This window comes from Spectribacter hydrogenoxidans (genome assembly GCF_031846275.1).
Taxonomy (GTDB): Bacteria; Pseudomonadota; Gammaproteobacteria; order Nevskiales; family Salinisphaeraceae; genus Spectribacter; species Spectribacter hydrogenoxidans.
On record NZ_JAVRIB010000001.1, the window covers coordinates 112738 to 340863 of the forward strand.

General features: G+C 66.1%; 204 protein-coding genes and 1 pseudogene (2 of these 205 cut by a window edge). 116 read left to right on the forward strand and 89 right to left on the reverse strand.

Going from position 1 to position 228126, the window contains the following annotated elements:
• A protein-coding gene (gene pbpG, locus RM532_RS00590; RefSeq protein ID WP_311651149.1) for a D-alanyl-D-alanine endopeptidase crosses the window boundary here: on the forward strand, positions 1–188 show its end. Its footprint begins 766 nt before the window's first position; the window shows 188 of its 954 coding nt (coding positions 767–954); its start codon lies beyond the left edge, outside the window; the stop codon is at positions 186–188.
• On the opposite strand, the gene RM532_RS00595 is transcribed toward pbpG, so the two are convergent.
• Genes RM532_RS00595 through RM532_RS00625 form a run of 7 tightly spaced genes read right to left on the reverse strand, consistent with a single transcriptional unit; the run spans position 185 to position 5072 of the window.
• Positions 185–1171, reverse strand: a complete 987-nt coding sequence (locus tag RM532_RS00595) for an LLM class flavin-dependent oxidoreductase (RefSeq protein WP_311651150.1) — start codon at positions 1169–1171, stop codon at positions 185–187. The two genes, pbpG and RM532_RS00595, sit on opposite strands and share 4 nt — an antisense overlap.
• Positions 1171–1869 (reverse strand): YceH family protein, encoded by a 699-nt coding sequence (locus RM532_RS00600; protein WP_311651151.1) that lies wholly within the window; start codon positions 1867–1869, stop codon positions 1171–1173. Before RM532_RS00600 ends, RM532_RS00595 begins: the two co-directional genes overlap by 1 nt.
• Positions 1870–1913: 44 nt before the next feature.
• Positions 1914–2798, reverse strand: a complete 885-nt coding sequence (locus RM532_RS00605; RefSeq protein ID WP_311651152.1) for an alpha/beta hydrolase fold domain-containing protein — start codon at positions 2796–2798, stop codon at positions 1914–1916.
• Positions 2795–3262, reverse strand: a complete 468-nt coding sequence (locus tag RM532_RS00610) for a DUF1499 domain-containing protein (protein WP_311651153.1) — start codon at positions 3260–3262, stop codon at positions 2795–2797. Before RM532_RS00610 ends, RM532_RS00605 begins: the two co-directional genes overlap by 4 nt.
• A 21-nt stretch (positions 3263–3283) precedes the next feature.
• Entirely contained in the window at positions 3284–4678 is a 1395-nt protein-coding gene (locus RM532_RS00615) for a DASH family cryptochrome (RefSeq protein WP_311651154.1), read from the reverse strand.
• A complete protein-coding gene (locus RM532_RS00620) occupies positions 4675–4827 on the reverse strand; it encodes a DUF2256 domain-containing protein (protein ID WP_349255232.1) in 153 nt (50 codons plus the stop codon). The genes RM532_RS00615 and RM532_RS00620 overlap by 4 nt, the downstream gene beginning before the upstream one ends.
• Positions 4827–5072 (reverse strand): hypothetical protein, encoded by a 246-nt coding sequence (locus RM532_RS00625; protein ID WP_311651157.1) that lies wholly within the window; start codon positions 5070–5072, stop codon positions 4827–4829. Before RM532_RS00625 ends, RM532_RS00620 begins: the two co-directional genes overlap by 1 nt.
• Before the next feature lie 110 nt (positions 5073–5182).
• Here RM532_RS00625 and RM532_RS00630 point away from each other — a divergent pair, with 110 nt between their 5' ends.
• Together RM532_RS00630 and RM532_RS00635 are read left to right on the forward strand one after the other, a co-directional pair.
• The gene (locus RM532_RS00630) at positions 5183–5689 is read left to right on the forward strand and encodes a DUF1993 domain-containing protein (protein WP_311651158.1); all 507 of its coding nucleotides are present in this window, start codon (positions 5183–5185) and stop codon (positions 5687–5689) included.
• 56 nt (positions 5690–5745) lie between these two features.
• Positions 5746–6240, forward strand: coding sequence for a hypothetical protein (locus RM532_RS00635; protein ID WP_311651159.1), 495 nt, complete (start codon positions 5746–5748; stop codon positions 6238–6240).
• 8 nt (positions 6241–6248) lie between these two features.
• Here RM532_RS00635 and RM532_RS00640 read toward each other — a convergent pair whose 3' ends face one another.
• Complete coding sequence (locus RM532_RS00640; RefSeq protein ID WP_311651161.1) at positions 6249–7661, reverse strand: hypothetical protein; 1413 nt, start codon at positions 7659–7661, stop codon at positions 6249–6251.
• Positions 7636–7839, reverse strand: coding sequence for a SlyX family protein (locus RM532_RS00645; protein WP_311651162.1), 204 nt, complete (start codon positions 7837–7839; stop codon positions 7636–7638). Before RM532_RS00645 ends, RM532_RS00640 begins: the two co-directional genes overlap by 26 nt.
• Before the next feature lie 243 nt (positions 7840–8082).
• Between RM532_RS00645 and RM532_RS00650 the strand changes: the two genes are divergently transcribed.
• Complete coding sequence (locus RM532_RS00650; RefSeq protein WP_311651163.1) at positions 8083–8817, forward strand: SH3 domain-containing protein; 735 nt, start codon at positions 8083–8085, stop codon at positions 8815–8817.
• Between the two features lie 16 nt (positions 8818–8833).
• Here RM532_RS00650 and RM532_RS00655 read toward each other — a convergent pair whose 3' ends face one another.
• Positions 8834–10555, reverse strand: a complete 1722-nt coding sequence (locus RM532_RS00655; protein ID WP_311651164.1) for a sugar phosphorylase — start codon at positions 10553–10555, stop codon at positions 8834–8836.
• A gap of 46 nt (positions 10556–10601) precedes the next feature.
• Here RM532_RS00655 and RM532_RS00660 point away from each other — a divergent pair, with 46 nt between their 5' ends.
• From RM532_RS00660 to cls, 7 genes are all read left to right on the forward strand, one after another.
• The gene (locus tag RM532_RS00660) at positions 10602–11936 is read left to right on the forward strand and encodes a DUF945 family protein (RefSeq protein WP_311651166.1); all 1335 of its coding nucleotides are present in this window, start codon (positions 10602–10604) and stop codon (positions 11934–11936) included.
• Positions 11937–11987: 51 nt separating this feature from the next.
• Positions 11988–13880 carry a tRNA uridine-5-carboxymethylaminomethyl(34) synthesis enzyme MnmG gene (gene mnmG, locus RM532_RS00665; RefSeq protein ID WP_311651167.1) on the forward strand — a complete coding sequence of 631 codons (1893 nt, stop codon included), beginning with the start codon at positions 11988–11990 and terminating at the stop codon, positions 13878–13880.
• 353 nt (positions 13881–14233) lie between these two features.
• On the forward strand, positions 14234–15889 hold the full coding sequence (locus RM532_RS00670; RefSeq protein WP_311651168.1) for a peptide ABC transporter substrate-binding protein: 1656 nt from the start codon (positions 14234–14236) through the stop codon (positions 15887–15889).
• A gap of 40 nt (positions 15890–15929) precedes the next feature.
• A complete protein-coding gene (oppB, locus tag RM532_RS00675) occupies positions 15930–16844 on the forward strand; it encodes an oligopeptide ABC transporter permease OppB (RefSeq protein WP_311651169.1) in 915 nt (304 codons plus the stop codon).
• A gap of 7 nt (positions 16845–16851) precedes the next feature.
• Positions 16852–17757: an ABC transporter permease subunit gene (locus RM532_RS00680; RefSeq protein ID WP_423246874.1), complete on the forward strand. Its 906-nt coding sequence runs from the start codon at positions 16852–16854 to the stop codon at positions 17755–17757.
• 397 nt (positions 17758–18154) lie between these two features.
• Positions 18155–18949 carry an ABC transporter ATP-binding protein gene (locus tag RM532_RS00685; protein ID WP_311651171.1) on the forward strand — a complete coding sequence of 265 codons (795 nt, stop codon included), beginning with the start codon at positions 18155–18157 and terminating at the stop codon, positions 18947–18949.
• A 13-nt stretch (positions 18950–18962) separates the two neighbouring features.
• A complete protein-coding gene (cls, locus tag RM532_RS00690) occupies positions 18963–20408 on the forward strand; it encodes a cardiolipin synthase (protein WP_311651172.1) in 1446 nt (481 codons plus the stop codon).
• Here the strand turns inward: cls and RM532_RS00695 are convergent.
• Entirely contained in the window at positions 20392–21210 is an 819-nt protein-coding gene (locus RM532_RS00695) for an endonuclease/exonuclease/phosphatase family protein (RefSeq protein WP_311651174.1), read from the reverse strand. The two genes, cls and RM532_RS00695, sit on opposite strands and share 17 nt — an antisense overlap.
• Before the next feature lie 79 nt (positions 21211–21289).
• Between RM532_RS00695 and RM532_RS00700 the strand changes: the two genes are divergently transcribed.
• Genes RM532_RS00700 through RM532_RS00715 form a run of 4 tightly spaced genes read left to right on the forward strand, consistent with a single transcriptional unit; the run spans position 21290 to position 26512 of the window.
• Positions 21290–22321, forward strand: a complete 1032-nt coding sequence (locus RM532_RS00700; protein ID WP_311651175.1) for an ABC transporter ATP-binding protein — start codon at positions 21290–21292, stop codon at positions 22319–22321.
• Between the two features lie 45 nt (positions 22322–22366).
• Entirely contained in the window at positions 22367–23635 is a 1269-nt protein-coding gene (locus RM532_RS00705; protein ID WP_311651176.1) for an amidohydrolase family protein, read from the forward strand.
• Between the two features lie 53 nt (positions 23636–23688).
• Positions 23689–25101: an alkaline phosphatase PhoX gene (locus tag RM532_RS00710; protein ID WP_311651177.1), complete on the forward strand. Its 1413-nt coding sequence runs from the start codon at positions 23689–23691 to the stop codon at positions 25099–25101.
• Complete coding sequence (locus RM532_RS00715) at positions 25079–26512, forward strand: alkaline phosphatase D family protein (protein ID WP_311651178.1); 1434 nt, start codon at positions 25079–25081, stop codon at positions 26510–26512. The genes RM532_RS00710 and RM532_RS00715 overlap by 23 nt, the downstream gene beginning before the upstream one ends.
• A gap of 130 nt (positions 26513–26642) precedes the next feature.
• Here the strand turns inward: RM532_RS00715 and RM532_RS00720 are convergent, their stop codons facing one another.
• Together RM532_RS00720 and RM532_RS00725 are read right to left on the reverse strand one after the other, a co-directional pair.
• Entirely contained in the window at positions 26643–26915 is a 273-nt protein-coding gene (locus RM532_RS00720; protein WP_349255241.1) for an RNA recognition motif domain-containing protein, read from the reverse strand.
• A 218-nt stretch (positions 26916–27133) separates the two neighbouring features.
• On the reverse strand, positions 27134–27916 hold the full coding sequence (locus RM532_RS00725; RefSeq protein WP_311651180.1) for a M48 family metallopeptidase: 783 nt from the start codon (positions 27914–27916) through the stop codon (positions 27134–27136).
• Between the two features lie 161 nt (positions 27917–28077).
• Here RM532_RS00725 and uvrD point away from each other — a divergent pair, with 161 nt between their 5' ends.
• Positions 28078–30243 (forward strand): DNA helicase II, encoded by a 2166-nt coding sequence (gene uvrD / locus RM532_RS00730; RefSeq protein ID WP_311651181.1) that lies wholly within the window; start codon positions 28078–28080, stop codon positions 30241–30243.
• A gap of 81 nt (positions 30244–30324) precedes the next feature.
• A complete protein-coding gene (locus RM532_RS00735; protein WP_311651182.1) occupies positions 30325–31383 on the forward strand; it encodes a transporter substrate-binding domain-containing protein in 1059 nt (352 codons plus the stop codon).
• Between the two features lie 15 nt (positions 31384–31398).
• Here the strand turns inward: RM532_RS00735 and RM532_RS00740 are convergent, their stop codons facing one another.
• From RM532_RS00740 to RM532_RS00755, 4 genes are all read right to left on the reverse strand, one after another.
• On the reverse strand, positions 31399–32040 hold the full coding sequence (locus RM532_RS00740; RefSeq protein WP_311651183.1) for an SPOR domain-containing protein: 642 nt from the start codon (positions 32038–32040) through the stop codon (positions 31399–31401).
• A complete protein-coding gene (gene argS, locus RM532_RS00745) occupies positions 32040–33782 on the reverse strand; it encodes an arginine--tRNA ligase (RefSeq protein WP_311651184.1) in 1743 nt (580 codons plus the stop codon). The genes RM532_RS00740 and argS overlap by 1 nt, the downstream gene beginning before the upstream one ends.
• 63 nt (positions 33783–33845) lie before the next feature.
• Positions 33846–34682: a class I SAM-dependent methyltransferase gene (locus RM532_RS00750; RefSeq protein WP_311651185.1), complete on the reverse strand. Its 837-nt coding sequence runs from the start codon at positions 34680–34682 to the stop codon at positions 33846–33848.
• Positions 34679–36865: a primosomal protein N' gene (locus RM532_RS00755; protein WP_311651186.1), complete on the reverse strand. Its 2187-nt coding sequence runs from the start codon at positions 36863–36865 to the stop codon at positions 34679–34681. The genes RM532_RS00750 and RM532_RS00755 overlap by 4 nt, the downstream gene beginning before the upstream one ends.
• Positions 36866–37325: 460 nt before the next feature.
• Here RM532_RS00755 and RM532_RS00760 point away from each other — a divergent pair, with 460 nt between their 5' ends.
• Complete coding sequence (locus RM532_RS00760; protein ID WP_311651187.1) at positions 37326–38123, forward strand: hypothetical protein; 798 nt, start codon at positions 37326–37328, stop codon at positions 38121–38123.
• Between the two features lie 54 nt (positions 38124–38177).
• Entirely contained in the window at positions 38178–38774 is a 597-nt protein-coding gene (locus tag RM532_RS00765; RefSeq protein WP_311651188.1) for a Yip1 family protein, read from the forward strand.
• On the opposite strand, the gene RM532_RS00770 is transcribed toward RM532_RS00765, so the two are convergent.
• The 5 genes from RM532_RS00770 to RM532_RS00790 form a co-directional block, all read right to left on the reverse strand.
• The gene (locus RM532_RS00770; protein WP_311651189.1) at positions 38771–39361 is read right to left on the reverse strand and encodes an NUDIX hydrolase; all 591 of its coding nucleotides are present in this window, start codon (positions 39359–39361) and stop codon (positions 38771–38773) included. The two genes, RM532_RS00765 and RM532_RS00770, sit on opposite strands and share 4 nt — an antisense overlap.
• A 167-nt stretch (positions 39362–39528) precedes the next feature.
• Positions 39529–40926: an NAD(P)(+) transhydrogenase (Re/Si-specific) subunit beta gene (locus RM532_RS00775; protein WP_311651190.1), complete on the reverse strand. Its 1398-nt coding sequence runs from the start codon at positions 40924–40926 to the stop codon at positions 39529–39531.
• A gap of 56 nt (positions 40927–40982) precedes the next feature.
• Positions 40983–41267, reverse strand: coding sequence for an NAD(P) transhydrogenase subunit alpha part 2 (locus RM532_RS00780; RefSeq protein ID WP_311651191.1), 285 nt, complete (start codon positions 41265–41267; stop codon positions 40983–40985).
• Between the two features lie 70 nt (positions 41268–41337).
• Positions 41338–42510 carry a Re/Si-specific NAD(P)(+) transhydrogenase subunit alpha gene (locus RM532_RS00785; RefSeq protein WP_311651192.1) on the reverse strand — a complete coding sequence of 391 codons (1173 nt, stop codon included), beginning with the start codon at positions 42508–42510 and terminating at the stop codon, positions 41338–41340.
• Positions 42511–42641: 131 nt separating this feature from the next.
• A complete protein-coding gene (locus RM532_RS00790) occupies positions 42642–43394 on the reverse strand; it encodes a hypothetical protein (protein WP_311651193.1) in 753 nt (250 codons plus the stop codon).
• 47 nt (positions 43395–43441) lie between these two features.
• Between RM532_RS00790 and RM532_RS00795 the strand changes: the two genes are divergently transcribed.
• Positions 43442–44323 (forward strand): 5'-3' exonuclease, encoded by an 882-nt coding sequence (locus tag RM532_RS00795; protein ID WP_311651194.1) that lies wholly within the window; start codon positions 43442–43444, stop codon positions 44321–44323.
• Positions 44320–45213: a fructosamine kinase family protein gene (locus RM532_RS00800; RefSeq protein WP_311651195.1), complete on the forward strand. Its 894-nt coding sequence runs from the start codon at positions 44320–44322 to the stop codon at positions 45211–45213. Before RM532_RS00795 ends, RM532_RS00800 begins: the two co-directional genes overlap by 4 nt.
• A gap of 72 nt (positions 45214–45285) precedes the next feature.
• On the opposite strand, the gene RM532_RS00805 is transcribed toward RM532_RS00800, so the two are convergent.
• Positions 45286–46908: a hypothetical protein gene (locus tag RM532_RS00805; RefSeq protein ID WP_311651196.1), complete on the reverse strand. Its 1623-nt coding sequence runs from the start codon at positions 46906–46908 to the stop codon at positions 45286–45288.
• A 199-nt stretch (positions 46909–47107) separates the two neighbouring features.
• Here RM532_RS00805 and RM532_RS00810 point away from each other — a divergent pair, with 199 nt between their 5' ends.
• Genes RM532_RS00810 through RM532_RS00830 form a run of 5 tightly spaced genes read left to right on the forward strand, consistent with a single transcriptional unit; the run spans position 47108 to position 53718 of the window.
• Positions 47108–48352, forward strand: a complete 1245-nt coding sequence (locus RM532_RS00810) for an imelysin family protein (RefSeq protein WP_311651197.1) — start codon at positions 47108–47110, stop codon at positions 48350–48352.
• 34 nt (positions 48353–48386) lie between these two features.
• Positions 48387–49814: an HTTM domain-containing protein gene (locus tag RM532_RS00815; RefSeq protein ID WP_311651198.1), complete on the forward strand. Its 1428-nt coding sequence runs from the start codon at positions 48387–48389 to the stop codon at positions 49812–49814.
• 20 nt (positions 49815–49834) lie between these two features.
• Positions 49835–52030 carry a TonB-dependent receptor family protein gene (locus RM532_RS00820; protein WP_311651199.1) on the forward strand — a complete coding sequence of 732 codons (2196 nt, stop codon included), beginning with the start codon at positions 49835–49837 and terminating at the stop codon, positions 52028–52030.
• Between the two features lie 6 nt (positions 52031–52036).
• Positions 52037–53269 carry a PepSY-associated TM helix domain-containing protein gene (locus RM532_RS00825; protein ID WP_311651200.1) on the forward strand — a complete coding sequence of 411 codons (1233 nt, stop codon included), beginning with the start codon at positions 52037–52039 and terminating at the stop codon, positions 53267–53269.
• Positions 53266–53718: a hypothetical protein gene (locus RM532_RS00830; RefSeq protein ID WP_311651201.1), complete on the forward strand. Its 453-nt coding sequence runs from the start codon at positions 53266–53268 to the stop codon at positions 53716–53718. The genes RM532_RS00825 and RM532_RS00830 overlap by 4 nt, the downstream gene beginning before the upstream one ends.
• 75 nt (positions 53719–53793) lie before the next feature.
• Here the strand turns inward: RM532_RS00830 and gdhA are convergent, their stop codons facing one another.
• Complete coding sequence (gene gdhA / locus RM532_RS00835) at positions 53794–55149, reverse strand: NADP-specific glutamate dehydrogenase (protein WP_311651202.1); 1356 nt, start codon at positions 55147–55149, stop codon at positions 53794–53796.
• 176 nt (positions 55150–55325) lie between these two features.
• Between gdhA and RM532_RS00840 the strand changes: the two genes are divergently transcribed.
• The 9 genes from RM532_RS00840 (at position 55326) to RM532_RS00880 (ending at position 71161) form a co-directional block, all read left to right on the forward strand.
• Positions 55326–57923, forward strand: a complete 2598-nt coding sequence (locus tag RM532_RS00840; protein ID WP_311651203.1) for a cyclic nucleotide-binding domain-containing protein — start codon at positions 55326–55328, stop codon at positions 57921–57923.
• A 72-nt stretch (positions 57924–57995) separates the two neighbouring features.
• Positions 57996–58826 carry a hypothetical protein gene (locus tag RM532_RS00845; protein ID WP_311651204.1) on the forward strand — a complete coding sequence of 277 codons (831 nt, stop codon included), beginning with the start codon at positions 57996–57998 and terminating at the stop codon, positions 58824–58826.
• Between the two features lie 4 nt (positions 58827–58830).
• Positions 58831–60549, forward strand: coding sequence for a cytochrome c3 family protein (locus tag RM532_RS00850; RefSeq protein ID WP_311651205.1), 1719 nt, complete (start codon positions 58831–58833; stop codon positions 60547–60549).
• A gap of 1 nt (position 60550) precedes the next feature.
• The gene (locus tag RM532_RS00855; RefSeq protein ID WP_311651206.1) at positions 60551–62605 is read left to right on the forward strand and encodes a heme-binding protein; all 2055 of its coding nucleotides are present in this window, start codon (positions 60551–60553) and stop codon (positions 62603–62605) included.
• Between the two features lies 1 nt (position 62606).
• Complete coding sequence (locus tag RM532_RS00860) at positions 62607–64382, forward strand: hypothetical protein (protein ID WP_311651207.1); 1776 nt, start codon at positions 62607–62609, stop codon at positions 64380–64382.
• Positions 64363–68142, forward strand: a complete 3780-nt coding sequence (locus RM532_RS00865) for a hypothetical protein (protein WP_423246872.1) — start codon at positions 64363–64365, stop codon at positions 68140–68142. The genes RM532_RS00860 and RM532_RS00865 overlap by 20 nt, the downstream gene beginning before the upstream one ends.
• A gap of 3 nt (positions 68143–68145) precedes the next feature.
• The gene (locus RM532_RS00870) at positions 68146–69450 is read left to right on the forward strand and encodes a multiheme c-type cytochrome (RefSeq protein WP_311651209.1); all 1305 of its coding nucleotides are present in this window, start codon (positions 68146–68148) and stop codon (positions 69448–69450) included.
• Between the two features lie 18 nt (positions 69451–69468).
• Positions 69469–70257 (forward strand): PP2C family protein-serine/threonine phosphatase, encoded by a 789-nt coding sequence (locus RM532_RS00875; RefSeq protein WP_311651210.1) that lies wholly within the window; start codon positions 69469–69471, stop codon positions 70255–70257.
• Positions 70258–70282: 25 nt separating this feature from the next.
• Positions 70283–71161 carry an FHA domain-containing protein gene (locus tag RM532_RS00880; protein ID WP_311651211.1) on the forward strand — a complete coding sequence of 293 codons (879 nt, stop codon included), beginning with the start codon at positions 70283–70285 and terminating at the stop codon, positions 71159–71161.
• 11 nt (positions 71162–71172) lie between these two features.
• On the opposite strand, the gene RM532_RS00885 is transcribed toward RM532_RS00880, so the two are convergent.
• Genes RM532_RS00885 through RM532_RS00895 form a run of 3 tightly spaced genes read right to left on the reverse strand, consistent with a single transcriptional unit; the run spans position 71173 to position 76396 of the window.
• A complete protein-coding gene (locus RM532_RS00885; protein ID WP_311651212.1) occupies positions 71173–72669 on the reverse strand; it encodes a serine/threonine-protein kinase in 1497 nt (498 codons plus the stop codon).
• A gap of 54 nt (positions 72670–72723) precedes the next feature.
• Positions 72724–74511 (reverse strand): caspase family protein, encoded by a 1788-nt coding sequence (locus RM532_RS00890; protein WP_311651213.1) that lies wholly within the window; start codon positions 74509–74511, stop codon positions 72724–72726.
• Positions 74512–74548: 37 nt separating this feature from the next.
• Positions 74549–76396 (reverse strand): choice-of-anchor Q domain-containing protein, encoded by a 1848-nt coding sequence (locus RM532_RS00895; protein ID WP_311651214.1) that lies wholly within the window; start codon positions 76394–76396, stop codon positions 74549–74551.
• A gap of 401 nt (positions 76397–76797) precedes the next feature.
• Here RM532_RS00895 and RM532_RS00900 point away from each other — a divergent pair, with 401 nt between their 5' ends.
• The 9 genes from RM532_RS00900 to RM532_RS00940 all read left to right on the forward strand — a co-directional run bounded on the left by RM532_RS00900 (position 76798) and on the right by RM532_RS00940 (position 86705).
• Positions 76798–77925 carry an autotransporter outer membrane beta-barrel domain-containing protein gene (locus RM532_RS00900; RefSeq protein ID WP_311651215.1) on the forward strand — a complete coding sequence of 376 codons (1128 nt, stop codon included), beginning with the start codon at positions 76798–76800 and terminating at the stop codon, positions 77923–77925.
• A 189-nt stretch (positions 77926–78114) separates the two neighbouring features.
• The gene (locus RM532_RS00905; protein WP_311651216.1) at positions 78115–80079 is read left to right on the forward strand and encodes a heme lyase CcmF/NrfE family subunit; all 1965 of its coding nucleotides are present in this window, start codon (positions 78115–78117) and stop codon (positions 80077–80079) included.
• 7 nt (positions 80080–80086) lie between these two features.
• Positions 80087–80575, forward strand: coding sequence for a cytochrome c-type biogenesis protein (locus RM532_RS00910; RefSeq protein WP_311651389.1), 489 nt, complete (start codon positions 80087–80089; stop codon positions 80573–80575).
• The gene (gene ccmI, locus RM532_RS00915) at positions 80575–81810 is read left to right on the forward strand and encodes a c-type cytochrome biogenesis protein CcmI (protein WP_311651390.1); all 1236 of its coding nucleotides are present in this window, start codon (positions 80575–80577) and stop codon (positions 81808–81810) included. Before RM532_RS00910 ends, ccmI begins: the two co-directional genes overlap by 1 nt.
• A 335-nt stretch (positions 81811–82145) precedes the next feature.
• Positions 82146–82940, forward strand: coding sequence for a TOBE domain-containing protein (locus tag RM532_RS00920; RefSeq protein ID WP_311651217.1), 795 nt, complete (start codon positions 82146–82148; stop codon positions 82938–82940).
• A gap of 41 nt (positions 82941–82981) precedes the next feature.
• Entirely contained in the window at positions 82982–83740 is a 759-nt protein-coding gene (gene modA / locus RM532_RS00925; RefSeq protein ID WP_311651218.1) for a molybdate ABC transporter substrate-binding protein, read from the forward strand.
• A 5-nt stretch (positions 83741–83745) separates the two neighbouring features.
• On the forward strand, positions 83746–84438 hold the full coding sequence (modB, locus tag RM532_RS00930) for a molybdate ABC transporter permease subunit (protein WP_423246875.1): 693 nt from the start codon (positions 83746–83748) through the stop codon (positions 84436–84438).
• Entirely contained in the window at positions 84435–85502 is a 1068-nt protein-coding gene (gene modC / locus RM532_RS00935) for a molybdenum ABC transporter ATP-binding protein (RefSeq protein ID WP_311651220.1), read from the forward strand. Before modB ends, modC begins: the two co-directional genes overlap by 4 nt.
• 90 nt (positions 85503–85592) lie before the next feature.
• A complete protein-coding gene (locus RM532_RS00940) occupies positions 85593–86705 on the forward strand; it encodes a carbohydrate porin (protein WP_311651221.1) in 1113 nt (370 codons plus the stop codon).
• Here the strand turns inward: RM532_RS00940 and RM532_RS00945 are convergent.
• Positions 86682–87071: a MerC domain-containing protein gene (locus RM532_RS00945; protein WP_311651222.1), complete on the reverse strand. Its 390-nt coding sequence runs from the start codon at positions 87069–87071 to the stop codon at positions 86682–86684. The genes RM532_RS00940 and RM532_RS00945 overlap by 24 nt on opposite strands.
• 398 nt (positions 87072–87469) lie before the next feature.
• Entirely contained in the window at positions 87470–87964 is a 495-nt protein-coding gene (locus RM532_RS00950; RefSeq protein WP_311651223.1) for a Fur family transcriptional regulator, read from the reverse strand.
• A gap of 111 nt (positions 87965–88075) precedes the next feature.
• On the opposite strand from RM532_RS00950, the gene RM532_RS00955 reads away from it, so the two are divergent.
• The 5 genes from RM532_RS00955 (at position 88076) to RM532_RS00975 (ending at position 93290) form a co-directional block, all read left to right on the forward strand.
• Positions 88076–88807 (forward strand): ferredoxin--NADP reductase, encoded by a 732-nt coding sequence (locus RM532_RS00955; protein WP_311651224.1) that lies wholly within the window; start codon positions 88076–88078, stop codon positions 88805–88807.
• 134 nt (positions 88808–88941) lie between these two features.
• Positions 88942–89736 (forward strand): hypothetical protein, encoded by a 795-nt coding sequence (locus RM532_RS00960; RefSeq protein WP_311651225.1) that lies wholly within the window; start codon positions 88942–88944, stop codon positions 89734–89736.
• Positions 89736–90761, forward strand: a complete 1026-nt coding sequence (locus RM532_RS00965) for a substrate-binding domain-containing protein (RefSeq protein ID WP_311651226.1) — start codon at positions 89736–89738, stop codon at positions 90759–90761. The genes RM532_RS00960 and RM532_RS00965 overlap by 1 nt, the downstream gene beginning before the upstream one ends.
• On the forward strand, positions 90758–92263 hold the full coding sequence (locus RM532_RS00970; protein ID WP_311651227.1) for an ABC transporter permease: 1506 nt from the start codon (positions 90758–90760) through the stop codon (positions 92261–92263). Before RM532_RS00965 ends, RM532_RS00970 begins: the two co-directional genes overlap by 4 nt.
• A 13-nt stretch (positions 92264–92276) precedes the next feature.
• Positions 92277–93290 (forward strand): ABC transporter ATP-binding protein, encoded by a 1014-nt coding sequence (locus tag RM532_RS00975; protein WP_311651228.1) that lies wholly within the window; start codon positions 92277–92279, stop codon positions 93288–93290.
• On the opposite strand, the gene RM532_RS00980 is transcribed toward RM532_RS00975, so the two are convergent.
• Positions 93287–93922, reverse strand: a complete 636-nt coding sequence (locus RM532_RS00980; RefSeq protein ID WP_311651229.1) for a rhomboid family intramembrane serine protease — start codon at positions 93920–93922, stop codon at positions 93287–93289. The genes RM532_RS00975 and RM532_RS00980 overlap by 4 nt on opposite strands.
• Positions 93923–94034: 112 nt before the next feature.
• On the opposite strand from RM532_RS00980, the gene RM532_RS00985 reads away from it, so the two are divergent.
• Entirely contained in the window at positions 94035–95651 is a 1617-nt protein-coding gene (locus RM532_RS00985; RefSeq protein WP_311651230.1) for a BCCT family transporter, read from the forward strand.
• Between the two features lie 128 nt (positions 95652–95779).
• On the forward strand, positions 95780–96211 hold the full coding sequence (locus RM532_RS00990) for a hypothetical protein (RefSeq protein ID WP_311651231.1): 432 nt from the start codon (positions 95780–95782) through the stop codon (positions 96209–96211).
• A gap of 193 nt (positions 96212–96404) precedes the next feature.
• Here the strand turns inward: RM532_RS00990 and RM532_RS00995 are convergent, their stop codons facing one another.
• From RM532_RS00995 to RM532_RS01025, 7 genes are all read right to left on the reverse strand, one after another.
• Positions 96405–97784 (reverse strand): MATE family efflux transporter, encoded by a 1380-nt coding sequence (locus RM532_RS00995; RefSeq protein WP_311651232.1) that lies wholly within the window; start codon positions 97782–97784, stop codon positions 96405–96407.
• Entirely contained in the window at positions 97781–98443 is a 663-nt protein-coding gene (pdeM, locus tag RM532_RS01000) for a ligase-associated DNA damage response endonuclease PdeM (RefSeq protein ID WP_311651233.1), read from the reverse strand. The genes RM532_RS00995 and pdeM overlap by 4 nt, the downstream gene beginning before the upstream one ends.
• Positions 98440–100926: a ligase-associated DNA damage response DEXH box helicase gene (locus tag RM532_RS01005; protein ID WP_311651234.1), complete on the reverse strand. Its 2487-nt coding sequence runs from the start codon at positions 100924–100926 to the stop codon at positions 98440–98442. The genes pdeM and RM532_RS01005 overlap by 4 nt, the downstream gene beginning before the upstream one ends.
• A complete protein-coding gene (locus tag RM532_RS01010; protein WP_311651235.1) occupies positions 100913–101182 on the reverse strand; it encodes a hypothetical protein in 270 nt (89 codons plus the stop codon). The genes RM532_RS01005 and RM532_RS01010 overlap by 14 nt, the downstream gene beginning before the upstream one ends.
• Positions 101172–101537: an ATP dependent DNA ligase gene (locus tag RM532_RS01015; RefSeq protein ID WP_311651237.1), complete on the reverse strand. Its 366-nt coding sequence runs from the start codon at positions 101535–101537 to the stop codon at positions 101172–101174. Before RM532_RS01015 ends, RM532_RS01010 begins: the two co-directional genes overlap by 11 nt.
• Positions 101489–102790, reverse strand: coding sequence for an ATP-dependent DNA ligase (locus tag RM532_RS01020; RefSeq protein ID WP_311651238.1), 1302 nt, complete (start codon positions 102788–102790; stop codon positions 101489–101491). The genes RM532_RS01015 and RM532_RS01020 overlap by 49 nt, the downstream gene beginning before the upstream one ends.
• 643 nt (positions 102791–103433) lie before the next feature.
• The gene (locus RM532_RS01025; RefSeq protein ID WP_311651239.1) at positions 103434–104426 is read right to left on the reverse strand and encodes a ligase-associated DNA damage response exonuclease; all 993 of its coding nucleotides are present in this window, start codon (positions 104424–104426) and stop codon (positions 103434–103436) included.
• A gap of 110 nt (positions 104427–104536) precedes the next feature.
• Between RM532_RS01025 and RM532_RS01030 the strand changes: the two genes are divergently transcribed.
• The 6 genes from RM532_RS01030 to RM532_RS01055 all read left to right on the forward strand — a co-directional run bounded on the left by RM532_RS01030 (position 104537) and on the right by RM532_RS01055 (position 110094).
• Entirely contained in the window at positions 104537–105898 is a 1362-nt protein-coding gene (locus RM532_RS01030) for a hypothetical protein (RefSeq protein WP_311651240.1), read from the forward strand.
• Positions 105899–106198: 300 nt separating this feature from the next.
• Complete coding sequence (locus RM532_RS01035) at positions 106199–107053, forward strand: glycine/sarcosine N-methyltransferase (RefSeq protein WP_311651241.1); 855 nt, start codon at positions 106199–106201, stop codon at positions 107051–107053.
• Positions 107040–107879, forward strand: a complete 840-nt coding sequence (locus RM532_RS01040; protein ID WP_311651242.1) for an SAM-dependent methyltransferase — start codon at positions 107040–107042, stop codon at positions 107877–107879. The genes RM532_RS01035 and RM532_RS01040 overlap by 14 nt, the downstream gene beginning before the upstream one ends.
• Positions 107880–107918: 39 nt before the next feature.
• On the forward strand, positions 107919–108815 hold the full coding sequence (locus RM532_RS01045) for a 5'-nucleotidase (RefSeq protein WP_311651243.1): 897 nt from the start codon (positions 107919–107921) through the stop codon (positions 108813–108815).
• 18 nt (positions 108816–108833) lie between these two features.
• Positions 108834–109676 (forward strand): M90 family metallopeptidase, encoded by an 843-nt coding sequence (locus RM532_RS01050; protein ID WP_311651244.1) that lies wholly within the window; start codon positions 108834–108836, stop codon positions 109674–109676.
• Between the two features lie 28 nt (positions 109677–109704).
• Positions 109705–110094, forward strand: coding sequence for a DUF4870 domain-containing protein (locus RM532_RS01055; RefSeq protein WP_311651245.1), 390 nt, complete (start codon positions 109705–109707; stop codon positions 110092–110094).
• Positions 110095–110115: 21 nt separating this feature from the next.
• Here the strand turns inward: RM532_RS01055 and RM532_RS01060 are convergent, their stop codons facing one another.
• Positions 110116–111441, reverse strand: coding sequence for an NAD(P)/FAD-dependent oxidoreductase (locus RM532_RS01060; RefSeq protein WP_311651246.1), 1326 nt, complete (start codon positions 111439–111441; stop codon positions 110116–110118).
• 165 nt (positions 111442–111606) lie between these two features.
• Here RM532_RS01060 and RM532_RS01065 point away from each other — a divergent pair, with 165 nt between their 5' ends.
• Genes RM532_RS01065 through RM532_RS01080 form a run of 4 tightly spaced genes read left to right on the forward strand, consistent with a single transcriptional unit; the run spans position 111607 to position 119848 of the window.
• The gene (locus tag RM532_RS01065; protein ID WP_311651247.1) at positions 111607–112371 is read left to right on the forward strand and encodes an NRDE family protein; all 765 of its coding nucleotides are present in this window, start codon (positions 111607–111609) and stop codon (positions 112369–112371) included.
• The gene (locus RM532_RS01070) at positions 112368–114284 is read left to right on the forward strand and encodes a S9 family peptidase (protein WP_311651248.1); all 1917 of its coding nucleotides are present in this window, start codon (positions 112368–112370) and stop codon (positions 114282–114284) included. Before RM532_RS01065 ends, RM532_RS01070 begins: the two co-directional genes overlap by 4 nt.
• Positions 114285–114337: 53 nt before the next feature.
• On the forward strand, positions 114338–116059 hold the full coding sequence (locus RM532_RS01075; RefSeq protein WP_311651249.1) for an autotransporter assembly complex protein TamA: 1722 nt from the start codon (positions 114338–114340) through the stop codon (positions 116057–116059).
• On the forward strand, positions 116060–119848 hold the full coding sequence (locus RM532_RS01080; protein WP_311651250.1) for a translocation/assembly module TamB domain-containing protein: 3789 nt from the start codon (positions 116060–116062) through the stop codon (positions 119846–119848).
• Positions 119849–119856: 8 nt separating this feature from the next.
• Here RM532_RS01080 and RM532_RS01085 read toward each other — a convergent pair whose 3' ends face one another.
• Both RM532_RS01085 and RM532_RS01090 read right to left on the reverse strand, forming a co-directional pair.
• Positions 119857–120450, reverse strand: coding sequence for a DedA family protein (locus RM532_RS01085; protein WP_311651251.1), 594 nt, complete (start codon positions 120448–120450; stop codon positions 119857–119859).
• A 26-nt stretch (positions 120451–120476) separates the two neighbouring features.
• The gene (locus tag RM532_RS01090; RefSeq protein ID WP_311651252.1) at positions 120477–121148 is read right to left on the reverse strand and encodes an alpha/beta hydrolase; all 672 of its coding nucleotides are present in this window, start codon (positions 121146–121148) and stop codon (positions 120477–120479) included.
• Positions 121149–121417: 269 nt separating this feature from the next.
• Here RM532_RS01090 and RM532_RS01095 point away from each other — a divergent pair, with 269 nt between their 5' ends.
• Genes RM532_RS01095 through polA form a run of 5 tightly spaced genes read left to right on the forward strand, consistent with a single transcriptional unit; the run spans position 121418 to position 127619 of the window.
• Entirely contained in the window at positions 121418–122524 is a 1107-nt protein-coding gene (locus RM532_RS01095; RefSeq protein ID WP_311651253.1) for an S-(hydroxymethyl)glutathione dehydrogenase/class III alcohol dehydrogenase, read from the forward strand.
• Between the two features lie 25 nt (positions 122525–122549).
• Positions 122550–123395, forward strand: a complete 846-nt coding sequence (gene fghA / locus RM532_RS01100) for an S-formylglutathione hydrolase (RefSeq protein WP_311651254.1) — start codon at positions 122550–122552, stop codon at positions 123393–123395.
• A gap of 33 nt (positions 123396–123428) precedes the next feature.
• The gene (gene lptM / locus RM532_RS01105) at positions 123429–123554 is read left to right on the forward strand and encodes an LPS translocon maturation chaperone LptM (RefSeq protein WP_311651255.1); all 126 of its coding nucleotides are present in this window, start codon (positions 123429–123431) and stop codon (positions 123552–123554) included.
• 5 nt (positions 123555–123559) lie between these two features.
• Complete coding sequence (lysA, locus tag RM532_RS01110) at positions 123560–124846, forward strand: diaminopimelate decarboxylase (RefSeq protein WP_311651256.1); 1287 nt, start codon at positions 123560–123562, stop codon at positions 124844–124846.
• Between the two features lie 58 nt (positions 124847–124904).
• On the forward strand, positions 124905–127619 hold the full coding sequence (gene polA / locus RM532_RS01115; protein ID WP_311651257.1) for a DNA polymerase I: 2715 nt from the start codon (positions 124905–124907) through the stop codon (positions 127617–127619).
• A gap of 570 nt (positions 127620–128189) precedes the next feature.
• Here the strand turns inward: polA and RM532_RS01120 are convergent.
• Together RM532_RS01120 and yihA are read right to left on the reverse strand one after the other, a co-directional pair.
• On the reverse strand, positions 128190–128387 hold the full coding sequence (locus RM532_RS01120; protein WP_311651258.1) for a hypothetical protein: 198 nt from the start codon (positions 128385–128387) through the stop codon (positions 128190–128192).
• 57 nt (positions 128388–128444) lie between these two features.
• Positions 128445–129050, reverse strand: a complete 606-nt coding sequence (yihA, locus tag RM532_RS01125; RefSeq protein ID WP_311651259.1) for a ribosome biogenesis GTP-binding protein YihA/YsxC — start codon at positions 129048–129050, stop codon at positions 128445–128447.
• A gap of 176 nt (positions 129051–129226) precedes the next feature.
• On the opposite strand from yihA, the gene RM532_RS01130 reads away from it, so the two are divergent.
• Together RM532_RS01130 and RM532_RS01135 are read left to right on the forward strand one after the other, a co-directional pair.
• The gene (locus RM532_RS01130; protein WP_311651260.1) at positions 129227–129862 is read left to right on the forward strand and encodes a c-type cytochrome; all 636 of its coding nucleotides are present in this window, start codon (positions 129227–129229) and stop codon (positions 129860–129862) included.
• Positions 129859–130494, forward strand: coding sequence for a thiol:disulfide interchange protein DsbA/DsbL (locus RM532_RS01135; RefSeq protein ID WP_311651261.1), 636 nt, complete (start codon positions 129859–129861; stop codon positions 130492–130494). The genes RM532_RS01130 and RM532_RS01135 overlap by 4 nt, the downstream gene beginning before the upstream one ends.
• Before the next feature lie 24 nt (positions 130495–130518).
• Here RM532_RS01135 and RM532_RS01140 read toward each other — a convergent pair whose 3' ends face one another.
• Both RM532_RS01140 and RM532_RS01145 read right to left on the reverse strand, forming a co-directional pair.
• Complete coding sequence (locus tag RM532_RS01140; RefSeq protein WP_311651262.1) at positions 130519–131727, reverse strand: L,D-transpeptidase family protein; 1209 nt, start codon at positions 131725–131727, stop codon at positions 130519–130521.
• 10 nt (positions 131728–131737) lie between these two features.
• On the reverse strand, positions 131738–132736 hold the full coding sequence (locus tag RM532_RS01145; RefSeq protein WP_311651263.1) for a tetratricopeptide repeat protein: 999 nt from the start codon (positions 132734–132736) through the stop codon (positions 131738–131740).
• Between the two features lie 198 nt (positions 132737–132934).
• Here RM532_RS01145 and RM532_RS01150 point away from each other — a divergent pair, with 198 nt between their 5' ends.
• Entirely contained in the window at positions 132935–134371 is a 1437-nt protein-coding gene (locus RM532_RS01150; protein WP_311651264.1) for a mannose-1-phosphate guanylyltransferase/mannose-6-phosphate isomerase, read from the forward strand.
• Positions 134371–135726, forward strand: a complete 1356-nt coding sequence (locus RM532_RS01155; RefSeq protein ID WP_311651265.1) for a phosphohexomutase domain-containing protein — start codon at positions 134371–134373, stop codon at positions 135724–135726. The genes RM532_RS01150 and RM532_RS01155 overlap by 1 nt, the downstream gene beginning before the upstream one ends.
• Positions 135727–135786: 60 nt before the next feature.
• On the opposite strand, the gene RM532_RS01160 is transcribed toward RM532_RS01155, so the two are convergent.
• A complete protein-coding gene (locus tag RM532_RS01160; protein ID WP_311651266.1) occupies positions 135787–136437 on the reverse strand; it encodes a glutathione S-transferase family protein in 651 nt (216 codons plus the stop codon).
• Positions 136438–136580: 143 nt separating this feature from the next.
• Between RM532_RS01160 and RM532_RS01165 the strand changes: the two genes are divergently transcribed.
• A complete protein-coding gene (locus tag RM532_RS01165) occupies positions 136581–136913 on the forward strand; it encodes a TfoX/Sxy family protein (protein ID WP_311651267.1) in 333 nt (110 codons plus the stop codon).
• Between the two features lie 13 nt (positions 136914–136926).
• Here the strand turns inward: RM532_RS01165 and RM532_RS01170 are convergent, their stop codons facing one another.
• From RM532_RS01170 to RM532_RS01200, 7 genes are all read right to left on the reverse strand, one after another.
• Positions 136927–137925, reverse strand: coding sequence for an OmpP1/FadL family transporter (locus tag RM532_RS01170; protein ID WP_311651268.1), 999 nt, complete (start codon positions 137923–137925; stop codon positions 136927–136929).
• 195 nt (positions 137926–138120) lie between these two features.
• Positions 138121–138732 (reverse strand): glutathione S-transferase family protein, encoded by a 612-nt coding sequence (locus RM532_RS01175; protein WP_311651269.1) that lies wholly within the window; start codon positions 138730–138732, stop codon positions 138121–138123.
• A 39-nt stretch (positions 138733–138771) separates the two neighbouring features.
• Positions 138772–139536, reverse strand: coding sequence for an SDR family oxidoreductase (locus RM532_RS01180; protein ID WP_311651270.1), 765 nt, complete (start codon positions 139534–139536; stop codon positions 138772–138774).
• Between the two features lie 124 nt (positions 139537–139660).
• On the reverse strand, positions 139661–140728 hold the full coding sequence (locus RM532_RS01185; protein WP_311651271.1) for a phosphotransferase family protein: 1068 nt from the start codon (positions 140726–140728) through the stop codon (positions 139661–139663).
• Positions 140725–141462 carry a TetR/AcrR family transcriptional regulator gene (locus RM532_RS01190; protein ID WP_311651272.1) on the reverse strand — a complete coding sequence of 246 codons (738 nt, stop codon included), beginning with the start codon at positions 141460–141462 and terminating at the stop codon, positions 140725–140727. Before RM532_RS01190 ends, RM532_RS01185 begins: the two co-directional genes overlap by 4 nt.
• A 6-nt stretch (positions 141463–141468) precedes the next feature.
• Positions 141469–142668, reverse strand: coding sequence for an acyl-CoA dehydrogenase family protein (locus tag RM532_RS01195; RefSeq protein WP_311651273.1), 1200 nt, complete (start codon positions 142666–142668; stop codon positions 141469–141471).
• Positions 142669–142682: 14 nt separating this feature from the next.
• Positions 142683–143390: a histidine phosphatase family protein gene (locus RM532_RS01200; protein ID WP_311651275.1), complete on the reverse strand. Its 708-nt coding sequence runs from the start codon at positions 143388–143390 to the stop codon at positions 142683–142685.
• A 112-nt stretch (positions 143391–143502) separates the two neighbouring features.
• On the opposite strand from RM532_RS01200, the gene RM532_RS01205 reads away from it, so the two are divergent.
• Positions 143503–144309 carry an SDR family oxidoreductase gene (locus tag RM532_RS01205; RefSeq protein WP_311651276.1) on the forward strand — a complete coding sequence of 269 codons (807 nt, stop codon included), beginning with the start codon at positions 143503–143505 and terminating at the stop codon, positions 144307–144309.
• A gap of 10 nt (positions 144310–144319) precedes the next feature.
• Positions 144320–145384: a saccharopine dehydrogenase family protein gene (locus RM532_RS01210; RefSeq protein WP_311651277.1), complete on the forward strand. Its 1065-nt coding sequence runs from the start codon at positions 144320–144322 to the stop codon at positions 145382–145384.
• A gap of 12 nt (positions 145385–145396) precedes the next feature.
• Here the strand turns inward: RM532_RS01210 and lpdA are convergent, their stop codons facing one another.
• The 3 genes from lpdA to aceE form a co-directional block, all read right to left on the reverse strand.
• Positions 145397–147193 carry a dihydrolipoyl dehydrogenase gene (gene lpdA, locus RM532_RS01215; protein WP_349255233.1) on the reverse strand — a complete coding sequence of 599 codons (1797 nt, stop codon included), beginning with the start codon at positions 147191–147193 and terminating at the stop codon, positions 145397–145399.
• Positions 147194–147281: 88 nt separating this feature from the next.
• The gene (aceF, locus tag RM532_RS01225) at positions 147282–148607 is read right to left on the reverse strand and encodes a dihydrolipoyllysine-residue acetyltransferase (RefSeq protein ID WP_311651278.1); all 1326 of its coding nucleotides are present in this window, start codon (positions 148605–148607) and stop codon (positions 147282–147284) included.
• Between the two features lie 123 nt (positions 148608–148730).
• Positions 148731–151421 (reverse strand): pyruvate dehydrogenase (acetyl-transferring), homodimeric type, encoded by a 2691-nt coding sequence (gene aceE / locus RM532_RS01230; RefSeq protein ID WP_349255234.1) that lies wholly within the window; start codon positions 151419–151421, stop codon positions 148731–148733.
• A 200-nt stretch (positions 151422–151621) separates the two neighbouring features.
• Here aceE and RM532_RS01235 point away from each other — a divergent pair, with 200 nt between their 5' ends.
• From RM532_RS01235 to RM532_RS01245, 3 genes are read left to right on the forward strand one after another with little or no spacing between them, the layout of a single operon-like run.
• Positions 151622–152575, forward strand: a complete 954-nt coding sequence (locus tag RM532_RS01235; RefSeq protein ID WP_311651279.1) for an amidoligase family protein — start codon at positions 151622–151624, stop codon at positions 152573–152575.
• Positions 152554–153249 carry a gamma-glutamyl-gamma-aminobutyrate hydrolase family protein gene (locus tag RM532_RS01240; RefSeq protein ID WP_311651280.1) on the forward strand — a complete coding sequence of 232 codons (696 nt, stop codon included), beginning with the start codon at positions 152554–152556 and terminating at the stop codon, positions 153247–153249. Before RM532_RS01235 ends, RM532_RS01240 begins: the two co-directional genes overlap by 22 nt.
• Positions 153234–154004: a glutaminyl-peptide cyclotransferase gene (locus RM532_RS01245; protein ID WP_311651282.1), complete on the forward strand. Its 771-nt coding sequence runs from the start codon at positions 153234–153236 to the stop codon at positions 154002–154004. The genes RM532_RS01240 and RM532_RS01245 overlap by 16 nt, the downstream gene beginning before the upstream one ends.
• Here RM532_RS01245 and RM532_RS01250 read toward each other — a convergent pair.
• Genes RM532_RS01250 through rpmH form a run of 5 tightly spaced genes read right to left on the reverse strand, consistent with a single transcriptional unit; the run spans position 153979 to position 157838 of the window.
• Positions 153979–154227 (reverse strand): hypothetical protein, encoded by a 249-nt coding sequence (locus RM532_RS01250; protein ID WP_311651283.1) that lies wholly within the window; start codon positions 154225–154227, stop codon positions 153979–153981. The two genes, RM532_RS01245 and RM532_RS01250, sit on opposite strands and share 26 nt — an antisense overlap.
• A gap of 20 nt (positions 154228–154247) precedes the next feature.
• Entirely contained in the window at positions 154248–155579 is a 1332-nt protein-coding gene (gene mnmE, locus RM532_RS01255) for a tRNA uridine-5-carboxymethylaminomethyl(34) synthesis GTPase MnmE (protein ID WP_311651284.1), read from the reverse strand.
• A gap of 18 nt (positions 155580–155597) precedes the next feature.
• Positions 155598–157313 carry a membrane protein insertase YidC gene (gene yidC / locus RM532_RS01260; RefSeq protein WP_311651285.1) on the reverse strand — a complete coding sequence of 572 codons (1716 nt, stop codon included), beginning with the start codon at positions 157311–157313 and terminating at the stop codon, positions 155598–155600.
• Positions 157306–157695, reverse strand: a complete 390-nt coding sequence (rnpA, locus tag RM532_RS01265) for a ribonuclease P protein component (protein ID WP_311651286.1) — start codon at positions 157693–157695, stop codon at positions 157306–157308. Before rnpA ends, yidC begins: the two co-directional genes overlap by 8 nt.
• An 8-nt stretch (positions 157696–157703) precedes the next feature.
• On the reverse strand, positions 157704–157838 hold the full coding sequence (rpmH, locus tag RM532_RS01270) for a 50S ribosomal protein L34 (protein WP_311651287.1): 135 nt from the start codon (positions 157836–157838) through the stop codon (positions 157704–157706).
• A 181-nt stretch (positions 157839–158019) separates the two neighbouring features.
• Between rpmH and dnaA the strand changes: the two genes are divergently transcribed.
• From dnaA to gyrB, 4 genes are all read left to right on the forward strand, one after another.
• The gene (gene dnaA, locus RM532_RS01275; RefSeq protein WP_311651288.1) at positions 158020–159324 is read left to right on the forward strand and encodes a chromosomal replication initiator protein DnaA; all 1305 of its coding nucleotides are present in this window, start codon (positions 158020–158022) and stop codon (positions 159322–159324) included.
• Positions 159325–159578: 254 nt separating this feature from the next.
• Complete coding sequence (dnaN, locus tag RM532_RS01280; protein ID WP_311651289.1) at positions 159579–160679, forward strand: DNA polymerase III subunit beta; 1101 nt, start codon at positions 159579–159581, stop codon at positions 160677–160679.
• Between the two features lie 20 nt (positions 160680–160699).
• Positions 160700–161785, forward strand: a complete 1086-nt coding sequence (recF, locus tag RM532_RS01285; protein WP_311651290.1) for a DNA replication/repair protein RecF — start codon at positions 160700–160702, stop codon at positions 161783–161785.
• 59 nt (positions 161786–161844) lie between these two features.
• Positions 161845–164262: a DNA topoisomerase (ATP-hydrolyzing) subunit B gene (gyrB, locus tag RM532_RS01290; protein WP_311651291.1), complete on the forward strand. Its 2418-nt coding sequence runs from the start codon at positions 161845–161847 to the stop codon at positions 164260–164262.
• Between the two features lie 28 nt (positions 164263–164290).
• Here the strand turns inward: gyrB and gmhB are convergent, their stop codons facing one another.
• The 3 genes from gmhB to glyQ are packed head-to-tail and all read right to left on the reverse strand — an operon-like array spanning position 164291 to position 167786.
• Positions 164291–164824, reverse strand: coding sequence for a D-glycero-beta-D-manno-heptose 1,7-bisphosphate 7-phosphatase (gene gmhB, locus RM532_RS01295; RefSeq protein WP_311651292.1), 534 nt, complete (start codon positions 164822–164824; stop codon positions 164291–164293).
• The gene (glyS, locus tag RM532_RS01300) at positions 164821–166899 is read right to left on the reverse strand and encodes a glycine--tRNA ligase subunit beta (RefSeq protein ID WP_311651293.1); all 2079 of its coding nucleotides are present in this window, start codon (positions 166897–166899) and stop codon (positions 164821–164823) included. Before glyS ends, gmhB begins: the two co-directional genes overlap by 4 nt.
• Positions 166896–167786: a glycine--tRNA ligase subunit alpha gene (gene glyQ, locus RM532_RS01305; RefSeq protein WP_311651294.1), complete on the reverse strand. Its 891-nt coding sequence runs from the start codon at positions 167784–167786 to the stop codon at positions 166896–166898. Before glyQ ends, glyS begins: the two co-directional genes overlap by 4 nt.
• A gap of 282 nt (positions 167787–168068) precedes the next feature.
• Between glyQ and glnA the strand changes: the two genes are divergently transcribed.
• The 4 genes from glnA to glnG all read left to right on the forward strand — a co-directional run bounded on the left by glnA (position 168069) and on the right by glnG (position 172833).
• The gene (gene glnA, locus RM532_RS01310; protein WP_311651295.1) at positions 168069–169478 is read left to right on the forward strand and encodes a glutamate--ammonia ligase; all 1410 of its coding nucleotides are present in this window, start codon (positions 168069–168071) and stop codon (positions 169476–169478) included.
• Positions 169479–169594: 116 nt separating this feature from the next.
• On the forward strand, positions 169595–170200 hold the full coding sequence (locus RM532_RS01315) for a DUF4124 domain-containing protein (RefSeq protein WP_311651296.1): 606 nt from the start codon (positions 169595–169597) through the stop codon (positions 170198–170200).
• 121 nt (positions 170201–170321) lie between these two features.
• Positions 170322–171401 carry a nitrogen regulation protein NR(II) gene (gene glnL, locus RM532_RS01320; protein ID WP_311651297.1) on the forward strand — a complete coding sequence of 360 codons (1080 nt, stop codon included), beginning with the start codon at positions 170322–170324 and terminating at the stop codon, positions 171399–171401.
• Positions 171394–172833 carry a nitrogen regulation protein NR(I) gene (gene glnG, locus RM532_RS01325; RefSeq protein WP_311651298.1) on the forward strand — a complete coding sequence of 480 codons (1440 nt, stop codon included), beginning with the start codon at positions 171394–171396 and terminating at the stop codon, positions 172831–172833. The genes glnL and glnG overlap by 8 nt, the downstream gene beginning before the upstream one ends.
• Here glnG and RM532_RS01330 read toward each other — a convergent pair.
• On the reverse strand, positions 172828–173958 hold the full coding sequence (locus RM532_RS01330) for a glycerate kinase (RefSeq protein WP_311651299.1): 1131 nt from the start codon (positions 173956–173958) through the stop codon (positions 172828–172830). The genes glnG and RM532_RS01330 overlap by 6 nt on opposite strands.
• Positions 173959–174128: 170 nt before the next feature.
• Here RM532_RS01330 and RM532_RS01335 point away from each other — a divergent pair, with 170 nt between their 5' ends.
• The 5 genes from RM532_RS01335 (at position 174129) to RM532_RS01355 (ending at position 178624) form a co-directional block, all read left to right on the forward strand.
• Complete coding sequence (locus RM532_RS01335) at positions 174129–175562, forward strand: sigma-54 interaction domain-containing protein (protein ID WP_311651300.1); 1434 nt, start codon at positions 174129–174131, stop codon at positions 175560–175562.
• A 315-nt stretch (positions 175563–175877) separates the two neighbouring features.
• A complete protein-coding gene (locus RM532_RS01340; RefSeq protein WP_311651301.1) occupies positions 175878–176318 on the forward strand; it encodes a helix-turn-helix domain-containing protein in 441 nt (146 codons plus the stop codon).
• Positions 176311–177168 (forward strand): MinD/ParA family ATP-binding protein, encoded by an 858-nt coding sequence (locus RM532_RS01345; RefSeq protein ID WP_311651302.1) that lies wholly within the window; start codon positions 176311–176313, stop codon positions 177166–177168. Before RM532_RS01340 ends, RM532_RS01345 begins: the two co-directional genes overlap by 8 nt.
• Before the next feature lie 20 nt (positions 177169–177188).
• Entirely contained in the window at positions 177189–177908 is a 720-nt protein-coding gene (locus RM532_RS01350; RefSeq protein WP_311651303.1) for an RNA polymerase sigma factor FliA, read from the forward strand.
• A 221-nt stretch (positions 177909–178129) separates the two neighbouring features.
• The gene (locus RM532_RS01355) at positions 178130–178624 is read left to right on the forward strand and encodes a gamma-glutamylcyclotransferase family protein (protein WP_311651304.1); all 495 of its coding nucleotides are present in this window, start codon (positions 178130–178132) and stop codon (positions 178622–178624) included.
• A gap of 32 nt (positions 178625–178656) precedes the next feature.
• Here RM532_RS01355 and RM532_RS01360 read toward each other — a convergent pair whose 3' ends face one another.
• A complete protein-coding gene (locus tag RM532_RS01360) occupies positions 178657–179517 on the reverse strand; it encodes a sterol desaturase family protein (protein ID WP_311651305.1) in 861 nt (286 codons plus the stop codon).
• Positions 179518–179671: 154 nt separating this feature from the next.
• On the opposite strand from RM532_RS01360, the gene RM532_RS01365 reads away from it, so the two are divergent.
• Positions 179672–180637: a calcium/sodium antiporter gene (locus RM532_RS01365; protein ID WP_311651306.1), complete on the forward strand. Its 966-nt coding sequence runs from the start codon at positions 179672–179674 to the stop codon at positions 180635–180637.
• Positions 180638–180668: 31 nt separating this feature from the next.
• On the opposite strand, the gene RM532_RS01370 is transcribed toward RM532_RS01365, so the two are convergent.
• Together RM532_RS01370 and RM532_RS01375 are read right to left on the reverse strand one after the other, a co-directional pair.
• Positions 180669–181775 (reverse strand): glycosyltransferase family protein, encoded by a 1107-nt coding sequence (locus RM532_RS01370; protein ID WP_311651307.1) that lies wholly within the window; start codon positions 181773–181775, stop codon positions 180669–180671.
• 72 nt (positions 181776–181847) lie between these two features.
• Positions 181848–182750, reverse strand: coding sequence for a chorismate transformation FkbO/Hyg5 family protein (locus RM532_RS01375; RefSeq protein ID WP_311651308.1), 903 nt, complete (start codon positions 182748–182750; stop codon positions 181848–181850).
• Positions 182751–182972: 222 nt separating this feature from the next.
• On the opposite strand from RM532_RS01375, the gene RM532_RS01380 reads away from it, so the two are divergent.
• Positions 182973–183917 carry an alpha/beta fold hydrolase gene (locus tag RM532_RS01380; protein WP_311651310.1) on the forward strand — a complete coding sequence of 315 codons (945 nt, stop codon included), beginning with the start codon at positions 182973–182975 and terminating at the stop codon, positions 183915–183917.
• Here RM532_RS01380 and RM532_RS01385 read toward each other — a convergent pair.
• Positions 183914–185005, reverse strand: coding sequence for a glycosyltransferase family 9 protein (locus RM532_RS01385; protein WP_311651311.1), 1092 nt, complete (start codon positions 185003–185005; stop codon positions 183914–183916). The two genes, RM532_RS01380 and RM532_RS01385, sit on opposite strands and share 4 nt — an antisense overlap.
• 143 nt (positions 185006–185148) lie before the next feature.
• Between RM532_RS01385 and RM532_RS01390 the strand changes: the two genes are divergently transcribed.
• From RM532_RS01390 to RM532_RS01425, 8 genes are all read left to right on the forward strand, one after another.
• Entirely contained in the window at positions 185149–185961 is an 813-nt protein-coding gene (locus RM532_RS01390) for an HAD-IIB family hydrolase (RefSeq protein WP_311651312.1), read from the forward strand.
• A gap of 3 nt (positions 185962–185964) precedes the next feature.
• Positions 185965–187176, forward strand: coding sequence for a glycosyltransferase family protein (locus RM532_RS01395; RefSeq protein ID WP_311651313.1), 1212 nt, complete (start codon positions 185965–185967; stop codon positions 187174–187176).
• Between the two features lie 93 nt (positions 187177–187269).
• Positions 187270–188814: an amidase gene (locus RM532_RS01400; protein WP_311651314.1), complete on the forward strand. Its 1545-nt coding sequence runs from the start codon at positions 187270–187272 to the stop codon at positions 188812–188814.
• Positions 188811–189497, forward strand: a complete 687-nt coding sequence (gene nthB, locus RM532_RS01405) for a nitrile hydratase subunit beta (RefSeq protein ID WP_311651315.1) — start codon at positions 188811–188813, stop codon at positions 189495–189497. Before RM532_RS01400 ends, nthB begins: the two co-directional genes overlap by 4 nt.
• Positions 189498–189509: 12 nt before the next feature.
• A complete protein-coding gene (nthA, locus tag RM532_RS01410; protein WP_311651316.1) occupies positions 189510–190127 on the forward strand; it encodes a nitrile hydratase subunit alpha in 618 nt (205 codons plus the stop codon).
• A gap of 151 nt (positions 190128–190278) precedes the next feature.
• Positions 190279–190626 (forward strand): nitrile hydratase accessory protein, encoded by a 348-nt coding sequence (locus RM532_RS01415; protein WP_311651318.1) that lies wholly within the window; start codon positions 190279–190281, stop codon positions 190624–190626.
• Positions 190627–190642: 16 nt separating this feature from the next.
• The gene (locus tag RM532_RS01420; protein ID WP_311651319.1) at positions 190643–191248 is read left to right on the forward strand and encodes a HupE/UreJ family protein; all 606 of its coding nucleotides are present in this window, start codon (positions 190643–190645) and stop codon (positions 191246–191248) included.
• A 9-nt stretch (positions 191249–191257) separates the two neighbouring features.
• The gene (locus RM532_RS01425) at positions 191258–192457 is read left to right on the forward strand and encodes a CaiB/BaiF CoA transferase family protein (RefSeq protein WP_311651320.1); all 1200 of its coding nucleotides are present in this window, start codon (positions 191258–191260) and stop codon (positions 192455–192457) included.
• Between the two features lie 116 nt (positions 192458–192573).
• Here the strand turns inward: RM532_RS01425 and purT are convergent, their stop codons facing one another.
• The 4 genes from purT to RM532_RS01445 form a co-directional block, all read right to left on the reverse strand.
• A complete protein-coding gene (gene purT / locus RM532_RS01430; RefSeq protein WP_311651321.1) occupies positions 192574–193755 on the reverse strand; it encodes a formate-dependent phosphoribosylglycinamide formyltransferase in 1182 nt (393 codons plus the stop codon).
• Positions 193756–193813: 58 nt separating this feature from the next.
• A complete protein-coding gene (locus tag RM532_RS01435) occupies positions 193814–194278 on the reverse strand; it encodes an FKBP-type peptidyl-prolyl cis-trans isomerase (RefSeq protein ID WP_311651322.1) in 465 nt (154 codons plus the stop codon).
• 200 nt (positions 194279–194478) lie between these two features.
• Entirely contained in the window at positions 194479–195462 is a 984-nt protein-coding gene (locus tag RM532_RS01440; RefSeq protein WP_311651323.1) for a MerR family transcriptional regulator, read from the reverse strand.
• 113 nt (positions 195463–195575) lie between these two features.
• The gene (locus RM532_RS01445) at positions 195576–196058 is read right to left on the reverse strand and encodes a hypothetical protein (protein WP_311651324.1); all 483 of its coding nucleotides are present in this window, start codon (positions 196056–196058) and stop codon (positions 195576–195578) included.
• On the opposite strand from RM532_RS01445, the gene RM532_RS01450 reads away from it, so the two are divergent.
• Positions 196057–196476 (forward strand): hypothetical protein, encoded by a 420-nt coding sequence (locus tag RM532_RS01450; protein ID WP_311651325.1) that lies wholly within the window; start codon positions 196057–196059, stop codon positions 196474–196476. The genes RM532_RS01445 and RM532_RS01450 overlap by 2 nt on opposite strands.
• A 32-nt stretch (positions 196477–196508) precedes the next feature.
• Positions 196509–197519, forward strand: a complete 1011-nt coding sequence (locus RM532_RS01455) for a hypothetical protein (RefSeq protein WP_311651326.1) — start codon at positions 196509–196511, stop codon at positions 197517–197519.
• A 65-nt stretch (positions 197520–197584) separates the two neighbouring features.
• On the opposite strand, the gene RM532_RS01460 is transcribed toward RM532_RS01455, so the two are convergent.
• From RM532_RS01460 to RM532_RS01470, 3 genes are all read right to left on the reverse strand, one after another.
• Positions 197585–198232 carry a GNAT family N-acetyltransferase gene (locus RM532_RS01460; protein ID WP_311651327.1) on the reverse strand — a complete coding sequence of 216 codons (648 nt, stop codon included), beginning with the start codon at positions 198230–198232 and terminating at the stop codon, positions 197585–197587.
• 10 nt (positions 198233–198242) lie between these two features.
• Positions 198243–198812, reverse strand: a complete 570-nt coding sequence (locus RM532_RS01465) for an SRPBCC family protein (protein ID WP_311651328.1) — start codon at positions 198810–198812, stop codon at positions 198243–198245.
• 117 nt (positions 198813–198929) lie between these two features.
• On the reverse strand, positions 198930–199142 hold the full coding sequence (locus RM532_RS01470; protein ID WP_311651329.1) for a cold-shock protein: 213 nt from the start codon (positions 199140–199142) through the stop codon (positions 198930–198932).
• Between the two features lie 246 nt (positions 199143–199388).
• On the opposite strand from RM532_RS01470, the gene RM532_RS01475 reads away from it, so the two are divergent.
• Both RM532_RS01475 and RM532_RS01480 read left to right on the forward strand, forming a co-directional pair.
• A complete protein-coding gene (locus RM532_RS01475; protein WP_311651330.1) occupies positions 199389–199670 on the forward strand; it encodes a hypothetical protein in 282 nt (93 codons plus the stop codon).
• 132 nt (positions 199671–199802) lie between these two features.
• A complete protein-coding gene (locus tag RM532_RS01480) occupies positions 199803–200906 on the forward strand; it encodes a DUF4382 domain-containing protein (protein WP_311651331.1) in 1104 nt (367 codons plus the stop codon).
• 70 nt (positions 200907–200976) lie between these two features.
• On the opposite strand, the gene RM532_RS01485 is transcribed toward RM532_RS01480, so the two are convergent.
• The 3 genes from RM532_RS01485 to RM532_RS01495 are packed head-to-tail and all read right to left on the reverse strand — an operon-like array spanning position 200977 to position 202588.
• Positions 200977–201555 carry a DNA-3-methyladenine glycosylase I gene (locus RM532_RS01485; RefSeq protein WP_311651332.1) on the reverse strand — a complete coding sequence of 193 codons (579 nt, stop codon included), beginning with the start codon at positions 201553–201555 and terminating at the stop codon, positions 200977–200979.
• A 2-nt stretch (positions 201556–201557) separates the two neighbouring features.
• Positions 201558–202190 carry a glutathione S-transferase family protein gene (locus RM532_RS01490; protein ID WP_311651333.1) on the reverse strand — a complete coding sequence of 211 codons (633 nt, stop codon included), beginning with the start codon at positions 202188–202190 and terminating at the stop codon, positions 201558–201560.
• A complete protein-coding gene (locus tag RM532_RS01495) occupies positions 202187–202588 on the reverse strand; it encodes a nuclear transport factor 2 family protein (RefSeq protein ID WP_311651334.1) in 402 nt (133 codons plus the stop codon). The genes RM532_RS01490 and RM532_RS01495 overlap by 4 nt, the downstream gene beginning before the upstream one ends.
• Positions 202589–202733: 145 nt before the next feature.
• Between RM532_RS01495 and RM532_RS01500 the strand changes: the two genes are divergently transcribed.
• Complete coding sequence (locus RM532_RS01500) at positions 202734–203558, forward strand: enoyl-CoA hydratase/isomerase family protein (protein ID WP_311651335.1); 825 nt, start codon at positions 202734–202736, stop codon at positions 203556–203558.
• 168 nt (positions 203559–203726) lie between these two features.
• On the opposite strand, the gene metE is transcribed toward RM532_RS01500, so the two are convergent.
• Positions 203727–206006 (reverse strand): 5-methyltetrahydropteroyltriglutamate--homocysteine S-methyltransferase, encoded by a 2280-nt coding sequence (gene metE, locus RM532_RS01505; RefSeq protein ID WP_311651337.1) that lies wholly within the window; start codon positions 206004–206006, stop codon positions 203727–203729.
• Between the two features lie 108 nt (positions 206007–206114).
• On the opposite strand from metE, the gene RM532_RS01510 reads away from it, so the two are divergent.
• Positions 206115–207014, forward strand: coding sequence for a LysR family transcriptional regulator (locus RM532_RS01510; RefSeq protein ID WP_311651338.1), 900 nt, complete (start codon positions 206115–206117; stop codon positions 207012–207014).
• A gap of 116 nt (positions 207015–207130) precedes the next feature.
• On the opposite strand, the gene RM532_RS01515 is transcribed toward RM532_RS01510, so the two are convergent.
• On the reverse strand, positions 207131–208567 hold the full coding sequence (locus RM532_RS01515) for a flavin-containing monooxygenase (RefSeq protein WP_311651339.1): 1437 nt from the start codon (positions 208565–208567) through the stop codon (positions 207131–207133).
• 22 nt (positions 208568–208589) lie between these two features.
• Entirely contained in the window at positions 208590–209423 is an 834-nt protein-coding gene (locus RM532_RS01520) for a class I SAM-dependent methyltransferase (protein WP_311651340.1), read from the reverse strand.
• A gap of 163 nt (positions 209424–209586) precedes the next feature.
• Between RM532_RS01520 and RM532_RS01525 the strand changes: the two genes are divergently transcribed.
• Complete coding sequence (locus tag RM532_RS01525; RefSeq protein WP_311651341.1) at positions 209587–210297, forward strand: winged helix-turn-helix transcriptional regulator; 711 nt, start codon at positions 209587–209589, stop codon at positions 210295–210297.
• A gap of 31 nt (positions 210298–210328) precedes the next feature.
• Here RM532_RS01525 and RM532_RS01530 read toward each other — a convergent pair whose 3' ends face one another.
• Complete coding sequence (locus RM532_RS01530; RefSeq protein WP_311651342.1) at positions 210329–210472, reverse strand: hypothetical protein; 144 nt, start codon at positions 210470–210472, stop codon at positions 210329–210331.
• A 129-nt stretch (positions 210473–210601) separates the two neighbouring features.
• Between RM532_RS01530 and hsdR the strand changes: the two genes are divergently transcribed.
• The 10 genes from hsdR (at position 210602) to RM532_RS01580 (ending at position 223660) form a co-directional block, all read left to right on the forward strand.
• Positions 210602–213046, forward strand: a complete 2445-nt coding sequence (gene hsdR / locus RM532_RS01535; RefSeq protein ID WP_311651343.1) for an EcoAI/FtnUII family type I restriction enzme subunit R — start codon at positions 210602–210604, stop codon at positions 213044–213046.
• 71 nt (positions 213047–213117) lie between these two features.
• Positions 213118–213354 (forward strand): hypothetical protein, encoded by a 237-nt coding sequence (locus RM532_RS01540; protein WP_311651344.1) that lies wholly within the window; start codon positions 213118–213120, stop codon positions 213352–213354.
• Positions 213341–213679 (forward strand): type II toxin-antitoxin system PemK/MazF family toxin, encoded by a 339-nt coding sequence (locus RM532_RS01545; protein ID WP_311651346.1) that lies wholly within the window; start codon positions 213341–213343, stop codon positions 213677–213679. Before RM532_RS01540 ends, RM532_RS01545 begins: the two co-directional genes overlap by 14 nt.
• Positions 213676–214035, forward strand: coding sequence for a HigA family addiction module antitoxin (locus tag RM532_RS01550; protein WP_349255235.1), 360 nt, complete (start codon positions 213676–213678; stop codon positions 214033–214035). Before RM532_RS01545 ends, RM532_RS01550 begins: the two co-directional genes overlap by 4 nt.
• Before the next feature lie 16 nt (positions 214036–214051).
• The gene (locus RM532_RS01555; protein WP_311651348.1) at positions 214052–215518 is read left to right on the forward strand and encodes a class I SAM-dependent DNA methyltransferase; all 1467 of its coding nucleotides are present in this window, start codon (positions 214052–214054) and stop codon (positions 215516–215518) included.
• On the forward strand, positions 215515–217263 hold the full coding sequence (locus RM532_RS01560; RefSeq protein WP_311651349.1) for a restriction endonuclease subunit S: 1749 nt from the start codon (positions 215515–215517) through the stop codon (positions 217261–217263). The genes RM532_RS01555 and RM532_RS01560 overlap by 4 nt, the downstream gene beginning before the upstream one ends.
• A gap of 151 nt (positions 217264–217414) precedes the next feature.
• A complete protein-coding gene (locus RM532_RS01565; protein ID WP_311651350.1) occupies positions 217415–220417 on the forward strand; it encodes an ATP-binding protein in 3003 nt (1000 codons plus the stop codon).
• The gene (locus tag RM532_RS01570) at positions 220401–222092 is read left to right on the forward strand and encodes a response regulator receiver domain (protein WP_311651351.1); all 1692 of its coding nucleotides are present in this window, start codon (positions 220401–220403) and stop codon (positions 222090–222092) included. The genes RM532_RS01565 and RM532_RS01570 overlap by 17 nt, the downstream gene beginning before the upstream one ends.
• Positions 222093–222097: 5 nt before the next feature.
• The gene (locus RM532_RS01575; RefSeq protein WP_311651352.1) at positions 222098–223171 is read left to right on the forward strand and encodes a DNA cytosine methyltransferase; all 1074 of its coding nucleotides are present in this window, start codon (positions 222098–222100) and stop codon (positions 223169–223171) included.
• A gap of 48 nt (positions 223172–223219) precedes the next feature.
• Positions 223220–223660, forward strand: coding sequence for a very short patch repair endonuclease (locus RM532_RS01580; protein WP_311651353.1), 441 nt, complete (start codon positions 223220–223222; stop codon positions 223658–223660).
• A gap of 356 nt (positions 223661–224016) precedes the next feature.
• Here the strand turns inward: RM532_RS01580 and RM532_RS01585 are convergent, their stop codons facing one another.
• The 7 genes and pseudogenes from RM532_RS01585 to RM532_RS01615 form a co-directional block, all read right to left on the reverse strand.
• Complete coding sequence (locus RM532_RS01585; RefSeq protein ID WP_311651354.1) at positions 224017–224253, reverse strand: hypothetical protein; 237 nt, start codon at positions 224251–224253, stop codon at positions 224017–224019.
• A gap of 206 nt (positions 224254–224459) precedes the next feature.
• Complete coding sequence (locus RM532_RS01590) at positions 224460–225773, reverse strand: type II toxin-antitoxin system HipA family toxin (protein ID WP_311651355.1); 1314 nt, start codon at positions 225771–225773, stop codon at positions 224460–224462.
• Positions 225773–226018, reverse strand: a complete 246-nt coding sequence (locus RM532_RS01595) for a helix-turn-helix domain-containing protein (protein ID WP_311651356.1) — start codon at positions 226016–226018, stop codon at positions 225773–225775. The genes RM532_RS01590 and RM532_RS01595 overlap by 1 nt, the downstream gene beginning before the upstream one ends.
• Before the next feature lie 302 nt (positions 226019–226320).
• Positions 226321–226464, reverse strand: a pseudogene (locus RM532_RS01600) (hypothetical protein); the annotation flags it as partial.
• Positions 226465–226499: 35 nt separating this feature from the next.
• Positions 226500–227252: an alpha/beta fold hydrolase gene (locus RM532_RS01605; protein WP_311651358.1), complete on the reverse strand. Its 753-nt coding sequence runs from the start codon at positions 227250–227252 to the stop codon at positions 226500–226502.
• 135 nt (positions 227253–227387) lie between these two features.
• Positions 227388–227885, reverse strand: a complete 498-nt coding sequence (locus RM532_RS01610) for a PIN domain-containing protein (protein ID WP_311651360.1) — start codon at positions 227883–227885, stop codon at positions 227388–227390.
• On the reverse strand, positions 227866–228126 hold the end of the coding sequence (locus RM532_RS01615) for a helix-turn-helix domain-containing protein (RefSeq protein WP_311651361.1). It continues 816 nt past the right edge of the window; only the last 261 of its 1077 coding nucleotides appear in the window; the start codon falls outside the window, past its right edge; the stop codon is at positions 227866–227868. The genes RM532_RS01610 and RM532_RS01615 overlap by 20 nt, the downstream gene beginning before the upstream one ends.

Below are 228126 nucleotides of genomic sequence, written 5' to 3' on the forward strand. Positions count from 1 at the left end.
GCAAGCTCACGCCGATCGGCGACATCGGCCGCATCCGCCGCTGGCTGGTCGAGGGCGAGGGTGGCCGCGTGGCGGGTCCGGCGCTGGCCTATGAACGCCGCCGGACCGCGCCGCTGGAAGCCGATCTGCCGCGGGTGGTGCGCATGCCGAGCGACGGCGACACTGCCACCGCCGCCCTGACCCGCTAGCCGGTTCCGGCAATCAGCCGATAGGCGCGCAGGCGCGCCTCGTGGTCGTGGATGTTGGAGACCACCATCAGTTCGTCGGCCCCGGACTCGGCCATCATGGTGTCGAGCCGCTCGCGTACCTGTTGCGGGTCCCCTACGACGTGCCGCTGGCGATTCTCCGCGATCAACTCGCGGTCGCCCTCGGTGTAGTCGTAGTCCATGGCCTCTTCCGGCGTGGGCAGCGGCTGGAAGTCGCCCTTGTTGAGCCGCAGCCAGGCCAGATCGAAGCTGGCGGCCAGGTACTCGGCCTCGTCCTCGGTCGGCGCGCAGATCACCGATACCCCGAGAATGGCATGCGGCTCGGGAAATTCGTCCGAGGGCTGGAAGGCCTCGCGATAGCGGGTTATGGCCGGCCCCGGCGGGGTGGCACTGAAGTGGCTGGCGAAGCTGTAGCCCATGCCGGCGCCGCCCGCCGCCGCCGCACTGGCGCCGCTGGAACCCAGAATCCAGATCGGCGGCAGGCCGACATCGTTGGGCATCACCTTGACCCCGTTGATGGGGTGCATGCGCGGCAGGGTCCCGCGCGATAGCGACAGCATCTGGTTGAACAGGTCGCCGAAGCGTTCCGGCGACTCGGCCCCCAGCGCCTTCGAGGCCCGCGCGTCCGAGCCCGGGGCGCGGCCGATGCCCAGGTCCATGCGGCCGGGGTAGAGCGCTTCCATGGTGTGAAACAGCTCCGCCACCCGCAGCGGCTTGTGGTTGGGCAGCATGATCCCGCCCGGGCCCACACGGATGCGATCGGTGCGGGCGGCCACGTGGGCCAGGATCGGCTCCGGCGCCGGACTGGCCAGGCTGGGCATGCTGTGGTGCTCGGAAATCCAGTAGCGCACATAGCCGAGTTCCTCGGCCAGTTGTGCCAGATCGACGCTGCGGCGTACCGCCAGCGAGGCCGGCGTGCCGCTGGCCACCGGAATCAGATCAAGAACGGACAGGGGATAACGCATCAATCGGTCTCGGGGTCGGAAGTTTCCAGCGCGGCCAGCCGCGCCTCCAGCGTCGCCACCCGCGCTTCCAGGGTTGCCACCCGGTCATCGAGATCGCCGCCGGGCCGTACGACCGGCGCCGGGCGTTCGTCGTCGTCGGGCGCCGCCCGGCCCAGCGGGGCGGCGGGGGCATCGGCATCCATCTCGGCACCCGAGCCCAGCGTTTGGCCGTAACGGCATTCGCGCTTGCCGGGCTCGCGGGCCAGTCGCCGCACCAGCGGCCCGGCCGGATCTGCGGCCATGTCATCCAGCGTCGCTTCCACCGCCGCGACGCTGTCGAACGCGAACAGCCGCTGGGCACGGGTGCGCAGTTCCCCCGAGGTTTGCGGGCCACGCAGGAACAACAGGGCCAGCAGCGCCATGGCCTCGGGCGACAGCGCCAGCGGCGTGCCCGGCCCGCCGGCCAGCCGGTGTTCGTACTTGCTGACCCGGCCGCCGTAGCCGGAGGCCATGCGTACCAGATTCTTGCGGGTCAGCGCCCCGAGGGTGGCGCGGACGTCGCCCTCGCTCAGCGCCATCACCGGGTCGCGGGCGCTTTTCTGGTTGCAGGCGTTGACCACCGCATTGACCGACAGCGGATACTGCTCCGGCGTGGTCACCGCCTTTTCCACCAGACTGCCGAGCACCCGCTGCTCGACCGTATCCAGTTCCAATTCCATGCCGGACTCCTCGCCCAGAGCAAAGACCCGCAGTGTAACGCCGGTCAGCGCAGCACGCGGTCGAGGAAATCGATCCCGGCGTCCACCGCGCCGCGGTCGGCCAGGAACAGCGCCACGTGACCGAGCCCGCGGACCAGGTACAGCTCGGCCGGCACGCCGGCGGCATCCAGCTCGGCTTTCATGTCCTCGGCATGATCCGGCGGCACCAGCATGTCCAGCCCGCCGTGATACAGGAATACCGGCGGCGCCTGCTCGTGAATGTGGGTGACGGGCGATGCCCGGGCGTAGATGTCGGGCCCGTCTTCCCGCGAGGTGCCGAGGAACTGCGGCACCAGCGTGCCGCCCTCGAACTTGCGCAGATCGGTGGGCGTGCCGCCGGCCACCACCGCCTGCAGGCGCGTATCCGGCCCGCCGTGGGGCTGATCCAGCTCGTCGCCCGCCTCGATCATGCCCAGCAGCGCCACCAGATGGGCCCCGGCGGAATAGCCCATGCCGCCGATGCGGGCCGGGTCCAGCGACAGCCGGTCAGCGTTGTCGCGCAGCCAGCGCAGCGCCATCTGCAGATCGTGAATCTGGCCGGGGAAGACGGTATCCGGGGCGAACCGATAACCCACGTTGAACACCACGAATCCGCGACGGGCCAGGCGTTCGGCGATATCAACCATATCGTCCGGCTCGCCCCGGGCCCAGCCGCCGCCGTGCACCAGCAGCACCCCGGGGAAGGGGCCGGCGCCGGCGGGGCGGTAGAGATCGCCGTGCAGACGCTCGGGCCAGTCGTCGCCGACGTAGGCAACGTTTTCCTGAAGCCGGAAATCCCGGGTCTGCGGCGCCGGCTGGGCCTCGCCCGCCACCCGGCCGCTGTGACTGACACAGCCCCCCAGGAGCAGGGCGGCGAGCAGTGCCGCTGCTGCCGGCCGGACCCGGATCACGGCTGCGATCCGGCGGGCGCGGTCACGCCGCGCGCTTCCAGGCGGTCGGCAAGCGCTTGCACCCGCTCGCGATTCACCTGGAAATCGTAGTAGCCGACGCGGGCGCTGGAACGCACCTGGATGCGCCCGGCGTCGGGTTCCAGCAGCAGTTCCAGATCATCGGTGTAGAACCGCCAGGGGCTGATCACTTCGGCATGCAGATAGCGGGCGGCGGCGGTGACGACGGTGGTGCGCGGCATGCCGGCCACCGCCTCGCGCACCGCCGGCCAGGCCTGATCCGCCGGCTGCTGCAGCCGCAGGGCGGGCACGCGCTTGTCGGGATCGTTGGCCTGGCTGCTCACGCAGCGCGGGGCGGCGGGGCAGTCGGTGAGCCCGCCGTCGACCAGGCCGGTGCTGCGTTCGGTCATGCTGGCGCAGCCGGCCGCGAGGGTGGCCAGAGGCAGGAAGATCAGGAATCGGAACATGGGAAATGCCTCGAGTTGTGGTCAGTCGGCGGCGGCGTCGCGCCAGGCAGCCGGCACCGTCGCCAGCGTCGGATAATCGAGTTGTCGCCGCAGCTTGTCGGGCAGCAGAAACGGCGTGTGCCGCTGGTCCGCGGGCAGCCCTCGCAGCTCGGGCAGCCAGTGATCGACGAATGCCGCGTCAGGATCATAGCGCCGGGCCTGCCAGAGGACATCGAACCCGCGGTCGCGGCGGTCGGTGCCCACCCCCGCCACGCTGGCCCAGTTGCCCCAGTTGCTGGCGACGTCGTAATCCACCAGACGGCTCTCGAACCAGGCCGCGCCGCGGCGCCAGTCCTGTCCCAGATCGCGGGCGAAGAAACTGGCGGCGTTCTGGCGCCCCCGGTTGGACATGTAGCCGGTGGCGGCCAGCTCGCGCATGTTGGCATCGACGAACGGCATGCCGGTGCGACCCTCGCACCAGGCCGCAAAGCGATCGTCATCCCGGGCGCGCGAGCGGTCCTGCCGCTCGAGGATGCCGGCCCGCCGGAACAGGGCTGCGCCGTGCGCCCGCAGAATCCAGCGGAAGAACTCCCGCCAGAGCAGTTCGAAACCCAGCCAGTAGGTGGATTCGTTGGCCACTACCTCGTGCTCGAAGCGGTGGATCTCCGCCATCAGTCGTCGCGGGGAGATACAGCCCAGCGCCAGCCAGGGGGAAAACCTGGAGGAAAAATCCGGCCCCAGCAGTCCGTTGCGAGTCCGTTTGTAGTCGGCCAGCGCGTGGGTATCCCACAGATAATGGTGCATCCGAGCCAGACCCTGCGTTTCGCCACCAGCGTAGGGACAGTCGGTGTCCGGCCAGACCTCGGCATCGGGCAACGCATCGGGCCAGTCCGCCAGGGCCGCAGGTGGCGGCGGCAGTTCGACGGGGGCCGGGATCGGGTCACCCGGCTGGCAGTGGCCTTCCACCTTGCGGCGGAACCAGCTGAAACTGCCCGGGACGTCGGCCGGCTCGAAGGGCAGATCGGCTGTCGCGAACAACCCGTTGGCCTCGTGGCAGTCGAGCATGCCGGGCGGCAGGGCGCGCGCTACCGCCGCCACCTGATTGCACTCTTCCGGGGCGATTTCGACAAAGGCGGTAATCCGCTCGACATCCAGGGCCGCCGCCAACCCTGGCAGCAGGCGTTCAGGCTCTCCCTGCAGCACCAGAAGCCGGCCGCCGCGATCTGCCATGCGAGCCCGCAGATCGTTCAAAGACTGGCGCAGGAACACCCGTCGGTGCGGGCCCAGGCGCGGCTCGCCATCGGCATCCCGCCCGTAGTGGCGTGCATCAATACAGTAGACCGCCAGGAACCGCCCGGTCCCGGTGGCAGCAGCAGTCAGCGCCGGATTGTCATCCAGCCGAAGATCGTTCTTGGCCCAGTACAGGGCAATAGTCATGCCCCGGCCCGGGCCTGGCGCTTGCAGCGCTGGCTGCAGTAGCGCACCGCATCCCAGTGCCGGGCCCACTTGCGGCGCCAGGCAAACGGACGGCCGCAGCCGACGCAGGCCTTTGTCGGCAGATCGCCCTTGCGGCGCATGCGCGGCATCAGCCGCCCACCCAGTGCAGAACGAGGCCCGTGACGGCCGACGCGATGGCCACCACGCCGATCGCCAGTCCGAGCATCACCGCACGACGCCGCCAGCGGGCACGGCGGCCGGCACGGTGCAGCGCCGCCACCTCGGCTTCGGGCAGCAGGTCCACGTCCCAGTGGGTGGTCTGGCGGTTCTTGGCTTCGTTGAGCCAGACGCGTGCCTTGCGGCGAGGGTTCTCGGGCTGATCGGAATCGGGCATATGATTGTGTACGTGGGGGCGCAATCGCGGATGCGCGGGGAGAATGTCACGGGCGTGTCATCCCGTGGGTCATACTCGGGAGTTGCCATTGTTTCATCCGGAGACCCGACATGAACATCGACATGTACAGCGCCTCGATCCCGGTATTCGATCGCTTTCTGACCAACCTTTCCGGGTTGCTCGGCAAGGCCGAGGCCCACGCCGAATCACAGGATATCGCCGCCACCAAGTACGTGGTCAGCCGCCTGTACGCGGACATGGCGCCGCTATCATCCAACGTCCAGTTCGCCTGCGACACCGCCCGCCGCTGCGCGGCGCGCCTGGCGGGCGAGGAACCCGGCAGCGAAGCCGACGACGAAGCCACCCTGGACGAGCTGCGGGTCCGCATCCGCCGCACCCGCGATTACCTGGCGGGCGTGGATGCGGATCGCATTCGCGGTACCGAGGACAGGACCGTGCTGCTGGAAACCCCGATGGTCACCATGGAGTTCACCGGCCACGATTATCTGCTGAACTTCGCCCTGCCCAACTTCTTCTTCCACGTCAGCATCAGCCACGGGATCCTGCGCCAGCAGGGCGTGCCCATCGGCAAACTGAACTACATGGGTGCCGCCTGACATCCGATCGCGGCCGCGAGGACGTATCTAACGGGGTACGAACCAAAGGAGTTCAGGTGTTTGCAACGGGCCGGCGGCGCCTGCCGCTGCGGCCGAATCGACTGATCATGCCGGTGTTCTTCGCCGCCAGCCTGCTGCTGTGGGTGCTTGCCCCGGCGCCGGTGCTGGGGGCGCTCACGCCGGTGGTCGGAACGCTGGCGGTGGCCTGCGCCGGACTGAATCTGGCCCGGGTCACCTGGATCGTCTACGGCTTTTCACGCCGCCATCGCGCCGCCCTGCAGCGAGTGGCCAGCGACGACTGGCGCCATCTCAACCGCTCCATGGGGTTGATGGTGCTGGTGCTGCTGGCCACCACGGCAATGGCCGCCGGGTTCTACGTGATGGCCACCACACTGCTGGAACAGCCGGCCAACATGGCCAGTCAGTCACGGGTGCTGTGGTTGCTCACGGCCGGCGGCCTGGCCCTGGCAGTCGCCTTCGGCGAGCTGGTGACCCACCTGGTGGCGGTGGTCGACCACACGCTGCGGACGCTGGCAGCCCCAGCACACTAACGGCCTCGTCACTGACCGCGCGGCAGTGCCTCGCGCGCCTCGGCCTCCCGCTGCTTCGCTCGCGCCAGGGTGTTTTCCTGCTCGGCGATGCGCCGGTCCATGCGTTCGAGACGCTCGCGCAACTCACCCAGGTCCCGCTGCTGCATGCGTCGGTCGTCGGCCTCGGCCTGCCGCTCGGAAATCGGGCTCTGCCAGCGGTCCTGGAAAATCACCTTGCCGTCGGTGTTCTTCAGCGCGTTGACGAACACGAAGGCGTGACGATCGTCGCCGGCGCGGAACTCGCTGCCGGTGAACGCCAGCCCGACCCCCGGCCGGCCGTTGAGACCGATACGGATCTCGTCATGCTCGCCCGGCTCCAGCCCGCCGCCGCCGAAATCCGCGTACATGCTGCGATCCTCGTAGTAGCGCTGCTGCTGCGGGTGCCAGACCACCACATGCACGTCCGCCGAGGACAGGGGCTGACTCCCGTAATTGACCACATCGGCGATCACGGTGTCCTCCGGCGTGCCGATGACCCCAGACCGGGTCACCAACCGGGTGTTGTCGAAGGACGCCAGACTGTTCTCGGCCGCGAACGATCCGCGGCGAATGCGCTGTTCCCAGTCGCCCGCGGCGTCGGCCACCTGCGCGGCCGCAGCCTGATCGGATGCCAGCGTCTGCTCGGCGTCACGAGTTTCCCGGGCCAGTCGTTCGCGGTCCCCCTTCATGATGGTCAGGCGGTCGGCAGCCAGCTTGCGCGCCTTTTCGGCTTCGTCCAGCGCCCGGTTCGCCGCCCGCCGGCGGGCGTCGGCAGCATCCATGGCAGCGACGCTGCCGAAGCCGCGGCGTCGGGCTTCGGCGCGGCGCTGCGCAGCCTCCTCGGCCCGGGCCTGCACCAGTCGTGCGCCCACTGCCTCGCCGGCCGCTTCCGCCGTGGCGTCGTCAGCCAGCCGCCAGTCCAGCAGGAATGGACGGTCCTCCCGGGTCAGGCGGTATTCCAGCGGTCCGCGGATTTCCATCGGGGCCGGTTCCGCGTCGGTGGCCCCTGCCCGCTGCGCCAGGTAGTCCGCGGCGCGGACCAGGCCGGCCGTGTCCAGGCCCGAGGTCCGTTCGAACGCCTCGCGCGCCGCCGCCCGGGCGAACGGGTAGCCGGTCTGCAGCACCTGCAACACATCCCGTACCTCGCCGCGCACGATGAGCGTGGCTCGGCACACACGCACGCCATCCCGAACCCCCTGATCGGCCGGCTCGAGGATTTCCACCGTCGCCCAGGCCGACTCGGCGCCGGCGAAGTGGGTGTCCCGATGCATCTGGTCGAGCACCATCGGGTCGGCGCAGGGGCCGGGATCGGATCCGCTACAGCCGCCCGCCACCAGCAGGACCGGCGCCAGCGCCAGCCACCAGCAGCGCCGGGGTTCAGTAATGCGGGGGCGGACCATCATCCGGGGTCGGGTCGTGGCCGTCCTGCAGCGCGCGCAGCCGCTCGGTGAGCTGCCGGCAGAAGGTTTCCAGTTCGCCCACGCGGGTCTGCTGGGCATGCAGCGTCTCTTCCAGCGTGCGCAGCAGATCCTCCTGCCAGGCCAGCCGGATCTCGAGATCAGTGAGTCGCGCATCACTCATGGCGGCATTCTGCCCGCTTCGGGGACGATTGACATGCGTTCAGGCACGGTTCAGCCACAAGCACGCATCCTCTGTCGTGTCGGTCGGGTTCTTCCCTGCCCGGTCCGACCCGAAACGGTTCCTGTCCGTTTCATTGTCTCCTCCTCGCTCGGCCGGCCCGTTTCGGGTCGGCCTTTTTTATGACGGCCGCGTTTCGCCTATGATCACCGGATGCTCCCGAACCAACCAGGGGTTTCCCGTCGCATGCCAATGTCGATGATCCGCCGCGCCGCGCTAGCCGTGTGCCTGGCGGCGCTGAGTCTGAATGCCGCCGCCCAGAGCGAATCCTACGAGTCCGGCGCCGACGCATTCGCGGCCGGTGACTATGACACGGCGCTGGAACAATGGCGTCCGCTGGCCGAGGAAGGCAACGCCGCCGCCCAGTATAATGTCGGCCTGATGTACGCCAACGGGTTCGGGGTAACGCGCAACGCGGGCACCGCCCGTGACTGGTATCGCAAGTCCGCAGAACAGGGCTATGCCCGCGCCCAGCACAATCTCGGCGTGCTGCTGCAGAACGGCGAACTCGGCGAACCCGATTACACCGCCGCCGCCCGCTGGTATCGCGAAGCCGCCGAGCAGGGCGAGGCGGCCTCTCAGAACAACCTCGCCATGCTGTATGTGCAGGGTCTAGGTGTGGACGAGGACCGGGCCCGCGCCGCCCGGCTGGCCGCCGAGGCCGCCCGCCAGGACAATGAGTCGGCCCGGCGCAATCTCCCGCGTCTGCTGGAAGGCCTGCCGGCCGCCACCATCAGCGGCAGCAACGTGAACGTACGTACCGGCCCCGGCACCAGCCACGACAAGCTGCTGCAAAGCGACGAGGGCACATCGGTGCGCATTCTCGCCACCGAAGGCGAGTGGAAGGAGATCATCTTCCCGGACGGCTACGCGATCGGCTGGATTGCGGAGTTCCTGCTCGATACCGAGGGGAAAGACTAGCCCCGCCGACCCGTGCCTAATTACTGAACCACGCCACCTGATAGGGCGCCAGCGCCACCTCGCGGATGGTGGCCGGCATCGACCGGCCCGCCACCAGATCCCACCAGCGATTGGCCTCGGGCAGAACCGAGGTGCTCACGCGCACCTCGCGGTCGGTGAGGTTGTGCACCGCCAGCAGCGTCTGGCGACCATCCAGACTCTGGCGTTCCACCACGAAAAGATGATCCCCCAGATCCACGATGCGCTGCCCAGCATCCGGATGAAATGCCGGCTGCGCCGCCCGCGTGTCCAGCAGATGGCGCATGCCGCGGAAGATGCGCGCCGGCTCGCCGTCACCGTCCAGCTTCGCGGCCAGTTCGGCATGGTCCCAGCGGCGGCGGTTGATTGAGCGATAGCGGCCGCTGGCTTCCACCCCGCGCCGGTCGTTGGGCGTGCCGACCAGGCTGTGAAAATACACCCCCGGTACGCCGCGCAGTGACAGCGCGACGGCCTGCGAACACAGGAAACGTGCGGCCGCATGGCCGTCGTCCCCGGCCAGCGCGCTGACATAGGCGATATTCAGTTCGTAGGGATGGTGGACGCCGTCGTTGCCGGCCCGGGTGGACACGAAACCGCCACGCTCGCGCACCGTCGCCACCAGCGCGTCCCGCTGTTCGTCATCCAGGATGTTTTCCACCGCGCGCACGCCGATGCCGTCGTGCGAGGCGGTGAAGTTGAAGAAGTGGCAGCCCGGCGGCAGCGCCGGCAGCGACGCCGCCCACTCGCGCAGGGCCGCCCCGTCGCCGGTCAGCAGCGTGTGCAGGAGCAGCGGCGGCAGGGCGAACTGATAGGCCAGATGCGCCTCATCACCGTCGGTGAGATAGCTGATGTTCTCCCGGTGCGGCACGTTGGTTTCGGTAACCAGCAGCACCTGCGGGGCATAGCCGGCCAGCAGGGCCCGCAGGAACTTGATCACCCGGTGGGTTTCCGGCAGATGGATGCAGGGCGTGCCGATCCGCTTCCAGAGAAAGGCCACGGCATCCAGCCGCAGCAGCCGGGCGCCCGCCGCCACATAGCCGAAGATGATGTCCACGAACTCGGCCAGCACCGCGGGATTGGCGAAATCCAGATCGATCTGGTCCTCGCTGAAGGTGGCCCACAGGTGGCGGGTGCCGCGGGCGGTGGGCACCTCGGCCAGCAGGGGGGTGCTGCGCGGGCGAACCACCGCGCGCAGATCGGTGGCCGGGTCCACCTCGATGAAGTAGTCCCGCCCCGGGTCGGCGTCGGCCAGGTAGTTGGCGAACCACTGGCTGCCGCGGGAGATGTGATTGAGCACCAGATCGAACATCAGCTCGCGTTCGGCGGCCAGCGCGCGCACGTCCGACCAGTCGCCCAGATTGCGGTCGACGGCGCGGTAATCGATCACCGCGAAGCCGTCGTCCGACGAATAGGGATAGAACGGCAGAACATGCACCGCCGGCAGCACGTCGGGCACCCGCTCGCGCAGGAAGCGGCGGAGGGTGGCCAGCGGCGCCTCGCCCGGGGCCTGCACCATGTCGCCGTAGGTGATCAGCACCGCCAGGCCCTGGTCGACCAGCCGACCGGGGCCCGCGTCGCCCGCCGGCAGGCCGTGCTTCTGGGCACTGGCGCTGGCCCGGTCCATAATCAGGGCCGCGCCGCGCCCGCCGTAAAGCGGCGTCAGCCAGTCGAGCAGCGTGGCCGTGTCGGGTCGCGAAGCTATTTCGGTCGTTGGAGGCACGCTTGGATTATCGCCGTCTCGAGTCCGTCCTGCATCTCATGAAGGCATGATCCGGGCCATTCGCAACGGCCTGCTGGTCGGCCTCATCGGGCTGGTGCTTGTCGCATTGGCCGCCCCGATCGTCGTGGGTTTCTATCTCGAACGCGAGCACCAGCGCCTGATCGGCAACATCAGCCTGCCCGGCATGTGGCGGCTGGCGCCGGCCGGCTTCGATCGCGGGCTGTTCCGGTCGGACCTGCGCCTGCGGCTGGTGGCCGCGGACTGCGTGGCGCCCGGGTGTGACGGGCCGGTACTGGATCTGACCATTCATCACGGCCCGGTTCCGTTCACCGCCCCGGCGGCCAGCGGCGCGCGCCTGCAACCCGCCGCCGGCGTCATCACGGGACAGTTACCGGTGACGGTCCTGCTCGACGCCCGCCGCCTGCAACCCACGCCGCCGCCGCTGACGCTGTACGCGCGAGCCGGCCTCGACGGCGACACCGACCTGCGCGCCGCGCTGCCGGCGCTGAGCCTGCGCGTGCCCGACGGGGATGGCGCGGCCCGGCTGGAAACCGATGCGTTCGAGGCCACCGGCGCAATCACCGGCCCCGACCGGGCCCTGACCCTGCGCGCCACGCTGCCGCGATTCTCGCTGGTGGCCGAACGCGGTGGGCAGATCGGCTTTCGCGATCTGGTTGCCGAGATCAGCGCCGGGCGCGATCCCGATGGCAGACCGGCGGGCTACCGGCTGCAGCTCGAGGATCTGCAACTGGCCACCCCCGGCGGCGACGGCGCCGCCCTGGAGGGGCTGCGCCTGGCCGCCCATGCCCAGGCCGGCGGCGAGAACTTCGATCTGCGCATTTCGCGCATCGCGGCCCGGGGCGAGGACTACGGCCCGGTGCTGGCCGAGGGCCGACTGACCACCACGGACGGCCCGACCCGCCTGCCGGAACTGGCGGCCCGGGTGACGCTGGCACCGGCGCCGTGGGCGCGGCTGGTCCGGGCCGGCCCGACGCTGACGCTGGATCGCCTGCTGCTGGGCGCCCCCGACGGCGACATCCGCCTGGAAGGCGAAATCGGCGCCCGGCCGGATGCCGAGCCCGCGCAGGCCCTGCAGGGCGACATGCGCCTGCAGCTGCCGGTCGCCACCATGCGCAACATTACCGCCGCGGTGATGCGCCACCGGCATCCGGATCAGCCGCCGCCGACCCCCGAGCGGGTGGAAGGCGCCATCAATGAATGGCTCGCCCGCGGCTTCATTGCCTACACCGAGCCGGACCACGCCTACGTGATCCACGCCGCCCTGGACGGCGACGACATCCGCGTGAATCAACGCACCCTGGAGAACTGGCAGGTGCTCATCGACGAACTGGACATGCCGGAACCCGCGCCGGCACGTTAGAATTCCGGATTACGCATCACCGCCGGCTGCACGGCCGGGACGGCATTCCGCATGAGCAATACCAACGAATTCGACGTCATTATCGTCGGCGGGGGACACGCCGGCACCGAAGCCGCGCTGGCCGCGGCGCGCCAGAGCGTGCGCACCCTGCTGCTGACCGACAACATCGAAACCGTGGGGCAGATGTCCTGCAATCCGGCCATCGGCGGCATCGGCAAGGGGCATCTGGTCAAGGAAATCGACGCGCTGGGCGGCATCATGGCCCGGGCCGCGGACCGGGCCGGGATCCAGTTCCGCACCCTTAACGCCCGCAAGGGCCCGGCGGTGCGCGCCACCCGCGCCCAGGCCGACCGCATGCTCTACAAGTACGCGGTGCGCGAGGCGGTCGAGCATCAGCCGAATCTGGCCCTGTTCCAGCAGTCGGTGGACGACCTGATCGTGACCGACGGCCGGGTGGCCGGCGTGGTCACCCGCATGGGGCTGCGCTTCGCCGCGCGGGCGGTGGTGCTCACGGTGGGCACCTTCCTGGGCGGGCGCATCCATGTGGGCACCAGCCAGTTCGGCGGCGGGCGCGCCGGCGACGCGCCCTCGAATGCCCTGGCCGAGCGGTTGCGCGATCTGCCCTTCGACGTGGGTCGGCTCAAGACCGGGACGCCCCCGCGCATCGACGGCCGCAGCGTGGATTTCAGCCGCCTGGCCGAACAGCCCGGCGACGAGCCCGCCCCGGTGTTCTCGTATCTGGGCTCGCGGTCGGAGCATCCCCGGCAGGTGCCCTGCCACATTGCTCACACCAACCCGGCCACCCACGATCTGATCCGCGAGCGGCTGCACGAGTCGGCCATCTATTCGGGCGAGATCGATAGCGTGGGCCCGCGTTATTGCCCCTCGATCGAGGACAAGATCGTGCGCTTCGCCGACAAGGCCAGCCACCAGATCTTCGTCGAGCCGGAGGGCCTGAACACCACCGAGCTCTACCCCAACGGCATTTCCACCAGCCTCGGCTTCGACACCCAGCTGGCGCTGGTGCGCTCGATCGACGGTTTCGAAAACGCCCATATCACCCGGCCCGGCTACGCCATCGAGTACGACTACTTCGACCCCCGCGGCCTGCAGGCCAGCCTGGAGACCCGACATCTGCCCGGGCTCTACTTCGCCGGCCAGATCAACGGCACCACCGGCTACGAGGAGGCCGCCGCCCAGGGCCTGCTGGCGGGAGTCAATGCCGCGCTGGCGGTGCGCGGCCGCGAGCCCTGGTGGCCGCGCCGGGATCAGGCCTATCTGGGCGTGCTGGTGGATGACCTGATCACCCGCGGCACGCTCGAGCCCTATCGCATGTTCACCTCCCGCGCCGAACACCGCCTGCTGTTGCGCGAGGACAACGCCGACCTGCGCCTGACCCCGACCGGCCGCGATCTGGGGCTGGTGGATGACCACCGCTGGCAGGCGTTCGAGACCAAGCGCGAGGCCGTGGCCCGCGAGCAGCGGCGCCTGGCAGACCTGGTGGTGCGGCCGGACGACGTGACCGACGACGCGCTGACCGAACGCCTGGGCGGCCGGCTCAAGGAGGCCTGCAAGGCCGTCGAGCTGCTGCGCCGGCCGAACCTCGGCTATGCCGACCTCCGCGGCCTGCCGGCGGTGGCCGAACAGGCCGTCGACCCGGTAGTGGCCGAACAGGTGGAAATCCAGGCCAAGTATGCCGGCTACATCGAACGCCAGAACGCGGAGATCGACCGCAACCGGCGTCACGAGGACACGCGCCTGCCGGACGGGCTGGATTACGCCGCGGTGGCCGGGCTGTCCAGCGAAATCCGCGAGAAGCTGGCGCGGCAACGCCCGGCCACGCTGGGCCAGGCGGCACGCATCCCCGGGGTGACGCCGGCGGCGGTATCACTGCTGCTGGTGCATCTCAGGAAGGGCGAGCGCGTATATCGGGAAAGCGCCTGAGAGGCGACGCGGGGCCGTTCGCCCGCTTTCGCTTTTGCTGTAATCTCGGAAGCGTTTTCCAGAAAGGGACCCTCTGACTAATCCCGCGCGGCCCGCACCGGCGTCTTTGCGCGCGGCTAGCAAGAAACGAGGAGAGAAGTTTGCTCATTGCAAATGAACGACGAGTGACGCCGTCTAGACGCGCGCAAGGGCCCGGCCCCGAAGGGGTTTGGCCCAAGCCGTCCAATTGCGGCGTTGCTCTCCTTGACCGTGAGCGCCGCCACGGCCCTGCGTCGAGCGCCTTGCACTTGAACGGCTTGGGACTCAAACGCGGGTCGCGGGGGATTAATCAGAGGGTCCCAAGGAGAGTGACTGTGCGAGTCCTTCTGACGGCACTGGGTGTGGGGCTTTTGCTTGCCGGTTGCGGCCAGGGCGGCAGCGGCGAGTCGGATTCCTTCCCGGTCAAGATCAAGCCCGAAATCCTGGACGACGGTACCGGTGTCCTGCGCAAGGGCAACGGCGCCGAACCCGGGACGCTGGATCCGCACAAGGCCCAGGGCGTGCCCGCGGCCAACATCCTGCGCGACATCTACGAGGGGCTGATCTCGGAGGAACCCGACGGCACCATCGAGCCGGGCGGCGCCGAAAGCTGGGAGATCAGCGAGGACCGCAAGACCTACACCTTCAAGCTGCGCGAGGACGCGGTGTGGTCGAACGGCGAGCCGGTCCGGGCGGAGGACTACGCCTACGGTCTGCGGCGCACCGTCGACCCGGCCACCGGGTCGGTCTACGCCAGCATCCTGGCGCCGATCGAGAACGCCGAAGCGATCATCGCCGGTGACAAGGCCCCGGACACCCTGGGCGTGACCGCGGTCGACGAGTTCACGCTGGAAATCCGCCTCAAGGCGCCGACCCCCTACTTCCTGGGTCTGCTGACCCACAGCACCACCTACCCGCTCTACCGGCCGGCGGTGGAGGAACACGGCGACCAGTTTACCCAGCCGGGCAATGCGGTCACCAACGGCGCCTATCTGCTCAAGGAATGGGTGGTCGCGTCCGAGATCGTGCTGGAGGCCAATCCCGACTACTGGGATGCCGACAACGTCGGCGTCGGCCGGGTGGAGTACTACCCGATCGAGAACACCTCGTCCGAGCTCAAGCGCTACCAGGCCGGCGAGCTGGACTGGACCGGCTCGGTGCCGATCCCGCAACTGGAGACGGTGCGCACGCACGTCCCGGATCAGCTCAAGACCAAGCCCAGCCTGTCCAATTACTACTACGGCCTGAACGTCACCCGCGAACCGTTCCGGGATTCCCCCGAACTGCGCCAGGCCCTGTCGATGGCGATCGACCGCGAGGTGATCGTGGAGAAGATCACCCGCGGCAACGAGATTCCCGCCTACCAGTGGGTGCCGCCGGTGGTGAGCGACTACCAGGGCGCCAGGCTGGCCTACGCCGACATGCCGCAGGAACAGCGCAATGCCCGCGCCCGCGAGCTGTACGCCGAAGCCGGCTATGGCGAGGACAATCCGCTGACGGTGGAGATTCGCTACAACACCCTCGAGGCGCACAAGAAGATCGCCTCGGTGATCGCCAGCATGTGGCAGAACGTGCTGGGGGTGGACGTGGAGCTGGTCAACGAGGAATGGAAGGTGTTTCTCCAGAACGTGTCCGAGCGCCGGGTGACGGAAGTCTTCCGCGCCGGCTGGGTAGGAGACTATGACGACCCCTACACCTTCCTGGAGCTGCTGCACTCGGATTTCGGCATCAACGGGGCCGGCTACAGCAACCCCGAATACGACGCCCTGCTGAACAAGGCCTCGCGCATGCCCGGGGGCGAGCAGCGCCAGTCGGTGCTGCGGGAAGCCGAGGCGATGCTGCTGGCCGACCATCCGGTGATCCCGGTGTTCTTCGGCACCAGCAAGACGCTGATCAAACCGTATGTAAAGGGCTATGTGGGCAATCCCATGAGCCACTACTACAGCAAGGATTTCCGCATCGAGCCCGCCGACGACAGCCCGGCCCAATGAGCCGGGTTCGCCGCCCCCGCCCAAACTAGGAGCCGATGCCGTGCTGGCCTACGCCGTTCGCCGCATTGCGGGGGTGGTACCCACCCTGCTGATACTGCTGACCCTGGCGTTCGTGCTGATCCGCTCGGCGCCCGGCGGGCCGTTCGACGCCGAAAAGCAGCTGCCGCCGCAGATCGAGGCCAACCTGCAGGCCAAGTATCATCTGGACGAGCCGCTCTACCAGCAATACGCACGCTATGTGTGGGACGTGCTGCATTTCGATTTCGGTCCCTCGTTCCAGTACAAGGACCTGACCGTCACCCAGCTGATCACGGACGCCTTCCCGGTATCGCTGAAGCTGGGCGCGGCGTCACTGCTGTTCGCTCTTCTGTTCGGGGTGCCCCTGGGCGTGCTGGCGGCCCTGCGGCAGAACAGCCCCACGGACTACGGGCTGATGACGCTGGCGATGGTGGGTATCTCGATTCCCAATTTCGTGCTGGCGCCGCTGCTGATCCTGCTGCTGGCGGTATACAACGACTGGCTGCCGGCCGGGGGCCTGGGCGGGCCCAGCCACTTCGTGATTCCGGTGCTGGCGCTGGGCACCGCGATGATGGCCTATGTCGCACGGCTGACGCGCGGCTCGATGATCGAGGTGCTGCGCTCCGATTTCATCCGCACCGCCCGGGCCAAGGGCCTGACCGCCCGTCGCGTGCTGTTCGTGCACGCTCTGCCGGCCGGGCTGACGCCGGTGGTGTCGTTCATGGGGCCGGCCACCGCCGGCATCATCACCGGCTCGGTGGTGATCGAGACCATCTTCGGCATTCCCGGCCTGGGCCGCTTCATCGTGCAGGGGGCGACCAACCGCGACTACACCCTGGTGCTGGGCGTGGTGCTGTTCTACGGGATGCTGATCATCCTGTTCAATCTGCTGGTCGACCTGGTCTACGCCTGGCTCGACCCGCGCGTGAGCTACTGAGGGCCGCCTGGTGATATTCCGCCGCAAACGTGACGCGGACAGGCTGGCCGCAACCGCAGAGGTGGCCAGCCGCAGCCTGTGGTCCAACGCCATGCGACGGCTGATCCGCAATCGCGCGGCGCTGGCCGCCAGTGCGGTGCTGGGGCTGATGGTGGTGCTGGTGCTGATCGGCCCGGCGCTGTCCCCCTACGATCAGGCGACCCAGGACTACGGCATGATCTGGACCGGGCCGGATGCCGGCAGTGGCCACCTGTTCGGGACCGACAGTCTGGGCCGAGACCTGTTCGTGCGCACCATGCAGGGTGGGCGCATCTCGCTGACCATCGGCGTGGTCACCACCCTGGTCAGCCTGATCATCGGCGTGACCTACGGCTCGGTGGCCGCCTACTTCGGCGGCCGGGTGGATTCGCTGATGATGCGGGCGGTGGACATTCTCTACGCCATGCCCTTCCTGTTCTTCGTGATCCTGCTGATGGTGGCCTTCGGGCGCAACATCTACCTGATCTTCATCGCCATCGGCGCGGTCAGCTGGCTGGACATGGCCCGTATCGTGCGCGGCCAGACGCTGTCGGTGAAACAGAAGGAATTCGTCGAGGCCGCGCGCATGGCCGGTGCCTCCTCGTTCAACGTCATCCGGCGGCACATCGTGCCAAATCTGCTGGGTGTGGTGGCGGTGTACATCACCCTGACCATCCCGCAGGTGATCCTGTTCGAATCCTTCCTGAGCTTTCTCGGCCTGGGCGTTCAGGAGCCGGCCACCTCCTGGGGCACGCTGGTCAAGGACGGGGCCGACGAGATGGGCCGTGCGCCGTGGCTGCTGATCTTCCCGGCGGCGTTCCTGGCCACCACGCTGTTCTGCTTCAACTTCATCGGCGACGGCCTGCGCGACGCGCTGGACCCGAAGGACCGCTGACCGCCGGTGCTGAGCAACGGCCAACCGCAAAGACCGCAAAGGGTGGACATGCAGGAATACGAATAAACGCCGTTGCGCTCCTTGCGCCTCTGGGAAAAGAACACTAACCGCAAAAAACGCAAAGGGGCGCAAAGTGTGATGATCGGTGAATAGGGAACGACCTTCTTTGCGAATTTTGCATCCTTTGCGGTTCACGGAAACACACGCTAACCGCAAAGGACGCAAAGGGGCGAAAAGTGTGATGATCGATGAATGGGAAACCACCTTCTTTGCGACTTTTGCGTGCTTTGCGGTTCACGGAAACACGCACTAACCGCGAAAGACGCGAAGAATGGCCATGCAGAAATACGAAAGAATTCCTTTGCGGTTAACACGAAACGTCTGACATAAGAGCCCCATGCTGCTGAAAGTCGCCAATCTGCAGGTCAGCTTCGACACGCCCGACGGCCCGGTCGACGCCGTGCGCGGGCTCGATTTCGAGCTGGCCGAGGGCCAGACCCTGGGTATCGTGGGGGAATCCGGCTCGGGCAAGAGCCAGTCGGTGCGGGCGCTGCTGGGCCTGCTGGACAGCAATGGCCGAGTCAGTGGGTCGGCGCGTTACCGCGACACCGAACTGATCGGGCTGTCCGAGCGCGAACTTAGACGCATCCGCGGGTCGCGCATCGCGATGATTTTCCAGGACCCGATGACCTCGCTGAACCCGCATCTGCGGGTGTCCACCCAGATGACCGAGGTGCTGGCGCAGCACCAGGGCCTGCGGCGGCGCGCGGCCATGAGCCGGGCGATCGAGATGCTCGAGGCCGTGCGTATCCCGGATGCCGCCCGGCGTATCCGCTACTACCCGCACCAGTTCTCCGGAGGCATGCGCCAGCGGGTGATGATCGCCATGAGCCTGCTCTGCCAGCCGGATATCCTGATCGCCGATGAACCCACCACCGCCCTGGACGTGACCGTGCAGGCGGAAATCCTCGACCTGATCCGCGACCTACGCACCCGCTTTTCCACCTCGGTGATCCTGATCACCCATGATCTGGGCGTGGTAGCCGGCACCTGCGATCACGTGGTGGTGATGCGCGACGGCGAGGTGGTGGAGCGGGCGGCGGTCGGGGCGCTGTTCGACCAGCCGCAGCACGACTACACGCGGCGGCTGCTCGCCGCGGTGCCGAAGCTGGACGCCGGTAGCACGAACTAGGATCGGGCCCTGAATGGACTTCGCCTGGCAGGCCCAGCTGCGGTTCCTGATTCCGGCGCTGGCCGCCACCCTTGCGGCGGCCGCGGCCGTGGTGCATATCCTGCTGCACAAGCGGGACTCCCGCGGGGCATTCGGCTGGATCGCCGTATGCCTGCTGTTCCCGCTGTTCGGGCCGGTTCTCTATGCCGTTTTCGGCATCAACCGGGTGCAGATCCGTGCCCAGCGGCTGGACCAGCGGGCCACCCATGCCCTCGGCCAGCGAGCCCCGGGGGTGGACAGCGGCCACACCCGCCGCGCGCCGGCAGTGCCCGAGGCCCTAACCGGACTGGCGGCGGCGGCTGACCAGCTGGCGGCGGTGCCGCTGGTGGCCGGCAACGAACTGCAGGTGCTTCACCACGGCGACCAGGCCTACCCGGCCATGCTGGAGGCCATCGACCAAGCCCGGGCCTACGTCTATCTGGCCACCTATATCTTCGAGACCGACGCCACCGGGCGACAGTTCGTCGCCGCACTGGCCCGGGCGGCCGCACGCGGGGTGGACGTGCGAGTGATGCTGGACGGGTTCGGCGAGTACTACGCCTGGCCGCGCCGCCGGGCCGGCGGCCTGCTGCGGCGCCAGGGCGTGAGCGTGGCCCGCTTCCTGGCACCGAGCCTGCTGCCGCCGTCGCTGCGTATCAATCTGCGCAATCACCGCAAGATTCTGGTGGTGGACGGCGTCCGGGGTTTCACCGGCGGCATGAACATCGGCGACCGCCATGTCGGCTCGGCGCGCCGACCGCGGCGGGTGGACGATATGCATTTCGCCCTGGCCGGGCCGGTGGTGCACCAGATGGAAACCGTGTTCCTGGCCGACTGGGCATTCGTGACCGGCGAGCGCACGGCGGCCGGCGACTCGGCGGCGGCACAGGGTTCGGCCACCTGCCGGGTGATCGACGACGGCCCCACCGAGGACCCCGACCGGGTGGCCCTGTTGCTGAGCGCGGCGGTGGCCGCTGCCCGCGAGCGGGTGCTGATCATGACCCCCTACTTCCTCCCCTCGGCGGGCCTGATCTCGGCGCTGCAGGCAGCCGCACTGCGGGGGCTCGACGTGTCCATCGTGCTGCCGGCAGCCAACAACCTGCCCTACGTACACTGGGCCTCGCGCCACGGCTTGCGGGAGCTGCTGGTGCGCGGGGTGAAGATCTACTACCAACCGGCGCCGTTCGTTCACAGCAAACTGTTCGTGGTGGATGACAGTTACGCGCTGATCGGCTCGGCCAACCTCGACCCGCGCAGCCTGCGGCTGAATTTCGAGATGCAGGTGGAGGTATACGACCGCGGTTTCGTGGCCGAACTGGCCGATCACCTGGCGGCGCGCATCGAGGCCTCGCGCCGCTACACTGCCGCAGATTTCGACCAGCGCTCGCTGCCGGTGCGGCTGCGCGACGCGGTGGCCTGGCTGTTCACGCCGTATCTGTGACCGCTTCCGGGCGCGCCAGCCCCGCCGCCACGTCAGGCGGCAGCGCCACGCGCATGGCGACCGGCCGATGATCCGACAGCCGCACGTCCACCGCCTCGGCATGCGTCACTGTCATCCCCGGACTGGTCAGGATGTGGTCGATACCCCGACGCGGCCGCCAGCTGGGGAACGTGACAAGCCGCTCGCCATGCACGCGCAGGGCGCCATCGGCCAGTGCCGGCGCACGCCGCAGATGGCCGGCACTGCAGTTGGTGTCGGCCATGACCACGACATGTTCGAACGGGGCGACCAGCCGCCGCAGGGCCACCAGTTGCTGGGCCCGGCTGCCGCGGGTCAGGGCCAGATGCGTCACCACGACCGCCAGCGGGGATGCCGGATCGCCGAACTGCGCCAGCAGCGCGCCACGACCGGGCAGCGTGCCCGGCAGCGCATGTTCGCTGACCGCGAACGGCCGCACCCGGGCGAGCAGGCCCAGCCCGTGCTGGGCGACGTGGCCCAGGTTCCGGTTCACCAGCGAATGCCAGTAACTGAAACCGCCCCGGCGGGCGAGCAACTCCATCTGGTTTTCATAGCCGCTGCGACGACTGCCGGCGTCGATTTCCTGCAGCCCCACGATGTCGTAACCGGCCACCAGGTCCCCGATGCGGGCCAGGTTTTCCTGCACTTCGAGGCTGGGCAGCAGGTGGCGCCAGCCCCGGGTGAGATACTCACGATAGCGTTTGGTGCCGATCCCGACCTGCATGTTGAAACTGAGCAGATCGAGTTCGGCCGCGTGACGGCTGGCCCCGGGCGGGCGGCTCATGGCGGGTCACTCCGGTGAGGGAAACTCTGATGCATGCCTACACGGTCATGACGGTGAATCACAGGTTACCATTGGGATCATGACCGTTCTTGGACCACAACCGGCCGCCGACATTCCCGCGCCCCTGCTGGCCGTCGAACAACTGCATGTGCATTTCCCCATGGCGACCAGCTGGCCATGGCAGACCGGCTCGGCCCTGCGGGCGGTCAACGGCATCGACCTGAGCCTGGCCGCCGGGCGGACGCTGGGGGTGGTGGGTGAATCGGGCTGCGGCAAGTCGACTCTGGCGCGGGCCATAACCGGTCTGCAGCCGATCACCTCGGGTCGTCTGACATTCGAAGGCCGGGATGTCACCGACCTGAATCAGGCCGGCTGGCGGCGCCTGCGCCGCGATGTGCAGATGGTGTTCCAGGACCCGCTGGCCAGCCTCAACCCCCGCATGACCATCGGTGAAGTAGTGGCCGAGCCACTGCGCCACCTGTTTCCCGGACTGTCCCGCGCCGAGCGCTGGGACCGGGTGACCGCCATGCTCGAGCGGGTGGGGCTGTCCGGCCACATGGTGAATCGCTATCCGCACGAATTCTCCGGCGGCCAGTGCCAGCGAATCGGCATCGCCCGGGCACTGGTGGTGCAGCCCAGGCTGCTGGTCTGCGACGAGCCGGTGTCGGCGCTGGATGTGTCCATTCAGGCCCAGATCCTGGACCTGCTGCAGGCACTACAGGACGAATTCAACATCGCCATGCTGTTCATCGCCCACGATCTGGCGGTGGTGCGCCAGATCAGCGACGAGGTGCTGGTGATGTACCTGGGCCAGGCCATGGAGGCCGCCGATCCGGACACCCTGTTCGACCGCCCGCACCACCCCTATACCCGGGCACTGATCTCCGCCGTGCCGCGGCCGGACCCGGATTTCGAACGCACCCGCAAGCGCATCCTGCTGGAGGGCGATCTGCCATCGCCGGCCGATCCGCCCTCCGGCTGCGTGTTCCGCACCCGCTGTCCATGGGTGCAGCGGGACTGCGCCGAGACCGTGCCGGAACGCCGTCCGCGCAGTGACGGCCGCGGCGAGGTAGCCTGCCACTACGCGGACGAACTGGCCCGCGCGAGTTGATCCGCGCGGTCGTCCCGCCAGGGCGGCCCGCGCTATAGTCCGGGCATGTCCCGACCACCCCGCCTGCGCCGACTCGGCTCGGCCCTCGTGCTGCTGTTGCTGCTGGCGGCCGGCCTGCTGCTGGCCGGCGACCGCTGGCTGACCTCGCTGGGCGGGGCATTCGCCCATGCCCCGGAGGACGCCGAATGGCTGCTGACGCCAACCACCCGGGCGCTGGTGGAGGCCAGCTATGACGGGCTGGGCGACACGCCGCACGTGGTCGACCACTGGGTACACGTGCTGTCCCGTGGCGACGCCGACAACGGCAATGCCAGCTTCCTCAACCCGGCCGCGGGCGACTTCTGGCCGTTCCGCCATTACGTCGCGCTGCGGCTGCTGCTCGGCGCCGGCGGCGTGCGCGACCGTTCGCATCTGGACGAACGCTATCCGGCCCGTCTGATGCGCCAAGTCCGGAGCCTCCCGCACCCGCATCAACTGCAGATCGTCGGGCTCGATCAGCGTTTCGACCGCGATGGCCAGCCGCAACCCGAGCGGACCCTGGCCTACGTCGACAACGAGCGGGTGGCGGCGCTGGCCGAGCGTTATCCGGATCACCTGCGGGCGGCGGTGTCGATCCACCCCGATCGCCCCCATGCGCTGGCCGAGATCAACCGCTGGGCCGGCCGGGGCATCACCCGCATCGCCTGGATGCCAGCCCTGCAGGGCATCGATCCGGCCGACGTCCGACAGGATTTCTACGCGGCGATGGCCGAGCAGGACATGGGGCTGGTGGTACAGGTGGGCGGCGGCCCCGGGCTGGGCCTGGGTAAGGCCGCGCTGGGCAACCCCGAACGGCTGCGCCCGGCGCTGGCGGCCGGGGTCGAGGTGACCCTGGTGCTGGGCGGGGCGGACAGCCGTTACCCTGATCCAATGGCCGAAGGCAGAACGGTCCCCGGTACCGAGCTGGTGTTGCGCATGTTGCGGGAGCCCGATCTCGAGGACCAGCTGAGTGCGGTGATCGGCGGGGTGGCCACGCGTCAACATTCACACGAGGCCCTGTCCCGCCTGCTACAGGCCCCGGACCTGCACGACCGACTCGGCTATGCCAGCGTCTACCCGCTGCCGGCCATGGCCGTGGCCACCGACCTGGACGGGCTGCGCGACGCAGGATACCTGCCGGACGAGGCCACAGCGTCGCTGCATGAACTCTACGACCTGAATCCGCTGCTGTTCGACTTCGTGCTCAAACGTCAGCTTCGATTGCCGCACACCGACCTGGGCCTATCCACAGCCGTATTCACCGACACTGACAACGAGGCCGTCACCTCCAGGTAACAGGCGGGCGATATAACCGCAGGCCGTTATTCCGTGGAACGGTCCCGCCGGTCATGCCCATCAATCCGAATTTTCCCCGTCCGGTCGATCCGGTACGCCGCCGGCTGCTGCTCGGCGGCCTCAGCAGCGCCGGTGTCCTGGCCGTGGGCCCAGTGCTGTCGGCCTGCGGGGGCGGCAGTGGCGGCGGCCCGACCATCGGCCCGGGCGGTTCGAACAGTTCAGGCGGCGGTGGCGGCACCATCCGCCCGGCCCGGCCGGCCAGCAACATCGCCAATGTGGGTGCGCTGCAGGCGCCGGACACCAACAGCCTGCGGCTGCCGATGGGCTTTTCGTCGCGTGTCATCGCGCGGGCCGACGAGGACCCTACAGGCGGCTCGGGCTATCGCTGGCACACGTTTCCGGACGGCGGCGCCACGTTCGAGCAGCCGGACGGCGGCTGGGTATACGTCTGCAACAGCGAGTTCCTGCCCGGCGGCGTCGGGGCTCTGCGTTTCGACGCCGCCGGCAACGTGATCGATGCCTATCAGATCCAGCGCGGCACTCTGCTGAACTGCGCCGGCGGTCCGACGCCCTGGGGTACCTGGCTGACCTGCGAGGAATACGAGGCGGGGTTCGTCTATGAATGCGATCCCGGCGGCCAGTCCTCGGCCGCCCGGCTGAGCAATCAGCGCCCGGCGATGGGCACCTTCGCCCATGAAGCCGCTGCCATCGACCCCGTTCGTCAGCAGGCCTACCTCACCGAGGACGAGTCGGACGGCGGCTTCTACCGTTTTACACCGGACAACTACCCCGATCTGTCCAGCGGGTTGCTAGAGATCGCCGAGGTGCTGGGTAACGACCCGGCCACCCGGCGACAGGTGATCTGGCACGAGGTGCCCGACCCCAATCCGACGCTGGCGCTGACCAACGAACTGAACGGCGTGCTCGCCGAGATTCCGCTGGTGGGCGACCTCACCGAGCCGGTTCTGGAACTGATCGGCACACCCACCCGCCGACAGGTGGCCAACAGCTCCGTGTTCGACGGCGGCGAGGGCATCGCCTGGCACGACGGCATCGTCTACTTCACCACCAAGGGCGACAACCGGGTCTGGGCCCTGGACACGGCCGAACAAACCATCGAGATCATCTACGACGACGACCTGTTCGCCGACGCCGTGCTCACCGGGGTCGACAACGTGGCGGTGTCGGCCGGCGGCGACGTACTGGTGGCCGAGGACGGCGGCGACATGCAGATCGTGGCAATCACCCCCGAACGCCAGCTGGTACCGCTGGTCATGGTGGTGGATCAGGCCGGGTCGGAAGTCACCGGCCCCGCGTTCTCTCCCGACGGCACCCGGCTCTACTTCAACAGCCAGCGGGGGCCGGCACCCAGCGACAGCGGCCTACCGATTCCGGGCCCCGGCGGCCGTGGGCTGACCTACGAGATCACCGGTCCCTTCTTCGATGGCCCCATCATTAATGGGTAAGCCGCAGCAACGACCGGGCGTTTCCCGTCGCGATCTGTTGCGCGGTGCCGCCGGCGCGCTGGCGGTGACGCCCTGGCTGATCGCCTGCGGCGGTGACGGCGGGCAGGCGCCGGGCTCGGGGGCGATGTTTTCCCACGGGGTAGCCAGCGCCGACCCGCTGGCGGATCGGGTGATTCCGTGGACCCACGTCACTCCGGTGGATTACGGGCCGATGCCGGTCGACTGGCAGATCGCGACCGATGTGGACTTCGACGCCGTCGTCGCCGAAGGCAGCGCCATCGCCGAGCCGGCGCGGGATCATACCGTGAAGATGGACGCGACGGGCCTGACGCCGGACACGGTCTACTACTACCGCTTCTTGGCCGCCGGCACCCGGTCGGCGACCGGACGCACGCGCACGCTCCCGGTGGGCGACACCGAAGGGGTGCGGCTAGCCGCGGTTTCCTGCGCCAGCCTGCCCCACGGCTTTTTCAGCGCCTACCGGCGCATCGCCGAGCGCGACGATCTGAACGCGGTGGTCCACTTCGGCGATTACATCTACGAGTACGGCAACGATCCGGCCACCGAGGGCGACTGGCCGTTGCGCCGCGACGCCGGTCTGCAAGACTACTACGAGTGGATGCCGATCCGGGTAACAGACCCCGCCGACCGCCGCGTGGCCTATCGCCGGTTCCGCTTCGGCGATCTGGTGGGACTGTCGATGCTGGAAACCCGGCTGCTGGCCCGTAGCGAACCCGTCGGCCAGGCTGATGCCGGCGACATCAATGATCCGGCGCGGCAACTGCTGGACGATGCGCAGTTCGACTGGCTGCGTGCCGGTCTTCAGGATTCACGCACCCGCTGGCGGCTGCTGGGGCAGCAGGTGATGATGGGGCAGCTGCGGCTGGCCGGTCTGCCGGAGCTGATGCAGCTGCCACTGCCCGAGCTCGACCGCCTGCTCGGCCAGGTGCCGCTGGTGGGCACCGGTGGGGTGCTGCTCAACCCGGATCAGTGGGACGGTTACCGCGCCGCCCGCCAGCGGCTGTTCGAGTTGTTCGCGGAAACCGGCAACGTGGTGGTGCTGACCGGCGACATCCACACCTCCTGGGCGATGGATCTGCAGCCGGACCCGTTTCCGATCACGGGAGACCTGTTCGGTGGACCGCCCGTCGGGGTGGAGTTCGTAGTGCCTTCGATCACCTCGCCGGGGCTGCCGCAACTGCAGCCGGCGCGTCAGCTGATCCGGGTCAACAACCCGCACATCCGCTATGTCGATCTCGCCGAGCACGGCTACGTGATCGTGGATGTGGACGCACAACGGGTGGAAGCGCAGTGGTGGTATGTCGACGACATTCTCGGGCTCGCGAGCGGCGAGCGCCTGGGTGCGACCATACACACCGAGCACGGGACCAATCGCTTGGCCACCGCCTGAGGCCATTGAATCGGCCGTTTCCGGACCGAATAGTCCACTGCCGCGGACGGCGCAACGCCCGCGCAATCGCGACCCGGAACCGACGGTGGCGTACCGGCAGGCGCTCAGGCGCCAGCCGGTACGGGCAGCGTCAGAACTGGCGGGGGCCGCGTGGCCGGTCTTCGCGGGGCCGTGCTTCGTTGACCCGCAGGTTCCGGCCCTGGAAATCGGTTTCGTTCAGCGCCTGGATCGCGGCTTCGGCCGACCCCTTATCCGGCATCTCGACGAAGCCGAACCCGCGCGAACGGCCGCTTTCGCGGTCGGTAATGATCTTGGCGGAGCTGACCTCGCCATAAGCTTCGAATGCGGCGCGCAAGTCATCTTCGCTTGAGCCCCAGGGCAGATTGCCCACATAGATGTTAATCACAGCAGAATCCCGAATCGCGGCGCCATTGCCCTACGTCGTCCACCGGGGCACGGCAATGGCACGAACCCATCCCCCAGGGGCCGGCTTGTTATGCCGACGCTTCGAGTGTAGCGCTTTTTTCCGTCAAGCAATATGACCGCAAAATGATCTTTGGGCGGCTCTCCGGCAACGCCGGCGATAACCGGTGCCATTACCCACAGCCGGTCGCCACGAGATCAGCCGCAGTTGGGTCGCCGGCCGGCATTTCGGGCCTGCTCGTAAAGCGGCATGGCCTGGGGAATGTTTTCATTCAGCTTGCTGATACGACTGTCGTGACCCGGGTGGGTAGACAGGAATTCGGGCGGCGAGCCGCCACTACCCTGGGCCATGTTCTGCCACAGCTGCACCGAAGCCTGCGGATTGAACCCGGCCCTGGCCATGAGTTCCAGCCCCACCACGTCGGCCTCGCTCTCCTGGGCCCGGGAAAAGGGCAGCAGCACGCCTACCTGGGCACCGAGGCCGAGCGCGGCCATGGCCGCCTGACCCATGCCGCCCTGACCGCCCGCGATGGCACCCGCCAGTTGCAGCGCGCTCTGGGTGGCGAACTGGCTGGAAACCCGCTCGTTGCCGTGATCGGCCAGCACGTGGGCCACCTCATGGCCGATCACGGTAGCTAGCTGGTCCTGATTGCGGCTGACATCGAGCAATCCTGTATAGACGCCGATCTTGCCGCCGGGCAGGGCGAACGCGTTGGCCTGGTCGTCGGCGAAAACGGTGACTTCCCAGGTGCCGCCCGTCTGCTGGGTGATGGCGTCGGCCACGCACTGGACGTAACCGTTGACCCGGCTGGATTGCTCGATCGGCGTTTCTTCCTTGATCTGCTGGTAACTCGCCGCGCCCATCTCGGCCAGATCCGAGGAGGGGAACAGTTTCAGTTGGGGCCGGCCAGTGGGTGAGGTGGCACAGGCCACGGTCACCAGCGCCGTGAGCAGCACCACGATCGGGTTGCGCATCTGCATGATTCAGTCCTAAGCCGATTGCGATCGGTTGAAGTTGGAGTCCTTGACGCATGTCGCGTTCACTCCGGGAGCTTAAGGCATTGGGATGAACCGTGTCTGAACAACCCCGATGACGACCACCGCTGCGGCGGGTCGCCGCCGTGGCGTTACAATCGCGGCCCATGAGCGATGACATCTCCCACATACTCGACGGACTCAATGACGCCCAGCGCGAAGCCGTAGGCGCCCCGCCCGGCCACCGGCTGGTGCTTGCCGGAGCCGGCTCCGGCAAGACCCGGGTGCTCACCCACCGGGTGGCCTGGCTGATTGAGGTGGAGGGCGTCTCGCCGCAGTCGATTCTGGCGGTGACCTTCACCAACAAGGCCGCGCACGAGATGCGCAGCCGCATCGAGCGGCTGGTGCGGGTGCCAGCCTCGACAATGTGGGTGGGCACCTTCCACGGCATCGCCCACCGCCTGCTGCGCCTGCACTGGCGCGAGGCCAAACTGCCGCAGACCTTCCAGATCATCGACAGCGACGACCAGTACCGGTTGGTACGGCGCACACTCAAGAATCTGGAACTGGACGAGGCCCGCTGGCCACCCAGGCAAATGCAGGGCTTCATCAACGGCTGCAAGGAGGAGGGACGGCGGCCGCAGCATCTCGCCGACACCGGGGATTTTGCCCGGGCGCAGATGATCCGCGTCTACACCGCCTACGAAAGCGCGCGCGAATCCGCCGGGCTGGTGGACTTCGCCGAACTGCTGCTGCGGGCTCACGAGCTGGTGCGCGACGACAGGGAACTGCAGGCCCACTACCGCAAGCGCTTCCGCCATCTGCTGGTGGACGAGTTCCAGGACACCAACACCCTGCAGTATGCCTGGATCCGGGTGCTGGCCGGGGACCAGGCGAAGGTGTTCGTGGTCGGCGACGACGACCAGTCGATCTACTCCTGGCGCGGCGCCCGCGCCGACAACATCGTGCGTTTCGCCGACGACTATCCGGATACGCAGACCATCCGGCTGGAGCAGAACTACCGCTCCACGTCGACCATCCTGTCCGCCGCCAACGGCCTGATCCGCCACAACACCGGCCGGCTGGGCAAGGAACTGTGGACCGACGGCGTCGAGGGCGAGCCGATCGACGTCTACGCCGCCTTCAACGAGATCGACGAGGCCCAGCACGTGGTCACCCGCATCCGCGGCTGGCTGGACGATGGCGGCGCCCGGTCCGAGGTGGCCATCCTGTATCGCTCCAACGCCCAGTCGCGGGTGCTGGAGGAGCAGCTCATCCGCGCCGAGATTCCCTACCGCATCTACGGCGGCCAGAAGTTCTTCGAGCGGGCCGAGATCAAGGACGCGATGGCCTATCTGCGCCTGATCATGGCCCGGGCCGACGATGCCGCCTTCGAGCGCATCGTCAACACCCCGACGCGCGGCATCGGGGCCTCCACCGTCGACAAGATCCGCACCCATGCCCGGGCCGAGGCGATGAGCCTCTGGCAGGCGGCCGACGCACTATCCCGTGAGGGCCTGACGGGCCGTGCTGCCAATGCGGTGCGCGCGTTCCTGACCCTTATCGATGAACTCGATACCGAAGTGACCGACCTCGATCTACGAGAGATGACCGAGGTGGTGATCGATCGGAGCGGCCTGAAGGCCCACCACGGCAAGGACAAGTCCGAAAAGGGCGAGGCCCGGGTCGAGAACCTCGACGAGCTGGTATCCGCCGCCCGCGGCTTCGTGGCTGACGAAACCGAACCCGGCGATGCGCTCACCCAGTTCCTGGCGCATGCGGCGCTGGAGGCCGGCGAGAACCAGGCCGGCGAATGGGACGACTGCGTGCAGCTGATGACCCTGCACGCCGCCAAGGGGCTGGAATTCCCCCAAGTGTTCCTGGTGGGGCTCGAGGAGGGCCTGTTCCCGCACCAGCGCTCGGTGGAGGACCCCGACGGTCTGGAAGAGGAACGGCGGCTGGCCTACGTCGGCATGACCCGGGCGATGCAGCGCCTGCATCTGTCGCACGCGGAACTGCGCCGGCTGCACGGCAGCGAGAACCTGTGCGCGCCGTCACGCTTCCTGCGCGAGATTCCCGCCGAGTTCCTGCGCGAGATACGGCCCCAGGCCCAGGTCAGCCGGCCGATGTTCGACGGCAGACGCGGCCTGATCGACACTGGCGCCGGCCCGGACGGCCTCAACCTCGGTCAGCGGGTAGCGCACAAGAAATTCGGCGAGGGCGTGGTGCTGTCGTTCGAGGGCGAGGGCGCCCGCGCCCGGGTGCAGGTCAACTTCGACGGCGCCGGCAGCAAGTGGCTGATGGCAGGGTACGCGAATCTGCAGCCGCTTTAGCCGCGAATCAGGGGGGCGGCGGAACACGCAGGGGCGGCCCCATCTGCTAGGTTGATGCGACGCACCGTTTGGGGGAACCACATGCTGCGCCGCTTTGCGCTGCTCGCACCACTTTTATTACTGGCCACCACCGCCACCGCGCAGACCCTGACCGTGGGCACCAAGATTGCGCCGCCCTTCGTGGTCGAGACCAAATCCGGTGAGCTGGGCGGTATCAGCATCGATCTGTGGGAACGGCTGGCGGGGGAACTGGGGCTGACCTTCGAGTACCAGCGTACGGACATCGACGGGCTGCTGACCGGACTGCAGAACGGCTCGCTGGACGTGGCCGTGGGCGCACTGACCATGACTGCCACGCGCGAGCAAGTGATCGATTTCACCCATCCGTTCCACACCACCGGCCTGGCAGTCGCGGTGCAGCCGGACAGTGCCGGCGCCTGGGGTGCGATCAAGCGATTCGTCTCGATCGAATTCCTGATGGCGGTGCTTGGCCTGCTCGCGCTGCTGCTGGCGGTGGGCCTGGTGGTCTGGCTGGCCGAACGTCGCGCCAACCCGGATGAATTCGGCGGCAGCCCCGCCCGGGGCCTGGGCAACGGCCTGTGGTGGGCAGCGGTCACCATGACTACCGTCGGCTATGGCGACAAGTCCCCGCGTACGCTGGCCGGGCGCGTCGTCGGGCTGGTCTGGATGTTCGCCGCCATCATCCTGATTTCAGGGTTCACCGCGGCCATCGCGACTTCGCTGACGGTTGGCCAGCTTGCCACCCGTATCGACAACGTGGACGATCTGCGCCGGATGGCGGTGACCACGGTGGCCGGCACCTCCAGCGCCGCGGCGCTGGACGCCCGCGGCATCGGTTACTACCCGACGGATGACATCGACAGCGGCCTGGCGGAACTGGCCGCGGAGCGCACCGAGGCGGTGGTCTACGACGCCCCCATCCTGCAGTACGTGGCCAACAACGAGTACCCGCGGCGCACCACGGTGCTGCCGCTGCGCTTCGAGCGCCAGGAATACGCGCTGGCCGTGACCCAGGACAGCCCGCTGCGGGAACGGCTCAACCAGCGCATCCTGGAGATCGTAAACCAGCCGGCATGGGCCAGAACCGTACGGTCGTATCTCGGTGCCGGCGAGCCATAGGAATCCGGCGGCGCCTTAACCCTTGACCCGCATCACCAGGGTATCGATGCCCTTCTCGTCGAGCTTGCGCAGGGTGGCGTTGAGCCGCTCCGCACCGTCCAGCGTCTGCGTGCGGACGCGGTAGACCGTGCGACCTGATTCCAGCCGCACCTCCTCGATGGTCGATTCGATGCCCAGCAGAGCCAGTCCCGCCTTGCGGCGGTCGGCGTCGTCGTGATTGGAGAAGGAACCCACCTGAATGATGTAGCGGCCGGGCTGCTCCACCTTGCGGGTAGTGGTCTGGCTGCGCTCAGTGTCACCACCGGTGTATTCCTCCTCGGGAATCACCACCTCGTAGTTGGGCAGCATTTCGTAGAACGCGAAACGCGGAGACTGCTCCTTCGCCGGTTCATCGGCTGACGTCGGCTCGTCGGCCTGACCGGCGCTGCCAGCGGCGGGAATCTCGATGCCGGCCACCTTCAGACCGCTGCTGCCCGCGGGCCGGCCGAACACATAAATCCCCGCGGCCGCGGTCAGGCCGATGCACAACCCGCAGAACAGCCACACCCACCCGGGAATGCCGGCGGCACGGCTGGTGCGCTTGCGCTTGGCCGCCGGCCGTCTGCGGGGTTTGCTGCCGCCCTTGCTGCTGCGGGTTTTCGCGTAGTCCCGCGCCATTACATCACCTCCGGACTGTTCACCCCGAGCAGCGCGAGGCCGTTGGCCAGCACCTGACGGGTGGCCTGGACCAGCGCCAGCCGGGCGTTGCGCAGGGCCGCGTCCTCGACCAGGAACGGGTGGGCGTTGTAGTAGCTGTGGAAGGCATCGGCAACCTCGCGCAGGAAGTGGGCCAGCGTATGCGGCGCGTAACCCAGCGCAGCCGCTTCCACCACTTCCGGGAACCGCGACAGCTCGGTGAGCAACCGCTGCTCATGATCCGCTTCCAACCGGGCAAGATCGGCGGTGTCCGGTTCGAATTGCTCACCGCGATCCGCAAGCTGGCGCATCACGCTGCAGACCCGGGCATGGGCATACTGAATGTAGTAGACCGGGTTGTCGTTGGACTGCGACTTGGCCAGTTCCAGGTCGAAATCCAGATGCTGCTCGTTGGAGCGCATGACATAGAAGTAACGGGTGGCATCCACGCCGACCTCGTCGCGCAGCTCCCGCAGGGTCACGTACTGACCGGCGCGGGTGGACATGGGCAGCTTCTCCGCGCCGCGATAGAGGATGGCGAACTGCACCAGCTGCACCGCCAGCCGGTCGGCTTCCCCGGTCAGCGCCTGGACGGCCGCCTGCACCCGCGGCACGTAACCGTGATGGTCGGCGCCCCAGATATCGACCAGCCGGTCAAAGCCGCGATCCAGCTTGTTCAGGTGATAGGCGATGTCGGCAGCGAAATAGGTATGGGTGCCACTGGCGCGTACCAGCACCCGATCCTTTTCGTCGCCGAAGCGGGAGGAGGCGAACCAGGTGGCGCCTTCTTCGTCGTAGGTATGACCGGCCACGCGCAGACGCTCGAGCGCGCTGGCCACCGCACCGTCATCCACCAGCGAGCGTTCCGAAAACCAGCGGTCGAAAGACACTCCGAAGGCTGCCAAATCATCGGCAATGTCAGCCAGCTGCTCATCCAGGATCACCGCCAGAAGCTGGCGGAAACCATCCTCGCCCACCAGCTCGCGGGCGCGGGTGATGATGGCATCCAGATAGGCATCCCGATCCCCGCCGGCATCGACGTCCGGCGGCAGGTCAGCGAGTACCTCGCCCACCGCATGGCGAAACGCATCCCCCTGCTCGGCGGCCAGCTGCTCGGCCGCGGTCTGCACGTAATCCCCCTGGTAGGCGCCGGCCGGGAAGGGCAGCTCCTCACCGCGATACTGCAGGTACCGGCACCACAGCGACATCGCCAGGATGTCCATCTGGCGGCCGGCGTCGTTGACGTAGTACTCGCGGTGCACGTCGAATCCGACCGCGGTCAGCAACCGGGCCACGCAATCGCCGTAAGCCGCGCCGCGGCCGTGGCCCACGTGCAGCGGCCCGGTCGGATTGGCCGACACGAACTCGACCATCACCCGGCTGCCGGCGCCGCTGCGGCTCCGGCCATAGTCGGCCCCGGCCGTCAGAATATCCGGCACCACCTGACGGAAGGCCGCCGGCGCCAGACGGAAATTGATAAAGCCCGGACCGGCGATCTCGACGCCGGCGATCCGGTCCGACGCTGGCAACGCCGCCACGATGGCCTCGGCAATCTGGCGCGGCGCCCGGCGGGCCGGTTTGGCCAGCGTCATGGCAAGGTTGCTGGCGAAATCGCCGTGGGCGGGGTCGCGAGTGCGCTCGACGTGCGGCGCGTCGGGCGTGGTCACGTCGGGCAAGGCGCGGGCGGCCGCCTCGGCGAGCATCTGCTGGATCAGGGTCTTCAAGGTGTCGGGCCAACCGGGGGGTGCGCAAGGGGCGCGTAAGTGTAACGGGTGGCCGTGGGGCTGTTAACCGTTGGTGGCGCGGGCTTCCAGCAACTCGAAGAACCGGCCGGTCTCCGGTACCGGCAGGCCGCCGTTATCCAGCGCCGCCACATCCACCACCTGCGCATCCGTGAAACCGGCCTGTTCCAGCGCGGCCGCAGCGTCCTGCTCGTGCTCGAACAACCGGTCGCCGAAATCCCCGCCGGTGAGCTGACCCAGCATCCGCAGGAATAGCGGCACCGCCAGGCCCAGGGAGCGGGCGCGGGCCCGCGGGTTGATGTCGGTGAGATAGGTGCCGCCGCCGAAGCCGCTCAGCAACACGTGGAGATTGGCCCAGGCCCGCGGCTTGTCGGCAAAGCCGAGGTAATCGGTCACCCCCTCGGTGATCGCCATCGCGGTGCCGCGCGCATGGCCGGCGGCGGTCCGCAGGCTGTCGCCGAAGTCGTCGGCCAGCAGATCGGCCGGGACCAACCGGTAGTTGGCGGGCAAGTCGAGCCCCGCCAGCCGGCGACGCTTGGCCACCACCATGCCCGGCAGGTCGGCCTCCACCACCCGCATGGCCGGAAAGGCCCGGGCCAGCGTCAGCCCGCGGGCCGACAGGCCGGCGCCCACGTCGAACAGCAGATCCGGCGACTGCTGGCGGATGCGCTGGCCGATCCAGTGATGCCGCAGCCGCAGGAAGGCCAGAAAATGCCCCGCCGGCTGGCCCAGCCAGCGCATCGGCATCAGCCCGAGCCGCAAGGCGTCATACCCGACGCGACCGGTCCAGGTATCGAAGGCCTCGGCGCCGGGAAAGCCGGCACGCCGCCAGGTCTGGGCGGTCACGTGGGCGGTGGGGGCGATGCGCGGGTTGCCAGTCAAATCAGTTCCTGCGGGTCGACGTCTACCGACCAGCGTACCCGACGGGCCTCGCGCAGACCGCCGGCCGCCGGCAGCCAGGCCCGCAGGAAGCGGTGCAGCGGTGCCCGGCTGGCGGCGTGAATCAGCAGGTGCGCCCGGAAACGGCCGGCGCGGCGTTCCAGCGGCGCCGGCGCCGGGCCCCAGATCGCCACCGCTTCTTCAGCCGAGGACGAGGCCAGACCGGCGGCCGCGGCAAGAAAGCGGGTAGGCGCGTCGGCATCGGGGGCCTCGGCCTGCACCAGGGCGAGATGGCCGTAGGGCGGCAATCCGGCGGACTCGCGCTCGGCCAGGGCTGCGTTGGCGAAGGCGTCATACCCGGATCGCACCAGCGTGCCCAGCAGCGGGTGATCGGGATGGCGGGTCTGGAGCAGCACCTCGCCCGGGCGCTCGCCGCGGCCGGCACGGCCGGCGACCTGGGTCACCAGTTGCGCCATGCGCTCGAACGCGCGGAAATCGGCGGAAAAAAGGCCGTGATCGGCGTTGATCACGCCGACAAATGTCAGGGCCGGAAAATCATGGCCCTTGGCCAGCATCTGGGTGCCCACCAGCACGTCGGTGGTGCCGGCGGCAACGCTGGCGAGCATGCGTTCCAGACTGCCCCGGCGGGCGGTGGTGTCGCGGTCGAAGCGGGCGATCCGGGCAGCGGGCAATCGCGATCGCAGGGCGGCGGCCACCCGCTCGGTCCCCTCGCCCACGGCGATCAGCGTTTCGCCGCCGCAGCCCTCGCACTGCGGCGGCGCCGGGCGGGCCGCGCCGCAGTGGTGACAGCGCAGATGCCGGCCGCCCCGGTGCAAGGTCATGCCGGTATCGCAGCGCCGGCAGGGGGCGATCCAGCCGCAGTCATGGCAGATCATGGCCGGGGCGAACCCGCGACGATTGACGAACAGCAACGCCTGGCCGCCGGCCTCGACATGCTCGTGAACGCGCGCCAGCAGCGGTCGCGATAGCCCCTCCTCCAGCGGCCGGCTGCGCACGTCCAGCAACTGGATCGCCGGCGCCGATGCCCCAGTGGCGCGCGTGGCCAGGCGGGCATGCCGATAGCGTCCGGCCAGGGCGTTGTGCAGGGTTTCCAGCGCCGGGGTAGCCGAGCCCAGCAGGATCGGCACGTCCAGCTGCTGCGCCCGGCGGATCGCCACGTCCCGGGCCGAGTAACGCAGGCCATCCTGCTGCTTGAACGAGGCGTCGTGCTCCTCGTCGATGACGATCAGCCCCAGATCCGGCAGCGGCGTGAATACCGCCGAGCGGGTGCCGAGCACGATCGCCGGTCCGCCGGCCCGGGCCGCCAGCCAGCCCTCGAGCCGCTGCACCGCGGTCATGCCCGAATGCAGCACGATCAGCCGGCCGCCCACGCGGTCGCCGAAGCGGGCCACCAGCTGGGGCGTGAGCCCGATTTCCGGCACCAGCACCAGTGCCTGTCGCCCTTGCTGCAGCGTCGCCTGCAGCAACTGCAGGTAGACCTCGGTCTTGCCGCTGCCGGTCACGCCCTGCAGCAGGGTGACGGCGAAACCTCCGGGGTCGGCGTTGATGGTGTCGAGCGCGCAGGCCTGGTCCGTCGTCAACGGCGGGCCGGGACGGGGCTCGGGCGGCTGCGCCGGGGGGTCACAATGCTCGATCAGCCCCTGTTCGGTCAGGCGCGCCAGAACGGGGGTTGCCCGGGGCAGCAGGCTGCGCAATGCGGATTCGGGATACCCATCCGGCGCCGCCGCAAGCTGTTCCAGCAACTGACGCTGGCGCGCCGCCCGTGGCGGTGCGTCGGTGAGAACCCGTCGGCCTTCACCTGAGAGACGCCAGTGGATAGCGGCCGGGCGCCGCGCGGGCTCGCCGCGACGCAACAGAACCGGTAGGGCGGTTGTCACGGTTTCGCCCAGCGCATGGTGGTAGTAGCGGGCGGTCCACTCGAGCAGGTCGCGCAGATCCGGGCCGAGCAGCGGCGTGTCGTCTATGACCTCGTCAATAGGGCGCAGTCGCGCCGTGTCCACCGCCGCCTTCGCAGCGGTACCGACGACCAGCCCGATCAACCTCCGACGGCCGAAACTCACGCGCACCCGGCCCCCGATGACCGGTGACGGCCCGCTCGCGGGAGGCAGATAATCGAAAGCGCCGTGCACCGGGGTGGGCACGGCCACACGGATGACGCCGGACATGAGCCAAGTGTAGACCAGGCCCGGGCCAACGGTTGTGGATAACTTTGGGGACAAACGGCGGACGCATCGCGCGATTTGCGGAACCTATCTTTTTCTATTGCGGCGATATAGAAAGGCTATTTATATTTTTTCTTTTTAAATCATATAGATAAAAGCCTCCAATAGAATTCCGACGACTGCACTGCCTTGAGGGCCCTAAACCTGCCACCGCACTGGAAATGTGCATAACTCTGACCGGGCGACGATAAACCCTTGGTTGCGCGGAGAAAAAAATCGAACGGTAGATCGTGCCGATCAACTTGGTGCCGGCGCCCCATCGCCCCCTGAATCGGGGCGGTTCCGGGCATCATCGGAGCGTGATATAAGCGTGGTTACCGCTTGAGGTGACACCCGCAACAACGGCTCGACCGTGCAGCGGGTAACGGGGGCACGCTTACCGGATTCTTTCAGGGAGACAATCATGAACCATAAGACAACCGGCGCGCTGGTTGCGCTAGTTCTGGCCACCGCGCCGTGGGCGGCGCAGGCCGGCAAGGCAACCGTGCAGGCCACGGATGACAGTGGCAAGAGCATGAACATGGATTTCGAGTATCGCGGCGACAACCAGCTGCGCATGAGCGTGCCCCAGCAACAGGGCGGGTACATGCTGGTGGACGGCGACGCGGTTTACAGCGTCAGCCAGCAGAACGGGCAGGCCATGGTCATGCGGCTGGACAAGCTGCTGGGTAGCGGCATGCCCGCACCGGCCACGCCCGGCGCCGACGTCGCGGGTATCAGTAAACTGGAAAAGACGGGTCGGACGGAGACCGTGGCTGGCGTCCAGGGCGACGTCTGGATGATGACGTATGCCGATGCGGACGGTCAGACGCGTACCGACGAGATCGTGGTCAGTGAGGATCCGCGGGCGGTGGAGTTTTCGCGCGCGCTGACAGTCATGGGGCAGGCCATGGCCAAGGCCGCCGGCCAGCCGGCACAGAATGATCCGCTGGCCCAGCAGCTGGATGGCAAGGGCATGCTGCGTATGGGGTCGCAGATGCGGGTTACCGCCCTGTCCGATGCTGATCCGGCAGCCGACCGCTTCGCTCTTCCCGCGGAGCCGACCGAAGTGCCGGGCATGGGCGCGCTGGGCGAAATGTTCGGCAAACAGGCCGATCGTCAGCAGCAGCGCACCGAGTCGCGTACCGAGAGTGAAACCAATAACGCCGTCGACAACGCGGTGGACAAGGTACTGGACAAGGCATTCAGCATCTTCGACTGACGCTGATACGCTCGACCTCACCAGGCACAACGCAAACCGCAGCGGAGAACCGACATGGCGGATTTCGACCTCGAACGCACCCAGGCCCTGTTAAAGGGCGCGGCACTGAATCCCGAACCGACCTGGGACAGCTTCCGCGCCGACAACCCCGACTGGACGCAGACCGCCGTGCTGGTGGCCGGCCCGATGATCGTGATCACCGCGACGCTGGCACCGATCCTGGGCTGGATCTTCGGCACCAACATGCTGCCGGGCGCCGGCGGGTTCGTCACCCAGATCTTCGTGACCCTGATATTCGGCCTGATCGGCCTGGGTATTTCCGGCGCCGTGTTCGGCCTGCTGGCCGGCAGCTTCGGGGGCACCCAGAGCTTCGATAATGGCTTCGCCGCCGTCAGCCTGGCCGCGGTGCCCGGCTACGCCGGCCAGATCATCGGCACTCTGCCGCTGATCGGCTGGCTGATCGGCCTGGCGCTGAGCATCTACTCGATGGTTCTGCTCTATCGCTGCCTGCCCCGGTTCGTGGGCGTGCCCCAGGAAAAGCGGGTCGGCCATTTCGTGGTGGGCCTGATCATCCTGGTCGTGATCTACGCCATCATCAGCTTCCCGCTGGCGGGGCTATTCCTCACCGGCAGCGGGGTGCCAGCCGTCTAGACCCCGGCTCGGCCGGCCACCCGCGCCAGTTCACCGAGCATCATCAGGGTCAGGCCCCAGACGGTCTGACCCTGATGGACACGGCTGGGCATGGGCAGGCGCAGCGGGCCGACCCGCCAGTGGAAGGTGCGCCGGTGTTCGCGCCCGGCGACTACCGAAAGCGGCAGCCAGAAAATCTCTGCCACTTCATGGTTGCCATCCAGATCGCCGGCCTGTTCGGGGTAGCGGTAGACGAACGGCGACACCACCATCGGCAGCGGTCGGCTGTGGGCGCGGGTCATCCGGTCGTGAAGCCGGCCGATGCGATTCGCTTCGGTCAACACAAGGCCGGTTTCCTCGAGTGCCTCGCGGCAGGCGGCGGCGCCACCGCCGGCATCGCCGGTCGATAGTCGCCCGCCGGGGAGGCAGACATCGCCGGACCAGGGATCACCCGTCCGCCGGGCCCGGCGTGTCAGCAGCACTTCCGGGCCGTCCGGGCCGGGAGCGATCACCACCGCCACGGCCGCCCGGATGAAACGCCGGCGCGCGGGCAGGCGCAGCGGGCGATGGTGCTGCAGGGCGGATTCGAGCGCGGGTAGGTCGTTCATGCAGGCGGGATGGCCAACAACCGGTTGCGGCGGGCCGAAGCCCGCCCTACAGGGGCCCGGGCGACAGGATCGGTTTGATCCGGCCTTAAACCATCGGGCACCAGATCGTCCCAACAAAAAAGGCCGCCCCACAAGGCGGCCTTTTGCTCACGCACGATGGCAACCGATCAGAGCTGCTTGAGCCCGCCGGCCAGGTCGCTGCAGACCTGCTTGGCGTCGCCGAAGATCATGCGGGTGTTGTCGCCGAAGAACAGCGCGTTCTGCACCCCGGAGAAGCCCGTACCCTTGCCGCGCTTGATCACGTACACCTCGCGGGCCTTGTCCACATCGAGAATCGGCATGCCGTAGATGGGGCTGGATTCGTCGGTGCGCGCCGCCGGGTTGACCACGTCGTTGGCACCGATCACCAGGGCCGCGTCAGCCGTCGGAAACTCGGCGTTGATGTCCTCAAGGTCATAGATCATGTCGTAGGGCACGCCGGCCTCGGCCAGCAGCACGTTCATGTGGCCCGGCATACGGCCCGCCACCGGATGGATGGCGAACTTGACGTCCACGCCGTGTTCCTTCTGCAGCATCTGCACGAATTCCCACAGCTTGTGCTGGGCCTGGGCCACGGCCAGGCCGTAACCGGGCACGATAATCAGGGAATCGGAGTAGGCGAAGCTGGCGGACGCGTCGAACGCCTCGACCGATTTCATCTCGCCCTCGGGGCCTTCCGCCTCGGCGCCATCATCCACGCCGAAGCCGGCGAACAGCACGTTGGTGATCGACCGGTTCATGGCGTTGGCCATCAGGAAGGTCAGCAGCGTGCCCGCCGAACCGACCACGGTGCCGGCGATGATCATGGCGGCATTGCCGAGCACGAAGCCCTCGAAGGCCACGGCCAGGCCGGTCAGCGCGTTGTAGAGCGAAATCACCACCGGCATGTCGGCGCCGCCGATCGGGTTGGTGATGAGCAGGCCCAGCGCCAGCGTGGTAACCAGCAGCAGGGTGACCAGCAGGGGAGCACTGGTCTCCGCCATCACGATCATCACGCCGAGCCCCACGGTCGCCAGGGCCACGCCGCCGTTGAGCAGATGCTGCTGCGGCAGGCGAATGGTTTTCTTCTGCACGCCTTCCAGCTTGGCCCAGGCCACCAGACTGCCGGAGAAGGAGACCGCGCCGATGATGGCGCCGGCCACCGCGAGAATGAGCACCGTGGTGCCATGGGTCCAGGCCGCGCCGGAATACATTTCCACCAGCGCAATCGCGGCGGCGGCACCACCACCCATACCGTTGTACAGCGCCACCATCTGCGGCATGGCGGTCATCTGCACCCGCTTGCCGGAGATCCAGGCACCGATGCCGCCGATGCCGATGGCCAGCAGAATCAGGAAATAGCGGCCGACCCCGGCTTCCATCGCCGGATGCCATAGCGTGACCACGGTGGCCAGGACCATGCCGACACCCGCCCAGACAATGCCCCCGCGGGCGGTCTTGGGCGAGCCCATGCGCTTGAGGCCCATGATGAACAGGACGGCGGCAATGAAGTAGCTCGCCTCGACGGTGAATGACCAGAAATCCATAGCGGTTGACCTTTATTCAGAGCTCGGTGGCGCGTGATCGGCGGTGGTCGCCGGCCCTAGTCCTTGGAGGACTTGAACATTTCCAGCATGCGCTCGGTCACGACGTAGCCGCCCACGGCGTTACCCGCCGCCAGCACCACGCCGACAAAGCCGATCAGCGTCTCCCAGAAACCATGGGCGTGGCCCAGCGCCACCATCGCGCCCACCAGCACGATGCCGTGCACGAAGTTGGAGCCCGACATCAGCGGCGTGTGCAGAATCACCGGCACGCGGCCGATGATCTCGTAGCCGGTGAAGGCCGCGAGCATGAAGATGTAGAGGGCAACGAATCCGGTAATCATTGAGCAGTCTCCCTGGACGTGTCGCACGTTGCGGGGCGCCGCCGACGGCCGCGCCCGGCATCGCCGATGCCTATTTCTTGAGCGCTTCCCTGGCGGCCTCGTTCACAATCTCGCCGTCGTGCGTGAGCACGGACTTGGCGAGTACCTCGTCGTCCCAGTTGATCGCCAGCTTGCGCGGCTTCGGGCCCTTGGACGTGTCGTCCTCGCCCTCGTCGTCTTCCTCGATCAGGATCAGGCTGAGGAAGTTGAACAGGTTCTGCGCATACATCTCGCTGGCGTGTTCGGCCAGTTCGCCGGCCATGTTGGTCGGACCGAGAATGGTGACCGACCCGTGCTTGACCGTCTCGCCGGGCTTGGTCAGCTCGCAGTTGCCGCCGCCGGCGGCACCCAGATCGACCAGCACCGAGCCGGCCTTCATGCCGTCGACCATCGCCTTGGAGATGATCTTGGGCGCCGGCCGACCGGGCACGGCGGCGGTGGTGATCACCGCATCCGCCTGGCCCACGTGCTTGGTCAGCATTTCCTGCTGCTTGGCCTTCTCGTCATCGGTCAGTTCGCGGGCGTAACCGCCCTCGGCCTCGGCCTTGACGCCCTCGGCCACCAGGAACTCGGCACCCAGCGACTCGACCTGTTCCTTGGTGTCGGTGCGCACGTCATAGGCCTCGACCTTGGCGCCCAGCCGCTTGGCGGTGGCGATGGCCTGCAGGCCGGCCACGCCGGCGCCGATCACCAGCACCTTGGCCGGGCGGATTGTGCCGGCGGCGGTGGTGAGCATGGGCAGGAAGCGCTCGAGATTGCTCGCCGCCATCAGCGCGGCCTTGTAACCGGCCGCCGAGGCCTGCGAGGACAGCGCGTCCATGCTCTGGGCGCGAGTGATGCGCGGCACCAGCTCCATCGCGAAGCAGGTCACGCCGGCCTTGCACATGGCCTCCACGGCGTCCGCGTTCTGATGCGCCTGCACGAAACTGAGCAGCACCGAGCCCTTCTTCATCTTGGCCAGGTTGGTAGGCGACGGTGAATTGACCGCCAGCACCACGTCGGCGCCGTAGATGTCGGCCGCGCGGCCGGCGATCTTGGTGTTCTCGCCATAGGCATCGTCGGGAATGCGCGAGCCATCGCCGGCGCCTTTCTGAACCCGCAATTCGACGCCCAGCTTGGTCAGCTTGTCCGCCACCTTGGGCACCATCGCGACGCGGGTCTCCCCGCTCGCCGCCTCTTTAGGCACTGCGATTTTTACGCTCATGTTCTGGTTCCAGACCTTGTTCAGTGGTTGTTGCCCGCTCGACTGTTCCATGGCGGAACGGTTTCTCCCCGGCGAGCGCCAGACTCTAGCAGTCTAACCGATACGCGAGCCCGATACGTAATCGTGGCCCCTCACGGGCCGGTTTCCAAATGCGGCGCGGCCGCCTCGTAATGCGGCGGAATCTCGAACATCAGACCCGGGATGGCATCATGCGACACGCGTGAAAGCGTACGGCGCCGGCCCTCGCGCCCGTCCTGGTAGCGGATCGGGACACCGTCGAGTTCCAGGTATGGCAGACCAACATATTCCATGCCGGTACCGGCCAGCAGCGTCTGCATCAGTTCGAACATCGCCGCCACCGTGTCGAACTCCGCCGGCGTCATCCCCAGCGCATCGCGGCTGGCCACGCACAGCTGCTCCTGCGGCTTGCCACCGCGTTCCACCTGGAACACCTCACAGGCCCGGCCGGCCACTTCCTCGCGGGCGTCGGTGGCGGCAACCGCCACGTCCGGCGAAGCGCCGAAACCCGGTACCTGCCCGGCCAGCGAGGCACGGGCGATCTCGCGCTGTTCCGCGGGCAATTCGGCCAGCTTGTCCTCCAGCCGCTGGCGCAGTGCCTGGATCCGTTCGCGAATGCGGGCCGCGGTGTCGCCATCCATGCGGGTGTAGCGATCCTTGCCAGGGGTCACTGAATAGATGGCGTTGTCGGCCTGCCGGTAGAGCTGCCAGCTGCCACTGCCGTCGTCGATGCGGATTTCGCCGGCACGCACGCGTAGCTTGAACGGATCATCGCCCTCGTCGTAAATCAGCGTGGCATCCGCGGCGGCCGCGCCCGCGGCCAGCGACAGCAGCACGGTGAGATAGACTTTCGGGGCAACGGGCATGAGCGGACGCGACGAATCTGCGATGACAAGGCGGGAACTGTAATCCGATGCTTCTGGTTGACGCCAGCGTCTACATCTTCCGCGCCTGGTTCTCGCTGCCGGAGAGCATGGTCGGCCCCGACGGCCAGCCCATCCACGCGGCCTACGGCTTTGCCGACTTCCTGGCCGGCCTGCTGGCGGAAACCGGGCCCGCGCACGCCGCGATCGCGTTCGACGAATCGCTGGACAGCTCCTTCCGCAACGAGATCGATCCCGACTACAAGGCCAACCGGGAGCCGGCCCCGCCGTCGCTCAAGGCCCAGATCGCCGCCTGCATGCAACTGTGTCGGGCGCTGGGCCTGGCAACGCTGTCGAGCCCGCGCTACGAGGCCGATGACCTGATCGGCACGCTGGCCGTGCGGGCGCGGCAGCAGGGCCGGGCCGTCACCATCGTGTCCACCGACAAGGACCTCGCCCAGTTGCTGGCCGAGGGCGACTGCCTGTACGACTACGCCCGCGGCCTGCGGCTTGACCCCGCCGCCATTATCGAACGCTTCGGCGTGCGCTGCGCGCAGATACCAGATTACCTGGGCCTGGTAGGCGACGCGGTCGATAACATTCCGGGCGTGGCCGGCATCGGTGCGAAAACGGCCGCCGCCCTGCTGGCCGATGGTCGCGACCTGGACACCCTGTACGCCGATCTGGACCCCGTCGCCGCCATGCCGATTCGTGGTGCCGCGGCGGTCCGGCGCAAGCTCGAGGCCGGTCGCGATGCTGCCTTCCGGTCACGGGAGCTGGCCCGTATTGTCACCGAGGTGCCGCTGGACCTTGAACACGGAGATATCCGTTGGCGCGGAACCGATCCGGCAGCCCTGGCGACCTGGTGCGACCAGCTCGGCCTGGGCCAACGGCTGCGCCAGCGGCTGGCCGGCCTGCGTGCACCCGCATGAACGACAACGACGACATCTGGCCGGCCATCGAGCAGGCGCTGCGCGCGACGCTGGGAAACGCCTGCCGGCTGGGCGAGGCGCAGCCGGTCAGCGGCGCCAGCATGGACCGGGCCTACCGCGTCGCCGCCGGCGATCACCCGCTGTTCATCAAGATCGGCCGCCCCGAACGCGCGGCGGACTTCGCCGCCGAAGCGGCTGGTCTGGCCGAACTCGGCCAGGCCCACAGCTTGCGCGTGCCCGGCGTCCTGGCCCACGGGCGAGCCGGGCCGGCCGCGTTCCTGGCGATCGAGCACCTGGCGCTGCGACCGCTGGACGCCAACGCCATGACCGCCCTGGGCGAGGGGCTGGCCGAGCTGCACGGCATCGTCGCCCCGCAATTCGGCTGGGAACGCGACAACACCATCGGCACCACCCCGCAGCGAAACGCCCGCACCGGCCAGTGGCTGGAGTTCTGGCGGGAAAACCGCCTCGGCTATCAGCTGGAACTGGTCGCGCAACGGGGCAACCGTCCGCTTGCCAGCGCCGGCGAGAAGCTGCTGGCGAGACTGCCCGACCTGCTGGCCGGGCACCGACCTGAGGCCTCTCTACTGCACGGCGACCTGTGGGGTGGCAACGCGGCCATGGACGACGCCGGCCGGCCAGTGATCTTCGACCCGGCAGTCTATTACGGTGACCGCGAAACCGACCTGGCCATGACCGAACTGTTCGGCGGCTTCTCGCCGCTGTTCTTCGAGGCCTACCACGGGGCCTGGCCGCTGGATCCGGGCTATCGGGAAATCCGCCGCGACCTCTACCAGCTATACCACCTGCTCAACCACGATGCCCTGTTCGGCGGACATTATGCCGCCGAGTCGCAGCAGGTGATCGAGCGGCTGCTGGCGAAGGGCTGAAAGCCGGCAATTCCCAACGAAAAAGGCCGCCCGGAAAGCCCGGGCGGCCTTTTAGCCAAACAGGATTGGCAATTACTCTTCGGGCTCCAGGTCCACAATGACAACGCGCGCGCCGGCGTCATCAATGCCACGGGTACCGACAGCCAGTCGCGTGTTGTCGGCAGACAACTCGGCAGTGAAGAACTGCTCCGTAATCTGGGGCGTGCCGTTATGCGGCAGCAGAATCAAGCCGTCATCGTCGACGCTTGTGTCGAGCTGCCCGTCGGCAGTAAACACGTAAAGCGCAGGCACGCCGCCGAAATAGCCGACGTGAATGCTGCGATCGTCGGGCAGCACCACCATGTCGCGGCCGCGCTCTTCCGGCCGGAGAAGATCGGCCTCCACATCGCCGGCAAAGACGCTGTCGTCCTCGCTCTGAATGGCCTGCGTTCCGGCGGCGCCCGGCCGTCCGTAGCCAGTATCAATCTCGGTACCGCCGGAAAGCCGGAATGTGACCACGTCCTGCTCCTCGGTCGGCGCGTAATCCGAAAGCGGTCCTTCCGCGGGTATCGAGTCCACACCACTATTGGCGGCACCGTAGCCAGTAGTGATGTAGTTACCGCTATTCGGCTGACGTACCGCCGCGTAGGCTTCGGCAAAGCCGGCGGAATCGACGAACGGATTGAACACGGCGATGCCGGGCTCAGCGATCCCGGCCGGACCGTCTGCCGGGAAGATGAAGTTGCCGAAACCGTCCTCCTGCGTGCCGTCTTCGTTGAGCTTGATCAGGATGATGTGGTTTCCAAGCGAACCGCCGAAGTTCGTGTAGCCGGCGCTCATGATGCTGCCGTCGTCCTCGACGAAGCCGCGGCGCACATTGTCGCCCGAGTTTTCGCCGCGAGGCGTCGTGAAGTGGTGGGCTGCGCCAGCATTGAAGCTCATGTCCGCCATGCCGTTTGCCGCGGTTACTCGCGCGACGTAGCGATCCTGGTCGGGAGCGTCCGCGCCAACTGGCGCCGAACCCGCACCCAGGATAACCAGCCGCTCGCTGTCACCGCTGGTGTCCAGCACGAGATCGGAAGCAGCATCCCTGGGGAAGAAGCCGGTGGCAGTCTCATAGTTGTCGTTATCCGCATTCGCAGTGGCGAAGACAACCTCCTGGGCACCGGCGAGCAATCCGTCAACGCCCCCATCGTCGCCAAACTCGGTTTCCACCGCGAACGAGTTCTCCACATCCAGGCGGAATAGGTAGACACTCCGCCCTTCTGCAACAGGCGGGTCGACGGTATCGTCGCCATTGGCGTCCGCGGCGTTCACAACGATCACCAGATCGCCATCGGCCATCTCAACGATACCGAAGCCCTGCTCGTCGCCTGAGGATACCGTGCCCGCGCCCTGACTAGCAGCGCGCACGTTAAGGCTTAGAACACCATCAGTGCCGAAATCGGTGTTCACGCTACCGTCAGCGTTGTAGCCAAGAATCACGGTGCGCTGATCCGCCTGATCACTTACACCAATGGCATAAACACTGCCGTCATCGGCATGAACAATGCCGTTGATGCCGTTGGCTTGGGTGGTGTCGTTATCGACGACCGTGAACTGCGGCGGGGGATCTTGGGGCGTTTGACCGCCGCCACCACCGCTGCCGCCGCAGGCGAAGAGGAAGGTGGGCAGGACGATGGCCGCCGCCCCTCGGCCGAGATGTGTCATGTTCATGGTAGATGCGAATGCTTATCAGAGGTATGAGCGAGTAAGTTGTGACTGATTCGCATTCCTCTGTCAACCTTTCGTCATCCGACCGGTACCCGCCGGCATACCGACGCAGACGCATCTGTTTGCGTTTGCGATTTGTTATCATTTACATTGCGTCTATTCAGCGGGGTTCGCCCGCCGTCAACTTGTCCGGAGACCCGCCATGACGCTGCGCCGCCTTGCGTTCCTGCCCGGCCTGCTGACCTGCCTTGCCCTGGCCGGTTGCCCGTCCGATGACTTCGAGAATTTCGGCAACAGCGGCGGCAGCGACGGCGGGGGCAACGGCGGCCTGATCGGGGACGATGCCCGACGCGCCGTGCTGGCCGATATCGGCAGCGACATCATCCTGCCGGCGTTGCGCGATTTCGCGGATGATGCCGACGCGTTGCAGAGCGCAATGTCGGCCCATGCGGCGGCACCGAACGACGATCAGGCCCTAGCAGCGGCCCGCGATACATGGCGGGAGGCAATGCTCGGCTGGCAACGTAACGAGGTGTTGCAGGTAGGCCCGGCAGGCCGCTCGACCGGACTGGACACCACGCCCGGCGGCGCCGATCTGCGCGGCCAGATCTACACCTTTCCGTTCCGAACGCCCTGCCAGATCGACCTGGCCGCGCTGGAGGACCGTGAGGTCAACGCGAACACCGCCATCAACATCAAGGGCCTGGGCGCCATCGAGTACCTGCTGTTCTTCGAGGGCCCCAATCCGGACTGCCCGCCGCCAGCCGGCGCCGATCTGGCGACCAAGCGCGCCCAGTACGCCAGCCGCCTGGCGGATTTCATTGCCAGCGTGGCCGACGACCTGGTCAACCGCTGGTCGCCCTCGGGCGGAAATTTCCTGGCCGAGTGGTCGACCGCGGGGGCCGGCAGTGATGTCTACATGCGCCCGCAGCAAGCACTCGACGCCCTGTCCGTGGCGCTGTTCTACGCCGAGAAGATCACCAAGGACGACAAGATCGCCGACCCCACCGGCATCGGCGCCACTGGGCTCACCCCGTGCCCAACCGCCAGCTGCCCGGAACGACTCGAGTCGCGGCTGTCGATGACATCCGGCGCTAACATCCGCGCCAACGTGCAGGCCTTCCGCGACGTGTTCACGGGTGTGGACGACGGCATGGGCGTGAACGACCTGCTGCGCGGCATCGGCCGCGACGAGCTGGCCGATGATCTGGTCACCGAACTCGACGCCACCCTCGACCAGCTCGCCGCGCTCGACCCCAATTTCGACGCCGCGGTGGCGGCCATTCCGGACGCCACCCAGTGCATGAACGCCAGCGCCAACCGCACCGGCCTGCCGGTGTGCAAACTGCACGGCGACATCAAGGCAGCGATGGACATCTTCCGCGGACCGATCGTATCCGCGCTGTCGCTTGCCACGCCGAACGCCGCGGCCGGCGACAACGACTAATCGCAATCGACGTCACCCGATGACAACGCGGCCCATGAACGCGCTCTACCATCGCCTGAACCAGCCGCTGGACATCGCCGCCCTGGCGGTGTTCCGGATGCTGTTCGGGGCGCTGATGTTCGCGGGCACGCTGCGCTTCATGGCCTGCGGCTGGATCGAGCAGCTTTACGTTGCGCCGGATTTCCACTTCAAGTACTGGGGCTTCGCCTGGGTCCAGGTGCCGGGCGAGGCCGGGCTGTACCTGCTGTACACCGGCATTGCCGCCACGGCCGCAATGGTGGCACTGGGGGCGTTCTACCGGGTGGCCATCATCGGCTTCTGGTGCCTGTTCACCTACGCGGAGCTGATGGATGTCACGTACTACCTCAACCACTACTACTTCGTCAGCCTGCTGGCGCTGATTCTGTGTTTCCTGTCGCCGCATCGGGCCTGGTCGGTGGATGCCTGGCACAAGCCCGGATTGGCCCGCGCCACGCTGCCGGCCTGGCAGACCTGGTGGCTGCGCTTCCAGGTGGGGCTGCTGTACTTCTACGCCGGCCTGGCCAAGGCCGAGCCCGACTGGCTGCTGCATGCCCAGCCGCTCAACATCTGGCTGCCGCCGCTGTCGGGCATGCCGCTGCTGGGCCCTTTTCTGGCCGAACCCTGGGTGCACTACGCGTTCTCGTGGTTCGCGTTCGCCTTCGACACCACCATCATCGCGTTCCTGCTGTGGCGGGTGACCCGGCCTTACGCGTTCGCGGTGGTGCTGGTATTCCACCTGTTCACGCACCTGTTTTTCCAGATCGGGCTGTTCCCCTTCATCATGGTGTTCGCGGTGCTAGTGTTCTTCGAGCCGGACTGGCCGCGGCGGTGGATGCCGTTTTTTCAGAGCTGGCTGCCGGCTTCGATCACCAGGCTGTTCGGCGCCCTCTCCCCCAGCCCCTCTCCCGCTCGCGGGAGCGGTGGGCAAGGAAGTGGCTGGCGGCCGACGAGCGCGGCATTCGCGCTGGTTGTGGCCGCTTTCTGCCTGGTGCAGTTCATCATGCCACTGCGCCACTGGGCCTATCCCGGCACCGTGCTCTGGCACGAGCAGGGCATGCGCTTTTCCTGGCGGGTGATGCTGCGGGAGAAGTCCGGTTCGCTGAACTACCGGGTGGTCACGGACGAAGGCCGCACCGTGGTGGTCACGCCGCACGACTACCTCACCGAACTGCAGTATCGCGAGATGGCCGGACAGCCGGATCTGGTGCTGCAGCTGGCGCACCACATCCGTGATGACTTCAACCGGCGCGGCCACGGTCCGGTCGAGGTGTATGCCGATTCGCTGGTGTCACTCAACGGGCGGCCTTCCAAGCCGATGATCGACCCGCAGGCCAACCTGGCCGCGGTCGAACCTGGCCTCGCCGATGCCGAATGGATTACCGACGCCCCATCGGGGCCACCCACGCTCCATCGCCGCCTGCAGCTCACCGCGGGACGATGACGATTGCCACAGGACGCACCATGCCCATGACCCGACGCCACTGGATATTCGCGCTATGCCTGGCGGTTGCCGGACCGGCCGCCTGGGCCCAGGACAACGAGGACGACGCCGCCTCGCTGGAGTCCATCAGCATCTTCGGTTCCGAGGAGGAACTGGGGCGGGTTTCCGGCTCGGCCCACAAGGTGGACGAGGAAACGCTGAAGGAATACCAGTACGACGACATCAACCGCGTACTCAACCAGGTGCCCGGCGTATACGTGCGCGAAGAGGACGGCTACGGTCTGCGGCCCAACATCGGCCTGCGCGGCGGCAGCTCCGACCGCAGCCAGAAGATCACCCTGATGGAGGACGGCGTGCTGATCGCCCCGGCGCCGTATTCCGCCCCGGCGGCCTACTACTTCCCGCTGACCACCCGCATGAGCGGCGTGGAGGTGTTCAAGGGCCCGTCGGCCATCCAGTACGGCCCGCAGACCATCGGCGGGGCGATCAATCTGGTCTCTCAGCCGATTCCTGAAGACCCGTCCGCCATGCTGGAAGTGGCCGGCGGCAGCGATGCCTATCGCCGCGTGCATGCCCGCGGCGGCACCAGTAGCGGGCCGCTCGGGGTGTCTGCCGAATTCGTGCATCTGGCCAGCGACGGCTTCAAGGAGCTGGACGGCGGCGGCGACACCGGCTTCGACAAGAACGAGGCCCTGATCAAGGGCCGCTACGAGATCGGCCCCGGCACCCTGCGGATGCGGGTGGGCTACGCCGACGAGGTCTCCGACGAAACCTATCTCGGCCTGACCAACGAGGATTTCGCGGCAACCCCGTACCGCCGCTATGCCGGCAGTGCCGAGGGCCGTTTCGACTGGGACTGGCAGGGCGCCCGCATCGGCTGGGCCCAGCCCCTGTTCGGCGGCGATCTCGATGTGGTTGGCTACTGGCAGCAATTCGACCGCGCCTGGCGCAAGTTCAACAACTTCCGCAGCGCCGACGTGCGCAACGTGCTGGCCAACCCGGACGATCCCAATAACCGCCTGCTCTACGAAACCCTCACCGGCCAGCGCGACAGCGACCCGAACGTCGACGCCGACGACCTACTGATCGGCACCAACGCCCGGACGTTTGTATCCACCGGCGTGCAGGGCAATCTCAACTGGGAGTTCTTCACCGGTAACGACGACGCGCTGCTGCATCTACTGGAAGTGGGCATGCGAGTGCATTCCGACCGTATCCGGCGGGATCATGATGAATTCGCCTACGAGATGGTCGACGGCCGCCCACAGCGCAAGGACAGCACCCGCGCCATCACCGCCAACAACACCGGTTATGCCGACGCCGTCGCCTTCTGGGTACGCGACGAGATTCTGATCGGCAACTGGACGCTGGTGCCCGGCGTGCGCGTGGAAACCATCTCGGTGAAGTTCACCGACCGCCTCAATCAGGTGTCCAGCGAGGACGACTACACCGAGGTCCTGCCGGGCCTGGGCGTGAGCTATGCCTGGAACGAGTCGCTGACCCTGCTGGGTGGCGTGCACAAGGGATTCTCGCCGGCCACCCCCGGCCCGCAGGCCAATGTGGAGCCGGAAGAGGCGATTAACTACGAAGCCGGCGCCCGCTGGCACAGCCGGCGCATGGGCCGCCTCGAGGCGGTGGCCTTCTACAGCGACTACAGCAACCTCACCGCCGTCTGCACATTCTCCGCCGGTTGCGGCGCGGCCAACCTGGACCAGCAGATCAACGCCGGCAGCGTCGACATCCAGGGCATCGAGACCGGCTGGAACCGCAGCTTCGGCCTGACCGGCGGCTGGCGCATCCCGTTAGGCTTGACCTACACATACACCGACACCGAATTCCAGACCAGCTTCACCTCCGCCAATCCACAGTTCGGCAACGTGCAGGCTGGGGATGAACTGCCCTACATTCCGGAACACCGGGCCAACGCCCGCATCGGGCTGGCCGGTAGCAGCTGGGATGTCAACCTGTCCACCACCTACCAGTCGGCCATGCGCGACGTGGCCGGCAGCGGCTCGATTCCCGACGACACCGGCACCGACGAGTTCACCGTGGTGGATCTCGCCGCCAGCTGGCAGGCGACCCCGGCGCTGACCCTGATCGGCCGCGTGGACAACCTGCTGGACAACGACTACATCGTCGCCCGCCGCCCTTTCGGCGCCCGGCCGGGGCTGCCACAGGTGTTCCAGGTGGGTTTCAACTACAACCTGTCGCCCTGATACCGCATGGCCAGCGAAACCTCCCGCGCCCGGCGCACCGGCCCCTGTCTGCGGCCGCCGGACCCGCAGACCGCCAAGAGCGACCGCGCCATCCGCGGCGGCCTGTGGTTCGCGCTGCACCGATGGGCGTCGCTGCCGCTGTGGATACTGCTGTTCTTCGTCTGCGTCACCGGGACCCTGGCCACGGTCAGTCACGAGATCACCTGGCTAATCAATCCCGACGTGCGCGCCAGTCAGGGCGAAACCGCGACCCACGTCGGGTATGACCGCATTGCCGGCGCGGTCACCGAGCGCTGGCCGCAGGCCGCGATCCACTCCATCCAGGAAACCGAGCCGTATCTCGCCACGCGGGTGTCGGTGTCGCTGCCTGAAGGCGGCCACGCCACCGCGTACGTCAATCCCTATTCCGGCGAGGTGCAAGGGCTCAGCCAAGGCGTGACCTTCCCCGACTTCATGCGGGCTCTGCACGGCTGGCTGCTGGTGCCATGGCACAACGGCCGCAGCTGGGGCTATTACCTGGTGGGGCTGCTGGCAATGCCGCTGCTGTTGTCGCTGATCACCGCCGTGGTGGTGGATAAGCGCTTCTGGCGATCCCTCTACCGCCCGTACATCCGCACGCGGCTGACCCGGCGCATCTTCTGGAGCGACCTGCACCGGGTGATCGGCACCTGGTCGATTCCGTTCGTGGCGGTGATCGGCCTGACCGGCGGGTTCTATTTCGTCCAGGGCGTTCTGTGGGACAACGACATCACCATCCTGCCCCCGGCGCCGATGATTGAACGGGAGGCACTGCCCGTCGTCGAAGGCGGCGCACCCGAGCAGGTCGGGATCGACGCCGCAGTGGCCAAGGCCCATGAGGCAATTCCGGGTCTGGACCTGCGCTGGATCAGCCTGCCGGAGAGCGGCTATCACCACACCGAGATCTACGGCCTGGGTGACTTCCCGCTGCACAGCGATTTCAGCGTAGCGGCCTACATCAACCCCTATTCGGGCGACGTCGGCGGCAGCCGCGACGTGGACGACATGAGCTTCCTGATGTGGCTGCAGGGCCTGGCCGACCCGCTGCACTTCGGCGACTTCGCCGGGCTGATCTCCAAGCTGATCTGGTTCGCCTTCGGCACCCTGCTCAGCCTAATGATCTTCAGCGGCATGCTGGTCTGGCACAAGCGCACCGCCCCGGTAAAGGCCCGCGCCCCCCGCCGCGCGGGCGAGGCCGGCCTGGTGGCGGAGGCGGAATGACCATGCGCTGGACGCGATTCAAGTACCACATCAACGCCACGCTGCTGCTTCTGCCGCTGTATTTCCTGGCCACCACGCTGGCAATGGGGCCCGACGGGGCCACCGGCGCCACAGTGCTGGCGCCGAAATCCGTTGGTCCCTGGCAGGTTGAACCGCGAGCCGCCGGCCACTGGCCACCGCGGCCCGGACAGGAACTGGACATGACGGTGCGCTTCGACGCCGGCCCGGCGGCCGAGATCCGCACCGCCGTGCTCACCATCGGCGACCGGGCGCCAGCAGTCGAGGATCTGCTCTCACCGGCCGCGGGCCTGCTGCACGGTGGCGAGGTGCTGCGCGAAGCCCACGTACCAGCCCCGGCCGATATCTCGGCGGACGCCGCACTGTGGCTGACGGTGGAGCGCTGGGACGGCAGCCTGCATCATGTGTCCTGGCCGCTGGCATCCTCCTGACGCCGAGCATAACGGCCGTTTGCGCCGCATGTCGGGAACCCCTCATGGGGCGCAGCGGTAACCGGAAGGCCGACGCTAAACCACACCGAATGCCAGCATGGCGTCGGCCACTTTCTTGAAGCCAGCGATGTTGGCGGCCTTGGCGTAATCGATATAGTCACTACGCGGGTCCGCATACGCCAGACAACGACTGTGGATATTGCGCATGATCTCGCGCAGCAGCTTCTGCAGCTCATCTTCGCGCAACGCCATGCGGGTCTGGTTCTGGCTCATCTCCAGCCCGGAGACGGCCACCCCGCCCGCGTTGGCCGCCTTGGCCGGCCCGAACAGCACCCGGGCTTCCCGTAGCAGCTTCACGGCGTCATTGGTGGTGGGCATGTTGGCGCCCTCGACGACCATGCGCGCACCATTCGCGACCAGTTGCCGGGCGTCATCGGGCCCCAGTTCGTTCTGAGTCGCGCAGGGCAGCGCGATGTCGCAGGGCACCGACCAGGGCCGCTCGCCGGCGTGGAAGGTCGCGCCCTTGAACTGATCGACATAGGCCGACAGGCGCCCGCGGTAGTGGGTCTTGTGCCGCTTCACCCAATCGATCTTCTCCTGCGTGAAGCCACCGGGGTCATGCACGAAGCCGTCGGAATCGGACATGGTGACCACGCGCGCACCCAGCTGGGTAGCCTTCTCGGCGGCGAAGGTGGCAACGTTGCCGGAGCCGGATACCGCCACCTGCTTACCCTCCAGGTCGTCGCCCGCCTGGGCCAGCATGTCTTCGGCGAAATAGACCACACCGTAGCCGGTGGATTCGGTGCGCACCAGGCTGCCGCCCCATTCCAGTCCCTTGCCGGTAAGCACGCCCACGTAGCGATTGGTGATGCGCTTGTACTGACCGAACATGTAGCCAATCTCCCGTGCCCCGGTGCCGATATCACCGGCGGGCACGTCGGTATCTTCGCCCACATGGCGGTAGAGTTCGGTCATGAACGACTGGCAGAAGCGCATGACCTCGTTGTCGGACTTGCCCTTGGGATTGAAGTCCGCGCCGCCCTTGGCACCGCCCATGGGCAAGCCGGTCAAGCTGTTCTTGAAGGTCTGCTCGAAGGCCAGGAACTTGAGAATGCTCTGGTCCACGCTCTTGTGGAAACGGAGGCCGCCCTTGTACGGGCCGATGGCGTTGTTGTTCTGCACCCGGTAGCCGCGCTGGACCCGGACGTTACCGTTGTCGTCCTCCCAGCACACGCGAAACGAGACCACCCGGTCGGGCTCGGCGATGCGGCGGAGAATCTGCGCCTCGTGGTAGATCTCCTTGTCCTGGATGAAATCGAAGATATCGACGGCTACCTCGTAGACCGCCTGGTGGAATTCCGTCTCCCCCGGATTGCGACGCTGCACGCCGGCCATAAACTGCTCGAGATTCACATGATCGGATATCGCCATGATCGCCCCCTGTTGGCTGCGTCGACTGGCGATTCCCAACCTAGCTCAATCGGCTCATGGAAGCGATCACGCATCGACATGGCGCCAGCTCCGCGGGTTTTGCTTGAAACTCGAAATCTGTAGTCTGAGCCATATACGCCAGCACCAATACTACGCTGAGGCGTTGGGGGACATTGATGGGGACGCGCTACACCATAGCGGTCATCGGGGCAGGTCCGGCCGGACTCAGCGCAGCCGGGCGCGCAGCGGAGTACGACTGCGAAGCCGCTGAACCCAACCACGTTCTCCTCGAAAGCAGCGCCCTTCTCGCCAACACGATCCAAAAGTACCAGAAGGGCAAGCACGTGATGGACGAGCCGGGTTACCTCGACCTGAGGAGCCCGGTGGACTTTAGCGCGGGCACCCGCGAAGCTATCCTGGACACTTGGGCAGAAGACGCACGCGCGGTCGGAATCAACCTGCGGTGTGACACCGAAGTCACCGGGATCAGCGGTCGACGCGGGGACTTCACCATCCGTTGCGCCGACGGCTCCATCGTCGAAGCCGAACACGTAGTCCTGGCCATCGGCACCCAGGGCAACCCGCGCCGGCTGGGTGTCGAGGGCGATACTTCGTCGTTCGTCCAGTACCAGCTCGACGATCCCGACGAGTATGGCGACGAGGACATCCTGGTGGTCGGAGCCGGCGACGCCGCGATCGAGAATGCCATCGGCCTCACCCGTAGGAACCGGGTGGTCATCGTCAACCGACGCGGCGAATTCAGTCGTGCCAAGCAGGGCAATCTGGACGCCATCCTCGCAGCTCTCAACAGTCGCGACACAGCCCTGTCCTGCCGCTACAACAGCCAGGTCAAATCTCTGCATCTGCCCGACCAGCCGGGTCAACCGGGGACGGTCGTGCTCGAAACCTCGGACGGAGTGGAAGAACTGCCCTGCCACCGGGTGATCGCACGCCTGGGTTCCATCCCGCCGCGCAAGTTTCTGGAAAGTTGCGGGATCGAGCTGCCCAGCGAATCGCCCGAAGCCCTGCCGGAACTCGACGGCCGCTATCAGTGCAACGTGCCGGGCCTGCACGTGATCGGCGCGCTGGCCGGCTATCCGCTGATCAAGCAGGCCATGAACCAGGGCCACGATGTCATCGAGTACATCAGGGGAAACGAGGTCAAGCCGGTCGAGCACCCGTTGCTGCAACTGCAATTCGGTCTGCTGCCCTACCAGGCGGATGTGGACGAAGTGCTCTCGCTCTACCAGCAACGGGTGCCGATGTTCGCGCGCATGAATGCGCTCGCCTTCCGTGAACTGATCCTCGAAAGCGAAATCTGTTATGCGGTCGGCGACAAGGGGGAATTCAGGGCGCTGGGGAAACGCCGCCGGGAGATACGCGACAAACGCATCGCGGAGATCCGGGCAGCGCGCGAAGGCGAGGACCAGCGACGTACGGAAGCCGGCAAACCACCGAAATCGCGGCAGCCAATCCAGGAGCCGGATATCACCAAGCTGATGCGCGGCGGCGACCACGCCTTCCGCGACGGCGAGTACACCAGCACGTTCTTCACCATCGTCGAGGGCGAGGTTACCCTCAGCTCGGGATCAGGGCCGGAGACCACGCTTACGCCCGGCCAGTTCTTCGGCGAGATGAGTCTACTCTCGGGTCGCCCGCGGATCGGCAACGCCCGGGTATCCGCCGACACCATCCTGATCGAGACGCCGCGCCGAACCATGGTCAAGCTCATGGCCGCCAACCGCGAGGTGGCACAGGGCATCGAGACGGTTTTCCTGCAGCGCACCCTGCAGCAGTTCTTCGCGCCGTCGGTTTCCTACAGTGCGCTGCGCGACATTGCCCATCGCGCAACAACCAATCGCTTCAACAAGGGCGACACCATTTACAGCGAGGGCGATACGGGCGATCGCCTGTATCTCATCCGCAGCGGCACGGTGGCGCTGACCAGCCGCCGGGATGGTCACGACATTGCAGTGGGCCAGCCCCAGTCCGGGCAGATTTTCGGGCAGATGGCGCTGATGGGCGATCCCGAACGGCGAGAGATGGCGGTTGCCGCCGTGCGCACCGAGGTTATCGAGATCGAGCGGCCCGAATTCCTGGAACTGCTGCGAAAATCGCCGGACTCCATTCCGGCGCTGCAACACCAGACCTCCCAACAATTGCAGCACGCTTCACGGATGGAGTCGGTGCCGGAAAGCAGCGGCATCATTTCATTCCTGATGGAGCAGGGAGTCGGCGAGGCAACCGATGCGCTGGTGATCGACGAAAGCCTGTGCATCGGCTGCGACAACTGCGAGATCGCCTGCGCGGAGACCCACGACGGCATCTCCCGGCTGGATCGCAAGTCGGGGGCACGATTCGCGCATGTCAATCTGCCCATGGCGTGTCGCCACTGCGAGCAGCCCCACTGCATGAAGGAGTGTCCGCCGAACGCCATCCACCGCGAGCCAAGCGGCGAGGTGTTCATCGACGACACCTGCATCGGTTGCGGCAACTGCGAGAGCAACTGCCCGTACAACGTCATCAAGATGACGTACGACGCGCCCAGCAAACCGGGGCTGATCCAGTGGCTACTGTTCGGGCGCGGCCCCGGACCGGGGGAAGACCCACGGGCCGTGCCCACCGCGAAATCCAAGGAAGCCGGCAAGAAGGCCGTCAAGTGCGACGCCTGCGTCGGACGCAAGGGGGGACCGGCCTGTGTCGAGGCCTGTCCGACCGGGGCTGCCATCCGGATCGGCCCGGAGGATTTCACCGATCTGGTAGGCAACAAGTAGGAGGGCAATGCCCTGCACGTCAGCATTCTTCAGTACGGGGGGCGCCGCTACCTCTGGTGGGCACTGATACTGGTGGCCGCCAGCGTTGCGGTGTATCTGAGCCAGGATCCCGGGCTGCCACGTAACGGCGGCTCCTGGCAGGGCTACACCCTGGGCGGCGTAGGCGCAGCCCTGATCCTCTGGCTGGCATGGCTGGGTATTCGCAAGCGCAGCTACCGCAGCCACCGCGGCAGCCTGGAAGGCTGGGCCTCCGCGCACGTTTATCTGGGTCTGACGCTGCCGGTGGTAGCCACCCTTCACTGCGCGTTCCAGTTCGGCGCCAACGTCCACACCCTGGCCTACGTGCTACTGGCCGGGGTCGTGCTGAGCGGCTTTTACGGGCTCTACAGCTACCTGCGCTTCCCCGGGCTGCTGGTCCGCAACCGCGGCAACCAGTCGCCCGACCAGCGCTTCGACGAACTGGACCGAATCGACCGGGAAGCGCTGGAAACCGCATCAAGATGCGATGAGGATGTGCACGCCGTGGTCAACAGCGCGCTCGAACGCACCGCCCTTGGCAGGGGTTTCCGAGACCAGCTCGTCGCCCGGGACCGCTCCCGGGTGCTGCTGCCCGACACCGGCAAGCGCAAAGGAGGTGCGGCCCCGCGCCGAAACGATAACCAGCAGGCGGTCATCGACTACCTGGTAAGAAAGATTCCGGAAACCAGCAAGCAGGGCGAGGCCGAGCGACTGCGTCATCTGCTCTACGTGTTCGGACGCCGGGCCGAGATTCTTCAGCGCATCCGCCGCGAACTGAGTCTGCAGCTACGGCTGAAGCTCTGGCTCTGTTTCCACATCCCGCTGACCGTCGGCCTGCTCGTCGCCCTGAGCGCGCACGTGCTCTCGGTCTTCTTCTACTGGTAGCGCCATGCTGATTCTGGTTCGCAAGATCCGGGTACGCGGCGAGCAGGTGCTTGACCAGCGCGACGTGGAGTTGACGCGTCGCACGCTGTACACCGGTCGCGGCAAGGCCCAGCATCTGCAGCTGTTCGGCGATGGCATCGGGGCCGAGCACGCCTGGCTGCGGCCCAAGCGCGACGGCCGGCTGAAGATCGGCTGCCTGGGATCCAACCACATCCGGCTGGACGAGGGCGAAGTCCGGCGCGCGACGCTGACGCAGGACGAATGGGCCTGGATCGGGCCGCATCGCGTCGCGCGCATCGCGGCACCGCCCGGCTTTGACGCCGCCATCGAGGTGCGCATCGATGCCGACGCGGTTCCGCCGGTGCAGGAACGACTGCGTGACGAGCTCCGGCTCCGGCTGCCGGGCACACGCCGCTACAGCTATCTTCTGGCCGCGGTGGTTGCTGCTGTGGGTATCGGGCTGCCGCTGCTCGCTTTCTACCACGAGGATGTCAGCGAGCAGATGGCCCGCTACGGGGCACCCACCGATCAGATCTGGTCCAGCGGCAAGCTGGCCAACGCCCACCACCTGCCGTCGATCACCGAAGACTGTAACGTCTGCCACGTCGAGCCGTTCGAGCGGGTACGCAACGACGCCTGCCTGGATTGCCACAACGAGACCACCGCCCACTTCTCGCCACAGCATCCGGTCGTCGAGGAATTCCGGGGCGCCTGCCGCGACTGCCACGCCGAGCACAACGAGCCGACTACTCTGGTGATGCGGGAGAACAGCCTGTGCACCGACTGTCACGCTCAGGAGCAGGAGCGGCGGCTGGCAGACGCCGCACAGGTGGGTTCGACACCGGTTGCCGACGCTCCGGCGACGCTGCCAGCCGCCACCGCGCTCACCAGTGAACAGCATCCGCGCTTCCTGGTCTCGCTGTTGCGGCGGTCCGAAGATGGCTGGCGCGTGCATCGGGAACCACTGGACGACGGCGTCACGGAATCTGCCTCGAACCTCAAATTCCCGCACGACCTGCACCGCGATCACGAAAAAGTCTCGCTGGCCGATGGCCCCGGCCACGAGGACCGGGCATTGATCTGCGCGGATTGCCACACGCTCGAGCGCGACGGCGAACACTTCCAGGCCGTGAGCATGGAGGCAACCTGCTCCGGCTGCCACAGCCTGGCCTTCGATGACGCCATGCCCGACCGCCAGCTACCGCACGGCGAGCCGGAGACGTTGCGTACTTACCTGGAGGAGTTCTACGTACGGCAGGCAGCCCTGCAAAAACGCGACCCTCCGCCGGCACCGGCACGGCGGGTGCCTGCTTCGCAGCCGGAAAACCGGCGCTGCGAGGGTGATCCGCTGGATTGCGGCCTGGCCTGGGCCGACCAGGAGATGGACAAGCTTTTCACCAAGGCTGGTTGCGTGAGCTGCCACACCGTGGAACAACGCGACGAGGAATGGCATGTGCGACCGGTGCGCCTGGTATCCGACTGGTTCCCGTCCGCACGCTTCGATCACGTACCGCACCTCGAGCCCGGAAACGACGAAGACGACGAGGTCTGCCTCGGCTGCCACAAGGCCGAGGCCTCCGACGAGGCGCACGACGTGCTGATGCCCGGCCTCGAGACCTGCGTCGAGTGTCACGGCAACACCCGCAGCGCCGGCGTCGCGTTGCAGTGCATCGACTGCCACTCGTTCCACCGTCCCGGCATGACCACGATGGGGGCACAGTGACATGGCCCGGATTCCGCGGCCTCTGGTATCGGCACTGGCACTCGCGACACTCGCCGCGTGCGGCGGCGGCGGTGGCGATGACGCACCGCAGGCGGCGCTGGGGTCCAACGCCGGCACTGACTGCACAGGCAGCTGTGCCACCAGTTTCGCGTCCGTGGACGACGTACGCCTGACCGACGCCGATGTCGAGCGCGTGCTCGCCCAGACCGTGGCCCAGGCCCAGGCCATGGGCACGGTCGCCACCATCTCCGTGGTCGACCGGGTGGGCAACGTACTGGCGGTGTACCGCATGGACGGCGTGGTCCCCGCCAGCGGCAATCGGTCCGTGTCCGTCACCAGCGGCCTGCTCGACGTCGATGTCAGCGGCGTGGACGGCCTGGAGATACCCGTCGATACCGGCTTGCCCGGCGACGGCCTTGCCGCACTTGCCAAGGCAATCACCGGCGCCTTCCTGTCCAGCGAGGGCAACGCATTCTCCACCCGCACCGCCAACCAGATCGTGCAGCGCCATTTCAATCCCGGCGAAAACAATCAACCCGGCGGGCCGCTGTTCGGCGTCCAGTTCAGCCAGCTGCCCTGTTCGGACTTCTCGCGCCGCCAGCCCGGTGACGCCGCCGCGAACAGGCCCGGCCCGAAGCGCTCACCCCTGGGCCTGTCGGCCGATCCCGGCGGCTTTCCGCTGTACAAGAACGGCACGCCTGTCGGCGGCGTCGGGGTGATCTCCAGCAATTTTGTCTACGGCCTCGATCCGATGGTCACCGACGTTGACCGCGATCCGGACGAGATCATCGCGCTTGCTGGAACGTTCGGTTTTGCCGCCCCGACCGACCGTCAGGCCGAGCGGATCACGGTGGAAGGCAAGGTGCTGCGCTTCAGCGATGCCGGATTCGACAGCATGTCGGACACGGCACGGCAGGCCCGCAACCTGGCGGCGGGCGGCGGCAACCTGATTACGTTGCCGGACTACTTCGATGCGACCGGCGGCATTGTCGCGGGCACCGCCTTCGGCCAGCCCGAATCCGGTATCCGTGCCGCCGGTTCCGGCAGCGCCTTCGCCGGTCAGGATGCTTTCGTATTCGTCGACGAGGGCAACGCTGAGCGCTACCCCCCAACCGCCGGCGGTGGCCTTACAGCCAATGAAGTACAAGTCACCCTGCAGCAAGCACTCGGGGTGGCCAACAGCGCCCGAGCACAGATCCGTCGGCCGCTGGGCTCGCCAGCCCGCGTCACCATTGCCATCGTCGATGAGCAGGGCAACATCCGGGGAATGGTACGCGGACGCGACGCCCCGGTATTCGGCGCCGACGTATCGCTGCAGAAGGCTCGTACCGCGGCGCTGTTCTCTTCCACCGACGCTGGCGCCTACATCAGCGCGTTGCCCGATGCGCAGTACGTGCAGCCCAACCTGCGCATGCCGGCGCCGGCCAGAGCCATCGCCCTGGGTGACTACGTGACGGCCGCAAGAGATCTTATCGGCCCCGGGGCGCTCAGCGACGGCACGGCGTTCTCCGACCGCGCCGGCGGCAATCTTTCGCGCCCCAACTTCCCCGACGGCATCAACGAGCCGCCGGCCGGCCGCCGGCCGCCGGGGCCGTTCAGCAAGCCGCCCGGGCGCTGGAGTCCGTTCTCCACCGGCCTGCAGCTGGATCTCAGCTTTAACGCGATGGCATCGCACCTGCTATTCGAGTTCGGGCTGGCCGCCGACGACATTGAACGAAACTGCGTCGGCGTACCGTTCGCCGACACCGCCAGCGGCGCCGCACCGCGCGTTGCCAACGGTGCGCAGATCTTTCCCGGCAGCGTGCCCATTTACCGTGGTGACACATTGATCGGCGGCATCGGCGTCTCCGGCGACGGCATCGACCAGGACGACATGATTGCCTTCCTGGGCTTGCACCGGGCGGCTCAACAACTGGCTACGGTCAATAACGCACCGCCGGCAATCCGTGCCGACAGGCTTGAAGTCGGTCCGGACAACGAGCGCCTGCGCTACGTGAACTGCCCGTTCACCCCGTTCAACGACAGCGATGCGCAACGTGTCTGCGAGGGCAAATAACATGCGCCGGTACTTTGCGGCCACCGGCACCCTACTGGCGCTGGTCGCGGCCGGCTGCGCCCTCCCGGTGATGGCGCAGGAGGGATCAGAACCCGAATGCAGGCGCCCGGATGGCCCGAAGGAGCCGCAACGCCGGGTGCCGGGCAAGTCGCCGGATGCCGAGGTACAACAACCGGGCAAACGCGATCCCTGCCTGCCGGCGCCGAGCGAGGACGACTACACCACCGCAGTGGCCGTACCCGACCGCTGGCGCATCGTGGATTCGCTGGGCTACGAGCAGAACTGGTGGGACCCGTACAACCGCAACACGCTCAAGGCCGACACCCCGATCCACGACGACTGGTTCTTCAACATCACCGCCATCTCCGACACGGTCTACGAGGACCGCGAGGTGCCCACCCCGGTGGGCGTGCAGAGCACGCGCAGCGCGGGCGACCTCGATCTTCTCGGCGGCACCAGCCAGCAGCAACTGCTGCAGAACCTCGCCGTGGAGCTCGTCTATTACAAGGGCAACACGGTGTTCAAGCCGCCGGACTACGAGTTCCGGTTCACCCCGGTATTCAACTACAACTACACGCGGCTGGACGAGATCCTGAATACCAACGTGGATCCCGCCAACGGCAATACCAGGAACGATGGTTTCGTCGGTCTGCAGACCGCATTCATCGACGTGCACCTGCGCAACGTCTCGACGCGCTACGACTTCGACAGCATCCGCGTGGGCATCCAGCCCTTCAACGCCGACTTCCGCGGCTTCCTGTTCCAGGATCAGCCGTTCGGCGTACGCCTTTTCGGCACCCGCGACAACAACATCTTCCAGTACAACCTCGCCTGGTTCCGGCGGCTGGAGAAGGACACCAACAGCGGCCTCAACGATCCGACCACCTCGTTGCGCGAGGACGACGTCTTCGTGGCCAACCTTTACTGGCAGGATGCGATCAAGCTGGGCCACTTCCTGCAGTTCACTGCCCTGTACAACCGCAATCGGGAGGACGATTTCTTCTTCGACAAGAACGGCTTCATCCAGCGGCCGGCGTCGATCGGCTTCGAGGTCCCGCGCGGATACGATGTCGGCTACCTCGGCTTCAACACCGATGGCCACCTCGGCCGGCTCAATCTGACCACCTCGCTGTACTACGCCTTCGGCGAGCAGGACAGGGCGCCGTTTACCGGCGAAAAAAGCGATATCAACGCCTGGTTCGGGGCGGCTGAACTGTCCTTCGACCAGGACTGGATGCGCTGGCGGGCTTCCCTGCTCTATGGCTCCGGCGACGACGATCCATTCGACGACGAGGAAACCGGCTTCGACGCGGTGCTGGAAAATCCGTTGTTCGCCGGCGCCGACACCAGTTACTGGATTCGCCAGGCGGTGCCGCTGATCGGCGGCGGGCGGGTGACTCTATCGCAGCGAAACGGCGTGCTCAACAACCTGCGAAGCTCCCGGGAGCACGGGCAATCAAACTTCACCAATCCCGGCATCCTGCTGTTCGGCCTGGGCGCCGACTTCGACCTCCTCCCGGAGCTGCGTCTCAGCTTCAATGCCAATCATCTGCGCTTCGACCATACTGAGGTGCTGGAAGTGGCCCGCCAGCAGGCGAACATCGACGAAGATATCGGCCTGGACCTGTCGGCGTCCGTGATCTACCGCCCGCTGATGAGCCAGAACATCGTGCTGCGGCTTTCCTATGCCGAGTTGCAGCCGGGGGACGGCTACGAGGAACTGTTCGGTGGAGGCAACCAGAGATACCTGTTGTTCAATGCCACACTCACCTACTAACAAGCACATCGTGCCGGCCACGGCCCGGCGTCTGCCGCTGGCCTGGGCGCTGCTCGCGTTCGTCCTCGGTGGCGTCCAGGCCGCCGAGAAGGAACAGGCAGTCGAGCGCGACTACCGCGCACACCCACCAGCCCCCGCACATCAGGGCCTCGATGCCGTGGAAGGCAAGAGTGCCGGCTGCATGAGCTGCCACACCGAAACCGACCGCCACACCATGCACGACAACCCGGCCGTGCGTCTCGGATGCACCGATTGCCACGGCGGCGACGCGTCGGTCCGGCTTGAAGCGGATGTGCCGATGGATGATCCCCAGGCCCAGGCACGCATGCGTGAGGCCCACGTCCTCCCGCGTTATCCGGAAACCTGGCACTGGCCCGACTCGGCCAACCCCGAGCGCAGCTATACGCTACTCAATCGCGAGGCCAGGGAATACGTACGCTTCGTCAATCCGGGCGATTTCCGGGCCGCTCGCGAGGCCTGCGGCAGCTGCCACGCCGAGATCATCGAGAAATCCGTGCGCAGTCTGCACAGCACCGGCGCCATGTTCTGGGCAGCCGCCGCGTACAACAATGGCATTCTGCCTTACAAGCGCTCGTTCTTCGGCGAGGCCTACACGCCCGACGGCACCGCCGCAAAGCTGGAGGCACCGATCGAGCCGACACCGGAAATGCGTGAACACGGCATTCTGGATTACATCCTGCCGCTGCCCGCCTGGGAAACAGTCAAGCCCGGCGACATATTCCGGGTATTCGAGCGCGGCGGCCGCAACATCACCAACCTGTTTCCCGAAACCGGGCTACCCAATCCGCTGGGGCGGATTCAGCAGCTGGAAGAACCGGGCCGCCCCGATATCCGTCAGTCCAACCGGGGGCCCGGGACAGGCGCGCGCATCTCGGTGCCATTGATCAACCTGACCAAGACGCGACTCAACGATCCCCTGCTGTGGTTCCTGGGCACCAACGATCAGCCCGGCGACTACCGCAGCTCGGGCTGCAGCGCCTGTCACGTGGTGTACGCCAACGACCGGCAACCCACCCACTCCGGGCCGTACGCCGACGCCGGCAACATGGGCAAGAGCCGGACCGCCGATCCGACGATCGACAAGAATGACTCGGGGCATCCGATCGAGCACCGCTTCACCCGGGCGGTGCCTACCAGCCAGTGCATGGTCTGCCACATGCATCAGCCGAACATGTTCATGAATTCCTACCTGGGCTACACCATGTGGGACTACGAGTCGGATGCCCCGCACATGTGGCCCGAGGAGCAGAAGTACCCGTCCCACGAACAGCGGCGCGAAGTGCTCAATCGCAATCCGGAGGGGGCGGCGCCGCGCGGCAAATGGGGCGAACTCGATTTTCTCAAGGATGTCTGGAAGCTCAACCCTGAACTCGACGATACGCAGTTCGCCGACTACCACGGGCATGGCTGGAATTTCCGGGCCGTGTTCAAGAAGGACCGGGAAGGCAACCTGCTGGACGAGGACGGCGACATCGTCTCGCGGGACGATCCCGACAAGTTCGACAAGGCAGTGCACATGAAATCGATCCACGCCGAGGTCGGCATGCACTGCGTGGACTGCCACTTCGAGCAGGACAATCACGGCAACGGTCACCTGTACGGGGAGGTTGCCGCCGCAGTGGAGGTGCAGTGTGTCGACTGCCACGGCACCGCCAGCGAGTACCCCGACCTGCGTACATCCGGCCCGGCGAGCAGCGTGACCGGGGGAACCGACATGAGCGTGCTGCGCAACCCCGACGGCAAGCTGCGCTTCGCCTGGCAGGACGGCAAGCTCATCCAGCGTTCGGTGGTTGATCCGGACGTGGAATGGGAACTCTCCCTGGTCAAGGACTCGGTGGACAGCAAGCATGGGGCCTACAACGCCAAGGCGGCACGCGCCAAGCTGATGTCCGAAGATACCGACAGTCAGTACTGGGGGGCCGATGTCGCACCCGAGGACCAGGCGCACAAGAACGAGGAAATGGAGTGCTACGCCTGCCACACCTCCTGGACCACCAGCTGCGGCGGCTGTCACCTGCCTATCAACGCCAACGAAAAGACCGAACGCCACCATTACGAGGGCGGCGTCACCCGCAACTACGCCACCTACAATCCACAGGTCGCACGCGACCAGATATTCATGCTGGGCAAGCGTGCTCCCTACAAGGGCGGTAAGTACGCCCCCGTGCGCTCATCGTCGGCACTGGTTCTGTCCTCGACCAACGCCAACCGCGAGCGCATCTACATCCAGCAACCACCCATTGCATCCAGCGGCTTCAGTTCCCAGGCGTTCAATCCGCATTTCCCGCACACAGTTCGCAAGACCGAAACCAAGGGCTGCAGCGATTGCCATCTGTCCGCGGATGGCGCCAACAACACGACCATGGCCCAGACGCTGGGGCTGGGCACCGAATTCATCGATTTCGTGGGTCGCCACCTCTGGGTGGGCGAAAGCCAGCACGTCGAAGCCGTGCGCGTGACCGAGTGGGAGGAACCACAAGCGGTGATCGGCAGCTACCTGCATCGCTACGCCTACCCCGACTGGTTCGCGAAGCACGAAGCGCAGGAGCGCCGTCTCGACACCAGCTTCGACCACGGTAGCGGCAAGATCGACTGCCTGCAGCTTCGCGGCGAATACCTGTTCGCCGCCGCCGGCACCGACGGTTTCCGGGTCTTCGATGTGGCGTCGATCGACAACAAGGGCTTTTCTCACCGCATCATCACGGCACCATTCAGTCCACTCGGCCACGACGCCAACGTCGATACCGAGAACGCCACCTGCATGGCGCTGCCCACGACGCAGCCGATACATCCGCCGCGCAATCAGGGCGAACTGATGCGCGAGACCAACCAGGAGCAGCCCTTCCACCCGCTCTACAACTACGCCTACATCACCGACGCTGAGGAAGGGCTGATCTTGGTCAACGTCAATACCTTCGCCGACGGCGAACCGCGCAACAACTTCCTCGAGCGGGTCCTGACCTGGAATGCGGACGGCATCCTCGACGGCGCGCGCCATATCACCGTGGGCGGACACTATCTCTACGTGATCGCGGATGCCGGGCTGGTGCTTCTTGACATCGACGATCCGATGGCGCCGCGGACGGTCGACGTGGTCCCCCTCAACGACGCACGCGCCTCGGCACTGCAGTTCCGTTATCTGTTCGTGACCGATGCCGACGGGCTCAAGGTCGTCGATGTCACCGATCCTGCCAACGCCGAACTTGTGCCGGATGCCACCGTGCCGCTAGCCGACGCGCACAAGATGCATCTGGCGCGCACGTTTGCCTACGTCGCCGCCGGCAACGACGGCTTGGCGATCGTGGACATCGCCAGGCCGCGCAACATGCGGCTGGTACAGACCTACGACGCCGATGGCCGACTCAGGGACAGCCGCGACGTGGTGGTCGGCACCACCAACGCGTCGCTGTTCGCCTACGTGGCCGATGCCGCCACGGGCGTCCACGTCATCCAGCTGACCTCGCCCGAGATCCAGCCCAGGTTCTACGGATTCACGCCAACGCCGAATCCGCACTGGATCGCCGGTCGCGAGACAAGCAGCCCGGCACTCAGCCTGTCGGGGGGGCTGGTCCGCGATCGCGCCGTGGATGAGACCGGCGAGCAGATTGCAGTATTCGGGCGACGCGGCTCGCGCCCGCTGAGCCAATCGGAGATGCACGAGCTATATCTGGATGAGGAAGGTCAGCCCTGGTACGTCGAGGACGAAGTGCCCACCGATGCCCGGGGGGAGGGCGAGTAACCCATGGTTCATCACCGCACTGGCTTCGGCAGCCTGCTGACGTGTCTTGCGACCGCTCTGGCGGTACTGGCAGGCGGGGCATGGGCAACCGACGAACCGGGAGAGCAACAAGTACACCTGGGTGTGGCCACCTGCGCCTCCAGCACCTGCCACGGACGGGTCGAAGCTGCCGAGGATTCCCCGGTCGCGCTCAACGAATACTTCATCTGGTCCAAGTACGACAGCCACGCCAACGCCTTCGAAGTCCTCAAAGACGAGTGGTCGCAGCGGATCGCCGCCAACATGGGGCTGGAGAATGCCGCCAGCGCCGAGGCGTGCCTGGTCTGCCACACGGACTACGTACCGGCGCGTCAACGTGGAGAACGTTTTCACCTCAGTGACGGTATCGGCTGTGAGTCCTGCCACGGTGGCGCCGAAACCTGGATCGACTCGCATTACGGTCCCGACACCAGCCATGCTGACAACCTCCGACAGGGCATGGCGCCCACCGAGGAGCCCCTGTTCCAGGCACGGATGTGCCAGTCCTGCCACCTGGGCGATGACGAACGCCAGATCACGCACGAAATGATGGCCGCCGGTCATCCCAGGTTGCGCTTCGAGCTGGACACCTGGCTGGCGAACATGCCGCCACACCATGTCGTCGACGCCGACTACAGCCGGCGCAAGAACGATGCCGGAAGCGTGGAACGCTGGGTGGCCAGCAACCTTGCGGCATCCGAGGAATACCTGTCACGGCTGGCGGATCACATTGGCCGCAATTCGCTGTCGCCGGAGCTGTCACTGTTCGATTGCCATGCCTGCCATCGACCCATGGATACGGGGATACGCCGTTCAGCCGGGGAACGGCGCCTGATACAGGCCGGCAGTCTGCGCCCGAACGACCATGCCCTGCGCATGCTCGGCATCATCGTCGAACTGCGCGATCCGGACCTGGCACAGGTGATACGGAGGGGCAACCGCAGCCTGCATGCGGCCGCCGCGCAAACCGCCTCTGACTTCCGCAGCCGCGCAATGCAGCTACGTGAGAATGTCGCGCTGGCCGCTGAACTGTTTCGCGGCCAGCGTCTGTCAGCTGACGACCGGCACTCGCTGGAAACGACGTTGCTGCAGAGGGCGGCGGACGGCTGGTTCCGCGATTACGCCGACGCCGAGCAGCTGTTTCTCGGCCTGCAGTCCCTGGCCGCGCAAGTGCCCACCACGACGTCCCGGCGCTATGACGCCTTGTTCCGGTTGCTGGATGACGAGCAGGCCTTCGAACCGGGGAAAGTGGCTGCCGAAGCGGGCCGTTTGCTTCGCGAAAGCCGATGACAATCGAGGACAAGTGCTTTGGTTGAAATAAAGGGCAGGACACATATCGGCAAGCGCCAGCTCAACGAAGATCGATTTGTCGCGGATGCCGGCTGGGGCGTCGCGCTGGTATCGGACGGTATGGGCGGGCCGGCCATGGGCGAAGTCGCCGCGACTATCGTGACAACCGGCATGATCGACCGCCTGGACGCGGGCGAGTCGCTCCCGGATGCCATTGCCAATACACACCGGGCCGTTGTGGATGCGGCAGAGAACGGCAACGGCAAACCCGGCATGGGCGCCACCCTGGTGGTGGCACGGTTCGACGGCTACGATTTCGAGCTGTCCTGGATCGGAGACAGCCGGGCCTATCTCTGGAACGGGGAACTGCGCCAGCTCACACGCGATCACTCGCAGGTTGAACGAATGCTGGCCAGCGGCAAAATGTCACTAACCGAGGCGCGCGAAAGCTACCGGAAGAACATCATCACGAGAGCTATGGGAAGAGATCAGATCCCGGCCGGCGACGTACCGATGCTGCAAGGTACGCTTGGTCGCGGCCAGCGGCTCCTGCTGTGCAGCGACGGGCTCACCGACATGCTGAGCGGGCCGGAAATCGCTGCCGTACTGGCAACCGAACCCGATTCCGATCACGCGCTCGAGATACTGGTCGCAAAGGCAGTGGACGCCGGCGGCGCCGATAACATCACCGCCGTTCTGGCCACCGCCGATGACAGCGGCCCGGCACCCGACAACCTGCCCCTGCTGCCTGCGGTCACCATCGCCCGCGATGACGGCCATTCGGAATACTTCCCACCCGGATACTGAACGGATCCCAACAACGGGCAATACCATGTCAGGCTTTCACCTTTTCGATACCACCAACAGCATCGACCATGAACTGTCCGCCGGGAAAACCGTTCTCGGCCGCAGTGCCGATGCTGACATCCGGCTAATGAGTTCCAGTGTTTCCCGCAAGCACGCCATGGTGGAGGTCACCGACGACACCCTGACGTTTTCCGATCTCGGCTCCAGCAACGGCTCTTTCGTCAACGACCAGCCGGTCAAGACCACTGTCCACCTGCATCCTGGTGACACGCTCCTGCTCGGGGATTTCCGCTTCGAGGTCACCCATGCCGGGGCGTCCGGCGGCGTCGAAACACCGGCGGACGATGACGCCACGCAGCTGGCCGCCCCCGGTGCCGGCGGCGGCGCCGAGATTCCTTCAGTGTGGTCGGAAGGCGTCGGTCTGGAAAATGCATCAGGTACCCAGTTCTTCGCAGAGGCCGACACCTCGGAAGCGGTCGACAGCTATCGGGCGGGCCGACTGGACCTGCCGCCGCTGGGCAACGTCCCGCGTCTGGTCGCGCTGACCGGGGATCGTGCCGGCACGGTCATTGAACTCAAGGCCCGTGACGACAGTGGCGCCGTGTGGAAGCTGGGCCGCGATGCCGATAGCGTGGATCTGGTGATCCCCGACGCCAGCGTTTCCGGTCAACACGCACAGATCGTGAACGAGGGGGCTCGCTGGAAAGTGGTGAACTGGATGTCCACCAACGGGACCTTCGTGAATGGGCACAAGGGCTTGTCCACCTACCTGAGCCATGGCGACGTCATCCGTATCGGCAGCGCGGAACTTGCGTTTGAATTGCCCTCCGGCGGCGGAGCTTCCGCCGGTGGCAACTCGGGGGGGCTGATGGATTTCCTGCGTCGCCTGTTCGGCCGGGGCTGATAGACAGCGCCTCAGCCGTCGCCGGCGCCGTTCGCGAGCGCTTCAAGCTTGTCCTGCAGGCGCGCGTTCTGTTCCAGCGCCTCGTATTTCTGCAGTTCCCGGAGTTGCTCGATATGGTGGGCGCGGGCCTCGGGTCCGGATTCAGCTTCCATCCGCACGAAAACGCGATCCAGCAAAGCGTCGATCTCGTCCACGACCCGCGGATTCCGCGGGTGCACGCGATAGGCCTTGTCGAAGTAGAATAACGCGCCGTTGACATCACCGAACTTCGCTGCGGTCTGGCCCTCCGACATGAACTCGTTGAATGCCTCCTGTTTCTCTGGAGACAGCTCCTCGAACGGAATGTCCGGGCCGGCGGCCGGCTCGTACAACAGCAGATAGGCGCCGAAGCCGGCCAACGCCAGAAGCAGCGCCGCCGACAGCTGACGAACGGTCCGCCCGACGCCGACGAACTTGCGCCGGAAGACCTCGGCGTCGGCCCAGCGGTCCGCGCGATCGAAGGCGAGAGACGTCGCAATAGCCTGCCACTGGTAGCGCTTGAGGCCACGGATGCGTTTCGGCTTCAATCCCTCAGTGCGGGCATCCGTGGCCCGCTTGCGGCCGAATGGATGCTCGCCGGTTAGCAGCTCGTAGGCGATGAGCCCGATGGCATACACATCATCTGCTGGATGCGGCTCCTGACCCTCGAACATCTCGCAGCTGGCGTAGGCCGGCGTCAGGCCGACAATCTCACCGGGATCCCGGGTTGGCTCACCCTGTTCGTCCATGCCGGCGAACGCGCGCGCGATGCCGAAATCCAGTACCTTGAGGGTGCCATCTTCGGTAACGAACACGTTCGGCGGTTTGAGATCCGAATGGACGATATTGCGCCGATGCGCGTAAGCGATCGCGTTCGCCATGTCCACGATGTGGCTCAACCGCTCAACCCGGCTCAGCCCGTCCTCCGCGATGACGCCGTCCAGGGTCATGCCGACCAGGGACTCCATCGTCATGTAGAAGACGTCACCGTCCCGGTCAAAGTCGTAGACGGTGATGATATTCGGGTGGGCCAGCGTCTGGGACTTGTCCGCCTCCCGCTGGAGCGCCACGAAGGCTCGCGAATCCTGAGCGAACGCGCCCGCGATCAGCTTGAGTGCAACATGGGTATGGTGGTGACCGGCTTCCACGCGGCGCTGGTCGACCGCTCGGAATACGGCCCCCATGGCGCCGGAACCCAGCTTTGCCTCGAGCCTGAAGCGATTCTTGAGAACGTAGCCGGGACGCATACCCGCCAGCAGATTGCGACCGGATGTGGGCGCGGCGGTGACTTCCGTGGCCTGATCCTGGGGGTAACCAGCTAGTTCGGTCGGCGCTTCAGGGTCTGACGGATTGCTCTCCGTAACTTCAGTGGGAGCGTCCCTGTTGCTGCCGGCAAATTCGGTCGGCGCATCCTCGTCGGTGGGTTCGCTGCCGTCGCCGTCCCGGTGCTTGCGGCCGGGCTCGTCAGGCTTGTCATCGTGTTCACTCACCGCTTTTCCGACCCGCGGAAGCCGACCGTACGAAGCGCGATCAGCAACGCTGGTTTAGCGTTGCGCAACCGGGCCGCTGACCTGTTGCGGCACGAAGAAGAAGTCACCCACCTCGTGCCCCGCACCCTTAATGCTCTTGAGCTCCGGCTGCTGACTGATGTTGTTGGCTTGGGCCCGCTGGCTAACGGCGCTGTTCAGCGTTTCGAACAATTCCGCCACGGTCATGATTTCCTGGTTGCTGCGCAGGGTTTTTATCAATTCCCCGGCGAAGATCGAGTGCTCGTCGCCTACGCTGTCGACTACCGGTTTGTCGCCGCCGGAAGACAGTAGCAAGCGCGAGCGCCTTGGCAGCTTGTAACGCATGTACTCTTGGCTGACGTTCGTCGTGTTACCGCCAAGCATCAGATGCCCCGGTGCGGAAGACAACAGCCCGCCATAGCAGGAATCCGCGATCACCAGCACCCGCTTGGCGTTGAAGCGGCCAAGGTGGCCAGTGATGAACTCGTTGGGCACCCAGCGGGAATCGTCCGGCGGGGGGTCCGCATTGGTCGGCAGCCAGTAGCCGACATCCCGCTGACCCAGATCCACCAGGCTGCCATGCCCGGCGTAATAGATCAGCAGATTGTCGTTATCGTCGAGCTTGCCGTGCAGGTTGTTGATCGTCTTCATGATGGTCAGCCGATCGGCGTCGATCAGCCGCTCCACCTTGAAGCCGTACTTGGACTCGAGCAGCTTGGCGATGGCCTGGGCGTCGGTGATCGGCGTATCCAGGTCCTCGATACTGACGTAGTCCCGATTGCCGATCACCAGGGCGTAGTACTGCCCGAAGTCCATATCGTCGACGCGGATATCGGCCGGGGCACCATCGGTCTGATCCCCCGTTTCCGCATCGGCCGATGCGGGTTCGCGCATCTTGGCGATGTCGGTGTCCGCGGGCTCGGAGGGCGACGCGTCTGCCGCCTGCTGCGACGGCTCCGGTGCCGCATTCGCTTGCGCAGCCTCGTCTTCCAGCGACGCCAGTTGTTGCTGAACCTCGTCACGCGACTCGTTCAACGAGGTCACGATATCCTTCAGCGACTGGATCTCGGCCGCCATCGCCTGTTTGTCCTCGGCACTGGTCTGGGCGGCTCGGGATCGAGCCTCCAGCTTGCTCTGAAGCGACTCGATCTGACTCTGCAGAGCGCGTATCTGCGACTGCTTCTGCTCGAGCTGCTTGTTCAGCTTCGCCTCGAGCTTCCGCTGTTCGGCCCGCGCTGTCTCCTGAAAGATCACACTGTCCTCGGAAAGCCCCCAGGCCTGCCGATACAGGTTCAATGCCTTGACACGGCTTTCTGCCACGCCCTTGCCCTGTTCATACATCGTGCCGAGGTTGAACAGGCCGCGCTCGTTGCCCTGCTTGGCGGCTTTCTCGTACCAGATCACCGCGGCTTCGTAGTTGGGTTCGGATCCCAGCCCTTTCTCGAATATTTCGCCTACATTGACCTGGGCCTCGGCGTCGCCGGATTCTGCCGCTGGCAACCAGACCTTCAGGGCGGTCTTGTAGTCGGCCCTATCATAGGCGGTGTATTCGCCACCGCGAATGTTGCAGTCGGCAGCCGTGGTCTTGATGGGCCGACGCTGTGTCATGTAGGTCGTATTACCGAGCCGACGCAACTGCCCGGGAAGCAGACAGTCGACGATCTGCATCTTGGCAATCTGTTCTGAGGCGTTGGCCGGTTCCGCACCGCCCGAGGCGGCCTTCTGCCCCCCGGTGGCGCAGCCCGCGAGCATCAGCACGAATAGAACCGAGGGCGCGAACGCACCGGCGCGGGGAGCTACGTGCATGAATTCCTTGTGTGTCATGACCTGCCTTCCTGGCCGTCACGACGGCCGATGGAACTCAATGCCGTCTATGATGCGGCGCCACGAGCCAACGGCGACGGTAACGCCAGCCCAGCGCGGCGGCTATCAGCAGCCAAAGCAACGGATCTGGCGCCTTCCTGTCGTCCGGCATCAACACGCAACCGCCGGCAGCAGCATTCAGGCCACCGCTGCCATCCGAAATCGGCACTTCGACCCGGCGGTTCGCTTGCATTGTATCCGTGGCCGTGACGGTAATGGTGGCCGTACCCGCCGATACCGCGGTCAAGATCAGGGTGTCCCCCTCGACCGTAGCGGTGGCCACGTCGGGATTATCGGACTCGGCAGTAAAGGTCAGTGGCTGGCCCTCGGGATCCTCGAAAACGGTTGCCAGGTCAATCGTAAGATCGTCGCCACCGAGGCTAAGGGTCTGATCCCCGATCTGCTGGACTACTGTCGGCGGCTGATTGGCGATGGCCTCGAAGGCGCCGATGTCGCATACGGGTTCGCCACTGCGATCGCCGTCCATCGGACGCGGTTCGCCGCGCTGATCCGCGTCCAGGCACCCGGTCTCCGTTCCTTGTGGATTGCCGGCGTCAATGGCCGGGCTACCCTGCAATAAGGCGTGGGTGCGCGTTGGACCACCGTTGTCGCCCAATCCGCCGAGCAAAGGGTCGATGGGCACCGTATCGCTACCAACCTGATCGCCGGCCATTGCCCCCAGTGGACAGCTGCTGCCGTCGCCGATGAGATTGAAGCCAAGGGAGGAAATAGTGGCCGACCCATCGGGTGGAACGACCGCGCAATCCGGTGACCCATCGCCAGCCGAGTTATCGGCCACCAGCGTGTTGGCCAATTCGAATGCGGCGTCTGCCACCGCAAAGCCGCCGCCCGCCTCGACGGCGGAAGCGGCGGTGCCGGCAGAGTTTTCGGCGATGGTGGTGTTTTTGAACGCCACAATCAGTTCCAGACCTTCACCGTAAAGGCCGCCGCCGAGGGCATCCGATTCGACGCCGTCCGCGCTAGCACTGTTGCCACTGATCGTGCTGTTGCTGATCCGGATCATGTCCTCAACGCCCGGACTGCCGAGTGCGGCACGCAGATAAATGCCGCCGCCGCGCGCTGCGCCGTCCATGGATTCGGCGTTGTTATCGGAAATTTCTGTGGCGCTAACCTGGCCGGGCACGCCGGTCGAAGAACCCGGTGCGTAATACAGCCCCCCACCTTCGGCGTTGGCAGTCCCAGCCGTCGCGGTGTTGCCGGAGATCACGCTGGCGTTGATCGCAAATGGTCCGCCGGCAAAGACGCCGCCGCCTCGCGCCGGAGCGAACTGGGAATCCGCAGCATTGCCGGCAACCCGCACACCGTCGAGCACCAGCTGTGTCGTCGGAACCACTCGAATTCCACCGCCTTCCGCCGGGGGAAACTCTCCGGTCTCCACGCGGCCGTTGGTAACGGTGAGGTGAGCGAGCCGGAAACTGCTGATCAGGGCATCACTGGAGATGTCGAATACGCGATCCTGCGCGCCACCATCGATCATGAGGGCACTCGCATCGCCTTCCACCGGGCCCTTAATGGTCAGTGACGGCAGAGGGTTCGCGCCCGGGCCCAGACCAATGTTGAGGGCTCCTTGCGTCAGGGTAATCGTTTGCCCAGCCAATTCCTCGGCAAAGGTGATGGTATCGCCGTTGTCCTCGCCCTGGTCGTCGCCGGCGGCACAGCCATCGATAGAGGTATTGCTGTTGGCGGCCTCGACAGCCTCGCGCAAGCTGCAATCGCCAGCCTGATCAACTGTGTCGGAGGCGGTATCAACGGTAATGGTCGCAGCATGCCCCACGCCGGCAAGTACGGCAACCGACAGGGTCGATAGCAGGAGTAAAAGCAGCAAGAGCGTATGGGCCTTCCAACCACGCCCTCCGATACACGCCGAAATCATAGTTGCTAGCCCAGCCCCAACGTCAGAGGCACGCTCCTGCATTTGCCTAGCTATGTCAAGATAACGCCACGAGCAAAGTCCTACGTAGCAACATCAGCTCTAAAAAAGCCCACATGGAAAAACATCTGCCATAGCACGTGTCCGGGCGGGCTGCTACATTCGATAAGACATACGCTGGGTTCACAGCATGCGGGGGATCAGCCATGCTGATGTGGAATAATGATGCGTCGAACGCGAGCCACGGCCATTTCGGCCGGGAACCATCAACTCCGCGAGCGACATCATCGACATTGCGGCGAAGGCACAGGTCGTTTGCCGCTTTCTTGCTGACATTGTCCTGGCTCGCGCCAACCATGGCCGAAGCTCAGAGTGACTCTTTTGATGTCACGGTCAACCCCGACCTTACCGACTCACAGCGGCAGGTGAGCGCGCAAGGCTCAGCGGGGCTTGCCGCCGCTACAATGCAACTACGAAGCCTGGAGTTCCTGACCGACTCGTTGCGCCGATCCGAACGGGAGCGGCGACGCCAGCGCGAGGAACTTGAAGGCAATGCCAGATCGAAGGGATTGCAATCACCGATTGCCGGGCTTGCGGCCTCGTGGCTGAGCGTAGGTGCCGCCCTCGGCGCTGCGGACTCTGAAACCGGCGCCGAATTCGGCCGCTTCAACGTGTTCAGCAATCTAGACTACCGGTTCGGTGATCGGGAGCAGACCGCGAATGCACCCGGGAATGACTTGAGCATGCTGGGCATCACTGTTGGCGCAGACTATCGCGTCAATCCGGACCTCGTGATTGGCGCAACGCTGGGTTACGTCGCCAACGACACCGAATTCACCACCAGTAACGGGCGCCTGAAACTCGACAGCTATAGTTTGTCCGGGCTTATCGCCTGGTATGTCTGGCGCAATCTTTATATCGATGGCCTCGCACGGATGGCGTTTGACGACTTCGACGCCCGCAGGCGACTGGCAGGCGGCGGCACAGCGATCGGCCAGACCGACGGTTCCGAGTATTCGCTCAGCGCCAGCAGCGGGTATGAGTTCTACTACGGGGCGCTGAATTACGGGCCACTGGTCCGGGTCACCTATACCGACATCTCCATCGACGGATATCGCGAACGCGGTGGCACCAATCCGCTGGCCTACGAGGACCAGGATATCGAGTCACTGCGCACTGCAGTGGGTGGGGACGCCACCTATGCCATCAATACGGGCTTCGGCGTCGTGGTGCCGCAAGCGGCTGTCGAATGGGTGCACGAATTCGAAGACGATCCGCGCCTGATCGTCGCGCAGCCCACGACCGGTGGCGCTCGCTTCGGTGTACCGACCGACCCCCGTGACAGCGATTTCTACCGAGTGGCTCTGGGCGTTACGGGTGTGCTAACCCGCGGCCGCAATATCTTCTTCCGTTACGAGGCCGACCTGTCGCGTGCTAACCAAGACAACCACACGGTAACTCTGGGCGCGCGTCTGGAACTCTAGTGTTGCCGATGCCCCGCAAGCGTCCGCGCTGACCGGACGCGACCGCGATTCCCAGCATGGTACGGCAGTCCAGCATTAACGAATCGAACGCTGCAGACCTTGCCTTTATGCCACATCCCGCGCTGGTAAGAGCAGGTGATATCACCTCCCGACCACCGCAGCACGCCGCGCTAAGGAAGGCGCAAATCCTTGATTCCTGAACTCGGCCTTTTCGCACTGATCATTGCGTTCTGCCTCACCCTGGCCCAAGCAGGCCTTTGTCTGGCTGGCGCGCAGACAGGCAATGCACGCTGGATGGGGGCAGGCGGTCCCGCCGCAGCCGGGCAATTCGTGTTTGTCGCCGTGGCGCTCGGCTGCCTGACCCATGCCTTCGTTGCCGACGATTTCTCGGTGCGCTACGTGGCCGAGAACGCCAACAGCAATCTGCCGGTCCTGTACAAGGTGGCCGCGGTCTGGGGCGGACACGAAGGCTCGATGCTGCTGTGGGTATTCGTGCTGGCCGGGTGGACGCTGGCGATGGCCAGTTTCAGCCGTAGCCTCCCCAGTGTGCTGCGCGCCCGTACGCTGGGTGTCCTGGGGCTTATCAGCGTGGGGTTCCTGCTGTTCATCCTGCTCACCTCCAGCCCGTTTGATCGCCTGCTGCCGGCACCGGCAGACGGTCAGGACCTGAACCCGCTGCTGCAGGACCCTGCCATGGCCATCCACCCGCCCCTGCTGTACGTCGGCTATGTGGGCTTCGCGGTGGTTTTCAGCCTGGCCGTTGCGGCACTGATGGGCGGCCGGATGGACTCGGCCTGGGTCCGCTGGTCGCGACCCTGGGCTACCGTCGCGTGGTTGTTTTTGACCATCGGCATCCTGCTGGGCAGCTTCTGGGCCTACTACGAACTCGGCTGGGGCGGCTGGTGGTTCTGGGACCCGGTGGAAAATGCGTCGTTCATGCCATGGCTGGCGGGCACCGCGTTGATCCACTCACTTGCTGTTGCCGAGAAACGAGGCAGCTTCAAGGCATGGGTCGTCCTGCTGGCCATCATGACCTTCTCGCTGAGCTTGCTCGGCGCATTCCTCGTGCGCTCCGGGGTGCTAACGTCGGTGCATTCATTCGCCTCCGATCCGGCCCGCGGCGTATTTATCCTCGGCTTCCTGTCGGTAACGGTTGTCGGCTCGCTGACGCTGTACGCCTGGCGCGCCCCCGCCATCCGCAGCGTGGGCACATTTGCGCTGCTGTCGCGGGAAACATTGCTCATGGCCAATAACGTGCTGCTGATGGTGGCCTGCGCATCCGTACTCATCGGCACACTCTATCCACTGGCCATGGAAGCCCTGGGTCTGGGACGAATTTCCGTTGGCCCCCCTTACTTCAACGCCGTATTCGTGCCGTTGATGCTGGTGCTCGCCGGCTTGATCGGCCTTGGCCCGCTGACGAGCTGGCGGCGGATGACGCCGACCAAGCTAGCGCATCGCATACGCTGGGCCCTGCTGGTCTCGCTTACCGCTACCGGCGTGCTGATAGCCGTGTACTGGAATGGCACCACCCTGGGTATGGCCATCGGCATATTCATGGCGTGCTGGATCATCACCACCGTCGCCGTCAACATCCGGAGCAGACTGCAGTTGCGCGGCGGGTTCCGCGGGTTGGCAGCCATCAGCCCCAGCGTTTACGCCATGAACCTGGCGCATCTCGGCATGGCCGTATTCATCATAGGCGCCGGCGCAGTGGAAACCTACGGCGTTGAGCGCACCGTGCGGCTCGGCCCCGGAGACAGCGCCACCATGGCCGGCTACCGCTTTACCTTCCAGGATGTGCGCGACGTTCAGGGGCCCAATTACACGGGTACGCAGGGCTATTTCACCGTGACACAGGGTGGCGACCCGGTTGCGGACTTGCTGCCCGAAAAGCGCGACTATCCGGTGCGTCGCTCGAGCATGACCGAGCCCGCGATCGACGCGGGCCTGTTCCGCGATCTCTTCGTGGCACTTGGCGAACCGCTGGATGAAGGTGCCTGGAGTGTGCGATTACAGTACAAGCCCATGATTCGCTGGATCTGGGGCGGGGCACTCATGATGGCGCTGGCGGGTTTGCTGGCCGTCGCGGACCGGCGCTATCGGGTCCGGATCAAACAGTCCCCCATCATGCGTCCGGGCGAGGGCACCTAGCGTGCTCATGAAGGGACAAATATATCGAAAGCAGACCATATTAACCGCGTTCGTCGCGCTTATCGTTGTCGCAGCCCCGGTGGCCGGATTGGAGCCACTCGGCTTTGACGACCCAGCCAGGCAGGCCCGCTATGAAGCGCTTCTGCACCAGTTGCGCTGCGTGGTCTGCCAGAATCAGTCGCTGGCATCGTCCGACGCCGGCTTGGCGGGTGACCTGCGCCAGCGCGTGCATCAAATGGTCGCGGAGGACCAGACAAACGACGCGATCAAAACCCACCTTACCGAGCGGTACGGTGACTTCGTCCTTTACCGCCCCCCGGTGACGGCGCGAACCTACGTGCTGTGGTTCAGTGCGCCGGTGCTGCTCCTGGCCGGCATCATCGTGCTCGCCGTGACGGTCCATCGCCGTCATCACCTTCCACCCCGCCGACTGGACGCAAACGAGCGCACCCAATTGCGGCGCGTCCTGAGCGATCATCGGAACGACGTTTCGTGATGCTGGTTTTCTGGGCAGTCGCGGCGGTGATGACGCTGGCAGCAATCGCCCTCGTATCATGGCCACTGCTGCGCAGGGACGCAGACCGGCCGACCTTGTCCGCCGACGAAGTCGACGTGGCGCTCTACCATCGCCGGCAGGCGGAGCTACATGCTGACTATCGAGATGGCCTGCTTGACGAAGCGGATCTGGCCAGCGCCCACGAGGAACTCGACCGGCAGTTGCTGCTGGATACAGCGCCCCCCGACCTGAACAAAGACCACAGCCTGGCCGGCACCGGTCTGCGCGAGTATTGGCCCGTGATCGTGGCCATTCCGACCATCCCGCTGATCGCCATCAGCCTTTATCTCGCGATTGGCGCAAACCATAGCGCCATCGAGGACGGCGGCGGCGAGACTCGCGATATCCAGGCCATGGTGGAAAAGCTGCGGTCACGACTGGATGAAGCCCCGGACGACGGCGAGGGCTGGCTGATGCTGGGACGCACCCACACCACGCTCGGCGATAACCGGAAAGCCGTGGCCGCTCTCTCCCGGGCCTATCAACTCCGCGCCGGCGACCCCGCGGTGCTGGTCGCCTACGCACAGGCCCTGGCCAGAGGCCGTGATCCGGAATCGTTCGTCGGTCGGCCCGCCGAACTCCTCGAACAGGCACTGCAAGCCGCCCCAAAACACCCGCAGGCACTCTGGTTCGCGGGCATCGCCGCTGCGCAGCAGAGCAATTTCACCGATGCTGCCAGGCACTGGCGGACGCTACTCGCTCAGGTACCCCCCGAAAGTGAGGACGCACGCATCATTCAGCGCAATCTGCGCGAGATCGAGCAGCGCACGCAAGGTGCTTCCGGCGAACTAATAGCGGACAGCCGGAATACGAATAAGGCAACGGGATCAGCGTCCATCGAAGTGAGCGTCCGTCTCAGCGATACGCTTCGCGGCCGCATCACCGGCCGCGAGCCGGTGTTCGTCTTCGCCAGGGCAGTTGACGGGCCGCCCATGCCCTTGGCGGTGATTCGGCGGTCAGCCGACCAACTGCCGTTCACGGTGACGCTGGACGACGGAGACTCGATGGTGCCGGATCGCGGCCTTTCGGGTCACGAGGAGGTCATGCTGATTGCCCGCGTTGCCAGAAGTGGTAATGCCGCCGCCGCTTCCGGCGACCTGACGTCGGGTGAACAACTTGTATCCCCTGCAGACAAGCAACCTGTTGCCATCACCATCGACTCGGTCGTTCCATGATCCTGGCGAACACCGACACGGCGGGCTGGCCCCGATCTCCACCACGCGGGAGCCGGATGTCATCGATCGCGGCGGCCCGGACAAACGACACCCACTCCTCGATCAAGCGGTCGATAGCCCTTTAGTTACAGAACACTCCTGAATTCGAACCGCATATCGCGAGTGTTGCCGGCAATGGGGTGGTGGTAACGCATCAGAACGGGTGCTGCCGCCTGCGCCGTACCCGCAGCAGCCAGTTTGCCCTCGACGAGAGTAACCTCGCCGCTGCGAGGCGCGACATGTTGACCTGCCGCCGTTGCCGCTCTATTTTCGTTATTTAGTCAGATAGATCACGTATGCAGGACGCCACCGCCGCCCTCATCGCCCCGATCGTGCTGCAACTCGGCGGGCAGTCGATCTCCGCCCGGCGGCTTGCCCTGCTGGAGGGGATCGCGGCCACCGAGTCCATCCGCGGTGCCGCCCGTCATGTCGGCATGACCTACAAGGGCGCCTGGGATGCCATCGACGCCATCAACAACCTGGCCGGCGAAACACTGGTGCAGACCCGCCAGGGCGGCCGGCAGGGGGGCGGGGCGTCGCTGACCACGGCGGGGCAGACGTTACTTGCTTCTCAACGCCGATTTGCCGCCGCGATCGACGATATTCGACGCCAGTTCAGCGACGAAGATCACGAACAATGGTCGACACTGGGGAGGCTGCTGATGAAGACCAGCGCCCGCAACGTCCTGCGGGGCGAGGTCAGCGACGTGCGCACCGGGGCGGTCAACAGCGAGGTCACGCTGGCGCTGCCCGGCGGCGACCGACTGGTGGCGATCGTCACCCGCGACAGCGAAGCCGATCTGGCGCTGGCCCCCGGCAAGTCCGCCTGGGCGCTGATCAAGGCGAGCTGGCCGATTCTGGTGCCCGGGGATGAACCGGCCCGGACCTCGGCCCGCAACCGTCTCTGCGGCACCATCGAGCGGATTCACGATGGCGCGGTTAACGCGGAAGTGGTGCTGGCTCTATCCGGCGGCACACGCCTGACGGTAATCGTCACCGAGGGCAGCCGGCAGTCGCTGGGCCTGGCCGAGGGGGACCGGGCCTGCGCCCTGATCAAGACCAGCCACATCATTCTGGGCGTGGACGAATGAGGCACCGTCGACTATCAGTGCCCCGGGCGGGGCCGGTCGCGATGGCGCTTGCGCTGTGGCTGAGCATGTCGGGTATCAGCCTCGCCGACGACGACTTGCGGGTGGCCGTAGCCACGAATTTCGCCAGGACCCTGGGCGACATCACCAGCGCCTACACGGAAAAAACTGGCAACAAGGTCGGCCTGTCGAGCGCCTCCACCGGGACGCTCTATGCCCAGATCAACCAGGGCGCGCCGTTCGATCTATTCTTCGCCGCCGACCAGGCCCGTCCGGACAAGCTGGTGGCGACGGGCAAGGCGGTGGCGGACAGCCGCTTCATCTACGCCCGCGGGGTGCTGGCGCTCTACAGCGCCGACCTGCCGCTGCAACCCGATCCGGCCGCAACCCTGATCGAGGGCGACTACGCCCACCTGGCCATCGCCGATCCGAAAACCGCGCCCTACGGGGCGGCGGCGGTGGCGGTACTCGAGGCCCTGGACGCCTACGAGCCCGTGACGCCGCGGCTAACCTATGGCAAGAACATCGGCCAGACCTTCCAGTACGTGGCCACCGGGCACGCGGCAATCGGGTTCGTGGCGCTGTCCCAGTTGCGCGATCCGGACAACCCGTTGCGGGGCCGCGGCCACGTCTGGCGGGTGCCGGCGTCCATGCACCCCCCGCTGGACCAGGCCGCGGTGATTCTCGAACGCAGCCCGCGCAAACCGGCGGCGCGTGGCTTCATCGATTTCCTGCGCTCCGATGCAGGCCGCGCCATCATCGAGCGCTACGGCTACACCCTGCCCGGAGCCACATCCTCTTGATCGAGATTGCCGGCGTCAATGTGGAGACCGGCCCCATCTGGCTGACGCTGGAGGTGGCCACGGTCACCACGCTGGTGCTGCTGGCGCTGGGTCTGCCGCTGGCCTGGGGCCTGGCGCAGTGGCGGTCGCGCTTCAAGCCGCTGATCGAGGCGGTGGTGGCGCTACCGCTGGTGCTGCCGCCGACGGTTCTCGGTTTCTACCTGCTGATCGCCATGAACCCGGACGGTGCCCTGACCCGAACCCTGGGCTGGTTCGGGTTCGAGGGCCAGCTCAGCTTCAGTTTCACCGGGTTGGTGATCGGCTCGGTGATCTATTCCCTGCCGTTCGCCGTGCAGCCGCTGGTGCACGCGTTCGAGGCCATCCCGCGGCCACTGCTGGATGCCGCCGCCACCATGCGCGCCGGGCGGCTTGACCGCTTCGTGACCGTGGTGCTGCCGCTGTCACGCCGCGGACTGCTGACCGCCGCGACCCTGTCGTTCGCCCACACCGTGGGCGAATTCGGCGTGGTGCTGATGGTGGGCGGCAATATCCCCGGCGCTACCCGCATGGTGTCGATTGCCATCTTCGACCATGTGGAAACCCTGGAGTACGCCCAGGCGCATGTGTTGTCCGGCCTGATGCTGGGCTTTGCGATGCTGGTGCTCGGGCTGGTCTACACCCTCAACCGCCGCTTCGATCGACGGCTGATCGCCCCGTGAAACTGCAGGGCGATCTCACGCTGGCGCGTCGGGGCTTTCGGCTGGAAACGGGCCCGTTCGCGCTGGCGCTGGACGGCGTAACCGCGCTGTTCGGGCCCTCCGGCTCCGGCAAGACGACGCTGCTTCGTTGCCTGGCGGGGCTGGAACCGGATGTGTGCGGGCAACTCACCGCCGATGGACAGACCTGGCAGGACGGGCGCCGCCGGCGGTCGCCAGCGCGGCGGGACATCGGGTTCGTGTTCCAGGACGCCGCGCTGTTTCCGCACCAAACCCTGCGCGGCAATCTCGACTACGCCCACCGACGGGCGCCGACCGGCGGCCCCGATGTGCCCACGGTCGCCGCCCGGATCGGCATCGAGCATCGGCTGGACGCCGCGGTACACACGCTATCCGGCGGCGAGCGCCAGCGGGCGGCACTGGCGCGGTCGCTGCTCAGCCGGCCCCGCCTACTCTGCCTGGACGAACCCCTCTCCGCGCTGGACTGGCAGGCCCGCGCGGCCCTGCTCGATCTGATCGACGACCTGGCCCGGCGCACCGATCTGCCCATGCTCTACGTCACTCACAATCCCCGGGAGGTCGAGCGCCTGGCCCGGCAGGTGGCGTTCATGCAGGACGGCCGGCTCACGCGGATCGACAGCCTGGCCGACGCCCTGGCGCGACCGGATTCCGCCCTTTTCCAGCCGCCGGACGGCGCGGCATCCGTGCTCGCCGGCACCCTCGGGCCCGCCGGCGCCGATGGTCTGCAGCCGTTCACCACGCCGGGCGGCGTGGTGTTGCGCCTGGTCCCCGCCGGCCATGACGGCCGGCAACGACGCCTGCGGATTCTGGCCCGCGATGTGAGCCTGGCCCGAACCGAGCCGGCCGGCATCAGCATGCTCAACCGGCTACCGGTCCAACTGACGCAGCTGCATCCGCTGGACGAGCATCGGGTACTCGCCACCCTGCAGCTGACTGACGGGCAGATGCTGATGGCCGAGATCACGGCCTATTCGATGCGCGAACTCGACCTCACACCCGGACAATCGCTTTACGCCCTGGTGAAATCGGTGGCACTGATCGACTAAGAATCACTCGGCCGCCGCCAGTGCCAGAATAAGCCAATGCTTATTTTAATAGCAATTGCTTATTTTCGCCGTGGCAGACATTATCTGCTGATGCTTGCCGCAGGCCTGTTCACCGGCCCGGCAGCGGGCGAGAACACAGGCGAGAATCGGGTTTTCGGCACTCTGGAGAGCGGCAATAGCGCCGTGCTGAGCGGCGCCGGATCGGCTGCCTCGACCGCCGCCCGCCTGCTACTCACGGCGGGTTTCGAAATCGACTCCCGGACGCTGTTCGACCAACCGGGCGGCCGACTGCATGTCAGCGCCATGCATCAGACCGGCGACAACGGTACCCGGCTGGTGGGCGATTTCCAGGGCTTTTCCAACATCGATGCGGCCGGGTTCACCGCGATCACCGAGGCCTGGTACCAACATCACCTGCTGGACGGCCGACTCCGGCTGAAGTTTGGCAAGGTCGATGCCAACAGCGAGTTCGCTTATGTCGAGCACGGCGGCGGCTTCCTCCAATCCTCGCCGGGGTTTTCGCCAACCATCCTGGGCTTTCCCAGCTATCCGGATCCCGCCACCAGCGTAAACCTCTTCTACCATGGTAAATCCGGTGCATACGCTGGCGTTGGCGTATACGACGGCGCCACCCAGGCCGGGGTCGCCACGGGTACCCGCGGCCCGTCGACGTTTTTCGGAACGCCGGATGGCCTGTTCAGCGTGGTCGAAACGGGGGTTCACCACCGGGTCACCGGGCGGCCGGGCCGGGTGGGCATCGGGGCCTGGCGCCATGGCGGCGATTTCGACCGTTTCGGTGGTGGCCGTCAATCGAGTACCCAAGGCATCTATCTGGTGCTGGATCAGAGCCTTGTGACCGGACCCGCCGGCCGGACGCGGCTGGGACTGTTCGCCCAGTACGGGTATGCCGACGCCGACGTCAGTCCGGTGCAGCACCATGCCGGCGCGGGTCTGCAGTGGTACGGCCCGCTGACTGACCGGCCGGATGACAGCGCCGGACTCATGGCCAGCTTTGTGCAGTTCAGCAAGGCGCCTGGCGCGGGATTCACCGACCGCGGTGAACTGGCCGTGGAATGCTTCTACCGCTGGCAGGCCGCCGACTGGCTGGCGCTGCAGCCCGATCTGCAATTCATTGACAACCCGGGCGGCCGTGGCCGGCCGGATGCGCTGATAATGACCCTAAGGGCGGCTATCAGCCTCTAAGGGCCGCAGACACATATTCCAGTGGTGGGCGGCCATCAACAGCACGCTGCCGAGGGCCGTCAGGGTCAGTGCCGGGCCATGGCCGAGCCGGGCCTCCAGCCCCGCAATCGGCATCAGCATCAGAGCCAACCCGGCCACACCGGCGACCAGCACCACCCCGCGCCGATGACGACAGACGCCAGCAATCAGGGCCCAGCCGCTCACGGGCACCACCATCAGAGCCATGCCCGCATGCAGGCCATGCAGTGCGTGGTGGTCGACCGCCGCGCCGGCCGCCAGACCCAGGACCAACGGACCGGCCAGACAATGCAGCAGACAGAGGCCGCTTAACGCGCTACCCAGCTTGTCCAGGGAACAGGTTGGCATGGGGGTGGCCGGGACATAAATGTAATGATATATTATTACATATTACGAGACGACACACCCAACATGCCCGCACGGAGTCATTCCATGCAGCCGACACCAGACGCCGACCGGCGCGCGACCGGCACACTGCTCAGTCTCAGCGCCCCCCTCGGGGTGACCGCCCACCACCCTGCTCGGTCCGCAGATCCAGCTGGACGTCGCCATGACGAACCTGCTTGACGGGGACTACCGCGATTTTCTCGACACCTCCAAAGGCTACGCCCTGTCACCCGGGCGCGATATCCGGCTGACCGCCCGGCTGCCCTTCGGCGGTTAGCGCCCCGCCCCTCCACAACGGCGTTTCGTTCGCTCCGTTGTTTTCGGCGCCCATTCGGGCGCCTTTTTTTGCGGGTCGAGAATTACCGCTGCGCCGCGCAGCCGGCGCACAGGCCGCGCAGTTCCACCACGCTGCCCTCTACCTGGAAGCCCACCGCGTCGGTCGCCCGGTCTATCGCCTCGTCCACATGGCCACCCGCCAGCTCGGCCACATGATCGCAGGCCTGGCAAATCAGAAACTTGGGCGGGGCGCGGCCGTGGTCGCCGTCGCAGCCCACGAAGGCGTTGAGGGATTCGATGCGATGCACCAGGCCGGCGTCGAGCAGAAAATCCAGCGCCCGGTATACCGTCGGCGGTGCCGCGGCATGATGTTCGTCGCGGATCCGGTTGAGCAGATCGTAGGCCTTGCTCGGCTTGTGGTTGGACCACACCAGCTCCAGCACCCGCCGGCGGATCGGGGTCAGCCGCAGGCCGCGCTCGGCGCACAGACGGTCCGCGTGATCCAGTGCCGCGTTCACACAGGCTGCGTGATCGTGGCCGCGGGCATCGAATGCCGTGGGAATGGACGTTTGCACCATGAACAGGCTCGCGTGATACCCGAGTCACATGGTAGCGCAGCCGGCCCGGCGGCCGGATGCTAGACTCCCGCGGCTTCTAGGCCACGCGCCTCTTTCAACGCCCGAGTCTCCATGGCCCGCTGGATTGAAGGCGAAGTCATCGCCAATCATCACTGGACGGACACCCACCACTCGCTGCGGGTCCGTGCCCCGGCCGTGCCGTTCCAGGCCGGTCAGTTCAGCCGGCTGGCCCAGGCCATCGACGGCCACATCACGGCACGGCCCTATTCGTTCGTGAACCCGCCGCAGGATGACGTGCTGGAGTTCTATTCAACCGTGGTGCCCGAGGGTCCGTTCTCCAGCCGCCTGCAGGCTCTGGCTCCCGGCGACCCCATTCTGGTGGCACCACGCGGCGCCGGCTGTTTCACCCTCGACCGGGTGCCCGACGGCCCGAGCCTGTGGTTGCTGGCTACCGGGACTGCCCTGGGGCCGTTCCTGTCGATCCTGCGCACCGACGAGCCCTGGCAGCGCTTCCGGCAGATCGTGCTGGTGCACGCGGCCCGGCACCGCGCCGAGCTTGCCTACCGCGAACTGATCGAAAGCCTGCCGCCCACGCTGACCTATCTGCCCGTAGTGTCGCGCGAGCCCTGCCCGGGCGCACTGTCGGGCCGAATTCCGGCGCTAATCGCCAGTGGCGAACTGGAGCGGGCGGCCGGACAACCACTGACGCCCGACCGGGCCCAGGTGATGATCTGCGGCAACCCGGACATGGTGCAGGACACGTCACGGATCCTGAGCGAGCGGGGCATGCAGCCGAATACCCGCAAGCAGGCCGGCCACGTGACCACCGAGCAGTACTGGTAGCGACAGACCCACGCAGCGGCGAACCGGGTCGCGCCAGCGGTGTCTTTCCGGGGGACGCTATCGGCCGTCCCGGTTTGTAAACACAAATGAGAACCGTTATCTTCTACGGGCATTCAACTCTGGAGACTCCATCCATGTCATCCCGCTCGCGCATGCGCATTCTGGCCACCCCGCTGCTGGCCCTGATCCTGGCCGGCACCGCCCACGCCCACGGGGAATACGGCGAGCATGTTGAACAGTTCGAGGATCATATGGATACCTACGCCGCCGACGTTCAGGCCATGTCCGCCACCGTCGACGCCATTGCCGAGGGCGACAAGAACATGGACGCGCTGATCGAGCAGTGGGAAGCGGTGAAATTCCACGGCGCGGTCGAGGAAGTGACCGCCCCGCTTTATCCGCCAGTCTGGGCGGGCATTTCGCAGCTGCGCAATGCGCTCGACGAGCAGGCCGAACCGGCCGTCGTCCGGGAACGCGCCGAGGCGCTGAAGGCGGCGTTGAACCAGGGCCTGGGCGCGCTGAAATGGGCCGCGGCCAGCGGCGGGCAGGCTGCCGATGATCACCACGAGGACGAGCACGGCCACGACGAATCGCAGGCCGCCACCAGCCCGGACGCCGTCGACGCCATCATCGAGGAACTGGAGCAGGCCGTGGCGCTCTATCAGGACGACGAGGTCGAGCAGGCGCAGACGCTGATCCAGAAGGCCTACCTGCAGCGCTTCGAGTATCTCGAGGGCGATCTGATCGAACAGGACGCCAAGCTGGTGGCGGCGCTGGAAGAAGACTTCAACGGCCATCTGCCCACGCTGATGCGCGACGGCGCCGACATGGCGGCGGTCAACGCCCGGCTGGACACCATGCGCGAACGCCTGAACCGCGCCAAGCAGATGCTGACCGACAGCGACGAAGACAAGCCGGACGTTTTCTAGTGGATCGCCGTACGCTGCTGAAAGCCGCCTTGGCCCTGGGCCTGGGGGGCACCGCGGCGCGGCTGCTGGCCGCCGACAACCCGGCCGTGTCGGTGGACTCGCTGGCAGCGCTGAGCGGCAAGCTCACCGTCTACCTCGGCCACGGTGAGGGCGGGCTGTACACCGATATCGTCGGCGCCATCCGCGAGCGCAACCCGGCGCTGGATCTGGCGCTGCGCCGGGCCCCGTCCAGTGCCCTGGCCAACACGCTGGTGGCCGAGGCCGGTGCCGGCGGGCCGCGGGCGGACCTGTTCTGGTCGGTGGATGCGGCCTCGCTCGCGGTGGTTAACGGGGCCGGCATGGGCCGCCGGGTGCCCGACGACATCCGCGGCCAGATCCGGCCCGAGTTCCGCTACGATCGCTGGGCGGCGCTGTCCGGGCGCATCCGGTCGCTGCCCTACAACACGGCCAGGCTGTCGCCCTCGGATCTGCCGGACCGCATCATGGACCTGCCCGACAGCGACCTGCGCGTTGGCTGGGCGCCGTCCTACGCCGCGTTCCAGGCATTCATCGCGGCGATGCGACTGCTGGAAGGCGAGGCCCGCACGCGACGCTGGCTCGAGGCGATGAAGTCGAAAGCGCAGAGCTACGCCGGCGAACTCGGCGTGGTGCTGGCTACCGCCCGCGGAGAGGTCGACGTGGGGCTGGCCAATCACTATTACACCCTGCGGCTGAAATCGGGCGACCCGGACGCCAGCGTGGCCCTGGGCTTCACCCGCGACGACGCCGGCTGCCTGGTCAACGCCGCCGGCACCGCGCTGCTGTCGGACCGGGCCCTGCCCGCGGATTTCACTCGCTACCTGCTCACCCGCGAGGTCCAGACCTTCCTCGCCGAACAGGCCTACGAGATTCCGCTGGTGACCGGCGTGGCACCGCCGGCCGGGTTGCCGTCCATGGATACCATCCAGCCCCCGGAACTGGACTTGGCCCGCCTGTCCGAACTCAAGCCCGCCCTGGCATTGCTGCGCGATACCGGCGTGCTGTGAAGACACCGCTGTCCTACTGGCTGAGTCTGCCGGTAGCGGCGGCGGTGCTGGCCCCGCTGGCGGTACTGGCCTGGCTGGGCCTGCAGGCGGACCTGGCATTCGATGCCAGCAACGCGGCGATCGTGATCAACAGCGTGCTGCTCACGGTACTGACCGTGTTCGGCGCCATCCTGCTGGGCGTCCCGCTGGCCCTGGCCACCACCTACATCCGGCTGCCCGGCCGCACTCTGTGGCTGGCGCTGCTGGCCGCGCCCCTGGCCATGCCCAGCTACCTCGGCGCCTTCGCCTATTTCGCGGCCTTCGGCCCGGGCGGCACGCTGGAAACGCTGACCGGCGTTGCCACCCCGAACGTGCGCGGGCTGGCCGGGGCCACGCTGGTGATGACGCTGTACACCTATCCCTTCGTGCTGCTGACCACGCGCTCGGCCCTGCGCCATCTCAATCCCGCCATGCTGGATGCCGCCCGCACCCTGGGCCTGTCACCCGGGCGGGCCCTGCTCAGCGTGGTGCTGCCACGGGCGCGCAACGGCATTGCCGCTGGCGCATTGCTGGTGGCCTTGTATACCCTTTCCGACTTCGGCACTCCGGCCATTCTGCGCCTGGACACGTTCACGCGGATGATCTTCGTGGAATACAACGCCTTCGGACTGGATCGCGCAGCGCTGCTGTCCCTGCAGCTGCTGGCGCTGGTGGCCGTGATCCTGTGGCTGGAAACCCGTTTCGGCGCCGAGCGAGAACGCCCCACGCGGACCGCGACTCTGGACCTCGGCGCCGGCTGGCGCGCGGCGACCATGACCGCCGGCCTGCTACTGATGCTGGCCGCCCTGGCGCTGCCGCTGCTGGTGTTCGGTCATTACCTGTGGCGCGAGGGCCTGGGCGAATTCGACCCGATGCTGGCCTGGCACTCGGCCTATGCGGCCGGGCTGGCCGCCGTCGCCGCGGTGGTGGTGGCCCTGCCCGTGGCCTATGCCGCCGGGCTGGGACGGGGCGGGCGGCTGCTCGAGCGTATCGCCCATCTGGGCTTCGGGGTGCCGGGCATCGTGCTGGCCACCGCGCTGGTCTACGTGGGGCTGCAACTGTCGGTGCTCTACCAGACGTTGGCGCTGCTGGTGATCGGCTACGTCCTGCGCTTCCTGCCGCTGGCGGTGGGCAGCCTGCGCACCCGGCTGGAACGCATCGAACACCACCAGATCGCGGCCGCCCGCAGCCTGGGCGCCGCACCATTCGAGGCCTTCCGCCGGATCACGCTACCGCTGGCACTGCCGGGCATCGTGGCCGGGGCGGCGCTGGTGTTCCTGGAAGCCATGCGGGAACTGCCCGCCACCCTGCTGCTGCAGCCCACCGGCTTCGAGACTCTGGCCACCTATCTGTGGCGGGTCTACGAGGCCGGTTATCTGGGCCGCGGGGCGGTGCCGGCGCTGCTGCTGGTGCTGATTTCGGCCGGGGCGCTGGTGGCCCTGCTCACCGGCGAGGAGCGGGCCGGAGAGGCCCGCGGCGCATGAGGCGGGGGCGGTCATGCTGAGTCTGGATGGCCTGGTGGTGCGCTACGGCGACACGGTGGCGGTGCGCGGCATCGATCTGACCCTGGCCGACAACGAGATCGTGACCCTGGTCGGCCCCACCGGCTGTGGCAAGACCACCGTGCTGCGGGCCGTGGCCGGTCTGGAAGCACCCGGCGAGGGACGAATCCGCATCGGTGATCTGACCATCGACGCCGGCAACCCGGTCCCGCCGGAGAAACGGCGCACCGGGCTGGTGTTCCAGGATTTCGCCCTGTTTCCGCATCTGGACGTCTATCGCAACGTCACCTTCCGACTACAGGATACGGCGCCGGCCGAACACTGGCTGGCGGTTCTGGGCCTGAACGCGGTGCGTCATGCCATGCCGGACACCCTGTCCGGCGGTCAGAAACAGCGGGTGGCCCTGGCACGGTCGCTGGCCCACGCGCCGGCACTGATGCTGCTGGACGAGCCGCTGTCCAATCTGGATGCCGCCCTCAAGACCAGCCTGCGCTGGGAAATCCGCGACGCGCTCAAGGCCGCCGGCGTGCCGGCCCTGTGGGTGACCCACGATCAGGACGAGGCCCTGTCGGTGGGCGACCGGGTCGGCATCATGCACGCCGGCCGGCTGGAGCAGGTGGGCCCGCCGGAAACCTGCTTCCGCGACCCGGCCAGCCGCTTCGTGGCGGAATTCCTCGGCGAAGCCGCATTCCTGCCGGGCCGGCATGCCGCGGGCTGGCTGGACACCCCGCTGGGCCGGGCCAGTGCCACCGACGGCCCGTCGTTACCCGATGACGTGGATGTGCTGCTGCGCCCGGACGATCTGGCCCTGAGCACGCAGGGCGACCACAACGCGGAAGTCCTGCACGGCCGCTACGAGGGCGAAACCCGGCTGTACCAGCTGCGGCTGAATTCCGGCACGGTGCTCAAGGCCCGGGTCAATCACGAGGTGGTGCTGACGCCGGGCACTGCGGTGCACACCCGCATCGCCGCCGGGCATCCGCTGACGGCGTTTCCCCGGCAAATCTAGAGTCTGGCCCGCGGGCCACCCTGGCTGCGCCAGTACATGATCAGCGCGAACCCGAACGCCATGCCGCCCAGATGGGCGAAGTGCGCCACGCCGCTGGCGGTCCCGGTAACCCCGAAGAACAGCTCCAGCGCCCCGTAGCCGATTACCAACCACTTGGCGGTCATGGGAATGGGCGGGAACAGCAGCATCACCCGGGCGTTGGGAAACATCATGCCGAAGGCCAGCAGAATGCCGAACACCGCGCCGGAGGCCCCGACCGTGGGATGCGGCTGGCCGGGCGAAAACAGGGCCAGGGTGATCAGCTGGGTCAGCCCGGCGCCGACGATGCAGACGACGAAGAAGATCAGGAATCGTCGCTGACCCCAGACCTCCTCGATCACCCGCCCGAACATCCACAGCCCGAACATGTTGAAGAACAGGTGAGCGAAGTTGCCGTGCAGGAAGCCGTAGGTCAGCAACTGCCAGGGTGCGAATGAGGGCACCCCGGGACCACCGCCCCAGGGCCAGAGGGCAAAGTGGATCATCACCGGCTGCAGGAAATTCAGTTGCAGCAGAAAGCCGACGCCGTTGGCGATCAGCAGCCACTTGATCATCGGCGGCACGGCGGTAATGGCAAACGGGTCCTGGCGCATCAGGGAATAAAGCGGACAAACGGCCGCCGAGGATAACGCATCGCCCGCCGTTTTCGCGTCGTAAAGCGGAATGCGTTAGGGTGAAAAGTCGCCAAACATGGGGGATTGCAGTATGAGCAAAATGCCCAAGATCGCGCGCTTCGGCGGCAAGCGTGACGAGACGAATGCACTCGGGATGATCGTTCACCCGGTGGTGTTCTATGCCTCGGCCGCCATCATCATGGCCATCGTGTTCCTCACCGTGCTCAACACCAAGCAAGTGGAATCGCTGTTTTCCACTATCCAGGCCGGGATGTCCGACCGGTTTGGCTGGCTCTACATCCTGGCGATGAACATCTTCCTCGGCTATGTCGTATTCCTGGGCTTTTCCCGCTACGGCAAGATCCGTCTGGGTGGGCCCGACGCCAAGCCGGATTTCGGCGTCTGGGGCTGGTTTGCCATGCTGTTCTCAGCCGGCATGGGCATTGGTCTGCTGTTCTTCGGCGTGGCCGAGCCGATCTACCACTACAACAACAATCCGCTCGGCCCGGACGGCAACATACAGGCCGCCAAGGACGCGATGACGCTGACGTTCTTCCATTGGGGGCTGCACGCTTGGGGGGTGTACGCACTGGTAGGCCTGTCGCTGGCGTTCTTCGGCTTTACTCTGAATCTGCCGCTGACCATCCGCTCCGCCTTCTACCCGCTGATCGGGGATCGTGTGCGCGGCTGGATGGGCAACAGCATCGACACGCTGGCGGTGGTGGCCACCCTGTTCGGCGTGGCGACGTCGCTGGGGCTAGGCGTGCAGCAGGTGTCGGCGGGGCTCGAACACATCTTTGGTATCGAGCAATCGAGCATGGTGTTGATGCTGCTGATCGCCATCGTGACCGGCATGGCCACCATTTCCGTCGTCCTCGGACTGGATGCCGGCATCCAGCAGCTGTCCAAGCTCAATATCGTGCTGGCCGGGCTGCTGATGCTGTTCCTGCTGGTGGTCGGGCCGACGCTGTTCCTGCTCGACAACTTCGTGCAGAACATCGGCAACTACCTGCAGCGCCTGCCCTCGATATCGTTCTGGTCGGAAGGTCTGCAGGGCGAGGACGGTGGCTGGCAGAATGGTTGGACCATCTTCTACTGGGCCTGGTGGATCGCCTGGTCGCCGTTCGTAGGCATGTTCATCGCCCGCATCTCGCGCGGCCGCACCATTCGCGAATTCATCACCGGCGTGCTGCTGGTGCCGGTAATCGTGAGTTTCTTCTGGCTTACCGTGTTCGGCGACACCGCCCTGTACAACGAGCTGTTCGGGGCCGGGACCATCGCCGCCGCCGTTGGCGAGAACATCGACACCTCCATCTACGTGCTGTTCGAGGGCTACCCGCTGGCCGTGGTGACCTCGATCCTGGCGATGATCGTGGTGATCGTGTTTTTCGTGACCAGTTCGGACTCGGGCTCGTTCGTGATCGACATCATCTCGTCCGGAGGTCACGAGAATCCGCCGGTAGGTCAACGCGTTTTCTGGGCGATCCTGGAGGGCGTGGTGGCCGCGGTGCTGCTGGTGGCCGGCGGCCTCGGTGCACTCCAGACGGCCTCGATCACCGCCGGTCTGCCTTTCACCATCATTCTGCTGCTGATGTGCTGGTCGCTGCTACTGGGGCTGCGCACGGAGTGGAAGACAAGAGGCAGCGTTTACGAAATGCAGGCGGATCCAACCGTCGACGCGGAGGAACCCGCCGGGAGCAGACGCTAGTCCGGCGGTTTTCATGCGCTTCCACAGCCCGCGTCGGCCGTCGCCGGCGCGGGCTTTTTCGTACGTGCTTGCATCGTCGGCCGCGTTGACCGCGTAATGGTCCGGGTTGCCAAAACGAATGCCGGGCCATGAAAACGGAACTGATCGCCGGACTTTTCAACTGGGCGGTGCTGCTGTCGGGTTACGCCGATCCGGGCGCCCAGCCCGCCGTGGAATTCCGCGAGCACGCCTTTTTCGTGGAGCACGCCTGCCACGGCAGGGAGTGCCGGGTGATGGGTTGGTACAACGATCAGGACGTGGTCTACCTTGACACCAAGCTGGAAGACTTGGAATCCACCTTCGCCCGCAGTCTGCTGGTGCACGAGTTCGTGCACTACCTGCAGCATCACAGCGGCGAACTCGAGGCCTATTCCTGCGCCCAGCAGATCAGCCGGGAGCGCGAGGCCTACTCGATCCAGCGCCAGTACATGGCCGAAGTCCATGGTGAGGCCTATTTCCACATGATGCGACCGGCGCTTTGCCGGGACGAGGGAGGAGATTCGCCGGCGGGGCCGAATTAGGTTGAGGGTCCGGCATTAGCGCCGCCCCAACATTACGCTCGAACGCCACTCACGTAATGATCTTTGAAGAATTTCGCCCTGAAGGGCGCCCGGCCCGCTTTAGCGGGGCGGCATCTTCTTCTTTCTCAGAGTTCTGGCAATGCTGAATTGTCGGCAACGCTTCGCTTATGCCTGCCTACTTTGACGCCACCACCTAATCAACCGCATCGTCCCATTTACCCGTATGCCGCACCAACCGCCGCCCTCGCCACCAGGCAAAGGCCGCCGCCAGAACGCTGGAAGCACTTGCTGCCGCAAACACCGCCCACAACCCGAACACCAGCGAGCCGGCCCAGGCCATCGGCACGTAGAGACCGAATGCCCGCGTCAAGCTGAGCGTGGTGGCCAACAGCGGCCGCCCGGCGGCATTGAGCATGGCGTTGACGCAGATCAACAGCCCATAGCCGGCGAACGAGATCGGCACGATCCACAGATACAGCGCCGCCGCCTCGACGGTTTCCGGCTGACTGTCGAACACCGCCGCCAGCTCCGCCCCGAACAGCGCCAGCAGGGCGGCCATGGCCAGCCCCCAGACCACGCAGAAGCCGGCCGCCACGGCCAGCACGCGGGCGACCCGGTCGGTGCGCTGCGCTCCCCAGTTCTGCCCCACCACCGGGGCAATGCCGGCGGTCAGGGCCAGAATCGGGATCATCGCCAGGGATTCGATCCGGGTCGCGACGCCGAAACCGGCGACCGCCGGGGCGCCAAAGGGGGCCACCAGCGCGGTCACCACGGCGATGGAAATGGGATTGACCATGTTGGTGGCGGCCGCCGGCAGCGCCACGTGCAAGACTGCCCCGGCCGAAGCCTTCAGCTGCGCCCACTGCGGCCAGGCCCATTCGATCAGCTGCATGCGATAGTGCAGCACCATCAGGGTCAGCAGCAGCGATGAGGCCCGCGCCAGCGCCGAAGCCAGAGCCGCACCTTCCAGCCCCATGGCCGGAACCGGGCCGAGGCCGAAGATCAGGATCGGATCCAGGCCGATGTTGGCGATCGCCGCCCAGATCATCAGCATGCTGGGCAGACGCGCGTCACCGCAGGCCCGGATCACGTTGTTGCCCACCATCGGCACCACCAGGAACGGCATGCCCAGGTACCAGATCACCATGTAGTCGGCGATACGTTCGCGCATGTCCGGCCCGGCCCCGAGGGCGGCGAACAGCGGATCGATAGTCAACAGGCCGATCACCACGAACCCGATCACGATCAGCAGGGCCAGCAGCAGACTGTCGGTGGTCAGGCGCCGGAGCTGGGCATCGCTGGCGGTGGCCATCTGCCGGGCCAGCACTGAGCCCACGCCAATACCCAGACCCAGCGCCAGGCTCATCACGGTCATCGCGATCGGAAAGGTGAAGGCCAGCGCGGCCAGCGGCTCGGTGCCCAGCTGACCGACGAAGAAGGTGTCGGTGACGTTGATCGAGATCACCGCCAGAATGCCCCAGATCATGGGGATCGACATGCCCGCGAGGTGGCCGGACACCGACCCGTCCGTGAGGCGAGCGTTGCGGTGGCGGTTGGCGGAGGGCTGGCTCACGCGCGCTGCCCGATACCGATATGCATGATCGTCTCCGGTCCGACGGCGAATAACTGATTGCCCAGGCGGGGCTTGACGGGATGGCCCCCAGTGAAGCGGCCGAACGCGGGCAGCACGCCGCACTCGGCGCCGAACCAGAACACCGGTGCCCGCAGCCGCTCGCTGCCCCGGCGCAACTGCACCACCGGGTGCCAGTGCCCGGCCAGGGCATAGGCCCCCTCGACCGGCCCCGGCTCGTGGCGGAAGGCGAAGGGCGGCTCGAGCACCGTCCCGCGCCGCCAGTCTAACGCCCAGTTGTCCGGTACGCTCGCCAGCCGATCGTGGTTACCGCGGGTCACCAGGATATCCAGCGCCGCGTGACGCCGACGCCAGGCCGCGAAGGTGTCCAGCCAGGCCTCGTCGCCGGCGGGCGGCGCGTGCAGGAAATCCCCCAGAATCACCAGCCGCTGACTGCCGGTTTCGGCCAGGGCCCGGGACAGGCGGTCAAGGTCGTCGCGGGTGGCACCGGCCGGAATCCCCAACCCCTGGCGCCGGAATACCGACCCCTTGCCGAAGTGCGGGTCGGCCAGCAGCAGGGTGTTCGCTCGCGGCCAGTGCAGGGTGCGGTCCGCACGCAGGATCAGCCGCTGGCCGGCCACGTCGAACCGCCGCTGATTCATGCGTCAGCCTCGGTTTCCAGCGTCTCGACCATGCGCGCCACCCGGTCACGCCAGGATTCGGTGCTGACCTGGCTGGCCACCCGCTCGGCCCATAGCGGAAACGCCATCGGCGTGAGCCGTTCACAGCGCACCAGACGGATCCGCTGAGCAGCCGCCGCCTCGAGCGAGCCGCGCAGCCGTGTAACTTCCAGCTCCCGGGCCATCACTTCCCGGCGCGCCTGATCCAGCAGCAGGTTGTCGGCATCGTATTCGCGCAGCACATCGAAGATCAGCCCGCTGGAGGCCTGCAGCTGACGGGTGCTCTTGTGCTGGCCCGGGTAGCCGGAGAACACCAACCCGGCCACCCGGGCGATGTCGCGGAATGCGCGCCGCGACAGTTCCGCGGCGTTCAGACACTGGTCGAGATCATCGAGCAGATTCGACGGGGACAGGGCGGCCTGCAGGTCCGCCGCGGTCAGATTGATCGCACTGCGCGTGACCAGTTCGAAGCCGTAGTCGTTCACGGAAAAGCGGAAACTGGCCGGATGCGCCCGGGCGATGCGCCACGCCGCCAGGGCGGACAGGCCCTCGTGGGCCAGCCGGCCGGCAAAGGGGTAGACGAACCAGTGGCGGCCCTCGCGGCTGGTGACGTGCTCCACCAAAAGTTCATCCGCCGCGGGCAGGGCCGACCAGCGCTGCTGCACCGCCAGCAGCGGCTGCAGCGCCTGCATTTCCGGCGCCTCGAAGCGACCCTGACGGGCTTCGTCGAGCAGGTCCCGGATGGCGTCGGCCAGGGTGCCGGAAATCGCCAGCCGGCCGCCGGCCCAGCGCGGCACGTCGCGCTTGCTCCGCCTGGCGGCTCGAACGTAGGCGGTCAGCTCCCTGACCCGCACCAGCTCCAGCAGCCGCCCGCCAAACAGGAAGACATCGCCAGGCTTGAGACGGGCGATGAACCGTTCCTCGACATGCCCGAGCCGGCCGCCGCGCTGGAACCGCACCTGCATGGCGGCATCACTGCTGATGGTGCCCACGCTCATGCGATGACGGGCGGCAATGTGCCGGTCCGGCACGCTCAGCCAGCCCTGTTCCTCCTGCACCCGGTGATACTGGGGATAGGCCCCCAGCGCCCGGCCGCCGCGGGTCACGAAGGCCAGCACCCAATCCCATTCGTGATCACCGAGGCCGGCGTACGCATGGGTCGCGGTGATTTCCGCCTTCAGCGCCGCGGCCGAAACGCCGCCGCCCAGCGCCCGCGTGACCACATGCTGGGCCAGCACATCCAGCGGCGCGATCAGCGGTTCGCGGCCCTCGATGCGCCCGGCCTCGGCCATGCGGCGGGCGGCGGCGATTTCCACCAGCTCGAACGCGTGGGTGGGCACGCACAGCACCCGGCTGGTGGCACCCGGCTGGTGGCCAGCGCGGCCGGCCCGTTGCAGCAGGCGCGCCACGCCCTTGGGGCTGCCGATCTGCAGCACCTGGTCCACCGGGGAGAAATCCACCCCCAGGTCAAGACTGCTGGTGGCCACCACGCAGCGCAGGGAACCGGCTCGAAGGCGGGTTTCGACCTCGTCGCGCAGGCCGCGGTCCAGCGAACCATGATGCAGAGCCACTTGTTCCAGCCAGTCCGGCCGGGCCCGCAGAATGGCCTGGTGCCAGAGTTCCGCCTGGGACCGGGTGTTGGTGAACAACAGGGTGGTATCGGCTACCTTCAGCGCCTCGATCACGGGCGCGACCAGCGAGGTGCCCAGATGTCCGGCCCAGGGAAACCGCGCCATCTCGGCCGGGCGCAGCGACTCGATGTCGGTGCGCTCGGGTATCGCCCCCGTCACCAGCCGGCCGGGTTGGCCCGGCCCCAGCAACACATCCCGCGCCCGCTCGAGGTTGGCCAGGGTGGCCGACAACCCCCAGGTGCGCAGCGTCGGCCGCAGCGACCGCAACCGGGCCAGGCAAAGTTCCAGCTGCACCCCGCGCTTGCCGCCAAGCAGTTCATGCCACTCGTCCACTACCATCGCGCGCAGATCCGCGAACAGACGATCGTGGTCGGCATAACTCAGCAGCAGGGACAGGCTTTCCGGCGTGGTCACCAGCACCGACGGCAGGCGTTTGCGCTGGCGGACCCGCACCGCACTGCCGGTATCCCCGGTGCGACGCTCCACCGTCCAGGGCAGACCGAGGTCGTCGATCGGCTGGCGCAGATTGGCCTCGGTATCCGCCGCCAGCGCCCGCAGCGGGGTGACCCAGAGCACCCGCAACGGCGGGGTGGCGGTGCACGGGCCAGCCAGCCATTCCAGCAAGGGCCCGAATAGAGCCGCCAGGGACTTGCCGGTTCCCGTCGGCGCATGGATCAGGCCCGACTCCCCGGCCAGGTAGGCCTGCCAGGCCCGGCGCTGGAAATCGAAGATCGACCAGCCGCGGCCGGTGAACCAGGCCTCGACCCGGTCCAGCCCGGCCGGGCCTGGCTGGTCGTGGCCAGTCTGCTCGGCCGCGGGTTCAGCGCAGGGCATTGAACCGGGCCGCCATCCGCTGCCGCCAGGCCCGCGCCCGGGCGTGCACCCCCGGGAATTTCAGGCGCATCCAGGCCAGGCCGCGGCGCACGGTACGGGAATAGGGCGCCAGCAACACCAGCGAGATCAGCAGGAACAACACCCCCTGCAGGATCGGCAGCACCAGCCCGAGAATGCCCAGCACGAACATGATCAGGCCCAAGCCGATGCGCAGGACGTCCTTCCAGGTGTAGTCGGCAACCGCTTTAACGCTCACGGGGGAGTAACTCCTTGACCTGTTGCAGGGTATCGGCGTCGGCAATCGACAGGTCCCGGCGCCAGCGGGCAATCCGGGGAAAACGCACGGCGATGCCGGACTTGTGGCGCGCCGAGGGCTGGATGCCTTCGAACGCCAGTTCGAAGACTTGTTCCGCCTGCACCGACCGCACCGGCCCGAACCGCTCCAGCGTATGGGTGCGCAGCCAGCGGTCCAGTTCCAGGATTTCGGCGTCGGTGAGCCCGGAGTAGGCCTTGGCGAACGGCACCAGGCTGTCACCGTCACGCAGGCCGAACGTGTAGTCGGTCAGCAGGTTGGAGCGCCGCCCGTGGCCCGGCTGGGCGTAAAGCAGCACCGCATCGACGGTGTACGGGTCGACCTTCCACTTCCACCAGTCGCCGCGCGTTCGTCCCACGCGATAGGGGGAGCCCAGCCGCTTGAGCATGAACCCCTCGGTACCGCGCGCTCGCGCGATTCCTCTCGCAGCACCTCCAGCGGCGTCCAGTCCGCGGCCGTGACCGGCGCCGACATGCCGATGGCCGGTCCCGATCCGCCCAGCAACCGGTGCAATCGGTCCCGTCGGTCCTCCAGCGCCCGGGGGCGGATATCCTTACCGTCCTGTTCCAGCAGATCATAGGCCATGAGCCGGACCGGCGCCTCGGCCTGCAGCCGCGCCGAGGGCTTGAGGCGGCCGATGCGCTGCTGCAAGGTCGCGAACGGCAACGGTCCGGGGGCGTCCTCGGCCCAGGCTAGGATCTCGCCATCCAGCACCACCCCGTCGGGCAGCGCCGCGGCCTCCGCCTCGATCTCGGGAAAGCGCCCGGCCATTAACTCCTCGCCCCGCGACCAGATGTGGCATTCGCCCCGGCGGCGTATCAGCTGGGCGCGGATCCCGTCCCATTTCCACTCCACCAGCCAGGCGGACAACGGCCCCAGGTCGGCCACGGCTTCGCCCGGCGCCTGCTCGACCGGCGAGGCCAGAAAGAACGGGTAGGGCCGGGCCGCGTGCTCGCCGTGGTCCGCCGGGTCCACCAGCTGCTCGAAGAAGCGGGCGCTGGGCTGCCACTGACCCATCAGCCGGTGCGCCAGCACCGCGGGCTCCAGCTGCGCCTGCTCGGCCAGGGCCCGGGTCATCAGGCGTCGCGACACCCCGACGCGAAACGCCCCGGTCAGCAGCTTGTTGAGCACGAAGCGCCCCTCCAACGGCAGGCTGCGCCACCAGCCGGTGACCGCTCGGCGCTGATCGGTCTCCCCGGCCTGGCGCAGGGGCAGAATGTCGTCCTCCACCCAGCGGTGAAGGGGACGCTCCAGTCCGCTGTCGGTGGTGTCAACCGCATCCAGCAACAGACTGACCGTTTCCGCCAGATCGCCCACGGCCGAATAGGTTTCCTCCACCAGCCACAGCGGCATGTCCACCTCGTCCGCACACCATTCCCGCAGCCGGGCGGTGGGAATCAGGCGCTTGAGCCGCCGGCCGGCCAGAAAATGCACCGCCCAGGCGGCATCGGCGGGCGGTGCCGCAGCGAAATAGTCGCGCATGGCGGCGATCTTTTCGCTGGTGGCGGTGGTGGCGTCCAGGCGGGTGTAGAGATTGGTGAAGCGGCGCATCGACTAACCCATGTCGGGCATGAAACCAACCCGCGCCAGCCCTGAAGAGAACCGAAGATTTCGCCCTTCCGGGCGAGTCTCTTTTCTTTGCGTCGCCAAAGAAAAGAGACAAAAAGAAAGGCGACCCGGATCGCTTGCCCCCCGGTCAGCGCGACAGCGCTGACCGGGGGATTCCCGCCCGACCGCCGGGGCATGAATCGGGCCGTGCCGACAGGACGTCGTGTCCTGAACGGCACTAAACGGGCCATCCGTGGCCCGTTTACCCGATGCCCCGCCGGCCGGTCGGCAAGCGCTAACGGGAGGGAAGAAGCAGTCACACCCGGATTTGGTAGCTCTTAATTCCCCGTCGGGACGAGCCGAGCACTGCAGGGCGGCGAGGTTCCCGGCCCGTAGGGGCGCGCCCAGGACGGGCGCGCGGTTTTCGCCGGCACACGGAGGTGCCGTCGAAACACCCCCTCGCCGACCGAAGCGCACAGGGCATCCCGCCCCGAACCCCGTTCGGGGCGGGACTCGCCCGCCGGAAGCGTTTCTTTGGTGACTTTCTTGTCGCCACAAGAAAGACACCCAGCCACGCGTCAGCGGGGGTGGAACTCTTCCATCCCCACACGCGAACCAAACGCGATTGACGGATACCAATCCGAATTCAGACATCCGTCGCGCCATCTCCGAAAAACGTCTCCAACGAATCCGCCTCCCAGCCCCGCTCCCGCAGGTATCGCACCAGCACATCGGTGCGCCCGTGGGTGGCGAGCACGCGGCGGGCGCCGGTTTCCTCGATGGTGCGGATCAGACCCGGCCAGTCGACGTGATCGGACAACACGAAGCCGCGGTCGTAGCCGCGCCGGCGGCGGTTGCCGCGTATTCGCATCCAGCCCGAGGCAAAGCCGGCGGAATGGCGCGGAAACCGGCGCATCCAGGCGGATCCGGCGGCGGACGGCGGCGCCAGCACCAGCGCCTGCGAGAAATCCTCGCCCTTGAGGCGGCGCCCCACCGGTTCCGTGGGCAACATGGCGATACCGGCCTCGCGGTAACACTCGGTCAGCGGCGTCAGGGCGCCGTGCACAAACGCGGTTTCCTGCGTATAGGCCATCAACGCCGCCAGCAGGCGCTGCGCCTTGCCCAGGGCATAACAGAACAGCACAGTGGTCTTGCCCGCCGCGGCGTTGGCCTGCCACCAGCGATGGATGTCGCTGGCAACGGCCGCCGCCGGTTGCCAGCGATACGCTGGCAGGGCAAACGTGGCCTCGGTGATGAATGTGTCGCAGGGCACCACCTCGAAGTCCGCGCAGGTGGGGTCGGCATCGCGCTTGTAATCACCCGACACCACCCAGACACCGTCATCCCCGGCCACGCGGATCTGGGCTGAGCCCAGAATATGTCCGGCCGGATGCAGCGACACCTCGACACCGCCGAACGGGCGTATTTCACCATAGGCCATCGGCTCCAGCGCGATCTCCCTCCCCAGCCGATGACGCAGCAGCGACTCGCCCGCCGACGCCGCCCAGTACTGTCCGTGGCCAAGCCGGGCATGGTCGGCGTGGGCGTGGGTGATCAGGGCGCGGGGCACCGGTCGCCAGGGGTCGATATGAAAATCCCCGGCGCGACAATAGAGACCTTTGTCGGTCAGCTCGATCATCCGTATTCCGTCACTTCGGGAACCAACGCAGTGCAGCCACAGACGGATGCGACATGCAACTGCCGCCCCGTTTCGGTAGGGTAGGTAGGTAACCGATAGTGGGGGAGAGCATGAAACGTTTCATGATCGCCGCGCTTGCCGCGACCGCGGTGACGACGCCGGCATGGGGGGACAATGGCGACGTCGAACAGTTGAAAGAGGAACTCAAGCGCCTGCAAATGCAGTTGAAAAGTCTGGAAAAACGCCTGGAACAGGCCGAATCCTCGTCGGACGAGGCCAGCGCCACCGCCAAGGCCGCCGCTGACAAGGCGGATACGGCCAGCGAGCGGGCCACTGTGGCACAGAATGACGCCGCGGATGCCAAGCCGGACATCCATGTCGGCGGCGCCCTGCGCTTCCAGTTTCAGCGTCGCGGCAGCAATGCCAATGATCGCGCCACGGGCGGCGAGATCGACATCGACACGTTTCGCATCAATCTCGACGGCGAGATCAGCAATATCATCTTTTCGGCGGAGTATCGGTTCTATCCGACGTTCGGCAATTCGCACTTCATTCACCACGGCTGGCTGGGCTACGACTTCAGTGACGAGTGGCGCGGCCAGCTCGGCATCATGCAGGTGCCGTTCGGCATCCAGCCGTACGCATCCAACAATTTCTTCTTCTCGTCGAACTACTACCTCGGCTTGGAAGACGACTACGACATGGGCGTGAATTTCATCTACAACAGCGGCTCCCATAATTTGCAACTGGCGTTCTTCAAGAACGACGAATACGCCGAGATTTTCGATGACAATCGCTTCAAGCGCTATTCATACGACCCGCTCAACGTCAGCGATGGCACCAACAAGGAGGCCATCGAAGAAGCCAACACCGGCAATATCCGCTACGCCTACCGGGCGGTTCACGCGGAGAACGCGGCCAGCGAATTCGGCGTGTCACTGCAAGGCGGGCAGATCTACAACAGCGCCATCAACGAGGATGGCGGGGATCACTGGGCGGCCGCCGGCCATCTCCATGGCAACTACGGGCCGTGGAATCTGATGCTCCAGCTGACGAAATACGCGATCAATCCGGAGGCGTCGCCCGGTTTCGACACCGAGATCATCGGCACCGGCGCCTACTCGTTCGAGTACACCATGCCGGCCGAGGCCTGGACCTATCTCGCCAACCTAGCCTACACGCAGAACGTCAGCATCGGCCCGATCTCGGCACTGAAGTACTACAACGATTTCACCTACGTCGACAAGGAAGATCCGCGGCTCGAGGAAACCATTCAGAACGTGACCGGCATGAGCATTGCTGCCGGCGCCTTCTTTACCTACGTGGACTTCGTTCTCGCCAAGAACCAGCCGTTCACCACGCCGTACATCAGCAGCGGCGGTTTCGGCGGCGCCCAGTTGACCGATCTCGGGTCCGCTGCCGCCAATAAATGGGATACGCGCTTCAATATCAACGTGGGTTACTACTTCTGACACCAATCCGGGAAAGACGGAGAGGCTTTCCCGGCAGTCAAGGCGAAAACGCGGTATCGCCTTGACGCCGGCCCGGGCACGACGATGTGCGCGAGACGGCGGCAAGCGGGACACCGCGGGCAGGTTGCGACCGGCACATCGGGTCATGCAGCCGCCAAGGGAACCCGGGCCGGAGTGGCCCGGTCACCCTCCCGGCGCGTTCACGCGCGCCACCGGACTATTATCACTAAAAGCAAACGATCGATCACGATCGACGGACGGGAGGGCCAAATTTCACGGCAACTCTGGGACATTATCGATATGGGCAACGAGCAGAACGTGGCCACCATGGCCAACCAGGAACAGGAATTCGGCGAGGAGCCGCTCGAGGTTCGCGAAAGCGGCCACTATCAGGACGAGTACATCAAGGGCTTTGCCGAGCGCTGGGATGACCTGATCGACTGGGACGGACGCGCTGCCAGCGAGGGCGATTTCTTCATCGACGTCCTGCGTCAGCATGGCGCCAAGCACGTCCTGGACGTGGCGGCCGGCACCGGCTTCCACTCGGTGCGGCTCCAGGAAGCCGGTTTCGACGTGGTGAGCGTGGACGGCAGCCCCAACATGCTGGCCAAGGCCTTCGCCAATGGCCGCAAGCGGGGCATGATCCTGCGCACCGTGCACAGCGACTGGCGCTGGCTGAGCCGCGATATCGTCGGCCGCTACGATGCCATCATCTGTCTTGGCAACTCGTTCACGCATCTGTTTGATGAAAACCAGCGTCATCGCGTGCTGGCCGAGTTCTACTCGGTGCTGGCGCACGACGGCATCCTGATCCTCGACCAGCGCAACTACGATGCCCTGCTGGACAATCAGGGCGATGGCCCCAGCCACCAGTACTATTACTGCGGCGACGACGTGAAGGCCGAGCCCGAGCACGTGGACGAGGGTCTGGCACGCTTCCGCTATACCTTTGCCGACGGTTCGGTATTTCACCTGAACATGTTCCCGCTGCGCCGGGACTATGTGCGCGGCCTGATGCGCGAGGCCGGTTTCCAGCAGATCGACACCTACGGGGATTTCCAGGAGTCGTACAAGCATTACGACCCGGATTTCTTCATCCACGTCGCGCAGAAGGCATGGACCGAAGACGAGGAGGACCAAGATGGCGGCCAGTGAATATTCCGAGGTCGTTCAGACCGCGCGCAGTTACTACAACAGCGACGACGCCGACACCTTCTACTACACGGTGTGGGGCGGTGAGGACATCCACATCGGTCTGTACCAGGACGAGGTGGAACCCATCCGCGATGCCAGCCGCCGCACGGTGGCCGCCATGGCCGACCGGCTTTCGGCCACCGCCGACAGCCGGGCGATCGACCTGGGCGGTGCCTATGGCGGCTCACCCCGCTACGTGGCCGCCAAGTTCGGCTGCCACGTGGTGTCGCTGAACCTGTCCGAAGTACAGAACCAGCGCGCGCGTCAGCAGAACGCCGATGCCGGCCTGAGTGACCAGGTGACCGTGGTCGACGGCAATTTCGAGAGCATCCCCTACGAGGACAACTCGTTCGACATTGCCTGGTCGCAGGACTCGTTCCTGCACAGCGGCAACCGCGACAAGGTGATGGAAGAGATCAAGCGCGTGCTCAAACCGGGCGGCGAACTGATCTTCACAGATCCGATGGAAACCGAGAACGCCACCCGCGACCAGCTGCAACCGGTGCTCGACCGCATCCAGCTGGAAAGCATGGGCTCACCGCAGTTCTACGAGCGCAAACTGGGCGAACTCGGCTTCGAGAAGGTGGCATTCGAGGACCATTCCGAGCAGCTGCCGCGCCACTACGGGCGGGTCAAGCAGGAACTCGAGTCCCGCTACGACGAGTTGCTGGGCACCATCAGCCAGACCTATCTCGACAACATGATCACCGGGCTGGGCCACTGGGTGGACAACGGTCGCGCTGGCAATCTCTGCTGGGGCATCTTCCACTTTCGGCTTCCGGGTTAATCAGGACAATCGGGGGCGCCATTGGCTACCATGACGCCAATGGCACCCACCGCCCCCGACAAACTGGTCATCGCGCTGTCCTCGCGCGCCCTGTTCGATCTCGAAGCCTCGCACGAGGTATTCGAGCAGCAGGGCCGCGAGGCCTATTGCCGCTACCAGATCGAGCACGAGAACGATGTGCTGGAACCCGGGGTGGCATTTGCGCTGGCCCGCAAGCTGCTCGGCCTGAACGAGGATTCGCGCCAGCGGGTGGAGGTCATCCTGCTGTCGCGCAACAGCGCCGATACCGGGCTGCGGGTGTTCAACTCCATCAATCATCACGAGCTGGACATCACCCGGGCCGCGTTCACCAGCGGGGGCTCGCCCTACCGCTACGTCGCGCCGTTCGGGGCACAACTGTTTCTGTCGGCCGATCCGGATGACGTCCGGGCAGCACTGGACGCCGGCTACGCCGCCGCCACCATCGTGCCCAGCCGGCGCCGCACCAGCGGCGACCCCGGCGCGCTGAAGATCGCCTTCGACGGCGACGCGGTGCTGTTCTCCGACGACGCCGAGCGCATCTTCAAGGAACAGGGCCTGGCCGCCTTCGCCCGCAGCGAGGTCAGCGCCGCCAACGAGCCGCTTTCCGGCGGCCCGTTCAAGGGCTTTCTGGAAGCGCTGTGCCGCATCCAGGCGGAGTTCGGCCAGCACGACTGCCCCATCCGCACCGCCCTGGTGACGTCGCGTTCGGCCCCGGCCCACGAGCGGGTGATCCGCACCCTGCGGGCGTGGAACATCCGCATCGACGAGGCGCTGTTCCTGGGCGGCATGGCCAAGGGCGAATTCCTGCGGGCCTTCGGCGCCGACATCTTCTTCGACGATCAGCAGACCCACGTCGGCGCCGCCGCCGAGCACGTCGCCGCCGGCCACGTGCCGCACGGCGTGGCCAACGAATAGCCCGGCGGACGTCCGCTCGTGACCGTCGCCGAACTGGCCGGCTGGAGCCTGGTCGTCCTGGCGATCGGTTTCGCGCTCTGGCTGCTGGTCCATCCCTGGCATGAGCGCCGCCGGCAACGCCGTGGCGCCGCCGCCCGGCTGACCCCGGCGCAGCAACAGGCGCTCGCCGATATTGCCCCCGGACTGCCGCCCCTGACGCCGTTGCTGCGCGACCGTCTGGCTGACCGGGTCGCGGCCTTCCTGGCCGACACCCGATTCCACGGCGCCGGCGGGTTCGTGATGGATGAAGCCTGCCGCGTGGCCATCGCCGCGCAGGCCTGCCTGCTACGCCTGCAGCCCGATGCCGACGGTTATCCCGCCGTGCGCGACATCGTGGTGTATCCGGACGCCTTCTGGGTGCACCACGAGGCGCCGGACGAACTGGGACTGGTGGACGACGAGCCCGACCTGCTGGCGGGGGAGGCCTGGGACGCCGGCCGGGTGGTGCTGTCCTGGTCCGACGTTCAGGCCGCGCTCGAGGGCGACCCGGTCAACGTGGTGGTGCACGAATTTGCCCACCAGCTGGATTTCGACCGCCCCGATACCACCGGCGCCCCGCCGATGGATGACTACCGGGAATGGTCGACGGTGATGCGCGAGCACTTCGACGACCTGCGCGAAACGGGCTCGCCGGTGCTCGACCCCTATGGCAGCGAGAACCCCGCGGAATTCTTTGCCGTGGCGGTGGAAACCTACGTACAGAACGGGGCCGACCTGGCCCGCGCACATCCCGACCTCTACCGCCTGCTCGACGCCTACTTCGGGCTGGGCACCGCCGGGCCGTCGCGATCGCTGGATTCCGGGGCCGGATCACCCGGATAATGCGCTCAAACGCATCCGGGACCACAAGATGAACCAGATCACTCACGCCAACGGCGGCGACCACAACCAGAACAACCTGGCGGTGGGCTGCCACCTGCTCGGCTTCGTGGGCCTGGTGGTTCCCTTCGGCCATATTCTGGGGCCACTGGCCCTGTGGCTGATAAAGCGCGAGGGCAACCCCTTCGTCGACGATCAGGGCCGGGAAGCGGTGAACTTCCAGATTTCCTTTTCCCTTTGGAGCATCATCGCGGTCACCCTGTCACTGGTCCTGGTGTGGACCGTGATCATCCCGGTGCTGGCCGTCATCGCCCTGGTGATTCTGGCCATCATCTGGGTGGTGACCATGATTCTGGCCGCTGTGCGGGCCAGCCGCGGCGAGGCCTACCGCTACCCGTTCACGCTGCGATTGCTCAGCTAGCCCGGCGCGAATCGGACAGGCCTAGCCGGTCTCGTGCCGATGCTGAATCTCGTGGGTTTTCGCCGGCCGTCCGGTCACCAGGCGGTCGCCGGTCTTGCGGGTGAAGTACTTCCAGATCCACTGCAGCATCACGCGCAGACGGCGCTCGTTGCCGATCAGCGCGTAGATATGCACGAACACCCACAGCAGCCATGCCGGAAAGCCCCACACCTTGAAGCCGTTGAGGTCGCCCACCGCGCGGTTACGGCCGATCACCGCCATGGTGCCCTTGTCGGTGTACTTGAACGGCTTGTCCGGCTTACCCTTGGCCCGGCGCTTGAGCAGTTTGGCCACGTATTCGCCCTGCTGGATCGCCGCTGGGGCCAGGCCGGGCACGTCGCGACCGTTGGCATCGTTGCAGCGGGCCAGGTCGCCGATCACGAAGATATCCGGATGGTTGGGCAGGGAGAGATCATCGTTCACGCGCATGCGCCCGCCGCGATCCGGCTCGGTACCGGTGCGCTCGGCCAGCCGGACGCCGAACGACGAGGCCCGCACGCCCGCCGCCCATAGCACCGTGCGGGCCGACACCGTCTCGCTGCCATCCGGACCTTTCATGCGGACGCTGCCCTCGCCGATGTCCTCGACCATGGTCGAACGGACCACGGTGACGCCCAGTTCCTCGAGCATTTCCTGCGCGCGGCGGGACAGGGCCTCGGGGTAGGTCGGCAATACCCGATCCGCCCCCTCCACCAGCAGAATGCGGGCATCGCGCGGGTCCACCGCGCGGAAGTCGCCCACCATGGTGCGGTTGGCCAATTCGCCTACCGCACCGGCCAGTTCCACCCCGGTGGGGCCGCCGCCGACGATCACGAACGTCAACCATTCCCGCCGGCGCTCGGCATCAGCTTCAAGTTCGGCCATTTCGAAGGCATTGAAAATGCGGCGGCGCATGCGCAGGGCGTGCTCGATGGTCTTCAGCCCGGGGGCGTATTCGGCCCAGTCGTCGTTGCCGAAGTAGTGATGCTTCACGCCGGTGGCCACGATTAGGGTGTCGTAGCCCACCTCGCCGAACTCGTGGCGCACGGTGCGCGCCTGCGGGTCGACGTCGTAGGCGGTGCTCATCAGCGCGCGAACATTCTTGTAGCGACGCAGCAGTACGCGGTGCGGCACGCATATGTCGCCGGTGGTCAGCGTCCCGGCGGTTACCTGGTAGAGCAGCGGCTGAAACAGGTGGAAATTGCGCTTGTCCAGCAGCGTTACGTCGTAGCCGGACTTGCCCAGCGACTGCGCTGCGAACAGCCCACCGAAACCGCCGCCGATGATCACCACACGGTGTCCATCCGGGACCGGATGATTCTGACTCATTGTTGTCACATTGCCCGCCAAATCCCCTTCGCGATGGTATCACGCCGTCATGTTGCGCCGCCGCATCCGTCAGCCCGCAGCAGCCCTGCTAGGCTATGCAGCCGATGATGCTGTGTCCCGACCGGGGATGACAGCCCACGCGACGCCCCGGAGACGACGCCTCCCATGTGCCTGATTGCATTCGCCTGGCGCGTGCACCCGGTTCACGATCTGGTGCTCGCCGCCAACCGCGACGAGTTTCACGCCCGCGACACTGCGCCCCTGCACGTCTGGCCGGATGCGCCGGGTGTTATCGGCGGCCGCGACCGCCAGGCCGGCGGTGCCTGGTGCGCCGCCGATCACCAGGGGCGTTTCGCCGCGGTGACCAATCTGCGGGAACCCGGCGCCGCGGGCGGGCCGCGTTCCCGCGGCGCCCTGGTGGCGGATTACCTCGCCGGCGGGGATTGTGCGCGGGATCATGCCGAGACCATCTGGTCCCGGCGCCATGAATTTCCGGGCTTCAACCTGCTGATCGGGGACGCCGACGACCTGTTCTATTTGAACAATCGTGACGATGCCGGTGTCCAGGGAGTAACCCCCGGAATTCACGCGCTGTCGAACGGACGGTGGGGCGATAGCTGGCCCAAGACCGAAAGAGCCGCCAGCGCCCTGCGCAGCGCACTGGCGCCGCCGGACATCGACACGGACGAGCTGCTGGCAATGCTGGCCGATACCACCCCGGCACCGGATGCCGCGCTGCCCGATACCGGGGTGGGCCTGGCGACCGAACGGCTGCTGAGTCCGATGTTCATCCGGGGCGAGCAGTACGGCACCCGGGCATCGACAGTGCTGCTGCGACGTGCGGACGGCCGGATGCACATGCGGGAACGCTCGTTCGGCCCTGGCGGCCAACCGGGCGGGGACGTGGAACAGGAGTGGACGTGGTCATGACAACGCCCCGGCCCTGCGGCGAATGGCCCTCGCCGGTCGGCACCGAGACCGTGGCGGCTGCCGGCCTCAAGCTCGGCCAGACCGCGATGACCGCCGACGGCGCCGTGGCGTGGACCGAGCGACGGCCGGACGAGGGTGGGCGCACCACCGTGGTGCTGGCGGATGAGCGCGGCACGCGGGATCTGGTGCCGGCCCCGTTCGATGTACGCTCGGCCGTGCACGAGTACGGTGGCGGCGCCTTCGTGCTGGACGGACCGACGCTGTGGTTCGTCAACAGCGAGGATCAGTGCATCCATCGTGTTGATGCCGACGGCACCGTGACGCGCCTGACCCCGCCGGATCGCGGCCTGAGCTTTGCCGATCTGCAGGTGGATCGCCCCCGCCGGCGCCTGATCGCGGTCTGCGAAGATCACGACGCCGCCCCGGAACCCCGAGCCTCGCTGGTGGCCATCAGCGAGGACGGCGCCATCCGGACACTAGCGTCCGGGCCCGACTTCATCGCCAGCCCGCGATTGTCGGCGGACGGGCGGCGGCTGGTGTGGCTGAGCTGGGACCATCCCAACATGCCCTGGGACGGCACCACCCTGTGGCAACTCGACCTCGCCGGCGACAGCGAGCCGGTGGCCCTGGCCGGTGGGCCGGCCGAATCCCTGTTCCAGCCGATCTTCGCGCCGGACGGCAGCCTGCATGTGGTGTCGGACGCCTCCGGCTGGTGGAATATCTGCCGACATACCGGGGACGGGCTGGTGCCGGTCTCGCACGAAACCGCCGAGTTCGGCGTGCCGCAATGGATATTCGGTCAGAGCACGGTCGCCTTCGATGACGACGGCGGGCTTTACGCGGTGGTCAGCCGCGACGGCTTTGCCGCGCTGGTGACCGTGGCCCGCGACAGCGGTCGACTGCGCACTTTCGATCTGCCCTTCACCCATCTGGAACAGTTGCGCGCGAGCGGCGGCCGGCTGACCTTCATCGGCGGCAGCGCCACCACCGCGCCCACGCTGTGCACTCTGAATGCGGACGGCAGCGGCCTGCAGCGACTGCGGGCCAGCGCCGACAGCGATTGGCCAGAAGCCGTGCTGTCCACCCCGGACGCCATCCGCTACCCGACCGCCGACGACGCCGAGGCGCACGCGCTCTACTACCCGCCACGCCACCCCGACTGGCAGGTGCCGGGCGGCGAACGGCCGCCGCTGCTGATCAAGTGCCACGGCGGGCCGACCGGCGCTACCGTGACCGCGCTGGACCCGCGCATCCAGTTCTGGACCTCGCGCGGTTTCGCCGTACTCGACGTCAACTACCGTGGCAGCGTCGGCTATGGCCGCGCCTACCGCGAAGCCCTGTACGGCGCCTGGGGCGTGGCCGACGTGGCCGACTGTGTGAACGGCGCCCGCTTCCTCGCCGACCAGGGGCTAGCGGACCCGGATCGCGTGGTGATAAGCGGCTCGTCGGCCGGCGGCTATACCGTGCTGTCGGTGCTGACCTTTGCCGAGATCGCCGCTGCGGGCACCAGCTATTACGGAATCGGTGACCTCGAGCGCCTGCTGGCCTCCACCCACAAGTTCGAATCCCGCTATCTGCTGCGTCTGATCGGCGAGGACCCGGCCCTGCTGCGCGACCGCTCTCCGCTGCACCACGCCGATCGCCTTACCTGCCCGGTCCTGTTTCTGCAGGGCCTGCAGGACAAGGTAGTGCCCCCGGACCAGGCCGAGACCATGGTGGCCGCGCTGCGCCGGCAGGGTGTGCTGGCCGCTTACATTACATTTCCGGAGGAACGCCACGGCTTCCGGGCCGCAGCCAACATCCGCACCGCCATCGGGGCGGAACTGGCGTTCTACGGCCGGATTCTGGGATTTGGGCCGGCCGACACCGATCTGCCGGACGTACCGCTGCAGCTCGACGCCGGCTCCCCTTGAGGCGCCCGCCTGCGGAAAGCAGCCCGCCATGCCGGCGGGCGGTGTGCGCAGCCGTGGCACTGCTGGCATTGTGCGGCCCCGTGCGTGCCGACGACGTCTCGGTGACCCTCGAAGGGATCGAGGGGGAACTGGCGGACAACGCACGAGCATTCCTGACCATTGACGACAAACCCACCCGGGAACGCGACGAGGCCCGCGTTCGCCGGCTGCATCGGCTGGCCAGCGGCGAAATCCGCCAGTCCCTGCAACCATTCGGCTACTACGCGCCCGACATCGAGGCTGAACTGACCCGGCAGGACGACCAGTGGCAGGCCCGTTACCGGGTAGACCCGGGCCCGGCCACCCTGGTGACCGACCTCAAGCTCGATGCAGTCGGCGAAGGGGCCGACCTGCCCGCGGTGAAGCAGGCGCTGGCCGACAGCAAGCTGCGCGCCGGCAAGCAGCTCGACCACCGTCACTACGAGGCGACCAAGTCGGCCCTGCTGGGGACGGCCTATGACGCCGGTTTTCTCGACGCCGGTTACCGGGCCGCGACCATCCGGGTGCAGCCGGAACAGGCCGAGGCCGACATCGAACTGGTGCTCGACACCGGCCCGCGCTACTACTTCGGGCCGATCGAGATCGAGCAGGACATCCTGGACCCGGACTTTGTTCAGCGCTACGTGCCCTTCGAGTCCGGCACCCCGTTCAATGCCGAGCGGCTGATCGACCTGCAACTGGCGCTGGGCGACACCGACTACTTCGAGCAGGTGCAGATCGAGGCCCAGCGCGAGAATCTGCTGGACCAGCCGGACACCGATCCCTCGCCGCAGGTACCGGTTCGGGTGAGCACCGAGCCACGCAAGCCACGACGGTATTCCACCAGCATCGGCTATGGCACGGACACCGGGGCCCGGCTGGGGCTGGGGGCGGAATTCCGCCGGCTGAACCGGCGCGGCCATCAGCTGCGTACCGATCTGCGACTATCCGAGATCAAGCAGAGTCTGTCGGCCCGCTACGACATCCCCATCGACAACGTGCTGGAGGATCGGCTGAGCTTCGGGGCCACCGCCACCCAGGAGGAGATCGGCGACGTGCGCACCGACCAGTTCCGGCTGTCCGCCTCCCGCGAGGACGGCTGGGCCAAGGGGCGGCGGCGTCTGTACCTGAACCTGGAGCGGGAAAGCTTCGATCTCGGCAACGGCCGTCGCAGTTCCGATCTGCTTTATCCCGGCGCCACCCTCAGTCTCAAGCAGGCCGACGACCTCCTGCGCCCCCGACAGGGCATCAGCCTGTCGCTGGACGTGCATGGCGGCACCGAGGCGCTGGTCTCCTCCGCCGACTTCATCCAGGCCAAGCTCACCGCGGCGCTGGTGGTGCCCCTCGGCGACCGGGCACGACTGCTCACCCGCGGCGAACTGGCCGGCACGGAAACCAACGATTTCAGTGCGCTGCCACCGTCGCAGCGCTTCTATGCCGGTGGCGACCGCAGCGTGCGTGGTTACGGCTATCAGGAGATCGGGCCCAAGAACGCCGCGGGCGAGAACACCGGCGGCCAGTACCTGGCGGTGGCCAGCATCGAGGCCGAATACCTGTTCTACAAGCAGTTCGGCGCCGCCGTGTTCTTCGATGCCGGCGATGCCTCACCCACCACCGGTTTCGACTTGAAGCGCGGGGTCGGGGTGGGGTTCCGCTGGCTGTCGCCGATCGGCACGCTGCGGGTGGATTTCGCACATCCGCTCGACGACCCGGACAGCGACTTCAGCTTTCACTTCAGCCTGGGACCAGATCTGTAAATGGCACGCTGGCTGACATGGTTGTTCCTGGGCCTCGCCGGCCTGCTGCTGCTCGTGGCAGGGCTGGCGGCGTTCGTGGCCGGAACCCAGACCGGCCTGCGCTGGGCCTGGTCGATGGGGGAACCCTATCTGCCCCAAGGCATCCAGATCGCCTCGGTCGAGGGCCGGTTGCTGGACGAGGTGGCGGTCAGCGGACTTGCAGTGGACGTGCCCGGCCTCGAGCTGGACGCCGAGCGCCTGCGTCTGGCCTGGCAGCCCAGCCGACTGTGGCAGGGCGAACTTCGCGTGAAGGCACTGGAAGGCAGCGGCATCAGCATCACCACCCAACCGGACGAGACCCCGCCGGCCGACGACAGCGACACCCCGACCGAGCTGCCCGAGCGCATCGAACTGCCGTTGCGGGTAGTGATCGAGCGCCTGGCGATCCGTGACGTCGCCTATCGCTCGCAGCCGGATGCCGAGCCGATCCGGCTGGATCGCGCCGAACTGCGCGCACAACTCGACAATCAGCAGTGGCAGATCGACACTCTCACACTGCGAGCACCGCTGGCCGATGCCGACGGCAGCCTGCGCCTCACCCCGGTCCGGCCGTTTGCGGTGGAAGCCAGTCTTGACTGGACCCTGCGGGCCCCCGATCTAGCGCCGATCGGCGGCCAGACCCGTATTGCCGGCGATCTGCTGGAACGCCTGGCCATCGATCAGACCGTCGCCGCACCCTATAACGCCCGCGCCGAAGTGGTCCTGACACAATTGCTCGACGACGCCGCCCTAGACGCCACCGTGCGCCTGAACCAGACGGACGTCGCGGCCATCCGGGCCGACCTGCCACCCGCGGGCGTGGACGCCGAGCTCGACGCCAGCGGCCCGCTCACCGACCTGAGCGTGGAAGGCTGGATCACCGGCGACAGCGAGGCCCACGGCCGCGCCCGGCTGGAACTGGCGGCCAGCGTGGCGCCAACTCGAATCCGGTTGGAGACCCTGCGGCTGACCAGCCCCGACATGGCCGGCCAACTCACCGCGGACGGCCGGGTGGCGCTGACCGAGGGGACACCGCTGGACGTGCGCCTGCAATGGCAGAACCTGCAGTGGCCGCTGACCGGCGAGCCGACCGCGCGCAGCGACGCCGGATCGATCGAGGTGGCCGGTCAACTCGATGATTACCGGCTCGACGCCGACCTGGGCTGGCAACTGCCGGAGCAGGATGCCGGCCGCCTGCAGCTGGCCGGCACCGGAGACCTGTCCTCGCTGCAGCTGTCCACCATCGCCGTCTCCGGCGGCCCCGGCCGGGTGACAGGCGAGGCCCGGGTGGCCTGGGCACCGGCGCTGGATGCCGAGCTGCGGCTGACCGGCGACAACGTCAACCCCGGTGCCATCCAGACCGCCTGGCCGGGCAATCTGTCGCTGGACCTGCACGCCACTGCGGCCATGCCGGATGGCACGCTCACTGCGCGGGTGGAAACCCTGGCGGTGGACGGGCAGCTGCGTGAGGTGCCGGTGCGGGTGGATGCCGCGGCCGGCTACCGGCCCGACCGCATCGACCTCGACCGCCTGTTGCTGGAAGCTGGCGGCAACCTCCTCACCGCGAATGGACGCCTGGGGCTGGCGCAAACAGCCTCGTCCCTGGACTGGACACTGGACGCGCCGGCACTGAACACGCTGGCCCCGTTCGGTGCCGCGCTGGACGGCGCCGCCGTGGGCGAAGGCCGGGTCAGCGGTACGCTGCAGGCACTGCGGATCAGCGCCGATCTCAGCGGCAGCGATCTTGAAGCCGCCGGCAACGAACTCGCGTCGCTTACACTGCGCGCCGACATCGACCGTAGCGGGCAGACCCGCTCCCGGCTGGATCTGCAGCTCACCGACCTGCAGGCCGGCGGCCAGACGCTGGATTCGGTGGCCCTCATCGGCGACGGCACCCCCGCCAAGCATCAGCTGCAACTGGCTGTAACCGGCCCACAGCTGGAGGCCGACCTGGGCCTGACCGGCGCGCTGGCCGATACCGACTGGGCCTTCACGCTGGAGCAGCTCGACCTGTCCTACGACCAGCTACCAACGTTCACGCTGGCGGGCACTGCCGGGGGCCGCATAAGCGCGCAGATCCAGTCCCTGTCAGAAACCTGCCTGACCGGCGGCGACGCCCGTCTGTGCCTAGCCGGCGAACGCGACGGCAGCGACCTGACCGGCAGCGTATCGATAAGCAATGCCGCGCTGGCGCTGGTCGGGCCCTGGCTACCCCCGGACCTGGCGATCACCGGCACCATGGACGCCGATGGCGAAGCGCGCATCCGCGATGGCCAACCCGACGTCAACCTGCGGGTGACCACCTCAGCTGGCGCGGTGTCGGCCACCGATGCCGACGGCAACGACCTGACCCTGCTGGGTTTCGAGGCCGGCCAGATTACCGCCGGGCTGCAGGACAACCGGCTGACAGTGGACGGCGAGCTACCCCTGACCGCCGGCGGCCGGGTAGCGCTGGCGGTCAACGCCGGCGACGCGGAAACCGGCCTTGCCGACGGGCCGCTATCCGGCACCATTGACGTATCGGTGCCGGATCTGACCGTGATCACTCGCCTGACCGATGAAGTGGAACACTTCGACGGCGGCCTGCAGGGCCAGCTGAGTCTGGCCGGCAGCCTGACCACCCCGGAAGTGGTCGGCGAACTGGCGCTGGAGGCCGATCGCGTGGCGCTGGTGACCCCCGGACTGGAACTGACCGCTGTGCGCGCGGCACTGGTCGGGCAGGGCAACCAGGTACAGCTGGACGCCAGCGCCACCTCGGGCGAGGGCACGGTCAACGCCGACGGCACCATCGGCTTCGGCGGCGACGGCCCCACCGTGGCGCTGTCCGTCCAGGGCGAGCGCTTCCTGGCCCTGGATACCCGCGATGCCCGGGTGCTGGTGTCACCCGAGTTGCAGGTAGGTGTCGGGGCCGATCGCATCGACGTAACCGGGACGGTCACCGTGCCCGAGGCCGACATCACTCCCCGCAACCTGCCCGCGGGCAGCGCGGTGACGGTCTCGGATGATCAGGTCATCGTCAGCGCGGAAAATGAGCCGGGCGCCGCGGGCCGGGCTCTTCATGCCGACGTGACGCTGGTGCTGGGCGATGCCGTGCATTTCGAGGGTTTCGGCCTGACCGCCGACATCGCCGGCAGCCTGGCAGTGAAACAGCGACCCGGCGACCCGGCCACCGGCACCGGCGAGCTGCGCGTCACCGAGGGCCGCTACAAGGCCTACGGGCAGGACCTGGATATCCAGCGCGGACGGGTTTTGTTTGCCGGCGGGCCGGTCACCCAGCCCGGGCTCGATGTACGGGCGGTGCGACGGCCGGCAACAGACGTGCTGGTGGGCGTGCAGGTGCGCGGCAATCTGCGCACGCCCGACTTCACGCTCTACTCGGAACCCGGCATGGGCCAGTCGGAACAGTTGTCGTGGCTGCTGCTGGGCCGGCCGCTGGACGGCGCGTCCTCCTCGGAAACCAGCCTAGTGTCGCGCGCGGCGCTGGCGCTGGGCCTCAAGGGCGGCAACACCCTGGTCAAGAGCGTGGGCGACCGACTGGGGCTGGACGAGATCGGGATCGACAGCGCGCCCGGCACCACCGGCGAACAGGCGGCGCTGATGGTGGGGAAGTGGCTGACGCCCCGGCTGTACGTGAACTACGGGGTGGGACTGTTCGAGCCGGTATCGACCCTGCGGCTGCGTTATACGCTGACGCCGTTATGGCGCATCCAGACCGAGTCCACCGGGGCGCATTCGGGAGGTGACCTGCTGTTCTCGATAGAACGGCCCTAGGAAAAGTCCTAGGATTCGGGCCTCCGCACCCGGCGGTCCAGGCGAACCCGCCAGGCGAACAGCGCGGCAAACACCGCAAACAACACCAGTCCGGCAATCAGCAGGGTGATCCCGCCGCGATCGCTCTGCAGGGCGGTGAGGGCGCGGCCCACCGCCGACCCCAGGAAATACATCAGCAGTCCGATCACGGTCAGCCAGATCAGGGTGCCGATGAAGTCGTAGATGAAGAATTTCAGCGGCGACACCCGGGCAGCCCCGATCACGAACGGCATCACCGAGCGCAGACCGTAGAAAAAGCGCAGGCCGATGATCAGGCCGGCCCCGTAGCGGTCCAGCAGCCGCCCCGCATAGCGCGCCCGCGCCTTCCAGCGCGGGCGGCGGGCGATGAACGGCTTGCCGGTGTAACGCCCGAGGTAGAACCAGGCGTTGTCGCCGATCACCGTGCCGATCAGACCGGCCAGCAGCACCCCCGGGAACCAGATCACCTCCTGTTGTGCGGCAATCGCGCCCAGCAGCAGGCTGGTTTCACCCTCGAAGAAGCAGCCGATCGCCACGGCCAGGTAGCCGTAGGCGATGATCAATTCCTGCAACCACTGGAGCATGGGGAAAGAACAGGCTGCGGGCCCGTTCAGTTCCCCGCGATCGACAATACTCCCCGCAGCCACGCCCCGATCGTCCGGATTTCCTCCAGGCAGACCTGATGCTGCATCGGATAACTGTGCCAGGCGACCGTGTAGCCCGCCGCCTGCAGATGATCGCGGCTCATCTCCCCGAGCTGCTGCGGCAGCATGGGGTCGAGACTGCCATGAGCCATGAAAACGGGCAGGTCTCGGTTGGCGCCGCTGACCTCGCCGGCCAGGCGGTCGCGCAGCGGCAGGTAGGTGGACAACCCCATCACCCCCGCCAGACGCTCGGGATGACGCAGGGCGGCATGGAGGGCAATCGCGCCGCCCTGGGAAAAGCCGGCCAGCACGATCGCGCCCGCCGGAATGCCGGCCTCGCGCTCGGCGGCGATCAGGGTTTCCACCTCCGACCGGGAGGCTTCGATGCCCTCGGCATCCTCGCGCGCGCTCACGTCCAGGCTGGCAATGTCGTACCAGGCCCGCATGGCCATGCCGTTGTTGAGCGTGACCGGGCGCACCGGGGCATGCGGAAAGATGAAGCGCACCCCGGCATCCGCGGGCAACCCCAGTTCCGGCACCACCGGCTGGAAATCATGGCCATCGGCACCCAGTCCGTGCAGCCAGATAATACTGGCGCGATGCGCGCCACGCGGTTCGACAACCACTGATTCGAGCATGAGAATTCCGTGCTTCCGGCCCGGCCGGATTGTGATCCCCACCCGGGATGGGCGTAAACTGGGTCTTCGGTGACCGGGCCGGTGTCCTGGGGCCGATGCCCCGTTCGCCGGGCCCACGCGCGGTCCCGGTGCCGGTGGCGACGATACACAAAAAACAAGACAGGATGCGAGCGGCCCACGGGCGGGCTGCAGCCGGAGACACGCGTCGCCGGTTGCCAGGCCGGCCATCCGATTGCCGGGCCAACCAACCACGACAACGGAGGTTAACGATGAAATCACGCGCAGCTGTCGCCTGGGAGGCAGGCAAACCGCTGGAAGTTACGGAAATCGACGTCGAGGGCCCGAAGGCCGGCGAAGTGCTGGTGCGCAATGTCGCCACCGGCGTGTGCCATACCGACGCATTCACCCTGTCCGGCGCCGATCCGGAAGGCAATTTCCCCAGCGTACTCGGTCACGAGGGCGGCGCCATCGTCGAGGAAGTCGGCAAGGGCGTGACGTCCGTGGCGCCGGGCGACCACGTGATCCCGCTGTATACCGCCGACTGCGGCGAGTGCAAGCTGTGCAAGTCGGGCAAGACCAACCTGTGCAGTTCGGTGCGCGAGACCCAGGGCAAGGGCGTGATGCCGGACGGCACCTCGCGCTTCTCCACCAACGGCAAGTCGCTGCACCACTACATGGGCTGCTCGACCTTCTCGGAGTACTCAGTGGTGGCCGGCGTGTCCCTGGCCAAGGTCAGCAAGGACGCCCCGCTGGACAAGGTCTGCCTGCTGGGCTGTGGTGTGACCACCGGCATCGGCGCGGTGCGCAACACCGCCAAGGTGGAGCCGGGCTCCAACGTGGCCATCTTCGGTCTGGGAGCAATCGGGCTGGCGGCCATCCAGGGCTCGGTCATGGCCCAGGCTGGGCGCATCATCGCCATCGACATCAACCCGTCCAAGTTCGAGCTGGCCAAGCAGATGGGCGCCACCGAGTGCGTCAATCCCAAGGACTACGATCGTCCGATCCAGGAGGTCATCGTCGACATGACCGACGGCGGCGTGGATTACTCCTTCGAATGCATTGGCAATGTCCAGGTCATGCGCTCGGCGCTCGAGTGCTGCCACAAGGGCTGGGGCAAGTCGGTGGTGATCGGCGTGGCCGGGGCCGGGGAGGAAATCTCCACCCGCCCGTTCCAGTTGGTGACCGGCCGTGAGTGGACCGGCTCCGCGTTCGGCGGCGTCAAGGGGCGCAATCTCAACGGCTTCGTGAACAGCTATATGTGCGGCCACATCGACCTCGACAGCTTCGTGACCCACAACATGAAGCTGGAGCAGATCAACGAAGCGTTCGATCTGCTGCACGAGGGCAAGAGCATCCGCACCGTCATCCATTTCTGATCCCGACCCAGAGGAGCTCGAGTCGATGGAACAGATCGACGCACACAAGTGCTTCGGCGGCTGGCAGCGCCGCTACACCCACGAGTCGAAGGTCTGCGACTGCACCATGACCTTCGCCGTGTTCCTGCCGCCGCAGGCGGAACAGGGCCCGGTGCCGGCGGTTTACTACCTGTCCGGCCTGACCTGTACCGACGAGAATTTCGTCAACAAGGCTGGTGCACAGCGGGTGGCGGCGGAACTGGGTCTGGCGCTGATCGCGCCGGACACCAGCCCCCGCGGCCACAACCTGCCGGGCGAGGACGATAGCTACGACTTCGGCAGTGCCGCCGGCTTCTACGTCAATGCCACCCAGCCACCCTGGGCCGGCAAGTACAACATGTACGATTACGTGGTCGAGGAATTGCCTGCGCTGATCAAGTCCGAGTTTGCCGCCACCGTCAGCGACAAGGCCTCGATCATGGGTCATTCCATGGGCGGACACGGGGCGCTGGTGATCGGTCTGCGAAACGCGGATCGTTACGCCTCGGTATCCGCCTTCTCGCCGATCGTTGCCCCCGGTCAGGTGCCCTGGGGGCACAAGGCACTGGGCGGCTACCTCGGCGACGATCGTGCGGCCTGGCGGGATTACGACGCCACCGCATTGGTGGAGGACGGCAAACGCTTTCCAGGGCCGGCCCCGCTGATCGATCAGGGCCTGGACGACGGCTTCCTGGAGGAACAGCTGCGGCCGGAACTGCTGGAAGACGCCGCCAAGGCGGCCGGCATCGAGGTGAGCGTGCGTCATCAGCCCGGCTACGACCACAGCTACTTCTTTATTGCCACCTTCATGGAAGACCACCTGCGGCATCACGGCAAGGCATTGCTCGGGTAGACTCTGCGGCTGCCTGAATCAGGGAAGCCGCCCGTGTCGCGCCCGGTTACCGCATTACTGCTGATCATCACCCTTCTGGCCGCTGGCTGCGGCCAGAAGGGTGATCTCTACCTGCCGGACGAAGAAAACAACCCCGGCGAACAGGCCAGCCAGGAATAGCCGGCATGGATCATTTCCAGTACCGCGGCGATCGCCTGCTCGCCGAAGACGTGGACCTCGGCGATATCGCAGCCCGCTTCGGCACCCCTTGCTACGTCTACTCCGCCGCCACCCTGCGTCGTCACTATCAGGTGTTCGACGACGCGCTAGCAGGCCATCCCCATCTGATCTGCTACGCGGTCAAGGCCAACTCGAACCTGGCCATTCTGGGGCTGCTGGCCGACCTGGGAAGCGGCTTCGACATCGTGTCGGTGGGCGAACTGGAACGGGTGCTGGCCGCCGGCGGCGATCCGGCGAAAGTGGTGTTTTCCGGCGTGGGCAAGCGGGCCGACGAGATGGCCCGGGCGCTGGAAGCCGGTATCCGCTGCTTCAACGTGGAATCGGAAAGCGAACTGCAACGGCTGAACCGGGTTGCCGGCGAGCTGGGCGTCATCGCGCCGGTGTCGCTGCGGGTCAATCCGGACGTCGACGCCGGCACTCACCCCTATATCGCCACCGGTCTCAAGGAAAACAAGTTCGGCATCGACATCGCACGGGCAGAAGCGGTCTATCGGGAGGCCGCGGCCCTGCCGCACGTCGCGGTGGTCGGCGCCGACTGCCACATCGGCTCGCAGCTCACGCGCCTGGATCCGTTTCGCGATGCGGTGTCGCGCATGCTGGCGCTGATCGACCGGCTGGCCGACCAGGGCATCACCATTCGTCACCTCGACGTCGGCGGCGGGCTGGGCATCACCTACCGTGACGAGACCCCGCCGTCCCCCGCCGATTACGCCACCGCGGTGCGCGAACTGGTCGCCGACCGCGACCTAGAACTGCTGGTAGAGCCCGGCCGCGTGCTGGTTGGCAATGCCGGCATCCTGCTCACCCGGGTGGAACTGCTCAAGCCCGGTGAGCACAAGAATTTCGCCATCGTCGACGCCGCCATGAATGACCTGCTGCGGCCGGCGCTCTACGACGCCTGGCAAGCGATCGTGCCGGTGGACAGGAGCGCCGGCGGGAACACCCGCAACTGGGACGTGGTCGGCCCGGTCTGCGAGACCGGCGACTGGCTGGGCCGGGACCGCGAACTGAGCCTGGCCGAGGGCGACCTGCTGGCGGTGCGTTCCGCCGGCGCCTACGGCTTTGCCATGGCCTCCAACTACAACAGCCGGCCGCGGCCACCGGAACTGCTGGTCGACGGTGAGGCCGTGCACGAGGTGCGCTCGCGGGAAACCATCGCCGACCTGATGCGCGGCGAGCAGGCAGTCGCCTCGTTGAACGCGGGGCTTACCGCAAAGGGCGCAAAGGGATGATTGGTCGAGTCGGATACCAGCATGCCATCGCGTCGTTCGCGGTTCACGTTGCCGGATCATGAGCGAGCAAGCCCCAAAAGACCCGCTCATCCTGGTCGACGGGTCCTCCTGGCTATACCGGGCCTTTCATGCGCTGCCGCCACTGACCAACCGCGACAACGAGCCCACCGGCGCGATCTACGGCATGACCAACATGCTGCGCAAGCTGCTGCGCGAGTACGGCGCGGAGCGCGTGGTGGTGGTGTTCGACCCGCGCGGCAAGACCTTCCGCAATGACCTGTACGCCGAGTACAAGGCCAACCGTCCGCCGGTACCGCCGGAACTGTCAGCCCAGTTCGAGGGCATTCGCGACATCGTCCGGGCCCTGGGCCTACCGTTGATCCAGCGTGACGGGGTGGAGGCCGACGACGTGATCGGCACCCTGGCGACACGGGCGGCCGCAGCGGGTGAGACGGTACTGATCGTCACCGGCGACAAGGACATGGCGCAGCTGGTCGACGAACGCATCGAGCTGCTCGATACCATGCAGGACCGGCGCACGGACATCGCCCGGGTACAGGAGAAGTTCGGCGTGGGGCCGACGCTGATCGCCGATTACCTGGCCCTGGTCGGCGACAGTTCGGACAATATCCCCGGCGTAGCCAAGGTCGGCCCCAAGACCGCCTCCAAATGGCTGAACGAGTACGGCTCGCTGGATGGCGTCATCGCGCACGCCGGGGAGATTGGCGGCAAGGTGGCGAAGAATCTTACAGCCGCGCTGGACGACCTGCCGTTGTACCGGGATCTGGCCACCATCCGCTGCGAACTGGATCTCGACGAGGGACCAGCCGACCTGCGACGCGGCGAGCCGGATACCGCAGCGCTGGCCGAACTGTACCAGCGCTTCGATTTCAGTGCCTGGCTGCGGGAACTCGATGAGGGCGAGACGGGCTCGGCAGCGCCATCGGCAACCGACCCGCCCCCGGCCGCGGACTACCACACGGTGCTGGATCGCGAGGCTTTCGCCGCCATGCGCGACCAGCTCGCCGCCGCCGAGCTGATCTGCTTCGATACCGAAACCGACAGCCTGCAGCCGATGCAGGCCAATCTGGTGGGTCTGTCGTTCGCCTGCACGCCGGGCGAGGCCTGGTACGTGCCGGTGGGCCACGACTACCCGGGTGCGCCCGACCAGCTGGACCGCGGCTGGGTGCTGGACCAGCTGGAGCCGATCCTCGCCGATCCCGACCAGCCCAAGGTCGGCCAGCATCTGAAATACGACATCAACGTGCTCGCGCGCGCGGGCGTCACCGTCGCCGGCTGCGATTTCGACACCATGCTCGAGTCCTACGTGTTGAACAGCACGGCCACCCGCCACGACATGGATTCGCTGGCGCGCAAGTTCCTCGATCGCGGCACCATCAAATTCGAGGAGGTGGCCGGCAAGGGGGCCAAGCAGATCACCTTCAATCAGGTGGGTCTGGAGGAAGCCGCACCCTACGCCGCGGAGGACGCCGACGTCACCCTGCAGCTGCACCGGCGGCTGTATCCGGAACTGGCGCAGGACAAGCAACTGGCCGCACTGTTCCACGAGATCGAAATGCCGCTGATGCCGGTGCTGGCCACCGTGGAGCGCAACGGTGTACTCATCGACAGCGATTTCCTCGGCCGCATCAGCGGCGAGATGGGCGAGCGCATGGCCGAGCTGCAGACCCGTGCCTTAGAGGAGGCCGGGGAGGCGTTCAACCTGGGTTCGCCCAATCAGTTGCAGAAGATCCTGTTCGACAAGCTGGACCTGCCGGTGCTGCGCAAGACCCCCAAGGGGGCGCCCTCCACCGCCGAGGACGTGCTCAGCGAGCTGGCCGATCGCCACCCGCTGCCGCGCCTGATCCTGGACTGGCGGGAAATGGCCAAGCTGCGCTCGACCTATGCCGACAAACTGCCCGAGCAGGTCAATCCCGCGACCGGCCGGGTGCATACCAGCTACCAGCAGGCGGTGGCGGCCACCGGCCGGCTGTCGTCATCCGATCCCAACCTGCAGAACATCCCGATTCGCACCGAAACCGGCCGGCGCATCCGCGAGGCCTTCATCGCGCCCGAAGGCCGCGTCCTGCTCGCCGCGGACTATTCCCAGATCGAACTGCGGATCATGGCCCATCTGTCCGAGGATCCGGTGCTGATCCGCGCCTTCCGTGACGGCGAGGACATTCACCGCGCCACCGCGGCGGAAGTGTTCGACACCCCGCTGAATGATGTGTCCGGCGAGCAGCGGCGGGCGGCCAAGGCGATCAACTTCGGCCTGATGTACGGCATGTCGGCGTTCGGGCTGGCCCGCCAGCTGGGCATCGAACGCGGCGAGGCCGGGGCCTATATCGACCGCTTCTTCGAGCGTTTCGCCGGGGTCCGTCGGTTCATGGACAACACCCGCGAGGCCGCCCGCGAACAGGGTTACGTGGAAACCCTGTTCGGCCGCCGCCTGTATCTGCCCGAAATTCGTGACCGCAATGCCCAGCGCCGGCAGTACGCTGAGCGCACTGCCATCAACGCCCCCCTGCAGGGCACCGCGGCGGACCTGATCAAGAAGGCCATGATCGACATCCACGGCTGGCTCGAAGCCGAATCGGCGGATGCGCTGATGATCATGCAGGTGCACGACGAGCTCGTATTCGAAGTCCCCGAGAACGGGGCCGAGGCCTTGGCCGGGCGCATTGCCGAGCGCATGTGCGCGGTGGCGGCACTCGCCGTGCCACTGGTGGCGGATACCGGCATTGGACGAAGCTGGGAGCAGGCACACTAGAGCGGCGGTCCGGGTGCGGCCGCCACCCGTCAATGTTTGTGGCACCGCCACAAACCCCTGAACCGGAACGATAAAAAATTTTCTCTCCAGCCGGAACTCGAATCCGGATTACCGGTCTTATTCCCCGTAAGCAAATGCTGCTTACCCGCTTGTTCTCCCTGAGCGGTAACCAATCCGGTTCCCCCCAAGACCGGAGAAGTTGCCCCGGTGGTATTCCCCCTGCCACCGGGGCATTTTTTTGTCCGGCGCAAGGCTTGCGCGCCGTGCGCCTGCCAGCCTTCGTGATCTCCAGTCGATTGCATGCGCCTGCGATTCGCCGGGCGCAGATCGCTGATTTCAGGCGTTACCGTGACTCGGATGCCGGAATCATGCGCCCACGCGGAACTCCTGCGACAAGCATCGGTCTCATCCCATGTAAGCATGCAATGCTTACCCGCTTGTTCTCCCTGAGCGGTAACCAATCCGGTTTCCCCCCAACCGGAATTGGCGCCCCGGCGGTTTTCCCCCTATCGCCGGGGCATTTTTTTGCATGCCCGGAAAAGCGTTCTTCCCGGAGCCGAACGGGGTGGCTCAATGTCGCTGCTCGAGCCGCTGCAGCGCGGAAAGCAGCATCAGTTCCCTGAACAGGCCCTTCAATGCCTGATTCGAGTCACTTTCCGCCTTGGGGCAGTCACCCCAGACCAACCGCACGCTGCCGGAATCGGCGTCGATGAGTTGCAGTCGCGGGCTGCCGTCGGCGGCAAGCCAAGCTTCGATGTCGTAGCTCATGGTTTTCTACCAGCATTTGGCAAATGGCAAGTAGAACGTATTACGAATTATTCTTATTTACAACCTGTTCGATTCGAGCCATCGCGCCACCCGCATGCGCGCATCCGCGACGCCAATCTGCCGGGTGGCCGAAAACAGCTGCACACCATGTGCTGGCAACGCCTTCTGAACCTCGCGCAGGGTCTTGATCTGCTGGTTGCGGGAGAGCTTGTCAGCCTTGGTCAGCAACACGTGAAATGCCAGCCCGACCCCGCCCCCCCAGTCCAGTAACTGGGCATCGAATTCGGTCAGGGGATGCCGCACGTCCATCATCAGCACCACACCCCGCAGCTGCGGGCGGCCGGTGAGATACCCCTCCACCATCCGCTGCCAGGCCGCCCGGACCCGCGGCGGCACCCGGGCAAAGCCGTAGCCGGGAAGATCCACCAGCAGGCCCTCGCCCAGGGTGAAGAAATTCAGCAACTGAGTGCGGCCGGGCGTCTTGCTGATGCGGGCAAGGTTGCGCCGGCCGCACATGGCATTGATGGCGCTGGACTTGCCGGCGTTGGAGCGGCCCGCAAAGGCTACCTCCGGCGCCTCCTCGGCGGGCAGGCCGCGCAGATCGGCCGCGGAGGTCAGAAACTGCGCACCGGCCATGGGATTGTCGGACCGGTTGCCGTTCATGCGATGTCCGGCCGGAGGCCCCGGTACGATGTCAGGAACGGGTGGGGTGTTATACAATTCACGCTGCAAACCTCGCTGCCGTGCCGTCGCACCAGCCACCGCCGCGACGACCACCGCTGCCGGCGGGCTCATCGCCGGGGAATCACTGGCGAACAATTTCGGGAGTTTAACGCCACATGTCCATGCGAATGCTCATTGCCTCCGGTCTCGTGATGACCGCGTCGATGGTCCATGCCGATCCGTTTGTCGACGGTGACCCGGAGGCCGGGGCCGAAAAAGCCGCTCCCTGCGCCGCCTGTCACGGCGGCGACGGCAACAGCAGCAATGCGCAGTGGCCGAAAATTGCCGGGCAGAGCAGTGCCTATCTGTATCAGCAGCTCAAACACTTCAAGAGCGGTGACCGCGCGAACGCGGTCATGCAGGGGCAGGTGGCCAATCTGTCCGACCAGGACATGAAGGACCTCGCCACTCACTATGCGGGCAATAGCATGACGCCGGGCGTGGCCGACCCGGAACAGGTCGATCGCGGCAGCAAGCTGTATCACGCCGGCGATGAAGAAGCCGGCGTCCCCGCCTGCGCCGGTTGTCACGGTCCAGCCGGACAGGGTAACGCGGCGGCGGCGTATCCGCGCATCGCCGGCCAGCACGCAGACTACCTGAGCACGCGACTGAAGGCCTACCGTGAGGGCGAGCAGGGTTACCCGGCCGCTGCGATCATGAGTGGCGTTGCCGCGGAACTGGCGGACGAGGATATCCAGGCCCTGACCAGCTATATCCAGGGCCTGGCGCCGCGCGGCAAGGCATCGCCGTGAGCCGGGCCGGCCTGATTCTGGCGCTGGCGGCAGGACTGATCACCGCCACCGTTGCCAACGCACAGTTCCCGGCGCGATACGTGGCCGGTGAGCACTACACCGCGCTGGAAGCCTCCGCTCCGACCCGGGCCGAGGCCGGACAGCTGGAAGTGATCGAATTCTTTGTCTACGGCTGCTCGCACTGTTACGAATTCGACCCGATGGTCACCGAGTGGGCGAGCGAGTTGGCCGACGACGTGACCTTCCGCCGGGTGCCGGCGACGTTCGGCCAGGCCGGCCCGATCTACGCCCGGGTGTTCTACACCGCGAAGGCGCTGGATCTGGGGCAGGCGTTTCACGAAGCCTTCTTCGACGGCATCCACCAGGCGGGCCGCCGGCTGGTGGCCACTGACGACATCCGGGCCTTCTTCGTGGAACAGGGCGTGGCGGGCGAAGCCTTCGACGAAGCCTTCAACAGCGAGGCCGTCGATGAGCGCGTGGCCAACGCCACCCGCCTGATGCGAGCCTACGGCGTGACCGCGGTACCCAGCCTCGGCGTTGCCGGCCGGTTCTGGACCAATCCGCGGCAAACCGGTGGCTACCAGCCGATGCTGGATACCGCCGATTTTCTTCTCGACCGGGCGCGCGACTGACGCGACCCCCCGGCCGCGGCGCGGTCACGGGGCCATGGCAGTCTGGTCTTCGGCGCGGACCGCCTCGTGAATGATCTGCCAGCCGCCATCTGGCTGACGCCGCCAGTACTGCTGACGGTAGACCGGTGAGCCGGTGGACACCCCGGCATCGCGGGTGAACGAGACCAGCACCAGGTCAGACTCCCCCGGATACCGATAAATGCTTACTTGTCCAGGATCCATGGGGAGATCGGCTAGAGCCGGCGCATCATCCCGGATCAGCCTGACGAACTGCTGGCGGCCCAGACCGTCGGCACTGACGAAATTCGCGGCGTAGCGCCGTGTGCGATCCGGTGCATCCGGGGCATTCCGATCCTGCTGCCAGGCCACCACCGCGTCGCGCACCTCTCGCCGGGCCTGTGCCGCTTCATCAAGGCTGAGCCAGTCCAGTTGCTCGGCAAACACGATCGGGGTGATGCCCGGGCGAATATACTCGTGCAGGGCATTGAGATCGCTGTTGGCCACTACCACACAGCCCTCGCTGGCACGCGGGGCGCGGTTATAGGTGTCCCGGGGCACCCCGTGCACCCAGATGCCGTACCCGGTGCGGCCGTAGTAGCGATCCCAGCTGTTGGGATAATCCACCGGAAACGCGCCGTCGCCGTAGAGTTCCGGCAGTTCATCGTCGGGTTTGAATTCGGTAACGTGATACACGCCCAGCGGCGTGCGCAGGTCGCCCTCGAACTGCTTGCCGAAACCGGCCGCACCGATGCTGGCGTAGAAGTCGGCCACCAGGTCAAGTCCGGCCTCGCCGTTGCGGAACACATACAGTCGGTTACGCGCCAGATCTGCCACCAGCACGTGACGGAAGACCGGCGCCAGCTGCAGCACGGCATCGGGAACCGCCTCGGGCGGCGGGCGGAAACGCCGATGCTGCCAGCGCGAGCGTGCCTCCTCGATCAGGGCATGCTGGCGGTCGCTGGCCGGCGGCGCCCAGATATCGGCCCGGCCGCTGCGAGCCCGCAAAAGCTCCGCGTGCAAGAAATGGGCGAGCCGGAAGTCCGGCCGGTCCGACTTCAGGCGGAACAACATGCGTTCCACCCGGCCGTAGTGGCCGCGGCGCCACTCCGCCAGCACGTCAACCACGCGGTTTTCCGTTTCGGCATGGTGGGGCAAGGTCGATGGCGCCTGGGCCGCCGCCACCCCGGCGGCGCCGAAGCCGATCGCCAGCCAAAGCCGTGCGGCCGCGACCACCGGGCCCGGCCTAGAGCGGTTCGTCGGTTTCCCGAAGTATCTGCCAGCCATCGTCCGTGCGCGCCATCAGGAGGGTCTTGCGAACGCGATCCTCGTAGGTATCGGATTGGTAATGCTGGCGGAAGCTGATTTCAGCGGTGGCATCATCAAGCAGCGTGATACGGAAGTCGTCGATGCCGACGCGGATTCGTTCAGGCGCAGCGACCCGCTCACGCCGATTGTCAGCCCAGGCTGTGCGGCTGCGGCCGTCAGCGGGGCGGAAGTCGGCAGCATAGCTGCCCAGATAGGCCTCTACATCCTGCTCAGACCAGGCGCGGGCCCACTGCTGCACACTGGCGCGGATTGCAGCCCTTACATCGTGATCAGCTTCATCCTCGTCCGCTGTTGCCGCGGTAACCGGCTCCTCGTCGGGCGACATTTCCGGCGCCTCGTCACCGGGCGGCAGGGCGGGTTCCGGGGTCGGCGCCGGCGCGTCCACCACCTGCGGCGGGGCCGCGGCCTCGCGGCGGCCATCGAAGCTCGACACCATCTCAAGCTGAACGCCGAGATCTTCCGGCCGGCCCTCCGGATCAAGTGCCTTGCTGTAGGCGACGGCGGCCAGGGCCGTGTAGACATCGCCCAGATTGCGATGCGCCGTGGCATAGGCCGGATGCGTTTCCATCGCCGCTTCCAGCCACCGGCGGGCCTGTTCGTAATCGTTCTGGCGAGAGTACAGCACGGCCAGATTGTTGGCGGGCTCGGGACGATCGGGGTGCTCGCGGGCCAGTTCGCCGAACAAATTGATGGCGGCATCGGTGTCACCAGCCTGGGCCAGTGCCCGTGCCTTCAGAAACCGCAACCGGCTCTCGCCGGGGTTGGATGCCAGCGCCTGTTCCGCCATGTCCAGGGCGGCGGCGCTGTCACCTGCGGCCAGCTTTTCCACGATGGCCTCGGCATTCGCCAGCACGCTGCCAGGCCCCAGCAGTGCGGCCAGTAGCAGCGTCGCGCCCAATCCCTTGCACGCATCCATAGCCAAACCCATTCTCCTTCGCCGACTCGCGCCCGGCTCGCCGCACCGGCGGCGGGCGTGCCAGCGGAACATGCCGCGTGAATGCGCCCGAGTATACATGACCGAAAACCGCCCAGGCCTTGCCGGGCACATGATCACGTTGGCCTTTTATGCGGGTGCAAGGCAAACTTTCGCCAACCGACTGGAAGGGCTTACGCCATGATTGTTCCCGTAATTCTCGCCGGCGGCGCCGGTACCCGGTTGTGGCCGCTTTCTCGCGACGCCCGCCCCAAGCAGTTCCTGCCGCTGACCGGCGAAAGAACGCTGCTGGCCGAGACCGCGCGGCGGGTAGCAGGCGTTGAAAATGCGGCCGTCCCGCTGGTGGTTGGCCGCGAGGCCCACCGCTTTCTGATCGCCGAACAGCTGCGACAGGCCGGCACGCCGGGGATGGTGATGCTGGAACCCGCCGGGCGTAACACTGCCCCGGCCGCTGCCGCTGCCGCCATCGAGGCGCTGGCCGCTCACGGCCCCGACAGCCAGCTACTGATTCTTCCCTCCGATCACGTCATGGCAGATGCTGACGCCTTCACGGCGGCTGTCGCCATCGCCAGCGAAGCCGCGGCAAGCGGCTATCTGACCACCTTCGGCGTCACGCCGACCAGCCCGGAAACCGGCTACGGCTACATCCGGCGCGGCGACAGCCTGCTCGGCGGCGTGGCCCGGGTGGCGGCCTTCGTGGAGAAGCCGGACCGCGCCACCGCGACGGCCTACCTCGACAGCGGCGACTATCTCTGGAACAGCGGGATGTTCCTGTTTCCGGCCCAGGCCTATCTCGATGCCCTGGCGGTGCATGCGCCGGATCTGCTCGAAAGTGCCCGGGCTGCCCATGCAGGCGCCGAACGCGACCGCGACTTCCTGCGCCTGGACGACGACGCCTTTGCTGCTTGCCGCAGTGAGTCGATCGACTACGCGGTGATGGAGAAGACCGAACATGCTGCTGTGGTGGCTCTGGACGCCGGCTGGAGCGACCTGGGCAGCTGGGGCAGCGTGGCGGAGGCGGCCGGCGTCGATGCCGACCACAACTACTGTCACGGCGACGTGTTGCTGACCGATACTCACGACTGTGTGGTCCACAGCGACGGCCGACTGGTCACCACGCTGGGACTGCACAACACCCTGGTGGTGGCCACCGACGATGCCGTGCTGGTGGCCGATCGGGACCGGGAACAGGACATCAAGGCGGTGGTCGCCCGTCTGCGCGATGACAATCGCCGGGAAGCCACCGAGCATCGCAAGGTCTACCGACCCTGGGGCAGCTACGAGGCCATCGCCGCCGGCGAACGATTCCAGGTCAAGCGCATCATCGTGCCTCCCGGTGGGCGCCTGTCGCTCCAGAAACACCACCACCGCGCCGAGCACTGGGTGGTGGTGCAGGGTACGGCCCTGGTTACCCGGGGCGAGGAGCAGACCCTGCTCACCGAAGACCAGTCCACCTACATCCCGCTGGGCACGGTCCATCGGCTGGAGAACCCCGGCAAGGTCGATCTGGTGCTGATCGAGGTCCAGTCCGGCAGCTATCTGGGCGAGGACGACATCGTGCGCTACGACGACATCTACGGCCGCGCCGGCGAGAACAGCAAGAGGAAATCCGCCTGATGGGCCGGCACTATCCGTTCTTCAAGGCCTACGACATCCGGGCCCGGGTGCCGGACGAGCTGGATGCCGACATGGCTCGCCGCATCGGCCGGGCGTTCGTAGCCCACCGGCGTGCGGAGACCGTGGTGGTCGGGCGTGACATGCGCCTGTCCAGCCCGGCGCTGGCGGACGCCCTGGCCGAGGGGCTGCAGCTGGCCGGGGCGGATGTGCTGGACATCGGTTTGTGCGGCACCGAAGAGGTCTACTACGCCACGTTCAACGAAAACGCCGATGGCGGGATCATGGTGACCGCCAGCCACAATCCGCGTGACTACAACGGCATGAAGTTCGTGCGCGAGCTGGCCCGACCGATCTCCGCGGATACCGGTCTGTTCGACATCGAGGACCTGGTTCATGCCGACCACTTTACGGACGCATCACGGCCCGGGCAGCGCCAGCCGCTGGATCACCGCCCAGGCTATATCGATTTCCTGGTCAGCCAGATCGACCCGGCCAGTCTCAAGCCGCTGAAGATCGTGGCCAACCCCGGCAACGGTTGCGCCGGCTTGGTAATGGCGGAACTGGAAAAGCGGCTGCCGTTCGCGGTCACGCGGGTGCACTTCGAGCCGGACGGGGAGCTGCCCAACGGCATTCCCAATCCGCTGCTGCCGGAGAACCGCGAGGCCACCGCAGCAGCGGTGCGCGAGGCCGGCGCCGACCTGGGCCTGGCCTGGGACGGGGATTTCGACCGCTGTTTCTTCTTCGACGAAACCGGCGAGTTCATCGAAGGCTATTACCTGGTCGCGCTGATCGCCCGCATGCTGCTGGCCATGGAGCCGGGCGCGCGCATCGTCCACGACCCGCGTCTGACCTGGAACACCATCGAACTGGTGAAACAGATGGGCGGCGTGCCGGTGCAGTCCAAATCCGGCCACTCCTTCATGAAGCAGCGGATGCGCGAGGAGGATGCCGCCTACGGCGGCGAGATGAGCGCCCACCACTACTTCCGCAGCTTCGCCTATGCCGACAACGGGCATCTGCCCTGGCTGATGGTGGCGCAGCTGATGTCGGAAACCGGGCAATCACTGTCGTCGCTGGTCAATGAACGGGTGGCGGCGTTTCCCGCCAGCGGGGAGATCAACCGCGAGATCGGCGACCCGGATGCGGCCCTGGCCGGACTGGAAGCGCATTACGCCGCGCAGGCCGAGCGGGTAGAGCACGTCGACGGGCTGTCGATGGATTTCGCCGACTGGCGCTTCAACCTGCGCAAGTCCAATACCGAGCCGGTGGTGCGCCTGAATGTGGAGACCCGGGCCGATGCCGGGCTGATGCGTGTGCGTACCGACGAACTGATCAGCCTGCTCGACCAATACTGAACGGCGCAAACGACCCCCGCGCCATTAGTCGCGCGGGGGCGTTGCGCCAAGCGGATGCGGCTAGACGCGCATGCCCAGTTCCTGCCAGTTCGGGGCAATGGTGGCCTCGGCACTGGCACGAGCGTTCATGCTGTCGAACCAGCGGCTGACGTTCTTCAGCCCCGGGTCAAGCGGCTGACCCACGCTGGCCACGAAGTCCAGATGGCAATAAAGCACGATGTCGGCCAGGGTCATCTTGTTGCCGGCCACGTACTCACGGTCGGCCATCAGATCGTCCAGCCAGGCAAGCCCGGCCTGACCCTTCTTCTTCAGGCCGTCGGCGGCCTCGGGCAGGCACATCGTACGATCCTTGAACAGGTCATAGCCCTCGGCGAAACGGAAGCCGTTGAGCAGGAACTCGGTGATGTTGAGCTCCACGCGGCGTACCCACATGCGAGTGTTGACCCGCTCTTCCGGGGTGCTGCCGATCAGGGCCGGGCTGGGGTGCTTTTCCTCGAGGTACTCGCAGATGGCGACGGTTTCGCCGATCACGGTGCCGTCATCCAGTTCCAGCGCCGGGACCTGACCGGCCGGGTTCTTCTTCACGAACGCGTCGCCACGGTTCTCGCCGCCGAGCAGATCGTGATCGACCTGCGGCAACTCGATGCCCTTCTCGTGCATGAACATGCGCACCAGACGGGGATTGGGGCCTAGCGAATTGAGCAACTTCATGATGTGGTCTCCTCCTGTTGACCGACGCGCACCGCGTCGGCGTTTGAAAACTGTGTGCCCGGATCAGGCGACGGCGTAGCATCCGCCATGAAAGCAGGCGGAGCAACCGTCCGGATTGCCCGATTGCTCAAGGGAGCCTGAACGTGGCCTATGACACCGGGTTGACCGAGCGCATTGCGGATTGCTTGCGTGACCATGCCTTCATCGAGTCGCGGGCGATGTTCGGCGGCCTGGCCTTCTTCATCAACGGCAACATGCTGGCTGCCGTGCTGGGCGATGAGCTGGTGGTGCGCGTCGGCCCGGCCGCCTGGGAGGGCGCACTGGCGCTGCCCCATGCCCGGAAGATGGACTTCACCGGACGTCCGATGCGGGGTTTCGTCACCGTCGACCCCGCCGGGATCGAAGACGACGCCGACCTGGCCGCCTGGCTGGATCGCGGCATCGCATTCGCAGGGAACCTGCTGCCCAAGCCATGAGTCGTCACGGCAATCAGAAGCGGTACCGCCAGCTCAGATCGAGCTCGTAGCCTTCCAGCGAAGCATTGATGTTCTGTTCCGGAAAACGGGCGTTGGGGCCGCCGATGTCGTTCTTGAACGAGACCAGCAGGGACAAATCCAGCGAGACCCGCTCGCTGTGTCGCCAGCTGGCGCCGGCCGCGACCTTGTGCTTGAGAATGCTCTGGGCAAGGATGTTGAAGAATAGCTCATCCTGATCAACCGGCGGATCGGGGACGTAGGCGTATCCCGCCCGCCAGGTCCAGGCGCCGGGCGGCTGGTATCGGACGCCCACTTTGTAGGCGCTGCTGTCCTCCCAGCCGAATCCGGGCCCGCCGACCGAACCCGGCAGGCCGGGATTGTCCGGTTCGTTGCCTTGCGCGGAGACACCGCTGTAGAAGATCCGCTGCACGTCGAACAACAGCGTCCACATTGCGTCCATCTGCCAGGCGACGCCGAGGCTTGCATAGGCGGGAATGTCGAGCCGCCCGCGGTCCGGCAGTATTCCCTGGTAACCATCGAACTCGTCGACGCGGATTTTGGTCTGGTAGACGGCACCGAATGCCAGGCCATAAGGCGCCTCGAACTGTGCGCCCAGCTTGGCCCCGTAGCCCAGTGAATAATCGTGGCCATTGTCGGACAGACTGTCCGGCGCACGGGAGGCCGCGGCAAACGCCGCCAGTCCCTCGATCTGGATGGTTTCGATGGCAACAATCGGCGCGATGCCCAGGCGCAAACGGTCCGTGATCTGGCGCGCGTAGGTCGGGGCCAGAAAAAACTGGGCCAGGTCGATGCCGGCGCCCCCCGCGCAGTAGATGCCTTTCCCGCTGGTTTCTTCCGGGCAGGTGGGATTGTCGAAGTCGTCGTAGGTGGTATTCAGTCCGCCGTTGGCGTAAAGCACCAGTGCGAATGCCGAACGCTCGTCGATTCGCCAGTTCATCCCGCCCTGGGGGATGGTGAACACATCCAGCGGCACCTCCGGGTCGGATCTCACGCCAATTGAACACGACGCGTGTCATGGTCCGGTCCCCCGCTCGCGGTGATTGGTATTGTTGCCGACCGGAATCGTCGGTCAGCGTGCTACGCGGGTCAGCGGCAGCACCTCTCCCCAAACCACGCTACCGGAGCAAGCACGCTGGCGACCCACCCGAATGCGCAGCTCTCGCCCGGCCGCGCGGCATCGACACGCTCAGGCCCCGGCACTGGGGCGCGCCGACACCACCTGATGCCAGCGCTGCAGGTTCGGCCGCTGATCATCCACCGGCACCTTCACCACACTGGCGAAATCCACGCTGCAAAGGGCGGTGATATCCGCCACCGAGAAGCTGTCGCCGGCCATGAACTCGGTTTCCGCCAGCCGCCGGTCGAGCAGATCGAACCCCTGGGCCAGACGCTCCAGGCTGATCTCACCGAATTCCTTGGATGTCTTTTCGCGGTCGGCAAAGATGCCCGACAGGTTGCGGAAGCTCATCGCCACCTGCAGCAGCACGTTGAATTCCACCCCGCGGTTCCACATCTCGATCCGGCCCTGGCTGACCGGATCGCTGCCGAACAGTGACGGTTCCGGCTTTATGCCCTCCAGATACCGGCAGATGGCGACCGATTCGCCGATGCAAGTGCCGTCGTCCAGCTCCAGGGTCGGCACCACCCCGAGGGGATTCTTGGCCCGGTAGGCATCCGAGAGATTCTCGCCGGCGCGGATGTCCACTTCCACGAACTCGACGTCCTGGATGCCCTTTTCGGCCATGAAGATGCGCACGCGGCGCGGGTTGGGGGACTGGGCGAATTGATGCAGACGCATGCGAGATAACTCCTTGGGATGAACCAGAGGGGGCGACAGTCAGGCGATGGAGCCGCCGTCCACCACGTAGACGGAGCCGCTGACATAGCTGGCCGCCGGGCTGGCCAGGAACAGAATGGCGGGCGCGATTTCCGCCGGCTCGGCCACCCGCCCGAGCGGAATGGTGGGCAGGAACTGGTTGAGCACCTGCTCGTTGTGGACCAGCGCCGAGGCGAACTTGGTATCGGTCACGCCCGGCGCCACGGCGTTGACGCGGATGCCGAACTGGCCGCATTCCTTGGCGAAAGCCTTGGTCATGTTGATCACCGCCGCCTTGGTCACCGAGTAGATGCCCATCATCTGCCCGGGGGTCAGGCCCGCGATGGAGGCGTTGTTGACGATGGCCCCGCCGCCTTGTTTCTTCATGATCCGCCCGGCCAGCTGGCAGGCATAGAAGTAGCCGCGCACGTTGACGTCCAGCGTCTTGCCGACCGCGCCCAGGTCGGTATCCAGGATGTGGCCGAAGCTGGGATTGGTGGCGGCATTGTTGACCATGATGTCCAGCCGATCGAAGCGGCTCTCGATGTCGGCGAAGAAGGCGTCCATGGCCGCCGGGTCGCCGATGTGACAGGGCATGGCGGTGGCCTGGCCGCCGGTATCACGGATGGCCTGGGCCACCGCTTCGCAGCCTTCCGCCTTGCGCGCGGACACCACCACATGGGCGCCGTGGCGGGCGAACAGGTGGGCGGCGGCCTCGCCGATCCCGCGCGAGGCGCCGGTAATGACGGCGGTCTTGCCGGTGAGATCGAAAGTACTATCGGTCATTGCAAACTCCATGCGTTTGATCGTTAAACGCGAAGGGCGCAAAGGAATCCCTTACCCACGCCCCTTTGCGTTCTTTGCGCCCTTCGCGGTTCATGATTCGTGGCTTGTCTCGCCTAGACGCCGCTCAAAGCCGCGACTGGTCGATCACCCGCTGACAGACATCACCCAGCACCGGCACGAATATCCGGAATGCCTTGAAGCGCTCGTCCTGGGTCTTGCCTTCCTTGTAGCGCTTGTAGATCTGCTGGACGATGGCGATCAGCCGGAACACGCCGAACACGTAGTAGAAGTCCCAGTTGTCGACGTCGAGGCCGGTGCGTTCCCGGTAGCGGGCCAGCATCTGGTCGCGGGTGAGCATGCCGGGCAGATTGGTCGGGCCCATGCGCACCCCCTGGAGGGTCTCCGGATCGTCCGCCTGCACCCAGTAGGACATCGAACAGGCGAAATCCATCACCGGATCACCGAGGGTGGCCATCTCCCAGTCCAGCACGCCGATGATGCGCGTGGGGTCGTCCGGATCCAGCACCACGTTATCCAGCTTGTAATCGTTGTGGATGATTGCCGCCCGACCGGGATCACGCGGCATCTTGTCCTCCAGCCAGGCCATGATCGGCTCGCAGTCCGGCACGTCGTCGGTGCGGGCGTTGCGAAAACGCTTGTTCCAGCCGCGAATCTGGCGCTCGACATAGCCGGCGGGCTTGCCGAAATCGGCCATGCCAGCGGCCTCGACATCAATGGTGTGCAGTTCCGCCTGGACATCCAGCAGCGATTCACACAGCCGCGCGGCCTGGTCGGCCGACAGGCTCATGCCCTCCGGCAGATCACGGCGGACGATGATGCCGGTGAGACGTTCCATCACGTAGAACTCGGCGCCGATCACGCTCTCGTCGGTGCAGTGGACCACCGGCCGCGGGGCGTACTCGAACACCCCCTGAAGCCGCGAGAGCACCTCGAATTCCCGGCCCATGTCGTGGGCCGAGGCGACATTGCTGCCGAACGGCGGGCGCCGCAGCACATACTCGCGGCCATTGGCCTGCAGCGAGTAGGTCAGGTTGGACGCGCCGCCGGGAAACTGGCGGATGGCCAGATCCCCCGCCAGTTCCGGCGCGGCGTCACGGAAATAGGCCGCGAGCGCGGCGGTATCCAGGTCCTCGCCCTCGCGAATGTCGGTGGCGTGATCGATGTCGGTCATACGGTGATTTCCTCCATGGGCGTGGGCGCCAGATAGCGCGTCGCCAGTTCCTGCACGGCACGAGCATAGCCCGCGGCGGTCTGGCCGCGGCGGCCGTGCTTGCCGTGCTTGAGATACCAGTCCTGCAGCACCGCCTTGAGCATGGCGGCGGCGGCCAGCGCGTCGGTGTCGCGGAAACTGCCGTCGGCCTGACCTTCCCGGATGATGGCGGCGAAGATTTCCTCGGTGGCCTCCTCCATCGCCACCGCCTGGCGGCGCTCGGCCTGCCCCAGATGGCGGGCTTCCATGTAGAGGAACACGAACCACGGCCGCAGGATCTCGCTGAGCAGCACGTGGGCCCGGATAGCCTCGTCCAGCCGGGCACGGGCGGTAACATGCTGATCCACCTGCCGGCGCAGCACCTGCTCGATCTGCCGCTGCCCCTGGCGCTGGATCACCGCCACCAGTTCGTCCTTGCTCTGGAAGTAGGCGTAGAGCCCGCCCAGTGACAGCCCGGTGCGCCGCGCCAGGTCCCGCAGGCTCATAGCCGCGAACCCCTTGCGATTGGCGATGGCCAGGGTGGCATCGACAATTCTGGCCAGATTGGCCACGGCGATGGTTTCGTTCTGCACCGACACGCTGTCGCCGTGTTCGGCGTAGATCGCCCGGCACAGCTCGGTCATGGACACCCCGGCATCACGCCGGAACACCCGCAGTTCATCCGCCGCCCGGCGGTTGGCCACGGCCGGCACCACGCGCTATCAGCCCGAGGCCATCGCCCGGCCCAGCTCGTGGCGGGCCACGGTGCGCTTGTGCACCTCGTCCGGGCCGTCATAGATACGGGCGGCCCGTTCCTCGCGGTAGTACCAGGCCAGCACCGTGTCGTCGGTCATGCCCAGCGCCCCGTGCGCCTGCAGCGCCCGGTCGACCACCCGCTGCAGCACCCCGGCCACGAAGTACTTGATCATGCCGATCTCGTTGCGGGCGGCCTTGAAGCCGTAGGTGTCGCCGGTCCAGGCGGCCTTGAGCACCATCGACCGGGCCGCTTCGATCTCGGCGGCATTCTCGGCAATCCAGAACTGCACCGCCTGCTGATCGGCCAGCATCTGGCCGTCGGCCACCTCGCGTTCCAGCGCCCGGCGGCACAGCAGCTTCTGCGCCCGCTTGCAGATGCCCAGCCAGCGCATGCAGTGGTGGATGCGCCCCGGCCCCAGCCGCTTCTGCGCCAGCAGAAAGCCCTGGCCTTCCGGCCCGAGCATATTGGCCGCCGGCACCCGGACATCGTGATACTTCAGCTCCGCATGGCTGAACCAGCCGCTGCCCGGGTGGCCCATCACCGGGGCGTTGCGCACGAACTCCACCCCGTCCTGATCCGAGGGCACGATGATCATCGAGGCCCGAAGATGTTTCTCGGCCTCGGGATTGGTCACCGCCATCACCACCGTAAACGCGGAGCCGTCATAGGACGACGTGAACCACTTGTGGCCGTTGATCACGTACTCGTCGCCGTCGCGCACGGCGGTGGCCTTGAGCAGAGTGGGGTTGGAGCCGGCCGTGTTCTTGTCGGTCATGGAAAAGCAGGAGCGGATGTCCCCGGCGGCCAGCGGCTTGAGGAAGCGCTCCTTCTGATCGTCGGTACCGAATTCCAGCAGCAGCTCCATGTTGCCGGCATCGGGCGCCTGCGCCCCGAACGAGAAATGCCCGAACGGCGTCTGGCCCATCACCTCGGACAACAGAGCGAGATCCATCAGTGACAGACCCATGCCACCGACCTCGGTCGGCAGGTTGGGGGCCCACATGCCCATCTGCTTGACCTCGGCGCGCAGCTCATTCAGCTGCGGCTCGATCTCGGGCCAGTCACGGCCCATGACCTCGGGTTCCAACGGGATCAGGCGCTCATCGACGAAGGCCTGGGCCTTGTCGAGCATCTCGCGGGTGCTATCGGAAACGGAAAAATCCATGGCGTCCTCCTGCGCTATCGCAGCGTGATCACGTCCGGATCGTTTTCCAGACGCAGATGAGTGGTGTTGTTGAAGCCCATCAGCCGCCAGCCGGACCGGGTGGATCGCAGCTCGGTGACCGAGGCATTGAATACGACCCAGTTGAGTTCGACGGTCTGGGCCGGGGACAGCCCCAGGCAACTGGCCACCGCCACCGAGACCGGTCCGCCCGAGGTGAAGGCAACCAGCCGCGCGTGGCGGTCGTGATCGCGGTGCAGGCGGTCGAGGCCGTCCTCGACCCGGGCACGGAAGTGGCTCCAGCTCTCGAACGGCCGGGAGTCGTGCGGGGTGTCGGCCAGCCACTTGGCGGTCACGCCCTCGAAGGCCCGCTGGAACAACCGCTGGTCGGTGAAAAGCTCCCGCTGGCGCTGGCCCAGTTCCGGCTGTTCTCCCAGCACCATGGGCAGATAGGCACGGAAAATGCCGTCGGCATCGTACTCATTGAAGGCCGATTCCCGCTCTACTGTCGGCGCGCCGCCCGCCGTAGTGGCCTCGGCGGCCAGCCGGCCGGTGTCCTGCTGGCGCTGCAGATCGCCCGCCAGCCACACGTCGAACTCGGCGCCAACGCGGGCCAGATGCGCGCCGGTCAGACGCGCCTGGCGCTGCCCGAGCGGCGAGAGCTCGTCGTAGTTGGCCTGCCCGAAGGAGGCCTGCCCGTGGCGGATGAGCGTGAGAGTGGTCATGAGCGGACGGTAATCGGTGTCGCCCGGCCCGTCAATATCGGACGAACGTTCGATAGATGAATGACGCCGTGATAATCTCGCGAAATAGCATCCCGGAACGCATGGCGTCAGCATGAATCAGACCTCGCCCACCCGCATTGCCATCACCGGCGCCGGCAGCGGTCTCGGTCGCGCCATTGCCCTTCGCTATGCCCGCGACGGCGCCCGGGTTGCGGTCACCGACATCGACCCCGAGCGCGCCGACGCCGTGGCCGGGGAGGTTGAGGCCGCTGGCGGCGAAAGCCTGGCCCGCGCGCTGGACACCCGGAACGAGGCCGACTACGCCGCGCTGGTCGATGCCCTGACTGCGGCCTGGGGCGGCGTGGATGTCTGGGTGAATAACGCCGGGGTGGCCGCGGCCGGGACGGTGGCCGATACCCCGGAGGACGACTGGCGCTGGCTGATCGACATCAACCTGATGGGTGTGGTCAACGGCTGCCGTCACGCGCTGCCGCTGGTGCGGGCGTCGCGGGGCCACGTGGTGAATGTGGCCTCGTTCGCCGCCATCGCCTCATCGCCGGGGATGGCAGCCTACAACGTCGTCAAGGCGGGGGTGCTGTCGCTGTCGGAAACCCTGCGCGGCGAGGAGTACGACCGCGGCGTCGGCGTCAGCGTGGTCTGCCCGGCCTTTTTCCAGACCAATCTGATGGATAACTTCCGCACCCATCACCCCCGGCAGCAGCAGGTGCTGCGCAAGCTCATGGAACGCAGCCCGATCACCGCCGACGACGTGGCCGAGGCGGTGCATGCCGCCGTGGCCGGCGGGCGCTTCATGGTGATTCCCAACGCCACCGAACGGCGGCAGTATTGGTTCAAGCGGCTCACGCCGGAAGGATTTTTCCGGGCGGTGCTCAAGGCCACGCGCGGCTTCACGCAATAGGAACGCGGCAATGTCGAACAAGCAGTGGATGATCTACGGGGCCAACGGCTATACCGGCGAACTGATCGCCCGCGAGGCGAGCCGGCAGGGACTCACCCCGATACTGGCCGGCCGCAACGCGGCGGCGGTGGCGGCGCTGGGCGAGGAACTGGGGCTGGCGCACCGCGCCTTCGGGCTGGATGACCCCATCGCCCTGGCCGGCGAGCTGGCCGAGGTGGACGTGCTGCTGCATTGCGCCGGGCCGTTCTCGGCGACCTCGGCCCCGATGGTCGAGGCCTGCATTACCAGCGGTACGCATTATCTGGACATCACCGGCGAAATCGCGGTGTTCGAGCACGCCTTCAGCCAGCACTGGCTGGCCCGCGAGGCCGGCGTAGCGCTGTGCCCGGGCGTGGGATTCGACGTGATTCCCACCGACTGCGTGGCCGCCCATCTGGCCGACGTTCTGCCGGACGCCACCCGGCTGACCCTGGGCTTCGATTCCCGGTCCGGCATGTCGCCGGGCACGGCCAAATCCTCGGTGGAGGGTCTCGCCGGGGGTGGCAAGGTGCGCAAGGGCGGGGGCATCACCACCGTGCCGCTGGCCTTCGGCGTGCGCCGCATCGACTTCGGCGACGGCGAGAAACTGGCCATGACCATTCCCTGGGGCGACGTGGCCACCGCCTGGTACACCACCGGTATTCCCGACATCGAGGTCTACATCCCCGCGTCACCGGGTCTGGTGAAGAAGGTCAAGCGCCTCAACTGGGTACGCCCGGTGCTCGGGTTGTCACCGGTGCAGGCGTTTCTCAAGGGGCAGGTCGGCAAGCGGGTTACCGGGCCCGACGCCGCCACCCGCGAGCGGCAGCCCACGTTCGTCTGGGGTGAAGCGGTCAACGCCAGGGGCGACACCCGTGTGGCCCGGGTGAAGACTGCCAACGGCTACACCGTCACTATCGACGGCGCCATCGCGGTCAGCCGGCACCTGATGGACAACGAGGTCGAGGGCGGGGCCTACACCCCGTCCAAGCTGGTGGACAAGGATCTGGTGACGCGCCTGCCGGGCAGTAGCGAACTGACCATTGACAACGCCTGAGGGCGCCCGTCATCAGCCTCGTTTGGGCAGGTACAGGTCGGTGAGCGTGCCCAGGGAGGCCTCGGCCGCCATGCCCACGGTCTCCGAGAGCGTCGGGTGGGCATGCACGGTCAGGGCAATGTCCTCGGCGTCCGCGCCCATTTCAATGGCCAGACCCAGTTCGGCAATCAGTTCGCCCGCCCCCGGCCCCACGGCACCGGCGCCGACCACCCGGCCGGTCTCGCCGTCGAACAGAATCTTGGTCAGCCCCTCGTCGACGCCCATGCCCAGGGCCCGGCCGCTGGCCGCCCAGGGGAAGCTGCCCTTTTCCACCGCGATGCCGTCGGCCTTGGCCTGTTTCTCGGTCACCCCGACCCAGGCCACTTCCGGATCGGTGTAGACCACGGAGGGAATCCCGATGGCGTCGAAACCGGCCTTGTGTCCGGCGGCCACTTCCGCCGCCACCTTGCCCATGTGGCTGGCGCGGTGGGCCAGTTGTGGCTCCCCGGTAATATCACCGATGGCGAAGATGTGGCCGACATTGGTCCGGCACTGGGCATCAACGGCAATGAAACCGCGCTCGTCGACGGCAACGCCGGCGGCATCGGCGCCGATGCGCCCGCCGTTGGGCCGCCGGCCGACCGCCACCAGCACCCGGTCATAGCGCTCGGAATCCGGCGCATCCTTGCCCTCGAAGGACACGGTCAGGGACTTCGGATTGGCCTTCACCCCGGTGACTTTCGTGCTGGTCCACAAGTGCCGGCAGCGCTGCGCCATGCGCCTGGCCAGCGGCTTGACCAGATCGCGGTCGGCGCCCGGAATCAGGTCCGGCGTCATCTCCACCACATCCACCTTGCAGCCAAGGGAGGCGTAGACGTTGGCCATTTCCAGCCCGATGATGCCGCCGCCAATCACCAGCAGACTGTCGGGCAGGGCGGTCGGCGACAGGGCGCCGGTGGAGGTCACGATGCGCTCGTCCTCGGGCACATCCGGCAGCATCACCGCTTCCGACCCGGCCGCCACGATCGCGTGGGCAAAGCTCAGGTGCTGCGTCTCGCCCCCGTGTTCGATGGCCACGCGGTGTGCATCCTCGAAGCGGGCCGTGCCCTGCAGGACCCGGACCTTGCGCTTCTTCGCCAGCCCGACCAGACCGCCGGTCAACCGTTCGACCACCGACGTCTTCCAGGACATGAGCTTGTCGAGCTCGATTTCCGGCTTACCGAAAAGAATGCCCTTGTCAGCCATGACGGCGGCGTCATCCACCACCTTGGCGGCGTGCAACAGCGCCTTCGAGGGAATGCAGCCGACATTCAGGCAAACGCCGCCGAGCGCGGGGTAGCGTTCCACCAGCACCACGTCGAGACCGAGATCGGCGGCGCGGAAGGCCGCGGTGTAGCCGCCGGGCCCGGCGCCGAGGACGATCAGGTCGCAGTCGGGCGCACCTTCGGCGCTCGTTTCGTGTTTCCTGTTTTGAGTTTCCTGTTGGGTGCTGGCGCGTGGCGCTACCGGAGCCGCCGCTGACTGGTTTTCCTTGTCTTTGTTCTTGCCTGCGTCATCGGCGGAATCTGCGGTTTCTTTTTCTTCTGCACCGCCACCGCTGTCCTCCAGGACAACAATCACGTCGCCCTCGCCAACCTTGTCGCCTTCCGCAACCCTGACCTCGGCGATTCTGCCGGCAGACGTGGCCGGAACCTCCATGGTGGCCTTGTCGGATTCGAGCGTGATCAGCGGCTGCTCTTCCGCTACCTCGTCGCCCACCGCCACCAGTACCTCGATAACCTCGACAGCATCGAAATCACCAATGTCCGGAACCTTGATTTCCTGGCTCATCGCTCAGCCATTTCCAATGCCACGCTGATCGGCGCAGCGAACATGAAACACGAAACATGAAACCCGCAACGGCATCGCGCAGCGATGCTCACAGCAACAGCTTGCGGATGTCACCCAGCACTTCCGCCAGGAAACCGGTGATGCGGGCCGCCACGGCGCCGTCAATCACCCGGTGGTCGTAGGACAGCGATAGCGGCAGCATCAGGCGTGGCACGAACTCGCTGCCGTTCCACACCGGCTGCATTGCCGCGCGGGACACGCCGAGAATCCCTACCTCGGGCGAGTTGACGATGGGCGTGAACGCCGTGCCGCCGATGCCGCCCAGGCTGGAGATGGAGAAACAGCCACCCTGGAGGTCCGCGCCTTTCAGCTTGCCGTTGCGGGCCCGGTCCGACACTTCGCTCAGCTCGTGGGCGAGATCGAACACGCCCTTGTTCAGCACGTCCCGGATCACCGGCACCACCAGCCCGTTGTCGGTGTCCACCGCCACGCCCACGTTGTAGTAGTGCTTGCGAATGATGTGTTCACCGTCGGCGGCCAGCGCACTGTTGAGATCCGGAAATTCCGCCAGGGTGACGCCGGCCGCCTTGAGCAGGAACGCCAGCATCGTCAGCTTGACCCCTTCGCTTTCGGCCCGCGACTTCTGATTCTTGCGGAAGGCTTCGAGGTCGGTGATGTCGGCCTGGTCGAACTGGGTGACATGCGGAATGCGCAGCCAGCTGGCATGCAGGGCCTTCGCCGACAGCTTGCGGATGCGGGACAGCGCGACCGTTTCGGTCTCGCCGAACTGCGAGAAGTCCACGTCCGGCTGCGCCGGCAGACCGGATGCGGCAGCGGGCGTGGCGCCCGCACCGGAGACCGCCTGCTTCACGAACTGCTGGACGTCCTCCTTGCGGATGCGGTTCTTGGGGCCCGTGCCCTCCACCCGGGACAGATCGACGCCCAGTTCGCGGGCGAACTTGCGAACGGCCGGGGAGGCGTGGGCCGCTTTGCCGGGGGCGGAGGGCCGGGCGTCGACACCATCGGCGGTTTCACGCGATGCGTTCCGGGTTTCGGGTTGGCTACTGGCGGGTGGCGTTGTCGCCTCCTGCTCGGCCGCGCTTGCCCGGCCGCTATCGCTCGCCTTCTCATCGGCATCTTCGGCAGCATCTGCGATGCCTTCGTCTTCCGCATCGCCACCGCTGTCCTCGAGGATCACGATCACGTCGCCCTCGGCGACCTTGTCGCCTTCCTTCACGCGGACCTCGGCCACCTTGCCGGCGGCCGTGGCCGGGACTTCCATGGTCGCCTTGTCCGATTCCAGCGTGATCAGCGGCTGCTCATTCTCGATCGCGTCGCCAGCCGACACCAGGACTTCAATCACCTCGACAGCGTCGAAGTCCCCAATGTCCGGCACCCTGATTTCCGTGCTCATCGCGAAACTCTTGTTGTAACCGCAAAGGGCGCAAAAGACGCAGAGAAAACCTTACGCATCAGCAGAAACCTCACTTCGCGACCTTTGCGGTTGGCGATTTCTGTCGTTCCGGTACCGGCACGCTCAGACCGTCACCGGCTCGGGCTTGTCGGGATCGATGCCGTACTTGCGGATCGCTTCGGCCACGGTGCTGCGTTCGACTTCCCCGGCATCGGCCAGCGCCTTGAGGGCGGTGACGGTAATCCAGCGCCGATCCACTTCGAAGTGGTTGCGCAGGGCCTCGCGGGTATCCGACCGACCGTAGCCGTCAGTGCCCAGCGTGTAATAGGGCATGGGCACGAATGGCCGGATCAGATCAGCGTAGGCCTTCATGTAATCGGTAGCCGCCACCGCCGGCCCCGCCGCCTCGGCCAGGCACTGGGCGACATAGCTGGCGCGGGGTTCTTCCTCCGGATGCAGCGTGTTCCAGCGTTCCGCGGCCAGGCCGTCGCGGCGAAGTTCGCCGAAGCTGGGCACGCTCCAGACGTCCGCCGCGACCTTCCAGTCCTCGGCCAGCATATCCACCGCAGCAATCGATTCGCGCAGGATGGTGCCGGAGCCCAGCAGCTGCACCCGCGTCTTGAGGCGCTTGTCACCCTCCGAGAAGCGGTACATGCCGCGGACGATGCCGTCCGCCACGCCCTCCGGCAAAGCCGGATGCTCGTAGTTCTCGTTCATCACGGTGAGGTAGTAGTACACATCCTCGTGCTCGACGAACATGCGCCGCATACCGTCATGCACGATCACCGCCAGCTCGTAGGCGAAGGTCGGGTCGTAGGCGCGGCAGTTGGGGATGGTGTGCATCAGCAGCTGGCTATGGCCATCCTGATGCTGCAGGCCTTCGCCGTTCAAGGTGGTGCGCCCGGCAGTGCCGCCCAGCAGGAAGCCGCGGGCCCGCATGTCGCCGGCCGCCCAGCAGAGATCGCCCACCCGCTGATACCCGAACATCGAGTAGAAGATGTAGAACGGGATCATCGCCACGCCGTGGTTGTAGTACGACGTGCCGGCAGCGATGAACGAGGACATCGACCCCGCTTCGGTGATGCCCTCCTCCAGGATCTGGCCGTCCACGGCCTCCTTGTAGTAGGCCAGCTGTTCGGAATCCTCGGGGGTGAACAGCTGCCCCACGGGCGAGTAGATCCCCAGTGACCGGAACATGCCTTCCATGCCGAAGGTGCGGGCCTCGTCGGGCACGATCGGCACCACCCGCTTGCCCACGTTCCTGTCGCGGGTCAGCAGCTGCAGGATGCGCACGAACGCCATGGTGGTGGACATCTCGCGGCCGCCCGAATCTTGCAGCAGCTTGTCGAAAGTCGACAGCGGCGGAATTTCCAGCGTTTCCCAGTCCTGACGGCGCTGCGGCAGGTAGCCACCCAGCGCCTGGCGGCGTTCCTTCAGGTACCGGATCTCCTCGGAGTCCTCGGCAGGCTTGTAGAACGGGGCCTCCGCGATGTCGTCGTCGGACACCGGAATCTCGAACCGGTCGCGGAATTCCTTGAGCGCGGTTTCGCCCATCTTCTTCTGCTGATGGGTGATGTTCTGGCCTTCCCCGGCCTCGCCCATGCCGTAGCCCTTGACCGTCTTGGCCAGGATCACGGTGGGGCGACCGCCGGCGTTGTTCACCGCCTCGTGGTAGGCAGCGTACACCTTGTGCGGGTCGTGGCCGCCGCGGTTGAGCCGGCGGACATCCTCGTCGGACATGGCGGCGACCATGCGCTCCAGCTCGGGATACTTGCCGAAGAAATGCTTGCGGGTGTAATCCCCGCCATTGGCCTTGTAGGCCTGGTATTCGCCGTCCACCGCCTCGTTCATGCGCTGGACCAGCTTGCCGTCGTGGTCCTGGGCCAGCAGGCCGTCCCAGAGCGCACCCCAGATCACCTTGATCACGTTCCAGCCGGCGCCGCGGAAAGCGCCCTCCAGTTCCTGGATGATCTTGGCGTCGCCCCGCACCGGGCCGTCCAGCCGCTGCAGATTGCAGTTGACCACGAAGATCAGGTTGTCCAGCCCCTCGCGGGCGGCGATGTCGATCGCACCCATGGACTCCGGCTCGTCCATCTCCCCATCGCCGCAGAAGCACCACACCTTGCGGCCCGCTGTGTTGCTGACTCCGCGGTTCTCCAGGTACTTCATGAAGCGGGCCTGGTAGATGGCAGTGATCGGGCCCAGGCCCATCGACACGGTGGCGAACTGCCAGTAATCGGGCATCAGCCAGGCGTGGGGATAGCTGGATAGTCCGGTGCCGCCCACTTCGGCGCGGAAATTGTGCAGCTGATCCTCGTCCAGCCGGCCCTCCAGGAACGACCGGGCGTAGATGCCCGGGGCCGAGTGTCCCTGGATGTAGACCAGATCCCCGCCGTGATCGTCACTGGGCGCATGCCAGAAATGGTTGAAGCCCACGTCGTAGAGCGTGGCCGCAGAGGCGAAACTGGCGATGTGGCCCCCCACGCCCTCGTGGTGGCGGTTGGCCTGAACCACCATGGCCATGGCATTCCAGCGGATGATGGAGCGGATGCGCCATTCCACCGCCGGATCGCCGGGCGAACGGGCCTCGCGGTGTGCAGGGATGGTGTTGATGTAGGCCGTGTAAGGCGAAAACGGGATGTAGGCGCCGGAGCGGCGGGACTTCTCGATCAGCGCTTCCAGTAGCTGATGGGCCCGGGCCGGCCCCTCGACTTCGATCACCGCCTCCAGTGCGGCCAGCCACTCCCCGGTTTCTTCGGGATCGATATCCTGATCCGGCAGGATATCGCGGGACGGCGGCATTGTTTGGGTCATGTCACGCGCGCGGCTCACGCCGTCACTGGGTAGGATCAGGTCGCTCACTCTAACGAAGCCCCGGAGTTTTAGAAACCGCCAGATCGGGTGGTTGCGCTACCATCGCGACTTTCCTGTCCACATCCGGAGACGCCGCCGTGTCGACCAGTCAGCCAGCGGGGCTCGCGCCCGCAACGCCCGAACACTGGCGGGCACCACGGATGGACAACGAGCATGGCCAGCCCCGCCGGGTGGGGGTGGAGCTGGAGTTCTCCGGACTGGGCATCGAGGCGATCGTGCGCATCGTGAAGTCGGTGCTTGGCGGCGAGATCGATCCGATAAGCCCCTACGAGTACAAGGTGCGCGACACCGCGCTCGGCGATTTCGGCGTCGAACTGGATTACGCCTACCTGAAGAAGCTGGGCCGCCGCGACCAGCCGGCCGCCGACATCGAGCGGCTGTCCGAGGATCTGCTGGCGGCGGTGGCCAAGCAGGTCGTGCCGTTCGAGATCGTCGGCCCGCCGGTGCCGATCGAACGGCTGGGCGAGCTGGAACCGCTGATCGCGGGGCTGCGCAAGGCCGGTGCCCGCGGTACCGACGATTCGCCCATCTACGCTTTCGGCCTGCATCTGAATCCGGAGCTGCCGGGGCTGGATGCTGCCACTATCCATGCCTACCTGCGCGCCTTCGCGGTGTTGTTCGACTGGCTGCAGAAAGTCTCGCGGGTGGACATCTCGCGCCGGGTGTTCCCCTACATCCAGCCGTTTCCCAAGGCCTACGTGGATCGGCTGCTGGAAACCGGCACCCCGAACCTGGCCGAACTGATCGACGATTATCTGGCCCACAACCCCACCCGCAATCGGGCGCTGGACATGCTGCCGCTGTGGCGGCATCTGGACGCAGCGCGCGTGGACACGGCGATCGACGATCAGCTGGTGAATGCGCGACCGACCCTGCATTACCGCCTGCCCAACTGCGAAATCGAGAATCCCGACTGGCAGCTGCTCCAGCCCTGGCAGCACTGGCTGGCGGTGGAACATCTGGCCACCGATCCGGCCACGCTGGACCAGGCCTGCGCCGCCTATCGCGCCCACCGCGACAAGTGGCTGTCGGGTCTGGTGGGCAACTGGGCTGATCAGGCGGGAGAATGGGCGTGGGTACCCGACGCCCCCTGATCGCCGTGACCGGGCCCGACGGTCGTGCGGTACCGGCCTGGTGGTTCACCCGCCTGGCGGTGACCCGTGCCGGCGGCCGGGCAGTCCGGCTGACACCGGACCGGCCGGGCCGCGAAATCCACCCGGACGCGGTGATCATCGGCGGCGGCGAGGATATCGCCCCGGCACTCTACGATGCGCTCGGCTCGCATCCGCCGACCGCGCCGGATTCAGGCCGGGATGCGTTTGAACTGGGGGTGATACAGGCCTCGCTGACCGCCGGCCGGCCGCTGCTGGGCATCTGCCGCGGGGCGCAGCTGATCAACGTCGCCCTGGGCGGCACCCTGTATCAGGATCTGCGCAGCCGACGCCGGAAAACCTGCAACCGCCGGCGGCTGTGGCCCTCGAAGCGGGTGCGGCTGGACCCGGGCAGCCAGCTCGAGAATATTATGAATACCACCACGGTATCGGTGAACAGCCTGCATCATCAGGCGGTGGCCAACCCGGGCACCGGGCTGCGGATCACCGCCCGGGATGACGATGCCATTGCCCAGGGCATCGAGGCCGATAGCGGCCGGTTCTGCATCGGCGTGCAATGGCATCCCGAGTACCTGCCCTGGCAGGCCCGCCAGCAGCGGCTGTTCAGGGCCCTGGTCACCGCCGCGGCGCGAAGGTCGACATGCACCGCGGCCTGATTGCGCTGCTGGGGCTGGCCCTGGGCCTGGCCGCTCAGGCCAGTCCAACCCAGTACACGGTGGAACTGGTGGACAGTTATCCGCACGACCCCGAGGCCTATACCCAGGGCCTGATCTGGCACAACGCCCATTTGCTGGAAAGCACCGGCCGCTACGGCGAGTCCACCCTGCGACGCGTGGCACTGGACAGCGGCGATGTCGAGGACTCGGTATCGCTGGACCGCGATCACTTTGGGGAAGGCCTGGCCCGGATGGGCGACCGCCTGATCCAGCTAACCTGGAAAGCCGGGCGCGGACTGATCTACGACGCCGACACGCTGGAACGTCTTGGTCGCTTCGACTATCCCGGCGAGGGCTGGGGCCTGACCTACGACGGCGAGCATCTGATCATGAGCGACGGCTCGGCCGAACTGCGGCGGCTGGATCCGCACAGTTTCGAGGAGCAATCCCGGCTGTCGGTGCATGTCGACGGCCAGCCGATCAACCGCCTCAACGAACTCGAGATGGTGGACGGCCAGATATGGGCCAACGTCTACAGCACCGACCTGATTGCCCGCATCGATCCGGCCACCGGCGCGGTGGTAGGCACGATCAACGCAGCACCCCTGCGCGAGCACCTGCCCGCCGGCTACAAGGTGGATGTGTTCAACGGCATTGCCCACGATCCGGACACCGGACGCATATTCGTCACCGGCAAGTACTGGCCGCGGCTATTCGAGATCCGGGTGGTCAGCGCTGGCGCTTCAGAAAAATGATCGCCGCTGCCGGAATGTGGATCACCCCGAACCCGACGGTGAAAGCCAGCCATGCAGGGCGATCCGGCAGGGCGTTCATCGCGATCAACCCGGTGCCCAGACCAGTAAAGGCCAGCAGGCTGCGCACCACCACGGCCTGCCCGATACTGCGAATGGTGCCCTGCAGGCGCCAGTGGGCGTAGACCGTAGCCACAGCTCCCAGAATCAGATCGATGAACAGCATGGCGGAAGTCTACCGGACCGCTACTTACCGATGCAGAAACTGGAGAATATCTCCCCCAGCAGGTCCTCGCTGGAGACCGCGCCGGTGATCATGCCCAGTTCCTGCTGAGCCAGGCGCAGTTCCTCGGCCAGCAGCTCTCCGGCGGCATGCTCGTGCAACTGGGTCTGCCCCCGCGCCATGGCGGTAGCGGCCCGGTCCAGCGCATCGAGATGCCGGCGACGGGCGAGAAATTCGGGTTCGCCCGTGCCCAGTCCCGCCTGTTCCCGCAGCCGGGCCAGCAGTGCGTCGATGCCCTCACCGCGGGCTGCGGACAGGCGCAGACTGCCGTCAGGCAGCGGCCCCGGCTCGCGGCCGCTGAGATCACACTTGTTGCGCAGGCGGATCACCGGCCGGGTTAGACTATCCAGCCCGGCCGGCAGCTCGTCGGCATCGTCGTCCCGGTCATCGGTGATCACCAGCACGCAGTCCGCCTGCTCGGCCTCCTGCCGGGCCCGGCGCACACCCTCGGCCTCGATGGTGTCCTCGGTATCCCGCAGGCCGGCGGTGTCCGCCAGATGCAGGGCCAGCCCGTCGATGTGCAGGGTCTCGCGCAGCACGTCGCGGGTGGTGCCGGGGCGGTCGGTGACGATGGCGCTGTCGCGGCCGGCCAGACAGTTCAGAAGACTGGACTTGCCCACGTTGGGCGCACCGAGAATGGCGATGCGCAGGCCCTCGGCCAGGGCTGCGCCGCGGCCGGTTTCGGCCCGCAGACTCAGCAGCTCGCCAGCCAGACGGTCAAGCTCGTCGACCACGTGGTGCTCAGCCAGGAAATCGACATCGTCGTCAGGGAAATCGATGGCGGCCTCGACATGCACCCGCAGGCGTAGCACGCCCTCGGCCAGTGCCGCCACCCGCCGGGAGAATGCCCCGGCCAGGCTACGGGCGGCGGCCGCCGCAGCCTGACGGCTGCCGGCGGCGATCAGATCCGCCACCGCTTCGGCCTGGGCCAGGTCCAGCTTGCCGTTCAGAAACGCCCGCTGGGAGAACTCGCCAGGATTGGCCAACCGGGCGCCCAGCCCGAGGGCGCGAGCCAGCAGAGATTCCATCACCGCCGGGCCGCCGTGGGCCTGCAGCTCCAGCACGTGCTCCCCGGTGAAGGAGGCCGGCGCCGGGAAGTACAGCACTAGACCGCTGTCGATCAGGCTGCCGCCGGCATCGCGGAAATCGGCGAGCTGGGCCCGGCGTGGTGAGGGGCAACGGCCCAGCCATTGCCGGGCGATTGCGGGAACATCGGGGCCGGACAGCCGAACTACCCCTATGCCGCCCCGGCCCGGCGGGGTGGCGACGGCGGCGATGGTGTCCAACTCGGGCACGCCGTTGGCCGGAAGCGGTTACCCGCTGGCCTGACCCAGGCCCTCTTTGTCGAGCTTGCGGTAGATGTACCACTGCTGACCGATCGAGAGCAGGTTGTTGGTGAACCAGTACACCACCAGCCCGGCCGGGAAGAAGGCGAAGAACACCGACAGCGCGATCGGCATGATCTGCATCATGCGTTGCTGCATCGGGTCCATGGTCATGGACGAGGCCGACAGCTTCTGCTGGGCGAACATCGTCAGGCCGAAGGCAATGGGCAGGATGTAGTAGGGATCGGGACTGGACAGGTCGTTGATCCACAGCATGAAGTCGGCATGCCTCAGTTCCACCGATTCGTGCAGTACCCAGTACAGGGCGATGAACACCGGCATCTGCACCAGCAGCGGCCAGCAGCCGCCCAGGGGATTGAAGCCCTCCTTCTTGTAGAGGTCCATCATCTTTTCCTGGAGCTTCTGGCGGTCATCGCCGTACTGCTCTTTCAACTGCTGCATGCGCGGCGCGAACTTGCGCATGCGCGCCATCGCGCGGAACTGGGTTTCCGAGAGCTTGTAGAACGCCAGCTTGATCAGCACCGTGAGCAGCACGATCGACCAGCCCCAATTGCCAACCAAGTCGTGCAGCTTTTCCAGCACCCAGAACAGCGGGCTGGAAAGAAACGTGAAGATGCCGTAATCCACCGTCAGCACCAGCCCGGGTGCGACGTCCTCCAGCCGGTCCTGGAGCTTCGGCCCGAGGAATAGCTCGGTGCTGATGGTGGTGCGCTGCCCGGGTTCGACCACCCGCTGGGCGCCCACGTACCCGGCCTCGAAGCCCGGCGCGGTCGAACCCGGGACGGCCTTGGCCTTGGCGTAGAGGCTTACCGACTCCCCGGCCGGCGGGATTATCGCCCCCAGGAAGTAGTGCTGCATCACCGAGACCCAGCCGCCTTCCTGGCGCTGTTTCAGCGGTTCCTCGGGGAGATCCTCGGCAGCCACCTTCTCGAACCGGTAGCCGTCAGCATCGGCCTTGGCCTCGTGCCAGCCCACGCCCGTGAAACTGTAGGCGAACGGTGCCTCCTGGCCATGATCGAAGGGCGTGCGCCACAGCCGGGCATACGGACTGACGGTCCATGCCTGGCCGCCGTTGTTGCGTACCTCGTGGGTCAGTCCGATGCGGTAATGGCCACGCTCGAACCGGTAGACCTTGGTCACCTCGCGCCCGTCGGCACCAGTCCAGGTCAGTGGTACCTCGAGCGTGTCCTGATTCGGGCCCAGCTCATAGCGGTCGCGATCGCTGCGGTAGGTGGCGCGATGGTCGGGGGCATCCCCGGATTCCACCAGCAGACCGCTCTGAGCGATGAAGAAGTTGGGCGCCTCGTCGTTGAGCAGCACCAGATCGCTGTCGTCTTCCCCGCTGACCGGCACGCCGATCAGCCGCATCCGACGGATATCGCCGCCCTGGGTATCGATCACCACATCGAGGGTGTCGGTAATCACCCGCACGGTCGATCCCGAAGCCAGGCCGGCGGCAGCGCGGTCGGCACCGGGCTCGCGCGCCGGTGAGCTCTCATCCGGGGCCTGTGTGGGCGCGTCGCTGATATCGGGCAGATCGTTGTCGGCGCTGCGGTTGACCGATTCCGCCGGGGTGCTTTCCGCCGCCCGGCGCTGATCCGCGTAGTCCGCCTCCCAAGCCTGGTAGAGGAAAAAGCCCAGCACACCGAGCGCGCAGAGAAGCGCGAAGCGCAGATTATCCATGGTCCGGTTCGATCCTTTGCGCGGTGGCGTAGCTTTGTTGGCTACGGAGCTTGTGCCAGTGCTGCGTCAGGCTGTCGAACAGCTGGCGGCGAGTGCGACGATGCGTGGCCTGCCGGGCCAGCACCACCACATCGACGTCGGGCAGATCGGCCGCAGCATGGCGGAAACTTTCCCGCACCGCGCGCTTGATGCGGTTGCGGTCAACCGCGCGTTTGGCGCGACGCTTGGAAATGGCCAGGCCTAGCCGGGGGCGGGCTGCCGGTGACGGCGCCCAGATCACCACGAAGTCGTCGTCGGCCTGACGGTGACCCCGCGCGAAAACCCGCTTGAATGCGCTTGCATTGCGTAGCCTGGAGGTCGGCCGCAGCCGTGCCGTGGGCAATCCGACGGCTACGGAACCAGACGCTTTCGGCCCTTGGCCCGTCGACTGGCCAGCACGGCACGACCGTTCTTGGTCGCCATGCGGGCGCGGAATCCGTGGGTGCGCTTGCGGCGCAGATTGCTGGGCTGGAATGTGCGTTTCATTGGCGGTAACCGGGGCGCTGGGGCCGCGTGGATGACGAGCGGCCGCGCAGTTTAGCCCCTGGCCCCGGTGCTTTCAAGCAACAGCGCCGGGCTTGTGGATAACTGCGTCGCTCTAATGTAGTGTCGTGTCGCACCGGCAGCCGCAACGCCGGGTATCACGCCATCTCGGGGAGGCAAGGGATTGACCGAAAGCCTGTGGCAACGCTGTCTATCGCAACTGGAAAGCCGGCTGTCCGAGCGCGACATCAACATGTGGCTGCGACCGTTGCAGGCGGTGGCCACCGATCACGGCATGGATCTGCTGGCCCCCAACGAACTGGTACGCGAGCAGGTTGACCGCGAATACCGCGGCGTCATCGAGTCCATCCTGAGCGGCATCGGCGGCAATGCCTCGCAGGTACGGGTGAGTGTTGGCGGTGGCGAGCGCAGCGCGCGTGCCGACGCGGCGCCGGCCATGCGCGGCTTTCGCAGCAATCTCGATCCCCGGTATACCTTCCAGTCATTCGTACAGGGCAAATCCAACCAGATTGCCCGGGCCGCCGCGGAACAGGCCGCCCTGCCGGAGAACGCCGCCTACAACCCGCTGCTGATCTACGGCGGGGTGGGTCTGGGCAAGACCCATCTCATGCACGGGGTGGGCAATCGCATGCTGGACCTGAACCAGCGGGCGAAGGTGGTCTACGTCCGCTCGGAGCACTTCGTCAACGAGTTGATTACCGCGATCCGGCACAACCGGATGGATGACTTCAAGGCGTTCTACCGGTCGGTGGACGCCCTGCTGATCGACGACATCCAGTTCTTCGCCGGCAAGGACCGTTCGCAGGAGGAGTTCTTCCACACATTTAATGCCCTGCTGGAATCGAATCAGCGCATCGTGCTGACCTGCGATCGTTTCCCAAAGGAAGTAGAGGGCCTGGAGGACCGGCTCAAGTCCCGCTTCTCATGGGGGTTGTCGGTGGCCGTTGAGCCACCGGAACTGGAAACGCGGGTGGCAATCCTGATCGCCAAGGCCGAGCAGCACGACGTTGTGTTGCCACAGGAAGTGGCCTTCTTCATCGCCAAACGGGTGCGCTCGAATGTGCGGGATCTCGAGAGCGCACTGCACCGGCTCACCGCCACCGCCAAGTTCTCCGGTAGCCCGATCACCATCGATTTCGCCAAGCAGGCACTGCAGGACATGCTCGCGGTGTACGACCGGCTGGTCACGCTGGAAAACATCCAGCGCACCGTGGCGGAGTACTTCAAGATCCGCATCCATGACCTCAACGCCAAGAAACGCAGCCGATCCGTGGCTCGTCCGCGGCAGATCGCCATGGCACTGGCCAAGGAGTTGACCAACCACAGCCTACCCGAAATCGGCGCCGCCTTCGGTGGGCGAGATCACACGACCGTGCTCCATGCATGTAGGAAAATCAAGGAGTTACGGGAATCAGAGCCGCGTCTGGACGAGGACTACAACAACCTTGCGCGGACCTTGACGAGTTGATCCTGTGGATAACCCCGGTACAACCGCTGACGTGTTCAGAGTGATCCCCGGACCGCGATATTCGTCCACAGGGCGCACACAGGCTGTACGTGCCGGGTCCGAGTATTTAGCAACAGGGTTGTCATTGGTTGAGAACGTTGTTTTAAAAGGAAAATGTTGGGATATCCAACGCAGAAGCCGGGCACTATGACTACTACTACTAGCTTTCTTTTACTTAAACCTAATAGTCAACGGAGCGAGAGAGGGGACACCGCATGAAGTTCACGGCCGAGCGGGAATCATTACTGACGGCTCTGCAGGCGATCGTCGGCGTGGTGGAGCGACGTCAGACCATGCCGATCCTGTCGAATCTGTTGCTCAAGGTGGAGAACAACCATCTGACCCTTACCGCGACCGACCTCGAAATCGAACTGGTGACATTTCTCGACGCGGAGGTCAGCCAGCCGGGCAGCACCACCGTCCCGGCTCGCAAGTTACTGGATATCGTCCGGGGACTGCCGCCCCAGGCGGATATTGCCGTCTCGATGGAGGAGCAGCGGGTTCGCGTTAGCTCCGGGCGCAGCCGGTTTGCGCTGTCGAGTCTTCCGGCCAATGAATTCCCCTTTCTCGACGAGATCGAAACCGGCCAGTCACTGACGCTGGCACAGAAGGTCCTCAAGCGGTTGATCGATCGGACCCAGTTCGCCATGGCGCATCAAGACGTTCGCTACTACCTCAACGGATTACTCCTGGTGCTGCAATCGACGGGGCTGCGAGCGGTTGCCACGGACGGCCATCGGCTGGCGCTGTCCGATGCCGATGCCGAGACCGGCATGGATGAATCGCGGCAGGTAATCGTGCCGCGCAAGGCGATCACCGAACTGCAACGCCTGCTCGGGGATGTCGACGGCGAAGTCCGGGTCACCCTCAGCGACAATCACATGCAGGTGGTGCTGCCAAGCCTGTGTTTTACCACCAAACTCATCGACGGTCGCTTCCCTGATTACGAACGGGTTATCCCCGAGGTAGGCGACAAGCGAGTTGTGGGAGACCGGGAACTGGTGCGTCAGGCATTGTCGCGTACCGCGATCCTGTCGAACGAGAAGTTCAAGGGCGTGCGGCTGTCGCTGGACGAGAACCGCCTGAGTCTGCAGGCGCAGAATCCCGACCAGGAAGAAGCCGAGGATGAGATCGAGGTGGTCTACGATGGCGCCCCGCTGGAGATCGGCTTCAATGTCAGCTATCTCCTCGAGGCCCTGGGGGCGATGTCCGGCGAGTCCTTCTCGCTGGAGCTGACCGGCCCGGACAGCAGCGGTTTGCTGCGTGACGAGAGCGACCGGTCCAGCCAATATGTCGTGATGCCCATGCGGCTGTAGCGCTCGGGCGACCCCGGGCCATGCAACTTCAGCGTCTGCGGGTGCGGGACTTCCGCTGCCTGCCGCAGGTCGGCATGACACCGGCGCCGGGGCTCAACGCCATCACCGGGGACAATGCCTCGGGCAAGACCTCTCTGCTTGAGGCGATTCATCTTCTCGGCCGCGGCCAGACCTTCACCGGCGTGACCGGGGATCGGCTGATCCGGGAGGGGGCATCGGCGTTCACGGTGGTCGGGGATTTGGTCGACAGCCGGGGCAATAACCATCGTATCGGTGTAGGACGGCAGTCAGCAGAGACGCGGTTCCGGCTTGATGGTCGTGATGCGCCGTCCCGTCTCGCTCTGGTCGAACAATTACCCATACAGATCATCGACCCGAATCTTCATCGCCTGGTCGAGGCGGGTCCGGATCAGCGCCGTCGATACTTGGATTGGGGTGTGTTCCACGTGGAACATGGCTTCTTTGAGGCCTGGCGGCGCTATCGTCGGGCCCTTCGACAACGCAACGCGGCGCTGCGGCGTGGTGCCGACCTCGCGACCGTGGTCGCTTGGGACCGGGATCTGGTGGAGGCCGGCAACGCGGTCGATGCTTGTCGCCGGGGTTATGTCGACACGCTGATGCCGGTTCTGAAAGGTATCGTCACCGATATCCTCGGAGAGTTCGAGCTGACACTGTCGTACCACCCGGGATGGGCGGTGGGCGAGGATTTCAGCGACGCGTTGATCCGCGGTCTGGATGGCGACCAGCGGGCCGGATTCACGCATGCGGGCCCGCATCGCGCGGATCTGCGCATCCGGGTGGGTCACAGCCGCGCCCGGGACTGGGTGTCCCGGGGGCAGCAGAAGGTGATCAGTGCCGCGATGTTGCTGGCCCAAGCCGTGCTCATGATTGAACGCCGAGGCATCCAGCCGGTGCTGCTTATTGATGATATTGCTGCCGAACTGGGTGAACCGTATCGCCAGGCATTACTGGAACGTATTGTCGATAGTGGGGTACAGGCGTTCGTGACCTTTCTCGACCCTGGCCTGATCCCGACCGGTGTGGCCTGCGGCGGGATGTTCCACGTGGAACATGGGGTGGTTCATGCCCGTGGTGGGAGGGGGTAGCGTGGTATCATTTACCGGTTAAACGCGCCTTGTCGCGCCTGAAAGCAACGGATGATTCCATGGCCGATTCCAACGGTTACGACTCAAGCAGCATCAAGGTCCTTAAGGGGCTGGAGGCGGTCCGCAAGCGCCCCGGGATGTACATCGGTGACACCGACGACGGCACCGGGCTGCACCACATGGTGTTCGAGGTGGTGGACAACGCCATCGATGAAGCACTTGCCGGCCATTGCACCGAGGTCCAGGTCGCCATCCATGCCGATCAGAGCGTCACCGTTACCGATGACGGCCGCGGTATTCCGGTGGATCAGCACGAAGAAGAGGGCATGTCGGCCGCCGAAGTGATCATGACCATGCTGCACGCCGGCGGCAAGTTCGACGACAACTCCTACAAGGTCTCCGGTGGTCTGCACGGGGTCGGCGTGTCGGTGGTCAATGCACTGTCCGATCATCTGGCGCTGACCATCTACCGTGACGGCAATATCTACGAACAGCACTATCGCATGGGTGAGCCGGTCGGCCCGCTGACTGCCACCGGTACCACCGAACTGACAGGCACGAGGATCACGTTCCACCCCAGTTCGGAAATCTTCACCAATATCGAGTTCCATTTCGACATACTGGCCAAGCGCCTGCGAGAGCTGTCCTTCCTGAATTCCGGTGTCCGCATCCGGCTGACGGAGGAAGCCCGCGAGCGGGATGTGGTGTTCGAATTCGAGGGCGGCATCCGGGCATTCGTCCAGGCGCTCAACGAGAACAAGACGCCCCTGCATACCGAGGTTTGCCATTTCACCCTGGAACGCGACAGCGTGGTGGTCGAGGTGGCCATGCAGTGGAACGACTCATACCAGGACAGCGTGTTCTGCTACACCAACAACATCCCGCAGCGGGATGGCGGCACCCATCTGGCGGGTTTCCGCGGCGCGCTGACCCGAACCATCAACGGCTATATCGAGACCGAGGGCCTGGCGAAAAAGGAGAAGGTCTCGCCTACCGGCGACGACGCCCGTGAGGGGCTGACGGCCGTGGTGTCGGTCAAGGTGCCGGACCCGAAATTTTCCTCTCAGACCAAGGACAAACTGGTCTCGTCGGAGGTCAAGGGCATTGTCGAGTCGATCACCGCGGAAAAGCTCGGTGATTTCCTGATGGAAAACCCGCGGGATGCCCGGGTGATCGGCGCCAAGGTGGTGGATGCTGCCCGTGCCCGTGAAGCTGCCCGCAAGGCACGCGAGATGACGCGGCGCAAGGGTGCGCTGGATATCGCCGGTCTGCCCGGCAAGCTCGCGGACTGCCAGGAAAAGGATCCGGCCCGCTCGGAACTGTTCCTGGTGGAGGGCGACTCTGCCGGTGGCTCGGCCAAGCAGGGCCGTGATCGCCATAACCAGGCGATTCTCCCGCTGAAAGGCAAGATCCTCAACGTGGAGAAGGCCCGGTTCGATAAGATGCTGTCATCCGTGGAAGTGGGCACGCTGATCACTGCCCTTGGCTGCGGCATCGGTCGCGATGAATTCGATCCGGCCAAGCTGCGTTACCACCGCATCATCATCATGACCGACGCGGATGTTGACGGCTCGCATATCCGCACGCTCCTGCTCACCTTCTTCTACCGTCAGATGTTCGAGCTGGTCGAGGGTGGCCATATTTATATCGCGCAACCTCCTCTTTATAAAGTAAAAACAGGAAAACAGGAGCACTACGTTAAGGACGACCGCGAGCTTGATGAATATCTGCTCCGCATCGCCCTGAACAAGGCCGAGTTGCGGGTGGCCGCCGACACGCCGCCGATCAGCGAACAGGCTCTCGGTGATCTGGCCCAGCGCTACACCGGCATGCTAGACGATATCCGCCGCCTGGCGCGTCGTTACGACCAGACCACGTTGCGGGAAATGACCTATCTGCCGGCGCTGACCACTGATGCCTTCGCGAACTCCGACGCTCTGGCCGACTGGGCCGGGCAGTTGCAGGAACGCCTGGACCGACTGGCCGATCCTCGCCATCGTTACGAAGTGGTGTGTAATCCGGCCCGTGAGGGCCACCCGTTGAATCTCCAGGTCACCCGATACAGTCACGGCGTGCCGCATGAATTTGTCTGGCACGAGGATTTCTTCGCCGGCCGTGAATATCAGCGTATGGCTGCGCTCGGCGCGGAATTGCAGACTCTGATCGGCGAAGGCGCCGAAATCCGCCGCGGTGAACGGGCGCAGTCGGTGGAAACCTTTGAACAGGCCTATGAATGGTTGTTCGCAGAGGCCCGGCGCGGCCAGCACGTCCAGCGTTACAAGGGGCTGGGCGAGATGAATCCGGAACAGCTATGGGAAACCACCATGGATCCGGATGGTCGCCGCCTGATGCAGGTCCGTATCGAGGATGCGGTGGCAGCCGACCAGATATTCACCACCCTGATGGGCGACCATGTAGAACCGCGACGCGCTTTCATCGAGAAAAACGCACTTCTGGTGTCCAATCTGGATGTTTAGCCGTTCTGATCCACCACTAGATTATTTTCTAAATCAGAGCGTTAGCAGCTGCGGCCAGATCATCGTGGATGATGACGCCATCCAGCTCGGCGGCATGATCACGCTCGGTGGCGGCGCCGTTGCCGGTTCGCACCAGAACCGGCCGGGCACCGGCAGCCCGGGCAGCGGCCAGGTCGCGCGGTGAATCCCCGATTGCCGGCACATCGGTCAGGTCCACCTGCAGGCGCCGGCTGATCTCCCGGAACAACCCCGGGGCCGGTTTGCGGCACTCGCAATGGTCGGCATCGACGTGGGGGCAGAAGAAAATGCCGTCAATGCGTCCACCGAGTTCACCCACGAGTCGCTGCAGCTTCTCATGGATACCGAAGAGTTCGTCATAGCTGAACAGCCCGCGGCCAATGCCCGACTGGTTGCTGGCTACCACCACGCGGTAACCGCTCTGGGACAGCCGCGCAATCGCTTCAAGGCTGCCCGGCAGCGGCCGCCAGGCCTTGGGCGACCGGATGTGATCGGGGGAGTCCTCGTTGATCACCCCGTCCCGATCGAGCACCACCAGCTTCACGCCGCAGCCTCCGTCGGGGTCAGCCGGGAAATGTCGGCCACGCTGCGACAGAGCCCGTCCAGCGCGCCTAGCAGTGCCAGCCGGTTGTCGCGCACGGCAGCATCGTCGCTCATCACCAGCACCTCGTCGAAGAATCGATCCACGGGTGTCTGCAACTCGGCCAGCCGCGCCAGCGCGCCGGCATAATCTCCGCTGCTCGCTCGCTCGGCGATATCGTCGCGCAGGGCATCCAGGGCGCCGGCGAGATCGTTCTCGGCCGGCTCGTCGATCAGTGCCGCATTGATTCTGCCGGCGGGTGTTTCGTTCTTGAGAATGTTTCGGATCCGCTTGTGGGCGCCGCACAGCGCCACGGCGGCGTCGGCGTGCACGAAACCCTGCACCGCCCGAATGCGCTGATCGAAATCCAGTGGCCGGCTCAACCCCAGCGCGGCCACCGAATCGAAAACGGACGGGTCTACTGCCTGGTCGATATAATAGGCGCGCAGGCGCTCGCCATGGAAAACCAGCAGGTCGTTGGTCACTGCCTGCCGGTCGCAATCCACCGGCTGACGGGCAACCGCGTCGGTCAGCACCCCGGGGAGGTCAAGGTCCAGTTCTCCCTCGATGACCGTGCGCAGCACCCCGAGTGCTGCCCGACGCAGGCCGAACGGGTCCTTGACGCCGGACGGACGCTGCCCGGTGGCGAACACGCCGGCCAGACTGTCCAGCTTGTCGGCCAGGGCCAGCATCCGGCCGACTGGCGTGACGGCAATCGGGGCGCCCGCCTGGCGCGGGGCGTACTGTTCCGGCAGTGCCTCGGCCACCGCCGGGTCCTCGCCGGTGTGGCGGGCATAGTAGCCACCCATGATGCCTTGCAGCTCCGGAAATTCACCGACCATGTCGGATAGCAGGTCTGCCTTGGCCAGGGCGCAGGCACGAGCAACGGCCGCGCTGGGCACACCCAGTTGACTGGCCAGCCCGTCTGCAATGGCGCCGACCCGGGCGACCTTGTCGGCCATGCTGCCCAGTTCCCGCTGGAAGGTGACGCGGTCGAGACCGGCGGCGTAATGGTCCAGGCCCCGAGCCAGGTCCTGTTCCCAGAAGAAAAGCGCGTCGGCCAGGCGGGGGCGAATCACCCGCTCGTTGCCGGCCACCACCCGGGCGGGATCCACGCTGTCGATATTGGCCACCGTCACGAAGCCGGGCAATAGCGTGCCGTCGCCATCGGCAACCGGAAAGTAGCGTTGATGACTCTGCATCGTTGCCACCAGTACCTCGCGGGGCAACACAAGGTAACGATCATCGAACCGGCCGGCCACGGCACAAGGCCACTCGACCAGGGCGCAGACCTCGTCGAGCAATGCCTCTTCGATGAGCGCTTTGCCGCCCAGTGTTCGGGCGGCGGCAATCACCTGCTCGTGCACTTGCGTGCGGCGTGCGTCCATGCCCACCAGCACCCGGCCCGGCGCGGCCAGTTTCGCCGCGTACTCATCGGCATGGTCCAGTGTGATGGTGTCGGGATGGTGGAAGCGATGGCCGCGTGTGGCGCGCCCGGCGTCGATCCCGAACAGGCTGAGTGGCAACACCTCCGACCCGTGCAGGGCGACCAGCCAGTGCACCGGACGCACGAAACTGTCGTCCCGATCCGCCCAGCGCATGCGTTTGGGAATCGGCAGCCGCCGCAGGCTTTCTGCGACCACTTCGGGCAGCAGTTCGCCCAGTGTCTGCCCGGCCTGGGAGCCGGTGAAGGCCAGGCGCGGCCCCTTGTCGGTGTCGCGTTGTTCCAGTTCTTTGACGGCGACGCCGCAGGAGCGGGCAAAGCCTTCGGCGGCCCTGGTCGGCTCGCCCTGATCGTCGAACGCCGCGGTGACCGCCGGACCAAGCCGGTCGATGGTCTGGTCGGGTGCGCGTCCGGCCACGCCGGCAATGGAAACTGCCAGCCGTCGTGGCGAGGCCAGGGGCGTCACGGGGCCATGGCCAAGGCCGGCCTCGTCGAGGCCGGCTTCGATGCCTCCGGCGAAGGCCGCGACCAGCCCGGCAAGCGCCGTGGGTGGCAGTTCCTCGGTGCCCAGTTCGACCAGCAGCGTTTCGTTCATGCCGCCACCGTGGACTGGCTCAGCATCGGGAAGCCGAGCGCCTCGCGGCTGTCGTAGTAGGCCTGGGCCACCTGCCGGGCCAGTGTGCGCACCCGCAGGATATAACCCTGCCGTTCCGTCACGGAGATCGCCCGCCGCGCATCCAGCAGGTTGAAGGTATGCGAGGTTTCCAGCATCCGCTCGTAGGCCGGCAGGGGCAGATTGGCCTCGATCAGGTCGCTGCATTCACGTTCCAGTTGGTCGAAGCGGGTGAACAGCGCCGCCGTATCGGCCTTCTCGAAGTTGTAGGTGGACTGTTCCACCTCGTTCTGGTGGTACACGTCGCCGTAGCTCACCCCGCCGGTGCGGCTCCAGACCAGGTCGTAGACGCTTTCCACCTCCTGCAGCACCATGGCGATGCGCTCGAGGCCGTAGGTGATCTCGCCCGACACCGGACGGCAGTCCAGCCCGCCCACCTGCTGGAAGTAGGTGAACTGGGTGATTTCCATGCCGTTGAGCCAGACCTCCCAGCCCAGACCCCAGGCACCGAGGGTGGGTGACTCCCAGTTGTCCTCGACGAACCGGATATCCTGGGTCAGCGGGTCGATCCCGAGGACGCGCAAGGATTCCAGATATTGCTCCTGGATGTCGGCCGGCGATGGCTTGAGCATGACCTGGAACTGGTAGTAGTGCTGTAGCCGGTTGGGGTTGTCGCCGTAGCGACCGTCCGTGGGGCGACGCGAGGGCTGCACATAGGCGGCGGACCAGGGCTCCGGCCCGATCGAGCGCAGGAAGGTGGCCGGGTGGAAGGTGCCGGCGCCCACCGGCATGTCCAATGGTTGAACCACCACGCAGCCCCGGTCTGCCCAGAACTGCTGCAGGGTCAGGATCAGCTCCTGAAAATCCATGGAAAAGCGCCTTTTTGCGTTGCATGCTCGCCAACGGCGCAGTATAGCGAACCGGGGCTGACGCCGGATAGGCAACTGCACGCACTATTCTTGTGCATAAGAATGGAATTTGAGCTAACTTGGTGCGATTGTTCATCGCTGGGGCCCGTTGATCGGGCGCAAGCACCTGAAAAATGGCGTTGTCAGCTGTGGCATGATAACTGCTTTGGAACGCTCCACCCGCGCCGGTCGCCAGGTCGGCGGCCGGGCGTTACGTAAATGAACCCTTTGAGAGGAGGCATCATGTCGGCTAGCGACGTACTGAATTTGATCAAGGAAAAGAACGCGAAGTTCGTGGATCTTCGTTTCTGCGACACCCGCGGGAAGGAGCAGCACGTCACCCTGCCCGCCCACGCTGTGGATGAAGAAGCGCTGGAAGAGGGCAAGATGTTCGACGGGTCCTCCATCGACGGCTGGAAGGGGATCAACGAATCCGACATGGTGCTGATGCCCGACACCACCACGGCCATCCTCGACCCCTTCTTCGAGGAGCCGACCATCATCGTGCGCTGCGATGTGCTCGAGCCCAACACCATGCAGGGCTACGAGCGCGATCCGCGCACGGTGGCGCGCCGCGCCGAGGCCTACCTCGCCTCCACCGGGATCGCCGACACCGCCTTTTTCGGCCCCGAGAACGAGTTCTTCATCTTCGATTCCGTCAACTGGCACACCGAGATGCGTGGTGCCGGTTACAGCATCGATTCCGAGGAAGCATTCTGGAACTCCGAGCGCCTCTATGAAGGCGGCAACATGGGCCATCGGCCCGGGGTGAAGGGGGGCTACTTCCCGGTGCCGCCGGTTGACAGCGGGCAGGACATCCGTTCGGCCATGTGTCTGGCGATGGAGGAGATGGGTCTGGTCACTGAGGTGCATCATCACGAGGTGGGCACCGCCGGTCAGGGCGAGATCGGCGCCCGCTTCAACACGCTGGTGAAGAAGGCCGACGAGATGCTGGTCTACAAGTACTGCGTGCAGAACGTGGCTGCCGCCTTCGGCAAGACCGCCACCTTCATGCCCAAGCCGCTGGTCGGCGATAACGGGTCCGGCATGCATGTGCATCAGTCATTGTCCAAGGATGGCAAGAACATCTTCTCGGGCGACGAATACGGCGGCCTGTCCGATATCGCCCTGTACTACATCGGCGGCATCATCAAGCATGCCAAGGCCATCAACGCCTTCGCCAATGCCTCGACCAACAGCTACAAGCGTCTGGTCAAGGGCTTCGAGGCGCCGGTCCTGCTGGCCTACTCCGCCCGCAACCGCTCGGCGTCGATTCGCATTCCCTGGGTGGCCTCGCCCAAGGCGCGCCGCATCGAGGTGCGTTTCCCGGATTCCACCGCCAACCCCTATCTGGCCTTCTCGGCCATGATGATGGCTGGCCTGGACGGCATCCAGAACAAGATCCACCCGGGCGAAGCCATGGACAAGGATCTCTACGACCTGCCGCCGGAAGAGGAAAAGACGATTCCGACCGTGGCCCAGTCGCTCAAGGAAGCCCTGGAGGCGCTCGACGCTGACCGCGACTTCCTGAAGGCGGGCGACGTGTTCACCGACGATCTGATCGACGGTTACATCGAGCTCAAGACCGAGGAGGTGCTGCGTCTGCATATGACCACCCACCCGGTCGAATTCGACATGTATTACTCGCTCTAGTCGAAAGCGGTTCCCCAATCGCCGGATCAGGGCGCCTTCGGGCGCCCTTTTTCGTGGGCGGCAACACGGCCCCCTGCCTGTGGTCGAATACCCGGAAGCTGCTACATTTCCGGATCATGAAGCGGGCACTCATCGTTCTTGTCATTACCCTGATTGCGGCGCCGCCCGCTGGCGCCGAGGTCTACCGCTGGGTGGACGACCGGGGCGTGACCCATTACAGCGATCAGCCGGTCAAGGGCGCCAGCAAGCCGGATCTTCCCAGGTTGCAGTCGATGCAGGCGCCCGCGGTGCCCGCAGGCAACGACAGCGGCGCGGCCATCGGCGAGGATTCCGGCGGCCTCAGTTTGGTCCGACCCGGCACCGACGAGACCTTCCGCGACGCCCGCGGTCTGGTGCCGGTGCAGGTGGAGCTGGAGCGCGAACTGGCCGAAGGCGAAACCCTGCAATACGTGCTGGACGGAGAACCGGTCGCTGGCGCGGACGGACGCCGTACCAGCCTGCAGCTGCAGGGCGTGCCCCGCGGCACCCACGCCATCAGCGCCGTGATTCTGCGGGGTGAAGAGCCGGTTGCCCGCAGCCAGGCGGTGACCTTCCACATGAAGCCCCCGTCGGCCCTGTCCCCGGCCAATCGACAGGACGTCGACGCCGGCGCACCGACTGCCCCGGGCAGCACGGGCGCCGCCGGCGCGCCTGCGGCACCCCGCCTGGGCGGCGGACCCTGACCCAGGCCCTCAACGCATCGGCAGACTCGGCAGATATGCACTAATATGGTGCGACTCGGCCAGCCGCTGATCGGCATCACGCCGTTTCCGGGCTGGCCCCGCTTTTGCTTGCGGATGAACCATGAGCGTCCCCGTGTCGTACCAAGCCCCGTCTGCCGACATCCTGTTCGACAATCTCGCCACGGCGGTGATCTGCCTGGACGAGAATCTGCGCGTGTGGGCGATCAACCCGGCGGCGGAAGTCCTGTTCGGTGTCAGCGCCCGCCACAGCCGCGGGCTGCGCGTCGACCGTGCCATCGTCGCCCTGGCCTGTCAGCGCGAGCGTCTGGAACAGGCGCTGAGCGAGGGGGCGGCCTACACTGAGCGGGAATTGCGGCTGCCGCACAGCGGCGGCAGCGACGGGGTCACAGTGGATTGCACCGTCACCCCCTTTTCCCACGGGGATCAGCCGGCGCTGGCACTGGAGTTCCTGGCGCTGGACCGCCATCTGCGCATTTCCCGCGACGACCAGATGCGCAACCAGAACCTGGCCAACCGGGAAATGCTTCGTGGTCTGGCGCACGAGATCAAGAATCCGCTGGGCGGCCTGCGGGGCGCCGCCCAGTTGCTGGAACGCGAGATCGCCGACCGCGATCTGAGCGACTACACCAGCGTGATCATCCGCGAGGCCGACCGCCTGCAGAACCTGGTGGACGGGATGCTCGGGCCGCGCCAGCCTCCGGAGCTTGTGGACCTGAACATCCACGAGGCCCTCGAGCATGTCCGCCGTCTGCTGGCGGCCGATCTGCCGCCGGGCGTGACCCTCACGCGCGATTACGATCCCAGTCTGCCGCGGCTGCGGGCCGACCGTGAACAACTGATCCAGGTCCTGTTCAACCTGGTCGGCAATGCCGCCCAGGCGGTGGGCGAGGCGGGCAGCATCCTGCTGCGGACCCGGGCCCAGCGGTTGTTCACCATCGGCGGCCATCAGCACCGGCTGGTGATCCGCATCGACGTGGTGGACGATGGCCCCGGCATCACCGAGGATCTGCTGCCCCGCATCTTCCTTCCGATGGTGACCTCGCGCGCCGAGGGCACGGGCATGGGTCTGCCCATCGCCCAGTACCTGGTACATCTGCACGGCGGCATCATCGAATGCGAATCCCGCCCCGGTGACACCACGTTTTCGGTTTTCCTGCCCCTGGAGACGGCCGATGAATGAACGGCCCCTCAGCGCTTGGGTGGTGGATGATGACGATTCCATCCGCTGGGTGCTGGAACGCGCCCTGACCGGTGCCGGCATCGCCACCCGCAGTTTCGCCGGCGGCATCGAGTTGCTGGAGGCCCTGACCGGCGAGCAACCGGATGTCCTGATTACCGACGTCCGCATGCCGGGCATCGACGGCCTGGAGTTGCTGGAGCGCGTGTGCGCATCTCACCCTTCGCTACCCATCATCATCATCACCGCGCATTCCGACTTGGACAGCGCGGTCTCCGCCTATCGCGGCGGTGCCTTCGAGTATCTCCCCAAGCCGTTCGACCTGGACGAAGCGGTGGACCTGGTACGCCGGGCGGCTGCGGCCGCGGACGACAGTGGCGCCCAGCTGCGACCCGCAGTGAGCGGCGGCCACGCTATCATTGGCGAGGCACCGGCCATGCAGGAGGTGTTTCGCGCCATCGGCCGCTTGTCCGGCTCCAACATCACCGTCATGGTCACCGGTGAGTCCGGGACCGGCAAGGAACTGGTGGCCCAGGCGCTGCACGAACACAGTCCGCGCGCCGCCCAGCCGTTCATCGCCGTGAACACCGCCGCCATTCCCAAGGACCTGATGGAATCGGAGTTCTTCGGTCACGAGAAGGGCGCATTCACCGGCGCGGCAGGGCAGCGGCGCGGGCGCTTCGAGCAGGCCAACGGCGGTACCCTGTTCCTGGACGAGATCGGCGACATGCCGCCGGAACTGCAAACGCGCCTGCTGCGAGTGCTGCAGGACGGTCAGTTCTACCGCGTGGGGGGGCACAGTGCCATATCCGTGGACGTGCGTATCATCGCCGCCACCCACCAGGATCTGGAGAAGGAGGTCGCCCGCGGCGCGTTCCGCGAAGACCTCTACCACCGCCTCAACGTCATCCGGCTGCGGGTGCCGCCCCTGCGCGAACGCCGCGAGGACATTGTCCTGCTGCTGGATTTCTTTCTGGATAGGGCTGCCCGCGAACTGGATGCCGAGATCAAGCACCTGCACTCGGACGCGGCTGAATTCCTCGTCGCCCTGGACTGGCCGGGCAATGTGCGGCAACTGGAAAACCTTTGCCGCTGGCTTACCGTCATGGCCCCTGGCCGGGAGGTGATGCTGGACGATCTGCCCGACGAACTGCGTGGCGCCGAAGCCGCCAGTTCAGTGCCGGCTGGCAACGGGACCACCACCGCCGAGACCGGCAGCGGCCCCTGGGACGAACAGCTGGCCCGCTGGGCCCAGCGTCGCCTGGCCGAGGGCGGTGACCACATTCTCGATGAAGCGCTACCCAGTTTCGAGCGGGTGATGATCCGTACCGCCCTGGCGCGAACCGGCGGTCACCGGCAGGAAGCGGCCCGATTGCTGGGGTGGGGTCGCAACACCCTGACCCGCAAGATCAAGGAACTGAACATGGAGTTATGACGGCCGTCGCCATCCGCGCGTACTGAGTAACCAGCGTGCTGCTTCGGCCCCGGCCTCCCGCAGCCAGTATTCCGCCTCGCGCTGTGCGGTTTCCGCATCTCCGGCGAGATCCGCCAGCGACCACAGGGCCTCGAAACGTTCGGCCAGCGCTGCCCGGGCCCCGGCCTCGATGTCGCCTGCCACCAGCAGCGCCGGCAGGCCCTGACCTGCGGCCAGGTCGGCCACCGCGGCAGGCAGCTTGCCGTGCAGGGTCTGCCCGTCGGCCCGGCCCTCCCCCGTGATCACCGCCGCCGCCCCGGTCAGAACCTGTTCCAGCCCGGCCAGTTCGAGCATGGCAGGTGCCCCCGCAACCAACCTTCCACCCAGACAGGCCAGCGCAAACCCGAGGCCGCCGGCCGCCCCGGCACCGGGTTGTCCGCCGATGGCAACCGCGTCGAGCTGTTCGGTCAGATGCGCCAGACCCTGTTCGACCTCGCGCAGCATGGCCGGCGTCAAACCCTTCTGCGGGCCGTACACTCGGGTGGCGCCGTGCGGTCCGCCCAGCGGATTGTTCACGTCGCAGAGCACGGTCAGCGACAGATCGGGTGGCAGGGCGGGGGCCGTCACGTACGGGCACCGACACAGGCCGGCAAGATCCGGAGTTACCGGATCGCCTGCCCCGTCCTCGGCCCGCCCGCCCAGGGCCAGCAGTAATCCCAGGCCCCCGTCGTTGCAGGCACTGCCGCCCAGCGACACCGTGATCCGTCGATGTCCCGCCGCCAGTACCGGCTGCAGCAATTCGCCGAGGCCGGCGCTGCCGCGCTCGTCCAGCGGTGGATGGCCGGCAGCATCGATCAGCCCCAGGCCCAGCACTTCCGCGGATTCCACGAATGCCCCGTCCGGACCCAGATCCAGCCACCGGGCATGGACCGGTCGACCGTGCACCCCCGTGACCTCGGCATGATGCAACCGGGCATCCGACCGGGCCGCGGCCACGCAATCCAGACTGCCCTCACCGCCGTCGGCCAGCCCCAGGCAGCAGGTGTCGAATTCGCCCACCCGATTCAACCCCGCCGCCAGACATGTCGCCACTGCCGAGGCCGGCAGGCAGCCCTTAAAGCTGTCCGGGGCGATCACGATGCGCATGAAGGTGTCGGGCCTGCCGGGTGGATGTGAAAACCGATTCTGCCCGGCCCGCCGCAACAGGACCAGTGCCGCGGCGGCGGGGCCCCGGCCGGTCTGTATAATCGGTGGCAACTGCGACAGACAATCCCGGGCACCAGGATCGCCCCGGACAAGTCGCGGTGGGGGGACGCATGGTCGGGAATCCCGCACACGAACAGGAAGAGCGCATGCTGGTAGTGGGCGCGGAACTCGACGCGGCCCGCTCGATCATGGACATGCTCGGCTTCCTCAAGCGCCGTCCGGCATTCGTGACCTTCGATGATCTGGCCGACGAACTCGAGACCGAGTCGCTGCCGTTCTCTGCCGCGGCCCTGGTATCCGACGGCCGTGTGGGGCTGGGTGAGTATCAACCGGCGATCGACGGTCTGGCCGCGCGGCTGCCCACCCTGCTGGTGCTGGATTACCCTCGCGGCGACGGCGACGACCGTTACCGGCACGGCAAGGCCGCCGGGTTCGCCAGCTGCATGCATGCGCCGATCGCGCTCAACCAGCTGCGCTTCGAGCTGGACCGGCTGCCCGCGCCGCGGGGCAATGGCCGCGCGGTGCGGCGTCCCCGGCCGCAGCACACCCTGGTCGGCCAGAGCTATCCCATGCGTCGGGTCCGGCAGCTGATCGAGCGGGTGGCGGCCACCGATGCCAGCGTGCTGATCCTGGGTGAATCCGGGACCGGCAAGGAACTGGTTGCCCGGGAAGTGCATCGGACTTCCAACCGTTCTGCCGGGGCCTTCGTGCCGCTCAACTGCGGCGCCATTCCCCGCGATCTGCTGGAGTCGGAGCTGTTCGGGCACGAGAAGGGCGCCTTTACCGGTGCCATCACCGCCCGTCCCGGCCGGTTCGAGATGGCCGAGGGTGGCACTCTGTTTCTGGACGAGATCGGGGACATGAGTCTGGACATGCAGGTGAAGGTGCTGCGGGTGCTGCAGGAGCAGACCTTCGAGCGGGTGGGCAGCAACAAGACGCTGACCGCCGACGTTCGCATCCTGGCGGCGACCCACCGGGATCTGGAGGCCGAGATCGAGCGCGGCAACTTCCGCGAGGATTTGTACTACCGGCTTAACGTTTTCCCCATCGAGGTCCCCCCGCTACGGGATCGCCCGGAGGACGTGGAACCGATCGTCGGCAGCATCCTCGCGCGGCTGGAGGCGGAGGACGGCATCAGCCTGGACTTCACCGACCAGGCCCTGGCCGCACTGGCGTCCTACCGCTGGCCGGGCAATGTCCGTGAGCTGGGCAATATCGTCGAACGCCTGCGCATTCTCTACCCTGGTGAGCGGGTGGACATCGACCGCCTGCCGGGGCGCATCCTCGGCGAGGACAACGTGGTGCTCGTCCCGCACGATGACATCCGCAACATGGAACGGGCACCGGGTGACGTGATCAATGGCGTGCGTCTGACTTCGGCCGGGGTGGATCTGCGTGCCCTGACCACCCGTCTGGAGGTGCGCCTGATCACCCAGGCCCTGTCGCTCAATGACGGGGTGGTGGCCCGGGCCGCGAAGATGCTGGGCCTGCGCCGGACCACCCTGGTCGAGAAGATGCGCAAGTACGACATCAGCAGCGACTAGCGCAACTCACGGCGGCACTCGTCGCTCGTTTGCCAGGCCGTCATTCCCGCGCGCTTATTCCTGGCCCGCCATGCGCAAGGACGCTGACGCCGGCTGCCCGGACCCGATCCGATCGACCGCCCGAATTCCGTCGCCCGCAGGCCAAACCGCCATCAAACCGTCGGACGGCGGCCGCAGAGGCCGTCGGGAAATTGACGAACTCCATCGTCGAAAATCCCAGGCCATTGATTTCATGAGATAAAAAAATCGGCATACCGATTGCTCCCCCTATTGTGTCGGCCGAAAGCGCGGCCGGCGTCGAAGGAGCAGACGGATATGACGCAAAGCCAGACTTCATTGACGATCACACCCAGCCCGATGCCGGGTGTGATGCCGCGTGCCGTGAGCCTGCTTCGTCGCCATGCCGACGGCCGTCCCCCGCAGTTGACCGAGGCCGCGCGGCGCCAGCTCGAGGCCCATGCCTGGACCAGTGATGCGGCGCTTGAGCGTTGCCTGCAGCGTGCGCTGGTGCTCTGCGACGGCCGCGCGATCGAACCCCGTCATCTGGGCTTGTCCGGCTCGGCCGGCGACCATCTGCGTCAGGAGCAGCGGCGCATTCTCAACAGCCTGCGTGCCGCCCGTGGCCTGCGCCGCGACGCTGCCGCGCGTCTGGGCATCGCGCCGCGTGTGCTGCGCCTGAAGCTGGCCGAACTCAAGGCCCGGGGCATCCCCCTGCCGGCGTTCGCGCCGGACGAGGCCGAGCTGCGTCATGAATAGCGCGCAGACGACCGCCAATCCGGAACCGGTCCAGGTGATCGCGGTGGCCGGCGCCGGCAATGGATCGGGCCGGACCAGCGTGGCGGTGAACCTGGCGGCGGCCCTGGCCAATCGCGGCCACCGCACCATGCTGCTGGACGGTGATCCGGCGCTGGCCGACGTGGCTGCCGCGCTTGACCTGCATCCGCGTTACGGGCTGGCCGACGTGATCGCCGGTCGCTGCGATCTGGCCAGCATCCTGCTCGACGGCCCCTCCGGTCTGCGGGTTGTGCCTGCGGGCGCGAACCAGAGCCGCCTGACCGCGTTGAGCGCCGCGCAGAGCCGCGGCCTGATTGCCGCCTTCAGCGATCTCGACGAAACCCCGGATGTGCTGGTGGTGGATACCGCTGCCGGCGCCGGGTCCGCCACCCGCCAGTTCATCCAGGCCGCCGGCGAAGTGCTGGTGGTGGTTGGCGGCGAATCGCCCGCGCTCCACCAGAACCGCGACCTGATCCGCGCGCTGGGTGGCCGCGCCGGCCATACCCGCTTTCGTGTGCTGGTCAACCGCTCGGACGACAGCTGCGGTGCCGAAGTGGCCGAGCGCCTGGCACGCCTGACCGAAGCCGAGGTCGAGGTAGCGCTGCATTACGTGGGGGCGATTCCCGACGACCCGCAGATCGAACGCGCCCGGGCTCTGGGCCTGCCGGTGGTCAACGCGTTCGCCCACAGCCCGGCCGGCCGGGCCTACAAGCGCCTGGCCCGGCGCATCGAATCCTGGGCGCCGCCCCCGCGACACCGCGGCGGCGCCGCTTTCTTCATTGAGCGGGTGATCCGCTCCCACCAGCCCATGCAATGCCAGGCCTCGACCTGAACCAATCCGACGAGGGACTCATGAAAACAGCCAATGCCATGTACGCGCCTGCGCAACAGTCCAATCCGCTGGTCGCCGAACATGTCGATCTGGTCAAGCGGATCGCCTATCGGCTGGTCAGCCGGCTGCCCGACTCGGTGCAGGTGGAAGACCTGATCCAGGCTGGCATGCTCGGTCTGCTGGAGGCTCACGAGCGCTACCGCGAGGGTGAGGGCGCCAGCTTCTCCACCTTCGCGGGCATCCGCATCCGTGGTGCCATGCTCGACGAGATTCGTCGTGGCGACTGGACCCCGCGGTCGGTACACCGCGCCGCCCGTGCCGTGGCCGATGCGCAGAGCACGGTGGAATCCCGCTGCGGCCGCGCTGCCGGCGAATGGGAAATTGCCGCCGAGATGGGCGTGAGCATGGCCGATCTGCGGCGCACGGTCAGCGATGCCTCGAGCGCCTATCTGACCAGCCTGGACGACGCCGGTCCCGACGATGCCACCACCGAGGTGCCCGCCGGGGACGCGACCAGCCCGCAGCAGCGGTTCGAGCGCGAAAGCCTGTTCCGGGCGGTGGTTGACGCCAGTGACACCCTGCCCGAGCGGGAGCGCCTGCTGATGACGCTCTACTACGACCAGGACCTCAATCTGCGCCAGATCGCCGAGCGGCTGGGTGTGTCCGAATCCCGGGCTTGCCAGCTGCATGGCCGCGCCATTGCCCGGGTGCGTGAGCGGCTGTTGGCCTGGGCGGCCTGAATTTCCAAGTTGTTTTTTCTCGTTCGATCTTCTCCTCCCTCCTCCTCGGGCCGCGCAAGCGGCCCTTTTTTTGCGCCTCGGCCGGCCCGGGGGTGCTATGGTTAGGGTTGACCGTTTTCCAGGGGGAACAACAGGCGCGCGAGTCCCGCACCAGCACGCGTCGCCGCGGCCGGGCCACGCCGACCGGCTCGGGGACTCGCAGGGCGACTGTGCCAGTCTTGATGCACTACTTTGCCTATGGTTCCAACATGCTCACCGCGCGGCTGCGCCGGCGGGTGCGCGGTGCCCGCCCGCTGGGGCCGGCGCGTCTCAAGGGCCACGCGTTGCGTTTTCACATGAATGGGGGGGACGGCTCCGGCAAGTGCAACGCGTTTGCCACCGGCCGGCCGTCGGACATGGTCCACGGCGTCATCTTCGAGATCGACGACCGCCGCCTGCGCAAGCTGCATGCAGCTGAGGGCCCGGGCTATGAGTTCATCCAGGTGCAGGTGGAAACCGACAACGGCAGCCTGCCGGCCGGCACCTACCGGGCCCGCAACGCCTGGCTGGACGATGCCATGGCCCCCTATACCTGGTATCAGGCATTCGTGGTCGCGGGTGCTCGCGAGCACGGCCTGCCCGGGGAATACATCGCCCAGATCGAGAACATGTTCGCCCGCCGCGACGCCAACCTCTGGCGCAGCTTTCGCAACCGCATGGTCCTTCGCCGCGCTTAGCCCGAATAAATCACGAGGGCGACGGGTGCTACCTAGCCGCCGTTTTCCGCCCCGCGCTGATGCTCGCGCCGATTGATCGGGTAGCTGTGCACGGGCCCGACGAAGGGCTGGATCAGCATCCGGTCGAGTCGCTCCCACTTCGGATCGCGGAACAGATTGATGCCGATGGTCATGCCATCGTGTCCGTCGCGCGGTTGCGGCTGATAGGTGCCCAGCAGCCGATCCCACCAGGGCAGATTGAAGCCGAAGTTGGAATTGGTCTCGTCCGGATGCCAGGAGTGGTGCACCCGGTGCATGTCCGGTGTGACCACCACCCAGCGCAGCAGGCGGTCGAGGCGTGGGGGCAGCGACACGTTGCCGTGGTTGAACAGCGACGTCGCGTTGAGCAGCACCTCGAAGATCAGCACTGCTACCGGCGGGGCGCCGAGAGCTGCCACCATCGCCATCTTCAGCGCCATCGACAGGATGATCTCGATCGGATGAAAGCGCAGGCCGGTGGTGGTGTCGAAGGCCAGGTCCGCATGATGCATCCGGTGCAGCCGCCACAACCCGGGTACGGCATGAAACAGGACGTGCTGCAGGTAGATCACGAAATCCAGCATCACCACGGCAGCGAGAATTGCCAGCCAGCCGGGGACGGGGAACATGTTGAACAGGCCCCAGCCGCCATCCCGAGCCAGCAGCGCCACCCCGACCGCCGCCGCCGGAAACAGCAGCCGGACGATGATCGTGTCGATGGCCACTATCCCGAGATTGCCGGGCCAGCGCAGGAGGCGCGGAATATCGTCGCGGCGTCGCGGTGACGCGAATTCCCAGGCCACCATGGCCACCAGCACGCCGCCGAATACGCTCAGGCGAATCCAGGGCTCGAACTGCATCATTGCGTCGATCATCGGTACGTCCCGGTCGAATCTGATCGGCCCATTCTAGCCGTCGGAGGTGGATACGGTCCGGGGTAAGTGGCCGATGCGTGCCGGCATGCATATCCTTACCCCGGTTGCCGTCGTATATTCGCGCCGCCTGGTTTCCAATGGAGCACCCGACGTCATGTTGATTGCTGCGCTGGCCGTTCTGGCCGGATTGATATTGCTGGTATGGAGTGCCGACCGGTTCGTCACCGGGGCCGCGGCGGCGGCCGGCCATTTCGGGGTGCCGCCGTTGCTGATCGGCATGGTGATCGTGGGTTTCGGCACCTCGGCTCCGGAAATGGTGGTGTCGGCCCTGGCCAGCGCCCAGGGCAATCCGGGCATTGCACTGGGCAATGCCTATGGCTCGAACATCACCAACATTGCGCTCATTCTGGGCCTGACCGCCGTGATCGCGCCGATTGCCGTGCATTCCCGGGTACTCCGCCGCGAGCTGCCGCTGCTGGGTGCGGTGACGCTGCTGGCGGCCTGGCAGTTATCGGATGGCGCGCTGTCCTGGCTCGATGCCGTGGCCCTGCTCTCGGTATTCGCCCTGCTGATGGCCTGGATGATCGTCCAGGGACTGCGTGGCCGTGACGACGCCCTGGCTGCCGACATGGCGCAGGAGCTGAATGCCAACACCATGCCGCTGGGCCGGGCGCTGTTCTGGCTGAGTCTGGGATTGCTGCTGCTGGTGGCCGCATCCCGGCTGCTGGTGTGGGGTGCGGTCACCATCGCTCAGGGCTTCGGGGTGAGCGACCTGATCATCGGGTTGACGATCGTGGCCGTGGGCACCTCGCTGCCGGAACTGGCCTCGTCGCTGATTGCCGCCCGCAAGGGCGAGCACGACATCGCCCTGGGCAACATCGTGGGGTCCAACCTGTTCAACACCCTGGCGGTGGTGGGCATTGCCGGCGCCATCCATCCGATGGCGGTGGAACCGGGCGTACTCGGCCGCGATGTGCTGGTGATGGCGGCACTGACCGCCGCGCTATTCATTTTCTGCCTCGGCCGACGCGGTGCCGGGCGCATCAACCGCTGGGAGGGGGCCGCGTTGCTGGCGGCTTATGCGGGCTATCTGGGATGGCTGCTCAGCGGGCTTGCCTGAAGGCGCCGGCCCGCGTCGTCGGCGCTGCCTATCAATACGCTCCCGTCACCCGCGACAGCAGGGTGGGCTGCGGGCGGCCGGCGCGCAGGGCGCGAATGAAGCGGGCCAGAGCCGCCTCGGCTTCCGGCAGCCCGTCACGGCGGTGGGGGGCGGTGTTGGCGGCGTAGGTGTCGAGCCGTTCCAGGAATCGGCCGATGTCGTTGAGGGCGGGGCCGGTCAGACTGGTCTGGGCTCCCACGCCCATGTTCACTACCGCCCGGGCGTTCAGGCGCTGTTCCACCACGTCCTCGGGCATGGTCAGGACCGGCTTGCCCAGGAACACGGCTTCACTGAGCAACTGGTTGCCGGCGGTGCTGATCACCCCCTTGCAGCCGGCAAGGTCCGCCACAAAGCCCTCGTTCGCAGGCAGCTTGAAGTGCAGGTTGCCTTCCTGCCCGTGGCGCGGCACACCGTATACGATGACCTTCTCGCCGCAGGCGCGCAGCGCGGTGTCCAGGGCGGTGGTGTACTGATGTTCGCCCTTGTTGAGATAGGCCAACAGGTAGTTGCCGCGTTCGGGACGGGCGTTGCGCACCGCATCGCGCAGGATCGGCCCTACCACCTCGACGCCCGGCATCCGGGGTCTGGCGGGGTAGAAGCTCGACACCAGCACCCGATCCGGGTCGCCCATGAACAGCCGGTAGCCCAGGGCGTCACGCATGCCGCGCCAGCGGTCCTCGGGGGCGAAATCGCAATGGCAGAAGGCCATGATGCCCACGTGATCGAAGCTGATCCGCGGAATGCCGTGATGACGCGCGAAACGATGGGTCCAGGTTTCGGAGTCGGAGATCACCAGGTCCGGCGCGAAGGCCGCCAGCCGTCGCCACACCGCCCGGGTCTGCGGCCCCGCCGCCAGCAGGTCCGCCGTCAGCCCGGCGTTGCGGGCCATGGTCAGCGGCGCGGACAATCGGCCCTGGTCGTCGTACTGGTAGCCGATCACCGGGAGGGTTTCGCAGGGAAAGCGCTCGTGCAGCGCCTGGTAGGCATCCCGGCCGGCGAACACCTTCACGTTGTGCCGTTGCATCAGCGCCGGCAGCACCGCCGAGGTCCGCATGGCGTGGCCGCGACCGTAACCCATCACCCCGTAGGCAATCCGCATGGTCATCTCCGGTTCATGTACGCTGGGCCAGCGTAGTTGGCGCATGTGACGCTGCGGTGACGGCGGTTTGAGCTACGCCGTGGCCAGTGCTTCTACCTCGACCAGCAGGTCCCGCCGGCACAGCTCCGCCTGGCGGCAGGTCCAGGCCAGCCCGGGGGGCAGCCGGTCGGCGAGAACCGTTTCCACGGTGTCGATATCGCCCGGATCACGCAGGTACACGATCAGGTGCTCCAGCGTTGTCAGGCCGCGACCGGCAAACGGTTCTCCGGCGGTTTCCAGCAGTGTGGCCACATTCGCCAGCGATTCCGACAGTTGTGCGGCCACGTCGCCCGGATGCCGCGTTTCATGGCCGAGGATGCTGGCAGTGCCGGAGATGAACAGCTGGTCCGCCGCACCCGGCCAGGCCATGCGCGCGGCCCGGGCAAAGGCGGGCCGGCTGGGCCCGTAGCGCCGAGGATACTCATAGGCTCGCACCTGCCGCGGGTTCTCCAGGGGCTGCGGGGGTGTCCGGGTGAGCAGGCATTGCAGGTGCAGCCCCGGCAGCTGGCTGCCGACCACGGTGGCCGCGGGCATGCGGTCGAGCAGCGAGGGATGATCCTGCAGCACTTCGAGCCGCCCCTGGCAGAAGCGCTTGTAGCGTTCCGCGTCGCCCTCGCCGGCGTTGATGTCGGACAGGTAGTGCCAAACCCGCAGCAGATGGGGAAATCCCAGTGCCTCGCGCAGGTCCAGCAATTGCCGGTAGACGTGACGGGCCAGATCGGCCGCATTGGCGTCGGGGGTCGTGATCGACAGTGTGGCCAGGCAGACGGACTCGTTGGCGGCGTAGGACCAGCCAGCGGTCTCACCCTTTATATGCGGGTCCGCGATGCGCCAGTCGATCACCGGGTGGCCGGCCAGACGGGGGGCGATGCGCTCCTCCGGCAGCGGTCGGTGGGGCACCGGCTCGCTGTCGCCGCCAGCCGGAACCGACCACACGGGCGGTGGCGGAGCCGGGTTGCCCGATGAGTGATCCTGATTCACGAGTATGCGTTTTGCCTGACGGGGGAGCGGCGGCTGGCCACCAGCTGTGCGGCCGCAATTCTAACCACCCGTTGGATTCCCTGCCATCCCGGGCGGTGACAATCGGTAGCGGCTGGCGCAACATGGTTTGCCGGGAAACGGAAGGAACGCTCCGATTCATTCGGTCAAGGGGGAAGGATGATGAAGTGGCTCGGACGAGGCCTGGTGCTGCTGGTCGGCGCCCTGATCGTGGCGCTGGTGTTTCTGTACGTCGTATCGCCGCAAACTGCCTACCGGCTGGCGCTGACGCTGGAGCGCAGCAACGCGGGACTGGAAGTCGGCGAGGTGTCGCTGGGGGACCTGACGCTGCCGGTACTGCAAGGCGGCGATGGCCCACCATTGCTGCTGATCCACGGTTTCGGTGGCGACAAGGACAACTGGACCCGGCTGGCCGGCGAACTGACCGATTCGTATCGTGTTATCGCCCCGGATCTGCCGCCGTTCGGGGAGGCGCCGGTCGACCCCGACCGCGGCTATACGTATGCCGCGCAGGTGGATCGCATCCACCAGCTGGTGCAGGTCATGGAGCTGTCGCTGGTGCATATCGGCGGCAACTCGATGGGCGGCGCGATCGCCGGGGCCTATGCAGCCGCGCATCCGGAAACGGTGCGGTCGCTGTGGTTGCTGGCCCCCGCGGCAGTGGCCGACGCGCCGCCGAGCGAGCTGGCCGCACACGTGGAGGCGGGCGGATCTAACCCGTTGATGCCGGCCACGCGAGCCGATTATTTCGACCTCATGGACTGGGTCTTCCACGACCCACCCTATGTGCCTGCGCCCATCCAGTGGGTACTGGCCCAGCGTGCGGTCGAGCACCGTGACCGCCGGCTGACAGTGCTGGAGCAGATCCGGGCCGATCCGCTGGATCTGGCCGCGGCGCTGGATGGTGTGGGCGTTCCCACGCTGATCACCTGGGGCGAAAAGGACCGCCTGCTGGCCGTGGACGGCGCACGGATCCTGGATCAGGCCCTGCCGGACAGCCAGTTGCACCTGATGCCCGCGACCGGGCATGTACCCATGATCGAGCGACCGGCGGCCACCGCTGCCGCATTCCGCGAGTTCGCGGCGGGTCTGGAAACGCGCTAACCCTGCCGTCGCAGCAATTCGTCCGTCTGCTTGCGTAACGCCAGCAGCATTCGAGCGGCGGCTGCGGGCTCGACCGGTGTGGTGATGGCGCAACACAGTTCGCCCAGCGGCGCGAACCGCTCGGGCGGGGTGGCCTGGAACAGCCCGAGTACCGGCACGCCGGTGGCGCTGGCCAGATGCATCGGCCCGGAATCCGCCGCGATGAAGCCGTCCATCTGCTCGATGATGGCGGCCAGTTCGCCCAGATCCGATGTGCCCACCGGGGTTGCGGTCGGGGCCAGGGCCGGCCCGCCGGGCCGAACGATCTGCACCAGCGTGGCGTCCGGCGCCTGCTCTTGCACCGCGGTGCACCAGGCCTGCCACCAGTCGCCGGGCAACTGCTTGCCGCCGGTGGCCTCGGCGAAGAACCCGATCAGCGGTCCGTCCGCAGCGGCACCAAGCGAGGCCTGCAACCGATTGTGGGCACGGCTTCGCTGGTGGTCGGTCAGCCCCACGGCGGTCGTCTTGATGCGGTGGACTGGTGTGCCCGTGATCGCTGCCAGCAGATACAGGGGTTGCAGCCCGGTGTGCGGCTCGTGATCGGGGAACGCCGCGGCATGGGTCAGTTTCAGCCACTGGTCCGCCGCGGCGAAACCCAGCCGATACCGGGCCCCGCTGACGGCCATGGCAAGGCGATTGCTCGAGGAATGGTTGTTGGGGTCGATGGCCAGGTCGTAGCGCTGCCGTCGCAGGTGCCGGATCAGCGGCACGAGGCGCCGCAGCAGCGGCCAGGGCTCGGTCGGTACCTCGTGGACCCGATTCACGCCCGGCAGATTCTCCAGCAGTACGCCGTTGTAGCGACCCTGAACCAGGACATCGATCCGCGCCTGCGGGAAGGTCGCGGCCAGGGATTGCAGCAGCGGGGTCAGCAGGACGGTGTTGCCCAGCCGCTTGTTGACCCGGCAGACCAGGATGCGTGTCGGGCACGGTAGCGGTGCATGGCACGGCGTCGGTGTCGCCGCCAGCCGGGCCAGCCAACGGCTCGTCCGGTCGCGCAGTGCGCGGCGCGCGCGCCGTATCAGGCGGCGCAGCCCGTGCTCGTGATCCATGCGACGGTAATGTCCCAAAACCCGTCCTGCCCCTGTTCGTGACGATGCCCGACCCTTGCTGGGCGCGCGCTCAAGAATAACCCGGATATCATTGTGTTGCCTGCCGAAACAGGGCATAACCGCAGCCATAGGCCCGTGCCCGGATGACGACCCGCATGACCCCCGGCCCGCCAGTGGCAGTGATCTACACCGACCTGGACGGTACGCTGCTGTCGCATGACGGCTACGATTGGCGCTCTGCCACCGCCGCCCTCTCCGCCGCGGCCGATCGGGGTGTGCCGGTAGTGCCGATTACTAGCAAGACCCGGGCCGAAATGGGGCCTGTGCGTGCCGAACTGGGCCTGGTGACACCCTACGCGGTGGAAAACGGGGGCGCGATCGTGCTTGCCGGGCCGGCGCCCGAGGAAACGGTGCTCACACTCGGACCCGCCTATGCCGAGATCTGCAGGCTGCTGGTCCGGCTGCGCGCCCGCGGCTGGCGTTTCAGCGGGTTTGCCGACCTGGGGCCGATCGCCGTGGCCGAGGCCACCGGGCTGGACCCGGCCGCGGCCGAACGCGCCTGCGACCGGCTGTGTTCCGAACCGCTGATCTGGCAGGACACCGATGCCGCCCTGCACGATTTCCGGGCGGTGCTGGCCGGGCACGGTCTGACCACCCGCCGCGGCGGTCGCTTCCTGCACGTGATGGGCCGATGCGACAAGGGTGCCGCCCTCCGGCGCCTGCAGGCCCATATCGGGGCCGGGACGACGCCGGCCTCGCTGGCCCTGGGCGACAGCCCCAACGATTTCGACATGCTTGCCGCCGCCGACCGCGGGGTGCTGGTGGCCCGGCCGGACGGCAGCTACGCCGCACCGCCCGACCCGCCCGGTTTGATCCATGCGCCGGGCATCGGCCCCGCCGGCTGGAACGCCGCGGTGCTAGATTGGCTGGCAGACAACGTGAACGGCGAGTGCTGACCCATGGCGGATTTTCATCAGAACGGCATCATCACCACCCTGCACCGGCTGGGCGATCGCTCGCTGGAGTCGCTGGAAAACGAACTGGTGACCTTCGGCCGCCGCCGGCCGATGACCCTGGTGCTGCCCTGCCTCTACTCCGAGCTGGAGGGCACGGCCCTGCCCCGGATTGTCGAGGCATTGCGGCAGGTGCCGTATCTGGCGGAAATCGTCATAGGCCTGGACGCCGCGGACGAGCAGCAGTTTGCCCATGCCCGCGAGTTCTTCGCCTGCCTGCCCCAGCGTCACCGCATTCTCTGGAACGATGGTCCGCGCATGCAGGAAATCCTGCAGCAGCTCACCGACGAGGATCTGGCCCCGGCGCGGCCGGGCAAGGGCGCCAACGTCTGGCTGTGCCTGGGTTACTTCCTGGCCTCCGATCGCGGCCGCGCGCTGGCGCTGCATGACTGCGACATCGAAAGCTATACCCGCGATCTGCCTGCTCGGCTGTTCTACCCCATCGTCCACCCCAACTTCGTGTTCAAGTTCGCCAAGGGCTACTACGCCCGGGTGGCGGACGGGCGCATGCACGGCCGGGTGGCGCGGCTGTTCGTGACCCCGATGCTGCGCGCGCTGATGGGCGTGGCGGGGCCGCTGGATTTCCTCAGCTTCATGGACAGTTTTCGCTATCCGCTGGCCGGCGAGTTCGCGATGAGCGCGGGGGTGGCGGAAACCATCCGCATTCCCGCCGACTGGGGGCTGGAAGTGGGCATTCTCGCCGAGGTTCACCGCCACTACACCGCCAACGCCGTGTGCCAGGTGGATATCGCCGAAACCTACGAACACAAGCACCAGGAACTGTCCGCCGAGGACGCCAGCAAGGGGCTGGCCCGCATGAGCAGCGACATCGCCAAGGCGCTCTACCGCAAGCTGGCCACCCACGGCGTGGTACTCACCCCCGAAACCATCCGCACCGTGAAGGCCATGTACCTGCGCAATGCGCTGGATTTCGTGGAGCGCTTCTACTTCGATGCTCAGATCAACGGCCTGACGCTTGACCGGCACGCCGAGGAAAAGACCGTGGAAGTGTTCGTGGAAAGCATCATCAACGCGGGCGATCAGTTCCTGGCCAATCCGATGGAAGTGCCCTTCATCCCCACCTGGAACCGGGTGCGGGCCGCGATTCCCGGCCTGCCCGCGGCGATGTACGAGGCGGTGGAGGCGGACAACGCGTGACCATGCTCCGTCTTTGACACCCATCGCGGGACGTGATTAATTGCCGAGTGGGGGTGTCGACATCGTTGTTGTAAATCTGCCAGAGGCTGCGTCATGACCGATGCCCACCCGGCCGTTCGGCCCCCCACCGCCGCGGCGATCGAGGATATCGCCCGCCGCTATCGACTCGATCTGTCGGCCGAGGATGTGGCCGGCTTTCTGGGCCTGATGGCCGGCCCCCTGGCCTCGTTCGACCGCATCGACCAGCTCACGGCGCCGGCCGCGATCAATCGCTATCCGCGCACGCCGGGCTACCGGCCGCAGCCGGAGGACAATCCCCTCAACGCCTGGTACTGGAAGAGCGAGATTCCCGGCGCCGAATCCGGGCCGCTGGCCGGCCGCACGCTGGCGGTCAAGGACAACGTCTGCGTGGCCGGCGTGCCGATGATGAACGGCACCCGTGCCCTCGAGGGTTATGTGCCGGATGCCGACGCCACCGTGGTCACCCGGGTGCTCGACGCCGGGGCCACCATTCTCGGCAAGTCGGTGTGTGAAAGCCTGTGCTTTTCCGGCGGCAGCCACACCAACGACACCGGCCCGGTGCGCAACCCGCATGACCCCACCCGCACCAGCGGCGGTTCCTCGGCAGGTAGTGGCGCGCTGGTGGCCGCCGGCGAGGTGGACATGGCCATAGGCGGCGATCAGGGCGGCTCGGTGCGCATGCCGGCCAGCTGGTGCGGTATCTACGGCCTCAAGCCGACCTGGGGACTGGTGCCGTACACCGGCGCGTTTCCGATCGAGATCACTCTCGACCATCTGGGACCGATGGCTGCCACGACCGCCGACGTGGCATTACTGCTTGAGGTTCTCGCCGGGCCGGACGGGCTGGATCCGCGCCAGTCGGCGCAGCTTGCCCCGGCCGGCTACCGCAAGGCGCTGACCGGCGATGCCGAGGGCCTGCGTATCGGCATCGTCAGCGAGGGATTCGGCTGGGCAGGCGCCTCGGAAGACGACGTGGACGAGGCCGTGCGCGTTGCCGCCGGTCGCTTCGCCGATCTTGGCGCCAGCGTCACCGAGGTCTCCGTGCCCTGGCACCGGGACGGCATCCACCTGTTCAACGGCATCGCCTTTGAGGGGGCCACCAAGCTGATGGTGGAAGGCAACAGCATGGGCACCAACTGGAAGGGTGAGTACAACGTCGGCCTGCTGGACGCCTTTGCCCGCGGCCGCCTGACCCGGGCTGACGACCTGTCCGAAACCGTCAAGCTGGTGACGCTGCTGGGTCAGTACCTGCAGGATCGCTACCACGGCCGCTACTATGCCAAGAGCCGCAATCTGGCGCGCTCGCTGGAGGCGGCCTACGACGCGGCACTGGTGGACTGCGATCTGCTGGTCATGCCTACCCTGCCGATGAAGGCCACGCTGATCCCGCCCGGTGATGCACCACGCGAGGAGGTCATCGGCCGGGCGCTGGAAATGGTGCCCAACACCGCCCCCTTCGACGTCACCGGCCATCCGGCGATGAGTCTGCCCTGTGCGGTGGCCGACGGGCTGCCCGTTGGCATGATGCTGATCGGCCGCAAGGGCGAGGAGGCCACCATCCTGCGGGCCTCCGACGCTTTCGAGCGGGGCGTGTTCGCCCGCCCGGTGCCGGCATGAACGGCGTCCACGACATGGGTGGCCTGCACGGTTTCGGGCCGATCCGGCCGGAGACCGGCGAACCGGTCTTCCACCAGGCCTGGGAGCAGGACGTGTTCGCCTCCGTGATCGCCCTGATGGCCCAGGGCGTCTACAACCTGGATGAATTCCGGCACGCCGTGGAACGCATCGGCGCGGCCCATTACCTGGACAGTTCCTACTACGATCACTGGCTGTCCGCCGCCGAACTCGTGCTGTGCGAGAAGGGCGTGATCGACCAGACCGAACTCGACCGGCGCATCGCCGAGATCAAGGCCGACCCGGATGCCCATGCCCGGCCGCCCGCGGGCGGCGAGGACCCACTGGCCGAGGCTCTGACGCAGGGGCTGCAGGCAGGCCTGCCGGCCCATCGGGAAGTCGCGGCCGGGCCCCGCTTCGCCGTGGGCGACCGGGTGGTTACCAACAACCTGCAGCCGGCCGGGCATATCCGCCTGCCGGCCTACGTGCGCGACAAGCCGGGGGTGGTGGTCATGACCCACGGCGCCCACGTCCTGCCGGACACCCACGCTCACGACGGCGACGAGTCGCCCGCGCATCTCTACACCGTGCGCTTCGATGGCGAACGGGTGTGGGGCGAGGCTGGCGCCGACCGACCGGCCGCGAACCACGTCGATCTGTGGGAACCCTATCTGTCACCCGCCTGAAGGCAAGCCTCGATGAGCGATCACCATCACGACCACGGCCATCATCCGCATCCGATCAGCGACGTTCAGGCCCGCGCCCGGGCGCTGGAATCCCTGCTGCGGGACAAGGGTCTGCTGACCCCGGGCGCCGTCGACACCTTGGTGTCGGCCTACGAACAGGACATCGGCCCGCTCAACGGCGCGAAGGTGGTGGCTCGGGCCTGGACCGACCCCGATTACAAGCAGCGGTTGCTGGCCGACGGGCCGGATGCAATCCGTGAGCTGGGATTCGGCGGCCTGCAGGGCGAGCACATGGTGGTGGTCGAGAACACGCCCGAGGTGCACAACGTGGTGGTGTGCACCCTGTGCTCCTGCTATCCGTGGCCGGTGCTGGGCCTGCCGCCGGTCTGGTACAAGTCGGCGCCCTACCGTTCCCGCGTGGTGCGCGAGCCGCGGGCGGTGCTGGCCGAATTCGGCACCGAGTTGGACGCGGATGTGGCCATCCGGGTCTGGGACTCCAGTGCCGAGATCCGTTATCTGGTGTTGCCGGAGCGGCCGGCCGGGACCGAGCATTTGAGCGAGGACGAACTGGCCGGGCTTGTCACTCGCGACGCCATGATCGGTGTTCAGAAGGTCGAGGCGCCGGCATGACGCCGAATCAGCAGATGAAGTCGGTCTTTCGGTGGCATGGCGCGATCATGGCGGCGCCGACTCGCGACGCTAGGATCCCCACGCTTCGCGCGGGGCCCCTCCACGCTGCTCGCGGCGCCATGATCGGTGTGCGAAAGGTCGAGGCGCCGGTGTGACTCAGGCATCGTCGATCGACGACAGCATCGCGCAAATGCGAGGCGAGGCAGCCCTGCCGCGCGCCAACGGCGAGCTGGTGTTCGAGGATCCCTGGCAGGGGCGGGTGTTCGGTATCGCGGTGCAGCTGCACCAGGAAGGGCGTTACGACTGGGCGGCCTTCCAGCAGCGGCTGATCGACGAGATCGCCGCCAGCGGGGACCAGGATCGCAGTGCCAGCGATTACTACGGCCACTGGCTGGCCGCGCTCGAACGACTGGCGATCGAGCAGGGATTGGTCGATGCCGATGAACTCGCGCAACGGGTGGATGACTACCGCCACGGGCGCCGGGACGAGGTCTTCTAGGGAGCACCTGATGGGAATGTCGAGAATCGCTGCGGCCACTTTACCGGCCCTCTGCCTGCTGGCGTCGCCGGCGTTCGCGCATCACATGGAGTCGGGCCAGACGCCCACCGGGGCGCTGGCAGGTCTGCTGTCCGGTCTCGGCCATCCGCTGATCGGCTGGGACCATGCGCTGCTCCTGCTGGCGGTCGGACTGCTGGCGGCGGTCACCGGGGCGGTTCGCGCAATGCCTGCGGCGTTCGTGCTGACGGTGACGGTGGGTGTGGCGGTTCAGTACACGCTCCCGGGCCTGCCGGTGCTGCCCTGGCTGGCGCCCGCGACGGTGCTGGCGGTGGCGGCGGGCATGCTCGCGCGGCCGGGTACGCCGCCGTCGCTCTGGATTGCAGTGATCACGGTCGCCGGGCTGATTCACGGCCAGGCCTACGCCCAGGCCATCGTCGGCGCCGAGCCCACCCCGCTGGCCGCCTATCTGCTCGGGCTGGCGCTGGTCCAGACGGCTCTGACCGTTGCCCTGGCGCTGCTCCTGCGGCGCGTGCCGGGGCTGGTAGCACGGGCCGGTGGCCTGCTGCGCGCGGCCGGGGCCGGCATGCTCGGGCTCGCTGCCGTCCTGCTGGCGACGAGCTAGAAACTGGCGATGGCCGGCCCGCTGGCGGGCGTTCGCGTTGTTGATCTGACGGCCATGGTGTCGGGCCCGCTCGGCACCATGTGGCTGGCCGACCAGGGCGCGGACGTGATCAAGATCGAGCGCCCGGACACCGGCGACTACACCCGGCTGGCGCCCAACCAGCGCCACGGCTTCTCCGCGGGCTTTCTGAACAACAACCGCAACAAGCGCTCGCTGGCGCTGGATCTGAGCCAGCCGGCCGGGCGCGAGGTGCTCCTGCGGCTGGTTCGCGAGGCCGATGTATTCGTGCAGAACTTCCGCCCCGGCGTGATCGAGCGCATGGGCCTGGGTGAGGATGTCATCCGCCAGCACGCGCCGGACATTATTTATACCTCGGTCAGCGGCTTCGGCTTCACCGGCCCGTATGCCGCCAAGCCGGTCTACGATCCGCTGATCCAGGCCCTGTCCGGCCTGGCCACGGTGCAGGCCGGATCGGACCAGGCCCGGCCGCGCCTGGTGCGCACTATTCTTCCCGACAAACTGACCGGCGTGGTCATGGCCCAGGCGGTGAGCGCCGCACTGTTCGCCCGCGAACGCGGGGCACCGGGCCAGCATGTGCGGGTGTCGATGCTCGACGCGGTGATCGCGTTCCTGTGGAGCTCGGACATGGCCAGCCAGACATTTGCCGAGGGCGATATCCCGCAGGCCGAGGCCGCCAGCTTCATCGACCTGATCTACGAAACCGCGGACGGCGGGCACATCAGCGTGGCGGTACAGACCGATCGGGAATGGGAAGCTCTCACCCGGGCCCTGGGGACGCCCGAGTGGCTGGATGATCCCCGCTTTGCCACGCCGGCGCTGCGCCACGAGAACATCGACGAGCGTCTGGCGATGACACAGGAAGAACTGCGCAAACGCGGGGCGGACGACTGGCTCGAACGCCTGGCGGCCGAGGGCGTTCCCTGCGCCCCGGTGCTGACCCGCAGCCAGCTGCTGGACCATCCGCAGATCGCGGCCAATGCGATCGTCGTCGAAAGCGACCATCCCCACGCGGGCCCGTTGCGCCAGGCACGGACCCCGGCTGGCTTTTCGGCCACGCCGGCGGAATGTTTCAAAGGGGCGCCGTCACTGGGTGCGGATACCCGGACGGTGCTGGCAGAACTGGGTTACGGCGACGACGCAATCGAGTCGCTGGTATCGGCCGGTACGGTCGGGGTGCCGCAGCGTTAGTTATTACTGGCGCACTCTTTTGTCAGGCGGCCCTACGCGAGGTCGCCTTTGTTTGTAGGCGGGCTTCAGGCCACCGCCGCCGCAAGTATCCCCTCTTCCCGATGATTGCGCGGGCGTCAGAGCCTGACGTCGATCTTCTCGGTCACGCCCCGCGCCGCGGCCCGCGCCGCCTCCAGGCTGTCGCCCCGTGCCAGCCCCACCCCCATGCGGCGCTCGCCGGCCACCGCGGGCTTGCCGAACAGCCGCAGTTCCGTGTCCGGTTGCGCCAGGGCCGCGTCGAGATTGGCGAAGGCCGTGCGCGTGGAATGGCCTTCGACCACCAGTGCCGCGGAAGCCGCCGGCCCGCGCGACCGGATCACCGGTACCGGCAGGCCCAGAATGGCCCGGGCGTGTAGGGCGAATTCCGACAGATCCTGCGAGATCAGCGTGACCAGCCCGGTGTCGTGCGGCCGCGGTGACACTTCCGAGAACCATACCCGGTCGCCGGCGACGAACAGCTCCACCCCGAACAGGCCGCGTCCGCCCAGGCCGTCGGTGATCACGCGGGCCATGCGCTGCGATTCGGCCAGTGCGGCGTCGCTCATCGGCTGGGGCTGCCAGGATTCGCGGTAGTCGCCGTTGACCTGGCGATGGCCGATGGGGTCGCAGAAGCTGGTGCCGGCGCTGTGGCGCACGGTCAGCAGGGTGATTTCGTAGTCGAATTCGACGAACCCTTCCACGATCACCCGCCCGGCGCCGGCGCGTCCGCCGCCCTGGGCGCAGGCCCAGGCCGCGTCGATGTCGGCGTCGGTGCGGATGGTGCTCTGGCCCTTGCCCGAAGACGACATCACCGGCTTGACCACGCAGGGCAGTCCCACGGTGGCCACCGCGTCGCGGTACTCGGTTTCGGTTGCCGCGAACCGGTAGGGCGAGGTCGCCAGGCCCAGTCCCTCGGCCGCCAGGCGGCGGATGCCCTCGCGGTTCATCGTCAGCGATACGGCCCGCGCGGTGGGAATGACCTGCCAGCCTTCTTTCTCCATGGCCAGCAGCGTATCGGTGGCGATGGCCTCGATTTCCGGCACGATCAGGTGCGGGCGCTCCCGCTCGATCAGATCGCGCACGGCGCTACCGTCGAGCATGTCCAGCACTTGCGACCGGTGGGCCACCTGCATCGCCGGGGCGTCGGCATAACGGTCCGCCGCGATCACCTCGCAGCCGTAGCGCATCAGCTCGATCACCACTTCCCGGCCGAGCTCGCCGCTGCCCAGTAGCAGCACGCGGGTGGCGGTATCGGTCAGCGGGGTGCCGATAGTGGTCATGGCGATCGTCCTCGACAGCGGGCAGGGCCCGGTTGCAGGCGGCCCGTGGGCCGTGGCGTCAGCCGGCGATTTCGCCGTTTTCCTGTTCCTCGGGGGTGGCCTCACGCACTTCGGCCACGGCCACGCTGAAATCCAGCGGCTGGCCGGCCAGGGCGTGATTGCCGTCCACGGTGACTTCGTCGCCCTCGATTTCCTTGACCGTCACGATCATCGGGCCGGCGCTGGACTGGGCCTGGAAACTCATGCCGGGCTCGAGGTTGTCCACCCCCTGGAAGGCGTCCCGCGGCACGTTCTGCACCAGTTCCTCGCGGTAGGGGCCGTAGCCCTCTTCCGGGTCCACGGTGACCTGGAATTCATCGCCGGCGCTGTGGCCGGCCATGGCCTTTTCCAGACCTGGCACGATGTTGCCGTGTCCGTGCAGATAGGCCAGCGGTTCCCGGCCTTCCGAACTGTCGAGCACGGTGCCTTCCTCGTCACGAAGGGTGTAGTCGAAGGAAACGACGGTATTTTCGGCGACTTGCATGCGGCCCTCGGTTTCGGGCAAATGGTCGCATAGGGTAATGGCTGACGGCGCTGGGGAACAGGGCCGGGCTGGTCAGGCCGCCGGCATTCGGGTAAAAAAAGGCCGCAGGGTTGCTGCGGCCAAGGGCAGTGTGATCCCGGGTCAGGTAAGAAGGGAACAAACCCCCGGGATCACGGGCGGGACTGGATGACCGGTTCGCGCTAAAGGGCTTCCGGATCGATACCGTCATGTCGGAGCACGCGCATCAGCGCCTGCTCCATGGCCACCCGGGCGCGCCCGGTGGCGGCACGCAGGAATGCATGGGTATCGGCGTCTTCGGGTGAGCGGTCCTCGCACTGCTGCGAGTAGTCCTCGAAGGCCAGCAGCGACGTTAGCAGTTCGGCCAGATGTCTGGGGCATTCACAGACGAGTGTTGGCTGCATCGCAGCCAGGCGGCGCAGCGTTTCGCGGCTGAATCGCGGGGGCGGCGCGTCGTCTTCGGCGCGGACTTCGGCCATATCGGCCACTTCGGAAGCTTCCGCACCGCGCAGGTGCCGCGCGGCCAGAATTTGACGCAAATCGCTGGCTGGCAGCGGCGAGCGCAGCAGCGATACGCCATGCCGGGTCAGCCGCTCACGCAGATGGCGCGGCAGGAAGCGGTGCATCAGCAGCGTGTGGCTGGGCTGCAGGGTGTCGATCAGGCGGAGCAGGTGGGCGAAGTCGATCTCGTCCAGGCTTTCGCATTCCGCCACCAGCATCGGCATGCCGCCATCCCGGTCCGGCCGGAAACGGCTGGCCGCGTCGGCCAGCGACGCCGCCTCCCCGGTCAGTCGGAAATCGCTGGTGGGCAGCTGCGGTTTGAGCTTGTCGACGGCCAGCGTGCCGGCCACGTACAGCGCAACCGAGCGACGGGCCGGGCGCCCGTTCTCCGCCGCCGCCAGCCGCTGTTCCAGTGCCTGCATGTCGAGACCCGAGATGGCCCCGATTGCTTCGCCGGCATCAACCAGCCGGCGCAGCAGCGACAGCTTGCGGATATCGGCCTCGGAGTAGACGCGTTGGCCGCCGCCGCCCCGCTGTGGGTGCACGACAGCATGACGCCGTTCCCACGCGCGTAAACAATCAGCCGTCAGCCCGGTGCGTGCTGTCACCGCACCGATGCGGTAGCCATTCGGCTCATCCATCCAGTTGTCAGCAGAGGCTTCCATTGGCAGCGGCAATCCTGATCGCCAATTTGTTGCAATCTAGTATCATGCAGGGCGCTGGAGTTGTCAATGTTATGTCCAGTTAAATAATTTATCGTCCATATATTGTCTAGATATTAGTCGCCGTCATCCTTCGAAGAATCCGTATCGCCGGGCCGCCGGCGCAGCTCGTCGGCCACCTCGCGCGGAAAGCTCCAGTCCTCGTGGTTGTAGCCCAGGTTCTGCATGGCGCGCGCCAGGGCCAGCAGTTGCGCGCGGTTGCCGCGGGAGGCCAGGCCGCTGCCATAGCGGGCAACGAAGCATTCCAGCCGGGCCAGCAACTGCTGGAAGTCGCGGGCATCGTTGCCGCTGGCCGATTTCTGCTGCGCCCACTTGCGGGCACTCTGGAAGTCCATCGAGGCGACCATCATCGAGCCGCCGCGAGTGCCGAAGGTGACCATGGTGAGATCACCCATGCGTCGCATCATGGCGCCCTTCATGACCTTGTCGAACAGATTCATCCAGGCGTCGTTATGGTTGCGCTCGCGGGTTCCGCCAGCATACCGCGCCGGCTGCGTATTGCTATGCTTGCCCCACTTCAAACGGGGGAGATCATCCATGGTCTGGCTCAAGTCCTTCATTGCCGGGTTCATCGCCACGCTGGTCTGCCACCAGGGGCTCTACACGCTGTTCTGGCTTGGCGGGGCGGTGCCCAATCCGCCATTCGCCATGGTCCCGACCTGGCCGTTCGGGGTGCCCGCGGTGATTTCGCTGGCGTTCTGGGGCGGCCTGTGGGGCCTGCCGGTCTGGTGGTTCATCCGCGATGCGGTGGGGCGCCTGTTCTGGTTGCGGGCCCTGGTGCTGGGGGCCCTCGGGCCAAGTGCCGTGGCGCTGTTCATCGTCTTTCCGCTCAAGGGCATGGGCGTGGCCGGCGGCTGGGATCCCACCATCATCATGGGTGCGCTGATGCTCAATGGCGCCTGGGGCCTGGGCGTGGCCTGGGGCATGCGCTGGGCCGGGGAAGCGCGGACGATCTGACCACCCTCTGACGCGAAAAAGGGTGCAATTGCATGGATGACCGTTGCCGGGCGCTGCTGGAAGCGCACGTCGCCTTCGAGCTGCGCCAGTGGCAGGGCAAGGCCCTGGACAAGCACGTGGCCGCCGAGGTGCAACATCTCTGGGACTGGCTGTCCGCCACCCCGCTCGAGGCGTTGATCGATGCCGCGACGGTGGGCGAGCTGGTCCGCGAGTCGGTGCTGGCGCGGGAGCCGGGGCCGGGCCTGGCGACGGGGATCGGGGCGGTGGCCAGGCACGTGCTGGACGATCCGCTGCATGCCGATACCCGGGTGGCGGAAGTGCTCGACCAGTCGGTATTCGAAACCGGCGTGGCGCTGGCCGCGGACATGAAGGACGCCCGCCATGCGCTGATCCGCAGCGTGGCCCGCAGTCCGATCTATGCCGCGGTGGCTTCCGAGATGCTCTACCACGGCATCCGCGACTACCTGTTTTCCGACCGGGCGCTGCTGCGGCGGATTCCGGGCGTGTCGTCGCTGCTTAGTGCCGGGGCCGGGGCGGTGAGCAAGCGTCTGCCGCAACTCGAAGCGCAGGTGGAGAAACAGGTGCGCGCCTATCTCGAGGCCAATCTGTCGCGCACCCTGGCCCAGAGCGAGGCGTTTCTCGCCGAGGCGCTCACCGCCGAGCGCATCCGCGCCCTGGGCGATCAGGTGTGGGAAGCGCTGGCCGATCGTCCGCTGTTGGCGGCGCGGGTGCTGACCGATGACGATGTCGACGCGCTGGCCGAGTTCGGCGTGCTGGTCTGGAATCAACTGCGCGATACGGTGTACGTGGACGAACTGGTCGCGCGGGTTATCGATGCCGTCTATGCCGAGCATGGGCCGCGGCCGGTGACCGATCTGCTGGGCGATCTCGGCGTGGATGCGGCGGGTCTGACCCGCGACGCCCGGCGCCTGATCAAGCCGCTGGTGGCCCGCGCCCGGGCCGACGGGGCGCTGGAAATCCTGCTCCGCCGGCGGCTGGAGCCATTCTATGCGTCTGCGGCCGCGAGCAAGGCCCTGGGTTAGTCCTCCGTCATTTCAACGCCCTGCGCCTGCGCCGCAGCGCACGTCGCCTTCGTGATTTATTCGGGCTAGCTGCCGGTCAGCACCCGCCGGGCCGCATCCGCAGCGCCGTCGCAACTGTGGCGCAGCAGGCTGTCCAGCAGCTTGGCGCGGGCCAGTTCGCAGGTCGGCAGCTCAACCTCGGCGCGCAGCAGGCCGGCAGTTTCGGTCACGAACGTGCCGCCCGCCTCGGCGAACAGGTTGTACATGGGCTTGTTGTCGCGCATCAGCGTGGCGCGAAAACGCTTCACACCGTTGGCCACGGCGCTGGCCGTGAGCAACCGCAGCAGCAGGCTGCCGAGCCCGCGGCCCTGGTAGTCGTCGATCACCGCCACGGCCGGTTCGGCAGTGTCGCTTCCCGGCTGATCGCGGACATAGCGGGCCACGGCGATGCCGGGCTCGCCCGGTTCGTCCAGGCTCAGGGCGGCCCAGGCGAAATGGTCGTCATAATCGATCTCGGTGAAGTAGCGCAGCATGCGCTCGGTCAGCACCCCGGTGGGTGCCAGGAACCGCCGGTAGCGCGAGTCAGGCGACAGCCGTTCGAAACCGGCCTGCAAGCGTCCCTTGTCATCGGCCGCCACCGGCCGTAGCCGGATGCGGGTGCCGTCCCGCAGGGAACAGTCGCGGGTGTGCCGCGCGATGAATTCGTCGTCGACTGCGGGTTGCGGGGAGGCCATGGGTTGCCACTCACTCCGGGCCGGCGGCCCGTTCGTTTGCCAGTCGGTTGATGCCGGCCGCCCCGTCGGCCAGCTGTTGCGACAGGGCGCGGCGCACGGCCGCGGTGCCCAGCAGCGGCGGCACCCAGAATCCGGGCACGAACTGGGTCGTCCACTCCAGCCGGGTCGCATCGCGCTCCCGGCTCAGGTGCCAGCGGGTCTGGCCGCTGGCGAGATCGCTGCGCTCCGGCACGATCTCCGCCCGGATGGTATTCGGGGGTTGCTCCCGGAGCCGCTCCACCGTGGTGACGTCGCGGCAGAAAAACGCCAGACAGCTGCGTGTGACCACCCGGACCAGCGTCTCGGATCCGTCGCCTGCCAGGCGGCGGCTTTCCAGGATATGCGGGGAAATGCGATCCAGCGCCCCGAAGTCAGTGATCACGGCGTACACGGCGGCCACCGGAGCATCGAGCCGGAACACGGCCTTGGCGCGGAACGTGTCGCCCTCGCGCGTCACGTCCATGGTTTGCGTGTCCACCCCCTGTGCGCTGGTGGTGGCCAGCAGGCAGGCGGCCAGCCCGATTGCGCGGGGTCGTGACATCGGCGATTCAGCCCGAATGCATGTGCTTCAGCATAACGCGCCTGAGCCGCTCCGGGTTAACCAAAAAAACCCCGGCCGAAGCCGGGGTTCTCGGTGATCCTTTCGAGATCGCCGGGATCAGGCGGGACGAATGTCCGAAGCCTGCGGGCCCTTCTGGCCCTGGGTGATCGTGAACTCCACGGTCTGGCCTTCGGCCAGCGACTTGAAGCCGTCACCGACGATCTGCTTGGCGTGCGCGAACACGTCCTTGCCGCCGCCGTTCGGGGTGATGAAACCATAACCCTTGGCGTCGTTGAACCACTTCACGGTACCGGTAATCACGTCAGACATGACGTTTCCTCTTGGCTAATCAAATTAAAAGTGCGGACGCGTGGTCCGCGTTATACAAGCGATCAAGAAACGTGGTCTGCGTCACCGGGTAAACACCGCCAATGGCGGGTAAACTGAAAACCGCAGTGGGCACGGCTCGAACGAATGCAATATCAACTATACGCCTAACTGGTTCGCGCGTCGATAGTCTCTTGTAAGCCGCCTGATCCGGGCCCACGATTCGCGATGCAGGTCCCACATGAACGCATGGAGATGCCGATGTCTTCTGTCAGGATCATGATCGGAATGCTCCTGCTGCTCTCGGTCGACATAGCCGCCGCCGAGGGCAACGTCCGCGCGAAGCAGGTCGAGCCACCGGTGCCTGTCGCGACCGTGCCGGAAAGCGCCGAGGTCCGGGGCAGCGAGTCATCGACAGTCCCGCCTGCCGGCGCGGAGGATCCGGCAGCCTTGCCGCAAAACCGATTGCCGCCCGGTGACGGGCCACGGATCGGGGACGCCGTCGAACCACCTGACCGACCGCCGGAGTAAGGCCAGCCCCTCAACCTCACAGCCCTACCGCCGATACTGGATTAGGGATTGTGTTCCCAAACCCGGGCCGGTAGTCTGCAAGCAACGAGTGGTGGAACCGGGAGGATACGCAACGATAGAACAGGTGGAGTTATGAGTAACGGATTCAGACTATTGACGCTCGCAGTGGCCGGCATGGCGCTGGCGGGCTGTGGTGGTAGCGGCAGCGGTGGTGGAAGTGCGGGCGCCGATGGCACCGGCACGGTATCGCTGGCGGCCACGGACGCGCCGGTGGACGACGCGATGGAGGTCAACGTCACGTTCGACGCGGTGGTCCTCAAGCCCGCGGGCGGGCCGATGGAAACCTTCGAGTTCGACGAGCCGAAAACCATCAACCTGCTGGACTTCACCGGTGAGGATTCGTCGCTGATTCTCGATGACACCACCGTGCCGGCCGGTGAATACGAATTCCTGCGGCTGTTCGTGGCGCCGGGCGCCGACAACGGATCCTCGGTTGTCACGAGTGAGGGCACCTTCGATCTTTTCATCCCCGGCCAGCAGAACCGGCCGGATCAAAGCCAGGGTGCGCCGCGCTTCCTCCAACTCAATACCGGTGAGGATGAATTGGTCGTGCCCAATGGTGGCGATGCCAACTTCACCATCGACTTCGATCTGCGCAAAGGCCTGACCGACCCACAGAACTCGGACTACTACCTGCTGCGCCCGGCCCTGCGCCTGGTTAACAACGTCAATGTGGGTACCATCCAGGGCAACGTGGCGACGGAGTTGACGATGCGCGAGGGCTGCGGCGACGCGCAGATCGGCAACCAGGTGTATCTCTACGAGAGCGCCGACGCCGTGGCCGGCGACGTGAATGTGACCGAGTCTTCCGGCATGGAGGATGATCCGCCCGAGCCAGACCACGCCACCGACGACACCGACGGCAATACCGACGAGGTTAACCCGATCACCACCGCCACCGTATCCGAGCAGGATGACGGCGACGGCATGCTGGATTTCACCATCGGGTTCGTGGCCGAGGGCGAGTACACCATCGCGTTCACCTGCATGGCGAATGACGACATGCCGGAAACCGACGAGCCCATCGTCTTTGATCCGGTCGCCAACGTGACCGTTACTGCCGACGGCAATCCGGAAGAGGTGAACTTCGAGTCGGACGGTGGTGTGAGCGTCAATGGCGAGATTGTTGTTGACGGTGGTGGATCCGGTTCAGCCGAGACCACGACGGAAAACTGAGCGTTCAACCCTGATGGAAGTGTAACGGGACATCCCGGCTCGCGCCGGGGTGAGTGGAGGCCGGGGCCGATCAGGCCCCGGTAGCTCCCGCCAGTTCCGCGTGCCGGAAGCAGTCGGTGACGTGATCCATGACCACCCCCACCGCCTGCAGGTAGGCATAACAGATGGTGCTGCCCACGAACTTGAAGCCGCGGCGCTTGAGGTCCGTCGATAGCGCATCGGATAGTGGCGTAGTCGCCGGTACCTGATCCAGCCGCTGCCAGTGGTTGATCACCGGCTGTCCGTTCACGAAACCCCACAGGTAATCGCTGAAGCGGCCGTACTCGGCCTGCACGTCAAGGAACGCCCGGGCGTTGCTGCGGGCTGACGCGATCTTGGCCCGGTTGCGCACGATGCCGGCATCGTTGCGCAGGGCGGCCAGTTGCTCGTCCGTGAAGGTGGCCACGGCGGCCGGATCGAAGCCGGCGAACGCCCGACGGTAGCCTTCGCGCTTCTGCAGCACCGTCCACCAGGACAACCCGGCCTGGGCGCCTTCCAGAATCAGGAACTCGAACAGCGTGCGGTCGTCACGGACCGGCACGCCCCATTCCCGGTCATGGTAGTCGATGTAGAGCGGTTCCTCGCCGCACCAGCCGCAGCGCGTCGCCATTGTCAGGCGTCGGTGCTGGGACGCTGGCTGACGGCGTCGAACCAGCGCTGCAGATGCTCAGCGTCCTTCGGAATCGGCAGCCGGAACTTGCGCCAGAAATCGATGGTGCAGAAAGCGGTGATATCGGCCACGGTGAAGATATTGCCGGCGAGGAACTCGCAATCTGCCAGTTGTTGATCGATGCGCTTGAGGAAATCCAGGTAGCGCATACGGCCGCGTTCCGCCAGTTCCGCGATCTGCGGGGTGGGCTCGGCATAGCCGGGCAGGGCCCGGTCCTTGAATGCGGGATGGGCGTTGCGCACGTGCTCGCCGCCTGCCTGCAGCCCGCTACTGTCGGCCTCACGCTCCCACATTTCCACCAGTCCGGTCTCGCGCGCATCGCGGCCGAACAGGTCGGAGGCCGGCTGCGCGGCCTCGAAATAACGGCAGATGGCCATGGCCTCCCCGATGTGGGTGCCGTCGTCGAGTTCCAGCAGCGGCACCCGGCGGCGTGGGTTCAGCTTCAGGAACCAGTCGTGCAGGTCCAGTTGATCAGGTGCGCCGGCCTGGATGATCTCGATATCGATATCCCGCTCGGCCAGATACATGCGCACACGGCGCGGGTTGGGGGCGATCGACCAGTCGTACAGCTTCATGCGCGCGGTTCTCCCTGTTGCAGCATGGCGCCCATTTGCTCGTGGATCAGATGGATCGCCTTGAGCGGGCGGAGCATGACCTTGAAATCGACGATGCGCCCGTCTTCGTTCCACCGGATGATATCAACCCCGTTTACCTCGATATCGTCGATGGTGACGCTGAACTCCAGCATGGCATCGCGCTCGCCGCGAATTTCCCGCACATAGCGAAAGCTGTCATTGAAGAACACGTGGAATGCGGCGGCCAGGTAGGGAAGCGTCCGCGCCCGCCCGGCCTGGGTCGTGTGCACGACTGGCGAGTGGAAGACCACGTCGTCGGCCAGCAGGGCGTCGAGCCCGGAGGCGTCGCGCGCGGCCACCAACTGATGCCAGTGCGCCAGGGTGTCGATACCCGCCAAGCCCGTCTCCCGTGGGAATGCTTGCAGCAGTATGGCGATTGCACCGGCATGGGGGAACCACCCGACGGTTCCGGCGCCCTCATTGCGCGACTTGGCCATTCAGCCGAGGATGCAGCCGAGGTGACCGCAATAGTTCGGAGGCAGCATGGATTACTGGCAGATCAAACAGGCCGATGGCGTGGTGGTGGCGGCTTACCAAAACCCGCCGATGAACTACTTCTGCGCCGAGGGTGCCCAGGCGCTGGCCGGGCTGATCGAGGGCTGGCGGGACGACCCGGCCGTGCGTGTGGTGATTATCACCGGCGGGGTTCCCGGCAAGCTGATCACTCATTACAGCGTGGAGGAACTGGAAGCCCTGGCTGCCGATCGCGAGGGCATGCGTGCCATGGGTACGGCTCTGAATGACGGTTACCACGCCATGCTCTCCGCCCTGGAGAATCTACCCAAGCCGGTGATTGCGGCGATGAACGGCGACGCCATGGGCGGCGGATTCGAACTCTGCCTGGCCTGCGATATCCGCGTCGCCCAGCTCGGCGATCACCGCTTCGGTCTGCCCGAGGTCAAGCTCGGCATCCTGCCCGGCGGCAGCGGCACCCAGCGGTTGAGTCGTCTGATTGGCGCCGGCCGCGCCATCGAGTTCATCCTGCGCGGCCGTGTCGTGCCGCCGGACACCGCGCGGGACCTCGGGCTGGTGCACGAATGCGCCGAGGACGCGCTGGTTCGGGCTCGGGCGATCGGCGCCGAAATGGCGGCCCTGCCGCCAAAGGCGGTGGCCCGCATCAAGCACGCGGTTTATGCCGGCAGCGATACCCATCTGGGCGTCGGGCTGTCGATCGAGGCCGCCGATTTCCTGGAAACCATGCTGTCGGATGACGGCGTGACGGCCATGCGGGCCTACCTGGACCAGCCACTGGACAAGCGGCGTGACTGGCTGGAGAACCCGGACGCGCCGGATTACACGGGGCGCTAACACGGCGCCGGTGGCCCGGGTTACCGGCGGACTGAGTTCCGCCTTACACCGGCATCGACACTGGCCGTCCCGGACGATGCCTTGGGGTAGACGGCTACAAAAAAGAAGCCGGCCCGCGGGCAGCGGGCCGGCTGAATTGCCGGGACATCGGCGAAGATAAATCGGGGGTCAGGCGACCTTGTCGCGCAGGCTGCGGGCGGCGTCGACCATGTTCTGCAGCGCCGGGGATACCTCGGCCCACTGGCGTGTCTTGAGCCCGCAGTCCGGGTTGATCCACAGTCGCTCGCGCGGAATCCGCTCCGCTGCCTTGCGCATCAGTTCGATCACCTGATCCTGCACCGGGATGTTGGGCGAGTGGATGTCGTAGACACCCGGCCCGATCTCGTTGGGATAGGCGAAGTCGTCGAACACGTCCAGCAGCTCCATGTTGGAGCGCGAGGTCTCGATGGTGATCACGTCGGCGTCCATGTGCGCGATCGACTCGATGATGTCGTTGAACTCCGAGTAGCACATGTGGGTGTGGATCTGGGTCTCGTCGCGCACGCCGTTGGCCGTGATGCGGAAGGACTCGACCGCCCAGTCCAGGTAGGCCTGCCACTGCGAGCGCCGTAGCGGCAGACCCTCGCGCAGGGCAGCCTCGTCGATCTGGATGACGTTGACGCCCGCGGCCTCCAGGTCCAGCACCTCCTGTCGGATGGCCAGGGCCAGCTGCTTGCAGGATTCGGCCCTGGGCTGGTCGTCGCGCACGAACGACCAGTTGAGCATGGTGACGGGTCCGGTGAGCATGCCCTTGACCGGTTTGTCGGTCAGCGACTGGGCGTACTTGATCCAGTCCACGGTCATCGGCTCGGGGCGCTTGATGTCGCCGTACAGGATCGGCGGCTTCACGCAGCGCGAACCGAACGACTGCACCCAGCCGTGCTGGGAAAAGACATAGCCTTCGAGCTGTTCGCCGAAGTACTCGACCATGTCGTTGCGCTCGGGCTCGCCGTGCACCAGCACGTCCAGGCCGAGCTTTTCCTGTTCGCGGATGGAGCGCTCGATCTCGGCCTTCATCTGGGCGACGTAATCCTCGCGGGAGAGATTGCCCTTGCGATGCTTGAGCCGCGCCTGGCGAATCTCCTTGGTCTGCGGGAACGAGCCGATGGTGGTGGTCGGGTAGGCCGGCAGGTTCAGGTGCTGGCGCTGGGCCTTGGTGCGCTCGGCGTACGGGCTCTTGCGCTTGCCCATCTCCGGGGTGATCGCGCGCACCGCCTTCTTCACCTCCGGATCGTCCACGCGGTCGGAGCCCCGACGGCTGGCGATCGCCTCGGCGTTGCGGGCCAGCGGCTGGGCGACCGCGTCGCGGCCCCCGTTGAGGGCACGGGCCAGCACCTCCAGTTCACCCAGCTTCTGCAGGGCGAAGGCCAGCCAGCTCTTGATCTCGGGGTCCATCTTCGTCTCGCTGTTCAGGTCCACCGGCACGTGGAGCAGCGAGCAGCTTGGCGCCAGCCACAGGCGGTCGCCGAGCTGGTCCGCGATCGGCTCCAGCCAGTCCAGCAGCCCGGCGAGGTCGGCCTTCCAGATGTTGCGGCCGTCGATCACGCCCAGCGATAGCACCTTGTCCCCGGGCAGCGCCTTGACGATGGCATCGACCTCGTCGCGGCCCTTGATGGCGTCCACGTGCAGGCCGGCCACCGGCAGGTTGCAGGCCAGGTCGATGTTGTCGCGAAGCTTGCCGAAGTAGGTGGCGACCAGCAGCTTCGGCGCCGCGTCGGCCAGCGCCGCGAACGCGGTCTGCACCGCCTGCTTCCAGGCATCGTCCAGATCAAACACCAGTACCGGCTCGTCCAGCTGCACCCACTCGACACCCTGCTGGCCGAGCTGGTCGAGCAGCTCGCGGTAGACCGGCAGCAGGCGATCCAGCAGCGCCAGCCGGTCGCTGTCGTCGGTGGCCTTGGCCAGCCAGAGGTAGGTGACCGGGCCGACCAGCACCGGCTTGGGCGTCACGCCCGCGGCCTTCGCTTCGGCCACCTGGTCCAGCAGGTCATCGGCATCCAGCGTGAATACGGTGTCGGCCGCGACCTCCGGGACAATGTAGTGGTAGTTGGTGTCGAACCACTTGGTCATCTCGCCGGCGCGCACCGCATTGGCGTCGTCGTCGCCGGCCGACCGGCCGCGGGCCACGCGGAACATGTTGTCCAGCCGGCTGCCGTCCAGCCTGCTGACCCGCGCCGGCACGTTGCCCAGCCGGAAGCTGGTGTCCAGCAAGTGGTCGTAGAACGAGAAGTCGCCCACCGGCACCAGGTCCAGGCCCGACTGATGCTGCCAGTTCTGCCGGCGCAGTTCGGCGCCCCTGGCCAGAAGCTCATCGGCGCTGGATTCGCCCTTCCAGTAGGCCTCTTCGGCGAACTTCAGCTCGCGCTTGCCGCCGATACGCGGGAATCCGAGGTTGTGGGTCGTCGCCATGGTTGTCCTTCAGCGTTCAAGTGGGGAACGCAGGAATCGTAGGCGCACCGGCCGATGAGTAAAAATGGTATTTTTTCATTAAACCATTATTTATTCTCATGGATAAGGATGATCGAACGCACCCACCTCCGCATCCTCCGCGGTATCGAGCGCGAGGGCTCGCTGACCGCGGCAGCCGCCTCGCTGCACTTGACGCAGTCCGCACTCAGCCACGCCATCAAGAAGCTGGAGCAACAATCCGGCGCGACGATCTGGGAGCGCGACGGCCGCCGTGTGCGCCTGACCCCCGCCGGCGACTATCTGCTGAACGCCGCCAATCGGCTGCTGCCGCAACTTGAGCGCGCGGACGAGGTGCTAACCGAATATGGCGAGGGCGAGCAGGGCAGCCTGCGTATCGGCATGGAATGCCACCCCTGCTACCAGTGGCTGCTGAAGGTGGTCGAGCCCTACCTGCAGGCCTGGCCGGGTGTGGATATCGACGTGATGCAGCAGTTCCAGTTCGGCGGCATGGCGGCACTTTTCAGCCACGACATCGACATCCTGGTCACGCCCGACCCGCTCGACCGCCCCGGCGTGCTGTTCGAGCCGGTATTCGACTATGAACAGATCCTGGCGGTAGCCGCCGACCATCGCCTGGCTGGCCGCGACCACATCAAGCCGTCCGACCTGAACAACGAAGTGCTGTTTTCCTACCCGGTCGATGCCGACCGGCTGGATATCTACACGCGGTTTCTCACCCCGGCACGCTGCGCGCCGCGCAAGCACAAGAGCGTGGAATCCACCGACATCATGCTGCAGCTGGTCGCCGCCGGCCGCGGCGTCGCGGCCCTGCCCCGCTGGCTAATCGGCGAATACGCCGACAAGCTGTCCCTCGAAGCCGTCCGGCTGGGTAGGAAGGGCATCCCCAAACAGATCCATCTGGGCGTGCGGAAGGTTGACCGCCACAACCAGCACATCGAGGCGTTGCTGGAGTTGGCGCAGACGGTTGGGGAATTGGGCGAACGCTGATTAATGATATCGAACATGCTTGATCAGATCTCGCACGCCGCCAAACGCTGAAAAAAGCGCGCAGGATTGCTGAAGCCGGTCCGAACAGTGACTCGGAAATGCCGTTATGGTGATCCTCATCGCGCCGCAAACCGCTCGACACCGAGCCCGTTATATCGATCGGCCGTCAAGGGACGCAGTAGTTCGGCCAGCCGACCGCTGGCGCGCCGCGTAGGCAGCCCCAGATCGCGCAGTAGCTCGTCCGCATAGTGGGCGATGTAGCCGCCGATGAAGTGGCCAGCCGGCTGCTCCGGAAAGACGCGCGCGCTCCAGGCCAGCACGCGGTCGATCTCGCGCTCCATGGCCACGCGCTCGGGTAGCCGCAGGCCGCCCAGGAAGTATTCCGAGAGCCAGTGCGCTGCGAGTTCCGAGGACAGCGGCGTATTGCCCGAGGACGCGTAGCCGACGAAGCCCAGTCGAGGCTCGGCCGGCGGCAGGATGTGCCGGTAGAGCCGGAAGCGCCCGTCGGGAAGGACGGCCTCCTGCAGTGGCGCGTCGAGAAAGTCGAGGCGTTGCTGCCAGCCGGTGGCGCAGACCACGATATCGGTTTCCAGCGTTTCGCCGCTGTCGAGCTGCAGCGTGTGCTTGTCGCGGAAGCTGGCGATACCGTCGCGTCTTGTCGTGACGCGGCCCTCGCGCAGCGCCTGGTAGATGTCGGCGCCAATGCCCTGGTGATAGATGCCGGCGTGGATGGGGAATTCGGGCACCATGTCACCCGGCATACCCGCCGCGCGTGCGACGACTCGGCACTGCAGCCTGCGGAAGGCCCGCAGCAGTGGCGCACCGATGCAGCGCAGCGCGACCTCGCCGCGCGAGGCCCGGTGATAGGCGGGGAAGGTCAGCGTCTCGGTCAGCCGGTTGAAAACCTGCGCATCCACCCGCCGGCGGCCGAAGTAGCGCGGCAGCATCCAGTAGGGCCGGCGGAAGACCAGCGTGCAGGCGGCGGCCTCCCGGCCCGCCAGGCAGGCCATGTCCATCGCCGACTTGCCGGCGCCGACGACGACCACGCGCCGGCCGCGCAGCGCGCTCCCGTCGGTGATCTCGCTGGAATGGCGGATGGTGCCGGCGAAGTGTTCAGCGCCCGGCAGCCCCGGCATGTTCGGTACCGACAGCACGCCGTTGGCGACGACGACGCGATCGAAGCGCTCGCTCGTGCCGTCGCGCAGCGTGACGCGCAGGCCGAACGTGCCTTCTTCGCGCGCCACCGAGACGACCTCGGTGCCGAGCCGCAGATGTGGGCCCAGCCCGAAGCGCTCGATATAGGTCGCGAAATAGGCCCGCAACTGAGCAGCCGTGGGGAACTCATCAGTGTCGTCGAAGTGCGGGAAGTCGGAGAAGGCATAGGTCGGCGCTGGATTGTTGGTGCGCAGACCCGGATAGGCGCGCGAGGCCGCCCAGACGCCGCCGACGCCTTCGTCCTTATCGAAGACGGTGACCGCAAAGCCGTCCTGCTGTAGCACCTTGGCGCTGACCAGGCCGGATACGCCGGCGCCGATGATCGCGACCCGTCCCATGGCTATCGCAGCAGCCCGGCGGTCAGCACCGCCGCGCGACGACTTCGAGGTATTCCGCCTCCACGCGGGTGCCGCCGTCGTTGGCCTGGTTGTGTTGCTGCCAGTGAAGAGTCAGCTCTTCCTGCAGCGCCGCCTGGCCGGCATGATCCAGCGCGGCGAGGGCCTTCTGCGCAGGGCCGTAATAGTCCCGGAAGAGGTCGACCACCGCCTCTGGACCGAAGGGGTACTCGAACGGATAGTAGCGGCGGGTTACGGTCACTTCGGCGCCGGTGGCAAGGCGCTGCCGCACGGTGGCCTCGTCACCCCACTGCACCGGCGGCGCCATCAGCGGCGGGGGCGGTGCGTGTTTGCCGATGATCTTGAACATGCCGCCGACGAAACCTTCGGGCGTCCAGTTGCCCATGACGATGCGCCCGCCGGGCCGGCAGACGCGCAGCAGTTCGCTAGCTACCCGGTCGGGCTGCGGTGCGAACATCGCGCCGAGCAGGCTCGTCACCAGATCGAAGCTGGCGTCGTCGTAGGGCAGGGCTTCGGCGTCGCCCTCGTCGAAGCGGGCGTCGACGCCTTCCTCGCGCGCCCAGCTCCGCGCCTGCTCGACGAGATTCGCGGCGATGTCGACACCCGTGACCTGCGCGCCGGCACGTGCCGCCGGGACGCTGATCTGGCCGGCGCCGCATGCGACGTCGAGCATGTGCGTGCCGGGCTGGATATCGAGACGTTCCAGAAAATCCGCCGCGCCGCGCTGCAGGTAGACCGCAAAGGCGCCGTAGTCGCCCGATTCCCAGGTTGTCTTCAGGCGCTGCTTGAGCGCCTGCATTTCCGGATCAGTAGCTGCCGTAGCCTCGATGCTGCTCATGGCTGTCTCCTTTGCTTGCTGCGTTGGGCCGCCGTCTTCGTATGCGACCATTCCGGAAACGATCGCTCGCTGTTAGGCTCGATATCCAGTTCAAAAGCTGAACCGGCCAACGGCCGGCAAGCTGTGCTTGCACTGGGACCGTGTCGGTGCGGGAGGGCTGCGGATGGCGTCACAGCAGGGTTATGGCCAGTTCTGCCCGGTGGCGATGGCCACCGAGGTGCTGGGCACGCGGTGGACGATTCTCGTACTGCGCGAGCTTCTCTGCGGCAGCACGCGCTTCAATGAGTTGCGGCGCGGCGTGCCGCGCATGTCGCCGGCGCTGCTGTCCAAGCGACTTGGAGAGCTGGAAACGCACGGCCTGATTACGCGCCGGGTGGATGCTGACAGCGGCGCGCCCGCCTACCGGCTGACCGAGGCGGGCGAGGAATTGCGGCCAACCGTCATGTCGCTGGGAAGCTGGGGCCAGCGCTGGCTGGAGTCGCAGCTGTCGCTGCGCAATCTGGACCCGTCGCTGCTGATGTGGGACATGCGCCGGAACCTGAAGCCGGAGGCGCTGCCGGAGCGCCGCATCACGATTCAGTTTCTGTACCCGCAGCTAGAGCGCGGACAGCGGAAGTGGTGGCTCATCATCGACCGGGCCGCGGAGACGGATGCGGTCGACCTGTGCATGATCGATCCCGGCCAGGAGGTGGACCTTTACGTGGTCACCGATCTGCGCACCATGACGGCCATCTGGATGGGCATCGTGTCGATCCAGCAGGCCATGCGGGACAATAATCTTCAGCTTACCGGCGACCGGGAACTGACGTCGCGCATCGGCGACTGGCTCGGGCTTAGCCCCTTCGCCGGTGAGCAGAAGCGGGTGTCTCCCTGAATTTCGTCGACTCTTCGGAATCGGAACGCGCTTAATCCTGACGCTGGCGACGAAATTCGCTTTCCGCATTGACGTTACTCGGCACCAGCCCGGTAATGGCATCCAGCACTGGTGGCGACGCTTGCTGGTCCGGGCCCCCCATGCGGCGCAGCTGACGGTTGATCGTGTCGGTCACGCTCGCAGGTCTCACGGGCGCATGTGCAACGCCTGACGCGTTTGTCGCCTGTTCCCGTTCGGTTACAGTGCGGAATCACGCATTAGTTGCCCCGAGGGGCAACACGCCGCTAGGCGTTTCGGGGGAGCATTGCAAAAGCGCGACCTGAGCGAACGCGACATCTGCAGCAAGTACATCACCCCGGCGCTGGAAACGGCAGGCTGGGACCGAATGCTGCAGATCCGCGAGGAGGTGTCCTTCACCCGGGGCCGCATCATCGTACGCGGCAAGCTGGTGACACGCGGCAGGGCCAGGCGCGCGGACTACGTCCTGCAGGTCAAGCCCAATATTCCCATCGCGGTCATCGAAGCCAAGGACAACAACCACAGTCTCGGCGACGGCATGCAGCAGGCGCTGGATTACGCCGAGACGCTGGACGTGCCCTTCGTGTTCACCTCCAATGGTGACGGCTTCGTCTTCCACGACCGCACCGGCGCCAGCCCGCAGCGCGAGACGACCCTCAGCCTCGACCAGTTTCCGTCCCCGGACGACCTCTGGGCGCGCTACCGCGCCTGGAAGGGTTTCAGCCCGGCGGCCGAGGCCACCGTGTTGCAGGAGTATCACGACGACGGCAGCGGCAAGACGCCGCGTTACTACCAGATCAACGCCGTCAACAAGGCCATCGAGGCCATCGCCCAGGGGCGCGACCGTCTGCTGCTGGTCATGGCCACCGGCACGGGCAAGACCTACACCGCCTTCCAGATTATCTGGCGGTTGTGGAAGGCCGGCCGCGCCCGGCGCGTGCTGTTCCTGGCCGACCGCAACGTGCTGGTCGACCAGACCATGGTCAACGACTTCCGCCCCTTCGGCGGGGCCATGGCCAAGCTTTCCACCAACGCGAAAACGATTGAACGCGACGACGGCCGCCACGAAGAGCTGACCCTCGCGGTGGACCGGCAGCGGCGCATCGACAGCGCCTACGAGGTCTACCTTGGCCTGTACCAGGCCATCACCGGTCCGGAGGAACGCAACAAGCTGTTCCGCGAATTCTCGCGTGACTTCTTCGACCTCATCGTCATCGATGAATGCCACCGCGGCAGCGCGGCCGAGGACTCCGCCTGGCGCGAGATCCTCCAGTACTTCTCCGGCGCCACCCAGATCGGGATGACGGCCACCCCCAAGGAAACAAAGTACGTTTCCAACATCGCCTACTTCGGCGACCCGATCTACACCTATTCGCTGAAACAGGGCATCAGCGACGGCTTCCTGGCCCCCTACAAGGTGGTCAAGGTGCACATCGATCACGACGTCCAGGGCTACCGGCCGCAGAAGGGCCAGCGTGACCGCGACGGCAACGAAATCGACGATCGCCTCTACAACCGCAAGGACTTCGACCGCGAGCTGGTCATCGACGACCGCACCGCCCTGGTCGCGCAGAAGGTCACTGCCTTCCTGCGGGAAAGCGGCGACCGTTTCCAGAAGACCATCGTCTTCTGCGTGGACCAGGAACACGCCGCCCGCATGCGCCAGGCGCTGATCAACCAAAACCAGGATCTGGTAGCCCAGAACTCGCGCTACGTGATGCGCATCACCGGCGGGGACGCCGAAGGCAAGGAACAGCTCGACAACTTCATCGATCCCGAATCCACCTGGCCGGTTATCGTCACCACCTCGCGCCTGCTGTCCACGGGGGTCGACGCGCAAACCTGTCGCCTGATCGCGCTGGACCGCGAGGTGGGCTCCATGACCGAGTTCAAGCAGATCGTCGGCCGCGGCACCCGCGTTCACGAGGACACGCGCAAGTACTACTTCACCCTCATCGACTTCCGCGGCGCCACCAGCCACTTCGCCGACCCCGATTTCGATGGCGACCCGGTGCAGATCTACGCCCCTGACGAAGGCGACCCGGTTGCGCCGCCGGACGATGCGCCCACCCCCGCGATCGGCGAGGATTCGCCGGCCTATGCACCCGGCGAGGACGAAACCGTGATCGACGGTGCGACCGGTGATGGCGGCAAGCCCGACAAGCAGCGCAAGATCTACGTCGACGGCGTCGGTGCCAGCATCATCGCCGAACGGGTTGAATACCTCGACGAGCAGGGCAGGCTGGTCACCGAATCGCTACGCGACTTCACCAAGCGCTCGCTGCGCAAGCGCTTTGCCAGCCTGGACGATTTCCTGCGCCGCTGGAGCGCCGCCGAACGCAAGCAGGCCGTGCTCAATGAGCTGGCCGCCGAAGGCCTGCCGCTGGACCCGATCGTCGAGGAGCTGGGCAGCGAGCTGGACCCCTTCGACCTGATCTGCCACATCGCCTTCGACGCCAAACCGCTGACACGCCGCGAGCGCGCCGAGCAGGTGAAGAAGCGTGACATCTTCAACCGCCATGGCGATACCGCCCGCAAGGTGCTCGAAGCACTGCTCGCCAAGTACGCCGACGAAGGTGTGCTCAATCTCGACGACCCGCGCGTGCTGAGTATCCCGCCCCTCAACCAACTCGGTACCACCGTGCAGCTGGTCAACGCCTTCGGCGGCAAGGCCAAGTTCGAACAAGCCGTCCACGAGATGCAGGCGGCGCTGTATGACGAAGTGGCCTGAGCCATTTATCGCTCACGAACCGCAATCGGGGCCGGATTGCCGTGGTCATACCTTGGTGATACTATTTGCGCATGAAAGTAGCAGTCTCGGTACCAGAACCCATTTTTGAAGCTGCGGAACGTCTGGCCAAACAGCGCCGCGTTCCCCGCAGCCGGTTGTTTGCCGACGCCTTGAGCGAATACTTGGCCCGGCACGGCGCCGAAGGGATAACGGACAAGCTCAACGAGGTCTATGCCGAGCAAGATTCGGCGCTGGACCCGGCCTTGGCACGCGCGCAAAATGCATTAATCGACGATGAAGCGTGGTGAGCTCTGGTGGGCGTCGCTGCCGGATCCCGTGGGCTCCGGCCCTGGGTTTCGTCGCCCCGTGCTCATTGTTCAGGCCAACGCTTTCAACGACAGCCGCATTTCGACAGTCATCGTAGCCGTCGTGACCTCCAATCTTGCCTTGGAAAACGCACCAGGCAACGTGCGTCTCTCCAAGGCCGATTCCAGCCTGCCCAAAGCTTCGATAGTGAACATATCGCAACTCCTCACCCTGGATCGCTCACTGCTGACGGACCGCCTCAAGGCGATTCCCGGCAAGACGATGCAAAAAGTCGATGCAGGGCTCCAACTGGCCTTGGGACTATGACCGCTATGCCCGCCGTAAAGCCGGGCGAACTGCTCCTGGAAGAGTTCCTGAAACCCAATGGCCTGACGCAGTACCGACTGGCCAAGGAAATCGGCGTGCCAGCCCAGCGTATTGGGGACATTGTGCACGGCAAGCGCGCTATCACCGCAGATACCGACCTGCGGTTGTGTCGCTTCTTCAGCCTCAGCAAGGGCTACTGGCTGCGTGCTCAGGCGGCGCATGACATGGAAGTGACCGAGCAACGGATCGGCCGTGAGCTGGCCGCCATCACGCCATTGGCCAACCAAAAGCTGATCCACCTCGGAGGCACCCAGCCGGGCGCAAAAGCTGGTCCGCGTCGCCGTCCAAATCAATAACGCAAACTGCTGCCCCATGTCCGTCCGCACCCTAGTCAAATCCATCCAGGACATCATGCGCCAGGACACCGGCGTGGACGGCGATGCCCAGCGCATCAGCCAGCTCTGCTGGCTGTTCTTCCTCAAGATCATCGACGACCAGGACAAGGAACTGGAACTGCTGCGCGACGACTACCGCGCGCCCATTCCGGCCAAACTGCAATGGCGCAACTGGGCGGCGGACCCGGAAGGCATCACCGGCGACGAACTGCAGGCCTTCATCAACAACGAGCTGTTCCCCACGCTCAAGAACCTGACCGCCTCCGGCCAGCCCGGTGACCGCCGTCGCGTGGTGCACGACGTGTTCGAGGACGCCTACCACTACATGAAGTCCGGCCACCTGGTGCGCCAGGTGATCAACAAGATCAACGGCATCGACTTCAACAACCTCAGCGAGCGCCAGCACTTCGGCGACATCTACGAGCAGATCCTGAACGACCTGCAGTCCGCCGGCAACGCCGGCGAGTACTACACCCCACGCGCCGTCACCGCCTTCATGGCGCAACAGATCGACCCGCACCCCGGCGAGACCCTGTGCGACCCGGCCTGCGGCACCGGCGGCTTCCTCTCCTGCGCCATCCGCCACATGCGCGATCACTACGTGAAGCGGCCGGAGGACGAGGCCACCATGCAGAACGCGCTGCGCGCGGTGGAGAAGAAGCCGCTGCCGCACATGCTCTGCGTCACCAACATGCTGCTGCACGGCATCGAGGACCCCAGCTTCGTGCGCCACGACAACACCCTGGCGCGGCCCTACATCTCCTGGACCAAATCCGAGTACGTGGACATCGTGCTCACCAATCCGCCCTTCGGCGGGCGCGAGGAAGACGGCATCGAGTCCAACTTCCCACAGCACTATCGGACGCGAGAAACCGCCGACCTCTTCCTGGCCCTGATCATCCGCCTGCTCAAGCCCGGCGGCCGCGCCGCCGTCGTGCTGCCGGACGGCTCGCTCTTCGGCGAAGGCGTCAAGACGCGGCTGAAGGGACACCTGATGGAAGAGTGCAACTTGCACACCATCGTCCGCCTGCCCAACTCCGTGTTTCGCCCCTACGCCAGCATCGGCACCAACCTGCTGTTCTTCGAGAAGGGCCAGCCAACCACGCAAGTCTGGTACTGGGAGCACCAGGTGCCCGAAGGCCAGAAGGCTTACTCCATGACCAAACCCATCCGGCTGGAGCATCTGGCCGACTGCGCCGAGTGGTGGGGCGGCGCAAGTCCCAAAGAGCGCGAAGGCCGCCAGGAAGGCCCACGCGCCTGGAAGGTCAGCGCCGAGGAGATCAAGGCCCGTAACTACAACCTCGACATCAAGAACCCCCACACCGTCGAGGAAGACCACGGCGACCCGGAAGAGCTGCTGGAAGACCTGAACAACGCCGAGGCCGAAATCCAGGCCTTGCGCGACCAGCTTAAATCCATACTCAGCGAAGCTTTGATTCGATGAACGCCGAGCGCCTGCTGGAACTGTACGACCGCATCAGCGAAGCGCCGGATGCCGTCAGCCGGCTGCGGCGGTTCGTGCTCGATCTGGCGGTGCGGGGCAAGTTGGTGGAGCAGGATCCCGAGGATGAGCCAGCCTCAGAACTGTTGGAGAGGATCGCGGCGGAAAAGAAACGGCTGGTCAACGCGGGACAAATCCGCAAGGTCAAGCCATCGCCCGCGCTTAATGAAGACGACATCCCGTTCGACCTTCCCCATGGTTGGGCATGGACTCAAATCGCTGATCTCGGTCTAGTCAGTCCGCGCAACGAAGCTCCTGACGACCAACCGGCATCGTTTGTCCCTATGCCCATGATCGCGAGCCAGTATGGCGTAACGAATCGGCACGAGCCGCGTGCCTGGAAAGAGATCAAGAAAGGTTATACCCACTTCGCCGAAGGCGATGTCGCCCTCGCCAAGATCACGCCTTGCTTCGAGAACGGCAAATCGACCGTTTTCCGGAATCTAGCCGGTGGGATTGGGGCCGGCACGACAGAATTGCACGTCATTCGGCCGTTGATCGTCAGTGCGGATTACATACTGCTGTTCGTGAAAACGCCGCACTTCATCGAAACCGGCATCAGCAAGATGACCGGCACCGCCGGGCAAAAGCGTGTGCCGAAAGCCTACTTTACGCACTCGCCTTTCCCGCTACCGCCGCTGGCCGAACAACACCGCATCGTCGCCAAGGTCGACGAACTAATGGCCCTCTGCGACCGGCTGGAAGAAACTCACAACACCCGCGAGGCCACGCGCTACCGGCTGACCAACGCCAGCCTCACCCGCCTGACCGCACCCGACACCGACGAGCCTACCTTCCAGTCACATGCCCGCTTCGCCCTCGACACGCTCCCGGCCCTCACCACGCGCCCGGACCAAATCAAGACCCTGCGCCGAACCATTCTCGATCTTGCCGTGCGTGGAAAGCTTGTAGAGCAGAATCCGCGTGATACGCCAGCCTCTGCATTGCTTAGCAAGATCAGGGAGCAGCGTAATGAACTGCTGGCAGGCGAGTACCCAAACACAGCAGAGGCGAGAACTCAGATAAAGAAGCTGGCGAAACAGCAACTGTCGAGCCAACTGCCGACGCTACCCAGCGGCTGGGAATGGGCAACCTTGCAACAATGTTCGCTACTCGTCGTCGACTGCAAGAATAAGACAGCGCCGTATTCGAGTTCCGGTATCAACCTGGTTCGGACGACAAACGTCCGAAACGGCCGTCTCAATAATACCGACCAAAAGTACGTGACTGAGGCGACCTATAAAGCATGGAGCGTGCGTTGCTTGCCTGAACCCGGCGACATACTCATAACTCGTGAAGCGCCAATGGGCGAAGTTTGCCTGGTGCCTGCCGGAGAAACCGTGTGCCTCGGACAGCGCATGATGCTTGCCCGTCTCGTTCCGGAAACCATAGATCCAAACTTTATGCTGTACTCGCTGCGCGATCCACGCCTAATGGAGCGAGTACAAGATAAGCCGCTTGGTATGACAGTCCAGCACCTTCGCGTCGGCGGTGTTGAGTCACTACTAGTGCCAGTTCCGCCTCTCGCTGAACAACACCGCATCGTTGCCAAGGTTGATGAGTTTATGGTCCTTTGTGATCGCCTGGAGTCCAACCTTGAGACAATCGACGATAAACGTGGCCGCCTGCTCGATTGTTTGATTACCGAAATGTCAACGTCCGCAGCGGAGGAACCTGAGTTGGTCTGATAACGTTGTGCAACGCCATTTGGACAGCAAGTGCCAAATCACGCTCATCTACCAAAGGCCAATTTCGTAAGAAGCGAATGTTGGAAGCAATGATCTGAGGCTAGTTGAGCTTTTCATGCGACGCGTATCGTGGTGTGCATAGGGAAGATAAATGGCGAAGTTTGAAGTACGCGCAAGAGCGGTGGACATGCTGGGACGTCAGCAAATCGCTGGCATCCCCACGGCAATCCATGAACTCTTCAAGAATGCCCACGACGCCTACGCCACAAGGGTGGAGGCTGATTTTGTCCGTTCACGCAAACTGCTCGTAGTTCGGGACAACGGATTGGGCATGACGCTGAAGGACTTCGAGACCAAATGGCTTGCATTGGGAACCGAAAGCAAGCTGAGTGCGAACCGGGACAACGCCACAACTTGGACCGGTCCGGAGAAATTGCCTCCGCGACCCGTGCTGGGTGAGAAAGGTATCGGCCGTTTGGCGATCGCGACTATCGCACCGATCACGTTCGCAATGTCGCGGGCAGTGCGCCCGGACGGGGTAAAGGAAATAGTCGCCTCGCTCGTGGACTGGGAGTTATTCGAGGTGCCGGGATTAAATATCGCCGATATCGACCTTCCGGTCCAGACGTTTTCCAACCCGCCAGATGCTCACGACATTCGGGGAATGCGCGAGCATCTGCTAGAGAATGCGCGTGCAGTGTTGCCTCCTGACGAAGAACGCCGCGACGAAATTCTGGCCAAGCTCGACGATTACGAGTTGAATCCCGCGGCATACGATCAGTGGTTCTCGGAGATATCTGAAGAGGACCATCGCAACCTTTCGGTGTCCGGCAATGATTACGGCACCCATTTCTATCTGCAACCTGTTGACTCAATTCTCGCAGCAGATATCGACGAGGGAGGGCGTGGCAAAGAGGCGTCGCCGCTCACTCGTATGTTGCTGGGCTTCGGTAATCCTATGCGACCGGATACTACGCCGCCGATCACTGCAGAATTCCGGGACCACAAACCGGCCGGGACCGTCAACGAATTAATAGGGAGCCAGAATTTTCTATCAGCCGAGGATTTAAGCAATGCCGATCACTTGTTCGAAGGTGACTTCGACGATTTTGGTCAATTCGTCGGCGAACTCTCTATTTATCAGGGCGAACCCGAACGCTATGTGCTCAGTTGGCCCGAAAACGGTGGTCAACCCACTGAGTGTGGGCCGTTTTCCGTCCGATTGGCAGTTGTACACGGCTTAGCCGATGAAACGCTTCTGGACATGGAAACGCACCGGGAAATGACCGAGAAGCTGTATCGCTACGGTGGGTTCTACGTTTATCGGGATGGTATTCGTATTCTGCCGTATGGCCAATCCGATTATGATTGGTTGAAGATCGAGAACCGGCGGACTCTGTCCGCCACGGACTGGTTCTTTTCCCACCGTCGCATGATTGGCTATGTCGCGATCGATTCCACTACGAACGCGAAACTCATCGAGAAAGCCGGTCGGGAAGGATTTCGTGAGAACAAGGCTTATCGTCAGTTCAAGGCGATTTTGGAAAACTGGTTGCAGCAACTAGCCAAGGACTACTTCCGAAAGGAATCCGAGCACGGCGAAAGCTTCCGCGATAAGAGAGGCGAACTGCAGACACAGGCAGCGCTTCTAAAACGTCGTAAACAGCAGGTGACCCGGAGGCGCAATGAATTCAAAGTGGATTTGCAGAGCGTATTGGATCGGATAGAGGCGGGGGAGCCGGAGACCAAGCTGGATGATGTCATCGCACGGCTCGAATCGGGAATCTCCCAGGTAGCTGAGTTGGAGCCCGAAGCCCGGCGATCCGAGTCTCTGAACCTGGAAACCGATGCCTACCGTGATATCGACGAACTAGAAAGCTCGCTGACAATCTCGAAACCGCGCAGTTTCAGTCCGAGTAAGCGAGATCAACAGGCATTCGACAACTATCTCGACTGGTTCTCCACCTTCAGGTTCAATCAACTGGAACCCGCTCGCAGTCGTGTCGCTGAAATCCTGGCCGAATCCCGCGAGGCGTGGGATATCGAGGTTAAGCGTAGTGAAATCGCCACTAATGCACTGGAAAAGGAGCGCGACGAGGCGCTCAGGCGGATCCGTAAGCTGACCAACGAGGGACGGCAAGAACTCGAACGCGTCAACGACGACATCAGGAAAATGCTCACCGAGAGCACACATACCTTCAAGAACGCGGTCGAAGAGGTGATGACCGAGCTGCAGAAGACCGACTTTGACAAGCTGGCGAGCGGTGAGGCCTTCGGGCGGCAACGTTCGCTCGAGATCCGGATCGATGAACAATTGGAGTCACAATGCACCCTGCTGCAAAGTCTTCTGGAGCAGCTACGAGGGTTGCGCACTGATATCGAGGATCAAACGACCCCGGAAGAAACCACGGCGGCACTCGAAGCCCAGGTAGCAGAGTTGGAGGAGCGATTGGCGCTGTACAACGACCTGGCGCAAGCCGGTAGTGCGGTGGGGATAGTCGGCCACGAAATGGAGAACATGATCGGCGGTATAAGAGAAGCACTGCGGGAAATCAAGCCTTGGGCCGACGGCACGCCCGGACTCGACCGGGCCTATAACAAGCTTAGAAACAATTTCGATCACGTGGACGGCTATCTGGCGCTTCTCGCACCGCTGAGTCGTCGGGTTCGGCGTAAGCGAACCGACATCTCCGGAACGATGGTGCTCCGCTACGTACGTGATGCGTTCGCCGATAGGCTCGACAAGGCGGAGGTCGAATTGATCGCGACCGATGAATTCGAGCGCCGTGAGATGAAGGCATACGTGTCGACGGTGATGGCGACCTTCGTGAACTTGATCGACAATGCCGTGTACTGGATCACCTCGGACCGTCATTCCGAACGCTGGATCAAACTCGACGCGGACTCGAACGGTTTTATTATTTCAAACGGTGGTCCGGGTGTGCCGATAAGGATCGCGAGGCAAATTTTCGATTTCGGCATATCGATGAAGCCCGGCGGTCGCGGGATGGGACTCGCCGTGTCGCGGGATGCACTCGCTTCCATCGGACTTCGACTGACGCTGGAAACACGGGGCACCAATACACATCCGGTATTTCGCATACAACTCGACGAATCGCGTGAAGAGGAGGCACGAGATGCCGCAAGCGGCTGAGGACTTCGACGTGCACTGCCGGCAAGCGGCGATGGACTTTCTTCAAACCGTCGTTGTCGCCGATAACCAACCAATCTTGACGACAGGGTATCAAGCGCCCAAGCGAGCAACTCGTCGGACGGCACAGCCTCCTGGCTCCATCGATGAAGATGACATGCCGGGGAGCGCTATCGCGTCGAATGATGCCCGGAATGATCCGGAACCGGGTGATTCGCACAACTTGGACCTACGGCAAATAGTAAATACCTTCGCGCAGCAGGGAATCACTTGCGGTTCCTACCTTCCACGCGAGGAGACGCCCGACGACGACGTAGTCAAATACACTTTTAACTGTGCGTTTCCCGCGGACATAGCGATCATCGATTGGCAACTCAAGGAGAATAATCCAGAGCCAGCAATCGAAGTAATTAGTCGACTGTTGGAGGCGGACGAGGCGGAGGGTGGTCGCCTGCGCCTAATAATCGTTTATACGGGTGAACGCGACCTCGGCTACGCCGCCGGCAGGCTTGCATCGACCCTGAAGCGCAACGGGCATGTGATTCCACAAGATGCCAACCACCCGGAAATTCTGGAAGAGGGAAGCGTAAGGATCAGATTTCTTAACAAGCCGATGCGCGGCTACGAGGGTGCTTCCGACATCGTGAATCCAGAAGACCTCCCCGATCGAGCCATTAACGAATTCGTAGCGCTCTCTCGAGGCTTGCTGCGTGCATTCGCTCTCGCCAGTGTGTCAGCTATTCGTCGCGATGTGCATCGTATGCTCGCGCAGTTTCCGCCGCAACTGGATGGAGCATTTGCCGGCCAACGGGCTACGATTGACGATCCGGATGACGCCGGTCGATTGATGATTGAAGTTCTACAATCGGAGTTTGCCGTAACCCTCAATAAAGCGGATCTCGCAACCGAAATGCTCGGAGCGGCCGCGTCCAATAAATGGTTGGCTCTCCAAGACAATCTTCCGGAGCCTGACGTCGACCTCAAATTCAAAGAAGATCCGGATCGCGAGAAGCTCAAGAAGCTGGATAGCTCGCGAAAGCATGAATTGGTCGAAAAAGGATTGGGCGGTGCCTCAGACAATACCGAAAAGCGGCTAAAAATAATCAGTGCGTTTTTAGGGTGCGATGATGATGCAGTAAATCGGCGAAGGCAGTTTGCAATACTGTCAACGTTAGCGTGGCATGGTGGTACCGATGCGAACAGAAGTCTCCGGCAACCCCCTGCCTTATCCCTTGGTTCCGTAATCAAGCAGCCGAGCGACGATGTAGAGGCGCCTACGGTACTTTGGCTATGCTTGCAGCCAAAGTGTGATTGTGTGCGCTTGCACATGCGTACAGAGCCGAGGGGGTTCACCCTCGTCATGCTCAAGGAAAATAACGAGCGCTTCGACTTGATTATACCTGTCGGCGAGCGGAACAAGGCGTTTCGAATGGATCATAAGGAACCGGTGATACGCACCGTACCTTTCGAGGTAGCCACCGGGCACACGATGGTCGTCGCGCGAGAAAAAGAGGACGGCTGGTCGTTTACCGATTACGAGGGTTATGAATGGGAATGGGTGGCCGAGGTAAGGGAGTCTCGAATGCTGGAGCTGGTAAATAGGTTAGCCGCCCAGCTAACCCGAATCGGCTTGAATCAGGACGAGTGGGTTCGTCTCCAGTCCAGACCAGCTGGGTAATCACAATGACACTGAACTCACGCTTCGGCGAGCGTAACGCAACGCCAGTAGCCGTTGACCTTTTCAGCGGTTCGGGATCGGTCACGGCCGCTTTGAAGCGAGCGGGGTACTGGGTCGCTGCCGGGCTCGACGTAGACGAACATGCGGCCGCGACTTACCGTGCAAATCACCCGGAAGTCCATTTGTTTCGGGACGACATCCATGATGTGGAGCCGGACGACTTGGCAGCGCTGCTTCCGAAAGAGGGACTCGATCTTCTGACGATCTGCGCGCCGTGCCAGCCATTCAGTTCGCAGAATCGCAAGCGAAGAAAAGATGATGATCGCGCATCGCTAATTCTGCAGGCCCTGCCATTTATCGAAGCACTTCGTCCGCGTACCATTTGGGTGGAGAACGTGCCCGGACTCGGCTCCTCGAAGATCATCCGACGGTTGAAGACGAATTTGGCATCGCTCGGCTACCATTTCGAAGAACCGATGCGGCTGGATGCTGCGGACTTCTGCGTGCCTCAGAGACGTATCCGCTTTGTTTTCACGGCTTCCATAGATAGAAGAGTCTGCTCCACTCTCGCCGGACTGTCGAAGATATCTAAAGCACAGCCGACTGTGCGTATGGCATTTGAGGGACTCAAGTCGCTTGGCCCGTTCGAGTTCGATGAACACGATCGGTTGCACGCTTCGCGTCGGCACGGCGAAATGACTCTGAAACGGCTAAAGCACATTCCCGGCGACGGGGGCAGCCGTACTTCGTTACCTCCCGAGTTGCAGCTCGTATGTCACAGAAGCCTGCCATCGGGGTCGTTTCCGGATGTTTACGGCCGGATGAGTTGGGACGCGCCAGCACCAACACTTACCACGGGATGTACTGATGTTACTCGCGGCCGATTCGCGCATCCCGAGGAAAACCGGGCCATTACGCTTCGAGAGGCAGCGCGACTACAGACGTTTCCCGATGACTATGAGTTTTGTGGTACTCGCTCCGATATTGCAGCCCAAATCGGGAATGCAGTGCCCATGGCAATGGCATATGCGATGTTTGAACAAATCCATGGGTGCACACGATCTTGGACCAGTGATTAGCAGCGCGTAATCGCCTAACCGTTCTGCAGACGGTTTTCATGTGACTTCGTGAACGATATTGTCAATAAACCTACACGCTCGCGCATGATGGCGCGAGTGGGCAGCAAGAACACCAAGCCCGAGCTCGCTCTAAGGCGCCTACTGCACAAGCGCGGATTCCGTTACCGCCTACATGGTAGCGAATTGCCGGGACGGCCGGACCTCGTATTCGTCAAGTACGGTGCGGTAGTTTTTGTGCATGGATGCTTCTGGCATCGTCATCCTGGATGTAAGCATGCTTCATCGCCGTCAACGCGTTCCGAATTCTGGCAATCAAAGTTTCGCGAAAATATCGAACGCGATGCTCGCAATTTGAGCAAGCTTCGTCGTGCGGGCTGGCGAATAGCAGTCGTTTGGGCATGCGCGCTCGAGAATCCACGCTTGGAGAGGTCAGCAGAGAAGTTGGCGATATGGCTCGAATCCTCGGAACCAGAACTGCAGGTGGGTTGAGCCGAAGCTGCCGAGAGCGGCCTCAAACTTCTCGATCATACGCTCGACGAGACAGAACGTGCCATGAAAATTACGGAATTACGGTGACACCTTACTATTTACATTAACTCAAGGCGCCGATCCGGTATGAGGACACGAGAGAAAATGGGCAGATACCCTGATTGTTCCCCTGACCACCCTCGAAGATTGCCCACCCTCGTCAGATACGAGCCTGCGCCATCAATGGTTCAAAGCGATATACAGCGGAGCAGCGCCCGGAGGCCTCGCGCACTGTTTGCAACAGGCCTTCCTTGAGCAGCGCGCGGGTGAACCGTCCTGCAGTGGCCGAAGGAATCCCGGCTTCACGGGTAAATCGGCTATTGCTGAACACCGGCCAGGTAAATCAGGTAGTCCAGGGCCGCCACGGAGTGCTTTGATTCGAGTACGTCGGTAAAACGAAGCTTCATAGCTTCGTAGAAGTCGCGAATGACCTCAGCCACTTCCAGATTGCAGGTGGCTTGTATCTCAACCGCCGCTTTGTCTCGCAATTGTGAGTCACAAACCTTTTTGTTGATCAAAATGAACGTGTTTTGATCGACAAAAAAGCTTGCCACTCAAAAGCAAACAACAACCCCGTTTGTCATGCACAGCATGGGCTTCCTGAGCGACAACCCGATTTTGTAGACGCGGCCCTTGCGGCTGTTGATCGGTGGGTCGTTGCTCAGGGGGGCGTACCTGGCGATGACGCGGTCGCACGGGGCATGACGGATGGCCTCTGGGATCTCGTTGATAGTTCCTGGGGCGGTGTATAGATCGCCTGTCAGTCGATGACCCGCTCAATCACGCCGATACGACCACGGAACCCGCCGACAATCGATTGGGCCAACGTCTCCGGGATGTCCTTCGGTAAGGACGCAAGCACTTGCTCGATCGCCGGTTCGGCCGCTTCCGCCAGTTCGGCGCAGATCTCGTCCACGGTTGCGCCCGGTATGCCGTTTCTTTTCGCGGTCTGGGCGAAATGGTGTGGCCGGATTTCGTCGATGACGTAGTGGCGGTTGTTGCCAATGGCCAGGGCGGTCCTGAACTGGCGCCGGCGTACCTGGCCCGCGTCCGCCGCGGGCTGTAACGACATCACGTCGTACAACGGCGCGAGGTTGAAGCGGGCACCGGGCCGCAGCGCAATGCTGAAGTTTTTGGCGTGGCCGTCCGTGGCGCCCAGCAGCCAGAATACGATCAGCGCCTTGAGCAAGCTGCGCTGATCTTTGCCGGGCATATCGCTGCCCTTGAGCACACCGAGGATGTCTGATGCCCCGGGGCCGCCATCCGCGTCGTATTTCAGCGTTGGCGGCACGGACAGGGCCTGGCAGAAATCCTCCTGGGGCAGGCGCAGAAGGCGGCCATCCTGGGTCCAGCAGCGGTCGAAACGCTCGACCGACAGCACGCGTTCTCCATCGAAATCGATGATCTCGGTGTTGGCGCTGGGCAGGCCGAGTGCGGCGGTCAGCTTGAGGCAGAGGTGTTCGTTCTCGACGCTGCGGCGCATGTCCAGGCCATTGGGTAGCGCACCCATCTGCGGTTTGAGGATGTGCGTTGTCGCGGTGCTGCCACGTGGAATGCACCACTGCCCATCCCGGTACAACAGGGCCGTCTTCTCCTGCGCGCCCGCGATGGAGATGCGGAAGGCGTCGTCATCGCTAACGCCCAGCGGCGTGTTCGTGAGCCCGCGTAGCCGGTCCGCGATATCGGCATCGCTGAGCGGGTGTCCCGCGACCTCGCCTGCCGGGCCGGGCGCCTCATCCTGTGGCAGGAACTGGAGCGCGCCCACGCAGTCCCGCCCGACGGCAGACAGCAGGCTGAAGGCGTCGTGGCCTTCAGCCCTGGCGCTTTCGGCCAGTCGCCGGCGTATCGGGTCGCCATCCGGCAACAGGTTGTCGAATACGGCGATCACCGGGTCGCCGGTATAACGGTCCTCGCGTAAGGGCAGCGAGACCGAAACCGGCAGGGCGTGTTCCCAGTTCAACCAGGCTTCCGCGTACTGGAAATCGATGGCGCTGCTGGCCAGACGCCGCAGATGGCCGACCAGGCGGCCATTTAGATGCACGGCCAGCGGGGAGCGCGAATGACGACGTGCCATCAAAAGACGTCTTCGATATCGGCGGCCCGGGAGCGCTCGCGGATGACCAGTTCCAGGTCCAGGGTGGCCATGACATCGACCAGCGTGCGCAGCTGCATGCCGGGTTCGCCGTTTTCAAGCGCGGAGATGGTGGCTTGCCGCAGATTGGTTTTGTCCCCGACATCAGCTTGACGCAGACCCAGGGCGCGGCGCCGGCGACGGATGCTGGCGCCGATTTGTTTGGTGGTCCGGGCGATCTGGTCCATGGCAGGCTCCTGCTGCTTTATACGCTATTTCGTATAAAGCATGATATACGGTTTAGCGCATAATTCAACTTATACGCTGTTGCGTATATCGAAGAACATCAGCAGGCAGCGGGCGTTGGCAGGATCAGAACTCCCGGTGTTCTGTTACCCGCCATCGCGTGAGGATTCGGAAATTGCCGGCCTGGGCAAGACAGCATGCTGCTGGCGAGGCCCCGGCCGACGCTCGTGGCCGGCCGGGCCCGCAGTCCGTTGTCGACAGGCCCTGCCGCCGGGCTTCAGGATATTTCGGGCGAGCCGGCGGTTTATCCGACTCTCAGCTTCGCCTTCAGCTCCAGCCGCCGCGCATGCAGCACCGGCTCGGTGTAGCCGCTGGGCTGTTCGGCGCCCTTGAACACCAGGTCGGCCGCAGCCTTGAAGGCGACGGAGTTGTCGAAGTCCGCCGACATGCACGAAGTCGATACGATCGACGAGGGTTGCGGCATCAGGCCCGCAGCGCCTTCTCAATCGCCTCCTGGGCTTCGGCAGTGGCTTCGATCATGGGGTAATGCCCGACGGAGGGCAGCTTGACCAGCCGGCCGTCTGGCAGGTGATCGAGCGTGGGCTTGAGATAATCCGCCGTGATGAAGGGATCGGTCTCACCATAGAGGATTGCGACGGGCGACTGGATCCTGGAGAGGTCGCCCATGAAGTCGGCCGACGTCCAGTTCTTCAAATAGGCCTCCCAGGTGGGACGATCCATCGTGGCGCGGTTACGGGCGACCAAACGGTCCAGGTCGTCCGCCTCAATGCCGGGCGCCAGGTTGGAGCGGATTGCCGCACCCGGATCGTCCCACGCGTTCGCGAACGCGGCGTATGTGGCTTCGTCCAGGGGCGTGCCACCGGGCGACACTGGCGTGAGTGCGACCACCCGGGAAACGGCTTCGGGGCGCAGGGTCGCCACTCTCAAGGCCGTGACACCGCCCATCGAGTGCCCGACCACGGAGAACGAGGTCCACCCCAGCTCATCGACAGCCGACAGGGCCGACGCCGCCATACCGTCGACGCCCTCGGCCGGCTGGGAAGGCCGGCTGGCGCCATAGCCGGGAAAGTCCAGGTACGCCCACGTGAAGTCCGTCACGTTGCTCTTTGCGCGGGTGCCGAGCCACACTCCGCTGTCCAATGCCCATCCGTGAAGAACCAGCACGTGATGCGGGCCGTTTCCCTCGATGGCAGCGAAGTGTGCGTCGATCGTCATGAGTGCCTCCTCCGAAAGTATGTCAAATCCGGGGACAGTATATTTATCTTGCGAGCCGTTCGATCAGTGAGCGGTTGGGAAATAAGTGCCGGAGAGGATTTCGTCGCGCTACGGGGATGATGAGCTACTTCCCACTTATTGTTCCTGCGTTTTCGCCAACCGACGCAATTGCCGACGTACCTCGGGCCACGGCAGGCGACTGCCGTCTTCTTCCATCAGGCGGTAGGCCCTTTCGACAGTGTCGAGGGCGAGATCAAGCTCCTGGACCATGCGCTCGACGAGCCACAACGTCCCATGGACCTCGGCCTCCTCCTGCTCTGCAGCGAGTCGCAAATCGCGATCTCCCGTGAGCAAAGGACATTGCTGCGAACGCGCCAGCGCCAGTGCAAACAGGTCGTTCTGGCCTGGCTTGCGATACCGTGTACGCAGCACCTCCGCGTCCGCTACCACGGTTTCCGACATCGGCCATACCCGCAGGCCAAGGCCGGGTAGCGTGGCGTAGTTCTCGTGCAGTTCCTCAAGATAGAGGATATCCGGCACGGCAAACTCGATGCGGAGAGCGAACATGCTTTCCAGCAGTTCCCCTGCCGCCATGTCGATGAAGATATTGGCGTCAGTGACGATCAGCCTCATCGCCAGACTCCATTCGGCGACGGGCTCGCAGCTCGGCTATCTTGAGTCCGAGGAGCTCGGCGGCCTTGGCTTCACCGATGAGGTCCTCGGCCAACGCGCGGTAGACGAGCTGGTCGAATCGTTCGGTTCTCTCGTTCGGATAAGCATCGCCGGGTTCGTTTTTTCGCCAGCCGTGCGCGGCGAAGAACCTCCACAGTCTGCCGGCGGTCGCGCCGTTGACGATCCCAAGGTCCTTGGCCCG

What these genes read in the sequence shown, in the direction of transcription:
- RM532_RS01085 (WP_311651251.1), bottom strand. Translation starts at nt 120,450, where the DNA reads ATGCTCCAGTGGTTGCAGGAATTGATCATCGCCTACGGCTACCTGGCC.
- RM532_RS00815 (WP_311651198.1), top strand. Translation starts at nt 48,387, where the DNA reads ATGAACGCGCTCTACCATCGCCTGAACCAGCCGCTGGACATCGCCGCC.
- RM532_RS01380 (WP_311651310.1), top strand. Translation starts at nt 182,973, where the DNA reads ATGATGAAGTGGCTCGGACGAGGCCTGGTGCTGCTGGTCGGCGCCCTG.
- glnA (WP_311651295.1), top strand. Translation starts at nt 168,069, where the DNA reads ATGTCGGCTAGCGACGTACTGAATTTGATCAAGGAAAAGAACGCGAAG.
- RM532_RS00945 (WP_311651222.1), bottom strand. Translation starts at nt 87,071, where the DNA reads ATGCCAACCTGTTCCCTGGACAAGCTGGGTAGCGCGTTAAGCGGCCTC.
- RM532_RS01005 (WP_311651234.1), bottom strand. Translation starts at nt 100,926, where the DNA reads ATGCCCTGCGCTGAACCCGCGGCCGAGCAGACTGGCCACGACCAGCCA.
- glyS (WP_311651293.1), bottom strand. Translation starts at nt 166,899, where the DNA reads ATGAACGAAACGCTGCTGGTCGAACTGGGCACCGAGGAACTGCCACCC.
- RM532_RS01130 (WP_311651260.1), top strand. Translation starts at nt 129,227, where the DNA reads ATGTCCATGCGAATGCTCATTGCCTCCGGTCTCGTGATGACCGCGTCG.
- RM532_RS01540 (WP_311651344.1), top strand. Translation starts at nt 213,118, where the DNA reads ATGAAAGTAGCAGTCTCGGTACCAGAACCCATTTTTGAAGCTGCGGAA.
- RM532_RS00640 (WP_311651161.1), bottom strand. Translation starts at nt 7,661, where the DNA reads ATGATGGTCCGCCCCCGCATTACTGAACCCCGGCGCTGCTGGTGGCTG.
- RM532_RS00795 (WP_311651194.1), top strand. Translation starts at nt 43,442, where the DNA reads ATGCTTCTGGTTGACGCCAGCGTCTACATCTTCCGCGCCTGGTTCTCG.
- RM532_RS01455 (WP_311651326.1), top strand. Translation starts at nt 196,509, where the DNA reads ATGGATGACCGTTGCCGGGCGCTGCTGGAAGCGCACGTCGCCTTCGAG.
- RM532_RS01120 (WP_311651258.1), bottom strand. Translation starts at nt 128,387, where the DNA reads ATGAGCTACGACATCGAAGCTTGGCTTGCCGCCGACGGCAGCCCGCGA.
- RM532_RS01020 (WP_311651238.1), bottom strand. Translation starts at nt 102,790, where the DNA reads ATGCGCCGCTTCACCAATCTCTACACCCGCCTGGACGCCACCACCGCC.
- RM532_RS01235 (WP_311651279.1), top strand. Translation starts at nt 151,622, where the DNA reads ATGGACAACGAGCATGGCCAGCCCCGCCGGGTGGGGGTGGAGCTGGAG.
- RM532_RS01145 (WP_311651263.1), bottom strand. Translation starts at nt 132,736, where the DNA reads ATGGATGCGTGCAAGGGATTGGGCGCGACGCTGCTACTGGCCGCACTG.
- RM532_RS01200 (WP_311651275.1), bottom strand. Translation starts at nt 143,390, where the DNA reads ATGACCACTCTCACGCTCATCCGCCACGGGCAGGCCTCCTTCGGGCAG.
- RM532_RS00900 (WP_311651215.1), top strand. Translation starts at nt 76,798, where the DNA reads ATGGCCGAAGCTCAGAGTGACTCTTTTGATGTCACGGTCAACCCCGAC.
- RM532_RS01090 (WP_311651252.1), bottom strand. Translation starts at nt 121,148, where the DNA reads ATGCTCGAATCAGTGGTTGTCGAACCGCGTGGCGCGCATCGCGCCAGT.
- RM532_RS00865 (WP_423246872.1), top strand. Translation starts at nt 64,363, where the DNA reads ATGCCACACTCACCTACTAACAAGCACATCGTGCCGGCCACGGCCCGG.
- RM532_RS00825 (WP_311651200.1), top strand. Translation starts at nt 52,037, where the DNA reads ATGGCCAGCGAAACCTCCCGCGCCCGGCGCACCGGCCCCTGTCTGCGG.
- RM532_RS01395 (WP_311651313.1), top strand. Translation starts at nt 185,965, where the DNA reads ATGGCGGATTTTCATCAGAACGGCATCATCACCACCCTGCACCGGCTG.
- RM532_RS01390 (WP_311651312.1), top strand. Translation starts at nt 185,149, where the DNA reads ATGACGACCCGCATGACCCCCGGCCCGCCAGTGGCAGTGATCTACACC.
- RM532_RS01185 (WP_311651271.1), bottom strand. Translation starts at nt 140,728, where the DNA reads ATGACCGACATCGATCACGCCACCGACATTCGCGAGGGCGAGGACCTG.
- RM532_RS01445 (WP_311651324.1), bottom strand. Translation starts at nt 196,058, where the DNA reads ATGGATGATCTCCCCCGTTTGAAGTGGGGCAAGCATAGCAATACGCAG.
- RM532_RS01575 (WP_311651352.1), top strand. Translation starts at nt 222,098, where the DNA reads ATGACACTGAACTCACGCTTCGGCGAGCGTAACGCAACGCCAGTAGCC.
- RM532_RS01465 (WP_311651328.1), bottom strand. Translation starts at nt 198,812, where the DNA reads ATGTCACGACCCCGCGCAATCGGGCTGGCCGCCTGCCTGCTGGCCACC.
- RM532_RS01070 (WP_311651248.1), top strand. Translation starts at nt 112,368, where the DNA reads ATGACAACGCCCCGGCCCTGCGGCGAATGGCCCTCGCCGGTCGGCACC.
- cls (WP_311651172.1), top strand. Translation starts at nt 18,963, where the DNA reads ATGGACTTCGCCTGGCAGGCCCAGCTGCGGTTCCTGATTCCGGCGCTG.
- RM532_RS00650 (WP_311651163.1), top strand. Translation starts at nt 8,083, where the DNA reads ATGCCAATGTCGATGATCCGCCGCGCCGCGCTAGCCGTGTGCCTGGCG.
- glnG (WP_311651298.1), top strand. Translation starts at nt 171,394, where the DNA reads ATGAATGAACGGCCCCTCAGCGCTTGGGTGGTGGATGATGACGATTCC.
- RM532_RS01035 (WP_311651241.1), top strand. Translation starts at nt 106,199, where the DNA reads ATGGGCAACGAGCAGAACGTGGCCACCATGGCCAACCAGGAACAGGAA.
- RM532_RS00805 (WP_311651196.1), bottom strand. Translation starts at nt 46,908, where the DNA reads ATGAACATGACACATCTCGGCCGAGGGGCGGCGGCCATCGTCCTGCCC.
- RM532_RS01590 (WP_311651355.1), bottom strand. Translation starts at nt 225,773, where the DNA reads ATGGCACGTCGTCATTCGCGCTCCCCGCTGGCCGTGCATCTAAATGGC.
- aceF (WP_311651278.1), bottom strand. Translation starts at nt 148,607, where the DNA reads ATGAGCACGGAAATCAGGGTGCCGGACATTGGGGACTTCGACGCTGTC.
- RM532_RS00855 (WP_311651206.1), top strand. Translation starts at nt 60,551, where the DNA reads ATGGCCCGGATTCCGCGGCCTCTGGTATCGGCACTGGCACTCGCGACA.
- RM532_RS01040 (WP_311651242.1), top strand. Translation starts at nt 107,040, where the DNA reads ATGGCGGCCAGTGAATATTCCGAGGTCGTTCAGACCGCGCGCAGTTAC.
- RM532_RS01160 (WP_311651266.1), bottom strand. Translation starts at nt 136,437, where the DNA reads ATGAAGTTGCTCAATTCGCTAGGCCCCAATCCCCGTCTGGTGCGCATG.
- RM532_RS00810 (WP_311651197.1), top strand. Translation starts at nt 47,108, where the DNA reads ATGACGCTGCGCCGCCTTGCGTTCCTGCCCGGCCTGCTGACCTGCCTT.
- glnL (WP_311651297.1), top strand. Translation starts at nt 170,322, where the DNA reads ATGAGCGTCCCCGTGTCGTACCAAGCCCCGTCTGCCGACATCCTGTTC.
- RM532_RS00955 (WP_311651224.1), top strand. Translation starts at nt 88,076, where the DNA reads ATGGCCCGCTGGATTGAAGGCGAAGTCATCGCCAATCATCACTGGACG.
- RM532_RS00870 (WP_311651209.1), top strand. Translation starts at nt 68,146, where the DNA reads ATGGTTCATCACCGCACTGGCTTCGGCAGCCTGCTGACGTGTCTTGCG.
- RM532_RS00610 (WP_311651153.1), bottom strand. Translation starts at nt 3,262, where the DNA reads ATGTTCCGATTCCTGATCTTCCTGCCTCTGGCCACCCTCGCGGCCGGC.
- gdhA (WP_311651202.1), bottom strand. Translation starts at nt 55,149, where the DNA reads ATGGCGATATCCGATCATGTGAATCTCGAGCAGTTTATGGCCGGCGTG.
- RM532_RS01420 (WP_311651319.1), top strand. Translation starts at nt 190,643, where the DNA reads ATGTCGAGAATCGCTGCGGCCACTTTACCGGCCCTCTGCCTGCTGGCG.
- RM532_RS00695 (WP_311651174.1), bottom strand. Translation starts at nt 21,210, where the DNA reads ATGAGCCGCCCGCCCGGGGCCAGCCGTCACGCGGCCGAACTCGATCTG.
- RM532_RS01370 (WP_311651307.1), bottom strand. Translation starts at nt 181,775, where the DNA reads ATGCGGATTGCCTACGGGGTGATGGGTTACGGTCGCGGCCACGCCATG.
- RM532_RS01355 (WP_311651304.1), top strand. Translation starts at nt 178,130, where the DNA reads ATGCACTACTTTGCCTATGGTTCCAACATGCTCACCGCGCGGCTGCGC.
- RM532_RS01400 (WP_311651314.1), top strand. Translation starts at nt 187,270, where the DNA reads ATGACCGATGCCCACCCGGCCGTTCGGCCCCCCACCGCCGCGGCGATC.
- rpmH (WP_311651287.1), bottom strand. Translation starts at nt 157,838, where the DNA reads ATGAAACGCACATTCCAGCCCAGCAATCTGCGCCGCAAGCGCACCCAC.
- RM532_RS00620 (WP_349255232.1), bottom strand. Translation starts at nt 4,827, where the DNA reads ATGCCGCGCATGCGCCGCAAGGGCGATCTGCCGACAAAGGCCTGCGTC.
- RM532_RS01080 (WP_311651250.1), top strand. Translation starts at nt 116,060, where the DNA reads ATGGCACGCTGGCTGACATGGTTGTTCCTGGGCCTCGCCGGCCTGCTG.
- RM532_RS01525 (WP_311651341.1), top strand. Translation starts at nt 209,587, where the DNA reads ATGGCGTCACAGCAGGGTTATGGCCAGTTCTGCCCGGTGGCGATGGCC.
- RM532_RS00770 (WP_311651189.1), bottom strand. Translation starts at nt 39,361, where the DNA reads ATGAACGACCTACCCGCGCTCGAATCCGCCCTGCAGCACCATCGCCCG.
- gyrB (WP_311651291.1), top strand. Translation starts at nt 161,845, where the DNA reads ATGGCCGATTCCAACGGTTACGACTCAAGCAGCATCAAGGTCCTTAAG.
- RM532_RS00975 (WP_311651228.1), top strand. Translation starts at nt 92,277, where the DNA reads ATGCTGAGTCTGGATGGCCTGGTGGTGCGCTACGGCGACACGGTGGCG.
- RM532_RS00860 (WP_311651207.1), top strand. Translation starts at nt 62,607, where the DNA reads ATGCGCCGGTACTTTGCGGCCACCGGCACCCTACTGGCGCTGGTCGCG.
- RM532_RS00830 (WP_311651201.1), top strand. Translation starts at nt 53,266, where the DNA reads ATGACCATGCGCTGGACGCGATTCAAGTACCACATCAACGCCACGCTG.
- RM532_RS00700 (WP_311651175.1), top strand. Translation starts at nt 21,290, where the DNA reads ATGACCGTTCTTGGACCACAACCGGCCGCCGACATTCCCGCGCCCCTG.
- dnaN (WP_311651289.1), top strand. Translation starts at nt 159,579, where the DNA reads ATGAAGTTCACGGCCGAGCGGGAATCATTACTGACGGCTCTGCAGGCG.
- modA (WP_311651218.1), top strand. Translation starts at nt 82,982, where the DNA reads ATGGCGCTTGCGCTGTGGCTGAGCATGTCGGGTATCAGCCTCGCCGAC.
- RM532_RS00715 (WP_311651178.1), top strand. Translation starts at nt 25,079, where the DNA reads ATGGCCCCATCATTAATGGGTAAGCCGCAGCAACGACCGGGCGTTTCC.
- RM532_RS01500 (WP_311651335.1), top strand. Translation starts at nt 202,734, where the DNA reads ATGGATTACTGGCAGATCAAACAGGCCGATGGCGTGGTGGTGGCGGCT.
- RM532_RS01055 (WP_311651245.1), top strand. Translation starts at nt 109,705, where the DNA reads ATGAACCAGATCACTCACGCCAACGGCGGCGACCACAACCAGAACAAC.
- lysA (WP_311651256.1), top strand. Translation starts at nt 123,560, where the DNA reads ATGGATCATTTCCAGTACCGCGGCGATCGCCTGCTCGCCGAAGACGTG.
- RM532_RS00980 (WP_311651229.1), bottom strand. Translation starts at nt 93,922, where the DNA reads ATGCGCCAGGACCCGTTTGCCATTACCGCCGTGCCGCCGATGATCAAG.
- RM532_RS00950 (WP_311651223.1), bottom strand. Translation starts at nt 87,964, where the DNA reads ATGGTGCAAACGTCCATTCCCACGGCATTCGATGCCCGCGGCCACGAT.
- nthB (WP_311651315.1), top strand. Translation starts at nt 188,811, where the DNA reads ATGAACGGCGTCCACGACATGGGTGGCCTGCACGGTTTCGGGCCGATC.
- RM532_RS01385 (WP_311651311.1), bottom strand. Translation starts at nt 185,005, where the DNA reads ATGGATCACGAGCACGGGCTGCGCCGCCTGATACGGCGCGCGCGCCGC.
- RM532_RS00990 (WP_311651231.1), top strand. Translation starts at nt 95,780, where the DNA reads ATGAAAACGGAACTGATCGCCGGACTTTTCAACTGGGCGGTGCTGCTG.
- RM532_RS01485 (WP_311651332.1), bottom strand. Translation starts at nt 201,555, where the DNA reads ATGGCGACGCGCTGCGGCTGGTGCGGCGAGGAACCGCTCTACATCGAC.
- RM532_RS01475 (WP_311651330.1), top strand. Translation starts at nt 199,389, where the DNA reads ATGGAGATGCCGATGTCTTCTGTCAGGATCATGATCGGAATGCTCCTG.
- RM532_RS01205 (WP_311651276.1), top strand. Translation starts at nt 143,503, where the DNA reads ATGAATCAGACCTCGCCCACCCGCATTGCCATCACCGGCGCCGGCAGC.
- RM532_RS01460 (WP_311651327.1), bottom strand. Translation starts at nt 198,232, where the DNA reads ATGGCCTCCCCGCAACCCGCAGTCGACGACGAATTCATCGCGCGGCAC.
- RM532_RS01030 (WP_311651240.1), top strand. Translation starts at nt 104,537, where the DNA reads ATGAAACGTTTCATGATCGCCGCGCTTGCCGCGACCGCGGTGACGACG.
- RM532_RS00960 (WP_311651225.1), top strand. Translation starts at nt 88,942, where the DNA reads ATGTCATCCCGCTCGCGCATGCGCATTCTGGCCACCCCGCTGCTGGCC.
- mnmG (WP_311651167.1), top strand. Translation starts at nt 11,988, where the DNA reads ATGAGCAATACCAACGAATTCGACGTCATTATCGTCGGCGGGGGACAC.
- RM532_RS00740 (WP_311651183.1), bottom strand. Translation starts at nt 32,040, where the DNA reads ATGGCGCGGGACTACGCGAAAACCCGCAGCAGCAAGGGCGGCAGCAAA.
- aceE (WP_349255234.1), bottom strand. Translation starts at nt 151,421, where the DNA reads ATGACCCAAACAATGCCGCCGTCCCGCGATATCCTGCCGGATCAGGAT.
- RM532_RS01065 (WP_311651247.1), top strand. Translation starts at nt 111,607, where the DNA reads ATGTGCCTGATTGCATTCGCCTGGCGCGTGCACCCGGTTCACGATCTG.
- RM532_RS00710 (WP_311651177.1), top strand. Translation starts at nt 23,689, where the DNA reads ATGCCCATCAATCCGAATTTTCCCCGTCCGGTCGATCCGGTACGCCGC.
- pdeM (WP_311651233.1), bottom strand. Translation starts at nt 98,443, where the DNA reads ATGAATCAGCGGCGGTTCGACGTGGCCGGCCAGCGGCTGATCCTGCGT.
- RM532_RS01565 (WP_311651350.1), top strand. Translation starts at nt 217,415, where the DNA reads ATGGCGAAGTTTGAAGTACGCGCAAGAGCGGTGGACATGCTGGGACGT.
- RM532_RS00880 (WP_311651211.1), top strand. Translation starts at nt 70,283, where the DNA reads ATGTCAGGCTTTCACCTTTTCGATACCACCAACAGCATCGACCATGAA.
- RM532_RS00615 (WP_311651154.1), bottom strand. Translation starts at nt 4,678, where the DNA reads ATGACTATTGCCCTGTACTGGGCCAAGAACGATCTTCGGCTGGATGAC.
- RM532_RS01610 (WP_311651360.1), bottom strand. Translation starts at nt 227,885, where the DNA reads ATGAGGCTGATCGTCACTGACGCCAATATCTTCATCGACATGGCGGCA.
- RM532_RS01560 (WP_311651349.1), top strand. Translation starts at nt 215,515, where the DNA reads ATGAACGCCGAGCGCCTGCTGGAACTGTACGACCGCATCAGCGAAGCG.
- yihA (WP_311651259.1), bottom strand. Translation starts at nt 129,050, where the DNA reads ATGAACGGCAACCGGTCCGACAATCCCATGGCCGGTGCGCAGTTTCTG.
- RM532_RS00910 (WP_311651389.1), top strand. Translation starts at nt 80,087, where the DNA reads ATGAAGGGACAAATATATCGAAAGCAGACCATATTAACCGCGTTCGTC.
- RM532_RS00790 (WP_311651193.1), bottom strand. Translation starts at nt 43,394, where the DNA reads ATGCCCGTTGCCCCGAAAGTCTATCTCACCGTGCTGCTGTCGCTGGCC.
- RM532_RS01180 (WP_311651270.1), bottom strand. Translation starts at nt 139,536, where the DNA reads ATGACCGATAGTACTTTCGATCTCACCGGCAAGACCGCCGTCATTACC.
- yidC (WP_311651285.1), bottom strand. Translation starts at nt 157,313, where the DNA reads ATGGATAATCTGCGCTTCGCGCTTCTCTGCGCGCTCGGTGTGCTGGGC.
- RM532_RS00840 (WP_311651203.1), top strand. Translation starts at nt 55,326, where the DNA reads ATGGGGACGCGCTACACCATAGCGGTCATCGGGGCAGGTCCGGCCGGA.
- RM532_RS00820 (WP_311651199.1), top strand. Translation starts at nt 49,835, where the DNA reads ATGCCCATGACCCGACGCCACTGGATATTCGCGCTATGCCTGGCGGTT.
- RM532_RS01025 (WP_311651239.1), bottom strand. Translation starts at nt 104,426, where the DNA reads ATGATCGAGCTGACCGACAAAGGTCTCTATTGTCGCGCCGGGGATTTT.
- RM532_RS01340 (WP_311651301.1), top strand. Translation starts at nt 175,878, where the DNA reads ATGACGCAAAGCCAGACTTCATTGACGATCACACCCAGCCCGATGCCG.
- RM532_RS00800 (WP_311651195.1), top strand. Translation starts at nt 44,320, where the DNA reads ATGAACGACAACGACGACATCTGGCCGGCCATCGAGCAGGCGCTGCGC.
- RM532_RS01510 (WP_311651338.1), top strand. Translation starts at nt 206,115, where the DNA reads ATGATCGAACGCACCCACCTCCGCATCCTCCGCGGTATCGAGCGCGAG.
- RM532_RS01545 (WP_311651346.1), top strand. Translation starts at nt 213,341, where the DNA reads ATGAAGCGTGGTGAGCTCTGGTGGGCGTCGCTGCCGGATCCCGTGGGC.
- RM532_RS01360 (WP_311651305.1), bottom strand. Translation starts at nt 179,517, where the DNA reads ATGATCGACGCAATGATGCAGTTCGAGCCCTGGATTCGCCTGAGCGTA.
- RM532_RS01345 (WP_311651302.1), top strand. Translation starts at nt 176,311, where the DNA reads ATGAATAGCGCGCAGACGACCGCCAATCCGGAACCGGTCCAGGTGATC.
- RM532_RS00660 (WP_311651166.1), top strand. Translation starts at nt 10,602, where the DNA reads ATGATCCGGGCCATTCGCAACGGCCTGCTGGTCGGCCTCATCGGGCTG.
- metE (WP_311651337.1), bottom strand. Translation starts at nt 206,006, where the DNA reads ATGGCGACGACCCACAACCTCGGATTCCCGCGTATCGGCGGCAAGCGC.
- RM532_RS00595 (WP_311651150.1), bottom strand. Translation starts at nt 1,171, where the DNA reads ATGCGTTATCCCCTGTCCGTTCTTGATCTGATTCCGGTGGCCAGCGGC.
- RM532_RS00780 (WP_311651191.1), bottom strand. Translation starts at nt 41,267, where the DNA reads ATGATTACCGGATTCGTTGCCCTCTACATCTTCATGCTCGCGGCCTTC.
- RM532_RS01605 (WP_311651358.1), bottom strand. Translation starts at nt 227,252, where the DNA reads ATGACGATCGACGCACACTTCGCTGCCATCGAGGGAAACGGCCCGCAT.
- RM532_RS01595 (WP_311651356.1), bottom strand. Translation starts at nt 226,018, where the DNA reads ATGGACCAGATCGCCCGGACCACCAAACAAATCGGCGCCAGCATCCGT.
- polA (WP_311651257.1), top strand. Translation starts at nt 124,905, where the DNA reads ATGAGCGAGCAAGCCCCAAAAGACCCGCTCATCCTGGTCGACGGGTCC.
- ccmI (WP_311651390.1), top strand. Translation starts at nt 80,575, where the DNA reads ATGCTGGTTTTCTGGGCAGTCGCGGCGGTGATGACGCTGGCAGCAATC.
- RM532_RS00760 (WP_311651187.1), top strand. Translation starts at nt 37,326, where the DNA reads ATGAACCATAAGACAACCGGCGCGCTGGTTGCGCTAGTTCTGGCCACC.
- RM532_RS01245 (WP_311651282.1), top strand. Translation starts at nt 153,234, where the DNA reads ATGCACCGCGGCCTGATTGCGCTGCTGGGGCTGGCCCTGGGCCTGGCC.
- RM532_RS00765 (WP_311651188.1), top strand. Translation starts at nt 38,178, where the DNA reads ATGGCGGATTTCGACCTCGAACGCACCCAGGCCCTGTTAAAGGGCGCG.
- RM532_RS01520 (WP_311651340.1), bottom strand. Translation starts at nt 209,423, where the DNA reads ATGAGCAGCATCGAGGCTACGGCAGCTACTGATCCGGAAATGCAGGCG.
- RM532_RS00600 (WP_311651151.1), bottom strand. Translation starts at nt 1,869, where the DNA reads ATGGAATTGGAACTGGATACGGTCGAGCAGCGGGTGCTCGGCAGTCTG.
- RM532_RS00625 (WP_311651157.1), bottom strand. Translation starts at nt 5,072, where the DNA reads ATGCCCGATTCCGATCAGCCCGAGAACCCTCGCCGCAAGGCACGCGTC.
- RM532_RS00850 (WP_311651205.1), top strand. Translation starts at nt 58,831, where the DNA reads ATGCTGATTCTGGTTCGCAAGATCCGGGTACGCGGCGAGCAGGTGCTT.
- RM532_RS00985 (WP_311651230.1), top strand. Translation starts at nt 94,035, where the DNA reads ATGAGCAAAATGCCCAAGATCGCGCGCTTCGGCGGCAAGCGTGACGAG.
- RM532_RS00920 (WP_311651217.1), top strand. Translation starts at nt 82,146, where the DNA reads ATGCAGGACGCCACCGCCGCCCTCATCGCCCCGATCGTGCTGCAACTC.
- purT (WP_311651321.1), bottom strand. Translation starts at nt 193,755, where the DNA reads ATGACCACTATCGGCACCCCGCTGACCGATACCGCCACCCGCGTGCTG.
- RM532_RS01335 (WP_311651300.1), top strand. Translation starts at nt 174,129, where the DNA reads ATGGTCGGGAATCCCGCACACGAACAGGAAGAGCGCATGCTGGTAGTG.
- RM532_RS01365 (WP_311651306.1), top strand. Translation starts at nt 179,672, where the DNA reads ATGTTGATTGCTGCGCTGGCCGTTCTGGCCGGATTGATATTGCTGGTA.
- RM532_RS01425 (WP_311651320.1), top strand. Translation starts at nt 191,258, where the DNA reads ATGGCCGGCCCGCTGGCGGGCGTTCGCGTTGTTGATCTGACGGCCATG.
- RM532_RS01060 (WP_311651246.1), bottom strand. Translation starts at nt 111,441, where the DNA reads ATGAGTCAGAATCATCCGGTCCCGGATGGACACCGTGTGGTGATCATC.
- RM532_RS01490 (WP_311651333.1), bottom strand. Translation starts at nt 202,190, where the DNA reads ATGAAGCTGTACGACTGGTCGATCGCCCCCAACCCGCGCCGTGTGCGC.
- RM532_RS00890 (WP_311651213.1), bottom strand. Translation starts at nt 74,511, where the DNA reads ATGACACACAAGGAATTCATGCACGTAGCTCCCCGCGCCGGTGCGTTC.
- RM532_RS01250 (WP_311651283.1), bottom strand. Translation starts at nt 154,227, where the DNA reads ATGCTGTTCATCGATCTGATTCTGGGAGCTGTGGCTACGGTCTACGCC.
- RM532_RS00775 (WP_311651190.1), bottom strand. Translation starts at nt 40,926, where the DNA reads ATGGATTTCTGGTCATTCACCGTCGAGGCGAGCTACTTCATTGCCGCC.
- RM532_RS01330 (WP_311651299.1), bottom strand. Translation starts at nt 173,958, where the DNA reads ATGCGCATCGTGATCGCCCCGGACAGCTTTAAGGGCTGCCTGCCGGCC.
- RM532_RS01175 (WP_311651269.1), bottom strand. Translation starts at nt 138,732, where the DNA reads ATGCGTCTGCATCAATTCGCCCAGTCCCCCAACCCGCGCCGCGTGCGC.
- glyQ (WP_311651294.1), bottom strand. Translation starts at nt 167,786, where the DNA reads ATGGATTTTCAGGAGCTGATCCTGACCCTGCAGCAGTTCTGGGCAGAC.
- RM532_RS01480 (WP_311651331.1), top strand. Translation starts at nt 199,803, where the DNA reads ATGAGTAACGGATTCAGACTATTGACGCTCGCAGTGGCCGGCATGGCG.
- RM532_RS00785 (WP_311651192.1), bottom strand. Translation starts at nt 42,510, where the DNA reads ATGAGCGTAAAAATCGCAGTGCCTAAAGAGGCGGCGAGCGGGGAGACC.
- RM532_RS01570 (WP_311651351.1), top strand. Translation starts at nt 220,401, where the DNA reads ATGCCGCAAGCGGCTGAGGACTTCGACGTGCACTGCCGGCAAGCGGCG.
- RM532_RS01350 (WP_311651303.1), top strand. Translation starts at nt 177,189, where the DNA reads ATGAAAACAGCCAATGCCATGTACGCGCCTGCGCAACAGTCCAATCCG.
- uvrD (WP_311651181.1), top strand. Translation starts at nt 28,078, where the DNA reads ATGAGCGATGACATCTCCCACATACTCGACGGACTCAATGACGCCCAG.
- RM532_RS00630 (WP_311651158.1), top strand. Translation starts at nt 5,183, where the DNA reads ATGAACATCGACATGTACAGCGCCTCGATCCCGGTATTCGATCGCTTT.
- RM532_RS00725 (WP_311651180.1), bottom strand. Translation starts at nt 27,916, where the DNA reads ATGCAGATGCGCAACCCGATCGTGGTGCTGCTCACGGCGCTGGTGACC.
- RM532_RS01315 (WP_311651296.1), top strand. Translation starts at nt 169,595, where the DNA reads ATGAAGCGGGCACTCATCGTTCTTGTCATTACCCTGATTGCGGCGCCG.
- RM532_RS01095 (WP_311651253.1), top strand. Translation starts at nt 121,418, where the DNA reads ATGAAATCACGCGCAGCTGTCGCCTGGGAGGCAGGCAAACCGCTGGAA.
- lpdA (WP_349255233.1), bottom strand. Translation starts at nt 147,193, where the DNA reads ATGAGCCAGGAAATCAAGGTTCCGGACATTGGTGATTTCGATGCTGTC.
- recF (WP_311651290.1), top strand. Translation starts at nt 160,700, where the DNA reads ATGCAACTTCAGCGTCTGCGGGTGCGGGACTTCCGCTGCCTGCCGCAG.
- RM532_RS01555 (WP_311651348.1), top strand. Translation starts at nt 214,052, where the DNA reads ATGTCCGTCCGCACCCTAGTCAAATCCATCCAGGACATCATGCGCCAG.
- RM532_RS00645 (WP_311651162.1), bottom strand. Translation starts at nt 7,839, where the DNA reads ATGAGTGATGCGCGACTCACTGATCTCGAGATCCGGCTGGCCTGGCAG.
- RM532_RS00735 (WP_311651182.1), top strand. Translation starts at nt 30,325, where the DNA reads ATGCTGCGCCGCTTTGCGCTGCTCGCACCACTTTTATTACTGGCCACC.
- RM532_RS01470 (WP_311651329.1), bottom strand. Translation starts at nt 199,142, where the DNA reads ATGTCTGACGTGATTACCGGTACCGTGAAGTGGTTCAACGACGCCAAG.
- RM532_RS01515 (WP_311651339.1), bottom strand. Translation starts at nt 208,567, where the DNA reads ATGGGACGGGTCGCGATCATCGGCGCCGGCGTATCCGGCCTGGTCAGC.
- RM532_RS01450 (WP_311651325.1), top strand. Translation starts at nt 196,057, where the DNA reads ATGGTCTGGCTCAAGTCCTTCATTGCCGGGTTCATCGCCACGCTGGTC.
- RM532_RS01155 (WP_311651265.1), top strand. Translation starts at nt 134,371, where the DNA reads ATGGGCCGGCACTATCCGTTCTTCAAGGCCTACGACATCCGGGCCCGG.
- RM532_RS01150 (WP_311651264.1), top strand. Translation starts at nt 132,935, where the DNA reads ATGATTGTTCCCGTAATTCTCGCCGGCGGCGCCGGTACCCGGTTGTGG.
- RM532_RS00940 (WP_311651221.1), top strand. Translation starts at nt 85,593, where the DNA reads ATGCTTGCCGCAGGCCTGTTCACCGGCCCGGCAGCGGGCGAGAACACA.
- nthA (WP_311651316.1), top strand. Translation starts at nt 189,510, where the DNA reads ATGAGCGATCACCATCACGACCACGGCCATCATCCGCATCCGATCAGC.
- RM532_RS00705 (WP_311651176.1), top strand. Translation starts at nt 22,367, where the DNA reads ATGTCCCGACCACCCCGCCTGCGCCGACTCGGCTCGGCCCTCGTGCTG.
- fghA (WP_311651254.1), top strand. Translation starts at nt 122,550, where the DNA reads ATGGAACAGATCGACGCACACAAGTGCTTCGGCGGCTGGCAGCGCCGC.
- RM532_RS01195 (WP_311651273.1), bottom strand. Translation starts at nt 142,668, where the DNA reads ATGGATTTTTCCGTTTCCGATAGCACCCGCGAGATGCTCGACAAGGCC.
- RM532_RS01550 (WP_349255235.1), top strand. Translation starts at nt 213,676, where the DNA reads ATGACCGCTATGCCCGCCGTAAAGCCGGGCGAACTGCTCCTGGAAGAG.
- RM532_RS00685 (WP_311651171.1), top strand. Translation starts at nt 18,155, where the DNA reads ATGCTGCTGAAAGTCGCCAATCTGCAGGTCAGCTTCGACACGCCCGAC.
- RM532_RS01435 (WP_311651322.1), bottom strand. Translation starts at nt 194,278, where the DNA reads ATGCAAGTCGCCGAAAATACCGTCGTTTCCTTCGACTACACCCTTCGT.
- RM532_RS00755 (WP_311651186.1), bottom strand. Translation starts at nt 36,865, where the DNA reads ATGTCCGGCGTCATCCGTGTGGCCGTGCCCACCCCGGTGCACGGCGCT.
- RM532_RS01045 (WP_311651243.1), top strand. Translation starts at nt 107,919, where the DNA reads ATGGCACCCACCGCCCCCGACAAACTGGTCATCGCGCTGTCCTCGCGC.
- RM532_RS01440 (WP_311651323.1), bottom strand. Translation starts at nt 195,462, where the DNA reads ATGGAAGCCTCTGCTGACAACTGGATGGATGAGCCGAATGGCTACCGC.
- RM532_RS01210 (WP_311651277.1), top strand. Translation starts at nt 144,320, where the DNA reads ATGTCGAACAAGCAGTGGATGATCTACGGGGCCAACGGCTATACCGGC.